Source organism: Pseudomonadota bacterium, assembly GCA_037200975.1.
Taxonomy (GTDB): domain Bacteria; phylum Pseudomonadota; class Gammaproteobacteria; order Steroidobacterales; family Steroidobacteraceae; genus CADEED01.
This window is the reverse complement of sequence record JBBCGI010000001.1, coordinates 745,391-973,657: the sequence shown is the minus strand read 5'-3', so window position 1 is coordinate 973,657 and position 228,267 is coordinate 745,391. Positions and strand designations below refer to the sequence as shown.

The 228,267-nt window shown below is 65.2% G+C and carries 212 protein-coding genes, 10 tRNA genes, 2 pseudogenes and 1 riboswitch (2 of these 225 only partly in view); of the genes and pseudogenes, 133 read left to right on the top strand and 91 right to left on the bottom strand.

Annotated features, from left to right (window positions below; translation table 11 throughout):
- The 3 genes in view from WDO72_04360 to WDO72_04350 are tightly spaced (at most 16 nt apart) and all read left to right on the top strand, a layout consistent with a single transcriptional unit that may run on beyond the window.
- Positions 1–260, top strand: partial view of an enoyl-CoA hydratase-related protein gene (locus WDO72_04360; protein ID MEJ0084886.1) — the 3' portion only. The gene continues 532 nt to the left of window position 1, outside the view; 260 of the gene's 792 nt are visible here — the last part of the coding sequence; its start codon lies off the left edge, out of view; its stop codon occupies positions 258–260.
- 8 nt (positions 261–268) lie between these two features.
- On the top strand, positions 269–2,287 hold the full coding sequence (locus WDO72_04355; GenBank protein ID MEJ0084885.1) for an acetyl/propionyl/methylcrotonyl-CoA carboxylase subunit alpha: 2,019 nt from the start codon (positions 269–271) through the stop codon (positions 2,285–2,287).
- Positions 2,288–2,303: 16 nt separating this feature from the next.
- Positions 2,304–3,215 (top strand): type II CAAX endopeptidase family protein, encoded by a 912-nt coding sequence (locus WDO72_04350; GenBank protein ID MEJ0084884.1) that lies wholly within the window; start codon positions 2,304–2,306, stop codon positions 3,213–3,215.
- 5 nt (positions 3,216–3,220) lie between these two features.
- Here WDO72_04350 and WDO72_04345 read toward each other — a convergent pair whose 3' ends face one another.
- The 8 genes from WDO72_04345 to WDO72_04310 form a co-directional block, all read right to left on the bottom strand.
- Positions 3,221–3,784 (bottom strand): nitroreductase, encoded by a 564-nt coding sequence (locus WDO72_04345; GenBank protein MEJ0084883.1) that lies wholly within the window; start codon positions 3,782–3,784, stop codon positions 3,221–3,223.
- 2 nt (positions 3,785–3,786) lie between these two features.
- On the bottom strand, positions 3,787–4,509 hold the full coding sequence (locus WDO72_04340; protein MEJ0084882.1) for a YebC/PmpR family DNA-binding transcriptional regulator: 723 nt from the start codon (positions 4,507–4,509) through the stop codon (positions 3,787–3,789).
- A gap of 142 nt (positions 4,510–4,651) precedes the next feature.
- Positions 4,652–5,569, bottom strand: a complete 918-nt coding sequence (locus WDO72_04335) for a peptidylprolyl isomerase (GenBank protein MEJ0084881.1) — start codon at positions 5,567–5,569, stop codon at positions 4,652–4,654.
- A 4-nt stretch (positions 5,570–5,573) separates the two neighbouring features.
- Positions 5,574–6,026, bottom strand: a complete 453-nt coding sequence (locus WDO72_04330) for a DUF2721 domain-containing protein (protein MEJ0084880.1) — start codon at positions 6,024–6,026, stop codon at positions 5,574–5,576.
- Positions 6,027–6,241: 215 nt separating this feature from the next.
- A complete protein-coding gene (locus WDO72_04325; protein ID MEJ0084879.1) occupies positions 6,242–6,541 on the bottom strand; it encodes a hypothetical protein in 300 nt (99 codons plus the stop codon).
- A gap of 214 nt (positions 6,542–6,755) precedes the next feature.
- On the bottom strand, positions 6,756–8,585 hold the full coding sequence (gene typA, locus WDO72_04320; protein MEJ0084878.1) for a translational GTPase TypA: 1,830 nt from the start codon (positions 8,583–8,585) through the stop codon (positions 6,756–6,758).
- A 216-nt stretch (positions 8,586–8,801) separates the two neighbouring features.
- The gene (locus tag WDO72_04315) at positions 8,802–9,143 is read right to left on the bottom strand and encodes a PilZ domain-containing protein (GenBank protein ID MEJ0084877.1); all 342 of its coding nucleotides are present in this window, start codon (positions 9,141–9,143) and stop codon (positions 8,802–8,804) included.
- A gap of 204 nt (positions 9,144–9,347) precedes the next feature.
- Positions 9,348–11,849 carry a TonB-dependent receptor gene (locus WDO72_04310; GenBank protein ID MEJ0084876.1) on the bottom strand — a complete coding sequence of 834 codons (2,502 nt, stop codon included), beginning with the start codon at positions 11,847–11,849 and terminating at the stop codon, positions 9,348–9,350.
- Positions 11,850–11,919: 70 nt separating this feature from the next.
- Here WDO72_04310 and WDO72_04305 point away from each other — a divergent pair, with 70 nt between their 5' ends.
- Complete coding sequence (locus WDO72_04305; protein MEJ0084875.1) at positions 11,920–12,936, top strand: beta-eliminating lyase-related protein; 1,017 nt, start codon at positions 11,920–11,922, stop codon at positions 12,934–12,936.
- 125 nt (positions 12,937–13,061) lie between these two features.
- On the opposite strand, the gene WDO72_04300 is transcribed toward WDO72_04305, so the two are convergent.
- Positions 13,062–13,403, bottom strand: a complete 342-nt coding sequence (locus tag WDO72_04300) for a DMT family protein (protein ID MEJ0084874.1) — start codon at positions 13,401–13,403, stop codon at positions 13,062–13,064.
- A 2-nt stretch (positions 13,404–13,405) separates the two neighbouring features.
- Complete coding sequence (locus WDO72_04295) at positions 13,406–14,101, bottom strand: DUF480 domain-containing protein (GenBank protein ID MEJ0084873.1); 696 nt, start codon at positions 14,099–14,101, stop codon at positions 13,406–13,408.
- A 19-nt stretch (positions 14,102–14,120) separates the two neighbouring features.
- Between WDO72_04295 and WDO72_04290 the strand changes: the two genes are divergently transcribed.
- Positions 14,121–15,029: a hypothetical protein gene (locus tag WDO72_04290; GenBank protein ID MEJ0084872.1), complete on the top strand. Its 909-nt coding sequence runs from the start codon at positions 14,121–14,123 to the stop codon at positions 15,027–15,029.
- 80 nt (positions 15,030–15,109) lie between these two features.
- Complete coding sequence (locus tag WDO72_04285; GenBank protein MEJ0084871.1) at positions 15,110–15,409, top strand: hypothetical protein; 300 nt, start codon at positions 15,110–15,112, stop codon at positions 15,407–15,409.
- Positions 15,410–15,474: 65 nt separating this feature from the next.
- Here WDO72_04285 and gabT read toward each other — a convergent pair whose 3' ends face one another.
- The gene (gabT, locus tag WDO72_04280) at positions 15,475–16,779 is read right to left on the bottom strand and encodes a 4-aminobutyrate--2-oxoglutarate transaminase (GenBank protein MEJ0084870.1); all 1,305 of its coding nucleotides are present in this window, start codon (positions 16,777–16,779) and stop codon (positions 15,475–15,477) included.
- A 202-nt stretch (positions 16,780–16,981) separates the two neighbouring features.
- Between gabT and WDO72_04275 the strand changes: the two genes are divergently transcribed.
- The 4 genes from WDO72_04275 to WDO72_04260 all read left to right on the top strand — a co-directional run bounded on the left by WDO72_04275 (position 16,982) and on the right by WDO72_04260 (position 20,356).
- On the top strand, positions 16,982–18,061 hold the full coding sequence (locus WDO72_04275) for an NAD(P)/FAD-dependent oxidoreductase (protein ID MEJ0084869.1): 1,080 nt from the start codon (positions 16,982–16,984) through the stop codon (positions 18,059–18,061).
- 21 nt (positions 18,062–18,082) lie between these two features.
- Positions 18,083–18,538, top strand: coding sequence for an azurin (azu, locus tag WDO72_04270; GenBank protein MEJ0084868.1), 456 nt, complete (start codon positions 18,083–18,085; stop codon positions 18,536–18,538).
- 10 nt (positions 18,539–18,548) lie between these two features.
- Positions 18,549–19,421, top strand: coding sequence for an acyl-CoA thioesterase II (tesB, locus tag WDO72_04265; GenBank protein ID MEJ0084867.1), 873 nt, complete (start codon positions 18,549–18,551; stop codon positions 19,419–19,421).
- Between the two features lie 89 nt (positions 19,422–19,510).
- Positions 19,511–20,356 (top strand): CpcT/CpeT family chromophore lyase, encoded by an 846-nt coding sequence (locus WDO72_04260; GenBank protein ID MEJ0084866.1) that lies wholly within the window; start codon positions 19,511–19,513, stop codon positions 20,354–20,356.
- Here the strand turns inward: WDO72_04260 and WDO72_04255 are convergent.
- The 11 genes from WDO72_04255 to WDO72_04205 form a co-directional block, all read right to left on the bottom strand.
- A complete protein-coding gene (locus WDO72_04255) occupies positions 20,353–20,841 on the bottom strand; it encodes a DUF4112 domain-containing protein (protein ID MEJ0084865.1) in 489 nt (162 codons plus the stop codon). The genes WDO72_04260 and WDO72_04255 overlap by 4 nt on opposite strands.
- Positions 20,842–20,845: 4 nt before the next feature.
- A complete protein-coding gene (locus WDO72_04250; protein ID MEJ0084864.1) occupies positions 20,846–21,778 on the bottom strand; it encodes an alpha/beta hydrolase in 933 nt (310 codons plus the stop codon).
- 10 nt (positions 21,779–21,788) lie between these two features.
- Positions 21,789–22,889, bottom strand: a complete 1,101-nt coding sequence (locus WDO72_04245; protein MEJ0084863.1) for an NAD(P)/FAD-dependent oxidoreductase — start codon at positions 22,887–22,889, stop codon at positions 21,789–21,791.
- 12 nt (positions 22,890–22,901) lie between these two features.
- Positions 22,902–24,335, bottom strand: a complete 1,434-nt coding sequence (locus WDO72_04240) for an FAD-binding oxidoreductase (protein ID MEJ0084862.1) — start codon at positions 24,333–24,335, stop codon at positions 22,902–22,904.
- A gap of 28 nt (positions 24,336–24,363) precedes the next feature.
- The gene (locus tag WDO72_04235; protein MEJ0084861.1) at positions 24,364–25,614 is read right to left on the bottom strand and encodes a cyclopropane-fatty-acyl-phospholipid synthase family protein; all 1,251 of its coding nucleotides are present in this window, start codon (positions 25,612–25,614) and stop codon (positions 24,364–24,366) included.
- A gap of 46 nt (positions 25,615–25,660) precedes the next feature.
- Positions 25,661–26,446 (bottom strand): DUF1365 domain-containing protein, encoded by a 786-nt coding sequence (locus WDO72_04230; protein ID MEJ0084860.1) that lies wholly within the window; start codon positions 26,444–26,446, stop codon positions 25,661–25,663.
- 3 nt (positions 26,447–26,449) lie between these two features.
- Positions 26,450–27,748 (bottom strand): FAD-dependent oxidoreductase, encoded by a 1,299-nt coding sequence (locus WDO72_04225; GenBank protein ID MEJ0084859.1) that lies wholly within the window; start codon positions 27,746–27,748, stop codon positions 26,450–26,452.
- Positions 27,749–27,841: 93 nt separating this feature from the next.
- Positions 27,842–28,822, bottom strand: coding sequence for an acyl-CoA desaturase (locus tag WDO72_04220; GenBank protein MEJ0084858.1), 981 nt, complete (start codon positions 28,820–28,822; stop codon positions 27,842–27,844).
- Between the two features lie 125 nt (positions 28,823–28,947).
- Positions 28,948–29,829: a protease HtpX gene (gene htpX / locus WDO72_04215; GenBank protein ID MEJ0084857.1), complete on the bottom strand. Its 882-nt coding sequence runs from the start codon at positions 29,827–29,829 to the stop codon at positions 28,948–28,950.
- Between the two features lie 84 nt (positions 29,830–29,913).
- Positions 29,914–30,399, bottom strand: a complete 486-nt coding sequence (gene mobB, locus WDO72_04210) for a molybdopterin-guanine dinucleotide biosynthesis protein B (GenBank protein ID MEJ0084856.1) — start codon at positions 30,397–30,399, stop codon at positions 29,914–29,916.
- Between the two features lie 18 nt (positions 30,400–30,417).
- Positions 30,418–30,744, bottom strand: coding sequence for a DUF6763 family protein (locus WDO72_04205; GenBank protein MEJ0084855.1), 327 nt, complete (start codon positions 30,742–30,744; stop codon positions 30,418–30,420).
- Between the two features lie 49 nt (positions 30,745–30,793).
- On the opposite strand from WDO72_04205, the gene proB reads away from it, so the two are divergent.
- A complete protein-coding gene (gene proB, locus WDO72_04200) occupies positions 30,794–31,972 on the top strand; it encodes a glutamate 5-kinase (GenBank protein ID MEJ0084854.1) in 1,179 nt (392 codons plus the stop codon).
- An 85-nt stretch (positions 31,973–32,057) separates the two neighbouring features.
- Positions 32,058–33,299, top strand: a complete 1,242-nt coding sequence (locus WDO72_04195; protein ID MEJ0084853.1) for a glutamate-5-semialdehyde dehydrogenase — start codon at positions 32,058–32,060, stop codon at positions 33,297–33,299.
- A gap of 51 nt (positions 33,300–33,350) precedes the next feature.
- Here WDO72_04195 and WDO72_04190 read toward each other — a convergent pair whose 3' ends face one another.
- The 12 genes and pseudogenes from WDO72_04190 to WDO72_04135 all read right to left on the bottom strand — a co-directional run bounded on the left by WDO72_04190 (position 33,351) and on the right by WDO72_04135 (position 43,960).
- Positions 33,351–34,259, bottom strand: coding sequence for a tetratricopeptide repeat protein (locus WDO72_04190; protein MEJ0084852.1), 909 nt, complete (start codon positions 34,257–34,259; stop codon positions 33,351–33,353).
- An 8-nt stretch (positions 34,260–34,267) separates the two neighbouring features.
- Positions 34,268–35,827: a ThiF family adenylyltransferase gene (locus WDO72_04185; GenBank protein MEJ0084851.1), complete on the bottom strand. Its 1,560-nt coding sequence runs from the start codon at positions 35,825–35,827 to the stop codon at positions 34,268–34,270.
- Positions 35,824–36,675 carry an NTP transferase domain-containing protein gene (locus WDO72_04180; GenBank protein ID MEJ0084850.1) on the bottom strand — a complete coding sequence of 284 codons (852 nt, stop codon included), beginning with the start codon at positions 36,673–36,675 and terminating at the stop codon, positions 35,824–35,826. The genes WDO72_04185 and WDO72_04180 overlap by 4 nt, the downstream gene beginning before the upstream one ends.
- Complete coding sequence (gene moaC, locus WDO72_04175) at positions 36,672–37,187, bottom strand: cyclic pyranopterin monophosphate synthase MoaC (GenBank protein ID MEJ0084849.1); 516 nt, start codon at positions 37,185–37,187, stop codon at positions 36,672–36,674. The genes WDO72_04180 and moaC overlap by 4 nt, the downstream gene beginning before the upstream one ends.
- Before the next feature lie 90 nt (positions 37,188–37,277).
- The gene (gene moaA / locus WDO72_04170) at positions 37,278–38,273 is read right to left on the bottom strand and encodes a GTP 3',8-cyclase MoaA (GenBank protein ID MEJ0084848.1); all 996 of its coding nucleotides are present in this window, start codon (positions 38,271–38,273) and stop codon (positions 37,278–37,280) included.
- A 64-nt stretch (positions 38,274–38,337) separates the two neighbouring features.
- The gene (locus WDO72_04165) at positions 38,338–39,534 is read right to left on the bottom strand and encodes a molybdopterin molybdotransferase MoeA (GenBank protein ID MEJ0084847.1); all 1,197 of its coding nucleotides are present in this window, start codon (positions 39,532–39,534) and stop codon (positions 38,338–38,340) included.
- A gap of 38 nt (positions 39,535–39,572) precedes the next feature.
- Positions 39,573–39,953: a hypothetical protein gene (locus tag WDO72_04160; GenBank protein MEJ0084846.1), complete on the bottom strand. Its 381-nt coding sequence runs from the start codon at positions 39,951–39,953 to the stop codon at positions 39,573–39,575.
- Between the two features lie 138 nt (positions 39,954–40,091).
- Complete coding sequence (gene lpxL / locus WDO72_04155; GenBank protein ID MEJ0084845.1) at positions 40,092–41,009, bottom strand: LpxL/LpxP family Kdo(2)-lipid IV(A) lauroyl/palmitoleoyl acyltransferase; 918 nt, start codon at positions 41,007–41,009, stop codon at positions 40,092–40,094.
- A gap of 25 nt (positions 41,010–41,034) precedes the next feature.
- Positions 41,035–42,042 (bottom strand): aldose epimerase family protein, encoded by a 1,008-nt coding sequence (locus WDO72_04150; protein ID MEJ0084844.1) that lies wholly within the window; start codon positions 42,040–42,042, stop codon positions 41,035–41,037.
- Positions 42,043–42,050: 8 nt separating this feature from the next.
- Positions 42,051–42,218 (bottom strand): annotated as a pseudogene (locus WDO72_04145) (sugar ABC transporter permease YjfF).
- A gap of 12 nt (positions 42,219–42,230) precedes the next feature.
- Positions 42,231–43,163, bottom strand: a complete 933-nt coding sequence (locus WDO72_04140) for an ABC transporter substrate-binding protein (GenBank protein ID MEJ0084843.1) — start codon at positions 43,161–43,163, stop codon at positions 42,231–42,233.
- An 8-nt stretch (positions 43,164–43,171) separates the two neighbouring features.
- Complete coding sequence (locus WDO72_04135; GenBank protein ID MEJ0084842.1) at positions 43,172–43,960, bottom strand: SDR family oxidoreductase; 789 nt, start codon at positions 43,958–43,960, stop codon at positions 43,172–43,174.
- Positions 43,961–44,062: 102 nt separating this feature from the next.
- Here WDO72_04135 and araD point away from each other — a divergent pair, with 102 nt between their 5' ends.
- The 6 genes from araD (at position 44,063) to WDO72_04105 (ending at position 51,519) form a co-directional block, all read left to right on the top strand.
- Positions 44,063–45,787 carry an L-arabinonate dehydratase gene (gene araD / locus WDO72_04130; protein ID MEJ0084841.1) on the top strand — a complete coding sequence of 575 codons (1,725 nt, stop codon included), beginning with the start codon at positions 44,063–44,065 and terminating at the stop codon, positions 45,785–45,787.
- Between the two features lie 282 nt (positions 45,788–46,069).
- Positions 46,070–46,303, top strand: coding sequence for a hypothetical protein (locus WDO72_04125; GenBank protein ID MEJ0084840.1), 234 nt, complete (start codon positions 46,070–46,072; stop codon positions 46,301–46,303).
- Positions 46,304–46,367: 64 nt separating this feature from the next.
- Positions 46,368–48,407, top strand: coding sequence for a TonB-dependent receptor (locus WDO72_04120; GenBank protein ID MEJ0084839.1), 2,040 nt, complete (start codon positions 46,368–46,370; stop codon positions 48,405–48,407).
- A gap of 62 nt (positions 48,408–48,469) precedes the next feature.
- Positions 48,470–49,828, top strand: coding sequence for a hypothetical protein (locus tag WDO72_04115; GenBank protein MEJ0084838.1), 1,359 nt, complete (start codon positions 48,470–48,472; stop codon positions 49,826–49,828).
- 9 nt (positions 49,829–49,837) lie between these two features.
- Complete coding sequence (locus WDO72_04110; protein ID MEJ0084837.1) at positions 49,838–50,743, top strand: zinc ABC transporter substrate-binding protein; 906 nt, start codon at positions 49,838–49,840, stop codon at positions 50,741–50,743.
- Positions 50,740–51,519, top strand: coding sequence for a metal ABC transporter permease (locus WDO72_04105; protein ID MEJ0084836.1), 780 nt, complete (start codon positions 50,740–50,742; stop codon positions 51,517–51,519). The genes WDO72_04110 and WDO72_04105 overlap by 4 nt, the downstream gene beginning before the upstream one ends.
- Before the next feature lie 30 nt (positions 51,520–51,549).
- Here WDO72_04105 and WDO72_04100 read toward each other — a convergent pair whose 3' ends face one another.
- Positions 51,550–52,296: a ribonuclease H family protein gene (locus WDO72_04100; GenBank protein ID MEJ0084835.1), complete on the bottom strand. Its 747-nt coding sequence runs from the start codon at positions 52,294–52,296 to the stop codon at positions 51,550–51,552.
- A 69-nt stretch (positions 52,297–52,365) separates the two neighbouring features.
- On the opposite strand from WDO72_04100, the gene WDO72_04095 reads away from it, so the two are divergent.
- The 4 genes from WDO72_04095 (at position 52,366) to WDO72_04080 (ending at position 55,787) form a co-directional block, all read left to right on the top strand.
- Positions 52,366–52,442, top strand: a tRNA-Arg gene (locus tag WDO72_04095).
- A 289-nt stretch (positions 52,443–52,731) separates the two neighbouring features.
- Complete coding sequence (locus WDO72_04090; protein ID MEJ0084834.1) at positions 52,732–53,775, top strand: HlyD family secretion protein; 1,044 nt, start codon at positions 52,732–52,734, stop codon at positions 53,773–53,775.
- 10 nt (positions 53,776–53,785) lie between these two features.
- On the top strand, positions 53,786–54,220 hold the full coding sequence (locus WDO72_04085; GenBank protein ID MEJ0084833.1) for a universal stress protein: 435 nt from the start codon (positions 53,786–53,788) through the stop codon (positions 54,218–54,220).
- Between the two features lie 10 nt (positions 54,221–54,230).
- Positions 54,231–55,787 (top strand): DHA2 family efflux MFS transporter permease subunit, encoded by a 1,557-nt coding sequence (locus tag WDO72_04080; protein MEJ0084832.1) that lies wholly within the window; start codon positions 54,231–54,233, stop codon positions 55,785–55,787.
- A 16-nt stretch (positions 55,788–55,803) separates the two neighbouring features.
- On the opposite strand, the gene WDO72_04075 is transcribed toward WDO72_04080, so the two are convergent.
- Positions 55,804–56,280 (bottom strand): Lrp/AsnC family transcriptional regulator, encoded by a 477-nt coding sequence (locus WDO72_04075; GenBank protein ID MEJ0084831.1) that lies wholly within the window; start codon positions 56,278–56,280, stop codon positions 55,804–55,806.
- Positions 56,281–56,394: 114 nt separating this feature from the next.
- Here WDO72_04075 and phhA point away from each other — a divergent pair, with 114 nt between their 5' ends.
- The 3 genes from phhA to WDO72_04060 are packed head-to-tail and all read left to right on the top strand — an operon-like array spanning position 56,395 to position 59,797.
- The gene (gene phhA, locus WDO72_04070; GenBank protein ID MEJ0084830.1) at positions 56,395–57,261 is read left to right on the top strand and encodes a phenylalanine 4-monooxygenase; all 867 of its coding nucleotides are present in this window, start codon (positions 56,395–56,397) and stop codon (positions 57,259–57,261) included.
- Positions 57,262–57,278: 17 nt separating this feature from the next.
- The gene (locus tag WDO72_04065) at positions 57,279–58,790 is read left to right on the top strand and encodes an ATP-binding cassette domain-containing protein (protein MEJ0084829.1); all 1,512 of its coding nucleotides are present in this window, start codon (positions 57,279–57,281) and stop codon (positions 58,788–58,790) included.
- Positions 58,787–59,797: a hypothetical protein gene (locus WDO72_04060; protein MEJ0084828.1), complete on the top strand. Its 1,011-nt coding sequence runs from the start codon at positions 58,787–58,789 to the stop codon at positions 59,795–59,797. The genes WDO72_04065 and WDO72_04060 overlap by 4 nt, the downstream gene beginning before the upstream one ends.
- Before the next feature lie 100 nt (positions 59,798–59,897).
- On the opposite strand, the gene WDO72_04055 is transcribed toward WDO72_04060, so the two are convergent.
- Positions 59,898–60,800: a PhzF family phenazine biosynthesis isomerase gene (locus WDO72_04055; GenBank protein ID MEJ0084827.1), complete on the bottom strand. Its 903-nt coding sequence runs from the start codon at positions 60,798–60,800 to the stop codon at positions 59,898–59,900.
- A 59-nt stretch (positions 60,801–60,859) separates the two neighbouring features.
- Positions 60,860–60,975: riboswitch (TPP riboswitch) on the top strand.
- Between WDO72_04055 and WDO72_04050 the strand changes: the two genes are divergently transcribed.
- The 6 genes from WDO72_04050 (at position 60,963) to WDO72_04025 (ending at position 65,577) form a co-directional block, all read left to right on the top strand.
- Positions 60,963–63,050, top strand: coding sequence for a TonB-dependent receptor (locus WDO72_04050; protein ID MEJ0084826.1), 2,088 nt, complete (start codon positions 60,963–60,965; stop codon positions 63,048–63,050). Its footprint overlaps the riboswitch before it by 13 nt.
- 10 nt (positions 63,051–63,060) lie before the next feature.
- Entirely contained in the window at positions 63,061–63,303 is a 243-nt protein-coding gene (locus tag WDO72_04045) for a YkoF family thiamine/hydroxymethylpyrimidine-binding protein (protein ID MEJ0084825.1), read from the top strand.
- A gap of 14 nt (positions 63,304–63,317) precedes the next feature.
- Positions 63,318–63,908, top strand: a complete 591-nt coding sequence (gene pnuC / locus WDO72_04040; GenBank protein MEJ0084824.1) for a nicotinamide riboside transporter PnuC — start codon at positions 63,318–63,320, stop codon at positions 63,906–63,908.
- Complete coding sequence (locus WDO72_04035) at positions 63,905–64,849, top strand: phosphotransferase (GenBank protein ID MEJ0084823.1); 945 nt, start codon at positions 63,905–63,907, stop codon at positions 64,847–64,849. Before pnuC ends, WDO72_04035 begins: the two co-directional genes overlap by 4 nt.
- Positions 64,827–65,141, top strand: a complete 315-nt coding sequence (locus WDO72_04030; protein MEJ0084822.1) for a 2Fe-2S iron-sulfur cluster-binding protein — start codon at positions 64,827–64,829, stop codon at positions 65,139–65,141. The genes WDO72_04035 and WDO72_04030 overlap by 23 nt, the downstream gene beginning before the upstream one ends.
- A 10-nt stretch (positions 65,142–65,151) precedes the next feature.
- Positions 65,152–65,577 (top strand): ribonuclease E inhibitor RraB, encoded by a 426-nt coding sequence (locus WDO72_04025; GenBank protein ID MEJ0084821.1) that lies wholly within the window; start codon positions 65,152–65,154, stop codon positions 65,575–65,577.
- A 70-nt stretch (positions 65,578–65,647) separates the two neighbouring features.
- Here the strand turns inward: WDO72_04025 and gpmA are convergent, their stop codons facing one another.
- The 4 genes from gpmA to WDO72_04005 all read right to left on the bottom strand — a co-directional run bounded on the left by gpmA (position 65,648) and on the right by WDO72_04005 (position 72,614).
- Positions 65,648–66,400, bottom strand: coding sequence for a 2,3-diphosphoglycerate-dependent phosphoglycerate mutase (gene gpmA, locus WDO72_04020; protein MEJ0084820.1), 753 nt, complete (start codon positions 66,398–66,400; stop codon positions 65,648–65,650).
- 41 nt (positions 66,401–66,441) lie between these two features.
- On the bottom strand, positions 66,442–67,236 hold the full coding sequence (locus tag WDO72_04015) for a glycosyltransferase (GenBank protein MEJ0084819.1): 795 nt from the start codon (positions 67,234–67,236) through the stop codon (positions 66,442–66,444).
- 10 nt (positions 67,237–67,246) lie between these two features.
- A complete protein-coding gene (locus WDO72_04010) occupies positions 67,247–72,079 on the bottom strand; it encodes an NAD-glutamate dehydrogenase (protein ID MEJ0084818.1) in 4,833 nt (1,610 codons plus the stop codon).
- A 70-nt stretch (positions 72,080–72,149) separates the two neighbouring features.
- On the bottom strand, positions 72,150–72,614 hold the full coding sequence (locus tag WDO72_04005) for a MarR family transcriptional regulator (GenBank protein ID MEJ0084817.1): 465 nt from the start codon (positions 72,612–72,614) through the stop codon (positions 72,150–72,152).
- A gap of 44 nt (positions 72,615–72,658) precedes the next feature.
- Between WDO72_04005 and hppD the strand changes: the two genes are divergently transcribed.
- The 5 genes from hppD to WDO72_03980 are packed head-to-tail and all read left to right on the top strand — an operon-like array spanning position 72,659 to position 76,353.
- Positions 72,659–73,732, top strand: coding sequence for a 4-hydroxyphenylpyruvate dioxygenase (gene hppD / locus WDO72_04000; GenBank protein ID MEJ0084816.1), 1,074 nt, complete (start codon positions 72,659–72,661; stop codon positions 73,730–73,732).
- Complete coding sequence (gene maiA, locus WDO72_03995; protein ID MEJ0084815.1) at positions 73,729–74,379, top strand: maleylacetoacetate isomerase; 651 nt, start codon at positions 73,729–73,731, stop codon at positions 74,377–74,379. The genes hppD and maiA overlap by 4 nt, the downstream gene beginning before the upstream one ends.
- Positions 74,369–75,082 (top strand): CoA transferase subunit A, encoded by a 714-nt coding sequence (locus WDO72_03990; protein ID MEJ0084814.1) that lies wholly within the window; start codon positions 74,369–74,371, stop codon positions 75,080–75,082. Before maiA ends, WDO72_03990 begins: the two co-directional genes overlap by 11 nt.
- The gene (locus WDO72_03985) at positions 75,082–75,717 is read left to right on the top strand and encodes a 3-oxoacid CoA-transferase subunit B (GenBank protein MEJ0084813.1); all 636 of its coding nucleotides are present in this window, start codon (positions 75,082–75,084) and stop codon (positions 75,715–75,717) included. The genes WDO72_03990 and WDO72_03985 overlap by 1 nt, the downstream gene beginning before the upstream one ends.
- Positions 75,718–75,726: 9 nt before the next feature.
- Positions 75,727–76,353 carry a hypothetical protein gene (locus WDO72_03980; protein ID MEJ0084812.1) on the top strand — a complete coding sequence of 209 codons (627 nt, stop codon included), beginning with the start codon at positions 75,727–75,729 and terminating at the stop codon, positions 76,351–76,353.
- 169 nt (positions 76,354–76,522) lie between these two features.
- On the opposite strand, the gene zapE is transcribed toward WDO72_03980, so the two are convergent.
- The 5 genes from zapE to WDO72_03955 form a co-directional block, all read right to left on the bottom strand.
- Entirely contained in the window at positions 76,523–77,626 is a 1,104-nt protein-coding gene (zapE, locus tag WDO72_03975) for a cell division protein ZapE (protein MEJ0084811.1), read from the bottom strand.
- Entirely contained in the window at positions 77,623–79,239 is a 1,617-nt protein-coding gene (locus WDO72_03970; GenBank protein ID MEJ0084810.1) for an electron transfer flavoprotein-ubiquinone oxidoreductase, read from the bottom strand. Before WDO72_03970 ends, zapE begins: the two co-directional genes overlap by 4 nt.
- On the bottom strand, positions 79,236–80,003 hold the full coding sequence (locus WDO72_03965; protein ID MEJ0084809.1) for an SDR family NAD(P)-dependent oxidoreductase: 768 nt from the start codon (positions 80,001–80,003) through the stop codon (positions 79,236–79,238). The genes WDO72_03970 and WDO72_03965 overlap by 4 nt, the downstream gene beginning before the upstream one ends.
- A gap of 71 nt (positions 80,004–80,074) precedes the next feature.
- Complete coding sequence (locus WDO72_03960) at positions 80,075–81,268, bottom strand: acetyl-CoA C-acyltransferase (protein MEJ0084808.1); 1,194 nt, start codon at positions 81,266–81,268, stop codon at positions 80,075–80,077.
- 12 nt (positions 81,269–81,280) lie between these two features.
- Positions 81,281–81,829: a TetR/AcrR family transcriptional regulator gene (locus WDO72_03955; GenBank protein MEJ0084807.1), complete on the bottom strand. Its 549-nt coding sequence runs from the start codon at positions 81,827–81,829 to the stop codon at positions 81,281–81,283.
- A 195-nt stretch (positions 81,830–82,024) separates the two neighbouring features.
- Between WDO72_03955 and WDO72_03950 the strand changes: the two genes are divergently transcribed.
- Entirely contained in the window at positions 82,025–85,450 is a 3,426-nt protein-coding gene (locus WDO72_03950) for a methylmalonyl-CoA mutase family protein (GenBank protein MEJ0084806.1), read from the top strand.
- Here the strand turns inward: WDO72_03950 and WDO72_03945 are convergent, their stop codons facing one another.
- Positions 85,451–86,245 (bottom strand): lysophospholipid acyltransferase family protein, encoded by a 795-nt coding sequence (locus tag WDO72_03945; protein ID MEJ0084805.1) that lies wholly within the window; start codon positions 86,243–86,245, stop codon positions 85,451–85,453.
- A gap of 160 nt (positions 86,246–86,405) precedes the next feature.
- Between WDO72_03945 and xerD the strand changes: the two genes are divergently transcribed.
- Both xerD and WDO72_03935 read left to right on the top strand, forming a co-directional pair.
- Positions 86,406–87,338: a site-specific tyrosine recombinase XerD gene (gene xerD / locus WDO72_03940; protein MEJ0084804.1), complete on the top strand. Its 933-nt coding sequence runs from the start codon at positions 86,406–86,408 to the stop codon at positions 87,336–87,338.
- 145 nt (positions 87,339–87,483) lie between these two features.
- A complete protein-coding gene (locus tag WDO72_03935) occupies positions 87,484–88,248 on the top strand; it encodes a DsbC family protein (protein MEJ0084803.1) in 765 nt (254 codons plus the stop codon).
- Positions 88,249–88,378: 130 nt separating this feature from the next.
- Here the strand turns inward: WDO72_03935 and fdxA are convergent, their stop codons facing one another.
- From fdxA to WDO72_03920, 3 genes are all read right to left on the bottom strand, one after another.
- Positions 88,379–88,702: a ferredoxin FdxA gene (gene fdxA / locus WDO72_03930; GenBank protein MEJ0084802.1), complete on the bottom strand. Its 324-nt coding sequence runs from the start codon at positions 88,700–88,702 to the stop codon at positions 88,379–88,381.
- 86 nt (positions 88,703–88,788) lie between these two features.
- On the bottom strand, positions 88,789–89,325 hold the full coding sequence (locus tag WDO72_03925; protein MEJ0084801.1) for an NUDIX hydrolase: 537 nt from the start codon (positions 89,323–89,325) through the stop codon (positions 88,789–88,791).
- An 8-nt stretch (positions 89,326–89,333) separates the two neighbouring features.
- Positions 89,334–89,421 (bottom strand) — tRNA-Leu (locus tag WDO72_03920).
- 92 nt (positions 89,422–89,513) lie between these two features.
- On the opposite strand from WDO72_03920, the gene WDO72_03915 reads away from it, so the two are divergent.
- From WDO72_03915 to WDO72_03870, 10 genes are all read left to right on the top strand, one after another.
- On the top strand, positions 89,514–90,110 hold the full coding sequence (locus tag WDO72_03915) for an RNA polymerase sigma factor (protein MEJ0084800.1): 597 nt from the start codon (positions 89,514–89,516) through the stop codon (positions 90,108–90,110).
- The gene (locus tag WDO72_03910) at positions 90,100–90,573 is read left to right on the top strand and encodes a hypothetical protein (protein MEJ0084799.1); all 474 of its coding nucleotides are present in this window, start codon (positions 90,100–90,102) and stop codon (positions 90,571–90,573) included. Before WDO72_03915 ends, WDO72_03910 begins: the two co-directional genes overlap by 11 nt.
- Before the next feature lie 17 nt (positions 90,574–90,590).
- Positions 90,591–91,628, top strand: a complete 1,038-nt coding sequence (locus WDO72_03905) for a PDZ domain-containing protein (protein ID MEJ0084798.1) — start codon at positions 90,591–90,593, stop codon at positions 91,626–91,628.
- A gap of 36 nt (positions 91,629–91,664) precedes the next feature.
- Positions 91,665–92,696: a tRNA preQ1(34) S-adenosylmethionine ribosyltransferase-isomerase QueA gene (gene queA / locus WDO72_03900; protein MEJ0084797.1), complete on the top strand. Its 1,032-nt coding sequence runs from the start codon at positions 91,665–91,667 to the stop codon at positions 92,694–92,696.
- 10 nt (positions 92,697–92,706) lie between these two features.
- On the top strand, positions 92,707–93,852 hold the full coding sequence (gene tgt / locus WDO72_03895; protein MEJ0084796.1) for a tRNA guanosine(34) transglycosylase Tgt: 1,146 nt from the start codon (positions 92,707–92,709) through the stop codon (positions 93,850–93,852).
- 76 nt (positions 93,853–93,928) lie between these two features.
- Positions 93,929–94,261 carry a preprotein translocase subunit YajC gene (gene yajC, locus WDO72_03890; GenBank protein ID MEJ0084795.1) on the top strand — a complete coding sequence of 111 codons (333 nt, stop codon included), beginning with the start codon at positions 93,929–93,931 and terminating at the stop codon, positions 94,259–94,261.
- 9 nt (positions 94,262–94,270) lie between these two features.
- Positions 94,271–96,139, top strand: a complete 1,869-nt coding sequence (gene secD, locus WDO72_03885; protein MEJ0084794.1) for a protein translocase subunit SecD — start codon at positions 94,271–94,273, stop codon at positions 96,137–96,139.
- Between the two features lie 11 nt (positions 96,140–96,150).
- A complete protein-coding gene (gene secF, locus WDO72_03880) occupies positions 96,151–97,083 on the top strand; it encodes a protein translocase subunit SecF (protein ID MEJ0084793.1) in 933 nt (310 codons plus the stop codon).
- Between the two features lie 25 nt (positions 97,084–97,108).
- The gene (locus WDO72_03875) at positions 97,109–97,861 is read left to right on the top strand and encodes a TerC family protein (protein ID MEJ0084792.1); all 753 of its coding nucleotides are present in this window, start codon (positions 97,109–97,111) and stop codon (positions 97,859–97,861) included.
- 76 nt (positions 97,862–97,937) lie between these two features.
- Complete coding sequence (locus WDO72_03870; protein MEJ0084791.1) at positions 97,938–99,755, top strand: amino acid permease; 1,818 nt, start codon at positions 97,938–97,940, stop codon at positions 99,753–99,755.
- Here the strand turns inward: WDO72_03870 and WDO72_03865 are convergent.
- Positions 99,752–100,552, bottom strand: a complete 801-nt coding sequence (locus WDO72_03865; protein ID MEJ0084790.1) for an inositol monophosphatase family protein — start codon at positions 100,550–100,552, stop codon at positions 99,752–99,754. The genes WDO72_03870 and WDO72_03865 overlap by 4 nt on opposite strands.
- A 41-nt stretch (positions 100,553–100,593) precedes the next feature.
- On the opposite strand from WDO72_03865, the gene WDO72_03860 reads away from it, so the two are divergent.
- From WDO72_03860 to der, 11 genes are all read left to right on the top strand, one after another.
- Positions 100,594–101,337, top strand: a complete 744-nt coding sequence (locus WDO72_03860) for an RNA methyltransferase (protein MEJ0084789.1) — start codon at positions 100,594–100,596, stop codon at positions 101,335–101,337.
- A complete protein-coding gene (locus tag WDO72_03855; protein MEJ0084788.1) occupies positions 101,334–102,938 on the top strand; it encodes an aminotransferase class V-fold PLP-dependent enzyme in 1,605 nt (534 codons plus the stop codon). The genes WDO72_03860 and WDO72_03855 overlap by 4 nt, the downstream gene beginning before the upstream one ends.
- A 24-nt stretch (positions 102,939–102,962) precedes the next feature.
- Entirely contained in the window at positions 102,963–103,286 is a 324-nt protein-coding gene (gene iscA, locus WDO72_03850; protein ID MEJ0084787.1) for an iron-sulfur cluster assembly protein IscA, read from the top strand.
- A 123-nt stretch (positions 103,287–103,409) separates the two neighbouring features.
- Positions 103,410–103,838 (top strand): nucleoside-diphosphate kinase, encoded by a 429-nt coding sequence (gene ndk / locus WDO72_03845; protein ID MEJ0084786.1) that lies wholly within the window; start codon positions 103,410–103,412, stop codon positions 103,836–103,838.
- 7 nt (positions 103,839–103,845) lie between these two features.
- Complete coding sequence (rlmN, locus tag WDO72_03840; protein MEJ0084785.1) at positions 103,846–104,961, top strand: 23S rRNA (adenine(2503)-C(2))-methyltransferase RlmN; 1,116 nt, start codon at positions 103,846–103,848, stop codon at positions 104,959–104,961.
- A complete protein-coding gene (gene pilW / locus WDO72_03835) occupies positions 104,958–105,719 on the top strand; it encodes a type IV pilus biogenesis/stability protein PilW (GenBank protein ID MEJ0084784.1) in 762 nt (253 codons plus the stop codon). Before rlmN ends, pilW begins: the two co-directional genes overlap by 4 nt.
- A gap of 7 nt (positions 105,720–105,726) precedes the next feature.
- Entirely contained in the window at positions 105,727–106,611 is an 885-nt protein-coding gene (locus WDO72_03830) for a RodZ domain-containing protein (GenBank protein ID MEJ0084783.1), read from the top strand.
- Between the two features lie 2 nt (positions 106,612–106,613).
- Entirely contained in the window at positions 106,614–107,897 is a 1,284-nt protein-coding gene (gene hisS, locus WDO72_03825; GenBank protein ID MEJ0084782.1) for a histidine--tRNA ligase, read from the top strand.
- Positions 107,894–108,547 (top strand): tetratricopeptide repeat protein, encoded by a 654-nt coding sequence (locus tag WDO72_03820; GenBank protein MEJ0084781.1) that lies wholly within the window; start codon positions 107,894–107,896, stop codon positions 108,545–108,547. Before hisS ends, WDO72_03820 begins: the two co-directional genes overlap by 4 nt.
- A gap of 17 nt (positions 108,548–108,564) precedes the next feature.
- Positions 108,565–109,827, top strand: a complete 1,263-nt coding sequence (bamB, locus tag WDO72_03815; protein ID MEJ0084780.1) for an outer membrane protein assembly factor BamB — start codon at positions 108,565–108,567, stop codon at positions 109,825–109,827.
- Between the two features lie 34 nt (positions 109,828–109,861).
- Positions 109,862–111,334 (top strand): ribosome biogenesis GTPase Der, encoded by a 1,473-nt coding sequence (gene der, locus WDO72_03810; protein MEJ0084779.1) that lies wholly within the window; start codon positions 109,862–109,864, stop codon positions 111,332–111,334.
- A 21-nt stretch (positions 111,335–111,355) separates the two neighbouring features.
- Here der and WDO72_03805 read toward each other — a convergent pair whose 3' ends face one another.
- Together WDO72_03805 and xseA are read right to left on the bottom strand one after the other, a co-directional pair.
- On the bottom strand, positions 111,356–112,228 hold the full coding sequence (locus WDO72_03805; protein MEJ0084778.1) for a peptidoglycan DD-metalloendopeptidase family protein: 873 nt from the start codon (positions 112,226–112,228) through the stop codon (positions 111,356–111,358).
- Complete coding sequence (xseA, locus tag WDO72_03800) at positions 112,221–113,618, bottom strand: exodeoxyribonuclease VII large subunit (GenBank protein MEJ0084777.1); 1,398 nt, start codon at positions 113,616–113,618, stop codon at positions 112,221–112,223. Before xseA ends, WDO72_03805 begins: the two co-directional genes overlap by 8 nt.
- Positions 113,619–113,735: 117 nt before the next feature.
- Here xseA and guaB point away from each other — a divergent pair, with 117 nt between their 5' ends.
- The 5 genes from guaB (at position 113,736) to WDO72_03775 (ending at position 119,391) form a co-directional block, all read left to right on the top strand.
- Positions 113,736–115,199 carry an IMP dehydrogenase gene (guaB, locus tag WDO72_03795; protein MEJ0084776.1) on the top strand — a complete coding sequence of 488 codons (1,464 nt, stop codon included), beginning with the start codon at positions 113,736–113,738 and terminating at the stop codon, positions 115,197–115,199.
- Positions 115,200–115,230: 31 nt separating this feature from the next.
- On the top strand, positions 115,231–116,823 hold the full coding sequence (guaA, locus tag WDO72_03790; GenBank protein MEJ0084775.1) for a glutamine-hydrolyzing GMP synthase: 1,593 nt from the start codon (positions 115,231–115,233) through the stop codon (positions 116,821–116,823).
- 13 nt (positions 116,824–116,836) lie between these two features.
- A complete protein-coding gene (locus tag WDO72_03785; GenBank protein MEJ0084774.1) occupies positions 116,837–118,288 on the top strand; it encodes a hypothetical protein in 1,452 nt (483 codons plus the stop codon).
- Positions 118,289–118,304: 16 nt separating this feature from the next.
- Positions 118,305–118,862, top strand: a complete 558-nt coding sequence (locus tag WDO72_03780) for a hypothetical protein (protein ID MEJ0084773.1) — start codon at positions 118,305–118,307, stop codon at positions 118,860–118,862.
- A 76-nt stretch (positions 118,863–118,938) separates the two neighbouring features.
- Positions 118,939–119,391, top strand: a complete 453-nt coding sequence (locus tag WDO72_03775; protein MEJ0084772.1) for a nuclear transport factor 2 family protein — start codon at positions 118,939–118,941, stop codon at positions 119,389–119,391.
- A 193-nt stretch (positions 119,392–119,584) separates the two neighbouring features.
- Here WDO72_03775 and WDO72_03770 read toward each other — a convergent pair whose 3' ends face one another.
- Positions 119,585–119,962, bottom strand: a complete 378-nt coding sequence (locus tag WDO72_03770; GenBank protein ID MEJ0084771.1) for a hypothetical protein — start codon at positions 119,960–119,962, stop codon at positions 119,585–119,587.
- A 139-nt stretch (positions 119,963–120,101) separates the two neighbouring features.
- Here WDO72_03770 and WDO72_03765 point away from each other — a divergent pair, with 139 nt between their 5' ends.
- Genes WDO72_03765 through WDO72_03755 form a run of 3 tightly spaced genes read left to right on the top strand, consistent with a single transcriptional unit; the run spans position 120,102 to position 122,720 of the window.
- Entirely contained in the window at positions 120,102–121,055 is a 954-nt protein-coding gene (locus tag WDO72_03765; protein MEJ0084770.1) for an ATP-binding cassette domain-containing protein, read from the top strand.
- Positions 121,052–121,840: an ABC transporter permease gene (locus tag WDO72_03760; protein MEJ0084769.1), complete on the top strand. Its 789-nt coding sequence runs from the start codon at positions 121,052–121,054 to the stop codon at positions 121,838–121,840. Before WDO72_03765 ends, WDO72_03760 begins: the two co-directional genes overlap by 4 nt.
- Before the next feature lie 19 nt (positions 121,841–121,859).
- Positions 121,860–122,720, top strand: coding sequence for a DMT family transporter (locus WDO72_03755; GenBank protein ID MEJ0084768.1), 861 nt, complete (start codon positions 121,860–121,862; stop codon positions 122,718–122,720).
- 22 nt (positions 122,721–122,742) lie between these two features.
- Here WDO72_03755 and WDO72_03750 read toward each other — a convergent pair whose 3' ends face one another.
- From WDO72_03750 to WDO72_03720, 7 genes are read right to left on the bottom strand one after another with little or no spacing between them, the layout of a single operon-like run.
- Positions 122,743–124,581 (bottom strand): response regulator, encoded by a 1,839-nt coding sequence (locus WDO72_03750; protein MEJ0084767.1) that lies wholly within the window; start codon positions 124,579–124,581, stop codon positions 122,743–122,745.
- Entirely contained in the window at positions 124,578–125,663 is a 1,086-nt protein-coding gene (cheB, locus tag WDO72_03745) for a chemotaxis-specific protein-glutamate methyltransferase CheB (protein MEJ0084766.1), read from the bottom strand. The genes WDO72_03750 and cheB overlap by 4 nt, the downstream gene beginning before the upstream one ends.
- On the bottom strand, positions 125,660–127,855 hold the full coding sequence (locus WDO72_03740) for a response regulator (GenBank protein MEJ0084765.1): 2,196 nt from the start codon (positions 127,853–127,855) through the stop codon (positions 125,660–125,662). Before WDO72_03740 ends, cheB begins: the two co-directional genes overlap by 4 nt.
- 2 nt (positions 127,856–127,857) lie before the next feature.
- Positions 127,858–129,588, bottom strand: a complete 1,731-nt coding sequence (locus WDO72_03735; GenBank protein MEJ0084764.1) for a CHASE3 domain-containing protein — start codon at positions 129,586–129,588, stop codon at positions 127,858–127,860.
- A 26-nt stretch (positions 129,589–129,614) separates the two neighbouring features.
- Entirely contained in the window at positions 129,615–130,145 is a 531-nt protein-coding gene (locus WDO72_03730) for a chemotaxis protein CheW (GenBank protein MEJ0084763.1), read from the bottom strand.
- A 10-nt stretch (positions 130,146–130,155) separates the two neighbouring features.
- The gene (locus WDO72_03725; protein MEJ0084762.1) at positions 130,156–131,661 is read right to left on the bottom strand and encodes a CheR family methyltransferase; all 1,506 of its coding nucleotides are present in this window, start codon (positions 131,659–131,661) and stop codon (positions 130,156–130,158) included.
- On the bottom strand, positions 131,651–132,148 hold the full coding sequence (locus WDO72_03720; GenBank protein MEJ0084761.1) for a chemotaxis protein CheW: 498 nt from the start codon (positions 132,146–132,148) through the stop codon (positions 131,651–131,653). Before WDO72_03720 ends, WDO72_03725 begins: the two co-directional genes overlap by 11 nt.
- Before the next feature lie 154 nt (positions 132,149–132,302).
- Here WDO72_03720 and tadA point away from each other — a divergent pair, with 154 nt between their 5' ends.
- The 3 genes from tadA (at position 132,303) to WDO72_03705 (ending at position 134,811) form a co-directional block, all read left to right on the top strand.
- Positions 132,303–132,761: a tRNA adenosine(34) deaminase TadA gene (tadA, locus tag WDO72_03715; GenBank protein ID MEJ0084760.1), complete on the top strand. Its 459-nt coding sequence runs from the start codon at positions 132,303–132,305 to the stop codon at positions 132,759–132,761.
- A 103-nt stretch (positions 132,762–132,864) separates the two neighbouring features.
- Complete coding sequence (locus WDO72_03710) at positions 132,865–133,437, top strand: YceI family protein (GenBank protein ID MEJ0084759.1); 573 nt, start codon at positions 132,865–132,867, stop codon at positions 133,435–133,437.
- Positions 133,438–133,458: 21 nt separating this feature from the next.
- Positions 133,459–134,811, top strand: a complete 1,353-nt coding sequence (locus tag WDO72_03705) for a DUF1080 domain-containing protein (GenBank protein MEJ0084758.1) — start codon at positions 133,459–133,461, stop codon at positions 134,809–134,811.
- A 49-nt stretch (positions 134,812–134,860) separates the two neighbouring features.
- Here WDO72_03705 and WDO72_03700 read toward each other — a convergent pair whose 3' ends face one another.
- Positions 134,861–135,577 (bottom strand): transglycosylase SLT domain-containing protein, encoded by a 717-nt coding sequence (locus WDO72_03700; GenBank protein MEJ0084757.1) that lies wholly within the window; start codon positions 135,575–135,577, stop codon positions 134,861–134,863.
- Positions 135,578–135,664: 87 nt separating this feature from the next.
- On the opposite strand from WDO72_03700, the gene WDO72_03695 reads away from it, so the two are divergent.
- Positions 135,665–135,757: transfer RNA gene (locus WDO72_03695), tRNA-Ser, on the top strand.
- A gap of 109 nt (positions 135,758–135,866) precedes the next feature.
- Here WDO72_03695 and WDO72_03690 read toward each other — a convergent pair.
- From WDO72_03690 to tagH, 3 genes are all read right to left on the bottom strand, one after another.
- Positions 135,867–137,072: a sigma-70 family RNA polymerase sigma factor gene (locus WDO72_03690; protein ID MEJ0084756.1), complete on the bottom strand. Its 1,206-nt coding sequence runs from the start codon at positions 137,070–137,072 to the stop codon at positions 135,867–135,869.
- Positions 137,069–137,422, bottom strand: a complete 354-nt coding sequence (locus WDO72_03685) for a YciI family protein (GenBank protein MEJ0084755.1) — start codon at positions 137,420–137,422, stop codon at positions 137,069–137,071. Before WDO72_03685 ends, WDO72_03690 begins: the two co-directional genes overlap by 4 nt.
- 102 nt (positions 137,423–137,524) lie before the next feature.
- A complete protein-coding gene (gene tagH / locus WDO72_03680) occupies positions 137,525–138,835 on the bottom strand; it encodes a type VI secretion system-associated FHA domain protein TagH (GenBank protein MEJ0084754.1) in 1,311 nt (436 codons plus the stop codon).
- 81 nt (positions 138,836–138,916) lie between these two features.
- Here tagH and WDO72_03675 point away from each other — a divergent pair, with 81 nt between their 5' ends.
- A complete protein-coding gene (locus WDO72_03675) occupies positions 138,917–139,261 on the top strand; it encodes a DUF1820 family protein (GenBank protein MEJ0084753.1) in 345 nt (114 codons plus the stop codon).
- Positions 139,262–139,306: 45 nt separating this feature from the next.
- A complete protein-coding gene (gene purL / locus WDO72_03670; protein MEJ0084752.1) occupies positions 139,307–143,191 on the top strand; it encodes a phosphoribosylformylglycinamidine synthase in 3,885 nt (1,294 codons plus the stop codon).
- A 24-nt stretch (positions 143,192–143,215) separates the two neighbouring features.
- On the opposite strand, the gene WDO72_03665 is transcribed toward purL, so the two are convergent.
- Both WDO72_03665 and ettA read right to left on the bottom strand, forming a co-directional pair.
- The gene (locus tag WDO72_03665; protein ID MEJ0084751.1) at positions 143,216–143,923 is read right to left on the bottom strand and encodes a hypothetical protein; all 708 of its coding nucleotides are present in this window, start codon (positions 143,921–143,923) and stop codon (positions 143,216–143,218) included.
- 8 nt (positions 143,924–143,931) lie between these two features.
- Positions 143,932–145,605, bottom strand: a complete 1,674-nt coding sequence (gene ettA, locus WDO72_03660) for an energy-dependent translational throttle protein EttA (protein ID MEJ0084750.1) — start codon at positions 145,603–145,605, stop codon at positions 143,932–143,934.
- 144 nt (positions 145,606–145,749) lie between these two features.
- Between ettA and WDO72_03655 the strand changes: the two genes are divergently transcribed.
- The 10 genes from WDO72_03655 (at position 145,750) to WDO72_03610 (ending at position 155,020) form a co-directional block, all read left to right on the top strand.
- Positions 145,750–146,673 carry an acetoin utilization protein AcuC gene (locus WDO72_03655; GenBank protein MEJ0084749.1) on the top strand — a complete coding sequence of 308 codons (924 nt, stop codon included), beginning with the start codon at positions 145,750–145,752 and terminating at the stop codon, positions 146,671–146,673.
- A 168-nt stretch (positions 146,674–146,841) separates the two neighbouring features.
- Positions 146,842–148,098 carry a serine hydroxymethyltransferase gene (glyA, locus tag WDO72_03650; protein MEJ0084748.1) on the top strand — a complete coding sequence of 419 codons (1,257 nt, stop codon included), beginning with the start codon at positions 146,842–146,844 and terminating at the stop codon, positions 148,096–148,098.
- Positions 148,099–148,130: 32 nt separating this feature from the next.
- Positions 148,131–148,667: a transcriptional regulator NrdR gene (nrdR, locus tag WDO72_03645; GenBank protein ID MEJ0084747.1), complete on the top strand. Its 537-nt coding sequence runs from the start codon at positions 148,131–148,133 to the stop codon at positions 148,665–148,667.
- Positions 148,660–149,781, top strand: coding sequence for a bifunctional diaminohydroxyphosphoribosylaminopyrimidine deaminase/5-amino-6-(5-phosphoribosylamino)uracil reductase RibD (ribD, locus tag WDO72_03640; GenBank protein ID MEJ0084746.1), 1,122 nt, complete (start codon positions 148,660–148,662; stop codon positions 149,779–149,781). Before nrdR ends, ribD begins: the two co-directional genes overlap by 8 nt.
- Before the next feature lie 15 nt (positions 149,782–149,796).
- Complete coding sequence (locus WDO72_03635) at positions 149,797–150,408, top strand: riboflavin synthase (GenBank protein MEJ0084745.1); 612 nt, start codon at positions 149,797–149,799, stop codon at positions 150,406–150,408.
- Entirely contained in the window at positions 150,405–151,514 is a 1,110-nt protein-coding gene (gene ribBA, locus WDO72_03630) for a bifunctional 3,4-dihydroxy-2-butanone-4-phosphate synthase/GTP cyclohydrolase II (GenBank protein ID MEJ0084744.1), read from the top strand. Before WDO72_03635 ends, ribBA begins: the two co-directional genes overlap by 4 nt.
- 31 nt (positions 151,515–151,545) lie before the next feature.
- Positions 151,546–152,103, top strand: coding sequence for a 6,7-dimethyl-8-ribityllumazine synthase (gene ribH / locus WDO72_03625; GenBank protein ID MEJ0084743.1), 558 nt, complete (start codon positions 151,546–151,548; stop codon positions 152,101–152,103).
- Complete coding sequence (gene nusB, locus WDO72_03620; protein MEJ0084742.1) at positions 152,103–152,546, top strand: transcription antitermination factor NusB; 444 nt, start codon at positions 152,103–152,105, stop codon at positions 152,544–152,546. Before ribH ends, nusB begins: the two co-directional genes overlap by 1 nt.
- Positions 152,547–152,568: 22 nt before the next feature.
- On the top strand, positions 152,569–153,540 hold the full coding sequence (gene thiL / locus WDO72_03615) for a thiamine-phosphate kinase (protein MEJ0084741.1): 972 nt from the start codon (positions 152,569–152,571) through the stop codon (positions 153,538–153,540).
- A gap of 151 nt (positions 153,541–153,691) precedes the next feature.
- Positions 153,692–155,020 (top strand): serine/threonine-protein kinase, encoded by a 1,329-nt coding sequence (locus tag WDO72_03610; GenBank protein MEJ0084740.1) that lies wholly within the window; start codon positions 153,692–153,694, stop codon positions 155,018–155,020.
- Positions 155,021–155,044: 24 nt separating this feature from the next.
- Here the strand turns inward: WDO72_03610 and modA are convergent, their stop codons facing one another.
- Positions 155,045–155,827, bottom strand: a complete 783-nt coding sequence (gene modA / locus WDO72_03605; protein ID MEJ0084739.1) for a molybdate ABC transporter substrate-binding protein — start codon at positions 155,825–155,827, stop codon at positions 155,045–155,047.
- Positions 155,828–155,975: 148 nt separating this feature from the next.
- Between modA and WDO72_03600 the strand changes: the two genes are divergently transcribed.
- Complete coding sequence (locus WDO72_03600; GenBank protein ID MEJ0084738.1) at positions 155,976–156,674, top strand: M24 family metallopeptidase; 699 nt, start codon at positions 155,976–155,978, stop codon at positions 156,672–156,674.
- On the opposite strand, the gene WDO72_03595 is transcribed toward WDO72_03600, so the two are convergent.
- The 7 genes from WDO72_03595 to WDO72_03565 all read right to left on the bottom strand — a co-directional run bounded on the left by WDO72_03595 (position 156,655) and on the right by WDO72_03565 (position 164,474).
- Complete coding sequence (locus WDO72_03595; protein MEJ0084737.1) at positions 156,655–158,094, bottom strand: aldehyde dehydrogenase family protein; 1,440 nt, start codon at positions 158,092–158,094, stop codon at positions 156,655–156,657. The two genes, WDO72_03600 and WDO72_03595, sit on opposite strands and share 20 nt — an antisense overlap.
- 153 nt (positions 158,095–158,247) lie before the next feature.
- Positions 158,248–159,471 (bottom strand): hypothetical protein, encoded by a 1,224-nt coding sequence (locus tag WDO72_03590; GenBank protein MEJ0084736.1) that lies wholly within the window; start codon positions 159,469–159,471, stop codon positions 158,248–158,250.
- Positions 159,459–160,124 carry a methylamine utilization protein gene (locus WDO72_03585; GenBank protein ID MEJ0084735.1) on the bottom strand — a complete coding sequence of 222 codons (666 nt, stop codon included), beginning with the start codon at positions 160,122–160,124 and terminating at the stop codon, positions 159,459–159,461. Before WDO72_03585 ends, WDO72_03590 begins: the two co-directional genes overlap by 13 nt.
- Positions 160,125–160,379: 255 nt before the next feature.
- The gene (folE2, locus tag WDO72_03580; protein ID MEJ0084734.1) at positions 160,380–161,207 is read right to left on the bottom strand and encodes a GTP cyclohydrolase FolE2; all 828 of its coding nucleotides are present in this window, start codon (positions 161,205–161,207) and stop codon (positions 160,380–160,382) included.
- A 127-nt stretch (positions 161,208–161,334) separates the two neighbouring features.
- Complete coding sequence (gene dxs, locus WDO72_03575) at positions 161,335–163,233, bottom strand: 1-deoxy-D-xylulose-5-phosphate synthase (protein MEJ0084733.1); 1,899 nt, start codon at positions 163,231–163,233, stop codon at positions 161,335–161,337.
- Positions 163,234–163,279: 46 nt separating this feature from the next.
- Positions 163,280–164,206: a farnesyl diphosphate synthase gene (locus tag WDO72_03570; GenBank protein ID MEJ0084732.1), complete on the bottom strand. Its 927-nt coding sequence runs from the start codon at positions 164,204–164,206 to the stop codon at positions 163,280–163,282.
- The gene (locus WDO72_03565) at positions 164,190–164,474 is read right to left on the bottom strand and encodes an exodeoxyribonuclease VII small subunit (GenBank protein ID MEJ0084731.1); all 285 of its coding nucleotides are present in this window, start codon (positions 164,472–164,474) and stop codon (positions 164,190–164,192) included. Before WDO72_03565 ends, WDO72_03570 begins: the two co-directional genes overlap by 17 nt.
- Positions 164,475–164,644: 170 nt before the next feature.
- On the opposite strand from WDO72_03565, the gene WDO72_03560 reads away from it, so the two are divergent.
- The 3 genes from WDO72_03560 to WDO72_03550 are packed head-to-tail and all read left to right on the top strand — an operon-like array spanning position 164,645 to position 167,029.
- A complete protein-coding gene (locus tag WDO72_03560) occupies positions 164,645–165,058 on the top strand; it encodes a rubrerythrin family protein (GenBank protein MEJ0084730.1) in 414 nt (137 codons plus the stop codon).
- A gap of 14 nt (positions 165,059–165,072) precedes the next feature.
- On the top strand, positions 165,073–166,437 hold the full coding sequence (locus WDO72_03555) for a heterodisulfide reductase-related iron-sulfur binding cluster (GenBank protein MEJ0084729.1): 1,365 nt from the start codon (positions 165,073–165,075) through the stop codon (positions 166,435–166,437).
- A gap of 7 nt (positions 166,438–166,444) precedes the next feature.
- Positions 166,445–167,029, top strand: a complete 585-nt coding sequence (locus WDO72_03550; GenBank protein ID MEJ0084728.1) for a DUF3501 family protein — start codon at positions 166,445–166,447, stop codon at positions 167,027–167,029.
- A 69-nt stretch (positions 167,030–167,098) separates the two neighbouring features.
- Here WDO72_03550 and WDO72_03545 read toward each other — a convergent pair whose 3' ends face one another.
- A complete protein-coding gene (locus WDO72_03545) occupies positions 167,099–167,521 on the bottom strand; it encodes a hypothetical protein (GenBank protein MEJ0084727.1) in 423 nt (140 codons plus the stop codon).
- Between the two features lie 64 nt (positions 167,522–167,585).
- On the opposite strand from WDO72_03545, the gene WDO72_03540 reads away from it, so the two are divergent.
- The 5 genes from WDO72_03540 to WDO72_03520 all read left to right on the top strand — a co-directional run bounded on the left by WDO72_03540 (position 167,586) and on the right by WDO72_03520 (position 173,954).
- Positions 167,586–168,269 (top strand): RNA polymerase sigma factor, encoded by a 684-nt coding sequence (locus WDO72_03540; protein ID MEJ0084726.1) that lies wholly within the window; start codon positions 167,586–167,588, stop codon positions 168,267–168,269.
- Positions 168,266–168,691 (top strand): hypothetical protein, encoded by a 426-nt coding sequence (locus WDO72_03535; GenBank protein MEJ0084725.1) that lies wholly within the window; start codon positions 168,266–168,268, stop codon positions 168,689–168,691. The genes WDO72_03540 and WDO72_03535 overlap by 4 nt, the downstream gene beginning before the upstream one ends.
- Positions 168,692–168,794: 103 nt before the next feature.
- Positions 168,795–170,687, top strand: a complete 1,893-nt coding sequence (gene parE, locus WDO72_03530; GenBank protein ID MEJ0084724.1) for a DNA topoisomerase IV subunit B — start codon at positions 168,795–168,797, stop codon at positions 170,685–170,687.
- Positions 170,688–170,712: 25 nt separating this feature from the next.
- Positions 170,713–172,950, top strand: coding sequence for a DNA topoisomerase IV subunit A (parC, locus tag WDO72_03525; protein MEJ0084723.1), 2,238 nt, complete (start codon positions 170,713–170,715; stop codon positions 172,948–172,950).
- Between the two features lie 35 nt (positions 172,951–172,985).
- The gene (locus tag WDO72_03520) at positions 172,986–173,954 is read left to right on the top strand and encodes a hypothetical protein (GenBank protein MEJ0084722.1); all 969 of its coding nucleotides are present in this window, start codon (positions 172,986–172,988) and stop codon (positions 173,952–173,954) included.
- Positions 173,955–174,010: 56 nt separating this feature from the next.
- On the opposite strand, the gene WDO72_03515 is transcribed toward WDO72_03520, so the two are convergent.
- Positions 174,011–174,625 carry a LysE family translocator gene (locus WDO72_03515; protein ID MEJ0084721.1) on the bottom strand — a complete coding sequence of 205 codons (615 nt, stop codon included), beginning with the start codon at positions 174,623–174,625 and terminating at the stop codon, positions 174,011–174,013.
- Positions 174,622–177,399 carry a TonB-dependent receptor gene (locus tag WDO72_03510; GenBank protein MEJ0084720.1) on the bottom strand — a complete coding sequence of 926 codons (2,778 nt, stop codon included), beginning with the start codon at positions 177,397–177,399 and terminating at the stop codon, positions 174,622–174,624. The genes WDO72_03515 and WDO72_03510 overlap by 4 nt, the downstream gene beginning before the upstream one ends.
- 114 nt (positions 177,400–177,513) lie before the next feature.
- On the opposite strand from WDO72_03510, the gene WDO72_03505 reads away from it, so the two are divergent.
- Complete coding sequence (locus WDO72_03505; protein ID MEJ0084719.1) at positions 177,514–179,487, top strand: isoaspartyl peptidase/L-asparaginase; 1,974 nt, start codon at positions 177,514–177,516, stop codon at positions 179,485–179,487.
- Here the strand turns inward: WDO72_03505 and WDO72_03500 are convergent.
- Positions 179,465–180,400, bottom strand: coding sequence for an alpha/beta hydrolase (locus WDO72_03500; protein ID MEJ0084718.1), 936 nt, complete (start codon positions 180,398–180,400; stop codon positions 179,465–179,467). The two genes, WDO72_03505 and WDO72_03500, sit on opposite strands and share 23 nt — an antisense overlap.
- On the bottom strand, positions 180,400–182,469 hold the full coding sequence (locus WDO72_03495) for an EAL domain-containing protein (GenBank protein ID MEJ0084717.1): 2,070 nt from the start codon (positions 182,467–182,469) through the stop codon (positions 180,400–180,402). Before WDO72_03495 ends, WDO72_03500 begins: the two co-directional genes overlap by 1 nt.
- A gap of 199 nt (positions 182,470–182,668) precedes the next feature.
- Between WDO72_03495 and efp the strand changes: the two genes are divergently transcribed.
- Positions 182,669–183,238 carry an elongation factor P gene (efp, locus tag WDO72_03490; GenBank protein MEJ0084716.1) on the top strand — a complete coding sequence of 190 codons (570 nt, stop codon included), beginning with the start codon at positions 182,669–182,671 and terminating at the stop codon, positions 183,236–183,238.
- 63 nt (positions 183,239–183,301) lie between these two features.
- Here the strand turns inward: efp and WDO72_03485 are convergent, their stop codons facing one another.
- From WDO72_03485 to WDO72_03470, 4 genes are read right to left on the bottom strand one after another with little or no spacing between them, the layout of a single operon-like run.
- Positions 183,302–183,790 carry a GAF domain-containing protein gene (locus WDO72_03485; protein MEJ0084715.1) on the bottom strand — a complete coding sequence of 163 codons (489 nt, stop codon included), beginning with the start codon at positions 183,788–183,790 and terminating at the stop codon, positions 183,302–183,304.
- Positions 183,790–184,761 carry an EF-P lysine aminoacylase EpmA gene (gene epmA / locus WDO72_03480; GenBank protein ID MEJ0084714.1) on the bottom strand — a complete coding sequence of 324 codons (972 nt, stop codon included), beginning with the start codon at positions 184,759–184,761 and terminating at the stop codon, positions 183,790–183,792. The genes WDO72_03485 and epmA overlap by 1 nt, the downstream gene beginning before the upstream one ends.
- Positions 184,754–185,653 carry an archaetidylserine decarboxylase gene (asd, locus tag WDO72_03475; protein ID MEJ0084713.1) on the bottom strand — a complete coding sequence of 300 codons (900 nt, stop codon included), beginning with the start codon at positions 185,651–185,653 and terminating at the stop codon, positions 184,754–184,756. The genes epmA and asd overlap by 8 nt, the downstream gene beginning before the upstream one ends.
- Position 185,654: 1 nt before the next feature.
- Positions 185,655–186,281, bottom strand: coding sequence for an SCO family protein (locus WDO72_03470; GenBank protein MEJ0084712.1), 627 nt, complete (start codon positions 186,279–186,281; stop codon positions 185,655–185,657).
- Between WDO72_03470 and prmB the strand changes: the two genes are divergently transcribed.
- The 13 genes from prmB to WDO72_03405 all read left to right on the top strand — a co-directional run bounded on the left by prmB (position 186,280) and on the right by WDO72_03405 (position 201,308).
- Positions 186,280–187,182 (top strand): 50S ribosomal protein L3 N(5)-glutamine methyltransferase, encoded by a 903-nt coding sequence (prmB, locus tag WDO72_03465; protein ID MEJ0084711.1) that lies wholly within the window; start codon positions 186,280–186,282, stop codon positions 187,180–187,182. The two genes, WDO72_03470 and prmB, sit on opposite strands and share 2 nt — an antisense overlap.
- Positions 187,172–188,278 (top strand): chorismate synthase, encoded by a 1,107-nt coding sequence (gene aroC / locus WDO72_03460; protein MEJ0084710.1) that lies wholly within the window; start codon positions 187,172–187,174, stop codon positions 188,276–188,278. The genes prmB and aroC overlap by 11 nt, the downstream gene beginning before the upstream one ends.
- Before the next feature lie 3 nt (positions 188,279–188,281).
- Complete coding sequence (locus tag WDO72_03455) at positions 188,282–189,316, top strand: aspartate-semialdehyde dehydrogenase (protein ID MEJ0084709.1); 1,035 nt, start codon at positions 188,282–188,284, stop codon at positions 189,314–189,316.
- 101 nt (positions 189,317–189,417) lie between these two features.
- The gene (locus WDO72_03450) at positions 189,418–192,285 is read left to right on the top strand and encodes a FimV/HubP family polar landmark protein (protein MEJ0084708.1); all 2,868 of its coding nucleotides are present in this window, start codon (positions 189,418–189,420) and stop codon (positions 192,283–192,285) included.
- 24 nt (positions 192,286–192,309) lie between these two features.
- Positions 192,310–193,125 carry a tRNA pseudouridine(38-40) synthase TruA gene (gene truA, locus WDO72_03445; protein ID MEJ0084707.1) on the top strand — a complete coding sequence of 272 codons (816 nt, stop codon included), beginning with the start codon at positions 192,310–192,312 and terminating at the stop codon, positions 193,123–193,125.
- Between the two features lie 21 nt (positions 193,126–193,146).
- Positions 193,147–194,046 carry an acetyl-CoA carboxylase, carboxyltransferase subunit beta gene (gene accD, locus WDO72_03440; GenBank protein MEJ0084706.1) on the top strand — a complete coding sequence of 300 codons (900 nt, stop codon included), beginning with the start codon at positions 193,147–193,149 and terminating at the stop codon, positions 194,044–194,046.
- Positions 194,047–194,050: 4 nt separating this feature from the next.
- Positions 194,051–195,316, top strand: a complete 1,266-nt coding sequence (gene folC, locus WDO72_03435) for a bifunctional tetrahydrofolate synthase/dihydrofolate synthase (protein ID MEJ0084705.1) — start codon at positions 194,051–194,053, stop codon at positions 195,314–195,316.
- Positions 195,317–195,324: 8 nt separating this feature from the next.
- Positions 195,325–196,026, top strand: a complete 702-nt coding sequence (locus WDO72_03430; GenBank protein MEJ0084704.1) for an SPOR domain-containing protein — start codon at positions 195,325–195,327, stop codon at positions 196,024–196,026.
- Between the two features lie 87 nt (positions 196,027–196,113).
- Positions 196,114–196,644 (top strand): CvpA family protein, encoded by a 531-nt coding sequence (locus WDO72_03425; GenBank protein ID MEJ0084703.1) that lies wholly within the window; start codon positions 196,114–196,116, stop codon positions 196,642–196,644.
- Between the two features lie 13 nt (positions 196,645–196,657).
- Positions 196,658–198,166 (top strand): amidophosphoribosyltransferase, encoded by a 1,509-nt coding sequence (purF, locus tag WDO72_03420; GenBank protein ID MEJ0084702.1) that lies wholly within the window; start codon positions 196,658–196,660, stop codon positions 198,164–198,166.
- A gap of 28 nt (positions 198,167–198,194) precedes the next feature.
- On the top strand, positions 198,195–199,376 hold the full coding sequence (locus tag WDO72_03415; protein ID MEJ0084701.1) for a DUF4147 domain-containing protein: 1,182 nt from the start codon (positions 198,195–198,197) through the stop codon (positions 199,374–199,376).
- Between the two features lie 8 nt (positions 199,377–199,384).
- Complete coding sequence (locus WDO72_03410) at positions 199,385–200,641, top strand: protein kinase (GenBank protein MEJ0084700.1); 1,257 nt, start codon at positions 199,385–199,387, stop codon at positions 200,639–200,641.
- 10 nt (positions 200,642–200,651) lie between these two features.
- Positions 200,652–201,308: a tRNA-(ms[2]io[6]A)-hydroxylase gene (locus tag WDO72_03405; protein MEJ0084699.1), complete on the top strand. Its 657-nt coding sequence runs from the start codon at positions 200,652–200,654 to the stop codon at positions 201,306–201,308.
- A gap of 18 nt (positions 201,309–201,326) precedes the next feature.
- Here WDO72_03405 and WDO72_03400 read toward each other — a convergent pair whose 3' ends face one another.
- Together WDO72_03400 and WDO72_03395 are read right to left on the bottom strand one after the other, a co-directional pair.
- Entirely contained in the window at positions 201,327–202,076 is a 750-nt protein-coding gene (locus tag WDO72_03400; protein MEJ0084698.1) for a UDP-2,3-diacylglucosamine diphosphatase, read from the bottom strand.
- Complete coding sequence (locus WDO72_03395; GenBank protein ID MEJ0084697.1) at positions 202,073–202,807, bottom strand: peptidylprolyl isomerase; 735 nt, start codon at positions 202,805–202,807, stop codon at positions 202,073–202,075. The genes WDO72_03400 and WDO72_03395 overlap by 4 nt, the downstream gene beginning before the upstream one ends.
- 66 nt (positions 202,808–202,873) lie before the next feature.
- Here WDO72_03395 and gltX point away from each other — a divergent pair.
- The 8 genes and pseudogenes from gltX to WDO72_03355 all read left to right on the top strand — a co-directional run bounded on the left by gltX (position 202,874) and on the right by WDO72_03355 (position 207,603).
- Positions 202,874–203,824: pseudogene (gene gltX / locus WDO72_03390) on the top strand (glutamate--tRNA ligase).
- A 121-nt stretch (positions 203,825–203,945) separates the two neighbouring features.
- Positions 203,946–204,269: a hypothetical protein gene (locus WDO72_03385; protein ID MEJ0084696.1), complete on the top strand. Its 324-nt coding sequence runs from the start codon at positions 203,946–203,948 to the stop codon at positions 204,267–204,269.
- Positions 204,266–205,657 carry a cysteine--tRNA ligase gene (gene cysS, locus WDO72_03380; protein ID MEJ0084695.1) on the top strand — a complete coding sequence of 464 codons (1,392 nt, stop codon included), beginning with the start codon at positions 204,266–204,268 and terminating at the stop codon, positions 205,655–205,657. Before WDO72_03385 ends, cysS begins: the two co-directional genes overlap by 4 nt.
- Positions 205,658–205,752: 95 nt before the next feature.
- Positions 205,753–205,829, top strand: a tRNA-Pro gene (locus WDO72_03375).
- A gap of 60 nt (positions 205,830–205,889) precedes the next feature.
- A tRNA-Arg gene (locus WDO72_03370) sits at positions 205,890–205,966 on the top strand.
- Positions 205,967–205,997: 31 nt separating this feature from the next.
- A tRNA-His gene (locus WDO72_03365) sits at positions 205,998–206,073 on the top strand.
- Between the two features lie 60 nt (positions 206,074–206,133).
- A tRNA-Lys gene (locus tag WDO72_03360) sits at positions 206,134–206,209 on the top strand.
- A gap of 29 nt (positions 206,210–206,238) precedes the next feature.
- Entirely contained in the window at positions 206,239–207,603 is a 1,365-nt protein-coding gene (locus WDO72_03355) for a methyltransferase domain-containing protein (GenBank protein MEJ0084694.1), read from the top strand.
- 31 nt (positions 207,604–207,634) lie between these two features.
- On the opposite strand, the gene WDO72_03350 is transcribed toward WDO72_03355, so the two are convergent.
- Together WDO72_03350 and WDO72_03345 are read right to left on the bottom strand one after the other, a co-directional pair.
- On the bottom strand, positions 207,635–207,829 hold the full coding sequence (locus WDO72_03350) for a Trm112 family protein (GenBank protein ID MEJ0084693.1): 195 nt from the start codon (positions 207,827–207,829) through the stop codon (positions 207,635–207,637).
- A gap of 26 nt (positions 207,830–207,855) precedes the next feature.
- Positions 207,856–208,227 carry a hypothetical protein gene (locus tag WDO72_03345; protein ID MEJ0084692.1) on the bottom strand — a complete coding sequence of 124 codons (372 nt, stop codon included), beginning with the start codon at positions 208,225–208,227 and terminating at the stop codon, positions 207,856–207,858.
- A gap of 140 nt (positions 208,228–208,367) precedes the next feature.
- Between WDO72_03345 and WDO72_03340 the strand changes: the two genes are divergently transcribed.
- The 9 genes from WDO72_03340 to WDO72_03300 all read left to right on the top strand — a co-directional run bounded on the left by WDO72_03340 (position 208,368) and on the right by WDO72_03300 (position 218,143).
- Positions 208,368–208,452, top strand: a tRNA-Leu gene (locus WDO72_03340).
- 37 nt (positions 208,453–208,489) lie between these two features.
- Entirely contained in the window at positions 208,490–209,794 is a 1,305-nt protein-coding gene (tig, locus tag WDO72_03335; GenBank protein ID MEJ0084691.1) for a trigger factor, read from the top strand.
- 32 nt (positions 209,795–209,826) lie between these two features.
- On the top strand, positions 209,827–210,453 hold the full coding sequence (clpP, locus tag WDO72_03330; GenBank protein MEJ0084690.1) for an ATP-dependent Clp endopeptidase proteolytic subunit ClpP: 627 nt from the start codon (positions 209,827–209,829) through the stop codon (positions 210,451–210,453).
- A 175-nt stretch (positions 210,454–210,628) separates the two neighbouring features.
- Positions 210,629–211,948 carry an ATP-dependent Clp protease ATP-binding subunit ClpX gene (gene clpX / locus WDO72_03325; GenBank protein MEJ0084689.1) on the top strand — a complete coding sequence of 440 codons (1,320 nt, stop codon included), beginning with the start codon at positions 210,629–210,631 and terminating at the stop codon, positions 211,946–211,948.
- Positions 211,949–212,117: 169 nt separating this feature from the next.
- Positions 212,118–214,595: an endopeptidase La gene (lon, locus tag WDO72_03320; protein ID MEJ0084688.1), complete on the top strand. Its 2,478-nt coding sequence runs from the start codon at positions 212,118–212,120 to the stop codon at positions 214,593–214,595.
- Positions 214,596–214,742: 147 nt separating this feature from the next.
- Positions 214,743–214,817, top strand: a tRNA-Val gene (locus tag WDO72_03315).
- Positions 214,818–214,823: 6 nt separating this feature from the next.
- Positions 214,824–214,900 (top strand) — tRNA-Asp (locus WDO72_03310).
- A gap of 30 nt (positions 214,901–214,930) precedes the next feature.
- Positions 214,931–216,832 carry a peptidyl-prolyl cis-trans isomerase gene (locus WDO72_03305; protein ID MEJ0084687.1) on the top strand — a complete coding sequence of 634 codons (1,902 nt, stop codon included), beginning with the start codon at positions 214,931–214,933 and terminating at the stop codon, positions 216,830–216,832.
- A gap of 6 nt (positions 216,833–216,838) precedes the next feature.
- Entirely contained in the window at positions 216,839–218,143 is a 1,305-nt protein-coding gene (locus WDO72_03300) for a dicarboxylate/amino acid:cation symporter (protein MEJ0084686.1), read from the top strand.
- Between the two features lie 575 nt (positions 218,144–218,718).
- Here WDO72_03300 and WDO72_03295 read toward each other — a convergent pair.
- Positions 218,719–219,516 carry an enoyl-ACP reductase gene (locus WDO72_03295; GenBank protein MEJ0084685.1) on the bottom strand — a complete coding sequence of 266 codons (798 nt, stop codon included), beginning with the start codon at positions 219,514–219,516 and terminating at the stop codon, positions 218,719–218,721.
- Between the two features lie 66 nt (positions 219,517–219,582).
- Positions 219,583–221,331: a LysM peptidoglycan-binding domain-containing protein gene (locus tag WDO72_03290; protein MEJ0084684.1), complete on the bottom strand. Its 1,749-nt coding sequence runs from the start codon at positions 221,329–221,331 to the stop codon at positions 219,583–219,585.
- Between the two features lie 191 nt (positions 221,332–221,522).
- Between WDO72_03290 and WDO72_03285 the strand changes: the two genes are divergently transcribed.
- The 8 genes from WDO72_03285 to WDO72_03250 all read left to right on the top strand — a co-directional run bounded on the left by WDO72_03285 (position 221,523) and on the right by WDO72_03250 (position 227,640).
- The gene (locus WDO72_03285; protein MEJ0084683.1) at positions 221,523–222,203 is read left to right on the top strand and encodes a methyltransferase domain-containing protein; all 681 of its coding nucleotides are present in this window, start codon (positions 221,523–221,525) and stop codon (positions 222,201–222,203) included.
- Positions 222,204–222,243: 40 nt separating this feature from the next.
- Complete coding sequence (dnaQ, locus tag WDO72_03280; GenBank protein MEJ0084682.1) at positions 222,244–222,975, top strand: DNA polymerase III subunit epsilon; 732 nt, start codon at positions 222,244–222,246, stop codon at positions 222,973–222,975.
- Entirely contained in the window at positions 222,972–224,015 is a 1,044-nt protein-coding gene (locus tag WDO72_03275) for an NAD-dependent epimerase (GenBank protein MEJ0084681.1), read from the top strand. Before dnaQ ends, WDO72_03275 begins: the two co-directional genes overlap by 4 nt.
- 69 nt (positions 224,016–224,084) lie before the next feature.
- Positions 224,085–225,242: an ATP-binding protein gene (locus WDO72_03270; protein MEJ0084680.1), complete on the top strand. Its 1,158-nt coding sequence runs from the start codon at positions 224,085–224,087 to the stop codon at positions 225,240–225,242.
- Positions 225,243–225,246: 4 nt separating this feature from the next.
- Positions 225,247–226,413 (top strand): DegT/DnrJ/EryC1/StrS family aminotransferase, encoded by a 1,167-nt coding sequence (locus tag WDO72_03265; protein ID MEJ0084679.1) that lies wholly within the window; start codon positions 225,247–225,249, stop codon positions 226,411–226,413.
- Positions 226,414–226,484: 71 nt separating this feature from the next.
- Complete coding sequence (locus WDO72_03260) at positions 226,485–226,850, top strand: AAA family ATPase (GenBank protein ID MEJ0084678.1); 366 nt, start codon at positions 226,485–226,487, stop codon at positions 226,848–226,850.
- Positions 226,759–227,247: a DUF4143 domain-containing protein gene (locus tag WDO72_03255; protein ID MEJ0084677.1), complete on the top strand. Its 489-nt coding sequence runs from the start codon at positions 226,759–226,761 to the stop codon at positions 227,245–227,247. Before WDO72_03260 ends, WDO72_03255 begins: the two co-directional genes overlap by 92 nt.
- Before the next feature lie 192 nt (positions 227,248–227,439).
- Positions 227,440–227,640: a type II toxin-antitoxin system VapB family antitoxin gene (locus tag WDO72_03250; GenBank protein MEJ0084676.1), complete on the top strand. Its 201-nt coding sequence runs from the start codon at positions 227,440–227,442 to the stop codon at positions 227,638–227,640.
- A gap of 398 nt (positions 227,641–228,038) precedes the next feature.
- Here WDO72_03250 and WDO72_03245 read toward each other — a convergent pair whose 3' ends face one another.
- Positions 228,039–228,267, bottom strand: the 3' portion of a protein-coding gene (locus tag WDO72_03245; GenBank protein ID MEJ0084675.1) for a DUF2191 domain-containing protein. It continues 17 nt past the right edge of the window; the window shows 229 of its 246 coding nt (coding positions 18–246); its start codon lies off the right edge, out of view; the stop codon is at positions 228,039–228,041.

Here is a 228,267-nt window from a genome sequence, read left to right as displayed (position 1 = left end):
GGCTCGTCCACGAGGTCACCGAACACGCGGCACTCGAGGCGCACGTCGAGCGGCAGGCGAACGCGCTGCTCTCGGCCAGTCCCGCCGCGCTGGCGGCGACGAAGCGGTTGTTAGCCGATGTCGTCGAGGCGCCACTGGACGACGTGCTGCTGGCGGCCACGGCCAAGTGCATTGCGGACGCGCGGGTATCGCCCGAGGGCCGGGAAGGCATCGCTGCGTTTCTCGAGAAACGTGCGCCCTCCTGGGTCCCCGCGAAGTAGCTCAACCGGTGTTTTCCAGGATCCTGATCGCGAATCGCGGCGAGATCGCCTGCCGCATTGCGCGTACCGCGCGCCGCCTCGGAGTTCGCACGGTCGCGATCTATTCCGACGCCGATGCCCATTCGGCGCACGTCGCGGCCTGCGACGAGGCCGTCCCCATCGGCGGCCCGCTGCCGCAGGACAGCTACCTGCGCGGCGAGGCGATCGTCGAGGCCGCGCGGCGCACCGGCGCCGAGGCTATCCACCCGGGGTACGGTTTCCTTTCGGAGAACGCAGAGTTCGCTGCCGCTTGCGCGCGCGCGGGTGTCGCATTCATCGGCCCCTCCGCACAGGCGATCGCCGCGATGGGCTCGAAATCCTCCGCGAAGTCGCTGATGGAAAAGGCAGGAGTGCCGCTCACGCCCGGGTACCACGGGGAGCGGCAGGAACCGGACTATCTGCAAGCGCAGGCCGAGCGCATCGGATTCCCGGTGCTCATCAAGGCCGTGGCGGGTGGCGGCGGGAAAGGCATGCGGCGCGTCGACGCGGCCGCGGACTTTTCCGCGGCGCTCGCCAGTTGCCGGCGCGAGGCGGCGGCCAGCTTCAAGGACGACCGCGTGCTGGTCGAGAAATACGTGGACCCCGCGCGCCACATCGAAGTGCAGGTGTTCGGCGACCGGCACGGCAACGCCGTCTATCTATTCGAGCGGGATTGCTCAGTGCAGCGCCGGCACCAGAAGGTAGTCGAAGAGGCGCCCGCGCCCGGCATGACGGCCGAACGACGACGCCGCATGGGCGAGGCGGCCGCCGCTGCGGCGCGCGCCGTCGACTATTCCGGAGCGGGCACCGTGGAGTTCATCGTCGCGCCCGATGGCGAGTTCTTTTTCATGGAGATGAACACGCGCCTGCAGGTGGAGCATCCCGTCACCGAGATGGTCACCGGCCTCGACCTGGTCGAGTGGCAGCTGCGCGTGGCTGCGGGCGAGCCGCTGCCGCTGAAACAGGCCGAGCTTTCGCTCACGGGTCACGCGATCGAGGCGCGTGTGTACGCCGAAGACCCCGGGCGCGAGTTTCTGCCGTCGATCGGTACATTGACGCACCTCGTGACGCCCGCGTCGTCCGCCGACGTCCGGATCGATACCGGTGTGCGCCAGGGCGATGAAATCACGCCTTACTACGACCCGATGATCGCCAAGCTCATCGTGCACGGCGCGACCCGCGCGGAAGCCATCGCGCGCATGCGCGCTGCGCTCGTGCAATACGAAGTCGTCGGCGTCGCGACGAATATCGAGTTCCTCGGACGACTCATGAGCGCGCCCTCGTTCTCGCAAGCCCGGCTCGACACGGCGCTGATCGAACGCGAGCGCGTACACCTGTTTCCGCCACCCGCGCCCGTGCCGCTGCTGGCGTGGAAGCTGGCCGTGCTGGCGTTCGTACTCGCGCAGCGCATCGCGCCCGATTCCTCGCCATGGAGCGATCAGCGCGGCTGGCGCCTCGCGGCGGCCGGAAGGCGGCGCTGGAAATTCCGCAGTGGCGACACGGCGATCGATTGCGGCCTGTCGTTCATGGATGAATCCATCGTGGTCGAGACCGGCAAGGACACCGCCGTGCTGTCCGGTACTCTCGATTCGGGCGCGCTGCATGCGAACGTGGACGGCCAGCAGATAGACACCCGGGTGCGAGTACTCGGCAACACCGTTCACCTGTTCCTGTCCGGCATTCACCACGTGTTCGGATGGCGCGATCCCTATCTACCGCCGGCGGAGGTGGCCGATCGTCACGGTGGCCTGACCGCGCCGATGCCGGGACGGGTGATCGCGATCCTCGTGCAGGAAGATGACCAGGTCGCTCGCGGAGCGCCCTTGATCGTCATGGAAGCCATGAAGATGGAACACACCGTGAAGGCGCCGGCGCCGGGCACGGTGATGCGCATTCTGTGCAAGGTCGGCGAGCAGGTGAAAGAGGGCGCCGAACTGCTGACTCTCGCGGATCCGCAAGCCCGCAGCGGCGGTGCGCCGGCTTCAGTCTCACAGGTCTCCGCGCATTAAGGTAGTTTGCTGCCGCATGACGTACTTGCGATCGACCGACCTGTTCGACCGCGGCCCCATCAAGGGCTGGCTGCCGTGGGGTGTACTGGCGCCGTTCCTGGGGCTGGCATTCGTCGTCGCCAGTCAGTTGGCGGGGATCCCGCTGATCGCACCGCTGGTCGCGCTCGATCCGCTCGGCAACCCGCTCGATGCGCTCGCTTTGTTCGCTTACACGCTGGTTCCGTTCGGACTGCTGGGGCTGGTCGTGCTCGCGTGGGTACGATTCGTCGAACGGCGTTCGTTCGCTTCGATCGGCCTGCGCGGCGATTCGAAGCCGAAGGTGTTCGCCTGGGGTCACGCCATTGGGATGCTCAGCATTCTCGGCATCGTTGCGTCGTTGTGGTTGGCAGACGGGCTGCATCGTACTGGCGAGCCGACCGCGTGGAGCTCCCACGCGTGGCTTGCCAGCATCGGTCTGCTGCTGATCGGCTTTGCCGTCCAGTCGAGCGTCGAAGAGCTGCTGTTTCGCGGCTGGCTGTTTTCGGTGCTGGCGAAGAAGTTCAGCGTGCTCGTCGGCGTCATCGTGAGCTCGCTGCTGTTCGCGTTGCTGCACTTCTCGCGCGGCGAACCGTGGCTGGTCAACGTCTGCGATCTTGCCTTCGGTGTGTTCGCCTGTGCCTGGGCGCTGCGTTATCGCAGCATCCTCGGTGTCATGGGCTGGCACGCCGGCTGGAACTGGCTGATGGCGGTGGGTTTCGGATTGCCGCTGACCGGCATCGACGTGGGCACGCCCGCGTTGTTAGTCGATCTGCAAGCGGCAGGCCCGGCATGGCTCACGGGCGGAGCGGAAGGGCCGGAGGGCAGCGTTGTCTGCCTGGCGTACTGCGTGCTGGCGACCGCGTGGCTGTTGCTCTGGCCGAAGCACAGCGAGCCTGCCAAAACTGATTGACGCGGTCAGCCCGGGAAATCGAGCATCGCGTCCTGAACGCTCGCGGGTTTGCCGGTGGCAAACGTCGCGCCCATGCCGCCACCCGTGTAGATGAAGCCGATCAGGTGATCGTCTGCCGCAAGACCCAACGCTCGCTTTACCTCGGTATCGTAGGCGGCTTCACCGGTCTTCCACGCGGCCGCATAGCCGAGCGTGTGCAACGCCAGCAGGATGTTCTGGGCCGCGGCACCTGCCGCGAGCAACTGCTCGATGGCTGGAACTTTCGTGCCGGGCACGATGCGGCACGCGACGATGATGATGAGCGGTGCGCGCATCGCCTTGTCGCGTTCGCGCTGCACATCGCCGGCGCTCAGACCAGGAATGCGCCGCGCGGCCGAGGCTGCCAGCAGTTCGCCGAACTTGCGGCGCTGATTCCCTTCCACCAGCATGAACCGCCACGGGCGCAGCCGGCCGTGATCCGGCGCGCGCACCGCCGCCTGCAGGACGGTGGCGAGATCGTCCTTGCTGGGTGCGGTTTCGCCATAGGTCTTGGCGGTGGCGCGGGTGTTGAGTGCCTTGAGTGCGTCCATTGTCAGACCAGCGAGTGATAGACGTTCTGCACGTCATCGTTCTGTTCGAGGCTGTCGATCAACTCGAGCACCTCGGTGGCCTGCGCCTCGGGTAGTTCGACCGGCGTCGTGCAGATGTATTCGTGCGCCGCCGAGATGGGCTGGATGCCGCGTTTCTCGAGCGCCTCCTGCATGCGGCCGAATTCGTTGAATTCGCAGCGCGCCACGATCTGCGGTTCGCCCTTCTCGCCGGTGCTGTCACCCATCTCGTCGAGGCCGTGATCGATCAGGTACAACTCCAGATCGTCGTGATCCATGCCTTCGGGCTTCAGTCGGAACACCCCCATCTTGCGGAACTGGAACGCGACGCTGCCGGTGCTGCCGAGATTGCCGCCACCCTTCGAGAAGATGGCGCGCACCTGGGCAACCGTGCGGGTGGGATTGTCGGTGGCGGCTTCGACGATGACGGCGACGCCGTGCGGCGCGTAACCCTCATAGATGATCTGTTCGTACGCGGTCGCGTCCTTGCCGGCGGCGCGTTTGATCGCGGCCTCGACCTTGTCCTTCGGCATGTTGAGGTTGCGGCTGTTCTGCACGGCGCGGCGCAATGCGGGATTGGAGTTGGGGTCGCTGCCGCCGGCCTTGACGGCCATGTTGATGTCTTTGGCGATGCGCGCGAATTGCTTGGCCATGCGGTCCCAGCGCGCGAACATCGTGTGCTTACGAACTTCGAATATGCGTCCCATAGGGCGCGGATTTTGGCAGCAACGTGGTAATTGGCAAGGCGTAAAAAGGGCGCAAGAACCCGGGCGCGGCCTCCAATAGGTGAATTCCTCGCGTAGAGCCAGGAGAAAGAGCCGGGGCGCGAGACAGCGCGGTTCGCGCTTGTTAGTGGGAAGAGGCGGGAGCGGGGACGTCGCGGGTCGGGATCGTGATGTTGCAGACGTCTATGTGATTGGCCGGGGTGAGAAACCACTCCTCGCGGCGATTGCGGCGGGACTCGACGAATCTGGACCACAGCGGGGTGTCGGTGCGCAGGACTTCGATCGCGGTGCGCTCGGCGGGCGGGAGATCGGCGGCGAGGCGGATCGATCTGATCGGGGTGCGTTGTTCGGATTTTTCGTAGAAGCCGAGTGCGCCGGTGCCGCGCGGCAGCGAGGAGAGGAGTTCCATTCCGCGCAGGATGCGGCCGACGGTGACGATGTTGCGATCGAGGTGACGGGGCGCCTGGCCGATCACCGTGTAGAGCTCGGAGCCGGCGCCGGTGTCGGGTGGGCTGTCGCGGCCCACGCCGACGATGCCGTAACAATGCGTGAGCCATGCCTGCCCCGGCGGCCTGGGGTCGATGCCGGTGGGGAAACCGTCGAGCCAGCCGGTTTCGGGTGCGTACCCGTCCGCATCCGGTAGTTTGACGAACGGCAGGCCGGCGCCCAGGGAGACTACGGACTCATCGGGCAGCTTTCGCTGCGCTGCTTCCGTCTTGCGCGTCTGATCCACGTCGCCCCATTGCACGACGTAGTTGTCCTGCACGCGCATCACCGGCAACCCGTCGAAGAATTTCTCGCCGACGAGTTGCTTGATGTTGGCGACGTGTTTGGGCGCGAAGCGCGGCGCGAGCTCGATGATCACGCGGCCGGTGGCGAGATCCATGTACAACGTGTTCGCCGGATCCGGCCGGCGCCAGTCGGATGCCGTGGCCGATTCGACGATCTGCGCGGTTGTCTGGGGCTTTCCCGAATCGGCCGCCGTCGCTGAGAACGCCAGCGTCCAGATGGCCAGAGCCGGCAGCACCATCGATCTGTTCACGAGTTCAGTACCTGTGATCGCCGATGCGCAGGGTGTTGGTCGCGATGCGCACCTCGATCAGGAACATGAGGAATGCGCTCGACAGGCAAACCATCGATGCAACGAACATGACGGCGATGACGCCGCCCACGGACATACGCGTGAATTCGCTGGCGAAGAGCAGCGTGACCACGAGGGTGGTGAGCAGGGCGGCAATGGTCGAAAGCGCGATCGCGATGTTCATGTAACGCGACCGGCGCCAGATCACACGCAGATCCTTGTCGATGCGCTTGAGTTTGACTTCGTCGGTGGCGCTCTCGCGTTGCTCCTCGAGCGTGCGCGCGCGGTCGACGATGCGCGCCAGACGCTGCGTGAGCATGCTCAGCGTGATGCCGACGCCGGAAATGAGGAACACCGGGCCCAGTGCGAGCTGGATCAGGTGCGCGACGTTTTCGGTTTGCAGGTCGACCCCGGTCATGGGGCGGCAGTCTGCCACAATTCGCCAAGGTCCGAGAACGTGCGGTGCCGCCTGAACTCGCCTGCCCGCGTCTGTCGGAGTCGATTACCTAACAAGAGATGGCTCGAGGTCCGTATCGACGTCACACACACACGCCGTACAGTTCGCGAAGCAGGGTGAAGTGAAGGTGGGCACGAAAACGTCATGGTCGACTACGGCATCAGCCGCCGATTCATTCAGCGCTTGTCGCGCGCGCGCCGGCCGCGGGTTTCGCGCCGCTCGCGGGCCGGCTTCTCGCCGCCCGAACCGACGCCCACATCGACGGCACGCCGACCGCCGTTGCCACGGCGGTCGTCGAAGTGGCGGAATTTACAGTTGCATTCCTCGGGATGTTCGCAGCCGGCGAGCGGCAGACGCGGAGCATCCTTCGACAGAAAACGCGTATTGCGGCACAGTGCCGCGGCCGCACAGCTGGAGGTCTGCAGTACGACGGTGACTGCATGCCATCGGGCGGGCGGCTTGCGCGGGGTTTCCACTACTCCAGACTACGCCGGTCGCGGGTGGCCTAATAACCAGCCTCCCGCGAACTGTGACTAACCACCTGCAAAAAGTTAAATCGGCCGCGTGGTAGCGAGGAATCCGTGGAGTACTTCACAGGCTGCGCCTAACTGGTGCAGACGGGAAGTTAGGGCGCGGCCGCCGGCTGCAGAAGATAGGGGCGCGACACGATGCGTGCCGCGCCCCGGGTAGTCAGGCCAGCAGCGCCTCGTCGACGCGCGAGGCGCGTTTGCGCTCGTGCTCCAGCAGCTTGCGCTTGCGGATGCGGATGTTCTTCGGGGTCACTTCGACCAGCTCGTCGTCGGCGATGAATTCCACGGCGTATTCGAGCGTGAGGTCGATCGGCGGTGTGAGGATCAGCGCGTCATCCTTGCCGGCGGCGCGGATGTTGGTGAGCTTCTTGGTCTTGATCGGGTTCACGACCAGATCGTTCTCGCGCGAGTGGATGCCGATGATCATGCCTTCGTACACCGCTTCGCCATGCGAGACGAACATGCGGCCGCGTTCCTGCAGCGAGAACAGCGAGTACGCCACGGCATTGCCGGGTTCGCTCGAGATCAGCACGCCGTTGTGGCGGTCCGGAATGTCGCCGGCCAGCGGCGCGAAGCCGTCGAAAATGTGGCTCTGCAGGCCGGTGCCGCGAGTGGCGTTCATGAACTCGCTCTGGAAGCCGATGAGCCCGCGCGCGGACACGCGGTACTCGATGCGCACGCGGCCGCGGCCGTCGTTCGACATGTCCTTGAGCTCGGCCTTGCGGCGGCCGAGGGCTTCCATCACGCCGCCCTGGTGGCCCTCGTCGATGTCGACGGTCAGCGCTTCGTAGGGTTCGTGCACGACGCCGTCGATGGTCTTGGTGAGCACGCGCGGCTTGCCGACGGCCAGCTCATACCCTTCGCGGCGCATGTTCTCGATCAGGATGGTCAGATGCAGCTCGCCGCGGCCGGAGACGCGGAACACGTCGGCATCGGCGGTTTCGTCGACGCGCAGCGCGACGTTGCTCTCCAGCTCGCGCATCAGGCGCTCGCGGATCTGGCGGCTGGTGACGAACTTGCCTTCCTTGCCGGCGAGCGGCGAGGTATTCACCTGGAAGCTCATGACGAGCGTGGGCTCGTCGACCGAGATCGGCGGCAGCGCGTCGTGATGCTCGGGGTCGCAGATCGTGTAGCCGATATGGACGTCTTCGATGCCGGTCACCGCGACGATGTCGCCGGCCACGGCTTCGGCGACCGATTCGCGCGCCAGGCCCTTGAACGTGAGCACCTGCTGGACCTTGGCCTCGCCCTTGTCCTCGTCGCCGTTGAGCAGCGCGATGGTCTGGCCGGCCTTGATCGTGCCGCGGCGGATGCGGCCGATGCCGATGCGTCCAACGTACGAGTTGTAGTCGAGCGTCGAGATCTGGAACTGCAGCGGGGCGTCCGGCTCGCTCTTGGGCGCCGGGACGTGATGCAGGATGGCTTCGTACATCGCGCGCATGTCGGGTTCGCGCTTGGTGTGGTCGGTGCTGGCCCAGCCTTCGAGCGCCGAGCAGTAGATGACCGGGAAATCGAGCTGGCGATCCGTGGCGCCAAGCTTGTCGAACAGCTCGAAGGTCTGGTCGACGACCCAGTCGGGGCGGGCGCCCGGACGGTCGATCTTGTTCACGACGACGATGGCATTGAGGCCGAGCGCCAGCGCCTTGCGCGTGACGAAACGCGTCTGCGGCATGGGGCCTTCGACCGCGTCCACGACCAGCAACACCGTGTCGACCATCGACAACACGCGTTCGACTTCGCCGCCGAAGTCGGCGTGCCCGGGCGTGTCGACGATGTTGATACGCGTGCCGCCGTATTCGATGGCGCAGTTTTTAGCCAGGATCGTGATGCCACGTTCCTTTTCGATGTCATTCGAGTCCATGACGCGCTCGGTGACTTTCTCGTGCGCGGCGAACGTGCCGGACTGGCGCAGCAGGCAGTCGACCAGCGTGGTCTTGCCATGGTCGACGTGCGCAATGATGGCGATGTTTCGAATGGGACGATTTGCCATAGGACTCAGGGGCTTACGCGGGAAGGGAGGGCGCAGGCCGGGATAAGGGGGCGCGCAGGGTACCAGAGTGGCGGTTAAACGCCAAAGACAGTGGTGCTGAAGCGGTGCCAGCAGTGGTGCCGGGGTGCAATTCTCGTAATTGAGCCTGCGTTTGCGCATGCGCCAACGGCGATGCAATTACGAGAATTGCACCCCGGCACCACTGCCGGCACCGCTTCAGGCGGGTTGGGGCTTCCAGTCGGGAAAGACCTTGGCGACGTGGCGCTGCTCGCGGATCACGTCGTAGCTGGTCGGGCCGCGCGACAGCTTGAGAATCACGCAATTGTCGTCGATTCGAAGGACCGTGCCGGTGACGGTGCAGCGCATGCCCGCCGTCAACACCAATGTGCCCTGCACGCGGGTATCGACCGCGAACGGACCGGTCGCCGATGACAGGCGCAGCCCGCACTCGGAGATTTCTTCCACGATGTAGTTAGCTCCCGCCACCGCCAGCTTCGCGCCGGAGGTGATCGGATACGGCAGCCGGAAGAATTCGCGGCGGCTGCTGAGCTTGGGCATGCGATACGTAGTGGCCACGACAAGACGATACGGGCAAACCCGGAGACTGCCAATCGGGGACTACCGCACCGAGTTCACGGTTTCGTCGTGCGCGGATTTCGACCGCACAGCGTTTGCCGCCACAGTGCCAAGTACTTCAAATAATGGCCGGTAAAATCGGGGCCACCCGTTCCGGGCGGCCCCTGTTTTACCGAATCGGCCGGCTTACCAGTTGTAGGTCATGCGGGCATAGACGAACCGGCCGTTGAAGCCGTACGGCGAATAGCGCGAATACGCCAGCGCGTTCGTGGCGTTGAGATTGGCCACACCACCCGGCGGGTTCGGCACCACGCGCGCGATCGGCAGGCGATCCGGGTACTGGTCGAACAGGTTGTCGGCGCCGAGCGCGAATGCCAGCTTGTCCTCCAGTAGTTTGGCGGTGAGCGCGAAATCCACCACCCAGTCGGGCTGGATGTGCAGATCGCGGATCGCCTCCTGGCCGTTGGCCACTTCCGGGGCGGTCGGTACGCCGGGTTCCGTGACGTTGCCGTAACGCGTGCCCTTGAGATTCACGCCGAAGTTCATGCCACCCAGCGGGATGCTCCAGTCAACGCCCAGGTTGATCTTGCTGTCAGGCGTTCCCTCTTCGAAGCTCAATGTGTTGATGCGCGCAAACAATACCGGCGGTGTGCAGGGCGCGGGCTGGCCGACGCAGATGTTGTCGATGACATTGGTGCTCGGCACTTTCTCGACCTCGGTGTCGTTCCAGTTGCCCGCCGCCACGAAATCGAACCTGCCGGCCTTTTCGCTACGCAGCACGTACCTTGCGACGAGGTCGATTCCCTCGGTCTTGGTCTCCACGCCATTGATGAAGAAGCGCGCGACGGTCGCGCCGAACGGTGAGATCAGCGCCGCCACCTGCGGTGTCTGCAGGTTTTCCGACAACACGATGCGATCGCGGATGTCGATGCGGTACGCGTCGATGGTCGCCTCGAAGCTGCCGAAGCGCAGCACCGTGCCCAGCGAGTAGTTGTTCGACTTCTCGGGATCGAGCGGCTTCGCACCGAGCGTGACGGCAACATCCGAGGTCGCCGGGAACGTGCCGACTTCGAACGGCAGGCCGCCGATGAAGTTGGTCGCGGTCGAGGTGAAGAACTCCTGTTGAAGTCCGGGCGCGCGGAAGCCGGTGGAAACCGCGCCGCGGATCGCGAATGCATCCGTGAAGTCGAAACGGCCGGCGAGTTTGCCGGTGACCGCCGAGCCGAAGTCCGAGTAGTGCTCGCCACGCACCGCGACACTGGCGAGGAATTTCTGCGTCAGCCGCGATTCGACATCGACATACGCGCTGTACGCGGTGCGGTGTTCGTCGAGCTCATTGCTCGGCTGGAAACCGGGAAAGCCCTGCGCACCCGCGGGTTGACCCGCGAGCGGTCCACGATCGTACGAAGCCGGTTCGCCCGCTTCGATGCCGTAGCCTTCACGGCGCGCTTCGATGCCGAGCGCCACGTTGACCGGCTCGGGCAGCGAGCCGACTTCGAAGCCACGCACGATGCCGGCATCGAAGGTGAACTGGTCGTAGTTCATCTCGCCCGCATCGAAGCTGGTTTGCGAGGCGGGGCCATACGACCGGTTGAGACTGTGCTCGACGCCGTACGTGACGGTGTTCGAGCCATACACCAGGCTCACATCCGCGTCCCAGCCGCCTAACTTGCCACGCACGCCCCAGCCGATCGCGACATCGTCGATGTCGGTGGTGATGAGCGGCAGGAAGCCGTCGGGATAGATTTCCGGCACGTTGCGCGCGTCGTTGAAGATGCGCGGGAACGCGGCGGAGTTCGCATCGCGATTCTGGTATCCGGCCCAGCCGTAGATAGTCCAGTCGTTTTCGAGCGGAATGCCCGCGTTGATATAACCGGTGATGTCGCGCACGTCGGCGTCGCCGTAGCGCGAAGTGACCGGCGAGCCCGGCACGCGATTGTCGAAATCGCCGCGGCTGGTCGGGTCGCGATCGCGATATTCGGCCGATAACGTGAGGAAGCCCTCACCACCGAGCGGCAGGCCGACCCAGCCCGATGCCGTGGTGGTGGCGCCGTCGTCTTCGTGACGCGAGCCGCGTTCGGTGTCGACGTTGGTGTCGTAGCGGCCATAGGTGAGCGAGGCGTTGCCGCCTTCGCGCGCTTCGCGCAGCCGCAGGTTGATCACGCCGGCGATGGCGTCCGAGCCGTATTGCGCGGAGGCACCATCGCGCAGCACTTCGACCGTTTCGATCGCGGCCAGCGGAATGGCGTTCAGATCGACGGCGGCCGAGCCGCGGCCGACCGAGCCGTTCACATTGACCAGCGCGGAGGCATGGCGCCGCTTGCTGTTCACCAGCACCAGCGTCTGGTCCGGTGAGAGACCGCGCAGCGTGGCGGGGCGGATGTGATCCGTGCCGTCGGTGATGGACGGGCGCGGGAAATCGAGCGAGGGCGCGGCGGTGGACAACGCCTCGGCGAGTTCGGTGGAGGCCGTGGACTGCAGCGCGCTGCTCGACAACACGTCGACCGGCGCCAGCGAATCGAGCCGCGTACGGCCCACGGCGCGTGTGCCGGTGACGACCACCTCGTCGATGTCTTCATCGGGAGTGGCCGCATCCTGGGCCATGGTGGGTGTGCTGGCGAGAACCCCGAGCGCGCTCGCGATGGCGAGCTGCAGCGGCGTCTTGCGAATCCATGAGTGATTGTTCATTGCGTTTCCTTCCTTAGAGAAAAATATTCAGCGTTAGAATCCATGCCCCTTGCCGGGAGGATACGCTACCGTGAGGTTCTTCAAATCCGACAACACCGCTGCGGTCAGCGAAGAGATCCTGCGCGCGATGAGTGTGGCAAACAGCGGCGCCGCGCTTGCCTACGGTGCGGATCGATGGTCGGAGGCGCTCGACCAGGTGTTCGGCGATTTCTTCGAAACGCGCGTGCGCGTGTTCGCGGTGTCTTCGGGGACCGCGGCGAACTCCCTGGCGTTGGCCACGCTCTGCCCGCCCTGGGGCACGGTGCTCACACACACCGAAGCGCACATCGAACGTGATGAATGCGGCGCGCCGGAATTCTTCACCGGCGGAGCCAAGCTGTCGCTGGTGGGTGGGGCGGGCGCGAAGATTTCGCCCGCGGATCTCGCCGTGCGGCTGGCGTGGTTCGAGCCGCACGTGCACGGCGTGCAGCCGCGCATGTTGTCGATCACCCAGGCAACCGAGCGCGGTGCCATCTACACGCCGGAGGAAATTCGCGCGCTTGCGGATCTCGCGCATGCGCGCGGCATGGCCGTGCACATGGACGGCGCGCGTTTCGCCAATGCGGTCGTGGCGCAGAAATGCTCCCCCGCCGAGCTCAGCTGGAAGGCAGGCGTCGACGTGCTGTCGTTTGGTGTCATCAAGAACGGCGGCATGAATGCCGAAGCCGTCGTGTTCTTCGATCCGACCCGCGTGGGCGACTTCGAGTTCCGCCGCAAACGCGCCGGGCAACTGGCCTGCAAGGGGCGATATGCGGCGGTGCAACTCACTACCTACCTCGAAAGCGGCATCTGGCGGCGCAATGCGGAGCGCGCGAATCGTCTCGCGGGGCGGATCGCCGCCGCCGCGCCGCAGCTGCTGAGCGTGCCGTTCGCCACGAACCAGGTTTTCATGCAGTTAGGCGACGAGCGCATCGCCGCGTTGTCGAAGGAATTCGGATTTTATCCGTGGGGGCCGGTGGGGTCGGGCGAGGCGCGGTTCGTGTGTTCGTGGGATACGCCCGAAGACGACGTGGACGCGCTGTGCGAAGCGCTGGAGCGGCTAAGTTAGGAGGAGTAGTGGCGGGAAGAGTGGTGCCGGGGTGCAATTCTCGTAATTGAGTGGCCGTTGGCACATGCGCAAACGGCCACTCAATTACGAGAATTGCACCCCGGCACCACTCTTCCCACCACTACTTAGCGGCGGAACATGAAGTAGGCGGCGCCCACGAGGCACAGGCCCGCCCACAGGAAGTCGAGCTTCAGCGGCTGCTTCATGTAGAAAAACGCGAACGGCACGAACACCGCGAGCGTGATCACTTCCTGCATCACCTTGAGCTGGCCCAGCGACAGCGCCGTGTAGCCGATGCGGTTCGCCGGCACTTGCACGAGGTATTCGAACAGCGCGATGCCCCAGCTCACCAGCGCGGCGATGATCCATGGCTTCGCCGCCATGTTCCTGAGATGGGCGTACCAGGCGAACGTCATGAAGACGTTCGAGACAACCAGCAGCCCCGCGCTTTGCGCCCAGGCGGGCAGGTTCACGCGCCGCGGTCCTGACTGACGTTGGCCTGCTTGAGCATTGTGAGTTCGGCGCGTAGTGAGGCCACTTCGGCCTCGAGAGAAGCCACGCGCGCGATGAGCTCGGTCTTGGTCGGGCCCTGCGGGGCGGACACCGCGGCGGGCGCGTCGGGATCGTCGCCGGTTGCAACCGTGACGGATTCGGGCAGCTCTTCGAACAACTGAGCCCAGCGCGAATCGCGCCTTCCGGGTTCGCGCGCGAGGCGCGTGACCAGCGCGCCGTCCGGGCGGGCGGCGAGCGTGGCGAGCGCTGTTTCGATGACGGCAGGATCCGGCAGCTCCGCCATGCGCGGTACGCGTGCGCGCAGTTCGCCCGGCGTCTGCGGCCCGCGCAGCAGCAGTTCGCAGATGATGGCCGTTTCCTGGGGCGTGAACTTGAGGCTGCCGAATTCCGTATTGCAGAAGATCTGCTGATATTTCGGCACGCGACTGCCAAACCCGGACTTCTCCACGACGAAGTGCCGACGGGACAATCCATCGACGACGAACTTGACGGTAGGTTCGTCCAGCTGGAGCAGGGGTTCCCGGTTGCTCTTCTGGTTGCACGCGTTGACGAGCGCGTTGAGCGACAGCGGGTACTGGTCGGGCGTGGTGATCTGTTTTTCGATCAGGCAGCCGATGATGCGCGCCTCGATAGCCGTCAGTCTGATGTTCATGTGCGAAGTATACTGGGCCGTGTCACGCCGACTGATCTTCCTGTGTGCCTTCGTGTTGCTCGCGGCGGCGTTGTTGTTCGTGCCGCTGCCGATTCCGCCGACCTATGTCGGCCGTACGCTCGAAAACGCCGGCCACACGCCGCTGTTCATGATCGCGACGTTTTTCGTCTTGTTCGTGTTGCGCCACGACCTGCGCATCGAGGGTGCGCGGCTGTACGGCCTGGCCGGCCTCATCGGGATCGGCGCCGGTCTTCTGAGCGAGATCATCCAGAAGCCGCTGCGTCGCGACGCCTCCTGGGAGGACGTCCTGGCGGACGCAGTCGGCGTGGCATGCGCGCTGGCGTTGTTCGCGTTGTTCGATCGGCGCGCCGCGATCGGCCGGGGGACGCGGGTGATGGCGGCGGTGATCGCGCTGGTCTGCATCTTCCTGTATCTGCAGCCGATAGTTAGCATGGCCCGCGCATACCTGCATCGTAACGGCCAATTCCCCGTGCTCGCCGATTTCACCTCGAGTAACGAGCGCTACTGGGTGGTCGGATATGGCGTCAATCGCGACCTCGTGCGCGGCGCGCTCGAGGTGGATTTCGATGCGGAGAATTTTCCCGGCGTGTCGTTGCACGAACCGGTGCCGGACTGGCGCGGGTTCAGCACGCTGGCGATCGACGTGGAAAACCCCGCGGCGATTCCGCTCGATCTCGGCGTACGGGTGCACGACCTGCGGCATGGCAAGACGTACTTCGACCGGTTCACCCGGAGCTTCGATTTGGGCGCCGGCGAGCGGCGCGTGCTCCGGATCCCGCTGGATGACATCCGCCGCGGACCTCGCGAGCGCCTCATGGATATGGGGCATATATCGGATATCACGCTGTTTCGCGGCGGCAGTACCGGGTCGCGGCGTCTGCGTATTTACACTGTGCGGCTCGAGTGACGCGTCACGTTGAACATAGCCTGCTGACAAGCGGCAACGAGGCTTTCCGGTTCGCGGTGCCGATGCCTATACTCACGCCCATGGAACCGATTGCCGACACCTTCGACGCCGCTTTTTCCAAGACCGTGGACCTCGCCAACAAGATGGCGGACAAGGACAAGGACGCGGACCTGTGGGACATCGCCGACGGCATGCTCGCCGGCGCCATTCAATACTGGTTGTATTCGCGTCAGCCCTGCGGCGATACGCGTTGCCAGGATTGCATGCCCATCAGCACCGCCGAAGGGCGCATGTCGGAATTGAAGCGCCTGATCGAGCAGCTCGCCTCCGAGAGCGAGTACTTCCACACCCCGACCGATTCGAACGCCGGCCGGGCGTAGATAGGGTGCCGGGTGGGGAAAGTGGGGAGAGCAGCTCTCCCCACTTTCCCCACCCGGCACCCTATCTACGCCACCGCCGTCGCGGCCGCTCCCTGCGTCGCTTCGGCCAGCGACTGCTCGAGCAACCCCAGGCCCTCCTCGAGCTGCGCTTCCGGAATCGTCAGCGGCGCGAGAATGCGGATCACGTTCGAATAGAGCCCGCACGAGAGCAGGATCAGCCCGCGCCGTCCGGCGGCCTGCACGACGGCCTTGGTCAGCTCCGCATCGGGCGCATCGGCCTTGCGGTTCTTGACCAGTTCGATCGCTACCATCATGCCGAGCGAGCGCACTTCGCCGATGCAGGTGAACTTGGCCTGCAGCTGCTTGAGCCGCGCCGTGAGTTTCGCGCCGACCTGCTCGGCACGCTCGTTGAGTTTTTCCTTCTCCAGCACCTCGAGCACCGCGAGCCCCGCGGCGCAGGCCAGCGGCGAGCCGGCGAAGGTGCCACCCAATCCGCCGACCACCGGCGCATCCATGATCTCGGCTTTGCCGATCACCGCCGACAACGGCACACCACCCGCGATGCTCTTGGCCACGGTCATGAGGTCCGGCTCGACGCCCGAATGTTCGATGGCGAAGGTCTTGCCGGTGCGCGCGAAGCCGGTCTGGATCTCGTCCGCGATCAGCAGGATGCCGTGTTTGTCGCACAACGCGCGCAGGGCGCGCAGGAACTCCGGCGGCGCGATGTAGAACCCGCCTTCACCCTGCACCGGCTCGATGATGATCGCCGCCACGCGCGCCGGATCCACATCCGCCTTGAATAGATTGTCCAACGCGGCCAGCGAGTCGTCGCTCGATACCCCGTGATAGGCCATCGGGAAGGGCACGCGAAAGACTTCCGGTAGCATCGGCCCGAAGCCCGCCTTGTACGGCTGCACCTTGCCGGTCAGCGCGATACACGCCAGCGTGCGGCCGTGAAAGCCGCCTGTGAACGCGATGATCGCGGAACGTTTCGTGGCATAACGCGCGATCTTGAGCGCGTTCTCGACGGCCTCCGCGCCGGTCGACAGGAAGATCGTCTTCTTCGGCGTCGGCCCCGGCGCGAGCTTGTTCAGAGCCTCGGCCAGCGCGATGTACGACTCATACGGCGTCACCTGGAAACAACCGTGCGTGATCTTCTCGAGCTGCGCGGCCATCGCCGCCTTCACGTGCGGATGCACGTGCCCCGTGTTCACCACCGCGATGCCGCTGGCGAAATCGACATAGCGGCGCCCCTCGACGTCCCACAGCTCGGCATTCAGCGCACGCTCGGCGTACACCGCCAGCGAATTGCCCACGCCACGCGGAATGGCCGCAATGCGTCGTTTATGAAGGTCGGCGTTCTTGCTCATGAGAACCTCGGACGTTGGCATCAAAAGTGAGGCCCGCAGTTTACGCTTAAGGTCTGCGTCCGCCGCATTACGGCTTGGGCTTGGGTCTCCACCCGCCCGTACTGCGCCGGCCCGCGCTGACCCCCTCGACCGACCCGGGAGGCCTCCCCCGGGCGCCGAACCGCCGCCGATGTAGGAGGGGTTCAGCTTCGCTGCGTTATGATTGCGCGCCCTCAGCGCCTGCAAGGATTCGAGTTTGTCCGAGATCTCTCCGAAGCCGCCCATCGTCACGGAAGTCGTGATCATTGGCGCCGGTCCCTGTGGGCTGTTCCAGGTGTTCGAGCTCGGGCTGCTGGGCATCACCTGTCATCTGGTCGACTCGCTCGGCGCACCCGGGGGCCAGTGCACCGAGCTCTACCCCGACAAGCCGATCTACGACATCCCGGCGCTACCCACCTGCGGCGCGCAGGAGCTGGTCGACCGGCTGCTGCAGCAGATCGCGCCGTTCAACGCGCCGCTGCACCTGGGCCAGGAAGTCGTTTCGCTCAAGAAGCGCGAGGACGGCCGGTTCGACGTGGAGACGATTCTCGGCACGCGCTTCGATGCGGGCGCGGTGGTCATCGCCGGCGGCGTGGGTTCGTTCCAGCCGCGGCGTATCGGCGTGCCGAACGCGGAACTGTTCGAGGGCAAAAGCATCCATTACCGCGTGCGCGACGCGGCGAGTTATCACGGCAAGAAACTGGCGATCTTCGGCGGCGGCGATTCGGCGCTGGACTGGGTGGTCGACTTCGCCGGCAAGGCCGCACAGGTCACGCACATCCATCGCCGCGCGGAGTTCCGCAGTGCGCCGGCGTCGGTCGCGAAGATGCGCATGCTGGTCGAAGCCGGCCAGGTGAGATACATCGAAGGACTTGCCGACAGTGTCATCGCCGCGGGCGACACGCTCACCGGCATCAACGTGAAAGGCAACGACGGCACGATGCACGCCGTCGATGCCGATCATGTGTTCGCGTTCTTCGGCCTGCATCCCAAGCTCGGGCCCATCGCCGAATGGGGGATGGAGCTCGAGAAGAAGGCGCTCAAGGTCGATACCGAAAAATTCCAGACCAGCGTTCCCGGCATCTTTGCCGTGGGCGACATCAATACCTACCCCGGCAAGAAGAAACTGATCCTGTCGGGCTTTCACGAGGCCGCGCTCGCCGCCTTCGCGATCCAGCATCACCTTTACCCCGCCAAGAAGCAGTTCCTGCAATACACCACCACCAGCCCGGTGATGCAGAAACGCCTCGGCGTTCCTCACTAGCTACTTCTCCAGGAGACACACATGAAAGTCCTTCGCTCACTCGCCATCGTCTCGCTGCTGGCCGTTTCGGGCGGCGCGTTCGGCGCCGACAAGGTCTGCAAGGTCGAGATCACGGGCACCGATTCCATGCAGTTCGACAAGAAGGAAATCGCGGTTGCCGCGGATTGCACCTCGGTCGAGCTCACGCTGAAACACTCCGGCAAGCTGCCGGCGCAGGCCATGGGCCACAACTGGGTGCTGTCCAAGACCGCCGACATGCAGGGTGTCGTGAACGACGGCCTGGGCGCGAGCTTCGCCGCGAACCACATCAAGCCGGGCGATGCGCGCGTGATCGCGCACACCAAGATCATCGGCGGTGGCCAGACCGATGTGGTGACGTTCCCGACCGCGGCGCTCAAGAAGGGCGAGGCGTACTCTTTCTTTTGCACCTTCCCCGGCCACTCGGCGCTCATGAAGGGCGCGTTCAAGTTCGGCTGAGCACGGCCGGATAGTGGACAGGCGCCTCGCCGACCTGCAGCAGCAATTCGAGCTCGAACGGCTCGAGGTCAACCTGTTCCGTGGCCAGAGCCGTGACACCGGCAGCCCGCAGGTGTTCGGCGGGCAGGTGCTCGGGCAGGCGCTGAAGGCGGCGAGTGCGACCATCGACGACTCGCGCAAGGTGCATTCGCTGCACGCGTATTTCCTGCGGCGCGGCGATTTCACCAAACCCATCGTCTACAGCGTGGATCGCAGCCGCGACGGCGGCAGTTTTTCCACGCGGCGCGTGCTCGCCATCCAGGACGGCGAGCAGATCTTCATCTGCTCGGCGTCGTTCCAGATCGAAGAGAAAGGCCTCGAGTACCAGGCGAGCGCGCCGCAGGTGCCGCCGCCCGAAGAGCTGCAGGCGCTCGCCAAACCGCCGCAGGCGGAGATCGACAAACTACCGGAGAAGCTGCGGCGCTGGCTCGCGATCGAACGGCCGTTCGAATTCCGGCCGGTGCAGACCTACAATCCGCTGCGCCCGGTGGCCTGCGAACCGGTGCGGCAGATCTGGATGCGCGCGGTGGACCAGCTGCCCGATGACGATGCTTTGCATCGCTGCCTGCTGGCGTACATGTCCGACTACTGGCTGCTCGACACGACCACGATGCCGCACGGCTCCTCGTTCCTGCGCGGCAACCTCATCATGGCCAGCATCGACCACGCCCTGTGGTTCCATCGCCCGGCGCGCGTCGACGACTGGCTGCTCTATTGCCTCGACAGCCCGAGCAGTTCCGGCGCGCGCGGCTTCGCCCGCGGCAGTCTCTATTCGCGTTCGGGCGTCCTCGTGGCGAGCACCGCGCAAGAGGGGCTCATACGGCTCGTGCAACCGCAGTCCTGATTTCATTCGCCGCGACCCTTGCGGGCGCGGCGGGCGCCGCGGCCGATGAACGCGATGCGCTGACCGAGCTCTGGACCGGCATGTACGACATGTCGGAGGAACTCATCATCGGGGCGGCACAGGATTCACCGCTCGCGCCTCTGACCGAACAAACGCGCGTGCAGATCGACGTGCGGCGCATCCAGCTTCCCTGGCTCGGTACCCACGTGTTGTACGTCGAGGAATTTCCGTACGACGAGCCCTTCGAGCTGCGCCGTCGCGTGTTGCTCTCCATCCAGCCGGATATCGCCGCCGACGGCACGCTGCATTTGCGCCAGTTCACGCGCAAGTCTGGTTCCGGGAATTCCGCGGCGCTCGGGCCGGACGACGTCGAATCGGTCGCAGGCTGCGATCTGTATCTGAAACGCGAGGGCGGGCAGTTTCGGGGCGGTACACGCGGCCGCGGCTGTCCGGGTTCCGCCGCCGCCGAGAAGCGCTGGCTCGACTATCGCGTCGTCATCGGCGATGGTCTGTTCTGGTATCGCAAGCGGCAGCTGGCGCTCGGCAACGACGAGCTGACCGAGGAAATCGCAGGCTTTCCGCACGTGGATCTGGAGGAGGCGCGCCTGTTTTCCTGCGCCATTTCCTGGGCCGCGCAAGATCATGCTGGCAAACGCAAGCCGATCGACACGGTGGAGTTGCACGATCGGGGCGGCCGCGCGCGTTTCCGCACGCCGGATGGCCGCGAACTGCAGCTCGAGCTGCATGGCCGGGACTGGCCGCTGTCGGAAGGGCGCGAATCGCTGGTGATGACGTTGACCGCCGCGCGCGGCGAGGGGGAAACCATCGCCTCGAGCTGGACTTCGCTCAACGCCGCGCGGGTCGGCATCGATATCGGCTGGCTGGCCATCGACTGCGCGCCGGTCGTGCCCGTGACCGGTGAGCAGGGTTCCTAGCTACCGAGCGTGAAGAGCCAGTGGAACAGGATGAACAGCATCCAGATTCCGAGGATGGTGAGCGTCGCGAACACCAGGATGATCGCGGCCGGAATCAGGATCAGCCCCCACTTGCTGCGTTTCGCGGTCCGGTGCGGAGTCTTCACCCAGCCTTCGAGCAGCGCCAGGTTGCGCGTCTGCGCCTTGAACACGAAATCGAAGATGTCGCCGACGAGCGGCACCGTGCCGACCAGGGCATCCAGCGCGATATTGCTGAGCATGTGCGCCTGAATCTCGGGCGGAGCGCGCAATCGCCGTGCCACGTGTAATGCATAGACCGCCACCAGCGCGCCGACGAGGTCGCCGAGGCCGGGCACGAGGCCGAACAGCGCGTCGAGACCGAAACGGAAACGTGTGCCGGGAATGCCGAACGCCTGATCGAACAACACCGTGAGCATGCGCAGACGTTCGAGGCCACGCCTGCCGTCTTCGCTCCGGGCGTCCATCTATCTAACTACCCGCGGGTTTGCCGAGCAGGGCCTCGACTTCCTTCTCGAGCGCCGGGTTGAAACGGGCCGGATCTTCCATCATGAGGAAATGCCCGTCCCCGGCGAGTATTACCTGCCGGAACTTCGGCAGCAGCTTGCGGATGCGCACTTCGTTCACCGGCTCGCCCAGGTCGGAGTTGATCGCGACGATGGGCACGGAGACGTCCTTGAGCGGCTCGGCGAAGTCGTATTCCAGGATCGCGCGCAGCGCGGGGATGCCGACCCGCGGCGGCGACAGCGACATGTCGTAGGCGATCTTCTGCTTGAGCTGCGGGTCGGCATTCGCAGCGAAGAAGTGCTCGCTGACGATCGAGCGCGTGTTGCCGATGAAGTCGGCCTCGAACGGCTTGATGATGGCGTCGACCTGCGCCCTGGTCGGCAGCGGCGCGCCGATCGACTTGAACGTATCGACGCCGATGATGCCGATGACCCGGCCCTTGAGCAGGCGCGCGGCTTCGATCGCGACATTGCCTCCCATGGAATGCCCGACCAGGATGAGCTGCTGGTTGGGCACGGCCGCCAGCGCCGTCGCCACGTCCTGGCCGAAGCGCGCCATCGTCCAGTCGCTGCGGTTGCCGTCGGTGCCGCCGTGGCCGGCGAGATCGACGGTGACCAGCGTGTACTTCTGCTTGAACAGCGGTACCTGTTCGCGCCAGTAGTTCGAATCGCAGGACCAGCCATGGATGAACACCAGCGCGGGTTCGCCCTTGCCGTACATGCGGTATTGCACGTGTACGCCGTCCGGCGCGATGGCGATACGCGGTGCGCCCTCGCTGGGTCCGGATTTGTCCTCCGCGGCAGGCGCGGCGGCGGGCGTTGGCGGTTGCTGCCTGCTGCAGGCAAACAGCGAAACGGCAGCCGAGACGGCGAAGAAGGCGAGCAGGATTTTGCGCATACGCGCGACTCTAGGCGAACGAGGCGACGTAGTCACCGATGGGCATCGAGGACGTGAATCCCGGGCTCTCGATGCCGAGCAGGTTCACGAGGCCCGGCAGGCCGTGGTCGGCCGTCGTCTCGATGCGGAAATCGGGTTGCGGTTCGCCGGGGCCATGCAGCTTGGGGCGAATGCCGGTGTAGTCGGGCACCAGCGCGCCGTCGGCGAGCCTGGGCCAGTAACGGCGGATCGCGTCGTAGAACACCGCGCCGCGCGCGACGTTCACGTGGTAGTCGATGTGATCTATCCACTCGACGTCCGGCCCGAAACGCACGCGTTTGCCGAGATCGAGCGTGGCGTGGATGCCGAGCCCCGCGGCCTGCGGCACGGGATAAATCAGGTGGTGGAACGGCGAGGTATGCGCAACGGTGAAATAGTTGCCGCGCGCGAGATGGAATTTCGGGATGCGATCGCGCGGGTAGCCGTCGATCTTCGCCAGCAACGCCACCGCGTCGAGCCCGGCGCTGTTCACGACAAAGCGCGCTTCGAGTTCGGTGGCGCTGTCTCCGCCGGTCTTCACGAGAAAACCCTGTGCCGTACGAGTGAGGCTCTCCACGCGGCAATTGGCGACCAGCGTTCCGCCGGCGTTCTCGAAATCGCCGTGCAGCGCGTGCATGTATTCGTGTTGATCGACGATGCCGCTGGTCGGGCACAACAGCGCGGCACTGCAGCGCACCTCGGGCTCGAGCTTCAGCGCCTCCGCCTGCGAGATCAGCCGCACTCCGTCGACGTCGTTGGCGTGCGCGCGTTCGAGCAGGTGCTGGAGAACTTTTTCTTCTTCGGCGCCATTCGCGACGATGAGCTTGCCGCAGTTGTTGTGCGCGACGCCGCGCGCGTCCAGGTACGGATACATGACGCGATTTCCCGCCACGCAGAACCGCGCCTTGAAACTGCCCGGTGCGTAGTAGAGGCCGGCGTGGATGACGCCGCTGTTGCGCGCCGAAGTAATCGTGCCCGGATGCGCTTCGGCTTCGAGCAGCAGCACCTCGCGCCCCTGCAATGCGAGCGCGCGCGCCACGGCGAGCCCCACGGCCCCCGCGCCAATGACCACACAATCTACCTGGTCAGCCATGCACGCAATGTATCAGAGGCCTTGCGGAGGCTTGAGGACCTTGCCCGGATTCATGATGCCGTTCGCATCGAGCGCCTTCTTGATGGCGCGCATGACGTCGAGCTCCACCGGATTGGCATAGCGCTCCAGCTCGAACACCTTCAGCTGTCCGATGCCGTGTTCCGCGGAAAAACTGCCGCCGAAGTCGCGCACCAGGTCGTGGATGGCGCGTTTCGCCTTTACTTCGACGGCCTGCAGCTGCGCCACGAGCGCGCCCGGCCGCTGATTGATGTTGAAGTGCAGGTTGCCGTCGCCGAGATGTCCGTAGGCGACGAGCACGCCCTGCGGAATATGCTGCTCGACCCACGCGCCGGCGGTAGCGATGAACCGCGGCACCTGCGAGACCGGCACGGAGATGTCGTGCTTGAGGCTGGCGCCATCCTTGCGCTGCGCTTCGGGAATGGATTCACGCAGGCGCCAGAAGGCTTCGCGGTCTCGCTGGTTGAGCGCCAGGGCGGCATCCAGCACCCAGCCGGATTCGTGCGCCTCGCCCAGCGCCTTTTCGAGCAGGGCTTCGAGCGGTTCGTTGGCGCGCGACGAGGACAGCTCGCACAACACGTACCAGGGCGAGGGCGCGGGGAGCGGATCGACGACGCCCGGGATGTGGCGCGCGGTCAACTCCACCGCGATCCGCGGGATGAGCTCGAAGGAACTCACGCAATCGCCGCTGGCGGCGCGCAACGCGCCTAACAGGGACACCGCCGCATCGGGGTCGCGCACGGCCGCGAACGCCGTGGCGAACGAGCGCAGCGCGGGATAGAGCTTGAGGCAGGCCGCCGTGATGATGCCGAGCGAACCTTCCGCGCCCAGGAACAGCGACTTCACGTCGTAGCCGGTGTTGTCCTTGCGCAGCCCGGTCAGTGTGTCCATGACACGGCCGTCGGCCAGCACGACTTCAAGGCCGAGCACGAGTTCGCGCGCCATGCCGTAGCGGATGACGTTGAGGCCGCCGGCGTTGGTGGAAAGATTGCCGCCCAGCATGCAGCTGCCCTCGCTGCCGAGCGACAGCGGCAGGTAACGGTCGGCTTCGGCCGCGGCAGCCTGCAGTTTCGCGAGGATGCAGCCCGCCTCGGCAATCATCGTGTAGTTAGTCGTGTCGAGCGCGCGTACCCGGTTGAGCCGCGCGAGCGACAGCAGCACCTGGCTGCTCGAGGCGTCCGGAGTCGCGCCGCCACAATATCCGGTGTTGCCGCCCTGCGGCACCACTCCGACCTTGTGCTCGTTGCACCAGGCGAGCACGCGCGCCACCGCGGCGGTATCGGCCGGTGCGATCACGGCCACCGCGTGGCCGCGGTACAACGCGCGATGATCGCGCAGCATCGGCGCAATGACCGCCGGGTCGGTCAGCAGGGCCGGCGGGTCGAGGAGCTCGGCCAGCTGACGCGGAATGGAGTGAAGATCGTTCACGCGCGCATGATAACGCGCGCGATGGGCCTCAGATCACCGAAGCCGTGAACGGCTTGCGACGGCAACCGGGCTTGGTCAACAACATCTGCACCGTGCCGAGCTGGCGTTCCATGAATCCTCCCTCGCAGTAGCAAAGGTAGTATTCCCACAGCCGCACGAAACTGTCGCTGTAGCCGAGCTCGCGCACCTTGCCGAGGTTGCGGAAGAACCGCTCGCGCCACAGGCGCAGCGTGCGGGCGTAGTGAGGCCCTATGTCTTCGAGGTGGAAGATCTTGAAGTCGGTGGCCCTGGCCAGCGACTTCGTCAGCGCCGCCACCGACGGGATGAAGCTGCCCGGAAAGACGTAGCGCTGGATGTAGTCGACCGACTTCAACGCCTGTTCGTAGAACTGGTCCTGGATCGTGATGGCCTGCAGCAGCATGGCCCCGTCGGGTTTCACCAGCCGCGCGCAGTGTTCGAAGTAGCCATCGAGGAAGCGTGCGCCCACCGCCTCGACCATTTCGATCGACACGAGCTTGTCATACTGGCCTTCGAGGTCGCGATAGTCCTGCAACAGCACCGTGATGCGGTCCGACAGGCCGAGCGAATGGACCTTCTGCACGGCGAAGTCGTATTGCGAGCGCGAGATCGTCGTGGTCGTCACGCGGCAGCCGTACCGCTCGACGGCGTGGATGGCGAAGCCGCCCCAGCCGGTGCCGATCTCGACGACATGGTCGGTGGCCTGGAGGTCGAGCTTGCGGCAGACCGCCTCGAATTTCGCCGTGGACGCGACGACCAGGGACGCATCCGGACGCGGGAAGATTCCGCACGAATACGCCATCGTCTCGTCGAGCATGAGTTTGTAGAGGTCGTTGCCCAGGTCGTAGTGCGCGGCGATGTTGCGCGCGCTGCCGTTCCGGCTGTTGCGATTTGCCCAGTGGAACAGCCGCAGCAGCGGACGGCTCGCGAACGCCCAGCGGGAATCCATGCGGTTCATCTGGTCGCGGTTGGCGACGAAGATGCGCACCAGATCGACCATTTCGTCGCAGCGCCACAGGCCGCGGATGTAAGCCTCGCCCGCACCCACGGTTCCCCCGAACGCGGCGTCGGCAAAGGTCTGCGGATGGGTGATGTGCAGCGTGCAGGCCGCGTCGAAGCCGGCGCGGCGTTTGCCGAACAGGTGCGCCGTGCCATCCGGCTCGATGACGCGCAGCTCGCCGTGTTCGAACGATGCGAGTTGTTTGAGCAGCAGTTTGCGGCCGAGCTGCGCCAGCAGCGAGGCGCGCACGGGCCGAGGCATTTCGAAACTGTCCAGCAGGAGAGGCGAGTCCGTGTTCATGGTGGAGTTAACCCGGCTGCGCCTTTCCCTGCGGAAGTGGGCGTTTGGAAGGATGCAAATGGAACGGTGTCCGCTTCCACAGCAGCTTGAGGGCCTGCCAATGAATGAGCGTCACTACCCGTACGGTGATGAACGGAAACTGGATGAGGGCGCGCGCCATCGCACCCGCGGTCATTTCCTGGCGGCGCAGGTTGAGCGTGGCATCGAACTGGGCCGCGCCGTCGCGCCAGTTCTTCATGTGGACGTGTAGACCGCTGCCGGGCACGCCGAAGGTCCACTCGTAGCGCATGTCCATGGGCAAGAACGGCGAGACGTGAAACTGCTTCCCGAAACTGAAGCGGAACGCGCGCCCACCCGCGCGCGCGGCACCGGCCACGGGCAACACGTAGGCATGGCGTTCTTTCCAAGGCGTGTTGGTGATCTCGGCGACGATGGTTTCCACGCGCGTGTCCGCTGCATCGAACAGGTAATAGAAACTCACCGGGTTGAAGTTGTGACCGAAGAAGCGCAGGTGAGTCAGCAGCCGGATCGGTCCGCGCGGCCTCGCGCCAGTGCGTTCGTGCACCAGGTCGCGCACGGCCGTGTCCAGCGGCACGTCGGCCGGCCCGAGAAAATCCGCGCGCCGGAACCACGCCAGCGCGGGCCGGCGCATCGACCAGAACCAGCGGCGCTCGAACAGCCGCGGCAGTTCTGCCAGGTCGATGTAACTCATGAACAAGGCGTAGCGGAAGGTATTGCGGGACGGACCGAAGCGGCGATGCTGGATCGAGCCCGTGTACAGCGCGCTGTGCATCGTTCAGACGGCCTTCAATAATTGGAGTGGGGCGGCGGAGTTGGCGTGGATCGCGCGCGCGAGGTCATCCAGCGCCCACTCCGCGCTTACCACGCCGTCTTCGTGAAAGCCGTGGCGCCAGTACGCCCCGCAGTAAAACGTACGGTTGATGCCGCTGATCTCGCCGCGCCGCCTCTGCGCCGCCACCCCGGCCGGTAGATAGACCGGATGATGGCAGGTGACGGTTGCGAGAATCTTCGCCGGGTCGATGTCGGCCTTGCGATTCAGCGTCACCAGGAATTTCACTGGCGCATCGAGCGACTGCAACACGTTCATGTCGTAGGTCAGGGCGACGCGGTCGCGCGCGCGATTGTCGCGCACGTCGAGCAGGTGGAAATTCCACGCGGCGCGCGCCAGCGGCGTGCGCGGCAGCAGGCTTTCGTCGGTATGCAGCACGGCTTCGTTTTCCTGATACGGGAATGCCGCGAGGATCGAGCGTTCCGCCGCGGAGGCGTCGTCGAGCAGCCGCAACGCCTGGTCGCTGTGACAGGCGATGAACACATGATCGAAGCGCTCCGGCCCGCCGGCCGTGGTGTTCAGCGTCACACCGGCGGCGTCGCGCCGTAGACGCGTGACCCGCGTATTGAGGCGGACACGTTGGCGGAAGGGCGCGGCGAGTTTCGTCATGTACTCGCGCGAGCCGCCCTTGATCGCCTGCCACACCGGGCGATCGTCGACGTTCAGGAATCCGTGCCGGTCGAAGAACTCGACGAAGAAACGCGCCGGAAACGACAACATCGCGCTTTCCGTTGCCGACCAGATCGACATGCCCATCGGCACGATGTAGTGCTCGCAAAACGCGCGCGAGTAGCGGTTGCGCGCCAGATACTCCCCGAGAGTGAGCGTGTCGTCCGTGCCTGCCAGCAATTCGCGGCTGGCGCGATTGAAACGCAGGATGTCCGCGATCATGCGCAGGAACCCGGGGGAGAACGCATTGCGACGCTGGGCGAAGAGGGAATTGATCGACCTCCCGTTGTATTCGAGCCCGGTGCGTTCGTCGCGCAGGCCGAAGCTCATGTTGGAGCTGCGGTACTCGACGCCGAGTTCGTTCAACAGCGCGATGAAACGCGGATACGTCCAGTCGTTGAAGACGATGAACCCGGTATCGACGGCGTAGCGCCGGCCCTGCCAGTCGATGTCGAGGGTGTGGGTGTGACCGCCGATATGCGAACCGGCCTCGAAGACCGTGACGTCATGGTCACGATGCAGTCGCGACGCGACGACCATGCCGGAGATGCCCGAACCGATGACGGCAATACGCATGTGGGACCGGAGGTTGCTGAACTCCTCCTGACATACGGGAGTTCTGCCGGTCTGGATGCACTCGTCGGCGGCCCGCGCGGCCGCCGCTGGCCGTTATTTCACCGGCGAAATGCGGCGCGGATGGTGATCGCGCACCGCGACCGGCACCGCTTTCAGATCCCAGATGATCCCGAGCCACGACATCGCCTTGAGCAGGTAGAACGTGATGTCGATTTCCCACCAGTAGAAGCCCTGGCGGGTGGCGCTCGGGTAATGATGGTGATTGTTGTGCCAGCCCTCGCCGAGCGTGAGCAGCGCGAGGAACCAGTTGTTGCGGCTCGAATCGCCGGTCTTGTAACGCTGCTTGCCGAACACATGCGACAGCGAATTGATGGTGTAGGTGCCGTGCGAGGTGAGCACCGTCGAGACGAAGAAGCCCCAGATCAGCATCTGCCAGCCGTTGGTGTGCAGGCCCGGCGCCCACTTCTCGAGTGCGACGCCGAGGAAGAACACCGCCACCGCCAACAGCACCGGCACGATGATGTCGAAGCGGTCGAGCCAGCGCAGCTCGGGAAAATTCATGAGGTCGCGTACGCGCTTGAGATCCGGCGCGAAGCCCTTCTTCGACAGGAACCAGCTCATGTGCGCGCGCACGAAGCCGTGCTGGATCGGCGAATGTGCATCTTCTTTCTTGTCGGAATACTGGTGGTGATCGCGGTGATGCGCCGCCCACCAGATCGGTCCGCGCTGCACGGCCGACGCGCCCAGCACGCCGAACAGGAACTGCGCCACGCGCGAAGTCTTGAAAGACTTGTGCGAGAAGTAGCGGTGATAGAAGCCGGTGATCGCGAACATGCGGATGAAATACAGCGCGAGGCACACGGCAATAGCGACGGGGCTGACGCCGACCACGAAGGCGAGGAGACACGCCGCGTGCATGAGGATGAACGGCAAGGTACGCACCCAGTCGATGCGGTCGGCGGCCGGGTGATCGGGGGCATCGAAGCTCGACGAGCGGCCCGTGTCGAACCAGTGCAGCACCGCGCGCCCGAGGCGGGCAAGCGGATTACCCATGCTGTGAGTTTCAGCGTTCATGCGTGTTGCGGATTCCTGGGAGCAATACGGCCCGTGCGTTTTAGCGGATGCGGGCCGTTATGGCAAAAGCGCCGGGTGGAATCTTGGCGGATTCCAGCCGGCGCATACCTTGAATTGCTTGGCAGTTAGCGGGCGTTATTCAGTGCCGCAATTCGCTCTTCGAGCGGCGGGTGGCTCATGAACAGCCGCTTCCAGCCCACCGTCGGGCCGCTGCGGATGCCGAAGGCCTGCATCTTCTCCGGCAGCGCCGTCGGAGCCTGGGTGGCCCGCTTGAGCGCCTCCAGGGCGCCGATCATGGAGTTCGTGCCCGCCAGGTGCGCGCCACCGGCGTCCGCGCGGAACTCACGCTTGCGCGAGAACCAGGCGACGATCATGCCGGCCAGGATGCCGAGCACCACCTGCGCGATGATCACCGTGAACATGTAACCGATCCCGGCGCCGCGCTCGTTCTTGAGGATGACGCGGTCGACCACGAACCCGATGACCCGCGCCAGGAAGAACACGAAGGTGTTCATGACGCCCTGGATCAGCGTCAGCGTCACCATGTCGCCATTGGCGACGTGGCTGATTTCATGGCCGAGCACCGCTTCGACTTCCGGGCGGCGCATGTTGTTGAGCAGGCCCGTGCTGACAGCGACCAGCGCATTGTTCTTGTTCGCGCCGGTGGCGAAAGCATTCGGATCCGGCGAATCGAAGATGCCGACCTCGGGCATGCCGATGCCGGCCGTCTGCGCCTGCGAACGCACCGTGTTCACCAGCCACTGTTCGGTTTCGTTGCGCGGCTGCGTGATGACTTTCACGCCCATCGCGGCCTTGGCCATCCACTTGGAGATCAGCAACGAGATGAACGCGCCGCCGAAGCCCAGCACGGCCGAGAACGCCAGCAATGCCTGCAGGTTCAGGCCTTCCTTCGTGAGGTATTGGTCGAAGCCGAACACCGATACCACGATGGACAGGACCACCATGATGGCGACGTTGGTGGCGATGAGCAGGATGATGCGTTTCATTTTCTGGGCAGGCTCCGGTGAGAGGTGCGGCAATTCTGGCGCCGCGCGTGGCGAATTCAATGGCGCAGCAATCAACTGGCAAAATCAGGTCTTTAGCACGAACTCCAGTATCGCCGGGATGTCGTCCAGCGGCAGCTTGATCCCGCCGTACCCGGCCAGCGGGACGCCGGGAGGCACGGCCACCGCCGCGATGCCCGGGTCGCGCAGCGCCAGCGGCTCTCCCGGGCCACGAAATACTTCGACCCGCTTGAGCCATTCGAGTTGCTTGAAGCCCTCGACCAGTACGACGTCGACCGGGCGCAGCTGGCCGAGCAGGATGGGAAGGCTGGCGGGTTCGGGCGAGGAGGCGATGCGCGCCCAGCCGGAGTCCGAGGCCACGATGACCTCGGCGGCACCGGCGCTGCGATGCCGGTGGCTATCTTTGCCGGGGGTGTCGAGTTCGATCTGGTGGTGATGCGTGTGTTTGACGGTCGACACGCTCAACCCGCGGCTCTTGAGCGCGGGAATCAGCTTTTCGATCAGCGTGGTCTTGCCGCTGCCCTGATGCCCAACGATGGCCACGACACGCATGCGGCTCCTGCTAACTAATCAATAGTCGCTGGCCTCTTCGTCCTCGTCGAGGTCATCGTCGTCGTCGTCATCATCGTCGTCTTCATCTTCATCTTCGTCGTCATCGAAGTCGTCGTCCTCTTCGTCGTCGTCTTCTTCCTGCGAATCCGCCCAGCCTTCCGGCTCCTCGGTCAGTTCGAGGTCGAGTTCGTGCCAGGTGTCGAGATCGAGTTCCTCGATCTCGCCGTCGACGTATTCGATCTCCACGAGCTCATCGTCTTCGTCCACGGACAAGACGCGGAAGGTTTCTTCTTCCTCTTTGTTCTCGTACCACTTGCCGGGGGTCGGTGCGTATTCTCTGCTCACAAGACGATGCCTCTTAATGGAGGGCGGAGAGTTTAGGGGCTGCTTGCGAATGCGGCAACGGTGCGTATTGCGTAAGATCGGGCGTCTCGTGAATGCATCGCCTCTAACTCGCGCACGCCGGATCGTGGTCAAGGTCGGTTCGGCGCTCCTGGTCGATCAGTCGAGCGGACAGGTCAACCGCCCCTGGCTCGAAACGCTGGTCGACGACCTGCTGCGCTTGCGCGCGCGCAAGCAGGAGGTGGTGCTCGTGTCCTCCGGCGCCATTGCACTTGGAAGACGCGAACTGAAACTTCCGGGCGGGCCGCTCAAGCTCGAGCAGAGCCAGGCTGCCGCGGCGGTGGGTCAGATTGCATTGGCACACATCTATAAGGAGCTGTTCGCCGCGGCGGGTGTCACGGTAGCCCAGGTTTTGTTGACGCTCGAAGACAGCGAGCGCCGGCGCCGCTATCTCAACGCGCGCGCCACGTTGTCCGAGCTGCTCGAACTGGGTGCATTGCCCGTCATCAACGAAAACGACACCGTGGCTACCACCGAGATCCGCTACGGCGACAACGATCGGCTCGCGGCGCGTGTCGCGCAGATGACGAGCGCGGACTGCCTGCTGCTGTTGTCGGACGTGTCCGGCCTGTACACCGCAGATCCGAATCTCGATCCGGCGGCCCGCCTCATCCCGGAGATTCGCGAGATCACACCGGAAATCGAGGCGATGGGCGGCGGGTCGGCGTCGGCCGTCGGATCCGGCGGCATGACTACGAAGATCGCCGCCGCCAGGATCGCTACCGCGGCCGGCTGCGCCATGGCGATCACCGCGGGAGCCCCGTTGCACCCGGTGGCGCGCCTCGAGGAGGGCGCCGACTGCAGCTGGTTCCTGCCGTCTTCGAATCCGGAGAATGCCCGCAAGCAGTGGATTGCGGGCGCGCTCAAGCCCCATGGCGCCATAACCATCGACGCTGGTGCAATGCAGGCGCTGCGTTCCGGCAAGAGCCTGCTGCCTGCCGGGGTGGTGGCGGTGAGCGGGCGTTTCGCGCGCGGCGATACCGTGAGCGTGCTCGACCGGGCCGGTGTGGAAATCGCGCGCGGTATGATCGCCTACAACGATCGCGATGCCGCGCGCATCATCGGCAAACGCAGCGCGGACATCGAAGCGCTGCTCGGGTTTCGCGGCCGCGACGAGATGATCCATCGTGACGATCTCGTGATCATGCGGGCTGAGCTCGCCGCCGTCTGAATGACAGATTGAGGACTATTCCGTGAACGCCGCCGTCGATCAGCCACTGCCAACCGCCCAGAATCCGGCCGACATCGCCGCCGTCATGAACCGGCTCGGGCGGGAGGCCGTCGCGGCTGCCGCGGTGTTGGCGCTGGCGAGTACGGCCACCAAGAATCTGGCGCTGGCGAAGATCGCCGCGGCGCTGCGCGCCAATCGGGTGGCGCTGCTGGCCGCGAATGCGCTCGACATGGACGCTGCACGCGCCAAGGGCCTGTCTGGGGCCATGCTCGATCGGCTGGCGCTCAACGAGAAAGGCGTGGAGGGCATGGCGCGCGGTGTGGAAGAGATCGCCGCGCTGGCCGATCCGGTGGGCGCGACCATCGCGCAATGGACGCGGCCCAACGGGCTCGACATCGCGCGCGTGCGCGTGCCGCTCGGCGTGATCGGCATCATCTACGAGAGCCGGCCCAACGTGACCTGCGATGCCGGCGCGTTGTGCCTGAAGTCTGGTAATGCGGCCATCCTGCGCGGTGGCTCCGAGAGCGTGTTTTCGAGCCGCGCGATTCATGCCTGCCTGGTGGAAGGACTGGAGGCGGCCGGAATGCCGGCGGCGAGCATCCAGCTCGTGCCGACGACTGATCGCGCCGCCGTCGGTTATCTGCTGTCTTCGATGACCGAATACATCGACGTGGTCGTGCCGCGCGGCGGCAAGAGCCTCGTGGCGCGCGTGCAGGAAGAGGCGCGGGTGCCGGTGATCGGGCATCTCGAAGGCGTATGCCACGTGTATGTCGATCGTGATGCGGATCTCGCGATGGCGCGGTCCATCGTCAAGAACGCCAAGCTGCGGCGCACCGGCGTCTGCGGTTCGGCCGAGACCTTGCTGGTCGACGCCGCCTGCGCCGCGACGCATCTCGCGCCGGTGGTGAAGGATCTGCTCGATGCCGGCTGCGAAGTGCGCGGCGATGCGGCCGTGCAGCAGGTGGACGCGCGCGTCAAGGCCGCCACCGAGCAGGATTGGTACACCGAGTATCTCGACGCGATCATCGCCGCGCGCGTGGTGGATGGCGTCGATGCCGCGATCGAACACATCGCCAAGTACGGTTCGGCGCACACAGACAGCATCGTGACCGCGAACGCGGCCACCGCGCAGCGTTTCCTCGATCGGGTAGATAGCGCCATCGTGCTGCACAACGCGTCGACGCAGTTCGCAGACGGGGGGGAATTCGGCATGGGCGCTGAGATCGGCATCTCCACCGACCGCTTTCATGCGCGCGGGCCGGTAGGCGTGGAGCAGCTCACGTCGTACAAATACGTCGTCCGCGGCAACGGGCAGCTCCGACCGTAAAAGGGGACATGCCTATTTTTCGGCACGGCCGAAAAATAGGCATGTCCCCTTTTACCGGGAGCGCAGCTTGGCGATCTCTGCGAGCGCGAGGCCGTGCTCCAGGAAATAGAGCACCTTGAGATTCACCAGCGCCGCGAAATAGTCGCGCGCTACCGTAGGTTCGCCGCGGGCCCAGTAAGCCTCGCCGACATAGAAAAGTGCCTCGCACAACCTTTCATCCGTGCTCGTATTGGGCTGTTCGTTTCCGGCGCGGTCGCCGTCTTCGATCGGTACGAGCAACTCCGCTTCGGTGAATTCACCGCTCATGTACAGCAGCAACGGCTGCGGCCACCCGGTTCCCGGCGTACGCGTCACGAATTGCGGCTTGGCCATGCCGGCGCGCGCCTGCGCCAGCCAGTACATGAGCTGGCCGTACCCCGCCATCGTGCGATCGATGTCGCCGCTCGCGACGTAATGAAAGCGACCGATGGCGTCGGCCCAGCGTTCCGCGACGAAATCGATGTTGCCGGCGATCCGGTTCGTGCTGATGACTCGCGCGTCGATCACGAGAGAGGCGTTGATCGCCTCGCGGGCACCCGCGTAGTCCCGCGCGTCGAACAACACACCGGCCAGCGCCGCGAGGATGTTGGCGTCGCGTGGGCGACAGGCGTGCGCGCTGCGATACGCGGCCGCGGCACCCGCGAAGTCGCCCTCACCACTGCGCGCCGCAGCGACTTCCCCGTGGAGATCCGCAAACGCCGTCGCGCCGAGACTGCCGGCGCATTGTTCGTCGGGAGGCGCTTTCGCCTGTGCAAGCTGATGCTCCGCCTCGCGCACCCCCGACACACCGGGAGCCCCGCGTTGCACGCCGCCCTTCAGCACGCGTTCGCGCGCCAACTGCAGCAGCGGATGCGCGGATTTATCGTCCTGCGCCCGCGCCACATGCGGCAGCAGCGCGAGAATCGCCAGGGTAAGGATCAACGCGCGCTTCAAACGGAAGCTTTCAGCGCCCTGAGGCCGCCGCGCAACGAACGGCATTCGCGAAAACCCTGCGAACGCAACAGGTCGGCGGCCGCCATGCTGCGTTTGCCGGTCGCGCATACCAGCAGATAACGCCCGTCGAGGTTCAGCGCGGCGGCGCCGGTCAGTAGTTTGGCGGTCGGCAGGTGCAGCGACGGCTGCGCGGGCAGCGGCTCGGCGTCGAGTTCGCGCGAATCGCGCACGTCGACGAGCTGGAAGCCCGCGGCCTGCGCTTGCGCCAACGACGCGAACTGCATTTCGAGATCGGCCGCGGGCGCCTCCACGGGCGCTTTCGCATCGCGGTGCGCGACACAATCCACCGCGCGCCGGGCGCGCAACCGCTGCGTGCTCAGCGTGACCAGATCGAATATCAGCATCTCGCCAGGCGTAAGCCCGGGCAGCCCCAGCAGAAATTTGAGCGCCTCGAGCGCCTGCAGACTGCCGAACACGCCGGGCACGGGTCCCAGCACTCCGGCCTCCGAACAATTGCCGACCAGGCCATCGCGCGTGGCTTCCGGCCACACGCAACGCAGGCAGGGCGAGGCGTCATCGCCGCGCACCATCTGCAGCTGGCCTTCGTATTGATAGACGCTGGCGAACAACACCGGCGTGCCGGTGCGCAGTGCCAGATCGTTGAGCAGGAACTTGGTGCTGAAATTGTCGCTGCAGTCGAGGATGAGATCGAAGCCGGCGCTCAACCGTCCGGCGTTGCCCGCATCGAGGCGCAACGCATGGGATTCGACTCGCACATCCGGATTGAGCGCGCGCACGCGCGCGGTAGCGAGCGTGGATTTTTCCTGCCCGCAATCGGCCAGTGCGTACCAGGTCTGGCGGTGCAGGTTCGAGGGCTCGAGACGATCGCCGTCGACGATGCCGAGCCGGCCGATTCCCGCGCCGGCGAGATATTGCAGCACCGGCACGCCCAGACCGCCCGCGCCAACGACCAGCACCGAGGCGGATCGCAGCCGCGCCTGTCCGGCCGGGCCCACCTCGCGCAGGGCGATCTGGCGCGAGTAGTCAGGCGCGGGCGTCACGGCGCCGTCGTGCCCGTGCAAATGCCGGTGCTCGTCCGGGTGTTCGTGATGCGGTTCATGCGCGCCGGGTGTCGCGCAACGCTCGCAATTCACCCAGCCGGAATCGCCGTTGACGTAGGTTTCCTTCTTCCAGATCGGCAGGCGGTGTTTGACTTCGTCGATGATGAATCGGCAGGCGCGAAACGCTTCGTCGCGGTGCGCGGCGCTCGCGCCCACCCACACGGCGACGTCGCCGATCGCCAGCGTACCCACGCGGTGCACACATGCCGCGCGCGTCACGCCAAACTTCTCGACGGCCGCCGCGACGATGCGCGCGCCTTCTTTCTCGGCCAGTTCGGCGAACGCCTCGTATTCGAGGCGTGTCACCGCGTGGCCTTCGTTGTGATTTCGTACCCAGCCCTCGAAGGACGCGAAGCCACCGCAGCTTTCGTCGCGTACTTCGCGTTGCAGCGCCGCGGTATCGAGCGCCACGGTGCTGAAGCGGAAGGCGCTCATCCGCCCGCCACCGGTGGAATGAACACGACCGCGTCACCGGAATTCAAGGCCTGCGACCAGTCGCCGAATTCCGCGTTGATCGCGACGCGCAGCATCTCGGCCGGCAACGTAAATGGATAACGCGTGCCGAGCTCCGCGTACAACTCGCGCGGCGTGCGCGAGCGCGTGGTCAGCGTCTCGTCGCTGCGGCCCGCCTGTTCGCGCAACAACGCGTAGTACTGCACGCGGATCTGACGCGCGGGCGCGCGGGCGTCATTCAGGTCGGTCATGGCGCGACCATACTCTTCCACGGTATTGACGTTGTCGAGCGCGCGCGCATCCGGTTGCTCGAGCAGTTCGACCGCGGGCGTGTTGATGAGGAATTTGCGCGGGCAGTTCTTGCCGGCGGCGATATGCGCCTCGAGCAGTGGGCGCGCCGCGGGTTCGTAGATGGTGCACAGCGGCTCGGGCAGGCCGTCGTGGCTCGACTTGTAGGCGATGGCGACCAGGCCGGCGCGGCGCGCGGCGACTAACTTGTCGAGCGTGCGCGCATCGAGATAGGGCAGGTCGCAGGCCAGCACCAGCCAGGCGGCGTCCGGGTATTCCGCCAGCGCAGCGCTGATGCCGGCGATGGGGCCTTCCACGCCGCCGCGATCCACGATCTGCGGATGGCGGGCGCGGGCGCCGTCCGCGCGTTGCTCGGTGCGCACGGAGACGAAGGCGCGCGCGACGCGTCCTTCCAGCAGCTGCATCGCGGCGTCGAGCTGCGTCTGACCGGGCCGGTATTCGAGCGCTGCCTTGTCGCGCTGCATGCGCGTGCTGCGGCCGCCCGCCAGTACCAGACCCTGCAGCGGCGCGAGCGGGCTCATGCGCGGGCTTTGCGGCTGGCGCGCTTGCGGGGCGCCGGCGCGCGCGCGAAGTCGCGCTTGCCGCCGGTCTTGCGCAGCAGCCGCACCGGGCCGATCTCGATGTCGTGCGACAGCGCCTTGCACATGTCGTAGATCGTGAGCGCGGCGGCGGTGGCGCCCATGAGCGCTTCCATCTCGACGCCGGTCTTGTGATTCACGGCGACGTTGCAGACGATGCGGATGGTGCCGCGCGGCCCGTCCGCGATGTCGATCGAGCAGCGCTCGAGCGCGAGCGGATGGCAGAACGGGATGATCTCGTGCGTGCGTTTGGCGGCCATGACGCCGGCGACGATGGCCGTGTCGAACACTGGACCCTTCTTCGTGCGATGCCCGGTCTTCGCGAGCTCACGCGCGACCGCCTGCGGTAGTTTGACTACCGCCTCGGCGCTGGCTTCGCGGTGCGTGGCGGCCTTGGCTCCGACATCGACCATCGTGGGCCGGTTCTTTGCGTCGAGATGCGTAAGTTTGGACATGGGGGATTAAAAGGGGACATGCCTATTTATCGAATGGTACCTGCCTGCCTGCGGTGCGCGCGGTCAATAAATAGGCATGTCCCCTTTTACTCAGCCGCCGATGTAGTTCATTTCTATCTTGTGCAGGGCCGCGGCGTCGCGCATCGAGGCGCGCAGCTCGCTGTACCGGTCGCGGCGGCCGGTCCACACGCCGCGGATCAGTTCGTGTATTTCGTCATCCGTCGCGCCCGCGCGCAGCGGGCCGCGCAGATCCACGCCCTGGGTGGCGAACAGGCACGTATAGAACGACCCGTCGGACGAGATGCGCGCGCGCGAGCAGTCGCCGCAGAACGGCTGGGACACCGAGGAGATGAAGCCGATTTCGCCCGCGCCGTCCTCGAATACGTGCCGCTCGGCGACTTCGCCGCGGTAGTTGCGATCGCGCGGCGCGATCGGCCAGCGCGCGTGGATACGCGCCGCCAGTTCGCGCGACGGCACCACCAGCGCCGGGTTCCAGTGATTACGCGTGCCGACGTCCATGTATTCGATGAAGCGCACGATGACCCCCGTGCCGCGAAAGTGTTCGACGAGATCGAGCAGCGTGTGATCGTTCACGCCCCGTTGCACGACGGTGTTCACCTTGATCGGCCCGAGCCCTGCGCGGCGCGCGTGTTCGATGCCTTCGAGCACTTCGGCGACGCCACCGAACCCGCCGCTCATGCGCGCGAACACCTCCGGGTCGAGCGTGTCGAGACTCACGGTAATCCGGTTGAGCCCGGCAGCCTTCAGCTCGGTGGCGTACTTCGGCAGCAAGACACCATTGGTCGTGAGCGCGATGTCCTCGATGCCGGCGAGCGAGGTCAGGTCGCCGATCAGATCGGGAAGATTCGGCCGCAGCAGCGGTTCACCGCCCGTGATCCGCAGTTTCTTCACGCCCGCGCGCGCGAACACGCGCGCGAGCCTGAGGATTTCCGCAAAGTCGAGCCGTTCGGTGGATTTGAGGAAACGGTACGACTCGTGAAACGTCTCGCGCGGCATGCAATACGGGCAGCGGAAATTGCAACGGTCCATCACCGAGATACGCAGATCGTGGATCGGGCGGCGCATAGTGTCGACCGGCGGTCGTGCGCCGTTCACCAGGGGAATCACGTTCTCGCGCGCGTCCACGCAGCTACCAACGGTAAAAACGCGCCACGAATCCCTTCGGATAGGTGTTCGGTCCGGGCGGTAGTTCGACGAAGCCATCGGTGCCGGCGAGCGCGGTGAAATCGCCCGAGCCGTTCGTCGGCGCCGGTTCCGCCGAAGTACGCCCCCAGTCGTCGCTGCGCAGCTTGACCGGTAGATAGAACGCCAGCGGCGCCTTGACGTCCACCGGCGCGGTCAGCGCGATGCGTGCCGGATCGGCCGGCGCCTGGCCCATCGCGGTGCGCAACGCCGGCAGCACGTAGCGCGCGAGGCACACCAGCGTGGAGACCGGATTGCCGGGCAACGCGAACACCGCCGGCCCCGCTTGCGAGACGCCGAACCACATCGGTTTGCCCGGCCGCTGCGCCACGTGGTGAAACACCAGCGACACGCCCAGTTTCTCCAGCACCTTCGGCACCAGGTCGAGCCTGCCCATCGACACGCCGCCCGAGAGGATCAACACGTCGTGGGTGCGCAGATGAAACGTCAGGCGCTGTTCGAGCTCGCCTTCGTCGTCGCGGACGTGATCGTCGGAGACGCGCGTGAAGCCGTGCTGCCGCAATGACGCGGTGATGCCATACGCGTTCGAGCGGCGCACCTGGTGCGGCTGGATCAACTCGCCCGGTTCGATGAGTTCGTTGCCGGTGGAAATGACCACGATCATCGGCTGCGCGCTCACGCGCACGCGCGCCATGCCGGCGCCGGCCGCGATGGCGACTTCGGGCGCCGACAGCCGGGTTCCGGCCGCCAGCAACAGCGCGCCTTGCCGGCAGTCCGAACCGCGGCGGTGCACGTTCTGCCAGGACGAGAGCGGCTTGCGGCCGATCTCCGCGAACGCGCCGTTACGTTGCACCTGTTCGACCGGCACGACGGCATCGCAACCGGCGGGCAACATCGCGCCGGTCATGATCTCGATGCAGGAATCCGGATCGGCCAGCGACTGCGGCGGATCGCCGGCGTTCTGCGTGCCCGCGACGCGTAGCCGCCCGCCGTTGCCGGTGATGGAAGACGCGTTCAATGCGATGCCATCCATGGCCACGCGATCGAACGGCGGCTGGTCGCGCTCCGCGTAGATGTTCTCGCGGAGCACGGCGCCAGCGGCCTGGGTCAACGGCAAGGACTCGATCGGCAGGCACGCGAGGTGCTGCTCGATGAGAGTCTCGGCCTGGGCAGGCGTCAACATGAGACTGGCTCCTTGTTACGCCATGCGCACAGCCGGCGTCAGGAAGCCTTCTTCTCCGCCTGGTTCTTCGCCTTCCAGGCGCGCAGCTGTTCATTGAAGCGCGCCGCCACGGCCGTCACTTCTTCGACGGCGGCGTTGTGCTTCTGACTCTGCACGCGCTCCATCTCGGCCTTCTGATCCGCCGTCGCATCCGTCTGCGAGGCGACCTTTGCGTCGAACTCCGACTTGATGCAGGTGAGATAGGTCTCGATGTCCGCGTTGTACTTCTCGACCGCATGTTTGGCGGTCAGCATCTCTTCCTTGGTCGCCTGCGTGCCGTCCGGAAACTTGCCGGGAGCGATCGGATAGTCACAGGCGGCAAAGGCTTGTGTGCCGGCGAGAGCTCCCACCAGGAGGAGGGCATTGAACACGTGCTTCATGAATCGAATCCCCGGGTAATGAATTTGCGAGAGGCGCTATCTTAGAGGCGCTCCAAGCTGACTGTCTCGCCTTTCAGTTTCGAAAATGCGCGCCGAATCGCAGGACTCGCGGGCGTAGGACTTAATGAGGCTTCGGCTTCAGCTGCGGTTCAGCTTGGCCGAGTAGTAGTCCGGGTAGTCCGGCGTCAAACCCTTGAATCGCCGGTGAATCCACAGGTATTGATCGGGCACGCGCCGCACTTCCGCCTCGACGATGCGATTGAAGCGCTCTGTGTCGGCCACCGGGTCGTCGGTGGGGAAGTTGTCGAGCGGCGGGTGGATCGTGCCGCGATAACCCCCGCCCGGCAGCCGCTCGAAGAAATACGGCAGCACCAGCGCTTGGGTCATTCCGGCGATGCGGGAAGTCGCGGTGTTGGTGGCGGCGGGGATGCCGAACAGCTTCACCATCTCGGCGCCCTTCTTGCGAAAGCTCTGGTCGGGCGCGTACCAGACCACGTCGCCGTCCTTGAGCGCCTTGATGAGCGTACGCACGTCATCGCGCGGAATGGCGCGCCGGGTCTGCACGGCACGGCGCGAGTGGACGAACTCGCCGATCAGTTCGTTCTTGGTCGGGCGGTACATCACGTTGAGCGGCATACGCGCCGCCAGGGCGCGGCAGCCGATCTCGATGGAATTGAAATGGGCGGAGAGCAGCAACACGCCGCGGCCGGTGGCCTGGGCGGCCTTGAGGTGCTCGAGGCCGGTCATCAGCGTGATGTGGCGGATGCGTTCGTTCGACGACCACCAGCTGATCGCGGTTTCGAACAACGCGTTTCCCAGGCCTGCGAAGTGTTCGCGCAGGATTTTCCGTTTCGTCGCGGCGTCGAGCTCGGGCAGGCACAACTCGATGTTGCGCCGGGCGATGCGTTTGAACGAGGTGGGGAACAGATAGAAGAACCGCCCAACACCGCGGCCGAGTAGATAGAGCAGGCCGTGCGGCAACGGCTCGAACACGCGCAGGATGCCGAGGCCGAGCCAGGTCGGCCAGTACCTGGGATGCAGGAAGGCGGCTTTCACGGACGCGGCCGTCTGCTCGCGCCGCTCACGCCTTGAACGTGAAGCTCATGAACGAGCGGTGCGTCTCGCCGGGCCGCAGGATGCTGTTCGGGAAGTTCGCGTGATTCGGCGCGTCCGGGAAATTCTCGGGCTCGATGCAGATCGCGTGTAACCCCGGATAGGCGGTGGTGAGGTGGTAGGCGCCATACACCTGCACGCCGGGCAGGTTGGTGCGCACCATCATGCGTACGCCGCTGGCGGGTGAATACAGATCGGCGGCCACGCGCGCATCCTTGTCGAGCACCCAGCAATGGTCGAAGCCGCCGGTCAGCGCGATCTGCGGATGCGCGGCGGGCGGCGGGACGCGCACGGTCTTCGCGCGCCGGAAGTCGAACGGGGTGCCCGCCACCGGCGCGATTTCGCCGGTCGGGACGCGCGCCTCGTTGATGGGTAGATAGTGGCTGGCGGTCAGCATGAGGCGCTGCTCGTCGATCGGACGCTGCGGGTCGCCCGAGATGTTGAAGTAGGGATGCCAGGTGAAGTTGATCGGCGTCGGCGCGTCGGCGGTCGCTTCGTAGGCCAGCGTCAGTGTGTTGTCGTAGATGCTGATGAGCGCGGTGACGTCGAGATTGCCGGGGAAACCGTTGCTGCCGGCCGGCGAGTGATGTCCGAGCTTGACGTAGCTGTTGCGGCCGCCGCCACTGCCGAGCACTTTCCACAGGTACTTGCCGAAACCGACATCGCCGCCGTGCAGTGTGTTGGGACCGTTGTTGGCGGTCAGTTTGTATTTTTCTCCGTCCAGCTCGAACGCGGCGCCGGCGATGCGATTGCCGTAGCGGCCGACCAGCTGGCCCAGATAAGAAGTGTCCTTGAGGTAGGCCGGCAGGTCGGGCAGCGACAACACCAGCGGAATACGTTTGCCTTTCACGGGCAACGACAGGCCGCGCAGCGTGCCACCCAAGGTGAGGATTTCGGCCTGCAGACCCTGTTCCGAGCCCAGGCTATAGACATCGACTTCATTGCCGTCGGGCAGCCGGCCGAAATTGCGGACCATGCCGCCCTTCATGCCTTCCTGCGCGTACGCCCCGCGAAAAGCCGCTGCGACTGGCAGCAGGGCAAGAGCAAAGCTCCGACGACGTTCCTGGTCCACCATGAGCTCTGACTCCCGACAAACGCGATGAGGGTCTGGATGATGCCGAGAATCAGCACGCCGAACAACGTTCCCGCCACGTTGCGCACGCTTCAATACTTGCGCGACGGAAGGGCCTGCCTCGCCGTTTCCATGGTGAAAACCTGGTCGTCGAGGACGCTCCTCTTGGGGATCGCCCGCCCGGCGACTACTTCGGTGACCGAAGTCATCAGCTGCGGCCCCAGCAATGGGTTGCACTCGATCGTCGCGTTCAGCTTGCCGGCGATCATCGCCTCGAATGCGCCTTTCACCGCATCGATCGACACGATCACGATCTCGCTACCCGGGTGTTTGCCGGCCGCTTCGAGTGCCTGGATCGCGCCGAGGGCCATGTCGTCGTTGTGCGCGAACAGCAAGTGGATAGGCTTCTGTTCCGCCTCGAGGAAGGCGGCCATCACTTCCTTGCCCCCGTCCCGCGTGAAGTCCCCGCGCAGCGAACGGATGATCTTCAGCTGCGGGTTCGCGGCGATGATTTCCTCGAAACCCTTCTGGCGATCGTTCGCCGGCGCGGATCCGGCCGTGCCCTGCAGCTCGACGATGTTCACGTCGCCTCTGGCGTCCTTGAATTTTTCGACGACCCAGCGCCCGGCCTTGCGGCCTTGCTCGACGAAGTCCGAGCCGATGAATCCGACATAGAGAGAGGAGTCGGAGGCTACTGCGCGATCGGTGACGATCACCGGAATGTTCGCGGCCTTCGCTTCCCGCAACACGGTGTCCCAGCCGGTTTCGACCACCGGCGAGAACGCGATCACGTCCACCTTCTCGGCGATGAAGGTTCGCAATGCCGCGAGCTGGTTTTCCTGCTGCTGCCGCGCGTCGGAAAAATGCAGGTCGATGTTGCTGGTGGCGGCCGCGGATCTGATCGACTCCGTGTTCACCCTGCGCCATTCGCTTTCGGCGCCGATCTGGCTGAAGCCGAGGACGATGCGTTCGTCTTGCTTCTCGCGTGCGCAGGCCGTGAGCAACACGCCAGCCAGGAAGAGCAGGGCCGGTCTCACAACCAGCCCGCGTCGACGATGTACTCCTGCGCCGAACACGCGCGCGCATCGTCGGAGGCGAGGAACAGCGCCATCGCCGTGACATCCTCCGGTAGCACCTTGTCGGGCAGCACCTGGTTGCGTTTGATCTCGAGCTCGCCCTCGGGGTTCAGCCATTTTTCGATCTGCCGCTCGGTCATGATCCAGCCCGGCGTGATCACATTGACGCGTATGCGGTGTTCGCCGAGCTCCGCGGCGAGGCCGCGCGTGAGCCCGATCACCGACGATTTCGCCGTCGTGTACACCGGCATGTTGCGGCCCTTCGCGCCGTAGGAGTTGGAGCCGAAGTTGATGATCGAGCCGCCGCCCAGTTTCTTCATGCCGGGCACGACGGCCTGGATGGCGAAGAACGCGGGACGCTGATTCACGGCTATGCGTGCGTCGTAATAAGCGGGAGTGACGTCCATGAGCGAATGACGGTCGTCGTTCGCCACGTTGTTGATGAGAACGTGGAAGTCGCCCACGGCTTGGGCCGCTTCACGGATCGCGTTTTGCAACGAACCGATATCGGTGACGTCCACCTTGCGATACCACGGGCGGGGCAGGCCCGCGGTTTCGATCTTTTGTACCAGGGCTTGTGAGGGCGCTTCGGCGTAATCGACGAAGGCAACCCGCGCTCCCTGTCGCGCAAACGATTCGGTCAGACAGCCGCCGATACCCGAGCCGCCTCCGGTGATGAAAACGCTGCGGCCGCGAAGGCTGGGATAGCTGGCAGCAGTGGAAGAGTCGCGTCGATCGGCGGGCATGCGAAGCCTCGTGAAGGTAGCAGGACCAGATAAGGCGCTGGAGTATAGATATTCCGGTGTAGCTTGTGCGAAGGTGCGGAGCGGCAGAAAAAAGGCGGGGCGATGGATTCGAAAGTGAAACGTCGGCTGCGCAGCCAGGACTGGTTCGGCAAGCAGGACAAGGACGGTTTCATTCACCGCAGCTGGCTCAAGAACCAGGGCTATCCGGACGATCTGTTCGATGGCCGGCCGGTGATCGGCATCTGCAATACCTGGAGCGAGCTCAATCCCTGCAACGGACATTTTCGCGAGCTCGCGGAGTTCGTGAAGCGCGGCGTCTATGAAGCCGGCGGATTCCCGCTCGAATTTCCCGTGATGTCGCTGGGCGAGACGCAGTTGAAGCCCACCGCGATGTTGTTCCGCAATCTCGCCAGCATGGACGTCGAAGAATCCATTCGCGGCAATCCGCTGGATGGCGTCGTGTTGCTGATGGGCTGCGACAAGACCACTCCTTCTCTATTGATGGGCGCGGCGAGCTGCGACCTTCCCACCATCGGGGTTTCCGGCGGGCCGATGTTGTCAGGCCGGTTCCGCGGCAAGCAGATCGGTTCCGGCACGGGCGTGTGGCAGATGTCGGAAGACATGCGCGGCGGAAAGATGTCGCAGGAGGAATTCACCGCCGCCGAATCCTGCATGAACCGTTCGAAAGGTCACTGCATGACGATGGGCACGGCGTCGACGATGGCCAGCATGGTCGAGGCGCTCGGCGTCTCACTACCCGGCAATGCCGCGATTCCGGCGGTCGATTCGCGGCGTTACCGGCTCGCGCAATTGAGCGGCCGCCGCATCGTGGAGATGGTGCGCGAAGAGCTGGTGCTGTCGAAAATCCTGACGCGCAAGGCTTTCGAGAACGCGATCAAGGCAACCGCCGCGATCGGCGGCTCGACCAATTCGGTGGTGCACCTGCTGGCGATCGCCGGCCGGCTCGGTGTGAAACTCGAGCTCGAGGACTGGGACAGGCTTGGTTCGCAGCTGCCGTGCCTGGTGAATCTGCAACCGTCGGGCGAGTTCCTGATGGAGGACTTCTATTACGCGGGCGGATTGCCGGCGGTAATGAAGGAGCTCGAGGGCGTGCTCAACCAGGACGCCATGACCGCGAACGGCAAGACGATGGGCGAGAACATCGCGGGCGCGCCGTGCTGGAACCGCGAGGTGATCAAGCCGTATGGCGATCCGTTCAAGCCGAACGCGGGCATCGCGATCCTGCGCGGCAATCTCGCGCCAGACGGCGCGGTGATAAAACCTTCCGCCGCCACGCCCAAACTACTAAAGCATCGCGGACCCGCAGTGGTGTTCGAGACGATCGAGGATTTCAGAACCAGGATCGACGACGAAAGTCTCGACATCGACGAGAACTCGATCATGGTGCTCAAGGGTTGCGGGCCGAAGGGTTACCCCGGCATGGCAGAGGTCGGCAACATGGCGTTGCCGCCCAAGGTGCTGCGCAAGGGCATCACCGACATGGTGCGCATTTCCGACGCGCGCATGAGCGGCACGGCGTATGGCACGGTGGTGTTGCACGTCGCGCCCGAAGCCGCGGCCGGCGGGCCGCTGGCACTAGTTAGGACCGGCGACATCATCGAGCTCGACGTGGCGGCTCGCCGGCTGCATCTGGACGTGGATGACGCGGAGCTGGCGAAGCGGCGCGCCGCGTGGGTCGCGCCCGAGCCGCCGAAGCGCGGTTACTACAAGTTGTATGTCGAACACGTGCAGCAGGCCGACAAGGGCGCAGATCTCGACTTCCTGGTCGGCGGCAGCGGCACCACGGTCACGCGCGATTCGCACTAGCAGTGGGTGCCGGGCAGATGGCGCGACGCGGGACTCATGGGAACTCGCACAACCCAAACATAACGCTGCACGCAAACCGGGCGGGTTGATTCCCACGAGCCTCGCCCCGCACCAACATGAAACCATTCAATTAAGTCGCTGCAACTTTCGACCGGTCGCGCTTGTCGATTTGAGAACCTGCGGAGATACTCGCCCGCGGAGGCATTTCTGACTCGACGCAATCGCCGCTGGTTCACCCATTTCCTGTCGCTGGCGTTCCTGTTCGCCCAGCTCGGGATGGTGGTGCACGCCAGTACGCACCTGCGCATCGATCCGCACGCGCCACCGACCGCGAGCCAGCTGTGCGGCGAATGTCTTTCCTTCGCTCCCCTGCAAAGCATGGTGGGTGGTGGCTCCACTGCCATCATCTTCGTTGCCGATACTCCCGACCGCGCCGTCGAATCGGCCGTACCCGCCTTCGCTCCGCGCCGCGCCTTTGCGGCCTATCGCTCGCGCGCACCACCCCGCTTCCTCTGAAAAACAAGTGATTCCGCGCCGGCGCTTCGCGCCCGCGTGTTTGTTGTTTCCAGAGGAGTAGACCATGAAGATTTCAGGCCCCGCGCGGCCATCCCCGCGATTCAGACTTCCTTTGCCCGTGAAGAAGGCATCCACCGGCATCACGTCCGCGTGGCTGCTGTCGACGGCTTTTTCCGGCGTCGTGTTTGCCGACGAACGCAATTCGCCCATCGAAACCATCGTCGTGAGCGCGTCCCCGATCACGCCGGAGGACAAGCTCGCCACGATCGTCGACAGTGTAGATAGAGAGGAAATCCTGAAGTCCGGCGGCGCCAATATCGCCGACGCACTGGCGAATATACCGGGCGTAACCGGCAGCAGTTTCGCGGCGGGTGCCAGCCGGCCGGTCATTCGCGGCTTCGATGCCAACCGCGTGCGCACGCTCGAGGATGGCATCGGCAGTTTCGACGTCTCCGACGTCGGCCCGGACCACGGCGTGCCGATCGATCCTTTGTCGGCGCAACGGATCGAGGTGGTGCGCGGCGCGGCCACGCTGCGATACGGCAGCCAGGCGATCGGCGGTGTCATCAATGCGATCAACAACCGCGTCCCCACGCGGCTGCCCGACGACGCGTTCAACGCGGAGTTCACCGGCATGTACGGTACCAACGCGGATACGCGCCAGGGATCGGCACTCGTCGACGCCCGCCTCGGGCAATTCGCGATTCATGCGGATGGCTTCAAGCGCGACATGGGCGACTACGACATCCCCGGCGGCACGATGTCCAATTCGTACTTCCGCGGCGATGGTTATTCACTCGGCGGCTCCTACCTGTTCGACCAGAACCGGATCGGTGCGGCGGTGATCCACTACGACTCGAAGTACGGGATACCCGGCGAAGACACGTTCATCGACATGCAGCAGACGAAGGAACTGCTGCGTTCGTCATTTGCGACGCAGATCGGCGCCTGGCAGACGCTGACGGTGGAGGGCGGTCACGCCGACTACGAGCACAGCGAACGCGACCCGGCGACCGGCGAGGCGCTGGCGACGTTCAAGGACGATGAATACGACGGGCGGGCCGAAGCCCTGTTCGGCGCCGTCGGGCCGTTTTCCGCCGCGGCGATCGGTGCGCAGGTCCAGAGCCGCGATTTCTCGGCGCTGGGCGAGGGCGCCAACTATCTACTGCCGACCACCACGAAAACGGTGGCGGCCTTCGTGTTCACGGACGCGCCGCTGTCGCCGCGCCTGCATTTACACAGCGGCGCACGCGTGGAGTCCGTGAAGATCGAAGGTACGCCGGTGACGGACGTTGGCACGGCGCGCGAATTCACGCCGCTCAGCGCATCGGCGGGCCTGCTGTTCAATGCGACCGATGCGCTGCGCCTCGGGCTCACGCTGTCGAGCGCGGCGCGGGCGCCGGCACAGACCGAGCTGTTCGCGCGCGGTCCGCATGACGGCCCTGCGACCTTCGAAACCGGCAACGCAATGCTCGACATCGAACGCGCCAATGCGATCGAGGGCACGCTGCGGTACGACTCGGACAAGACGCGCTTCGAGGGTGCGTTGTGGGGCACGAAGTTCGACAACTACATCATCGGCAGTCTCACCGGACGTACCTGCGACGAAGACGGCAATTGCGAATTCGGCGACGACGAGGAGCTCAAGGAGCTCAACTACGAACAGGCCGGCGCAAAGTTCTGGGGGGCCGAGGCCAAGGTCACCTTCGACTTGCTGGAGAACGCGGGCGGCACGTTGAACGCCATCACGCTCGCGGACTACGTGCGCGCGCGGCTGGATGACGGTGGCAATGTGCCGCGCATCTCGCCGTACCACGTCGGCGCCGGGTTGAGCTGGGATGGCCGCGCGGTCGACGGCGGATTCCTGCTCAAGTACACCGGCCGTCAGGACGACGTGGCATTTGCCGAGACACCGACGGCGGGTTTCGTTTCGCTCGATGCGCAGGCGTCGTGGCGGCCCATGGCCAACAACCCGGAGTTCGAAATCGCATTGGTCGGCCGCAACCTCACCGACCGGACGCAGCGCAATGCAGTCGCGCTCAACAAAGATGACGTGATTTTGCCGGGCCGCGAGGTTCGTCTGCTGGTGCGGGCGAGTCTGTAGCGACCCGGCGGGAAATGCCGGCGGCGGCGCGCTGGCATTTTCTTCCACCCAAGGAGAAAATGATGATGAATTTGAAGTATGCCTTTGTGGTGCTCGCCGCGGCACTGCCTCTGTACGCAATGGCCGCGCCGCCGGCCGACGAGGTGACGGCGCTGCGCGCGGAACTGCAGGCACTGAAAAACGACTACCACGCACGCGTCGACGCACTCGAAGCTCGCATCGTGCAGTTGGAAGTGGCTCCGCCCGCAGCAAAGGTTGCCGATGCGATGCCGCCCGCGCCGGAAGCCGTGCCGGCCGCGGCGCCCGGAGGCGGGGCATCCGCTTTCAACCCGGCGATCTCGCTGATTCTCGGCGGCAGTTACACGAATACGTCGCGCGATCCTGGCGACTGGAACATCGCCGGCTTTCCGCCGAACGGAGGTGAAGTCGGTCCGGGCGAGCGCAGTTTCAATCTCGGCGAATCCGAGCTGACGTTCAGCGCCAGCATCGACCCGTATTTCTCCGGCGTATTGACCGCGGCAATAACCGGGGAGGATGAGATCGAAGTCGAAGAAGCGTTCGTGCGCACGACGGCGCTGCCCGATGGTTTCACCGCGAAGCTGGGGCGCTTTTTCTCGGGCTTCGGTTATCTCAACGAAGTGCACGCGCACGCGTGGGATTTCGTCGACCAGCCGCTCGTCTATCAAGCCTTGTTTGGCGGGCAGTTCCAGCAGAACGGCGTGCAGGTGAAATGGCTCGCGCCGACCGACCTGTTCCTCGAATTCGGTGCCGAGACCGGCAACGGCGACGGTTACCCCGCGACGCGCCGCGCGCGCAACGGCGTGAACGGCGCGACGTTGTTTGCCCATCTCGGCGGCGATGTCGGCGACTACACGAGCTGGCGCCTCGGTGGTTCTTATCTGACGCAGAAGGCCGAGGATCGCGAAGGCGGCATCCTCGATGCCGCGGGTGAGCCCTTGTTCGATCTGTTCACGGGCGACGCGCGCACCTGGGTTGTCGATGGCGTTCTCAAGTGGGCGCCGTCGCCGCGGCGCCAGCTCAAGGTGCAGGGCGAATACATGCGCCGGCGCGAGAGTGGCGCCATCGCCGATGTCGAGGGAATCGTGCTCGCCGACGATTTCCGCAACAGCGAATCGGGCTGGTACCTGCAGAGCGTCTATCAATTCGCGCCGCGCTGGAGAGTGGGTGCGCGTTACGACTCGCTCGATGCGGGAACGCCGCGTTACACGTTGTCGCCGGATGGCCTGCTGTCGGCCGAGCCGGACCGGCTGTCCGTGATGCTCGACTGGAACCCGAGCGAGTTCTCGCGCCTGCGCGCCCAGTACGACTGGGACAACGCACGCGACGACGGCGAGCGGGATCGCATCCTGCGCCTGCAATACATCTACGGCATCGGCGCGCACGGCGCGCACAAGTACTAGGAAGCTGCCATGAAAAATTTCATCCGGATCGTTTCGATGTTGTTGATGGCCGGTGCGGTGTTGCCGGCCCAGGCGGCGCTCAAGGTTCTGGCGACGACGCCCGACTGGGGTGCGCTCGCGACCGAGCTCGGCGGCGAACGCGTCAATGTGTACGTCGCCACCACCGCGATGCAGGACGTGCATCGCGTGGAAGCGAAACCCAGCCTGGTCGCGCACGCACGCACGGCCGATCTCGTGGTCGCCACCGGGGCGGAGCTCGAGGTGGGCTGGCTGCCGGTGCTGATCCAGGAGTCGGGTAATTCGAAGATCCAGCCGGGCGCGGCCGGATCGTTCGAAGCCGCGTCGTTCGTGCAGAAGCTGGAAGTGCCCGCGAAGCTGGACCGCTCGATGGGAGACATCCATCCGCAGGGCAATCCGCACGTGCAGCTCGATCCGCACAACATCGCCGCCATCGCGCATGGACTCACGGCGAAACTCTCTGCGCTCGAGCCCGAGCAGGCGGCGTTCTACGCGGCGCGTGGCAAAGATTTCGACGCGCGCTGGAGCGAGGCGATCAAACGCTGGGAAGCAGAGGCCGCGCCGCTCAAGGGCGCGCAGGTGGTGATCATGCATCGCGACCAGGCGTACCTGTGTCACTGGTTAGGCCTGACCGAGGTGGCGTCGATCGAGCCCAAGCCCGGCGTGCCGCCGACCGCGGCGTATCTGGGGCAGCTGGTCGGCAAGCTCACGAGCGCGCCGCCGAAGATGATCCTGCTCAATGCATACAACGATCCGAAGGCGGCGGGCTGGTTGTCGGAGCGTGTGCATGCTCCCGCGGTCGTGCTGCCGTTTTCGGTGGGCGGATCCGCCGGAGCCAAGGACTTGTTTGGTCTCTTCGACGACACGCTGAACAAATTGCTGGCGGCCAACAAATGAACGACCTGCTCACCGATCTCAGCATCCTCCTGCCGGCGTTGATCGCCGGCTGTCTCGTTGCGGTTTCGCATGTACCGTTGGGCCAGCAGGTGTTGTCGCGCGGCATCGTGTTCATCGACCTGGCCATCGCACAGGTCGCGGGGCTCGGCGTGATCGCCGCCAACAGCTTCGAGCTGCCCATCGAGGGGTGGGGCGCGCAGCTGGCCGCCGTCGCCGCCGCACTGGCCGGGGCGTTGCTGCTGACCTGGACCGAACGCAAGCGGCCGGAGGTGCAGGAAGCGCTGATCGGCATCCTGTTCGTGCTCGCGTCGACCGCGCAGATACTGTTGTTAGCCAACGATCCGCACGGCGGCGAAAACCTCAAGGACCTGCTGGCCGGGCAGATCCTGTGGGTGTCCAACTCCCAGCTGATCCGCACGGCCGTGCTGACCGCCATCTTCGCGCTGGTGTGGTTCAAGTGGCGCGACCAGATCGGCCGCGTTGGTTTCTACGTGTTGTTCGCCCTGGTTGTCACCGCGTCGGTGCAGCTGGTCGGCGTCTACCTGGTCTTCACCAGTCTGATCGTGCCGGCAGTGGCGACCTACCGGCACTCGCCGAAGCACCAGTTGCTCATCGGTTATGGACTGGCTGTGGGCAGTTACGTGGTCGGGCTGGGCGTGTCGCTCGTGACGGATCTGCCGTCGAGCCCGGTGATCGTGTGGGTGATGGGAATCCTGGGGTTGTTGGTTCACCTGACCGGACGCAACACGGCGGCGGCATCACGCGCGTTGCACTAGGCGCGCCGGAATGAGGAGGGCGCGCCGGCTTCAGCCGGCGCGCATCTTCAGTAGTTTGTCGATGTCGAGCGGTGCGTCGTACTGGCGCCAGGCGAGTTCCCGCTGCTCGACCGCGAACATCGCCATGCGATCGGCGAGCTCGTTGCCTTCTATGCCGACGTGTGCGCTCACGTGCTGAAGCTTCACGGTGTTCTCGATCTCCTGATAGAGCGCAAACAGCTGCTGGATGAGCTCGAGGTTCTTGATCTCGCCTTCGGCCTTGCGCCAGCCGCGCTTCTTCCAGCCCGCGGCCCATTTGGTCACGGCGTTGAGACCATAGGACGAATCGCTGCGTACCTGCACGGTCCGGCCCGCGTCGATTTCATCACTGGCGAACGTCAACGCGTGCAGCAGGGCGTGGAGCTCCGCGGTGTTGTTAGTTCCGGCGGGGTTGTAAGAGCCATACCAGAGGCTCGCCAAGGCGCCGTCGCGGTAGACCGCCATGCCGGATCCGGCCTTGCCCGGATTCGGTTCGCAGGCGCCGTCGCAGAAGATGACCGTGTCGAATGCCGCGACGGCATCCGCATGATCGGTTCGCACGATACGCGGTTTGCCAGCGCCGGCCGAGGTGATACGCGCCGGGGCGCCGCCGCGAAATGCGTTTTCGGCTTCCGGGCGTGTGGGAAATGATTTGTACTGCGCGCCGGGAAAACCGTCGACCAACGCGAGCGTGGTCGGCCAGTCTTCGAAAATTCCGGTCTTCACACCGCGCCATACGACATAGAACTTCTTCGCCATCGGCGCGCATCCTGCCGATAAAAACCCTCCGCGCCAAGGAGAACCGGTGCGGCTACAATGCCAGCCCACGCGCCCGTAGCTCAGCTGGATAGAGCACCTGGCTTCGAACCAGGTGGTCGGCGGTTCGAATCCGTCCGGGCGCGCCACTCCTCCACGGTCTATTCCGATTACATGGGTAACGGATTATTCCGGAGACATGGGTGACACTTTAGCGACGAAGGGATTTTCGGCGCTCTCGATGCGGCATGTCTCATGGTCGAAGAATCCTAAATCGTAGGTCATGAAGCTGACCAGCCAGATTTTGTCGTCAAGTGCGTCGACCTGAGCGCAAGGTGGGCTGCGTGCCGCCGGTCTGGGCAAAATTCCGCGTTCCTCCGATTGCGTCAGCGCACAGAACCCGCAGAATCGGGCTACCCATTTTCAAGGGCGATATTCATGAGTGATCAAACAACTCCCGTCGCGGCCACAGCCGTGGTTCCGGATCGCGCCTCGCCGGCCAAACTCATCAAATGGTCCATCGCGGCCGTGGTGGTTCTTGCCATCATCGCCGCGGCCATCTACTTCTGGCACCAGTCGCAGCTCTACGTGAGCACCGACAACTCCTACGTGAACGCCAACCGCATCGAGATGGCGGCGCAGGTGTCGGGACCGGTCACGGCGATCCACGTGCAGGATCAGCAGGCGGTCCAGCAAGGTGAGGTGTTGTTCGAGATCGATCCGCAGACCTATCAACTCGCGGTGGATGCCGCCGAGGCGCAGCTTGATCTGGCCTACCAGGCTTCCTCGCAGGACAAGGCCGCCGTGGCCGCGGCGCGCGCGCTGGTGACGCAGCGTACCGCGGAGCTGACCAACGCACAGTCGAACGAAAGGCGCAGCAAGGAGCTGACCGAACAAAAGCTCATTTCAAAGCAATCCGCCGAGACGGTCGAAACCGAAGCGCGCACGGCCGCCGCCGCGGTCAGCGCGGCGCAGGCGAATCTGGAGCAGGCGCTGAGCGGCCTCGGCAAGGCGGGCGCCAACAACGCGACCGTACGTTCCGCCGCCGCGAAACTCGCGCAGGCCAAGCTCGATCTGTCGCACACCAAGGTGCTCGCGCCGGCCAGCGGGTTGATCGCGAACTTCGAGCTGCGCCCCGGCAGCATGGTGCAGAGCGGCGTGCCGATCTTCACCGTCATCGGCGATTCGGAATACTGGGTGGATGCGAACTTCAAGGAGACCGAACTCAATCGCGTGAAGCCCGGCCAGAAGGCGACGATCATCGTCGACATGTACCGCGACCATGAATTCAAGGGCGAGGTACAGAGTCTTTCGGGTGGCAGCGGCCAGGCATTTTCACTGTTGCCCGCGCAGAACGCGACCGGCAACTGGGTAAAGGTCACGCAGCGCGTGCCGGTGCGCGTGCGCGTGCTCAATCCGGATGCGGAACATCCACTACGCATCGGCACCACGGCGACGGTGCGCGTGGCGGCGCCGGAATAGGGGAGGCCGCATGTACCAGAACATCCTGCTCTGTTACGACGGCACGGCGGAAGGTCGCCGCGCGCTGCGCCAGGGCGCGGAAGTGGCCGTGGCCATGAAGTCCCGTGCCTATCTACTGGCGATCTGCCGCAATCTGTTGTCGACGGCGGTGCCGGAAGGCGTGACACCCGAGCTCGTCCACTGCGAGCAGGACACCGCCAACGCCTTGCTGACCGAAGGCGTGCAGTGGTTGAAGGACCACGGCGTCCCGGCCGATGGGCAACTCGTCTACGGCAACCCGATGGTGCATATCCCCGAGGTGGCGAAGCGTATTGGCGCGGACCTCATTGTCGTCGGCCACCGGTACCGCAACCGCCTGGCGCGCTGGTGGAGCGAAGAAGAGGAAAACACGCTGCTGCAGAAAGTCTCGTGCAGCATCCTGGTCGCGATGGATCAGCCTTCTTGAGCGTTGTCCCGTGAGTGCCGGCGTCGCCTTCGGCGAATCCGCGGTGCAGCCCGCCGGGAACCGCCTGATGATCACCTTCGCGGTGATGTCCGCGACGCTGATCCAGGTGCTCGACACCACCATCGTCAACGTCGCGCTGCCGCACATGCAGGGCGAGCTCGGCGCGACGTCCGATCAGATCAGCTGGGTGCTGACGAGTTATCTCGTGTCGTCCGCGATCTTCATGCCGCTGACCGGTTATTTCACCGACGTCTGGGGCCGCAAACGTTTCCTGCTGGTCTGCATAGCCGGTTTCGTCGCCGCTTCCGCGTTGTGTGGCATTTCGCAGAGCCTCGCGCAGATCGTGTTCTTCCGGCTCTTGCAGGGCGTGTTCGGCGCGGCGCTGGTGCCGCTGTCGCAGGCCATCATGGCCGACGCCTATCCACCGCACGAACGCGGCAAGGCGATGGCGATCTGGGGACTGGGAGTCATGGTGGGTCCCGTCGCTGGCCCGACGCTCGGTGGCTGGCTCACCGACATCGGCAGCTGGCGCTGGACGTTTTACATCAATCTACCCGTCGGGCTGCTGTCGCTGTTCCTGGCTTCGCAGTTCGTGCCGGACTCCGTGAAGCGGCCGCGGCGCATGGACTGGTACGGATTCGGTTTCATGGCGCTCGGCATCGCCGGCCTGCAGTACGTATTCGACCGCGGCAATCAACGCGACTGGTTTCAATCGGCAGATATCCGCTTTGCCGCTGCGCTGGCATTGATCGGCCTCGTCGTATTCATCGCGCACAGTCTGCGCCGGCCCACCGAGGCCATCTTCGACATCCGGATATTCAAGGACCGTAACTTCGGCATGTCCTCGCTGGTGATCGCCTGCATGGGTCTCGGCATGTTCGGCGGACTGGTGCTGCAGCCGATCCTGCTGGAAGGCCTGCTCGGTTATCCCATCGTCACGACCGGCATCCTGATGGCGCCGCGCGGTATCGCGACGGCGATCACCATGGTCGTGGTCGGCCGGCTCGTGTCCCGCGTCGATGCGCGCTGGCTGGTGCTCACGGGGCTCGCCTTCGGCGCCTTCGGCTCGTACGGCATGACTTACTACTCGCTCGACGTCACGCAGATGAACATCATCTGGCCGGCGTTCCTGCAGGGCATCGGTCTCGGCCTGGTGTTCGTGCCGATCTCCACCGTCGCTTATGCGACGCTCGACCGGAGCCGCATGGCCGAGGCGGCGGGCTTGTTCAGCCTGGTGCGCACCGTGGGAGCCGCGATCGGCATCTCGGTCGTCACCACCTTGCTCGCCCACCAGTCGCAGATCATCTGGAACGAGCTCGGCGGGCACGTCTCGCAGTATCAGCAGGCGCTGCTGGAATACATGCGGCGCCTGCACATGTCGGCCACGGATCCGCGCGGGTTGGCGGTGGTCGCGCTCGAGCTTGGGCGGCAGGCCCAGATGGGCGCGATGCTCGACGTGTTCAAGCTCATCACCTGGAGCTATCTATTGATGGTGCCGCTGGTGTTCCTGCTGAAGAAGAGCACCCCGCAGCGCGCGGGGCCCGCGCCGGTGCCTGCGGATCATTGAAGCCTGCCGAAACCGTTCAGTCGGGCGCGAGCTCTTCGAGCGGAATCACCGGCGAACGTTTCACCGTTTCGAGCACGATCGACGAGGTGACGTCGCGCACGCCACTCACGCGCAGCAGCCGCCGCATGGTGAAGTCGGAAAGCGCTTCGATGTCGCGCACGATCACGTGCAGCAGGAAATCCATCTCGCCCGTCATCGTGTAGCAGGCCAGTACTTCGGGCCGGTCGATCAGCGTGCGGCGGAAACGCTCGACGATCTCGTCCGAGTGCTGCTCCAGTTTGATCTGCACGATGGCCTGGATCGTCTGTCCCGCGCGCTTCGGGTCGACGATGGCGGCGTAACCCTGGATGAGTCCGGACGACTCAAGTTGCCGCACGCGCCGCGCGCAGGGAGTCGGCGAGAGCCCGACGCGCTCGGCGAGATCCGTCACGCTGATGCGGCCATCGCGCTGCAGGACGTCGAGGATTCGCCGATCGGTCTTGTCCAGCTTCATTGGTGGCGGATTTAACCACGAATATGAGATAAATTAGTGGAAGACGCCACATTTTCAGGCTTGCGCCGACGTAAAAAGCCATTTTTCTGCAATAAGCGCGGAGGAAGATGCCGCATGGCTCGATTACCCGTTGCCCCCGCCCAGACCGCCGTGCAGCTGCGCGGCGACTACGCCCACGCCGCCGCGGATTTCCGTCTGGCACAGAACTACGACGGTTATACCGCCGACGAACACGCCATCTGGCGCACGTTGTTCGAGCGCCAGTCGGGCCTCATGGGCGAACACGCGGCGCCCGAATTCATGGCGGGCCTGCGATTGTTAGGCGTCGATGCGCACCGCATTCCGGTGCTCGAGGAAGCCAGTGAGCGGCTGCAGCGTCTGACCGGTTTCGAGGTGATCGGTGTGCCGGGCCTGATCCCGGAAGCCGATTTCTTCGCGCACCTGGCCGAACGCCGTTTCCCGGTCACCGTCTGGATGCGCCGCCGCGATGAGCTGGATTACCTCGTCGAACCCGATCTGTTCCACGATTTCTTCGGACACCTGCCGATGCTGGCGCACACGGTGTTCGCGAACTTCATCCAGGCGTACGGCGCCATCGGTGCCCATGCGCAGTCGCCCGCCGCGTTGAAGATGCTCGCGCGGCTCTATTGGTACACGGTCGAGTTCGGCCTCGTCGCGACGTCTCGCGGCTTGCGTGCCTACGGCGCGGGCGTGTTGTCTTCGAGCGGGGAGACGGTGTATGCCACGAAGGCAACCGGACCTGCGCGCATCGGTTTCGATCTGCAACGCGTGCTGCGCACGAATTACCAGATCGATGCCTATCAGAAGACCTACTTCGTGCTCGACGACATCGAACAATTGTTCGACAGCGTCCTCGCGGCCGATTTCGAAATGTTGTTCGCGCAGGCGGATCTTCCGGCGTACGCGCCCGACGCGCGGCTGCCCACCGATCAACCGGTCGCCTCGACGGCCGCCTCGTGAGGTAAGCTTCCGCGCCGATGCCGACCCGCGCGCGAGCTGCACAATCCCCACTGTCCGTCACGTTGCGCCGCATCGATCTCGATCGCGGTGAACGCCCGGTGCTGCGCAATGTTTCGTGGAGCATCCGCCCCGGACAAAGATGGTTGCTGATCGGCGGCAACGGCGCGGGCAAAACGCAATTGCTCAAGCTCGTCGCGGGCGCCGTGTGGCCAAAACCCACGGGGCGGCAGCTGCGGCGCTACCATTTTCGCGGCGAAACATTCGACGCGCCCGCGGGTGTCGGCGAGGAAATCGCTTACGTCGGCGCCGAACGCCAGGATCGCTACGAACACTACGAATGGAATTTCCGCGCACGTGAGGTCGTAGCGACGGGCGTGCAGCGCACCGACATCCCCATGCGCGCGCTGACGCCAGCGGAGGAGCGCCGTGTCAGCGCGCTGTTCCGGCAGCTCGATATTGCCGCGCTCGCGGAGCGGCGTTTTCTCACGCTCTCCTATGGGGAGCGGCGCCTGGTGCTGATCGCGCGCGCGCTCGCGAGCCGCCCGCGGCTGCTGCTGCTCGACGAGGTCGCCAACGGACTCGATGCGCGCAATCACGCGCGCTTCCTCAAATGGTTGTCAGGTACTTCGCGCTCGTCGATGCCGTGGGTGTTCGCCACGCATCGCCGGCCCGATGTGCCCGACAACATGACGCACCTGCTGGAGCTCGAGCAGGGCGAAGTCCGCCGCAGCGGGGCGATGCGCCCCGCGCGTGCCCGGGAGCTGCTGCAGCAGGACAGCGGTGCATTTCACGAGGTGGGACGTGTCGCCCGCAGTTCGAAACGTCGCAGCCGGCGGGTGCTGGTCGCGATGCACAACGCCAGCGTGCACGTGGACGAGGCACACATTCTTACCGGCATCGATCTCACGGTCGCGAAGGGCGATTGCTGGGTGGTGCACGGCGCCAACGGCTCGGGAAAATCCACGCTGCTGCGCACCTTGTATGGCGATCACGCGGTGGCGGTCGGTGGCAGCATCGAGCGCGACGGGATCATCCCCGGCGTGCCGCTCGAGAAATTCAAGCTGCGCACGGCCTATGTCGCGCCGCATCTGCAGACCTGGCACCAGCCGAAGATGCCGGTCCTGGAAGTCGTCGCGTCGGGGCGGTACGCGAGTATTGGCTTGAACGAAAAACTTACCGCCAGCGATCGCAAACATGCGGAGCGGGCGTTGCGGCGTTTCGGCATCTACGGGCTGCGGCATCGGACGCTCGCGGAGATGTCGTACGGGCAGGCGCGCCGCGTGTTGTTCGCGCGTGCCTGGGCGCGTGAGCCCGCGCTCGCGCTGCTCGACGAACCCTTCGCCGGCCTCGACCGCGCCACGCGCGCGGACCTCGCGCGCCGCCTGAACCGGTGGTTAGCCGACGGCGGCAGCTGTGTCATCGCGACGCATCATCGCGAAGAATGGCCGGCGCATACTACGCACGTGCTGGAGCTTGCCGGTGGACGTCCGGTGACGAGCTTCGCGTTGCAGGAGGAGTGGCAGACATGAAGACTTTTGCGGTTGGGTTCGTGATCGTGGCGCTGGCCATCGCCGCAGCGCTGTGGATGCCGCGTCGTGCCGCGCGGATCGAGCCCATCGTCGTCGCGATCGCGCCCGGCCCGGCGCAACCCAGGGTGTCGCCGGCGGAGGCGGGCATCGATCCGCTGGCGATCGAAGAGGCCGTGCAATACGCCGGGCCACGCAATACGCGTGCGCTGATCATCGGCCAGGGCGGGCACATCGTGTTCGAGAAATACTGGGACGGGACTACGTTCGAAACGCCGGTGGACTTGCCGGAGTTCGCGCCCGTGCTCGCGGCCCTCGTCACGGGCACCATGATGAGCGACCGGCTCATCGCGAGTCTGGATGCACCATCATCTAACTACATCCCCGAAGACGCGAACACGCCGCTGGGCGCGACGACATTGCGCGAACTGCTGGCGCAGGACAACACGTCCCTGGACGCCGCTGCGTCGGCGAACCGGCTGGCGCTGGTGCTGGAACGGGTCGGCAACCAGCCTTACCAGACGCTGGTCGCGGATCGCCTGTGGAAGCCGATGGAGGCGGGCGAGCTGGTGTTCGCGGGCGGTGGTGGTGCGCTGCGGCCGAAGGCGGCCGGGGCGGGCTGCTGTATCCGCGCAAGGCTCGGTGACTGGATGCGCGTGGGCGAACTGCTGGCCAACGACGGCGTGTTCGAAGGAAATCAGTTCACGCCGCCGCGTTTCGTGCACCAGATGCTCCAGCCTGCGCACCAGGATTCCGCGCGCGGCTACTTCACGCGTGTGGATGGCACATTCGATACGCAGGATGTGGCGCGGCTCGAATCGGCCGGCAAGCAGAGGTTGTGGATAGTGCCCTCGCTACGGCTGACGATTTTGCGCGTGGGCGGCGAGCCGCCCGCGGATCTCGGCTGGGACGAGGCGACGATTCCCGACAGTATCATCCGAGGCAGCGCGGGTTGGCAGCCGCGCTCCGCGAGCGAGGGCGTGGACCCGAACAAGTTCGCGCCGCATTGAGCGGTGCCGGGAAGGGAGTTCCGGGGTTCGCGACGAACAGCATCTTGAAGTGGGAAGTCCGCGCCGCGAACCCCGGAACCCCCTTCCCGGCACCGCTCTCCTACAACGTCAGCGACGTCTCGAAGATCTCCACGGCCTGGCCGACGATCCACACGCCATCGAGCTTGCCGTCGTGGAACTCGAGCTCGACGTCCACGCGGCCGGCGCGATGCACGTGATGCCCCTGGGCCCCGGTGAACTGCGCGGTGGCACCGCTGTGTTGCAGCAGACCCTGCTCCGCGAGATACGCACCTAACAACCCGTGCGCGTTGCCGCTGACCGGGTCTTCGGGAATGCCGAGCGCCGGGCAGAACATGCGCGATTCGGTCAGGCAACCGGGCAGGCCGTGCGCCAGCGTGAACACGAAGAACCCCGCGGCACCGAGCTGCGCCGACAACGTGGTCAGGCGCGAATAGTCCGGCTTGAGCTGCTTCAGCTGCTCGGTGCTGCGCACGCCGATGAGCAGGCGTGTCCCCGCGCCGCCGACGATGCGCAACGGGCAACGCGTGTCGATGTCGCCGGTAGATAGGGCGAGGGCGTCGAGCACCGCCAGTCTTTCGCGATCGTTGAGCTCGCGGCCGAGCGGCGGTGCCGGCTGGCGCACCGCGATACGCCGCGTGGCGCCTTCACCGCGCACTTCGACATCGACCAGCCCGGACTTCTGGCGCTGCCGAACCCGGCCCGGCGTCACCGTGTCGCGCGACAGGACGAAGTGCGTGGCAACGGTGGCATGGCCGACGAAACTCGCCTCGGTGCGCGGCGTGAAGAAACGCACGCGCAAATCATGATCCGCGGCTTCAGGCTTCAACACGAACGCGGTGTCGGCGTTGTTGAGCTCGCGCGCGATCGCGAGCATCTCGGCGTCGTTGAGCGCATCGGCATCGAGCACGACACCGGCGGGATTGCCCGTGAAGCGATCCGTGGTGAATGCGTCGACCTGGAAAATTCGGATGCGGCGGGTCATGAGGGGCGCGAATTTTACCCGCAAACCCACTTCACTCAAGCTGAATTTCCGCTAGTATCCGACCTGCCTTGGGGTGGCCACTGCATTACGCACCGGCCTGAGATGCGGATCGTCCGCGAACCCGTAGAACCTGATCCGGTTAATACCGGCGGAGGGATAGGAATGCACATCTCGTTGCGCGCTGCGTGCGCCGTTTCCATTACATTTGTCACAATCGCGTCGAACGCGGCGGAAGACACCGCGCTCGACGAAGTCGTCGTCACGGCCGAATTGCGCGACCGTGCGTTGCGCGATCTGCCGGCCAGTGCCACGGTGCTCGACGCGCACACGCTCGAAGTCGCGGGCGTGCAGCACTTCCAGGATGTGCTCGGTCTCGTACCCAACCTCAACTGGTCCGCGGGTACTTCGCGGCCGCGTTATTTCCAGCTGCGCGGCATCGGTGAGCTCGAGCAGTGGCAGGGCGCGCCCAATCCCTCGGTGGGTTTTCTCATCGACGGCATCGATTTCTCCGGTGTCGGCATGCCGGCCACTCTCTCCGATGTCGAACGCATCGAAGTGCTGCGCGGCCCGCAGGGCACCGCGTATGGCGCCAACGCGCTGGCCGGCCTCATCGCGGTCAACACGCGCGCGCCCGTGCGCACGCCCGAGATCGACGCGAATCTCACGCTCGGCGACTACGGCACGCGCGGCGCCAACGGCGTGTTAGGGGGCCCGATCGGCGACGGCGAGACCGCGTGGCGCCTGGTGGCCGGCAACTATCGCAGCGACGGCTTCCGGCGCGACACGTTTCTGCATCGCGACGACGTCAACGGGTACAACGAGAGCAACGCGCGCTTCAAGCTGCACGCGCAACCCACCGAAACGCTGCGCGCGGATGTCACCGCGATGTGGGCCGATCTCGACAACGGCTATGACGCATTCTCGGTCGACAACTCGCGCGTGTCTCAGGCGGACAAACCGGGACAGGACACCCAACTCGCGCGCGCACTCGCGGTGCGCCTCGACTACACCGGAGCACAAAGTTTCGACGTGGTGAGCCGCAGCTCCGCGGGTGTGTCGCGCAGCGTGTATTCCTTCGACGGAGACTGGGGCAACGATGCCAGCTGGGGCGACTACACGCCCTACGATTATTTCCAGCGTTTCGACCGCAAGCGCAGCACGCTGAGCCAGGATCTGCGTCTCGTGTCCCGCGCGGCGGTGGACAAAGGCGCGTCCTGGTCCTGGCTCGCGGGCGCCTATCTTCTGCGCACCGACGAAGACGTCCGGCAACACGACATCTATCGCGACCTCGACCTCGCCGGCGACACGGTGATGACGAGCGACTATCACGCGACCAATCTCGCCGGCTATGGCGAAGTGGAATTCCGCATGGGAGCCGCGACCGTGTTGTCGGTAGGCGCGCGCGGCGAGCGCCGCAGCGCCGACTATCACGATTCCGATGGCGCGGCCTTCTCGCCCGATGAAACCATGTTCGGCGGCTCCGTGAGCCTGCGCCATGCGTTCGGCGAACGGCGCAGCGTCTACGCGACGTTGGCTCGCGGCTACAAGGCGGGCGGATTCAACATCGGCACCTATGTGCCGGCGGACCGGCGCACCTTCGAGTCCGAATTCCTGCACAGCCTCGAGCTCGGTATGCGCGCCGCGAACGCCGACCAATCCCTGTCGGGCGACGTCGCACTCTTCTATATGCGCCGTCAGAACCAGCAGGTGCCGACCGGCGAGCAACTCGATCCAAGGGATCCCCTGAGTTTTGTGCTGTACATCGACAACGCGGCACGCGGCGAGAACTACGGCGTCGAGGGAACGCTGCGCTGGCAGCTGGCGCCCGCACTCTTGCTAGACCTGCGCGGCGCGGTGCTCGAAACCCGCTACCTGGGATACAGATTTGGTGAGCGCAATCTCGATGGACGCGAGCAGGCGCACGCGCCGCAGTACCAGTTCGATCTCGGCGTGGAGTATCGAGGTGCTACCGGGTTCTTCGCGCGCGTCGATTTCGCCGGACTCGACGACTTCTACTTCGATGCTTCGCACGATGAGCGTGCGCCGTCGCGAGTGCTGACGCATTTGAAGGCGGGTTTCTCAGGGAATCACTGGCGCGCGGAAGTTTGGGTGCGAAACGTATTCGACAGGTACTATTCGCAGCGTGGCTTCCGCTTCGGTCTCGAGCCGCCGGATTTCATGGCGGCTCGTTACGTGCAGGCGGGAGATCCGCGGCACGCGGGATTGACGGTCGCGTATACATTTCGATGACGGAGAAATAATGAACATCGGGGTCGAGATCAGCCTGTATCCCTTGCGTAGTGACTTCATTCCGCCAATCCAGGGATTCATCGACCGCCTCAATGCCGATGGCCGCTTCAAGGTCCTGACCAACGACATGAGCACCCAGGTCTTTGGTCGCTACGAAGAAGTCATGGACGCGCTCACTCGCGAGCTGCGCCCCACTTTCGAGCGCGACGGCAAGTCCATTTTCGTCATGAAGGTTCTCGGGCCACTCGGCTAACACGTCCTGCAATCGTGACTCTGCCCGCCGGATTGCTCAAATCCTTCGAGATCCTCGCCATGCTCACCGGGGCTGGCTACGCGATTCTCGCTGCGCGCCGCAATCGCCTGTGCTGGATTGCGGGCGCCGTGAGCTCGGCCTGCGCGGCCTTGTTGGCGGGGCTGCGGGCACTGCCGATGCAGTCGGCGCTGCAGGTGTTCTTCGTCGGGATGTCGGTGTACGGCTGGGTGAGCTGGACACGCAGTTCGACGACGGGTGACTTGCCCGTCGGCCTGTGGCCGTATTCCTGGCACATCGGCGCGGCGCTGGTGCTGCTGGTCTTGTCGTTCGGCAGCGCGCGCCTGCTCGCCGCCGAAACCCACGCGGCCTGGCCGCTGCTGGATTCGCTGACCACCTGGTTCAGCCTGCTCGCCACCTGGCTCGCCGCGCGCGCCAAACTCGAGAACTGGCTCTACTGGATCGTGATCGATGGCGCTCTGGTGTACCTCTTCTATGTGCAGGGGCTGCCGTTTCTTGCGTTGCTGAACGTGTTGTTCATCGCGATCGCGGCCGCCGGCTTCGTCGCCTGGCGCCGGCGCCTGCGGTCGCAGGCGGTGCCCGCATGATCAGCGGCATGCTGCAATACGTGCCCGGTTGCGAAGACGGCGAAGCGCCGTATTCCCAGGAGCTCATCGGCGGTGGCAAGGTCAATCGCAGCTTCCTGGTGCGCACGCGCCGCGGCCGCTTCGTCGTCCGGCTCAATGAAAACGTCGCCAACGACCCCGGCCTCGATCGCGAACGCGAGCTCACGCTGCACACCGCGGCGGCGGGCGCGGGGCTCGCTCCGCACATCATCTATGCGAGTCCCGACCGGTCGTGCCTGATCACGGATTTCGTCGACGGCCGGTTGTGGACGCCTCACTACTTCTCGCGCATGCGCGACCTGCGCTCGCTGGGCTTGCGGCTGCGCGTGCTGCACGCCGTGCCGCCGCCGCCGCTGCCGCGTTTCGATCCGCTGGCGGTCGCGCGGCGTTACGCCGACATCGTGTTGCGCAGCGAGCCGCAGGAAGGCGTGCGCATCCAGTCTTTGTTAGACCGCGGCGCCGCGGCGCTGGCGCGTTCGGGTTCGCAGCAACGCGCGGCCACGATCGTCCACAGCGACCTGCATCACGGCAACGTGCTCACGGCGGATCGCGTGTACTTCATCGATTGGGAATACGCGCAAGTCGGCGATCCGCTGCTCGATCTCGCCTGCGTCATGGCGTATTACCCGCGCGCGGTTCCGCACAGCCAGTTGCTGCTGAATGCCTCGGGCCAGGAGGAGCGCGGCGTGACCATCGACATGCTGGCCGACCTCACCAGCGTTTTCACCTTGCTGACGTATCTCTGGTATCGCGCCCGGCGCGTGGCCCGGACCGTACCGGCCACCGACCTTTCGCTCGAATCCGTCGCGTTGCGGCGCCTGCTTGCGCTGGCGCCCGACGGCCAACCTCGGCACACTAGCCCGGCGAATTTGCGCGAATCTCAAGGTGCGGTTAAGAGGAATGGCGACACTGCAGGTGATTGATCGGGATGGTGTTTCCCACGATGTGGAGTGCAAGCCCGGGTTGAAAGTGATGGAAGTGCTGCGCGAGCTGGATTACGGCGTCGCGGCCATCTGCGGGGGCATGTGTTCCTGCGCCACCTGCCACATCTATGTGGACCCGGCCTGGGTCGACAAACTGCCGCCGCCGATGTCCGACGAACGGGAGCTGCTGACGGAGCTGTCGCATTACCGGGAAAATTCCCGGCTTTCCTGCCAGGTTGAAATCACTGCGGCGCTTTCGGGTCTGAAAGTCACCATCGCGGAAGACGAATAGGAGCAGGCGGATGGCTTCGACCGCGTGGATGTATCTGTTCGCCATCCTGGGTGGTGCGCTGGCCGCGTGGCGCATCTGGCAGAACCTCAACAAGCTGCGCCAGCGCCAGAACGATTCGTGGGACGCGCGACTGATCGACCAGCTGCGCAAGCGCGGGTCGGATCCGTTCAAACCGCACGACGTGGATTTCTTCCTCGCGTTCCCGAGCACCGAAGCGGCCGAGCAGCTTGCCGTGCAGCTGCGCGGCGAGGGCTTTGATGCCGATATCGTCGATGAGCCGAAGAACGGCGATCTGCGTTACAGCCTGCATGCGCACAAGTCGATGCAGCTGACCGTGCCCGGTATGCAGGACCTCAGCCGCCGCCTCACCGACGCGGCGAAGGAGAAGGGCGGCCGCTACGACGGCTGGTCGGCGAAGCAGGTGCCGCGGGAGTAAGTCGGTGCCGGGTCGGACTTAGCAAAATGAGCCGACCGGCTCATTTTGCTAAGTCCGACCCGGCACCGACTTACTTCTTCTTCTCCGTCTGCTTCTTCACCGCCTCAGCGGCGGCCTTGATCGCTTCCGGATCGCCGAGATAGCCGCTCTTCACCGGCTTCAGGTTGTCATCCAGCTCGTACACCAGCGGCACGCCGGTCGGTATGTTGAGCTCGGTGATGTCCGCCTCGCTCACGTTGTCGAGCATCTTCACCATGGCGCGCAACGAATTCCCGTGCGCCGCCACCAGCACATTCTTGCCGGCCTTGAGCTCGGCGACGATGCGGTCGTTCCAGAACGGCAACACTCGCGCGAGCGTGTCCTTGAGCGATTCGGACGCGGGCAACACACGCGGATCGATGTTCGCGTAGCGCCGGTCATTGAGCGGATGACGCGGGTCGTCGCTCGCGAGCGGCGGCGGCGGAATGTCGTAGCTGCGGCGCCAGATCTTCACCTGCGCCTCGCCGTGTTTCTCGACGGTCTGAGCCTTGTCGAGCCCCTGCAGCGCGCCGTAGTGGCGTTCGTTCAGCCGCCAGCTGCGCTCGACCGGAATCCACATCAGATCCATTTCGTCGAGCACGCTCCACAACGTGCGGATCGCGCGCTTGAGCACCGAAGTGAAAGCGATGTCGGGCTTGAGCCCCGCCTTCTTGATCTCGACGCCCGCCGAACGCGCCTCGATACGGCCCTGGTCCGAAAGATCGACGTCATGCCAGCCGGTGAAAAGATTCTCCACGTTCCAGACGCTCTGGCCATGTCGAACCAGGATTAACTTGCCGGGCATGCGGGTACCTCTCGATGGGGCGCCAATCTTAGCGGAAATGTTCAGCGGAAATGTGCGTCGAGGCCGCGCGTGCAGCGCACCCGGCGCCGCGCCACGGTGTCTTCGAGCACCGCGATATTGGCCGGCAGCGCCGCGCGGGACGCTGCGGGATGGTGCAGGTGGCAGGCGATGCCGCCGAACAGCAGCGTCTGCCGACGCACGCCCGCAAAACGCAGGCGCGCGGCGAGTTCCTTGTCCTCGGGCCCCCAGCCTTCGATGGCTTCGTTGAAGCCGTTCACGCGCGCCAGGTCGTCGCGCCAGAAAGCCTGGTTGCAGCCCTTGATCGCGATGACGCCGTTGGCCAGGCCGCGTACCGCGGTGCTGAGCGCGGGAGAACGCAGTAGATAGGCGCGGCGCAGGCCGCCCAGGCCTCGCGACCACCACCGGGCAGGCCGGGTGGGGTCGGCGATCAGCGCGGATGTCAGCGCCGCGTCGGCATGCACGCGCACGCCCTGCGTGAAAAACCCGCGCCGCGCGAGCCGCGCATGGTCGGCGATGAACTCGGTGTGCAGCAGCATGTCGCCATCGACGAACACCAGATAGTCGAGCGAGGTGGCGGCGATCGCGAGATTTCGCAGCCGTGTCAGGCGGAATCCGCAATGCGGTTGCGAGACGAAGCGGGTGGGCAGGGCAGATAACGCACCGAAAGCCTGCACCAGCTCGCGTGTCGCCGGCCCCGACCCGTCGTCGGCGACGATGATCTCGTCAGGCGCGACGCGCTGGCGCCCGGCACTCTGCAGGACGGCAGCGAGTGCATCGGGGCGCTCGTAGGTCGTGATGACCAGCGCCACTCGCATATGCGGACGGCTAGCCGCCGGAAAGATTGCGCACCGCGTCCACACCCACGGTGAGCGTGGCGAAGTCGGCGGTGCCGACCGCGCGCATTTCCGTGAGCGTGCGCTTCCAGCCCGCAAGCAGTTCGCCGCGTTGTTCGCTCCACCGCGCGAGTCGCTCGCCGGCGCGTTTCGCGCCGCGTGTGCGCAGCACCTGTTGGGTGAGCTCACGGTGCGCGCGCATCGCGGCGTCGCGCAGACCGGTGCGCGCGGTGGCCTGCCAGGAGCCGTCGACCGGCAGCCGGTCGATCTCGCGATGCAGCCAGTCTAGGCCGAGTGCCAGGCCGACCTCGAAATACGCGCGCGCGACCTCCGCCACCGGTGCCTGCTCGCCGCGCGCCAACGCGACGATATCGAGCGCGGAATCAAGCAGCGACAGGCGTGCGACGCGGCGCGCCAGTTTCTCCGGTACGCCGCCGTTGACGAACTCCAGCAGCGATGCATCGTGCTGTTCGCGCGCGTCACCCAGCATCGCGGTGTCGATGCTGTCGACCAGCGACTCGATGGCCGGCCGCAGCTCGCGCACGGAGTTGTCGATGTGCAGATCCTTGCCGCGTTCGCGCAGCAGCCAGTAACTCGTGTGGCGCAGCAGCCGGGCTGCGCGATAGAACATGGCGTACTGCACGCTTGCCGGCACCGCGTTGTCGAGCGATTCGATCTGCGCCCACAGCTCGCGCATCGAAAATATTTCGCGCGCGATCGTGTAAGCCCGCGAGATCGAAGCGGGATTCGCCGCCGTCTCTTCCTGTGCGCGCGTCACGAACACCGGACCCATGCGGTTGACGAGACTGTTGGTCGTCGCCGTCGCCACGATTTCGCGGCGCAGGCGATGTTTCGGAATCTGGCGCGCATAGCGGCGGCGCATCGGCGCCGGGAAGTACCGCTGCACCTCGCTCGCGAAGTACGGATCGTCGGGCAGATCAGAGTCGATCAGATGATTGCTGAGCCAGATCTTGCTGTATGCCAGCACCACCGCCAGCTCCGGACGCGTGAGGCCCAGGCGCTGCTTGCGTCGCTCGAGGAATTCATCGTCGGCCGGCAGGAATTCGATGGCGCGGTTCAGGTGCCCGCCGCGTTCGAGCGTACGCACCAGGCTCTGGTATTCCGTCAAGCGTTCGGGGGCCCGTTGCTCGAGCACCGACAATGCCTGGCTCTGCAGGTAGTTGTTGCGCAGGACCAGCGCGGCCACCTCGTCCGTCATGCTGGCGAGTAGTTTGTCGCGCGCGGGGCGCGTGAGTTTGCCCTTGCGGGCCACGTCCGCCAGCAGGATCTTGATGTTCACCTCGACATCGGAGGTGTTCACGCCAGCGGAGTTGTCGATGAAGTCGGTATTGATGCGGCCGCCGGCCGCCGTGGGTCCGCCGGACTGCGCATATTCAACACGCCCGCGCTGCGTGGCGCCGAGGTTGCCGCCTTCACCGACCACCCGGGCGCGGATCTCGCGGCCATCGGCGCGGATCGCGTCGTTGGCGCGGTCGCGCACCTCGGCGTGCGATTCGTCGCTGGACTTGATGTATGTGCCGATGCCGCCGTTCCACAGCAGGTCCACCGGCAGCCGGAGGATGGCGCGCATGACTTCGACCGGGGTCGCGGCCGCGGCGTCGATGCCTAACAACGCGCGCGCCTCGCCCGAAAGCGGAATCGATTTCGCCGTGCGCGGCCAGACGCCGCCGCCGCGCGAAATGGCCTTGCGAGAGTAGTCGTCCCAGCTCGAACGCGGCAGTTTGAACAGCCGCTCGCGCTCGCGGAAACTCGCCGCGAGCTGCGGATTCGGATCGATGAAGATGTGGCGATGATCGAAAGCGGCCACCAGCTTCGTGTACTTCGACAGCAACATGCCGTTGCCGAACACATCGCCCGACATGTCGCCGACACCGGCGCAGGAGAATTCCTGGGCCTGGATGTCCAGGCCGAGTTCACGGAAGTGGCGCTTGACGCATTCCCACGCGCCGCGAGCCGTGATCCCCATGCGCTTGTGGTCGTAACCGGCGGAGCCACCGGACGCGAACGCGTCGCCCAGCCAGTGGCCATACTCGATGGAGATGGCATTGGCGATGTCCGAGAACGTGGCGGTGCCTTTGTCCGCGGCGACGACCAGATAGGCGTCGTCGCCGTCGCGACGCACGAGTCCGGGCCGGACGACCGTCTTGCCGTTGACGATGTTGTCGGTGAGATCCAGCAGGCCGCGGATGAAGGTCTGGTAGCTCGCGACGACTTCCTTCTGCACCTCTTCGCGCGAACCGCCGGCCGGCAGACGCTTCGGGTAGAAGCCGCCCTTCGCACCCACCGGCACGATCAGCGTGTTCTTGACGTTCTGCGCCTTCATGAGCCCCAGCACTTCGGTGCGGAAATCCTCGCGGCGATCCGACCAGCGCAGGCCACCGCGCGCGACGTACCCCATGCGCAGGTGCACACCCTCGACGCGCGGGCTGTAGACGAAGATCTCGAATTTCGGGCGCGGCAGCGGCAGATCCGGTATCGCGTGTGGATCGAGCTTGAAGGACACCCAGGGCTTCACGCTGCCATCGGCCGCCAGCTGGTAGTAGTTGGTGCGCAGCGTGGCACGGATGACCGCTAGGTAGGCGCGCAGGATGCGGTCTTCGTCCAGGCTCGCGACCTTGTCGAACGCGCCAAGAATGTTCTTGCGAATGCGCTCCGCCGCGCTCTCGCGCTGCCGGCCTTGAAGCGCGAATTGCGTCTCGAACAATCGCACCAGCGAACGCGTGATCGGCGCCTGCGCGACCAGCACACGTTCCATATACGCCTGGCTGAACGGAATGCCGGTCTGCAGCAGGTAGCGGCAGTAGGCGCGCAGCACCACGATTTCGCGCGCGCTCAAGCCGGCGCACAGCAGCAGGCGATTGAAGCCGTCGTTTTCGATATCGCCGCGCCAGGCGGCGAGCAATGCTTCGCGGAACAGCGGCTCGATGGCGGCGGCATCCACGCGTTTGAGGTCGCGCGCCTCGAGCTCGAAATCCTGGATCCACGCACCGCGTTCATTCGAGACGAGTTGATAGGGATGTTCGGCGAGCACGCGCAGGCCGAAGTTTTCCAGCATCGGCAGGATGTCGGAGATCGAAATGGGTTCGCCGGCGAGCAGGATCCGCAGATGCAGGCGATTGGGCGGGCCACCCGGATGCGAACGCAGATTGAGCTGCGGCACCGCGGGATCGGCCGCCAGTGCTTCGAGATCGGCGATGTCCGCCAACGCCTGCGCGGGCTCGACATCGGCCCGGTAGGCCGGCGGGAACGATTTCGCGTAGCGGCTGGCCAGCTCGACCGCGGGTTGTTCGACGCCGCGCGAGATCAGCGCCTGCTGCAGCCGGTCTTCCCAGGTCGAGGCCGCCGCGGCGATTTCGGCTTCGATGGCGACGATGTCGTCGACGGGGCGGCCACCCTGCGGCGTGCGCACCAGCAGGTGCAGCCGCGCCAGCGCCGAGTCGGAGATCTGCACCTGCGTCTCGACGTGCGTGCCGCCGAAGCGCTGGCGCACGATGCGTTCGATGCGCTCGCGCACCTCGGTGTTATAGCGATCGCGCGGCACGTACACGAGGCAGGACCAGAAACGTTCGTAGCTGTCGCGGCGCGCGAACAGGCGCACGCGCCGGCGCTCGTAGAGATTGACGATGCCGCGCACGATCGGAATGAGCTCCGCCGCGGAGGTCTGGAACAGTTCATCGCGCGGAAAAGTCTCGATGACGTTGACCACGGATTTCGCGTCGTGGCTCTGCGGCGGCAGGCCAAAGTGTTCGATGACCGCATCGACCTTGCGGCGCAGCAGCGGAATCTCGGTCGGCGCCATGTGGTACGCGCTCGAAGTCCACAGTCCCAGGAAGCGGTGTTCGCCCGTGACGTTGCCGCGTGCGTCGAAAGTCTTGACGCCGATGTAGTCGAGATAACTGCTCCGATGCACGGTCGACGGGGTGTTCGCCTTCGTCAGCACGAGCAGATCCGGCTCGCGCGCCTGTTTGCGCAGGTGACCGGTGAGCACGATGGGCGCGGGCCGCTGGCGCGAACCGCCCGAGCGCAGGATGCCGAGCCCGCTGTCAGTGTCGCGCACCAGCGCGTCGCGCGCGCGGCCGCGCCTGAGTTGATAGTGGCGGTAGCCGAGGAACACGAAGTGCCCGTCGAGCATCCAGGTCAGCAGCGCGCGTGCTTCGGCGGCGTGCGACTGCGGCACCGGTAGTTTGGCGCGACCGAGCTCGTTGGCCACGGCGCGCACCCGTTCGAGCATGCGCGGAAAATCCTGGACCGCCTTGCGGACGTCTTCGAGCGCGGTATGCAGCCGCTGCAGCAGTTCGCGCGCCTGGGCTGCGTCGCGCGGCCGGTCGATCTCGATCATCTGCCAGGATTCGCGCCGGGAATCGCCTGCGTCGGCAGAAACCGAGCGCAGGTTGCCGCTCGCATCGCGCCGGACGGCCAGCATCGGGTGCACGATGAGATGAACTCCGATGTTCATCTGACTGAACACGAGGCTGATCGAGTCGACCAGGAACGGCATGTCGGGCGCGACCACACGCGCCAGCGCGCGATGCGATGCGACGGCGGCCGCGTCGTTCAGGGCCGGCGCGAGGTCCACGAGGACCTGGCTGCTCTTGCGGCGCGCGCCGAATTCCAGATGCGCCAGCGCAGCAGCGGCGAGATCGTGAGGTTCGTGCGCACGCAGGTCCTCTTCGGCGACGCCGCGGAAATAGGCGCGGACGAAATCGCCCGCAAGGGCGCGTTTCGATGAGGGGAGTTTTCTGGCGGCGGACGCGACTATCTTCTCGATGAGCGCGAGACGGGCGGCGGGGATCTTGCCGAGCATTGCAGACTCTCTGTGGGAAGGTAGCGGCGTCAGCGCGACGGCGCGCGATTATACATGCGCTTGCAGGGCCTCACTCCGGCTGCGCGGGGCCGAGCTCGACGGCGCGGCCTAGCAGAACTCGCAGAATCCGGTCGAGGATCGCGCGATCGCGGCTGGACAACGGCGCCACCAGGCGCCGCTCGTATTCCAGCGCCATGGGCACGACCTGCGCATAGACCCGCTCGCCGGCGGTCGTGAGTTCGAGGTGCGTGCGGCGGCGATCGGCGGGAACCGTGGTGCGGCGCAGCCGGCCGGCGGCCAGCAGGGTGGCGACTGCGCGGCTCACGGCAACCTTGTCCATGGCGGTTCGCGCGGTCACTTCCGCCGCGGACAGGCCGGGATTCGCCGCCAGGATGGCCATGACCCGCCATTCGGGGATCGACAGGCCGAAGTGCAGGAAATAACTCGCCGCGATCGCGCCGCTCACGGTGTTGGACAACACCGACAGCCGGTAGGGAAGAAATTTCTCGAGATGGAGTTTCGTAGGGCGGGTCATTGGTTACAATTGAAACTAAATCAATTTCACGCCGGAGGCCAGAGATGGCTGCCACGATTCCACCTTCCTTGGCGGGCCCACTGGCCAATCCCATGGGCACCGACGGTTTCGAGTTCGTCGAATACGCAGCTCCTGACCCGAAGCTGCTGCGCAATCTTTTCGAGCAGCTGGGTTTCCCGGTCGTTGCCCGCCATCGCAGCAAGAACGTGACGCTGCATTCGCAGGGCGGTATCAATTTCGTCATCAATGCCGAGCCGTCGTCGTTCGCGCAGCGTTTTGCGCAGGCGCATGGTCCTTCGGTGTGTGCGATGGCGTTCCGCGTCGCCGACGCGGCCGCGGCGTTCGAGCGCGCCGTGTCGCTGGGCGCGGAGCCGCATCGCAGCAGCGTCGGGCCGATGGAGCTCAACATCCCGGCAATCGTCGGCATCGGTGGCTCGCTCATTTACTTCGTCGATCGATACGGCGACCAGACGATCTACGACGTCGATTTCCGCAGTGTGACACCGCAGTCGATGCAGCAGGCCGGGCTCATCGAGATCGACCATCTCACGCACAACGTCCACCGCGGCCACATGGACAAGTGGACCGGTTTCTACGAGACGTTGTTCAACTTCCGCGAGATCCGCTACTTCGACATCGAAGGGAAGAAGACCGGGTTGTTCTCGCGCGCGCTGACCAGCCCCTGCGGCAAGATCCGCATACCGATCAACGAATCGCAGGACGACAAGTCCCAGATCGAGGAATACCTGCGCGAATACAAGGGCGAGGGCATCCAGCACATCGCGCTGTCAACCGCTGACATCTACCACACCGTGGACGTGCTGCGCGGCCGCGGTGTCGCGTTCCAGGACACGCCCGAGACCTATTACGAAGGCGCCAACGCGCGCGTCGCCGGCCACCAGGAAGACATCGAGGAGCTGCGCAAGCGCCGCATCCTCATCGATGGCAATGCCACGAATCATGAAGGAGTGTTGTTGCAGATTTTCACGGCCAACGTGATCGGGCCCATCTTCTTCGAGATCATCCAGCGCAAGGGCAACCAGGGTTTCGGCGAAGGCAATTTCAAGGCATTGTTCGAGTCGATCGAACTCGATCAGATCCGCCGGGGTGTGGTTTGACTCTCGAGCTATACAGCTTCTGGCGCAGTTCCGCGTCGTATCGCGTACGCATCGCGCTCAATCTCAAGGCGCTGCCCTACGAACTGCATGCGGTGAACCTGGTGCGCGACGGCGGCGAGCAGTTTTCCGCCGCGTTTCGCGAGGTGAATCCGCAGAGCCGTGTGCCCACGCTGGTACACAACGGGCAACGGTTTTCGCAGTCGCTCGCCATCATCGAATACCTCGACGAGACGTTTCCCGATCACCGGCTCATTCCGCGCGATCCGGTGGATCGCGCGCGCGTACGCATGTTGTCGCAGATCATCGCCTGCGACATTCAGCCGCTGCAGAACACCAGCACCACGCGGTATCTCAAGGAGCAGATGCAACAGGACGATGCCGCCGTCGCCGCGTGGCTGCGGGAGTGGATCAAGCGCGGGCTCGACGCATATGACGCACACCTCGAGCGCGACCGGCTGTCGGGCAAGTTCTCGCACGGCGACACGCCGACCATGGCGGATTGCTGCCTCATTCCGCAGCTGTACGCGGCGCAGCGCTTCGGTGTCGAGCCGGCGCACTATCCACGGCTGGCCTTGATCGCGGAAAACTGCGCGGCGATCTCCGCGTTCATTCATGCCCATCCTTCGAAGCAGCCCGATGCCCACTAGCAAGGTTTACGAGAACGCGGTCGCCGCGCTGGCGGGCCTCACGCGTGACAACATGACCGTCATGTCCGGCGGCTTCGGCCTGTGCGGACTGCCGGAGAATCTCATCGTCGCGCTGCGCGATTCGGGCGCGAAGGGCCTCACCGTCATTTCCAACAACGCCGGTGTCGACGGCTTCGGGCTGGGTCTGCTGCTCGAGACGCGGCAGATCCGGAAAATGGTGTCGTCGTACGTCGGCGAGAACAAGGAATTCGAACGGCAATACCTCGCGAAGGAGCTCGAGCTCGAATTCAATCCGCAGGGCACGCTGGCGGAACGCATTCGCGCCGGTGGCGCGGGCATCTACGGCTTCTACACCCGCACCGGCGCTGGTACGGTGGTGGCGGACGGCAAGGAACAACGCGACGTGAACGGCGAGATTTTCATTCTCGAGACCGGCCTGACCGCGGATCTATCCATCGTGAAAGCCTGGAAAGGCGACACCGAGGGCAATCTCGTTTATCGCAAGACCGCGCGTAACTTCAATCCGATGATGGCGACGGCGGGACGCGTCACCGTCGCGGAAGTCGAGGAGCTGGTCGAGCCGGGCTCGCTCGATCCAGACCAGATTCACACGCCCGGCATCTTCGTGCAGCGGATCATCAAGGGATCGAACTACCAGAAACGAATCGAGCAGCGCACCGTGCGGAAAAAGGGAGGGGTCTGATGCCCTGGACGCGTGACGATCTCGCCAGACGCGCCGCCAAGGAACTGCGCGACGGGTACTACGTGAACCTCGGCATCGGCATTCCGACGCTGGTGGCCAACTACATTCCGGCTGGAGTCGACGTGGTCTTGCAGTCGGAGAACGGCATGCTGGGCATGGGGCCGTTCCCGTACGAAGGCGAGGAAGATCCGGATCTCATCAACGCCGGCAAACAGACGATCACCCAGCTGGCGACCTCGTCGTATTTCTCGTCGGCCGACAGCTTCGGCATGATTCGCGGCGGGCACATCCACCTCTCAGTGCTCGGCGCACTCGAAGTCGCCGAAAACGGCGATCTCGCCAACTGGATGGTGCCCGGCAAGATGGTCAAGGGCATGGGTGGTGCGATGGATCTCGTGGCCGGCGTGCGCCGCGTAGTCGTGGTCATGGAGCACAACTCGAAGGATGGAGCGCCGAAGTTCAAGCCGCGCTGCGAATTGCCCCTGACCGGTGCGAACTGCGTCGACATGTTGATCACCGATCTTGCGGTTTTCGAGCGCCCGGATCGCAAATCGACGTTCAAACTACTCGAGCTCGCGCCCGGAGTCACTGCCGATGAAGTACGCAAGAAGACCGGCGCGAACTTCGTCGGCTGAGAACGGCTCGTGAAGCGCCGGCAAGTGGGGTTCTTGCAGGCGCTCGCGCTGCTGGTTGTCTCCTTGGCCGCAGGCCCGGCCGCGTATGCGCAGATGGCGACCGCCCGCCTCGACGAGTTGCTTACCAATCTCGTCTCGATGGCCGAGCAGAAATGCGCCGCCAACAAGAACAATCCGCTGGTGAAGGACCTCAAGGCGCAGGGCAAGGCCGCGGAAGCATTCCAGGCGGAAGTCTCGATTCACACGCTGTGTGTCTGCATGCCGTCGCGCGCGAGGGCGTTGCTCAAGAGGCTCCCGGCGAGCGAACGTGAAACGCGTGTGTCGCAGGATGAATTCACGCGAAAGTTTCTGCCGCGCGTCGTGAATGTCTGCGCCGGTGAGGCGATGAAGGCGGCATATGCCGAGGGCTGCGCGGAACGTATGGCGCCGTATCGGCCGAACACCGCAAAGTACTGTTCGTGTATGGCGGGCCGGTTCGACGAATTGTCCGAGGCCGAGCTCAGCCAGATGGCGAAGGAGAACGCGCAGTACATGCCGGCAGCGGCGGCCGCAAAGCAGAAGGGCTTGCCGCTGCCGAAACGTACTCCGGCGCTCGATCAGATGAAGGCCTTCGATGAGGCCTGCGCGGCACCGTAGGCGCGTACATATCAAGGCAGAGGCGAAAGCCTGGGCTCACGCGGATGTGGAAGAACAATGACGTCAGCCGGCGCGTGGCCGATACACCACGGATCCTCGCTTAGAGCGTTTAAAGGGGACATGCCTATTTTTCGGCCGCCGAAAAATAGGCATGTCCCCTTTAAACGCTCTAAGCGGCGCGGTGCGCGCGCGCCAGGTATTCCTTGCTCTGCATTTCCATGAGCCGGCTCGTGGTGCGCTGGAATTCGAACTTGAGCTTCTCGCCTTTGTAGAGATCCGCCGGCGCGGCGGCGGCAGACAGGATCACGTTGACGCCGCGATCGTAGAACTCGTCGATCACGGAGATGAAACGCCGCGCGGCGTTGTCCGCGCTGTCGTCGAACACGGGCACGTTGGCGATCATCACCGACTGGTATTCGCTCGCGATGGCGACATAGTCCGAGGGGCTGCGCGGGCCCTCGCACAACGCCGCGAACTCGAACCAGATGACGTTTTCGCTCTCGCGCACGACCTTGATCTTGCGGTTGTTTACGGTAATCGTGCCGCCGGACTCCACATCGTCATCGGATAGATCATCGAACAGCTCTTCGAGCTTCTTCAATGTGTCCGTGCCGCCCGCCGGCAGGTAGATGGGCGCGGCGGTCAGCTGGCGCAGCCGGTAGTCCACTCCGCCGTCCACGGCGACGACCTCGCAGTTCTTCTCGAGCAACGCGATGGTCGGCAGGAAACGGTCGCGTTGCAGGCCGTTTTTGTACAAGTCTTTCGGCTTCACGTTCGACGTGAAGACCAGCGCGACGCCGCGCTTGAGCAAGGCGTCGAACAGTCCGGCGAGGATCATCGCATCCGCTATGTCGGAGACGAACAACTCGTCGAAGCAGATGACGCGCGCCTTCTTCGCGATCTTGTCGGCGACGCCTTCGAGCGGCGACTGCATGCCTTTCAACCGCTTCAAGTCGCCGTGCACTTCCTGCATGAAGCGATAGAAATGCGTGCGCCGCTTCGCGGGCTGCGTGAGGCTGGCGTAGAAAAGGTCCATGAGCCAGGTCTTGCCGCGGCCGACACCGCCCCAGAGATAGACGCCCTTCGGCGCGCCCGAATGCGTGAGCCCGCGCAGCAGTCGTTTGCCCAGCGGCGCCGCGGCGGCCTCGGCCAGCTCGGCGCGCAGGCGTTCGAGTCTGGCGACCGCCGCAAGTTGCGCGGCGTCGGCGGTGAAAGCGCGTTTGGCGATTTCCTGGGCGTAGAGTTTGCCGAGGACGTCGGGCGGTGAACTCACAACAGCTGGTAGTTAGGACCGGAGCCGCCCTCGGGCGTCACCCAGTCGATGATCTGGTACGGGTCCTTGATGTCGCAGGCCTTGCAATGGACGCAGTTGGCCGCGTTGATCTGCAGGCGTTTGCCGCCGGCCTCGTCATCCACCATCTCGTACACGCCGGCGGGGCAGAACCGTGTGCACGGATTGCCGTATTCCGTGGCGCAGGTGGTCGCGCAGATGTTCTTGTCGCGCACTTTCAGGTGCGCGGGCTGCACTTCGTCGTGTGCGGTCACGGCGAAGAACACCGAGCTCAGCCGATCCCGCGGCGGCAGATCGCGGTTGACCCAGTGCCGGTTCGGCGACTCGTAGTCGGCCAGCTTCTCGAGCGGCCAGGTTGCCTGGTTGCGCAAGGTCCACGGCGTCTTGCCGGCCAGCACACTTTCGATGCCCGCGTTGAGCATGCCCAGCTTCAAACCCCGCTTGAACCCGGGCTTGATGTTGCGCACTTCATGTAGTTCGGCGACCGCTTCGGTCTTGCGCCAGATGGAATCGAACCCGATGCTGGTGTCGTTCTCGGCGAAATAATCCGCGGCCGCCATGCCGCAGCGGATGGCTTGGTGGATTCCCTTGATCTTCGGCACGTTCAACGTGCCAGCGGAGTCGCCCACGAGCACGGCGCCCGGCATCTCGAGCTTGGGCATCGACTGGATGCCGCCCGCGGAAATGGCGCGCGCGCCGGCCGACAGGATCTCGCCGCCCTTGAGGAAATCGTGCATCGACGGGTGATGCTTGAACTGCTGGAACGCTTCGAACGGGAAGAAACGCGGATCGCGATAGTCGAGCCCGCTGACGAAACCGACGTACACGCGGTTGTCGGTCAGGTGATAGACGAAGCTGCCGCCGTAGGTCTTGGCGTCGAGCGGCCATCCGACACTGTGCTGCACCAGCCCCGGCCGTACGCGCCCGGGCGGAAGCTGCCACAGCTCCTTCATGCCGAGCGCATAAACCTGGGGATCGCAGCCGGCATCCAGCTTGTAGCGATTGATCAGCACCTTGGCGAGGCTGCCGCGGCAACCTTCGGCGATGACCGTGAGCCGCGCGCGCACTTCGGGACCCGGCGTGTAGTTAGGACCGCGGGAGCCGTCGTGTTGCACGCCCATGTCGCCTATCTGCACGCCGGCCACCGAGCCGTCGTCGTCGAACAGCGGCAGCGCGGCGGCGAAGCCCGCGAAGACGTCGATCCCGAGGTTCTCGGCCTGCGTCCCCAGCCATCCGACCAATCCGCCGAGCGAGACGATGAAGTTGCCCTCGTTGCGCAGGTATTGCGGAATCCACGGCACTTTGTGCGCGCGTTTGCGCCCGAGCCAGCGGAATTCATCGTGCGTGACCGGTACTTTGATGGGCAGCGGGGCGGTGCGCCATTCGGGCAGCAGCGCGTCCAGCGGGCCGGGTTCCAGCACCGCGCCCGAGAGCGTATGCGCGCCGATGGTCGAGCCCTTTTCGAGCACGCAGACGGTGAGTTCGGGCTTGCGTTGCTTGAGGCGAATGGCGGTAGCTAGCCCGGCGGGGCCGCCGCCGATGACGGCGACGTCGTACTCCATCACATCGCGTTGCGCGGGCCCGGGGCTGTTCATTTCGGCTGCATGCGAATGGCGCCATCGAGCCGGATCGTTTCGCCGTTGAGATAGGTGACTTCGAAGATGGTCTGCACCAGTGCCGCGAATTCTTCCGGGCGGCCGAGGCGCTGCGGGAACGGCACCTGTTTGCCGAGCGAATCCTGCACGTCCTGCGGCATGCCGGCGAGCATCGGCGTGCCGAAGATACCGGGGGCCAGCGACATCACCCGGATACCGAACTGCGCGAGCTCGCGCGCGATCGGCAGCGTCATGCCGGCGACCGCTGCCTTGGTGGCGGAGTAGGCCGCTTGGCCTATCTGGCCTTCGAAGGCCGCGACCGAAGAGGTGTGGACGATGACGCCGCGTTCGCCATCGGGCGAGGGCGCGTTGTGCTGCATGATCGCGGCCGCGGCCTTGTCGCAAAGGAACGTGCCAATCAGATTGATGTGCACGACCTTGGCGAAGAAATCGCCGGCCATCGGGCCGTTCTTGCCGAGCACGCGGCCGGCGCCGATGACGCCGGCGCAGTTGACCAGCAGGTTGATGCCGCCCATGCCGGCGCGCGCAGATTCCATCGCGGCATTCACTTCGGCTTCGGATGTGACGTCGCACTTGGCGAAGCCCGTTCCGCCGCCGAGGGTCGTAGCCGCCGCAAGCCCCGGGCCTTCCTGCACATCTAACAACGTGACGCGGCCGCCGGCCGCCACGATGTGGCGCGCCACGGCATGACCGAGTCCTGAAGCGCCGCCGGTAACCACGGCGCGCGCATCCGCGATTTTCATGGAGCGAATCCTCTCATCCGGTTCGGAAGCGCCGACAGCATATCGAACCGGCGCGCCCTGCGGCACTTCCCTTACTGCACTTCGATGGCGATCGCCGTGGCTTCGCCGCCGCCGATACATAACGACGCGATGCCGCGCCCGCCGCCGCGTGCGCGCAGGGCATGCGCGAGCGTCGCAACGAGCCGCGCGCCGGTGGCGCCGATCGGATGCCCGAGTGCGCAGGCCCCGCCATTGACATTCGTGCGCGCGTGATCGAATCCCACGTCGCGCATGGCCGCCATGGTGACGGCCGCAAACGCTTCGTTCACTTCGTACAACGCGACGTCGCCGGCCTTCCAGCCGAGCCGCGCGAGCAGCTTGCTGATCGCGCCGGCCGGGGCGGTCGTGAACCACTCGGGTTCCTGCGCAAAACTCGTGTATCCCAGGATTCGCGCGAGCGGTTCGATGCCGCGGCGCCCGGCTTCGGCGGCGCTCATCAGCACCACGGCGGCGGCGCCATCCGAGATCGACGACGAGGAGGCGGCGGTCACCGTGCCGTCCTTGCGGAACGCCGGCTTGAGCGTCGCGATCTTCGCGAGGTCGACGGTGAACGGAGTTTCATCGCGCGCAACTATGGTCTCGCCCTTGCGGCCCTTGACCGTCACCGGGACGACTTCCGCGTCGAACGCGCCGCCGTTGACCGCTTTGAGCGCGCGCTGCGTGGATTCGGTGGCGAATGCATCCTGGTCGGCGCGCGAGAACGAATACTTCTGCGCGGTGGCTTCCGCGAACACACCCATGAGCTGCCCGTCGAACGGGCTCTGCAGTCCGTCGTAGAACATGTGATCGAGCACTTCGCCGTGTCCCATGCGTAATCCAGCGCGCACCTTGGGGAGTAGATAGGGAGCGTTGCTCATCGACTCGAGCCCGCCGGCGACGGCGATCGAGATGTCCCCGGCGCGCAGCTGGTCTGCGGCCATCATCAGGGCCTTCATGCCGGAGCCGCACATCTTGTTGATGGTGGTGGTCGGCACACCTTTGGGAATGCCGGCGCCGAGCGAGGCCTGCCGCGCGGGAGCCTGCCCCAGGCCCGCCGACAGCACGCAGCCCATGAGCACCTCCTGCACCTCGGTGGCCGCGATCTTCGCGGCGGCGAGTGCGCCCGAAATCGCGGCGCTCCCCAGCTGTGGCGCGGTCGCACCCGCGAGCGCGCCCTGGAAGGCGCCGATGGGGGTGCGCACGGCGGCGGCGATGACAACCTGGGAATCGGAATCAGGGGAAGCCATGAGAGTTCTCCATCAATCGCGGCCGCGCAGGCCTCTGTTGAAAACGTCTATGAAGCGATCGGCAATTTCTTCGGGCCCGAGCGTCGCGTCTTCGCGATACCAGTGACCCATCCAGTTGAGCGCGCCGGCCAGCGCGAACGCGGTCATGCGCGTGTCGCAGGCGCGGATCGAACCGTCCGCCACGCCGGCCTCGATCAGCGCGCGCATGCGCCGGTCGATGCCGGCCTTGAGTAGTTTGATGCGGCGGCTCATCGAGGCGCCCAGGTGCTGGTCCTCGGCGCGCAGCATGCACCAGCCGAAGTCCCCGACGATCGCGGCCGCATAACCGCGGATGAATGCGAACAGCCGCTCGCGCGCCGGGCCGCGGGCCGCTTCGCATTGCTCGAGTGTCTGCTGGATTTGCGCCAGCCCCGCCTTGAAACACTCGAACAACATGGCCTCCTTGTTGGGGACATATATATAGAGCGTCGGCTTGGTGACCTTGAGGCTGGCGGCCAGATCGTCGAGCGAGGTCTTGTGATAACCGCGTTGCCGGAAGGCGCGGGCCGCGGCCAGGATCACCGCCTCGCGCTTGAGCGCGTTCTGCAGGCGCGGCCGGCGCCGACCCTCCCAAGGCGAGGGCGCCCGTAACTTCTTGCGGGCCCGAGTTTTTGGCTCGTATTTTGGGGCGGCTTCGGACACGGCTCGGGGGCTCTCACGTGATTCGAGGTGCGGCTTCATGTTACTGTGCGGTAACCGAACTTACCAGCCAGTAACATGAAGCCACCAGAGCCGGGCAGGCCGTTGCGTTTCGTCTCCGCCGCGTCGCTGTTCGACGGCCACGATGCCGCCATCAACATGATCCGACGGCTGCTGCAATCCGGTGGCGCCGAGGTCGTGCATCTCGGCCACAACCGCAGCGTGGCGGACATCGTGCGCGCAGCCATCGCCGAGGACGCCGATGCCATCGCGGTGAGCAGCTACCAGGGCGGCCACAACGAATACTTCCGCTACATGATCGACATGCTGCGCGAGCATTGCGCCGGGCACATCCGCGTGGTGGTCGGTGGCGGCGGCACGATTTCCGCCGATGAAATTGCCGCGCTCGAGAAGTACGGCGTCACGAAGATCTATACGCCCGAGCATGGGCGCCATCTCGGCCTCGTGGGAATGATCGACGACGTGTTCGCGCGCGTCGGCCGGCGCGATCACCCGGGAACGGGTGAGATCGTGCCCGGCGTCGAGGATCACGGGGCGATCGCGCGCGCCATCACCTTGCTCGAGGGCGGCGGCAGCATCGACGGCGGTGACGCCGACGACCTGCGCCGCAAGTTGTCGACGCGGGTGGTCGGTCCGCGGCCCGCTCCCGTGGTCGGCCTGACCGGCACCGGCGGCGCGGGCAAGAGCTCGTTGACCGACGAACTGCTGCAGCGATTCCTGCGCGTGTTTCCGCGGGCGAATATCGCGGTGGTCGCGATCGACCCGACGCGCCGCCGCTCCGGCGGAGCCTTGTTGGGCGATCGAATCCGCATGAACTCGCTGAGCGCGCCGAATGTCTTCATGCGTTCGCTCGCGACGCGCCGCCAGCACCTGGCCACCAGCGCCGTGTTGTCCGATGTGCTCGCGTTGTACCGCGCCGCCGGCTTCGATCTCATCGTCGTCGAAACGGCGGGAATCGGACAAAGCGACACGGAGATCGTCGATCTCGCCGATCTTTCGCTGTACGTGATGACCGCCGAATACGGCGCGGCCAGCCAGCTCGAGAAGATCGACATGCTCGATTTCGCCGACATGATCGTGCTCAACAAGTTCGAGAAACGCGGCGCGGAAGACGCGCTGCGCGACGTGCGCAAACAGTGGCGTCGCAATCATCCGGAGCGCATGCAGATCGACGATGCGGAGGTGCCGGTGTTCCCGACCATCGCGAGCCGCTTCAATGATCCCGGCGTGAACAAACTGTTCGTCGCGTTGTGCGCGGCGCTGGAGAAAGAGGGCGGCGAACAGGGAACGTGGCGCGTCGATGCCGCGAAGGCCGGCCTGCCCACGGAATTCCGCTCGCGCGATCCGCTGATCCCGTCCGCGCGTGTGCGTTACCTGGCCGAGATCGCGGCGCAGGGTCGTCAGGCGCGCCAGGCCGCCGAACAGCGTGCCTCGGCCGCGCAACGCGCGCAGGGGCTGTTCATCACGCTCGAGACGGTGGGCGACCCATCGATCCCGGCGCCGCTCGCACGGGCCCAGTTGAATGGTGCGAGCGATGGATTGAACGACGTGCGCGAGGCGTACAACCGGGCGCTCGACGACATGGGGCCGGAGGCCATCGCGCTGCTGGAGTCGTGGCCGGCGCGCCGCGCGGGTGTCGTCGCCGACGAATATTCCTACACGGTGCGCGGCAAGGAAGTACGCGGCGCCAACTACAGCGAATCGCTGGGCCACAACCCGATTCCCAAACTCGTGCCGCCTGCGCCGGCCGGCTGGGGCGAGACGCTGCGATTCCTGCAGAACGAGAACCTGCCGGGCGCATTCCCCTACGCGGGCGGCGTTTATCCGTATCGTCGCGAGGAAGAAGATCCCACGCGCATGTTCGCCGGCGAGGGAGCGCCGGAGCGCACCAACCGCCGCTTCCATTACCTGGCGGCCGGCCACGACGCCACGCGCCTATCTACCGCGTTCGACTCGACCACGCTGTACGGCGAGGACCCGGACCTGCGGCCCGACATCTTCGGCCGCACGGGCAATTCGGGCGTGTCGATCGCCACGCTCGACGACATGAAGAAGCTGTATTCCGGCTTCGATCTTTGCAAGCCATCGACCTCGGTCTCGATGACGATCAACGGGCCGGCGCCGATGATCCTCGCCATGTACATGAACACCGCGATCGACCAGCACGTCGAGCGTTTCCTGCGCGCGAACGGACGATGGGATGACGCGCAAGCCGCGCTCGCCAACATTACGGACCGGCCGAAGTACCACGGTGAGCTGCCGCCGACACACGGCGGCGATGGTCTGGGTTTGCTGGGCGTGAGCGGCCGCAAACTCGTATCGCTCGGCCTGCTCGATTCCGCGGATTACGAACGCCTGCGTGCGGAGGCGTTGTCCCGCGTGCGCGGCACCGTGCAGGCCGACATCCTCAAGGAGGACCAGGCGCAGAACACCTGCATCTTCTCGACGGAATTCGCGCTGCGCATGATGGGCGACGTGCAGGAATTCTTCAGCGCCAACAACGTGAAGAATTTCTACTCCGTCTCGATCAGCGGTTACCACATCGCCGAAGCGGGCGCGAACCCGGTGACGCAGCTGGCATTTACGCTGGCGAACGGTTTCACCATCGTCGAGTACTACCTGGCGCGCGGCATGAAGATCGATGACTTCGCGCCGAACCTCTCGTTCTTTTTCTCGAACGGCATGGACGCCGAGTACGCCGTGATCGGCCGCGTGGCGCGGCGCATCTGGGCGCGCGCGATGAAGGACGTCTACCAGGCCGGGCCGCGCAGCCAAATGTTGAAGTACCACATCCAGACGTCCGGCCGGTCGCTGCACGCGCGTGAAATCCAGTTCAACGACATCCGCACCACGCTACAGGCGATGTACGCGCTGTTCGACAACTGCAATTCGCTGCACACCAACGCCTACGATGAAGCGCTGACGACGCCCACGGAAGAGAGCGTGCGCCGCGCAGTGGCGATCCAGCTCATCATCAATCGCGAGCTGGGCCTCAACAAGATCCAGAACCCGTGGCAGGGCTCATACGCCATCGAGGCGCTGACCGATCTGGTCGAGGAGGCCGTGTACAAGGAATTCGAATCGATCGCGGAGCGCGGCGGCGTGCTCGGTGCGATGGAGACCATGTACCAGCGCGGCAAGATCCAGGAAGAGAGCATGCACTACGAGATGCGCAAACATGACGGCTCGCTGCCGATCGTGGGTGTGAACACCTTCCTGGCCGAAAACGGCGCGAGTGATTCGACCGCGGCGCCGCTGTTCCGCGCATCCGATGAGGAACAACGTTCGCAGGTGGATGCGGTGCACGCTTTCCAGGCACGCCACGCGGCGGAGGCGGGGGCGGCGTTGCAGAAGCTGCAACAGGTTGCGGCCGCGGGCGGTAACGTGTTCGCGGAACTGCTGGAGACGGTGCAGGTCTGTTCGCTCGGGCAGATAACCCGCGCGTTGTACGAAGTCGGCGGTCAGTACCGCCGGCACATGTAGCTAGCCGTCCGTGCCGGTGCCCTTTCCGTCCAGATCCGGCTCGCCTAACTGCTCGAGGATCGCCGCGCGCGACCGATCGCGCAGCGCAAGTGCCGGATCCTCATCGGGTGCCGGCGCGGGCGCCGGCACGATCGCGGCGCCGTAGCGCACTTCGAGCGCGCCCGGCCGCGGAAACACCCGCGTCGCCGGCATGTTGCGCCGCGTGCCGAGAATCACCGCGGGGACTACCGGGCAGCCGGCGCGCGCCGCGATGGCGAACGCCCCGGTGTGGAATTTTCCGAGGCCGACTTCGCTCGTGAAGGTGCCTTCCGGAAAGAACACCAGCGAGTGTCCGCTCGCCGCGGTCCGCAATACGCGCCGCGCATCGGTGCCGCCCTTGTGGCGGTTGAACCGGTCCACGAATTCCGACCCGATGCGGCGCAGCAGCACGCCCGCGACCGGAACGTCGTTCATCTCGCGCTTGATCACGAAGCCGAAGCGGGGCGGCAGCGCCGCGGCCATGACGACGCCGTCGAGGTAACTCGCGTGATTGGCCACCACGACACACTGACCCTTTGGAAGATTTTCAATTCCGCGCAGACGCAGCGGCATGCCGGCCAGCAAGAAGAATGTCCGGGCCGCGATGCGGGCCGCGCCGCGGCGGGCGGTGAGCGTCGGCAGCAGCAGGACCAGCACCAGCGCCGTCAATGCAACCGCCAGGAACAGCAGCGCGGCATACAGACCGTAGACCAGCCGCAGCGGTACGGAGATCACCGGGGTCCAGGGAGCGCGTGCTGGGGGCGGACTCGACGTCATGCGGCAGTTGTGGCCCGCGCAGGGGTGCGTTTCATGTGAACCAGTTCTCTTTATGTTAATGGTTTCGCCGAGCTGTGAAGGTCATCACGCCGGGGCAACACCCCCCGTCCCCATACTGCCGTGAAGCGTTAATCCGCAAACGTATTAAGGCAATCACGTCTTGGTCAATCAAGCTAAAGCGTCCAACGAGTCGCCTGCCGCAGAAACTGCCGATTCAACCGTGTCGAAATTTCTCGATGCGGTCTGGATGGAACGCGGTCTGTCGGCCAACACGCTCGCCGCTTATCGCGCCGACCTGACCGCGCTCGCGCGCTGGCTGGCCGAGCGCGGGACGCCGATCATCAAGACCACTCGCGCGGACCTGCTGGGCTTCATCGCCTGGCGTGTCGAAGCGGGTGCCCGCCCGCGCTCCACCGCGCGCCAGCTGTCTTCGTTCCGTCGATTCTTCCGCTACTTCGTCCGCGAAGGAGTGATCAAGGATGATCCGACTGCTCAGATTGCGATGCCGAAGATCGGCCGTTCGCTGCCGAAGTCGCTCACCGAAGAAGAAGTCGAGTCGCTGTTAGGCGCCCCGGCCATCGCCGATCCGCTGGGTCACCGCGACCGCACGATGCTCGAAGTGCTGTACGCCACGGGCCTGCGCGTCTCGGAACTGGTGAACCTCAAGTACAACCAGATCAACACCAACCAGGGTGTCATCCGGATCATGGGCAAGGGCAACCGCGAGCGGCTGATTCCGCTGGGCGAGGAAGCCGTGCGCTGGCTGACGGACTTCGTGCGCGCGCCGCGCAGCGAGATCCTGCTCGACCGCACCACCGATTACCTGTTCCCGACGCGCCGCGGCGATCGCATGACGCGCCAGGCCTTCTGGCACATCATCAAGCGCTACGCGCGCAAAGCGGTCATCGACAAGGAGTTGTCGCCGCACACGTTGCGTCACGCGTTCGCGACGCACCTGCTCAACCATGGCGCCGATCTGCGCGTGGTGCAGATGCTGCTGGGTCATTCCGATCTTTCGACCACGCAGATCTATACGCACGTCGCCCGCGAGCGCATGAAAGAGATGCACGGTACCCATCACCCGCGCGGTTGATGGTTTCCCAGCGGCCCAGCGCCGCTATCCGGACGTGATTTGCTAAGATTCTCCGCCGCTGGGCTGGCGAGAACTTCGCCGGCCGGATGCGGTCGAATTGCTGTCCCTCACGCCCGAGTCGCGCATGACACCCAATGTTTTTCGGATGAGCGCCATCGCCCTTGTCGGCTCGTTGCTGGGCGGCGTCGCGCTCAGCCAGGCCGGTGTCGCTGCGAACCCGGTTGTGGCAGCGCCTGCACCCGCCAAGGCTGATGCGGCCAAGCCGGATCCGCGTGCCGCCATCGTCAACAAGATCGACGGCCTCAAGCTCGAAGACGTGCGTATGTCGCCGGTCAACGGCATCTACGAGATCACGCGCGGGTCGGAAGTCAGCTACACGTCGGCCGACGGCCGCTACGTCATCCTCGGCGACATGTACGACATCGACGATGACAACAACATTTCCGAGAATCGCCGCCGCGGAATCCGCGCGCGCCTGATCGAGAGCGTTCCGGAATCCGAGATGCTGGTGTTCTCGCCGAAGGATCCGAAATACACGATCACGGTATTCACCGACATCGATTGCGGCTACTGCCGCCGCCTGCATTCGCAGATCGCCGAATACAACCGGCTCGGCATCCGCGTGCGCTACCTGTTCTATCCGCGCTCCGGGCCGGATACCGAGTCGTGGCACAAGGCCGAGGCAGTCTGGTGCGCGCCCAATCGCGCCGATGCGCTCACGCGGGCCAAGAACGGCGAGGACATCAAATCACCCAAGTGCCCCGCCGACATCGTCGCGCGCGACTACGAGCTCGGGCACAAGCTGGCGGTCGAAGGCACCCCCGCTATCTTCCTGGCGTCGGGCGAGATGCTGCCGGGCTACGCTCCGCCGAGCCAGCTCGCGAAGTATCTGAAGACGGGGAAGATGTAGGTTGGTGTCAGGTGGGACTTGTTAAGTCGGTGCCGGGTGAGACTTAGCGGGGTTGGGCGTTCAGTCTGCGGACGCTGTGCTAGCTAAGTCTCACCCGGCACCGACTTAACAAGTCCCACCTGACACCCACTCAGGTCTCCAGCAACTTCTTCTTGTCCGCGACGCCTTCGAATTGCTTGGCGTCGGGCGGGGCGGGTTTCTTCTCGGTGATCACTGGCCACTTCTTCGCCAGGTCCGCGTTCAGCTTCTTGAACTCTTCCTGACCTGCCGGCACTTCGTCTTCGGAAAAGATCGCCTCGACCGGGCACTCCGGCTCGCACAACGTGCAGTCGATGCATTCCTCCGGATCGATCACCAGGAAGTTAGGCCCTTCGTGGAAACAATCGACCGGACACACCTCCACGCAGTCGGTGTATTTGCACTTGATGCACGCTTCCGTGACCACGAACGCCATCGATCGATTCCTCGGGATTTGCCGGCGCGGGCCGGATTTTGCGGGCCGCTATTCTGCCCGAACCTGGGAAACCTGGCAGCGGTTCCCTAAAACCTGCGCGGCATCGCGCCGATGTGGTGTTTCTCGACGCCGGCACGCCGGTCGGCCAGGTAGTTGCGCAGGGCAAACTCGGTGCTCGGGAATGCAACGTCGTCCCAGGGAATCTCATCCTCGGTCACGAGCTTCACTTCCAGGCTTTCGTGCGTCACGCCGAAATGCGCGGTCCGCATGCGCGCGCGAAAGAACACGTGCACCTGCTCGGCATGCGGCACGTTCGCGAGCGCGAGCAGGCTGCCGATCTCGACGTCGATGAGCGCCTCTTCGCGCGCCTCGCGCGCCGCGCCTTGCTCGAGCGTCTCGCCGTTTTCCATAAACCCGGCGGGAATCGTCCAGAACCCGTGGCGCGGTTCGATGCCGCGCTTGCAGATCAGGATGCGGTCCTCGTAGATCGGCACGCAGCCGACGACGACCTTCGGGTTCTGGTAGTGGATGGTCCCGCAGTTCTCGCAAACGAAGCGCGGCAGGAAGTCGTCCTGCGGAACTTTGAGGACGACGCGGGAGCCACAGTTGCTGCAGAAATTCATCGATAAAGTGGTGCCGGGAGAGGGAATCGAACCCACACGCCTTATAAGGGCAACGGATTTTGAGTCCGCCGCGTCTACCAGTTCCGCCATCCCGGCGCGGGGCGGGGAGTATAGCGATCAGGTTCCGGGCTTGCGACCTTTCGACGGCAGCGGGCATCTAGGCCCGTAGACCGGATGTAAGAGTTCAAATGCAAAGACTCGCGGAAATCGACTTTTCGGCTGACGAACTGGCCGCCGCGCGGGCTGGCGATGCCGCGGCGCGCCGCGTGCTGTTCGAACGGCTGGCGGGGCCGACGCTCGCGATCATCCGGCGCCTGGTGCGGCACAAGGCCATGTCTGAGGACCTCCTGCAGGACAGCCTCATCGCCATGTACGAGCACCTGGCCGACTTTCGCGGCGAGGCGCCATTCGGCATCTGGGTGCGCAAGATCGCGGTGAGCCGCTGCCTGATGGCGTTCCGTTCGCCCTGGCATCGCGCCCGCGTCGCGCTCGAATCCTGGACCGACGACACCTGGGCGGGCCCGGCCGACGGCGAGGCACGTACCTCCGATCTCATCGATCTCGACCGCGCGCTCGCCCGGCTCTCGCCGCTGACGCGCACGGTGGTGTGGCTGTTCGACGTCGAAGGCTGGTCCCACGAGGAGATCGCCACATCCTTCGGACGCACGGTGAGTTTTTCCAAATCGCAGCTGGCGCGCGGCCACGCGCGGCTGCGCAACGATCTGATCGCGCCGGCCCAGTCGGGTCTGCGCGCGGCACTTGGGAGTGAGCTCGATGGACACTGAACTCAATGATGCCGACCTGATCTCGCGCCTCAAGCGGCTCGAGATGGGCGCGCCGGCCGCAACCCCCGCGTTCGATTACGACGCGCTGCTCGCGCGGCACGACGCGAAGCAGGCGCGGGTTCGCCGCCGGCATGCCCTCGCGCGCGGCACGGCCAGCGTGCTGGTGGTGGCGCTGGTCGCGGCGAGTGTGTGGCGGCTCGAACAACGCGTGCCCGTCGAGCCCGCGGCCGATGCGGCCGCCACGGTTGCGACGGCACGCCCGCAGACGCGCATCGTGCGCGCCGACACCTATCTAGGCGTGGCGGCGCTCGAGGATCACATCGCGAGCTTCGACGACGCGCTGACCGACGCGCGCCTGCGTGGCCGCACCGCCGAGGTGGCGCGGCTCGAACGCACCCGCGACGAACTGCTCGATTCCTATGCCCAGGTGCGCTACGCCGAGCTGGTCAGCGCCAATTTCTGAATTTTTCCGGAGACGACATGAAACAGTTGCTGCTGGTTTGTTTGTTAGGCTTGAGCTCGGTCGGCGTCGCGCAGACGGTGACCACCGAGAACGGCGCCAAAGCCGCGGACGCGCGGCGCTCCGCCGACGACGCCAAACGCGAGGCCGATGAGGCGAAGAAACGCGCCGAGCTCGATGCCGCGCGGGTGCGGCTCGACAAGGCCACGCGCGAGGTCATGGAGCTGTCGCGGCAGCTGTCGGAAAACTCGCGCGGCGACATGATGTTCTTCAGCACCGACCGGCGCGCGATGCTGGGCGTGCAGATCGATCCGGACAGCGGCCGGGAAGGGGCGCGCGTGCGCTCGGTGAGCCCCGGCGGCCCGGCAGCCGAGGCCGGTCTGCAAGGTGGCGACGTGATCGTCTCGCTCGACGGCAAGACCGTTGCCGGCGGCGAAAACGCGGGCCGCGCGTTGATCGACCAGATGCGCACGGTGAAGCCGGACCAGAAGGTGAAGGTGCGCGTGATCCGTTCCGGCAAGAACAAGGACGTGATCGTGATCGCGCGTCCGTTCGCGCGCGGGTTCGGCGGCGACGAACGCATGTTCGGTATGCAACAGATGCCGGAGATGGTCGGTCCCATGACAGGTGTGGCGGGCGGGCCGATTGTCCGCCAGTTGCGCTTCAACTTTCCGGATGAGTTCGGCGGCATGGAACTCGCCAGCATCACGCCGAAGCTCGGCGCGTACTTCGGCGCGACCGAAGGCGTGCTGGTGGTGCAGGCGCCCGAGAACGACGCGTTGAAGCTCGAAGACGGCGACGTGATCCAGACCATCGACGGCCGCAAACCCGACGACGGTGCGCACGCGCTGCGTATCCTGCGTTCGTATTCGACCGGCGAGAAACTGAATCTCACCGTGCTGCGGCAGCGCAAGCCCGTCACGCTGGCCGTCACGATGCCGGATCGTCCCGAGATGCGCGAATTCTTCGACGCCATGCCGCCGCCGCCGGCACCACCTGCACCGCCCGCGCCTCCCATCGGCCCGATGGGTCCGATCGGCCCCGGTACCGCCGAATGAACTGACGAACCCGGCCACGGCGGTAAACTCGCCGCCGTGCGCCGCGCCGACTTTCACTACGACCTGCCCGAAGAACTGATCGCCCAGCAACCGCTCGCCGAACGGTCGGCGAGCCGGTTGCTGCATCTCGACGGCGCCACCGGCGCCGTTGCCGACCGGCACTTCCGCGAACTGCCGCAGTTCATTTCACCCGGCGATCTGCTGGTGTTCAACGACACGCGCGTGATTCCCGCGCGCCTGTTCGCGCTCAAGGATTCCGGCGGCAAGGTCGAGCTGCTGCTCGAGCGGCCGCAGGACGCCAACTACGCGCTGGTGCATGCGCGTGCCAGCAAACCGCTGCGCCCCGGTATGGCGCTACAGGGCCGCGGCGGCGCGATCCGTATCGTCGAGAAACGCGGCGACCTCTGGGTGGTCGAACTACCCGAGCCAGCGCTGGCGTTCTTCGAGCGTCACGGCCAGATGCCGCTGCCGCCGTACATACGCCGCGCACCCGACGAATCCGACAGCACGCGTTATCAGAGTCTGTTCGCGCGCCGGCGCGGCGCGGTCGCGGCGCCCACCGCCAGCCTGCATTTCGACGAGTCGCTGATCGCCGCGCTCGAAACGCGCGGCGTCGAGCGTACCTTCGTCACGTTGCACGTCGGCGCGGGCACGTTCCAGCCGGTGCGCACGGATGCCGTGGGTGCGCACGTCATGCATGCGGAGTTCGTGGAGGTGAGCGCGGCGGCCTGTGAGACCATCGCGGCCGCGAAGGCGCGCGGCGCCCGCATCATTGCCGTCGGCACGACGGTGGTGCGCGCGCTCGAGAGCGCCGCCGGGGGCGGCAAGCTCGCGCCTTACGTCGGCGATTCGTCGCTGTTCATCGTGCCCGGTTTCCGCTTCAAGGTCGTCGATGCCATGGTCACCAATTTTCATCTGCCGGAATCCACGCTGCTGATGCTGGTCAGCGCGTTCGCGGGGCGCGAGGCGGTGCTCGCCGCGTACGCGCATGCGGTCGCGCAGCGTTACCGGTTCTTCAGTTACGGCGACGCGATGTTCGTGACTCCCGCCCCGGGCGCGCACACATGACGGCCCGCCCATGACCGCAAGATTCACCTTGTCAGGCACCGCGGGCGCCGCGCGCCGCGGCCAGCTCGAACTCGCGCACGGGACCATCCAGACGCCGGCCTTCATGCCGGTCGGCACCTACGGCACCGTAAAGGCGATGACACCCGAGGAGCTCGAAGGGCTCGGCGCCGAGATCGTGTTAGGCAACACGTTTCACCTGATGCTGCGGCCGGGCAACGAGATCATGCGGGCCCACGGCGGCCTGCACGGTTTCATGCACTGGAACAAACCCATCCTCACGGATTCGGGCGGTTTCCAGGTCTTCAGTCTCGAGAGCCTGCGAAAGATCACGGAGGAGGGCGTGCAATTCCGTTCGCCCATCGACGGCGCAGCGGTGCGGCTCACGCCGGAAGATTCGATGGACGTGCAGCTCGCGCTCGCGTCCGACATCGCGATGGCGCTCGACGACTGCACGCCGTATCCGGCCACCGAACAACAGGCCCGCGATTCGATGGAGCGCTCGATGCGTTGGGCGGTGCGCAGCCACGCGCACTATTATTCTTCGCAGCAAGACGGTTCGCCGCCGCCCGGCGAGTTGTTTGGCATCGTCCAGGGCGGCATGCACCTGAACCTGCGGCTCGCCTCGCTCGAGGCCCTGCAAAAGCTCGAATGGAAAGGTTTCGCGGTTGGCGGCCTCGCGGTCGGCGAGCCCGAAGAAGACCGGCTGCGCGTGCTCGAAGGGTTGCTGCCGCACATGCCGGCCGACAAACCGCGTTACCTGATGGGAGTCGGACGCCCGCAGGACATCATCGCTGCCGTGCTGCGCGGCATTGACATGTTCGATTGCGTGATGCCGACGCGGCACGCACGCAACGGGCACCTGTTCACTTCACAAGGCGTGGTGAACATCCGCAACGCCGCGCACCAGGCGGACACCGGCCCGCTCGATCCCGCCTGCGCCTGCTACACCTGCCGCAATTATTCGCGTGCCTATCTGCGCCACCTCGACCGGTGCGGCGAAATCCTCGGCAGCCGCCTGAACACCATGCACAACCTGCACTACTACCTGCAGCTCATGCGTGACCTGCGCGCCGGCATCGAAGCCGGATCGCTGGACGGGGTGATCCGCCGCTACGTGCGGGAACCGCTCGAGTCCACGCAAGTCTCTGTGGCATAAATTTTTTTTTCGGCCAAAATACGCGCCCGCGCCGCCATGTGGCGCCGGTTCTTTCTGCAACTCGTGAGCTAACACCATGAATTCATTGATCCCCGACGCGATGGCCCAGGCCGCAGGCGGCGCCGCGCCGCAGAGCGGTCTGCCCATGTTCGTGATGATGGGCCTGTTCGTCGTCATCTTTTATTTCCTGCTGATCCGCCCCCAGCAGAAGAAGCAGAAAGAACACCAGGCAATGCTGAGCAAGATCGCCGCGGGCGATGAGATCGTCACGGCCGGCGGCATCCTCGGCCGCGTCGTCGAAGTGGGCGACAACTTCATCACGCTCGAGATCGCCGACAACGTGCGCGTCAAGGTGCAGCGCTTCCAGGTCACCTCGCTGGTTCCGAAGGGCACGCTCAAGGGAGCCTGAGGACAACCCATGCTCGAGTACGCGCGTTGGAAGTATTGGCTCGTCGCGGCGGTGTTGGCCGTCGCGTTCCTGTTCGCCCTGCCGAACGTCTTCGGCGACGACTACGCGCTGCAGCTCGCGCGCAAGGATCGCACGGCGATGGACGCCACGCAGATGGCTAAAGTCGAGCAGGTGCTCAAGGACCACGGCGTCGCGTACAAACGCATCTATCTCGACAAGGGAAACACGATGGTGCGTTTCGCCGACAACGAAACGCAGTTGCAGGCGCGCGCCGTCGTCAAGGACGACAAGAACGGGCTGACGCGCGACTACGTGAACGCGATGTCGTATGCCTCGCGCGCGCCGTCGTGGCTGCAGACGCTGGGCCTGCGCGCGATGCCGCTCGGCCTCGATCTGCGCGGTGGCCTCTATCTTCTGTACCAGGTGGACGTGAACGGCGCGGTCGCCAAGCTGCTGAACACTTACGAGCAGGATTTCCGCCGCGCATTGAACGCCGATGATATTCCGTTCAACGATATCGGCACGCTGACCGTCGATTCGGAAATCCCGAACGGCCTGCGTGTATTGCTGCCGCGCGGCGCGGATCTCTCGAAGGTGCGCGACACGATCAAGAAATCGCATCCGGACCTGGGTTGCCGCGACGCGGCCGTGGCCGAGGGCGCGGCCGTCGATTGCGTGCTCACGCCCGTGCAGGTGCGCGAGCGCCGCGATTTTGGCATCTCGCAGAACATCACCACGCTGCGCAACCGCGTCAACGAGCTCGGCGTCTCCGAGCCGGTGGTGCAGCGCCAGGGTCTCGATCGCATCGTCGTCGAACTACCCGGCGTGCAGAACTCGGCGGAAGTGAAGGACGTGCTCGGCAAGGTGGCCACGCTCGAGTATCGGCTGGTCGATCCGCGCCCGGCGCCGACCAAGGGCCCCGCGCCGCTCGGCACGAAGGTCTACGACCGCAAGGAAGGCGGCAAGATCCTGCTCAAGCGCGACATCATCGTCACGGGTGATCAGCTCATCAATGCGGTGGCGTCCACGGGCCAGAATGGTCCGGAAATCCAGATCACGCTGGACAGCGCCGGCGGTGACGAGATGCTGCGCACGACGCGCGCCAATCTCGGTAAACCCATGGGCGTCGTGTTCATCGAGCAGCGTCGCGAAACCGTCGAGGTCAATGGCCAGCCGGTGGTGCGCGACATCAAGGAAGAGCGCGTCATCAATGTCGCGACCATCCAGGGCATCTTCGGCAATCGTTTCCAGACCACCGGCCTCACGATGAACGAGGCGAAAGAGACGGCGCTGCTGCTGCGCGGCGGCGCGCTCGCCACGTCCATCTCGATCGCCGACGAACGCACCATCGGTCCCAAGCTCGGCCAGGAAAACATCAAGAAGGGCGTGACCGCGCTCGTGGTCGGCATGGCCGCGCTGTTCATCTTCATGATCATCTACTACCAGCTGTTCGGCGTGGTCGCGGACCTCGTGCTGCTGGCGAACGTGGTGTTGCTGAGCGCGCTGCTCTCCATGCTCGGCACCGCGCTGTCGCTGCCCGGCATCGCCGGCATCATCCTCACCGTCGGCATGGCGGTCGACGCGAACGTGCTGATCTACGAACGTATCCGCGAAGAACTGCGCAATGGAGTGTCTCCACAGACCGCGATCCGCGCCGGCTTCGAAAAGGCGTTCTCGGCGATCTTCGACTCCAACATCACGACGCTGATCGCCGGCCTCGTGTTGTGGATCTTCGGCACCGGTGCCATCCGCGGGTTCGCCGTGGTGCTGACGCTCGGCATCGGCACGTCGATGTTCACGGCGCTCATGGGCTCGCGCGCGCTGCTCACCCTGATGTTCGGCGGCAAACGCAAGGTCGCCAGACTGGCGATCGGCTGAGGTAACGTACCGTGGAATTCTTTCACAAGAAGACTAACTTCCCGTTCATGGCCACCCGCAAGGTGTGGTACACGCTGTCGGCCGTGCTGATGGTCGTGAGCTTCGGTTCGTTCATCATGCGCGGTCTGAATTTCGGCATCGAATTCACCGGCGGCATCAGCATCGAAGCCAACTTCCCGACCAACGCGAAGATCAACGCCATCCACGACGCGGTGGTCGCGGCCGGTTATCACGATCCGACCGTTTCGACTTTCGGCTCCACGCAGGACATCACCATCCGCTTGCAGTCGACCGGCGAGAGCGCCGAAGTGCTGCGGCCGAAGTTCCTCGGCATCCTGACCTCGGTCGACCCGAAGGCGCAGATGTCGAAGCTCGAGGTCGTGGGTCCGCAGGTCGGCGAGGAATTGCGCGATGCGGCCATCAAGTCGCTGTTGATCACGCTGGTGCTGATCGCGGGCTACATCATCGTGCGGTTCCATACCTGGCGGTTGTCGCTCGGCGCCATCCTGGCCGTGCTGCACGATCCCATCCTGGTGCTGGGCGTGTTCTCGATCACGCAGACGCCGTTCGACCTGCCGGTGGTCGCGGCCATTCTCGCCGTCATCGGCTACTCGCTCAACGACACCGTGATCGTGTTTGACCGCATCCGCGAGACCTTCGAGAAGAACCGCCGCCTGCCGTCGGACCAGGTGCTCGACCAGGCCATCAACCAGACGCTGTCACGCACCATCATGACCAAAGTGGTCACGTCCATCGTCGTCGTGGCGTTGCTGTTGCTCGGCGGCTCGGCGCTGCGTGGCTTCTCCGAAGCGCTGCTGATCGGCATCATCGCCGGCACGTATTCATCGATCTACATTTCCAGTTCGATCGCGCTGTCGTTCGGCCTCAAGGCCGAACACGTCTTCCCGCCGGTGCGGAAGGGCGAGCTGGACGAGATGCCTTAAGTCTCGAGAATAGGGTCTTCGCTGGATGATCGAGCTCCTCAGCGATCCTCATGCGTGGATAGCGTTCATCACGTTATCCGCGCTCGAGATCGTGCTCGGCATCGACAACATCATCTTCATCTCGATTCTGGTCAGCCGGCTGCCGCCGGAGCGGCGCGAATCGGCGCGGATCGTCGGTCTCGCGCTCGCGATGATCACGCGTATCGCGCTGCTGTTCTCCATCGTGTGGTTGACGCGCCTGACCAAGCCCTGGTTCAGCATCCTCACGCAGGAGTTCTCCGGGCGCGACATCATCCTGTTGTTAGGTGGCCTGTTCCTGCTGGCCAAGAGCGTCACCGAGATCCATGGCACGCTCGAGGGCGCCGAAGGTGAACGCCACACCAAGGTATTCGCCAATTTCTTCGCGATCGTCGTGCAGATCGCCATCATCGACATCGTGTTCTCGCTCGATTCGGTGTTCACGGCAGTCGGGCTGGCAAAACCCGAGCAGCTGCCGATCATGGTCGCGGCCATAGTCCTCGCCATTGGCGTGATGATGTGGGTGTCGGGCTCGATCGGCGCCTTCATCGACCGGCATCCGACCATCAAGATCCTGGCGCTGGCATTCCTTATTCTGGTCGGCGTCGTGCTGGTGGCGGATTCCTTCCACTTCGACGTGCCAAAGGGTTACCTGTACTTCGCGATGGCGTTCTCCGTGGGCGTCGAAATGGTGAATATCCGCCTGCGAAAGCTGATGGATGCGCGCCGGAACAAGCGTGACGAGAGTGAAGGCGGTTGACGTCGACGCAATCGCGCTCGCTTAACGCCAGCGGCCTCCCTACAATCCTGACAATTACAAGAATGCGGGGTCCCCGATGAGATGGCGTACCAAGTCCATTGATCAGGTCCAATCCGAGTTCGACCGCGGTGAGCTCAAACGCTCGCTCGGTGCGATCCACCTGGTGTTGTTTGGCATCGGCTGCATCATCGGCGCCGGTATCTTCGTCCGCACGGGCACTGCCGCCGCGCTGTATGCCGGCCCCGCGGTCATGTTGTCCTTCGTCATCGCCGGCGTCGTCTGCGCCTTCGCGGGCCTGTGTTACGCCGAGCTCGCCTCGATGCTGCCGGTCTCCGGCTCCGCATATACCTACGCCTACACCACGGTCGGTGAATTCGGTGCGTGGATCATGGGCGCGTTGCTGCTGCTCGAATACGCGCTGGCCGCCTCGGTGGTCGCGGTGGGCTGGTCCGGCTACGCGGTCAGTCTGCTGCACGACATCGGCCTCGACATCCCCGCGCAGTTCACGCAGGCCGTCGGCCAGCTGGTCGTCTCGCATGCGTCGAGCTTCAGCATGACCGATCCGCTGGTCAGCCTGAACGGCGTGACCGCGCATCTCACCGATGGCTCGGTGGTGCAGTTCCTCTCGCAGGGCAAGGCCACGATCTCGGGCGCTTTCACCACGGCGCTGGCGCAGAACGACGTGATCGCCCAGGCACAGTCGGGCGGCTACGCGCTCGTCAATTCGCTCGACATCGCCGTGAAGACCGACAGCACGGCGCTGCTCTCGGAGGCCACCAAGGTCATGGACCCGGCGACCACGCATCTGCGCGACCTCGCGGCGGGCACGCAGCTGATGGTGCCCACGGGCTCCGTCGTGCAGCTGCCGCTGGCCACCGTCGTCCCGGTGGATCCGGCCTCGATCGTGAAGTCGCTGTTCAACCTGCCGGCCGTGTTCATCACGCTGTCGGTGACCATGCTGCTGATCCTCGGCGTGTCCGAGTCGGCCACCGTCAACAACATCATCGTGGCCATCAAGGTCACGGTCATCATCGCGTTCATCGCGGTCGGTGCGTTCTTCGTCAACACCGACAACTGGCATCCGTTCATTCCGGAGCCGACCGGCGTCGAGAACCAGTTCGGCATCGACGGCGTGATCCGCGCCGCGACTATTGTTTTCTTTGCCTACATCGGCTTCGAGGCGGTCTCGACCGCGGGCCAGGAAGCGAAGAATCCGCGCAAGGACATGCCCATCGGCATCCTGGGCTCGCTGGTCATTTGCACGGTCCTGTACATGGCCACCGCCGCGGTGCTCACCGGCGTCGTGTCGTTCACGAAGCTCAACGTCGCGGCGCCCGTCGCGACCGCGGTCGATACTTTCGGCCCGCAGTGGGGCTGGCTCGCCAAGTGCATCAAGATCGGCGCGATCGCGGGATTATCGTCCGTGGTGCTGGTGCTGATGTTCGGCCAGACGCGCGTGTTTTATTCCATGTCGCGCGACGGCCTCATGCCGAAGGTGCTCGCCAAGGTGCATCCGAAGTTCAAGACGCCGTGGATCAACACGTTGATCGTGGGCGTCGTCGTTTCGGTGGCGGCAGCGGTCTTCGACATCAACTACCTCGGCGATCTCACCTCGGTCGGAACGCTGGTGGCCTTCGGCCTGGTGTGTTTCTCGGTGATCTGGCTGCGACACAAGCGGCCCGATCTGCCGCGTCACTTCAAGGTCTGGGGATATCCCGTCATTCCGGGCATCGGCGTCGTGTTGTGCTTCGTGCTCGCCTGGATCGGCGTCGAACACTCGGTGCGCGTGTGGTTCGGCTGGTTCCTGCTCGGAACGGTGGCGCTGTATTTCTGCTATCCGTACTGGGTCAGCCCGCTGCGCGACAAAGCGTCCGCAACGAAACCAGCTAGTTAGGCGCCGCGCAACGCGCTGGGGGCGTGGAGCGACACCGCCGCCACCAGCTCGGCGTAGACCTTGGGCGTGCCGGCGATGATGTGGCCGCCCTGTTCGTACTTCTCGCCGAAGATGGTGCCGACACGGCCGCCCGCTTCGGTGATGAGCAACGTGCCGGCCGCCGTGTCCCAGGGTTTGAGGCCGATCTCCCAGAATCCGTCGACGCGGCCCGCGGCCACGTACGCCAGATCGAGCGCCGCGGCGCCCGGGCGGCGTATGCCCGATGCCCGCAGCATCACGGCCTTGAGCATCGCGAGATATTCGTCGATGTAGGGCGAGTCGGTGCGGAATGGAAAACCGGTCGCGATCAGCGAACCTTCGAGCGTGATCTGCTTGCTGACGCGCATCTTGCGGCCTTCGACCTGCGCGCCATCGCCGCGCGAGGCGGTGAAGAGTTCCTGGCGCATCGGATCGAACACCACCGCGTGTTCGAGGCGGCCGCGGATCTGGCAGGCGATCGACACCGCGAACACCGGGTTGCCGTGCATGAAGTTGGTCGTGCCATCGAGCGGATCGATGATCCACACCACCTCGTTGTTGCCGCTGGCGCCGCTTTCCTCGGCGAGGAAGGCGTGATCGGGATGCAGCCGGCGGATCGTCTGGATGATGTCGGCTTCGGCGGCCTTGTCGACCTCGGTCACAAAATCGTTGCGGCCCTTGCTTTCGACCTGCACGGCTTCGAGGCGCGGGATGGCGCGGACGATGATGTCGCCGGCGCGGCGCGCGGCTTTGACCGCGATATTGAGTAGTGGCTGCATCGGGCGGGGAGGGGTCAAAAAGGGTCGCTATGATACAGGCCGTGCCCCTTTCCGCCATTCGCATCGTGCTGGTCGAGCCCTCACACCCCGGAAACATCGGGGCGGTGGCGCGCGCCATGAAGAACATGGCGCTCGTGGATCTCGTGCTGGTGCGTCCGAAGGCCTATCCGCACCCGGAAGCGACTGCGCGCGCGTCGGGCGCGGCCGATCTGCTGGAGCGCGCGCGCGTGGTCGACACCGTGGCCGACGCGGTCGCCGACTGCGGTTTCGTCGCGGCGACGACGTCGCGGTCGCGCGATCACAATTTCCGCGCGCTCGATCTGCACGAGGCGGCGCAGAACATATTCGGCAAGAGCGAGATCGCTCCTGCCGCGGTGTTGTTTGGCGCCGAGCGCACCGGGCTCACCAACGAGGAGCTGGCGCTCGCGCACCTGCTGATCCGCATCCCGGCCAATCCCGAGTACCCCTCGCTCAATCTCGCGATGGCGGTGCAGCTCTTGACCTACGAATTGTTCCGCGCCGCGGGCAGTCCGGCCAGTTCCCGGCCGCTGTCGGAACCCACGGTGCCGCCCGCCTCGGGCGAGGACATGGAGCGTTTCTACGCGCACCTCGCGCAGGTCATGGAAGAGATCGATTTCCGCGACCGCACGCAGGGTGGCACGCAGCTGGGCACGCGCATCCGGCGCCTGTTCCAGCGCAGCGAGATGGACCAGAACGAGGTCAACATCCTGCGCGGCATCCTCACGGCCGTGCAGAACAAGCGGCGGCCGGCCGGTCCACGATGACTATCTACCTGGACTACGCGGCGACCACGCCGGTCGATCCGCGCGTCGCGGCGGTGATGGCGCAATGCCTGGCCGATCCTGCCGCACAGGCGAATGCGGCCTCGGCCACGCATGGCGCCGGCCTCGCCGTCCACGACCTCATCGAAGCGGCACGCGCCGAAGTCGCGGCGCTGATCGGCGCCACGGCACGCGAGATCGTCTTCACGTCGGGCGCCACCGAGGCAAACAACCTGGCGCTGCTCGGCGTTGCGCGCGCGGCGCGGCGCGCCGCCGGACACGGCCACATCGTCAGCAGCCGGACCGAGCACAAATCGGTGCTCGACACCTGCGCGCAGCTGGCGCGCGACGGTTTCCCGGTGACCTTGCTCGAGCCCGACGCCGGCGGCCGCGTGTCGCCCGAGGCCGTGCGCGCCGCGCTGCGCGCCGACACGCTGCTAGTCTCGCTGATGCTCGCGAACAACGAGATCGGTGTCACCAACGACGTCGCGCAGATCGCCGCCGTGTGCGCCGCGCGTGGAGTGCTGGTGCACACGGACGCCTCGCAGGCCGCGGGCAAACTACCCGTCGACGTGGGGCGGCTCGGCGTCGATTTTCTCGCGCTGACCGCGCACAAGTTCTACGGCCCCAAGGGCGTCGGCGCGTTGTACGTACGCGAGGCGGCGCGGCCGCGCATCGCGCCCGTGCAGTTCGGCGGCGGCCACGAGCGGGGTTTGCGCCCGGGCACGCTGGCCACGCACCAGATCGCAGGTCTCGGCGCGGCGGCGGCTCTGGCGCGCGCGCAAGGCGAGCGCGACGCGGCGCATGCGCGCGACCTCACCGGCCGGCTGCGGCGGGAGCTCGAGTCGCTGCCCGGCGTCATCTTCAACGGCGATGCCGTGCATCGAGTTCCCGGCCTCATCAACCTGTCATTCGAGGGCATCGAGGGAGAAAGCCTGGTGACTGGCCTGCCCGAGATCGCTGTGTCGACCGGTTCGGCCTGCAGTTCCGCCACCCGCGAGCCGAGCTACGTGCTGCGCGCGCTGGGCCGGGATGCCGAACTCGCGCAGAGCTCGCTGCGAGTTTCCCTCGGGCGTTTCACGACGGCGGCCGACGTGGATGAGGCCGCGGGGGCCATCCGGCGCGAACTCGCGAGGTTGCGCCGGCTGGCGGGTGATGACGGCGCGGAGTCTTCCGATTCCGATGACGTGGGGCGGGGCGCTCCAACCCTGGCCGGCCCGCCAGGTTCTTTGCTGGCGCGCTCCCTGAGTCCGTTGGCCCAGAGGTACTTTCTGGCGCCAGCACGCGTTCCGCGCTTCGCGCGCGCGAGCCCGCCCGCCGGCGTGCGCCAGGGCCAGGCCGGCCGGCGCGCCGACGGAACCTGGGTACTGTTCGAGCTCGAGATTGCCGGTGAATCCGTGAAAAGTGCCCGTTCCAGCGCCTACGGATGCCCCCATACTCTGGCGGTCGTCGCCTGGTTATGTGAGGTTCTCGAAGGCCGCAGGCTCGCTGCCGGCGTGCCGGAAGCCCCTGCCGACTGGGCCCGCAAGTTCGAAGTCCCGGCCGAGAAACTTGGCCGGCTGTTGATCGTCGAAGATGCATTGCGCGCAGCGCTGAACCGCTGACACGCGCCAGGAAAGAGACCGCCCATGGCCATTCAACTCACACCGGCTGCCGCCGACCGCGTCAAAACCTTCCTTGCCTCGCGCGGCAAGGGTCTGGGCCTGCGGCTCGGGGTGCGCAAGACCGGCTGCTCGGGCTTCGCCTACGTGGTCAATTACGCCGACGACAGTGCCGCCTCGGACCTCGTTTTCGAGGACCAGGGCGTCAAGGTGTTCGTGGACCCGGACAGCCTGCCGCTCATCAACGGCACCACGGTCGACTTCGTCAAACAGGGTCTCAACGAGGCGTTCCGTTTCCATAACCCCAACATCAAGGGCGAATGTGGATGTGGGGAATCTTTCAACGTCTAGGCGTCTAACAGACGTGAGCCGCAGGGCGGCTTTTCGGCGTTAAATTTCAGCGGCTTACTCGCGGGGAGCACGTCCTCCCGGTACAATCGCGCGCCTTTACGACCCCCACAAGGAATCATTCGCATGGCGCTCGAGCGCACCTTTTCCATCGTCAAGCCCGACGGCGTTGCCCGTAACCTCATCGGCGAGGTCCTCAGCCGCTTCGAAAAAGCGGGCCTCAAGGTCATCGCCGCGCGCATGGTCCACCTGTCGCAGCGCGACGCCGAAGGTTTCTACGCCGTGCATTCGGCGCGCCCGTTTTTCAAAGACCTCGTGAAGTACATGACCTCGGGTCCGGTGCTCGTGCAGGTGCTCGAAGGTGAAAACGCCATCGCGAAGAATCGCGAGATCATGGGCGCCACCGATCCGAAGAAGGCCGCGCCGGGCACGATCCGCGCCGACCTCGCCGAGAGCATAGAGGCGAACACGGTCCACGGCTCGGACGCTCCGGAAACGGCCGCGGTCGAGATCGCGTACTTCTTCCGCACGACGGAGCTCTGCCCGCGCGGGTGAAGTCCGAATGTCCGACGCTCCCGCATCACCATTGACGAACTTGTTAGGTCTGCCCAAGGCGGACCTCGAGGCGTTCGTGGCGTCGATGGGCAGCAAACCCTTCCGCGCGCGGCAGCTGATGAACTGGCTGTACAAACGCGGCGAGGGCGACATCGCGGCGATGACGGATCTCGCCAAGGATTTCCGTGCCGAACTACTGACGCGGGCCGAAGTTCGCGTGCCCGAGATCGTGAAGACGCAGATTGCTTCCGACGGCACGCGCAAGTGGCTGCTGGCGGGCGGTGGCGGCCAGGCCTATGAAACGGTGTTCATCCCGGAGGAAGACCGCGGCACGTTGTGCATCTCCTCGCAGGTCGGCTGTGTGCTCGACTGCTCGTTCTGCTCGACCGCGCAGCAGGGTTTCAACCGCAACCTGACTACCGCGGAGATCGTCGGCCAGGTGTGGCTCGCGAACAAGGAGCTTGGGTGGAAGGTGGGCGACGATCGCGTCATCACCAACATCGTGCTCATGGGCATGGGCGAGCCGCTGGCCAATTTCCGCAACGTGATCCCGGCGATCCGCATCTTCCTCGACGATCTCGGCTTCGACATCTCGCGCCGCCGCGTCACGCTGTCGACTTCGGGGCTCGTGCCGCAGATCTACAAGCTGGCTGAAGAAGTGAATTGCGCGCTCGCGGTTTCGCTGCACGCGCCGAACGACGAACTGCGCAGCCAGCTGGTGCCGATCAACCGCAAGCACAACATCGCCGAGTTGCTGGACGCCTGCTGGCACTACCTCGACGAACAGAACGGCCGCAGCGTCACGTTCGAATACGTGATGCTCGACGGCGTCAACGACCGGCGCGAACACGCCATCGAGCTCGCGCGCCTGCTGAAAGACAAGCCGGCGAAGGTCAATCTCATTCCTTTCAACCCGTTTCCGGGCACGCAATATCGCCGCTCGCCGAACGACGTGATCCGGCAATTCGGCGACGAGCTGATCCGGCGCGGCGTCATCGCCACCATCCGCAAGACGCGCGGCGAGGACATCGATGCGGCCTGCGGGCAGCTCGCGGGTCAGGTCACCGACCGCACCATCGTGCGGCTGGGCTCGAAAACTTTCGGCTTGCAGGTGCGCGCATGAAGTACTCGTATTCGATCGTGGTCCTCGCGGCCGCGTTGCTGATCGGCTGCGTCACCAGCAACAGCGAAGGCGGCAAGCCGCTCAAGCAGGACGATCCGAAAGAGGCCGCCGCCAAGTACAACATCCAGCTCGGCACCGCCTATCTGCAGCAGGGCAACTATCCGCTGGCGCGCGAAAAGCTCGAACGCTCGCTCAAGCAGAACCCGAAGGATGCCGACGTCCACACCAGCCTCGGGCTGCTGTACGACCGCACCGGCGATCCGAAACTCGCCGACAAACATTTCCGCGAAGCGCTGCGGCTGGCGCCGACCAATCCGGACATCTCCAACAACTACGCCATCTACCTGTGCAAGAACGGCCGCACCGAAGAGGGCGTGGAACGTTTCATGGCGGTGGCCGCCAGCAAGTATTACCGCACTCCCGAAGTCGCGCTCACCAATGCCGGGGTCTGCCTGCGGGCCGCCAAGCGGCTCGACGAGGCGCAGGAGAAATTCAACGGCGCGATCAAGGCGCGTCCTAACTACGGCGAAGCGACCGTGCAGCTCGCGAGCCTGTACCTCGAGCGCGAACGGATCGCGGAGGCACGCAAGGTCATCGACACGTATGTCGGCGCCTTCAAACCCGATCCGGACGTGTTGCTGACCGGCGTGACCGTGGCGCGCGCCGCCAAGGACCGCATGAGCGAAGAGAAGTACGCGCGTACGCTACGCTTGGAATTCCCCGACTCCGCGCAGGCCCGCGCGCTCAAGCGCCCCTGACTCGCCGATGGACGAGACGGACGCACCCGCCCCCACCGCTGCTCCCGCTCCCGCAGCGCCGCGTTCCATCGGCGAACGCCTGCGTGCCGGGCGTGACCGCGCCGGGTTGTCGGTGGCCGCGGCGGCGGAAAAGCTGCACCTCGACCCCAAGGTGATCGAAGCGCTCGAAGCCGAGCGTTTCGCCGAGCTCGGCGCCTCGGTGTACGTACGCGGCCATCTGCGCCGTTACGCGGATTTCGTCGGCGAGCCTGGTGCGCAGATGGTCGAGACCTATCTGTCGTCGCGCGAAGCGCGGCCGCCGCCGCCCGATCTCACGCAGATCCCGCATGCCGAACACCGCGCCGATCCGCGCCGCCTGGTGAACCCGCTGATCGGGTTGTCGTGCGCGGCGGTCTTGCTGCTGGCGATCTGGTGGGTGCTCGCCGGCTCGAAGTCCGGCGCAGCCAGGACGGCCGGGAATTCCGGCGCCGTGCCCGTGGCATTACCGAGCGTCACGTTGCCGGCCACGCCCGCCGTCACCGAGCCGGTCGCCGGTACACCTGACAACAGCACGTCGGGCGCCGCGCCGGGCACATCCACCGCCACTGCGCCGCCGCCGAAGCGCGAAGAGACCACGCCGGCCCGCGAAACCCGCCTCAAGCTCGAGCTCACCAACGACAGCTGGGTCGAGATCTACGACTCGCGCGGTGAGCGGCTGTTCTACGACGTCGCGAGTGCCGGCAGTGTGCAGAGTGTTTCGGGCCGCGGCCCGCTGCGCGTCGTGCTCGGCAATGCCGCCGGCGTCACGGTCGAAGTCGATGGCGAGTCGCGCAGCATTCCGGCCAACGCGGCCGATGGCGAAGGCGCGCGTTTCGTCGTGAATCGATCCGGCTCGCTGTCGCGCGGCCGTTGAGCATGAGCCGCAATATCCAGCCGGTCACCGGCATGAAAGACGTACTCGGCGCGGACATCGACGTCTGGCAACACGTCGAACGCACCTTCGCCGCATTGCTGGCCTCGTACGGTTACGGCGAGATCCGCGTGCCGGTGGTCGAACACACCGAGCTGTTCAAACGCGCGATCGGCGAATACACCGACGTGGTCGAGAAGGAGATGTACACCTTCACCGACCTGGGAGGCGATAGTTTGACGCTGCGGCCGGAGGCGACGGCCGGCATCGTGCGCGCCGCGATCTCCAACGGGCTGCTGCGCGGCGCGCGGCTGAAACTCTGGTGCCAGGGACCGATGTTCCGCCACGAGAAGCCGCAGAAGGGGCGTTACCGCCAGTTCACGCAGATCGACGTCGAGGCGATCGGTTTCAACGGCCCGGACGTCGACATCGAGCTGATCGCGCTCACCGCGCGGCTCTGGAAGTTGTTAGGCCTGACGCGCGTGAAGCTGCAGGTCAATTCTCTCGGCACCTCCGAATCGCGCAAGGCGTATCGCGAGCTGCTGCAGGATTATTTCCGCGCCAACCTCGGCGCGCTGGATGCCGATGGCCTGCGCCGCCTCGAGGGCAATCCGCTGCGCATCCTCGACAGCAAACATCCGCCGACCCAGGCGATCGTCGCGAATGCACCGGTGCTCACCGATCACCTCGACGACGAGTCGAAGGCGCACTTCGTGGAATTCCGCGCCGGGCTCGATGCGCTCGGCATCCCGTACACCGTGAATCCGCGGCTGGTGCGCGGCCTCGATTACTACTCGCGCACCGTGTTCGAGTGGACCACCGACGCGCTCGGTTCCCAGGATGCGGTCTGCTCGGGCGGACGTTATGACGGGCTGATCGCGCAGATGGGCGGCGAGCCGACGTCCGCCATCGGCTTCGCCATGGGTGTCGAGCGCGTCACCGAACTGGTGCGCCTGGCCGGCACGGACCCCAAACCCCAGTCCCCGGATGTGTTCGTGATGGCGCAGGGCGTGGCGGGGCAGCGGGCTGCGCTCGCGATGGCCGAACAGCTGCGCGACGCCTTTCCGGGGCGCGGTATCGTCGTCCATTGCGGTTCGGCCAAGTTCAAGACACAGTTCCGCCGCGCCGACGAGTCCGGCGCCCGGCTGGCGCTGATCGTGGGCGAGGACGAACTCGCCCGCGGAGTGATCGCGTTGAAACCTTTACGCGGCGCCGAGACAACACAGACAGAACATCCCGTCGCCGAACTCGGCGCGCGGGTCGACGAGTTTTTCAGGAGATCGACGTGAGCGAATACAGCGAAGCCGAACAATGGGAACGGGCCAAAGAGTGGCTCAAGGCAAATGGCCTGTGGATCATCGCGGGCATCGCGATCGGTGCGGGCGGGCTCGGCGGGTATCGCTGGTACCAGGAGCGCAAGGTGACCCAGGCCGAGACGGCCTCGGCGCGCTACGAGGAACTGCTCGACGCCTTTACGCGCAACGATCGCACGCGCGGCGAGACGCTGGCGGCGGAGCTCACCCGGGAATACGGCTGGACCCCCTATGCGGCCCTCGGAAATCTGGTCGCGGCGCGCATTCAGGTCGATGCGAATGAACTCGACAAGGCCGCGGCGACTCTCAAGACCGTGATGGACACGGCTTCCGAACCGGAAATCAAATTGATCGCGCGTATGCGCCTGGCGCGCGTGCAGTCCGCGCAGGGCAAATACGACGACGCGCTGGCGACGCTCAAGATCGACGAGACGGGCGAATTCGCGCCGCGCTTCGCCGACGCACGTGGTGACGTCCTGCTCGCCAAGGGCGATCGCAGCGGCGCGTTGCGCGAATATCTCGCCGCGCGCAGCGGCGAGAACAAGGGCCGCGTCGACACCGAACTACTCGATCTGAAGATCCGCGACCTGGGCGGCACACCGCCGGCCAGCGCGGAAGAAAGCTGAATTACCCGAGAACCCTGATGAAAAAAACCACCCTGTTGGCTCTGGCGGCGCTGCTGGCGCTGGCGGCCTGCGATTCGAAAGAGAAGAAGGTCGAAAAACCGGCCGAACTCACCGACATCGACAATCCGACCGTGCACGTGCAGCGGTTGTGGAGCGCAAGCGTGGGCGGCGGCGGCAAGAAGCTGCGCCTGGGTCTGGGTCTCGCCAGCTCCGACAGTCGTCTGTTCGCGGCGGGCCGCGACGGCGACGTGGCCGCATTCGACCTCAAGTCCGGCAAGCAGCTGTGGCGCGTCGAAACGAAGCTCGACCTGGCGGGTGGCACCGGCGTGGGCGGCGACACCGTGGCGGTCGGCTCGGCCGACGGGCAGGTGGTCGCATTGTCGGCTGCCAATGGCGCCGAACGCTGGCGCGCCGATGTGAAGGGCGAGGTTCTTTCTTCGCCCGCCGTATCCGCGACCGAGGTCGTGGTGCGCACCGTCGATGGCAAGCTGCGCGCGCTGGCGCTGGCCGACGGCAAGGAAGTCTGGTCGACCGAACAACAGATCCCGCGCCTCACGCTGCGTGGCGTCGCCGCGCCGGTGGTGGTGCGCGACATCGCGATTTCGGGCTTCGACAATGGCCGCGTGCTCGCGGTGAGTCTCACCGACGGCGCAACCGTGTGGGATTCGCCCGTGTCGCCGTCGCATGGCCGCACCGAGCTCGAGCGCCTCAATGACATCGACGCGGCCGTCAAGGTCGAAGGCGATGACGTGTTCGTCGCCGGGTTCCAGGGCCGCGCCGCGATGCTGGCGCTCGATTCGGGCCAGATCTGGTGGACGCGCGATTTGTCGAGTTATCGCGGCGTCGACGTCGACGACGACCAGATGTACCTGTCGACCTCCGGCGGCGAAGTGGTGGCGCTCAAGCGCCGCACGGGCGTCGAGGTGTGGCGCAACGACCTGCTCAAGCGCCGCTCATTGTCCGCGCCGGCCGTGGCCGGGGATTTCGTGGCGGTGGCCGATCTCGAGGGTTACGTGCACTGGTTCGACCGCACCACGGGCACGCTGGCCGGACGCATCAAGACCGGCGGCGATCGCGTGACCAACGCGCCGCTGTCGGTCAACGGCATCGTCTACGTGATCAGCGACAAGGGCGACCTGGTCGCGCTGCACGGCACGCCCGTAACCGCGCGGGCCGCGAAGGCGGAAAAAGTTTCGAAGCAGAAGACCGCCCCCGAAGCCGAGGCACCGGCGGCGCCTGGCGCCGAGTCGCAGGGCCCGACGCGTTCGCCCGGCGGCTGACGCCGCCGCGATCATCAGCTAACAAAGTCTCCCAATGCTTCCGGTCATCGCGATCGTCGGACGGCCGAACGTCGGCAAGTCCACGCTGTTCAACACGCTCACGCAGACGCGTGACGCCATCGTGGCCGACGTGCCCGGCGTCACGCGCGACCGGCAATACGGCTATGGGAAGTTGGGCCCGGTGCAGTACGTCTGCGTCGACACCGGCGGACTGGTCGAAAACCCGATCGGCATGGACGCGCTGATGCGTATCCAGACCGAACACGCCATCAAGGAAGCCGACCGGCTCATCTTCGTCGCGGATGCGCGTGCCGGGCTCACGCCGCAGGATCAATTCTTCGCCAACGAGTTGCGCCGTTCCGGCAAGCCTGTGTTCCTGGCCGTCAACAAGGCAGAAGGGCTCGAGTCGGGCCTGGCCGGCGCGGACTTCCACAGCATCGGTCTGGGCGAGCCGTATGCCATCGCCGCTACGCATGGGTTCGGCTGCGAAGAGCTCATGGACGTCGTGCTGGCGGGTTTTCCGAACGTGCCGCCCGGCGAGCAGAACGAAGACGGCCGCATCCGCATCGCGGTGATCGGCCGCCCGAACGTCGGCAAGTCGACGCTCATCAACCGCCTGATCGGCGACGAGCGGCTCATCACCAGCGAAGTGGCGGGTACCACGCGCGACAGCATTCTCGTGCCGTTCGAACGCGACGGCCGCGAGTTCATGCTCATCGATACCGCGGGCGTCAGGCGCCGCGCGAAGATCGACGACGAGGTCGAGATCCTGTCCGTGTCGAAGACCTTGCAGGCCATCGCCGAGGCGCACGTGGTCACGATGGTGGTCGATGCGCAGGATTCCATCGGCGAGCAGGATGCGAGCGTGCTGGGGCTGGCGTTGTCGCGCGGCCGCGCGCTGATCCTCACCATCAACAAGTGGGACAACATCCCGGTCGAGAAACGCGACGACATCCGCCGGCTGCTGTCGCTCAAGCTCGACTTCGTACCGTGGGCGCCCATCCATTTCATCAGCGCGCGGCATGGCACCGGCGTCGGCGACCTCGTCGCCTCGATGATCCGCGCCTACGAAGCCGCGATGCGCCAGATGAAGACGCCGCAGCTGACCAAGGCGATGGAGCGCGCGATGACGCAGCACCAGCCGCCGATCGTGCGCGGCCGGCGCATCCGGCTGCGGTACGCGCACCAGGGCGGAAAAAATCCGCCGCGTATCATCGTGCACGGCAGCCAGGCGGCGCACGTGCCCGAATCCTACAAACGTTACCTCGCGAACATGTTCCGCGATGAGTTCGACCTGTTTGCGACGCCGGTGATGGTGGATTTCCGCAGCGACGTCAATCCGTTCCTGAAGGACAAGCCCAAGGAAAAACGCGGCTTGAAGACCTCGCAGAAGGAACGGCGCGAGCGGCGCATCACCAAGGATCGCGCCAAGCGCCCGCCGAAGAAGAAAGGCGGCGGGACGAAACAGGTCGGCGCGCCTCGCGGACGGGCGAAGAAGCGCCGGTAGATAGCGCGTGCGCCCACGGCGTCAGCCGGCGGGCGCGACGGTCTTTCTTTTCGGCGGCGGCGGCAGAAACAACGCGGGGTCCACCGAGACTCCGTTCAGGATGACGCCCCAATGCAGGTGTGGTCCCGTCACGCGGCCGGTGGCGCCGACCAGTCCGAGCACGTCGCCGCGCTTCAACACCTGCCCGATTTCGACGTCTGTCTTCGACAGGTGGCAGTACATCGTCATGAATCCATGTCCGTGGTCGACGATGACATTGTTGCCATTGAAGAAATAGCTGCCGACGTCGACGACGCGGCCTGCGAGCGGCGCCTTGATGGGCGTCCCGGTCGGCGCGGCGATATCCATGCCGCTGTGCGGCTTGCGCGCCTCGCCGTTGAACACGCGCCGCAGGCCGTAGGAACTGGAGCGACGTCCCGGCACCGGCTGCAGCAGCCGGAATGTCGCGGGCTGGACGCTGGAGTGGATAGACAGCGCCGCGCGCACCTTTTCGGTTTCGCGCGCGACACGCGCCTCGTCTTCGGGCGAGAGATTCACCTGCCCGGGCGCCACCTCGAGCTGCTGTGTGCGGTACTGCTTGTCCTTCACGTCGATGATCACGGGTTTACCGGGATCCGCGGCATTCTCGATTGTCCAGGGCCCCGGGGGGCGGTCGAGCGGAATGCCGACGACCACGAGCGCGTTCTTCTGCCAGGGCAGCCACAGAACCCGACGGCCCTCCACCTCGAACTTCGGCGGCAGGGAATCGGTCGTGAAGATCGCGACGCCGCCGGGCACGCGTTCTTCGCGCGGCAGGTGGAATCCCGGTTCGGCGTCCTGTGCGAGCGTGCCGCGCGCGGCGAAAGGAACGGCCGCGAGCATGAGCGCGAACCGGCGCCGCGCCAGATCAGTCATTGCCATCCTCAAGGGATTTTTCGACACGGGCACGCACGCGCCCGCGCGCGAGCCGCGCTTCGATCTCGGTGCCCACCGGCGCCTGCGCGGCATCGCGCAGCAACGTACCGTCCCGCACGCGGCTAACTACAGAAAACCCGCGACCGAGCGTCGCGAGCGGGCTCACGGCATCCAGCGTGCGCGAGGCGAGCGCGAGCCGCAGCTCCAGGGCGCCAACCTTCGCCTGCATAGCGCCGGCCAGGCGCGTGCGCAGCGTCGCCGCATGCGCGCACAACGCTTCGAGCCGGTGACGCGGATTCTCGCGCCACAAACGAGTGCTGAGGTTCTCCAGCCGCTGCTGCCGCCCGAGCACGCCCGCGCGCAGCGCGAGGCGCAGCCGCTGCTCGAGGTCGTCGAGCCGCTGCGCGTGCTGCATGAGCTGCGCGCCGGGATGCGAGATCTGCAGCCGCTGCGCGAAGGTCTCGAGTGCCAGACCGAGCGTGCGCAGGTAGCGGCGCATCGCGCCGCCGAGGCGCGTTTCGAACAGCGACAACGATTCGAGCCACGCAGCCTTGTCGGGAACGGCGGCGAGCGCGGCCGCGGAGGGCGTCGGCGCGCGCAGGTCGGCGACGAAATCGGCGATCGTCACGTCGACTTCGTGGCCCACGCCCGAGATGGTCGGGATACGGCACGCGGCGATGGCGCGCGCCACGCGTTCGTCGTTGAAGCACCACAAGTCCTCGAGCGAGCCGCCGCCGCGCGCGACGATCAGCACGTCCACTTCCGCGCGCCGCGAGGCGGTTTCGATTGCGCGCACGATTTCCGGTACCGCCGCCGCGCCCTGCACGGCCGTGGGATACACCAGAACCGACGCCGCGGCGAAGCGCGCGCGCAGCACGCGCAAGATGTCGTGCACCGCAGCTCCGGTGGGCGAGGTGACGATGCCGATGCGGCGCGGAACCGCCGGCAATGGCCGCTTGCGTTCGAGGGCAAACAACCCTTCCGCGGCGAGCTTGGCCTTGAGTTTCTCGAACTCGCGCCTGAGCGCGCCTTCGCCGGCTTCCTCGATGTGCTCGATGAGCAACTGGTATTCGCCGCGCGGCTCGTACAGGCCGACACGCGCCCGGACCAGTACGGCCATGCCGTCCTTGGGGCGAAACTTCACCAACTGATTTTTCTGCCGCCACATGGCGCAGCGCACCTGCGCATTGGCGTCCTTGAGCGAGAAATACCAATGGCCGGAGGCAGGTGCGGCGAAGTTGGAAAGTTCCCCTTCGAGCCACAACAGCGGCAAACCCGATTCCAGCAGCAGCCGCACTTCTTTATTGAGACGGGAAACGCTGTAGACGTCGCGTTCGGCGCGCGGGGGCGGCGCGCGTGGCGGGTCGGGTGGGAACAACGTGAAATTCACGGTCGCGAGTGTATTCCATTGAATGGGTTACCAACCCGGCGGGCAAAGTCCCCCGTTTACCGACCGCATCGACCTGCGTACAATCCCGCATCGTTCGCTACCCCCCGAACAAACCCCATGCGAATTCTTGAAGAAGCGTTGACCTTCGACGACGTTCTTTTAGTCCCGGCTTACTCGGAAATCCTGCCGCGCGAAGTCGACCTAGGAACGCGCCTCACCCGCGAAATCCGTCTCAATCTCCCGCTCGTGTCCGCTGCCATGGACACCGTCACCGAAGCGCGCCTCGCCATCACCATGGCCCAGGAAGGCGGCATCGGCATCGTCCACAAGAGCATGACCATCGAGGGTCAGGCCGCCGAAGTGGCGCGGGTGAAGAAGTTCGAGAGCGGCGTGATCCGCGACCCGATCACGGTCCCGCCCGATATGACGATCCGCCAGGTCATCGAACTAACCAGATCGAAGGGCATCTCCGGCGTGCCGGTGGTGCAGGGCGCCAAGGTCGTCGGCATCGTCACGCACCGCGACCTGCGTTTCGAAGTGAAGCTCGACGCGCCGGTGTCGTCCGTCATGACGCCGAAAGAGCGGCTGGTCACCGTGCGCGAAAACGCGCCGAAGGACGAGGTGCTGCTGCTGCTGCACAAACACCGCATCGAGAAGGTGCTGGTGGTCAACGGCAACGAAGAACTGCGCGGCATGATCACCGTGAAGGATTTCCAGAAAGCCACCGAGTTTCCGCGCGCCTGCAAGGATTCCTCCGGCCGCCTGCGCGTCGGCGCGGCCGTCGGCACGGCGTTCGACACCCTCGATCGGGTGGCCGCGCTGCGTGATGCCGGCGTCGACGTGGTCGTCGTCGATACCGCGCACGGCCATTCGAAAGGCGTGCTGGACATGATCAAACGCATCAAGGCGAAGTGGGGCGACCTGCAGATCATCGGCGGCAACGTCGCGACCAGCGATGCCGCGAAGGACCTCGTGAAGGCCGGCGTCGACGGCATCAAGGTCGGCATCGGCCCGGGCTCGATCTGCACCACGCGTATCGTCGCTGGCGTCGGAGTGCCGCAGATCTCGGCGGTATCGAACGTGTCGGCCGCGGTCGAAAACAAGGTGCCGGTCATCGCGGACGGCGGCATCCGTTTCTCGGGCGACATCGCCAAGGCCATTGTCGCCGGCGCGGATTGCGTGATGATCGGCGGGCTGTTCGCCGGCACCGAAGAATCCCCTGGCGAGGTCGAGCTCTACCAGGGCGCGTCGTACAAGGCGTATCGCGGCATGGGTAGTTTGGGTGCCATGAGCGAGCGCCACGGCTCGGCCGATCGCTATTTCCAGGACACCGCGGCGGAGCTGGAGAAGCTCGTGCCCGAAGGCGTCGAAGGCCGCGTCCCCTACAAGGGCAGCCTCGTGTCTATCATCCATCAGCTGGCGGGCGGATTGCGCGCGGCCATGGGTTACACCGGCAGCACCAGCATCGAAGCCATGCGCAAGAATCCGAAATTCGTGCGGGTCACCGGCGCCGGCATGCGCGAGAGCCACGTGCACGACGTGCAGATCACCAAGGAAGCACCTAACTATCGTGTTTCCTAGTCGCGAGAGGTAAACCATGACGAGTGCGGCGATGAGTTCAACGAGTCAGCAGACCGACATCCACTCCGCGCGCGTCCTGATCCTCGACTTCGGCGCCCAGTACACCCAGCTCATCGCGCGCCGCGTGCGCGAGCTCGGCGTGTACTGCGAGATCCTGCCCTGGGACGTAAGCAACGACGACGTCCGCAAGTGGAGACCCAAGGGCATCATCCTGTCCGGCGGCCCTGAATCCGTCACCGACCAGGAACCACCACGTTCACCGCAGGTGGTGTTCGAGCTCGGCGTGCCCGTGCTCGGCATCTGTTACGGCATGCAGACCATGGCGCAGCAGCTCGGCGGCAAGGTGCTGCCCAGCAATCACCGTGAGTTCGGCTACGCCGAGGTCACGGCCACCGCGCCCAACAAGTTGTTCGATGGGCTGTTCGATCGCCGGGATGCCGCGGGCAAAGCGGTGCTCGACGTGTGGATGAGCCATGGCGATCGCGTCGAAGTTTTGCCGCCGGGTTTCACCGCCGTGGCGCAGAGCGCGAACGCGCCGCTTGCGGCAATGGTCGACGAATCCCGCCGGTTCTACGCCGTGCAGTTCCATCCCGAGGTCACGCACACTCTTCAGGGCGCTGCGCTGCTAGAACGTTTCGTGCGCGAGATCTGCGGCTGCGAGCCACTGTGGAGCGTCGGCAACATCATCGAAGACGCCATCACGCGCGTACGCGCGCAGGTGGGCAAGGGCAAGGTGCTGCTGGGCCTTTCCGGTGGCGTGGATTCTTCGGTGGTCGCTGCACTGCTGCACAAGGCGATCGGCGAGCAGCTCACCTGTGTGTTCGTCGATCACGGCCTGATGCGCCTCAACGAAGGCGACCAGGTCATGAAAATCTTCGCCGACAACCTCGGCGTGAAAGTGATCCGCGTCGATGCCGAGGCACGTTTCCTCGACGCCCTGCGCGGCGAGAACGACCCCGAGAAGAAGCGCAAGATCATCGGCGGCCTGTTCGTGAAGGTGTTCGACGAAGAGGCCAACAAACTTACCGGCGTCGACTGGCTGGCCCAGGGCACTATCTACCCGGACGTCATCGAATCTGCGGGCAGCAAGACCGGCAAGGCGCACGTCATCAAATCGCACCACAACGTCGGCGGCCTGCCGGCGAACATGCGCATGAAGCTGGTCGAGCCGCTGCGCGAGCTGTTCAAGGACGAGGTGCGCAAGATGGGCGTTGAGCTCGGATTGCCGCGCGAGATGGTGTACCGCCATCCGTTCCCGGGACCGGGTCTCGGCGTGCGTATCCTCGGCGAAGTGCGCAAGGACTACGCCGACCTGCTGCGCCAGGCGGACGCGATCTTCATCGAAGAGCTGCGCCGCCACGACCTGTACGACAAGACCTCGCAGGCGTTCGCCGTGTTCCTGCCGGTGCGTTCAGTGGGTGTGATGGGCGACGGGCGCCGTTACGACTATGTCGTGAGTCTGCGCGCCGTCGAGACGGTGGATTTCATGACTGCGCACTGGGCGCGCCTGCCGTACGATTTCCTCGACATCTGCTCGCGCCGCATCGTGAACGAGGTGAAAGGCATCTCGCGCGTGGTGTATGACATCTCGGGCAAGCCGCCCGCCACCATCGAGTGGGAGTGATGGACAGGAGTTCGTGATTCGCATCCTTCTCGTACTGCTGCTTGTCGCGCTGATCCCGGCGGGTTGCGCGACTTCACGCGGCGTTGACGAGGAAGCCGAGCCGACTTTGATCGTTACCGAACCGGACGCCGCTGCCGCGGCGGTAGCCTCGATCGCGGCCGAAGATCCGAAACAGCAGGAAGATTCCAAGCAGCTGGAAGGCGAGGTGCCGCTTCCCGTCGCCGAGTCCGAGCAACCCGAAGACGGCGTGGCCGAGGTCGTCGTTCAAGGCCGCATCCGCAATCGCCACGAGGCGATCCACGACCTCGTCACCGAGGCGCAGGTGCTGCTGCGGGACGTCGAGCTCCGCTATGTCCTGACCGGAAAAGGCAAACGCCAGACGCTGCGTGGGCGGCCCGTCGCTTTTGCGCTATGGAGCGAGGCGAAAGAGCAGTGGACCGTCGCCCAACTCGAGCTGCCGCGCCCGCCCATCCGGTGGAAACCCGGCCGGAAGCCGCTGGCGTTCCGCATCCTCACGCCGGGCGTCGAGGCGCGGCACGTGAAAGGCACCGGCGCCGAGCGGCTGATGTTCTCTTTCTCCGCGGACGGCGAGCCCTTGAAGGTCTACGGGCGCAAGTTCCCGGTGTTCGACAACAACTTCGTCAAGCGCCGGCAGTGGAGTGCGGTCGTCCAGACCGCGAAGCCGATCGTCTATCTACCCTTCACCGAAGACACCTTCGATCCGGGTTTCGTCAGCGGCGGGAAGGAGTTCCTGGTCGCGACCGCCGCCAGGGCGATCGAGGAGCTGCGCCTCGCGAAGGTGCCAAGCGCCGCCTTTCCCGGAGAGCTGCTCGCCGATGTCATTCCTCCGGAGGTCGTCACGACACTTGCCGTCATCGAGCAGACCGACGACCGGGACTACGTGCAGAAGCAGGAACTCGCCTTTGAGGAAGTCTTGAGCCAGTACGGCCTCAAGGAGGAGGAGGCGTATCGGTACAGCGTCTCGAGCGCCAAGGCGCTGGGGCCGATGCAATTCACCAATCGCAGGGGGAATGGAACCTACTCGCTGGTAGTCAGGCGTTGCCCCGGCGCGAGACTCGATCCGTTGTTCGAGCGCGGCGCCACCAATCTGCTGAATGCCATGAAAGCGGCGGTTTGCCTGCTCGACCTGGAGCTCTCGCAGATGCGCGTGGACATTCGCGAGGCTTATCGGAAGAACCCGGTCGTGCTGGGAATCTTTCCGGTCGCCGCTTACAACGGCGGACCGCGCAACGTCGCCAAGCTGTACCGCGTGTTGACCAGGATGGACGTGCAGCTCGATGAGCTGAGCCGCCCACAGGCACAAACCATCGACTCTGCGGTGAAATGTCCCTGCATCTGGAAGGCAGAAGGTGCTGCGGTACGCGCGGTGGCGATCCCGAGATACAACAACGAGAACCGCTGGTACATCGAGAAGTACCAGAGCATCGTGAGCCTGTTCGAGTGACTCAGCCGATCCGGCAATGATCCCGCCGAGCCAGCGACCGCTCCGTACACAGTCGGACCGCGACCTCGCGGCAGCGTTCGAACTGGCGCTGGCCGTAGCAGATGGCGTCGCCGGCGCGCACTGCATCCACGAGCGCTGGATGCGCGGCCAGTTTCCCGCGCACATCGAGACTTCGCTCGAGCAGCTGTGGAAGCGCGCGGGCGCATCGATCCCGGACTGGCTGCCGATGCGTTACATCAGCTGGCTGCCGACCGCCTACGAAGTGGCCGCGCGCTTCACCGCGAGCGGCAGCGGCCGCTCGAACCTCTATCTAATACTGCTGGACTACACCGACCGGCGCGGCGACGACCACGGCGTCTATGTCGGGATGAGCCGCTATTCGCCCGCGCAACGCTTCGATCAGCACAAGAGCGGCATTCGCGCCGCCGGCAGCGTACTCAAGCGCGGCCTCGAAGTGCTGACGGGGCCGACGCTGCATCTGCAACACGTGAGACGCAGCGAAGCGGCGCGCATCGAGGCGGCGCTGGCCGAAGCGCTCGCGGATGCAGGTATCCACGTCGAGGGAGGCCACTGACGTGTGGCAACTGCCTGGCCCGACATTCCGCTACAGTATTCCGGCAACGTCCGCAACGATCGATGGGAGTGACCGCATGTTCGACCGATTCGCGATCTCAGCACTTCTGGCATTCGTGTGTCTCGGTGCCGCACTGCCGGCGCAGGCCAAGCCGCTCAACTCCGCGGCGCTGAACGTCTGGCTTTCGGCCTACGGTGCGGCGTGGCAAACGCGCGATGCCGCCGCCGCCGGCAAGTTGTTCACCGCGGAGGCTACCTACCACGAGATGCCGTTCGACGCGCCGAAAGCCGGGCGTGCCGCCATCGAAGAATACTGGCGCGGCGTCACGGCGGATCAGCGCGACGTGGTGTTCAAATCCGAAGTCATTTCGGTCAATGGAAAAACCGGCGTCGCGCACTGGTCGGCGAAATTCAAGGTGGCATCGACCGGCGCAACGATCGAGCTCGATGGCGTGTTCGTGCTGGAGTTCGACGCGTCGGGTGCCTGTTCGTCATTGCGCGAATGGTGGCACGTGCGCGCCGGCGGCTGACCTGCGGCGCTAACTAGTCGTTTCCCTCGCGCCGCGTGTGGGCGCGGCTTTTCGGTACGGTGTGCGCCTCGGAATTCGCTGCGGCTCCTGCTGTGCGGGATTGATCGCGCTCCTGTTCGCACTCGTCGGTTGAAGGTCGAACGGGGGACGATTGGCCGCAGCACTGCGCGGTGGCGCCAAGCGCCCGTTCGCGTCAACGGATGTCGAACGCCGGCAACTCGACGATTTCACCGGCGCGCAGGGGCGCGGCAAGGCGATACATCGCGCTCACGGCTTCGTCAGTTCCGCGCCGGCCGTCGCGGTTCTCGTCCGCGAACGCATAGAACTTGTAGCTGCCGGGAACGAGCGGCATCTGGAATACATGCTTCGATTCGAGGAAAACGCGGTGCGCCACATTCCCGCGGCTGTCCACGGCCAGCACGACGATGGGCGCGGTCCGGTCGGTGCCGTTGCTCACGCTGCCGAGCAGCAGCGCATACATGGGAGATGGCCACGCGGCAGCGGCGGCAAGCGTGAGGATCATGCAGGCAGCAGCGGTCCGCGCCGCCCGGGCGAATTTCGAATTCGACATCTGGTTCTCCGTTGAACGCGGCGAATGCACGTTCCTGGTCTTTTGACGAATGAGCGCGTCAGGAGGTTGCAGGAGTCCGCCAAGAAATTGGTAGAGTCCCGGAACTCAGGTTTTGCCCCGTACCTCCCAACGCCTCCGCATGTCAGCCAACGCACCTCACAACCTCGCCATCCACGCCCGTGGCCTCGTCAAGAAGTTTGGCGACCTGCATGCCGTCGACGGCATCGACCTCGACGTGCCGCGCGGCATGATCTTCGCGATCCTCGGTCCCAACGGCGCGGGGAAGACCACGCTCATGCGCATGCTCGCCACGTTGCTCACGCCCGATGCCGGCGCGGCGAGCGTGATGGGGCACGACCTCGCCGCGGCGCCGCAGGACGTGCGCGGCGCGATCGCGATGACCGGCCAGTTCGCCTCGCTCGATGAAGATCTCACCGGCCGCGAAAACCTCGTGCTGCTGGCCCGGTTGTGGGGCTTTCGCGGCAAGGCGCGCGAACGCGCCGACGACTTGTTAGCCACCTTCGACCTGGCCGAAGCGGCCGTCAAACAGGTCAAGGATTACTCCGGCGGCATGCGGCGCAGGCTCGACATCGCCGCCTCGCTGATCGTGACGCCCGGCGTGTTGTTCCTCGACGAACCCACGACCGGGCTCGATCCCGTCGCGCGCAAGAGCGTGTGGGGAATGATCCGCCGGCTGGCCGGGTCGGGTGTGACGATTCTGCTGACGACCCAGTATCTCGACGAAGCCGACCAGCTCGCCGCGCGCATCGCAGTCATCGACCACGGCAAGAAGATCGCCGAGGGGACCAGCCGCGAGCTGAAGGCCGCGACGGGCTCGGGGTTCCTGCATGTCGCGATTGGCGATCCAGCCCGCCTCGATGAAGCCGCGCGTCTGCTGGAAACCCATCTCGGCGTCACTGTTCAGCGCAGTGTCGAAGGCGCCACGCTGTCGGTCGCCGCGAAGACGCCGAAAGACGCGAACGCCGCGTTGGGAGCCCTGATCGATGCGGGCATCGAGCTCGAGGATTTTTCCATGGGAAGCCCGAGCCTGGACGAAGTGTTTTTCTCCCTGACCGGGAAGAAACAGCCATGAGCGAATTGAAACTCGTCGCGCGCCCACCGGCGCCTTCGGCGCTGTCCAACGCGCTGGTGTTCGGCTGGCGTGCGGTGCTCAAATTCAAACACGTGCCCGAACAGCTGTTCGACCTCGTCATGACGCCTATCATGTTCACGCTGCTGTTCACGTTCGTGTTCGGCGGCGCGCTGGCCGGGTCCCCCGGTGCCTATCTACAGGTGTTCCTGCCGGGCATCCTGGTGCAGACGGTGGTGTTCAATGCGGTGTATTCGGGCATGGGTCTGTCGACCGATCTGGGCAAGGGTCTGTTCGACCGCTTTCGTTCGCTGCCGATCTGGCCGCTGGCGCCGTTCGCGGGACTCATGGCCGGCGACATCCTGCGGCACCTGATCGCAGGCGCGATCATCCTTTCGATCGGGCTGATCCTCGGCTATCGCCCCGAGGCCGGCGTCGCAGGTGTCCTCGGCGCGTTCGCGATGCTCATCACCATCGGCTTCGGCATGGGCTGGGTGTTCATCGTGTTGGGCCTGCTGATCCGCACGCCGATGACGGTGATGACCATCGGCTTCACCGTGTTGTTCCCGCTGGTATTCGCGTCCAACATCATGGTCGCGCCCGAAACCATGCCGGGCTGGCTGCGTGCCTTCGTCGAGGTGAACCCGGTCACGCTCATGACCACCGCGATGCGCGGCCTGATGTCGGGCACCGCCACGTTCGAGCAGATCGCGCTCGCGCTGATCGCCCCGGTTGCGCTGACGTTGCTGCTCGCTCCCGTGACGCTCTGGTTGTATCGCAGGCCCTGATGCCGCCCGTGCCCGCCCGATGACCGCGCTTGCATTGAGTTTCGTGTTGCTCGCGGCGGTCACGCACGCGAGCTGGAACATCTCGGCAAAGTTCGCCGCGGATTCGCGGCACTTCGTCTGGCTGTTTTCCGCCGGTTCGGTGCTGGTGTACGGTCCGATCGTGGCGGCGGTGATCTTCGTCGAGCGGCCGGTGTTCGAGATGCGTCACTGGCTGGCGTTGGCCGCGACCTCGGTGCTGCATCTGCTGTATTCCATTTCGCTGCAGACCGGCTACCGCCATTCCGACCTTTCGGTGGTGTATCCGATCGCGCGCGGCACCGGGCCGTTGCTGTCGTTCATCGGCGCGGCGATGTTGTTGGGCGAGGTGCCGACCGCCCAGTCGATCGCAGGGCTGTTGCTCATCGTCGCCGGCATCCTGCTGGTCGCGGGCCTCGTGGGGCACCACGAACGCGCTCCGGCGGTGGGTGTGTTCTACGGGCTCACCACCGGCGCGCTCATCGCGGCGTACACGCTCAATGATGGCTGGGCGGTGAAAGTGCTGCTGATCTCGCCGTTCGTCATCGACTTCACCGGCAACCTGTTTCGCATGCTGGTACTGGCGCCACGCGCCTGGCGCGACCGGGCCGCCGTGGCGCGCGAGGCCCGCGAGTATCGCAAGCCGGTGATCGTGGTGAGCGTGCTCGGTCCGCTCGGCTACATCCTGGTGTTGTTCGCGATGCGCCTGGCGCCGATCAGTCACGTGGCGCCGGCGCGTGAACTATCTACCCTGGTGGGCGCGTGGTTCGGTTCGCGGCTGTTGCGCGAATCGTCCGGCCCGTGGCGCATCGTCGGCGCGGTGCTGATCGTCGCCGGCGTGATCAGCCTGGCGTTGCCGGCCTGACGTCCCGGCGCGCGGGCAGGAGTCAGCCCGGCCGATCCGTGGCGCGGCGGCCGGTCAGTTCCGCCAGGGCGGCGCGCAATTCGCGGATGCGCGGCGGCTTGCCTAACAACCGGTCGACCTGGGGCGGCTTTTCCGTCTCGCTGGCGACGTGTTGCCCCCAGCCGGTCAGCAGAATGATGGGGGTGCCCGGCGACATGGAACGGACGCTGGCCACCACCTGCCTGCCATCGACGTAAGGCATGCCGAGGTCGGTTATGACGACGTCGAACAGTTTTCCTACCTTCTGCGCTTCGCGGAATGAATCGATGCCCGCCTGTCCGCCGCCCGCCGTGGCGACCTTGTGGCCTTCATCCTGCAGCGCGCTGCGCAGCGATTCGATCAATGCCGGGTCGTCGTCGATCAGCAGCACGCGCAGGCTGCGCGTGGTGAACATCGGCTGGGCATTGCGGCCGGTGGCGGCGGCCTGCGTGGTGCCGGGGCGGAAGCTCAGGCGAATCGTGGTTCCCTTGCCCAGCGCACTGTCGATGTCGAGTCCGGCGCTGTGGCGTTTGGCCATTCCGTAAACCATCGCCAGCCCCAGGCCCGTGCCGCGATCGCCCTTGGTGGTGAAGAAGGGTTCGAGGCAGCGACGGCGGGTCTCCTCGTCCATGCCGACGCCGGAATCGACCACTTCGAGATGCACGAATTGTTCGTCGCCGTGCGGGCCGGCAACATTTTCGGTGCGTGTCCGGATCTCGATGAGGCCACCTTGCGGCAGCGCATCCACCGCGTTGAAGATGAGATTGGTGAGCGCGTCGCGGATTTCGTTTTCCGCGCCACGGATGGTCAGCAGATTCGCCGCCAGCGTGCTCTTCAATTCGATCATCACGCCGCGTTGCTGCGCCAGATCGTTCCAGCGCGCGCGCGTGAGATCGACCACCTGCTGGATGAGCGGGTTGAGCTCGACGTCGGCAAGCTGCAGCTCCTGCTCGCGCGGCCGGTAGAATTCGCGCATGCGTCCGACCGTCTGCGCCACGTCGTCGATGGCGCGCTGGATGGTGGTCAGATAGCCGCGCGCCCGTTCGCTCAGGGTTTCGCGTTCGAGCAGCGCCTCGGTGTACAGCGCAATCGGCGAGATGGCGTTGTTGATGTCGTGGGCGATGCCGCTGGCCATCTGCCCGAGCGCGCGCAGGCGTTCCTGCTGGATGAGCGCCTGCTGCGCCTGGCGCAGGGCCTCGTTGCTTTGTTCGAGCTCGTGCGTGCGGGCCTTCACCCGGTCCTCGAGTTCCTGCGTGAGCGCTTGTAGCTCCTGGTTGGTCGTGTGGAGCGTATCGCGCGTGGTGCTCAATTCCTTGTTGCGCTGGATCGCCGCCTCGTACGTGGACAACAGCAGGTTGAGGATCTGCAGCCGGTCGGCGGTGATGAAATGCTTCTGGCCGCTGAAAACGATCTCCAGCCCCATGCCGGGTTGTTCGTTCTGGCGCATGTGGCTGTTGACCAGCACGAACTGCACGCGCCGCAGCAGGTGATCGGAATCGTAGGGCTTGAGCACGAAATTGTCGGCGCGGCACGCGAGCCCGCGGATGACGTCCTCCGGATCGGACAACGTGGTGACCAGGATCACGGGCACGTCGGCGAGTTTCGGATCGGCCTTGATGTGCGAGCACAATTCGTAGCCATTCATCTCGGGCATGACCACGTCGCTGATCACGAGGCTCGGGGTGTGGCGTCTGGCCATCTCCAGCGCCAGTGCGCCGTTCGCCGCGCTGGTGACACGGTAGCCCTGCGCTTCGAGGATGTGCGTGAGGCGTTGTGCCTGCGTGGCGCTGTCTTCCGCGATCAGAATGCGTGCCCCGGTGTCCGGAGCATCCTTGATGATCATGCTTCGATGCCTCCCGCCTGTTGCGCCTTGCGCGCAAGCTCGGCGATCAATGCTCCCGCGATGCGGTCAGCGGACAGAATCTGCACGGCGGCGCCGAGCGCTATCGCTTCGCCCGGCATGCCATGAACAACCGAGCTTTCGCGGTCCTGGGCGATGGTCATCGAGCCGCGGTCACGCATCTGCTTGAGTTCGGCGGCGCCGTCCTTGCCCATGCCAGTCAACAACACGCCGACGGCAGTGCCGCCGAGATGCTCCGCCATGGAACGAAACAGCCACGAAACCGACGGACGCAGCCCGTTTTCCGGTTCGTCGCGCGCCAGCGTCAGGCGTCCGCCGGTGCTGACGGCGAGATGGAAATCGTCGGGCGCGATGTAGACGTGGCCCGGCAGCGGCACGGCGCCGTGCGCGGCGATGTGGACGTGCTGGCCGGTAGTTTGATTGAGCCACTCCACCATGCCCGGCAGGAAGCCGCGCGCGATGTGCTGGACGATCAGTATCGGCGCGGGAAAATCGCGCGGCAGCGTCGAAAGAATATTCTGCAGCACCGGCGGACCGCCGGTCGAAGCACCGATCCCGACCATGCGTGGCACCAGGTACCGGGCACCAGGCGTGGGCACGGCGGCAGGCGCGCTCATGCCCGCGGGCCGCGGCCGGTTCCAGCGCCGCACCACCTTGATCTCGGACATCAGTCGAACCGTCTGCTGCAGGTTCTCGACGCAGGAGGCGAACTGCGGGTGGTCGAAGCCGAGCGGCTTCTCGACACAGGCGACCGCTCCGGCCTCCATCGTGCGGAAGGCCACCGCCATCTCCTTGGGATCCGCGGTGGCCGTGCAGATGACGATGGGCAGCGGATCGGTCTCCATGATGCGCCGCGTGGCTTCGAAACCGTCGAGCCGCGGCATGTGGATGTCCATCAGCACCACGTCGGGACGCACGCCGCCGCTCTGTAGATAGTCGATGGCCGCCTGTCCGTCGTTCACGGTGCCGATCACGATGATGCGCGGGTCGCGCGCCAGCACGTGGGTCAGCAACATACGCATGCTCGGCGAATCGTCCGCGACCAGCACGGCGATGGGTTTCATGCCAGGCGCCGCAGGGCTTCGAGCAGATTGCTCTGATCGAGATTGCTCTTGACCAGGTAGGCGTTCGCGCCGACTTCGATGCCGCGTTCGCGATCCTCGCGCGAGGCCAGCGCCGTCACGAGCATGATCGGCAGTTCGGCGAGCTGGGCGTCGGCGCGCACGCGTGCCGTCAGGTCGAAACCGTTGAGCCGCGGCATTTCCACGTCGGAGACCAGTGCGTCGAAACGCTCCGAGCGCAGCAGCGTGAATGCCTCGAGGCCGTCGACCGCGGTTTTCACTTCGTAGCCAGCGGATTCGAGGATGCCCTTGAGCAACATGCGCGAGGTGATCGAATCCTCGGCGACCAGGATGCGTTTGGCCGCCGCCGCCGCCGCCGCGGGTGCGGCAACGTTGGCGGGCACTATCCGCAAAGTGGGCCCGGCGTTGCGCGCGGATTTCAGCAGATCGGTCACGTTGAGGATCGGGGCGACTTCACCGCTGCCGAGCACGGTCGCGCCGGCGATATTGCGCACGCGCGCCAGGGGTTTGGCGAGGCGCTTCACCAGCACCTCGCGTTCGTCGATCACCGCGTCCACCGCGAACGCGATGCGGTCGTTGCCGGCGCCGAGTATCAGCGCGGCCGTTGCCGGGGCGCCCTTCATCTGCGCCGCGGGCGGCAACTGCAGCACCTGCGCGAGCCGGGTCAGCGCCAGCGCGCGGCCGTTGACCGACAACGTGTCGCGGCCTTCGACCGTCTGGATATCTTCGGGTTTGAAGCTCGTGACGCGTTCCACCTGCGCCGTCGGCACGACGAAGGTGCGTCGCCCGGCTTCCACCAGCACGCCGCGGAATGTCGCCAACGTCAGCGGCAGCGTCATGCGAATCGTCGTGCCCACACGCGGCTGGCTTTCGATCGCGACCCGGCCGCCTAACTTCTCGGCCTTCTCCCGGACGATGGCCAGCCCCAGGCCGCGGCCGGAGAGCTGCGTGATGATGGGGCTGGTGGACAGGTCGGTTTCGAACACCAGCAGCAGCGCTCCCGCGTCGTCGAGTTTGTCCGCGGCATCGCTGCCGATGAGCCCGCGCTTCACGGCCTGTGCCTTGACCTGGTTCACGTCGATTCCGGCGCCATCGTCGCTGACCGCAATTTCGACCTGGTTGCCGTTCACCTGCGAGACCGAGAGCGAGATCTTCGCCCGTGTGGGCTTGTGGCTCGCGCGCCGTGTTTTGGGCGTTTCGATGCCGTGATCGACGCAGTTGCGCAGCAGATGCACCAGCGGGGCCTTGATCTCTTCGAGGATCCGCTTGTCCATGAGCACGTCGTCGCCGCGGATGACGAGCTCCGCGTCCTTGCCGAGTTCTCGCGTGGTGTCCCGCACCAGTTTCGGGAACAGAGTGCCGAACGTCGCCAGCGGCAACATGAGCAGTTTCTTCGAATTGTCGAGCAGGTCGTCGACCAGCTTGTCGACCGTCAGGCGATCCTGTTCGGCGTTGCGGCGCAGGTTGGCGAGGCGGCTTTCGAGCGCGCGCAGCCAGTCGTGGTTCCATTCGAGGAATTCGGCGACTGCGCTGCCTTCGGCAGAACGCAATGCGCGCGCCTGCGGTTGCACGCGCGACCATTCCTTGCGCCATGATTCGAAGACATCCGCGAATCCGCCGAGATCGGCAGCGCGCTGACTCGCGGCGAGTTTGGCGGCCAACAACTCTTCGGACTCGAGCAGCCGCTCGTCGAGGGTCTTTACCGAGACGCGCACCGTTTCATCGGCGTTGTAGGTATGGGTGGCGGCCGGCGTCGGCGGCGCCGCGGCAACTTCGGTCTCGGCCGGGCGCCTGGCCGCGGGAGCAATCCCGGGAGACGTCGTCGTCGCCGGCGCCGAATCGCCGGAGATCGCCTTCGTCATGCGATCGAGCGCCAGGTGGGCGGCGTCGAGGGAAGAGGGTGTGGGCGTGCTCTCCTGGCGTTTCCATGTGGCGAAGAGGTTCTCGAGCGTCTCGCAGACCGATTCGATGTCGTCGAAGTCGACCGCGCGCGCCGCGCCCTTGAGGCTGTGCGCGGCGCGGAATACGGTTTCGATCAGCGGTTTCTGCGCCGCCGGCCCAGTCGCCTTTTCGAGATGCATCAATCCCGCGGCGATGGCCTGCAAATGCTCGGCGGCCTCGATCGCGAAGGTCGCGCGCAGCTGCTTGAGGAATTCTTCGTCCGCCGGGCTCATGTTCAACTCACCGTGTAGTTTTCGACCAGGGCCTTCAATCGCTGGCCCAGGTCGCTCAGGTTTCGCGCCGCGGTTTCGAGCTGGCGCGCGCTGGCGACGTTCTGCGTGCTCGCCTGCTTGATGTTCTCCATCGCGCCTGCGACCTGGTCCATGCCCACGAGCTGCTGCTGGCTCGAGGCGGCAATCTGGGTCGCGGCTTGCGCGGCTTCCGACACCGTTCCCGTCAACGCCTGGATCGATTCACCGGCGAGCTCGGTCTGACGGCTGCCGGCTTCGACGGCTTTGTTGCCCTGTTCGGTTGCCATGACAGCGGCCGTGGTCGCCTTCTGGATATCGCTGAGGATCGCGCGCACGCGATCGGTGGCCACGCGCGACTGTTCGGCCAGGCTCTTGACCTCCTGCGCCACGACGCCGAAACCCTTGCCGTGCTCGCCGGCCTTGGCCGCTTCGATCGCCGCGTTCACGGCCAGCAGGTTCGACTGCGCGGCGAGGTCTTCGACGCTTGCGATGATCTGCCCGATCGCCTGGGTCTGTTCGGAGAGGCGCATCATGCTTGCGCCGATGGCTTCCATCTGCGTGCGGATGCGGCCCATGCCGGCGACCGCATCGTCGGTGGATTTGCGGCCGCTCTGCGAAATCTGCACGGCCTTCTGCGCGGCATCCGACACGGAGCGCGCCTTCTGGCTGGCCATCTGCGAGGTCTGGCGGATTTCTTCGACGGTGGACGTTGTTTCGCTGACAGCTGCGGCGGATTCACTCGCGCCCGAGGCGAGCTGCGCCGTGGAGGCGACGATCTCGCTGGCCGCCGACCCCAGCACCGCGGCACCCTCCACCATGCCGCCGATCTGCCGGCGCAGGTTGGTGATCATCTTGACCAGCGCGTGACCCAGCACGTCCGCCGCGGACTGCGGTTGCAGGGTGGCGCGCAGATCGCCAGCCGCGATCTGGTCGGCCACGGTCGCCATGCCGCGTAACGAGGTGGTCATGCGGCCGAATGCGCGGCCGAGCGCGCCCACTTCGTCGCTGCGTTCACCCATGTCGACCACCGCGCCGAGATCTCCCACCGTGATGCGCTCCGCGGCGTCGGTCAAGCCGCGCAGCGGGCCGGCGACATTACGCGTGATCAGGAAACCCACCAGTCCCGCCAGCACGATGGCGAGCGAGGTGCCGAGCACGATGGTGAGGGCCGCGGCCTTCGTCGCGGCCTCGGAGGTCTCCGCGCGCTGGTTGAGCAGCGCCTGTTCGGCCTCTTCCATCGTCCCCACGAGCGTGCGGACGTCGTCCATGGCCTGTTTGCCCGTGCCCGCCAGGACGATCGCCTGCGCGGCGGTGAAATCCTGCGCACGCCGCACGGCGATGGGTTTGGCCATTTCCGAGATTTTCACCGCGACCAGCTGCGCCAGTGTGTCGGCGCGCGTCGCCTGGCGCGCATTGTCGCTGACGAGTTCGGCCAGGTGCTTCAGATGTGTGTCGATCGCCGCGAGCGCGGCGGTATACGGCGCGAGGTAACTTTCGTCGGCCGTTATGATGAACCCGCGCTGGCCGGTTTCGGCATCCTGCATCGTGGACAACACGCGGGTCAGCGTCGCGATCACCTCGTGCGTGTGCGCGACCCAGGTCGCGTCCTCGGTCTGTTTTTCGACATTGCCGTAAGAAACGACCCCCACGATGACGAAGATGGCGAGCGCGATTCCGAATCCGGCGCCCAGCTTGGTTCCCACATTCCACTTCATGAACAGACTCCGGTAACAGTATTCATTCAACTATCGGCTTCGTCGTGCACGATTATTTTCGGATCGGCGAAGATGCGTTCGAGGTCGAGCACGACGAGACGTTCTTCGCTGACCCCTTTCAGGTATTCGGCGCCAATCTCGGACAACGTCGGCAACGCGGGCGCCAGCGAGTTGCCGGCGACGGTGTGCACACTGACGACCACATCCGCCAGCAGGCCGAACTCTAAGTCTTCGCCGCGCACCACGATGATCCGGTGCAGGTCGGTCACGCCCTGTTCGGGCAGGTCGAAGAATTTCTTGAGATCGAGGACCGGCAGGATGCGGCCGCGCAGGTTGACGATGCCGCGAATGAACGGCGGCGTGCCAGGCAACGGCGTCAGGTCGCGCAGCGGATGCACCTCGACGACGTGGCGCGTTTCGACCGCGTAACGCTCGTTCGCAAGCTTGAACTCGAGCAGTTCGAGCAGCGCGTCCGGCGCCGAATCGGCCCGCGGCGCGCGCGCCAGTGCGACGGCGCGCTCGTGCAGGACGCGGGCGGCGCTGGCCAGTTCTTTCATGAAATCTCCTTCACGAATCCGCTCCGGCCGAGAGCGAAGTGATGATCTCGCGCAGCCGTCCGGCCGTCAGGCCTTCGGATTCCGGCAGCACTTCGTCCGCCGCATGGCCGCGCAACAGGCGCTCCGCGTTGGCGAAGTGGCGATGCGCCTCGGCGTGGCGCGCTTCGGCGCGCGCGCAATTGCCCAGGGCGAAATGCGCCAGCGTGAATTCTGGTTGTAGATAGACGGCGCGTTGCAGGGCGGCGCGCGCACGGCTGCGTTCACCGAGCTCCTGCAGCACCATCGCGTTCAGATAGTGGGCCGCGGGCTCGAGCTTCTCGACCGCGATCCAGCGTTCGCTGGCGGCCAGCGCCGCCGGCAAGTCGCCCTGGTTGGCCAGCGCGTGCGACAGCAGCCCGAGCAGCCGCGGATCTTGCGAAGAACCTCTGGCGCCGGCGAGTGAGTCGCGCAGCACCGTGACGGCGTCGCCGTAACGGCCCTGTTCATACAGCTGTTGCGCGGCGTCTCGCGCAACGGTAACGGGATCGGGCGTTTCCGCCGCGGCCACTGGGGCAACCGGGGGTTCGGGTTGCGGAACATGAGCCTTGGCGGGCAATGGCAACGGCGCGACCGCGGGCCCGCTCCACGCGTACGATGGCGCGAGATCGGTCGCCACCGGCTCCCGCTTCGCGCCCTTGCGATAGAGAATGCTGCCGGGAAAGTTCACCGGCGTGAAACCCGAGAACAATGCCTGCGAACATTCGCTCGGACTCACGATGAGCCATCCGTCGTCGACCAGGGAATCACGCAACCCCGCGACCAGCTTGCGCGCGTGCGTGGGTGTGAAATAGATGAGCAGGTTGCGGCACAGGATCAGGTCGATCGCGTTCGTGTCGTTGGTCAGCGAGGGATACGGGTCGTGCGCGAGATTGAGTTCCGCGAATTTCACGAGCTCGCGCACCTCTGGCCGCACGCGATACTGCCGGTCGCCGGCCGGCGTGAAGTAACGTTCGCGAAAATCCGGCTGCGACTCGCGGAACGACCAGTCGCCGTACACGGCTTGTTCGGCCTTGCGCAGGAAACGCGCGTTGATGTCGGTGGCGAGGATGCTGAGATTCCAGTCGCGCCAGTCGGGCAGCAGCTGCTGCATGAGGATCGCCAGCGAATACGCCTCTTCACCCGTGCTGCAGGCGGCGCTCCACAGCCGCAAACGGCGGCCGCTCTCGCGTTTGCGCTGGATGAGCGCGGGCATGACCTGCGTTGCCAGTGCATTGAAGCTCGGGCGTTCGCGAAAGAAGTAGGTCTCGCCAATCGTCAGGTGGATTGCGAGCGTGCGCAGTTGCGCGGCGGACGGTGGTGCTGTCAGCAAACCTTGCGCGCAGGCCGCACCATCCTCGAAGCCGAGCTCCGCCGCCGCTTCGTTCAGGGCGCGGCGCAGGTCGGGGCGGCGCTCGGGTGGAAAGTGCAGGCCCATGCGGTTCGCAATCAGGGCGCTCAATTGATCGAGTTGTGGCGCAGGCAGAGCTTCAGCGCGCACGGCGTTTTTCCTCGTCGCTGATCGCGGTGTCGAGCGCCGTCGTTTCGTCGGGGTTCAGGAACCGCTCCAGGTCCTGGATCAGCACCAAGCCGTCCGGCAAGGACAACACCCCGCGAAGATGGGGCATTCCGGGCGCCAGCCGCGCGCTGTCGATGCCCCCAAGCGCAGGTTCGTCGAGCACGCCCAGCGCCGCGTCGATCGCCAGCACCACGCGGCGACGGGCGGTGCGCGCGATGATGAACTGATCGGTGAGCGCCAGCGGCCGCTCGGGCAATTGGAAGCGGTTGCGCAAGTTGAATACCGGCAGGATATTGCCGGCCACGTCGATGGCGCCGAGGACCGCGGCCGGGGCGAGTGGCAGCGGGGTATATTCCGCCGCGCGCACGATGCGCTCGATCGAGGGAAGGGGCAGGGCGTAGCGGCCGGAGTCGAGCGCGAACAGCACCCACTGGGTGCCCGGCTCGAACCCGTGGGCCACGGCGTTCATGCGTGCGCGTCCGGGCGCGGCTTGTTAGCCACTTTTGAGGCGCGCAAATCGGATTGCAGGCATACCGCGAACATCGCACCTCTCCTGGTTACAAGCATGACAAACAGTAGTAGTTTGATGGGGTTAAAGCACTAGGGACTTCCCCCAAACGATCATGCCGTTACGCTCCGACATCGATTTCATGCGTCTCGCGCTCGAGGCTGCGCGCGGCGCCCAGGCCGCGGGCGAAGTGCCGGTGGGTGCCGCACTCGTTCGGGGCGATGCAGTGGTAGCGGTGGCCGCCAACCGGCCGATCGCGGGCCACGACCCAACCGCGCACGCCGAGATTGAAGCGCTGCGCGCGGCAGGACAAACCCTGGGTTCTTATCGGCTCAACGGCACCACTCTTTACGTGACACTGGAGCCCTGTGTCATGTGCGCCTCGGCGATCGTCCACGCGCGCGTCGCGAGGCTGGTTTTTGGCGCCTGGGACCCGAAGGCCGGGGCCGCCGGCAGCATCACGAACGTATTCGCCATGCCGTCGATGAATCACCGCGTGGACGTCTTCGGCGGGGTCCTGATGGAGGAGAGCGCGCGCCTGCTCGAAGAGTTTTTCGCCCTGCGGCGGCGTTGATCCCACTGACATTGTCCGCGGTTCCTACTCCTTAAGGTCGATGCGGGGCGGCAGGATGGCGAGTTAACGTTGCGGTCCGTTTTCCACACCAGAGGATCGACTCATGCGCCCATTCATCGGATTGCTGCTCACGGCGTTGGCCACGACCGCGGTTGCGGCGCCCGTCACCTACCAGGTGGATCCCGAACATACGTTCCCGAGCTTCGAAGCGGATCATTTTGGCGGCATGTCCGTATGGCGCGGCAAGTTCAATTCGACCAGCGGGACGATCGTCGTGGACAAGGAAGCAAAGACCGGCACGGTCGATATCAGCATCGACGCCGCCTCCATCGATGCCGGCGTCGACAAGCTCAACACCCATCTCAAGAGCCCGGATTTCTTCGACGTCGCGCAGTTCCCCACGGCAACCTACAAAGGAAAGCTCGCCAAGTTCAAGAACGGCGCGCCCACCGAAGTGCAGGGCGAGCTGACGATGCATGGCGTCACGAAGCCGGTCACGCTGACCATCCGCACCTTCAAGTGCATGACGCATCCGATGAAGAAGAAAGAGTTTTGCGGCGCCGACGTTACGGCTACCATCGACCGCGAACAATTCGGCATGGCGTTCGGCAAGCAATTCGGCTTCAAGATGGATGTGAAGCTTGCGATCCAGGTCGAGGCCTACGCCGCCGGCTAACGATCATTCGAGGGGGTTCCGATGCGGATTCTGATGTGCGGGCTCGCATTGCTCGCTGCGGGAATGGTTTCGGCTGCCGGCAAGCCCGCGGGTACCCCCCTTTTCGACGGCAAGACGCTCAAGGGCTGGAAGGTCCTCGGTGGCGGCGCGGACTACCAGGTGGTCGACGGCGCCATCGTCGGGTCGTCGCGGCCGGGGGTGCCTAACAGCTTTCTGGTCACCGACAAGGACTACACCGATTTCATCCTCGAGTTCGACGTGCGCCAGGACGTGGGCCCGACGAATTCGGGCGTGCAGTTCCGCTCCCTGAGCACGCCGGATTTCGAGAACGGCCGCGTGCATGGGTATCAGACCGACATCGACCCGTCCGACCGCGCCTGGAGCGGCGGCATCTACGAGGAAGCGCAGCGCGGCTGGTTCTACACCGGCGAGATGAATCCGCCGTCGAAGCTGCTGTACAAATTCGGCGAGTGGAATCACTACCGCGTCGAAGCCCTCGGACCGCGCCTGCGGGTGTGGATCAACGGCGCACCGGCCGCCGACGTGATCGACGACGTGAAGCCCAAGGGGTTCTTCGGCTTGCAGGTGCATTCGATCGACAAGGTCGAAGACGCCGGCCGCACCACCAGCTGGAAGAACCTGCGCGTGCAGACACGCAACCTGAAGGCGCTGCCGCCGATGGGCATCCTCATCCGCAACAACCTGCCCAATAACCTCGATGCCGATGAAAAGGCGCAGGGCTGGAAGCTGCTGTGGGACGGCAAGACCGGCGCGGGCTGGCGCAGCGCCGACGCCGCGGGTTTCCCGGCCAAGGGCTGGTCGATGGAGAATGGTGAGCTCTCCGTAATCCCGAAGGGCGGTGGCGGCGACATCGTGACCGAAGCGGAATACGGCGCGTTCGAATTGCAGCTGGATTTCAAGGTATCCGCCGGCGCCAACAGCGGCATCATCTATCTACTGACCGCCGCACACGATCCGAATGCCAGCGGCGCCCCGCTCGGCCTGGAGTTCCAGCTGCTCGACGACGAGCGCCATCCGGACGCCAAGCTCGGCATCGACGGCAATCGCACGCTCGCCTCGCTGTACGACATCTATCCGCGCGCCAAGCTCATGACCAATGTCGGTATCGCGCCCAAGGTGGATGTGTGGCAACACGCACGCATCGTGTCGCGCGCCGATGGCAGCGTCGAACACTGGCTGAACGGCATCAAGGTGCTCGAGTTCAAGCGCGGCTCGGAAGATTTCCGTGCGCACGTGGCCACCAGCAAGTTCAAGCGCACGCCCGGGTTCGGCGAGGCGTCCGAAGGACGCATCCTGTTGCAGGATCACGGCGATGCGGTGAGTTTCCGCAGCATCAAGATCCGGCCTCTTTAGCGGGTATCTCGTCTTTCCATTCGGCGCGGTCCATGCGCGACGCGTCTAACTAATCTCGCCGCACCACGAGTTCCGGAACGGACTCGAGAATGGCGGCGAACTGTGACACCCGTTCGACGAACTGCGCCGTTTCCGCGCCGTTGGCGTAGCCGTGTTTTACGCGGCTATGCCAGTGCGGATCGGACAGCCGCGGCAGGTTGGCGCGTACGTCGGCCCAGCGATCCGGATTCTTCTTGCGCATCTGGGTGACGACACGGGCGTCTTCCAGATGGCCGATGCCGATGTTGTAGGCCGCCATGGCGAGCCAGGTGCGGTCGGGGTCGCGGATACGTTTCGGAACCCGCTCCTTCATATAAAGCAGGTACCGGGCGCCAGCCATGATGTTCTCGTCTGGCGAGAACACGTTGCTCACGCCCATCTTTTTCGCGGTGATCGGCATGAGCATCATCACACCCTGTGCCCCGCGCGGAGAAACCGCGGCCGGCCGCCAACGCGACTCCTGATAGCCGAGTGCGGCCAGCAGGCGCCAGCTGAAGCCCGTGTCCCTGGCTGCCTCTTCGAACGGGACTCGCAGGTGCGGCAGACGGGTTTCGATGTGGCCGCGGAAATCGCCGGCGAGGCGGCGCGGCAAGCGTGCCCGCTGGGCGGGAGGTCTTGCGGCCGCGGGTTTGGCAGGTTCGGGCTTGGCCGGATCGGCCGCCGACGCGGGCAGGGCGGCGCCGAGCGCGGCCAGCCCCAGGCCCATGAACGAGCGCCGATTCGTCAAGTTTTTCCGGCCCTTGGCTCTTGGCATCGTTCGGCTAGAATACGCGCCCCCAAAGGGGCGGCCCTAATCAAAAACAGGTTCCCGCGCGGAGAGGTACCGAAGTGGTCATAACGGCGCCGACTCGAAATCGGATGGTCGGGTAATTCCGGCACGTGAGTTCGAATCTCACCCTCTCCGCCACTTCCTGTATCAAACCGTCATCGCGAGTGAATTTCGAATTCGCGTTCAGGGGACGAAGCACTCCCGCCCTCTCATCCGCCAAGCGGCCGCTGATTTTGCCGGCCCATGTCTAGTTGCGCGCGATCGCGCGATATTGCACCTTCAGGAATTCCCGCTCGCGCAGGTTTTCGCAGCGGCCGATCGCGTCCTGATAGGCCGCGGCCGCATCGGCATCGCGCCCGACCCGGTGCAACAGGTCCGCGCGCACCGAGTGGAAGTGATGGTAGTTAGTCAGTTCCAGCGCGTCGACCAGGCGCAGCGCCGGCTCCGCCCCGTCGAGTTCGGCGACCGCCACTGCGCGGTTGAGCGCCACGACCGGGCTCGGGGCGATGGCCATCAACTGATCGTAGAGCGCGAGGATCTGCGCCCAATCCGTATCGCCGGCCGCGCGCGCATCGCTGTGCACGGCGTTGATCGCGGCCTGCAGCTGGTAGGGGCCCGGCCGATCGCGCGCGAGGCACTCGCGCAGTATCGATTGGCCTTCCTCGATTCGCGCCCGATTCCACGCGCCCCGATCCTGCAGCGCGAGCTTGACGAAGGCGCCGCCCGCATCCACACGCGCCATGCGCCTCGAGTCCACCAGCAGCATCAGCGACAGCAGGCCCAGGGCCTCGGATTCTTGCGGCATCAGCTCGACCAGCAGCCTGCCGAGACCGATGGCCTCGTCGCACAGATCGGCGCGCAGCAGTTGGTCCCCCGCGGTCGCGCTGTAGCCCTCATTGAAAATGAGATAGACGACGCCGAGCACCGCGCGCAGCCGCGGCGCCAGCTCCCCGGCGTCCGGCACCCGGTAGGGAATGCCGGCCGCACGGATCTTCGCCTTCGCGCGGCTCAGGCGTTGCGCCATGGTGGGCTCGGGCACGAGAAACGCGCGCGCGATTTCGGCCGTCGTCAGCCCGCCTAACAACCGCAGCGTGAGCGCGAGTTGCGCCTCCGGCGCGATCGCCGGGTGGCAACAGGTGAATATCAACCGCAGCTGATCGTCGTGCACATCGTGCTCCACGGTGTCCGCCTCCATGAGCTGCAGGGCGGCGGCGTGGCGCTCATCACGCGACGCCTCCCGCCGCAGCCGGTCGATGGCGCGGTTGCGCGCGGTGGTGATGATCCAGCCGGCCGGAGCGGGTGGCACACCGCTGCCGGGCCAGCGCTGCAAGGCGATCAGAAAAGCGTCTTGCACCGCTTCCTCGGCGAGGCCGATGTCACCCAGCGACCGCGCGAGCACGGCCACCGCGCGGCCGTACTCGCGGCGGAAAACGGCTTCGATTTCGCGGCTCAGCCGTGCCCCTCCATGAAGGGGCGCACTTCGATCGGCACGCCGATCGCGCGCGCGAGCTTGCGGCCCCAGGCGAGCGCCGCATCGAGGTCGTCCGCCTTCAGAACGGTGATGCCGCCGATCTGCTCCTTGCTCTCGATGAAAGGGCCATCGGTGGTGACGATCTCGCCGCCTTGCTGGCGCAGGACCGTGGCCGTATCCGCGGAGTGCAGTCCGCCGCTGAAGATCCAGGCGCCCGCGGCCTGCATTTCCTTTTGAACGGCGACCACGTCGCGCATGATTTTCTGCAGGGCATCCGGCGGCGGCTGGGCGCCACCGGCGGGATAACAGACGCTGAGTAGATATTGCTTCACGGCGGGTTCCTTCGACTGGGCCGGCGCTGTGCCGGGTTCATCCCCTAAACGAATGGCCGCGGTCAGTTTCGACAGGCGATCGAATGAAAACAAGCCGCGACGCTAGGCGGCGTCGATGCTGTTGCGGGTCGAGTCGTCCTCGCCTTCGCGCGCGGCCGTTTCGTAGTTCTGCGCGAAGGTCTCGACGAAGATGTGCGGCAGGGTGCCCGGCTGCATCTCGCACAGGCTGCGATAGAAGTCGCCGTACAGTTCCCAGTTGCCCATCGTCTTGCGGCGCGCGCTGCGCTCGAAACGCGTCGCCAGGTCGAGCGGATCGAGCCGGCCCAGAAAATCGATGAAGGCCGCGTACATGGCCCGCACCATCGCATCGTCGTGGCGGCGCGCGTTGCCGAACGATTCGCGCAGCCAGGCGACCGCATCGAAGCGCCGGCTGTCGTGCGCCTTGAGCAGTTCCTGGATGAGCTCATCGACACTGTGCCTGTCGAGTGAGGGTTTCAGATCGTCCGGCTCTTTCTGGTACGTCACGCGCAGCTGGCTGCGCTGATCCTGCTGCGTGCGATTGCTCTCCTTGAGACCCAGCAGCGATTCGCGCAGCAACTGGCCGGCGAGATGGAGCATGCGCGCGTACGCGTCGACCGGAAGCGTCTCCACGCCAATGCCCGCGCCGCGGCAGAACGCCTGCAAACCGGCCGTGTTGTCCTGCGTTGGCGAGGAAGACGCCGGCGCAAACGGAACGGTCGGCGGCGATGATTGATTCATCGCCTTCTCTTTCTGTTGTTTGGTCGCGGCCTTGGCGAGCCGCGAAATGCGGCGCGCCACCGCCTCGGAATCGACGTCGAGTTCCGGTGAGCTCGAAGGTTCGCGGTGCAGATCCTGCGTCTGATGCAAGGCGCGCGTACGCGTCGACACGGCCTGTCCGAACGCGTTGACCGGCTTGAGTTCATCGCTCGAGGTGTCGTTGCTGGCCTCGAGCAGATTCTCGAGGCGCAGCGAAGCGCCGAGGTCGCCCGACGGGACGCGACGGCGGCTGCTGGTCGAACCGGTCGATTGGGTGGCGTACAGCGCACTGTCGTCGAGCGAGAAATCGGTGGCCGAATCGATCTGCACCTGCACGTGGTATTCGCCGATGCGGATGATGTCGCCGGACTTCAGCTCGTGCGGGTTCTGGCTGCCGAGCGGTTTTTCGATGTCATTGACGTAGGTGCCATTGCTGCTCATGTCCTGCAGCAGGAAGCGGCCCTTGTGGAAAACGATGCGCGCATGCCGGCCCGACACGTAACGCATGTCGTCAGGCAACACCCAGTCGTTCTCGGCGGAGCGTCCTATGCTTCCACCCGAGACTCCAAAGACAAACGTGCTCTTGTCGCCCAGTCGATGGCGATGATCGCTGATGACGCGCAGCCGGAGCGCCATGTAACGGTACCCTCTGGGCTCTAGCTTCCCGCAGCCCATGCGTGTATGAAGGCGAAGGTTAACGCCCCCTTAAGTCGGTCGATGGCATCCAGTCACATTTTCAAGATTATGTTCGTGAACCAAGGCAAGGTTTACGAGGTGTATGCCCGCAAAGTGGGCCAGGGTCGCTTGTTCGGCTTCATCGAAGTCGAAGAGCTGGTGTTCGGCGAACGCTCCAGTGTGGTCCTGGATCCGGGCGAGGAACGCATCAAGTCCGAGTTCACCGGCGTGAAAACCACCATGCTGCCCATGCATTCGATCCTGCGGATCGATGAAGTGAAGAAGCAGGGGACGGCCAAGATCAGCACGTTCGAAGGGTCGAATGTCTCGGCCTTTCCGATGTCCATGTACACACCCGCCGGCGGCGATCCGGGCGCCAAAAAGTAACTTCTCGCAGCGCGGCATCCGCATTCTGTAGAATGCGCCGCCTCCATGATCGAGCTTGCCGGCGCCCTCGCAGTTTCCGATTTCCGCATCGCCAAGCTGCGCCCCGCGCTCGAAGCCATCCATCCCGGCATCGGTGCCGTGAGCGCGCGCTTCATCCACTTCGTCGACCTCGAGCGCGATTTCGACGGACGCGAACGCGTATTGCTCGAGCGCCTGCTGACGTACGGGCCGCGCGAGGACGGGGCCGTGACCGCGGCCGGCAGCGAGATCGTCGTCGTGCCGCGCTTCGGCACCATCTCGCCCTGGTCGAGCAAGGCCACCGACATCGCCAAGGTGTGCGGCCTCGACGCCGTCCGCCGGATCGAACGCGGGATCGTCTGGACCATTGCGGGTCAGTTGTCGCGCGAGCAGTTGCAGAAGATTGTGCCGCCGCTGTTCGATCGCATGACCGAGACCGCGTTGTTCGCGCGCGCCGACGCGGCGCAATTGTTCGTGAAGGAGACGACGCGGCCGCTGCGCACCGTCTCGCTCGCCACGGGCCGCGGCGCGCTGGTGAAGGCGAACTCCGAGCTCGGTCTCGCGCTCTCGGACGACGAGATCGACTATCTGGTCAGGAATTTTGCCGCGCTGAAGCGCGATCCCACCGATGTCGAATTGATGATGTTCGCGCAGGCGAATTCCGAGCATTGCCGCCACAAGATCTTCAACGCGGACTGGATCATCGATGGCGAGCGTCAGCCAAAATCGCTGTTCGCGATGATCCGCAACACGCATGCGAGGAATCCGCGGGGCGTGCTCTCCGCGTATCGCGACAACGCCTCCGTCATCGAAGGTCCGCTCGGCAAACGCTATTTCCCGAATCCCGAGAACGACATCTACGGCGCGGTCGACGAGCCCATCGACATCCTGATGAAGGTCGAAACTCACAACCATCCGACCGCGATCTCGCCGTTTCCGGGCGCGGCGACCGGATCGGGTGGCGAGATTCGCGATGAAGGTGCAACCGGCCGCGGCGCCAAGCCCAAGGCCGGGCTCACGGGCTTTTCCGTTTCGCATCTGCGCATCCCGGGGTTCGAGCAACCGTGGGAGAAGACGCTCGGCAAGCCAGACCGCATCGTGTCGGCGCTGGAAATCATGAGCGACGGCCCGATCGGCGGCGCCGCGTTCAACAACGAATTCGGCCGGCCGAACATCTGCGGCTATTTCCGTACCTTCGAGCAGGCGGCGCACGGCGATCCTGCGCAGCGCATGCGCGGCTACCACAAGCCGATCATGATCGCGGGCGGCCTCGGCAACGTGCGGCGTAAACACGTCGAGAAGTGCGAGATCCCGGTCGGCGCGAAAATCGTGGTGCTCGGCGGGCCCGCGATGTTGATCGGTCTTGGCGGCGGCGCGGCCTCGTCGGTGAACAGTGGGGCTTCGAGCGCCGATCTGGACTTCGCCTCTGTGCAGCGTGGTAATCCTGAGATCCAGCGCCGCGCGCAGGAAGTCATCGACCGGTGCAGCGCGCGCTGGACGTTGAATCCCATTCTGCTGATCCACGACGTGGGCGCAGGTGGATTGTCGAACGCGGTGCCCGAGGCGGTCGCGCACACGCCCGGCCGCGGCGCGGTGATCGACCTCGCGGCGATTCCGAACGACGAACCTGGCATGTCGCCCATGGAACTGTGGTGCAACGAATCGCAGGAGCGTTACGTCGTCATCGTCGATGCCGGCAAACTCGACGAGTTCGGCGCGATCGCGCGGCGCGAACGTTGCCCGTTCGCCGTGCTTGGCGAAATCGACGGCACGGGTGTCCTGGTCCTCGAAGACAGGAAACACGGCAACAGACCCGTCGACCTGCCGCTCGAAGTGTTGTTAGGCAAGGCGCCCAAGATGCTGCGCGACGTGCGCCGCGTGCGTCCGCCCGAGCTGCCGTTGAAGCCCGCGGATTTCGATCTGCGCGAGGCGGCTTATCGGCTGCTGCGTTTCCCGGCCGTCGCCGACAAGACCTTTCTCATCTCGATCGGCGACCGCACCGTCGGCGGCATGATCAGCCGCGATCAGATGGTCGGACCCTGGCAGGTGCCGGTGGCCGATGTCGCCGTCACTCTCTCGGATTACTTTGGGCATACCGGCGAAGCGATGGCCATGGGCGAGCGCGCGCCGGTCGCTGTGCTCGACGCGCCCGCATCCGGCCGGCTCGCGGTGGGCGAGGCGCTGACCAATATTCTCGCCGCGGATATCGGCTCCCTGTCCGACGTGAAACTCTCGGCCAACTGGATGGCGGCCTGCGGTGAGCCGGGTGAGGACGCGGCGTTGTACGCCACCGTGCATGCCATCGGCGAGGAGCTGTGCCCGGCGCTGGGGATCGCAATCCCCGTGGGCAAGGACTCGCTGTCGATGAAGACGGTGTGGGGCGACGGCGCGGCGCGCAAGTCCGTCGTCGCGCCGGTGTCGCTCATCATCACCGCGTTCGCGCCGGTCGCCGATGCGCGCAAGACCTGGACGCCGCAACTGCGCACGGATGTGGGCGCCACGGTGTTGTTGCTGGTAGATCTCGGCGGGGGCGCCAATCGCCTCGGCGCTTCGTCGCTGGCGCAGGTGTTCGGCGAGCTCGGCGCAATTCCGCCGGACCTGGCCGAGCCGGCGTTGCTCACGAAGCTCACGGCCGCGCTGGCAGAGCTGCGCGCGCAGAACATGGTTCTGGCTTATCACGACCGCTCGGATGGCGGCGTCTTCGCCACGCTCGTCGAGATGGCGTTCGCCGGCCACTGCGGTCTCGACGTCAAACTACCCGCCGGCGCGAACGGCGCGGTGGGCGCGTTGTTCAGCGAAGAGCTCGGCGTGGTGCTGCAGGTCAAGGTGGAACATGCCGCCGCGGTGCAATCGGTATTCGTGCGGCACGGGCTCGGCGACCTCACCCACGCCTTGGGCGCGCCCACTCGCGAGATGCGCGTGCGCATCGAAGCCGCCACCGGCCGCGTCGATGAATCCTGGGAGGATCTGCGCCGCGCCTGGTCCGAAACCTCGTATCGCATGCGCGAGATTCGCGACGAGCCCGGTTGCGCACGCGAGGAATTCGAAGCCGCCTGCGATACGGGCAGCGGTGGGTTGAATGTCGCGCTGACTTTCAACCCGGACGAAGACGTCTCCGCGTCGTACGTACACAAGGCGCGGCCGAAAGTCGCGGTGTTGCGCGAGCAGGGCGTCAACAGCCAGGTCGAGATGGCCGCCGTGTTCGAGCGTGCCGGTTTCGAGGCGCACGACGTGCACATGAGCGACGTGCTCGCGGGTCGGGTGACACTCGGCGATTTCAAGGGCCTGGTCGCCTGCGGCGGATTTTCCTACGGCGATGTGCTCGGCGCGGGTGAGGGCTGGGCCAAGTCCATCCTGTATCACGCGCGCGCGCGCGACGAATTCCAGCGGTTCTTCGAGCGGCTCGATTCGTTTTCTCTTGGTGTCTGCAACGGCTGCCAGATGTTCGCCGCGCTCAAGGAGATCGTGCCGGGAGCCGCGAGCTGGCCGCGCTTCGTGCGCAATCGCGGTGAACAGTTCGAAGGGCGATTCTCGCTGGTCGAGCTCACGCCCTCGCCATCGGTTTTTTTCGCCGGCATGGACGGATCGATGTTGCCGATCGCGGTGGCGCACGGGGAAGGCCGGGCGGAATTCGCGAGCGACGGCGCCGCGCAGGCGTTTGCGGGCGGTGGGCTCGTCGCCGCACGCTACATCGAAGGCGATCGCAAGGTTGCCACGCGCTATCCCGCGAACCCCAACGGATCGCCGTTCGGTATCGCGGCGATCAGCAATGACGATGGCCGTGTGACGTTGACGATGCCGCACCCGGAACGCGTGTTCCGCTACGCGCAGAATTCCTGGCGGCCCGACGGGGCGGGCGAATATTCCGGCTGGTTCCGCATGTTCGGCAACGCGCGGAGATGGGTGGGCTAGCTACCCGGCCGCTGCCGGGCCGGGTCAATCGTCGCGGCCGGCGCGCCGCGCCGCGTGCTCCTGCACGAAGAACCGCCGCACCTTCATCGCGTGCTGCAGGCGTCCCTTGCGCACGTACGCCTGGTACAGAAAATCCTTCATCACTTCCAGCAACACTGCCGCCTGGTAGGTGTTGATGAAGGGCAGGTCGACCACCGGATCGGCGCTGCCGGCGAAGATGACGCGCATGACCACCGCGAAAGTTTCCTCTTCGATGTCCGCCATCTCGCGCACGTCGGAGAGCGAATCGAACAGCCGCAGCTTGGTGGAGTTGCCGAGGTCCGCGAAGCTCACGGCCGCGGCGCGCCGGCACATGGAGGCGAACGCCTGGATCTGATTGTGCGAGTAGCAGATCAGCGCCTCGCGGAAGAACGTCTCGACATCCTCGGGCACGTAGTTGAAGGCGAACTTCTCGACCGGCCGCTCGACATCGAAGGCCTGCGGCGACAGCTCGACGCGATTGCTGGCGAACGCGCGCGTGGCGTAACGCAGGAATACCGGCGCGTTGCAGGCGTGGCAGCGCAGCACGAGGCCGATGGCGCGCGGCTTCTGCAGCAACAGTTCGTCGAAGGTGGGCAGCGCCGTCGGGCTCATCCGCGAGAACGCATGGCAGTGCGGGCAATTGCGCGCGGTTTCGCGCTCGTCGCCGAAGTACATGATTCCCGTCGAGTCGATGAACACCTGCACGGCCATCGCGGTCCCTATCTAGTGAGCGGCTTGTACTTGATCCTGTGAGGTTGAGTGGCTTCTTCGCCCTTGCGCCGCTTGAGATCTTCCATGTAGTCCTGGAAGTTGCCCTCGAACCATACCACCTCGGAGTTGCCTTCGAACGCCAGGATGTGGGTGGCGATGCGATCCAGGAACCAGCGATCGTGCGATATGACAACTGCGCAGCCTGGATAGGCCAGCAGGGCTTCTTCCAGCGCGCGCAACGTCTCGACGTCGAGGTCGTTGGTGGGTTCGTCGAGCATCAGCACGTTGCCGCCGGATTTCAGCACCTTGGCGAGGTGGACACGGTTGCGTTCACCGCCCGACAGTTCGCCGATGACCTGCTGCTGGCCCGTGCCCTTGAAGTTGAATCGTCCGACATAACCTCGCGAGGGCGTTTCGTAATTGCCGACCTTGATCAGGTCGAGGCCGCCGGAGATTTCCTGCCAGACGGTGTTCTTGTCGTTGAGTGTCTGGCGGCTCTGGTCGACGTAGGCCAGCTTCACCGTCGGACCGATGCGCAATTCGCCGGAGTCGGGTTTTTCCAGCCCCGACATCATGCGGAACAATGTGGTCTTGCCGGCGCCGTTCGGCCCGATGATGCCGACGATGCCGCCGGCGGGCAGGTTGAAGTTGAGATTGTCGATGAGCAGCCGATCGCCGTACGACTTGCGCAGGTTTTTCGCCTCGATGACGACATCGCCCAGGCGTTCGCCCGGCGGAATGTAGATCTCGTTGGTCTCGTTGCGTTCCTGGAATTCGCGCGAGGCGAGTTCCTCGTAGCGCGCGACGCGCGCCTTGTTTTTGGCACGGCGGCCTTTGGGGCTGGTGCGCACCCATTCGAGTTCCGTCGCCAGCTGTTTGCGCAGGCCTTCGTTGGTCCGCTCTTCCGCGGCGAGTCGCGCGCCTTTCTGCTCGAGCCAGGTCGAGTAGTTGCCCTGGTACGGAATGCCGTGGCCTCTATCCAGTTCGAGGATCCACTCGGCGACGTTGTCGAGGAAGTAACGATCGTGCGTGACCGCGATGACGGTGGATGGATAGGCCTCGAGATATTTTTCGAGCCAGGCGATCGATTCCGCGTCGAGATGGTTGGTCGGCTCGTCGAGCAGCAGCATGTCCGGCGCTGACAGCAGCAGGCGGCACAGCGCTACGCGGCGTTTCTCGCCGCCCGAGAGCTTGTTGATGATGGCGTCCCAGGGCGGCAGGCGCAGCGCGTCGGCGGCGATCTCGAGCTTGCGCTCGAGTTCCCAGCCGCCGGCCGCGTCGATGGCGTCCTGCAGCTTGGCCTGCTCTTCGAGGAGCTTGTTCATCTCCTCGTCTTCCATGGGTTCGGCGAACTTGTCGCTGATCTCGTTGAAACGCGCGACCTGCGCGAACGCGCCGCCCAGGCCTTCCATCACGACGCTGCGCACGTCCTTGTTAGGGTCGAGCTCGGGCTCCTGCGGCAGGTAGCCGACCTTGATGCCGGATTGCGCGCGGGCCTCGCCTTCGAAATTGGTGTCGATGCCGCCCATGATCTTGAGCAGCGTGGATTTGCCCGAGCCGTTGAGACCGAGCACGCCGATCTTGGCACCGGGGAAAAACGACAGACTGATGTCGCGCAAGATGACGCGCTTGGGTGGCACAACCTTGCCAACCCGGTTCATCGTGTAGATGTATTGGGCCATGTATCTCAGTGGTTTTGGGGACGGGAACGGGCGCGAATTCTACCTCCGGCGGCATGGCGCTGTGCTAGGTTTGCTGCGCCTCGAGCGGTCAGGTTTCGTGGGGGAGAGGAACCTCTGTCTACAGCAGCGTCATCCGTTCTCGTGGTGGCTGGCGAGCGCCTGGCTCGTTACGGCTTCCCCGAGGGCCACCCCTTCGGTACCGACCGGCACGCGGCGTTCTACGCGGAATTTTCCGCGCGCGGTCTCGATAAACGCGTGCGCCTGCTGGAAACGCGTGCCGCCACGCGCGCCGAGTTGCAATCTTTCCACACGCCCGAGTACCTCGATCTCGTGGCGGAACGTTCGCGCACCGGCGAGGGTTTTCTCGATGCTGGCGACACGCCCGCATTTCGAGGCATCTACGAAGCGGCCGCCGACGTAGTCGGTGCGACCCTGCTTGCCGCCGGTGAAATCATGGCCGGCAAGACGCGGCGCGCCTTCATTCCCATCGCCGGCTTGCATCACGCCACGCGCGCGGGCGCGGCCGGCTTCTGCGTCTTCAACGACTGCGGCGTCGCCGTCGAAATGCTGCGGCGGAATCACGGCTTGAAACGGATTGCTTACGTGGATATCGATGCGCATCACGGCGACGGCGTGTACTACGGCTTCGACGACGATCCCGACCTGATCTTCGCGGACATCCATGAAGACGGGCAGTACTTGTATCCGGGCACGGGTCGCGAGGACGAGATCGGGCGCGGCGCGGCGGCCGGCGCCAAGCTCAACATCCCGGTCCCACCGGGCGCGGACGACGCGGTGTTCGACGCCGAGTGGCCGCGCGTACTGGCGCATCTGCGCAAATATCAGCCCGAGTTCATCATCCTCCAGGCGGGCGCGGACAGCGTCGGGGGCGACCCGATAACCCACCTGCGCTTCACCGCCGAATCCCATCAGCGCGCAGCGCGCGACCTGTCGATTCTGGCCGATGAGCTGGGCCACGGCCGCGTGCTCGGCACCGGCGGCGGCGGCTATAACCGGATCAACCTCGCGAAGGCGTGGTCGGGAGTGGTGGAGGGGTTGTTGGGGTAGGAATATAGTGCCGGGTGAGGAAAGTGAGGAAAAGGAACCGGCCAACCAGGAGACGCTGCCCGGACCGCAAATCCCGGCTCCTTTTCCCCACTTTCCTCACCCGGCACCATCTCATCCCTTCCAGTACAATTCGCGGCCCCCGGATGCCCGACCCGCGAGACCCAAGCAATGTTTCGTACTGCGATGACCATCGGCGGCTTTGACCCCGAGCTCGAGAGCGCCCTCAACAACGAACGGCAGCGCCAGGAAGATCACATCGAGCTGATCGCCTCGGAAAACTACGTCAGCCCGCGGGTGCTCGAAGCTCAGGGTTCGGTGCTGACGAACAAGTACGCCGAAGGTTATCCGGGCAAGCGTTATTACGGCGGTTGCGAATTCGTCGACATCGCGGAAACGCTTGCCATCGAGCGGGCGAAGAAACTCTTCGGTGCCGACTACGCGAACGTCCAGCCGCACTCCGGCAGCCAGGCAAATGCCGCCGCTTATCTCGCGCTGATCCAGCCGGGCGACACCATTCTCGGCATGAGCCTCGACCACGGCGGCCATCTCACACACGGCGCCAAGGTGAATTTCTCCGGCAAGCTGTTCCGCGCAGTGCAGTACGGCATCCGCCCCGACAACGGCGAGATCGACTACGACGCGCTCGCGGCGCAGGCGCTGGCGGAAAAGCCCAAAATGATCGTCGCGGGTTTCTCCGCCTACTCGCGTTACCTCGACTTCAAGAAATTCCGCGAGATCGCCGATTCGGTCGGCGCCTATCTGTTCGTCGACATGGCGCACGTCGCGGGCCTGGTGGCCGCGGGCCTGTATCCGGATCCGATCCCGTACGCCGACGTGGTCACGACGACCACGCACAAGACGCTGCGTGGACCGCGCGGTGGCCTGATCCTGGCGCGCGCCAATGACGCGATCACCAAGAAACTGAACTCGCTGGTGTTCCCCGGCACCCAGGGCGGCCCGCTGATGCACGTGATCGCTGCGAAGGCCGTGGCGTTCCTCGAGGCCCTGCAGCCCGAGTTCAAGGAATACCAGAAACAAGTGGTGGCGAATGCGCGCGCGACCGCCGCGCGCCTGCAGCAGCGCAATTTCAAGATCGTCTCCGGCGGCACCGACAATCACCTGTTCCTGCTGGATCTTTCCGACAAGCAGATCAACGGCAAGGAAGCGGACGCCGCGCTCGGCAAGGCGCACATCACGGTCAACAAGAACGCGGTGCCCAACGATCCGCGCCCGCCCATGGTCACCAGCGGCATCCGCATCGGCTCACCCGCGGGCACGACGCGCGGTTTCAAGGAGCGCGAGTTCGAGCAGATCGCCGACCTGGTCGCCGACGTGCTCGACGCCAACGGCAGCGATGCCGCCATCGAAAAGGCGCGCGTAACGGCTGCGGAGCTGTGCCGGCGTTACCCGGTTTACGGCCCCTGAGCGGGGCCGTTGCGTAGCAATAGAGGCAGGCCATGCACTGTCCCTTCTGCGCGCACGACGACACCAAGGTCAACGATTCGCGGCTGGCGGCGGAAGGCTCGCAGATCCGGCGGCGCCGCGAGTGCCTGGCCTGCGGCGAGCGCTTCACCACCTTCGAAACCGCAGAACTCGTGATGCCGCTGGTCGTCAAGAACGACCAGAGCCGCGTGCCCTTCGATGAGAACAAACTGCGCAATGGCCTGCACAAGGCCTTGGAGAAACGCCCCGTATCGCGCGAATCGGTGGAAGAAGCCGTCGGTCACGTCACGCGCAAGCTGCGCGGCCTCGGCGAACGCGAGGTCACCTCGCGCCAGATCGGCGAGATCGTGATGGAAGAACTGCACAAGCTCGACGAGGTCGCATACGTGCGTTATGCCTCGGTGTACCGGCACTTCCAGGATGTCGAGGCGTTCCGCGATGAAGTAGATAGATTGCGCCATCGGCGCGGCAAGGTGCCGAGCGAGGGCCAGCTGTCGTTGTTGCCCGGCGAAACCGCGTCGAAGCAGAAGAAGGGAAAAGGGCATGAGTAAGTTCAGCGCGTTCGACGATGCCGCCATGCGCCGCGCCCTCGAGCTGGCCGCGCGCGGCCTGTACACCACGCAGCCGAATCCGCGCGTCGGCGCGGTGCTGGCGCGCGATGAGGAAATCGTCGGTGAAGGCTGGCATGAGCGCGCGGGTGAAGCGCACGCCGAGCCGATCGCGATTCGCGCCGCGGGCGACCGCGCGCGCGGCGCGACCGCCTACGTGACACTCGAGCCCTGCAGCCATCACGGCCGCACGCCGCCCTGCGTGGATGTGTTGCTGGCGGCCGGCGTACGCCGCGTCGTCTACGCCATCGGCGATCCGAACCCACGCGTGAATGGCGGCGGCGCGAAGCGGTTGAAGGAAGCCGGCATCATCGTGCAATCCGGCCTGCTGGCCGCCGAAGCCGAAGAGCTCAATGCCGGGTTCCTCATGCGTATGCGTCACGGGCGGCCGTTCGTGCGCCTGAAATCCGCCGCCAGCCTCGATGGCCGCACCGCGCTCGCCAACGGCGCCAGCAAGTGGATCACGGGCCAGGCAGCGCGGCAGGACGTGCAGCACTGGCGTGCCTTGTCCGGCGCCACCTTGACCAGCGCGTCGACCGTGCTGGCCGACGATCCGCGTCTCGACGTGCGGCTCGATACGGTGGAGCGCCAGCCGTTGCGCGTGGTGCTCGATCGCCGCCGCCGCGTGCGTCCCAACGCGAAGATCCTGGCGCTGCCCGGCGAGGCGCTGGTGTTCGCGGCGGCCACCAAGACGCGGCGCGCGGCGGTGGAGGGCGAGAAGTTAGGCAATGCCCGGGTCGAACGGCTGCGTGCCACGCGTAACCAGCTCGATCTCGCCAGGGTGTTCGCGCGGCTGGCGGAGCTCGAGATCAACGAAGTCCTGGTCGAGGCCGGCCCGCGCCTGTCGGGCGCGCTGTTGTCGGCGGGCCTGGTCGACGAGTGGCTGGTGTATCTCGCGCCCAAGCTGCTGGGGCGCGATGCGCGGCCGCTGGCCACGCTGGCGCGGCTCACGAAACTCGACGCCGCGCCGCAGTTCGATCTGTTCGAGACACAGACCGTCGGCACGGACCTGCGGCTGCGTTTGCGGCCGCTCGAGCAGGCCGACGGTAAGAAGTAAGGAATCAGCGTCCAGATGTTCACAGGTATCGTGCAGGAGATCGGCGAGGTCCGGCGCAGCACTCCCCGCGAGGGCGCGGCCGGAGTAACCGACCGGCGCATGGAGATTTCCTTCGGCCGGATCGCGCGCGATCGCCTGGAGCTGGGCGCCAGCATATCCGTGGACGGCGTCTGTCTCACCGTGGCCGAACTCGGCAGCGACGTGTTCTTCGCCGACGTGTCGGGGGAAACGCTGCGCGTGACCACGCTCGGCGCCAAGACCGCCGGCGCCCGCGTCAACCTCGAGCCCAGCCTGCGGGCCGGCGACAGTCTCGGCGGCCACTGGGTTTCGGGGCATGTCGATGGCCTGGCGGAGGTGCTAACTACCGCCGCGGATGCCCGGTCGCTGCGGGTCGAGCTGTCGGCGCCGCGGCCACTGGCGCGGTACATCGCGCGCAAGGGCTCGGTGACGCTCGACGGCGTGAGCCTCACCGTGAACGAAGTGCAGGGGACCGGTTTTTCGATCAACCTGATTCCGCATACACTCGCGGCGACCACGCTCGGGGCCTTGGCGCCCGGCGCACGTCTCAACCTCGAAATCGATCTGCTGGCGCGCTACGTAGAGCGTCTGAATACGGAGCCCGCGTGAAACCCCTGAACAGCATCGAAGAAATCCTCGCCGACCTCGCGGCGGGACGCATGGTCGTCATCATGGATGACGAAGACCGCGAAAACGAAGGCGACCTCATCATGGCCGCCGAAAAAGTGCGGCCCGAGGACATCAATTTCATGGCGCGCTTCGGGCGCGGCCTCATCTGCCTCACGTTGACCGCCGAGCGTTGCCGCCAGCTGCGCCTGCCGCTCATGGTGAGCGAGACGCATCGCGAACACCGCACCAACTTCACGTTGTCGATCGAGGCGGCGGAGGGCATCACCACGGGCATTTCCGCGCACGACCGGGCGCAGACCGTGCTTGCTGCTGTGAATCCGAATGCGCGTCCCGAAGATCTGCGTCAGCCGGGCCACATCTTTCCCGTGATGGCGCAGCCGGGTGGGGTGCTCACACGCGCGGGACATACCGAGGCGGGCTGCGACCTGGCACGCCTCGCCGGCCTCGACGCTTCATCCGTCATCGTCGAAATCATGAACGACGACGGCACGATGGCGCGCCGCCCAGATCTCGAATCCTTCGCCGCCCGGCACGGCCTCAAGATCGGCACGATCGCCGACCTCATCCGGCATCGGCTGCGCCAGGAACGCTCCGTCGAGCGCATCGCCGAGCAGCAGGTGGAAACCGAGTTCGGCCAGTTCAAGTTGTTAGCCTACGAAGACCACGTGCATCGCGAGGTGCACCTGGCGCTGGTGCGCGGTTCGATCGAGACCACGCACTCGCCGCTGGTGCGCGTGCATCCCATCGATACCTTGTCGGACCTGGTGGGCGTGCGCGGCGTGGGCCGCACCTGGACGCTGCGCGAGGCGATGCAACGCATTGCGGAGGTGGGCACGGGCATCGTCATCGTGCTGCGCGATCACACCACACCGCGCGAACTGGCGGATGCGGTGGCGGCGCTCGGCGCGCGCACGGAGCATTCCGCCAGTGCCCAGGTGGCGCCGCAGGTGCTGCGTACCTACGGTATCGGCGCGCAGATCCTCAAGGACCTGGGCGTGACGCGTATGCAGGTGTTGTCGACGCCCAAGCAGTTGCAGGGCCTCGCGGCTTTCGGCCTCGAGATCACCGGCTACGTGGCCGAATGATCCGCAGCCTACCGCGTATACTCCCGCGCCCATGACCGGATCGCAGGCAACCCCGCAGAGTTTCGACGCCAGCCCGTGGCGCGTCGCCATCGTGGCCGCGCGTTTCAACGCCGCGCTCGTCGACCAGCTCATCGATGGCGCGACCGGCGCGTGGCGCAAACACGGCGGCGACAGCTCGAATCTCATCGTGCAGCGCGTCCCCGGCGCGTTCGAGCTGCCGCTGGCGGCGCTCAAATTCGCAGCCTGCGGCGAGTACCAGGCGGTGATCGCGCTCGGCACCGTGATCCGCGGCGACACACCGCATTTCGAATACGTCGCCGGCGAATGCGCGCGCGGCCTTATGGACGCGGGGCTTGCCACCGGCGTACCGGTCATCTTCGGCGTACTGACGACCGAGACCCAGGCGCAGGCCGAGGAGCGCGCCTCGGTCGACCGCATGAACAAGGGCGGCGAGTCGCTCGAAGCGGCGCTCGAGATGATCGAACTACTCGCGCAGTTCGCGCCGTGGCGTTCGCGCGCCGCGCCCGCGCGTGCCGCGAAAAAGAAGCCGGCGAAAAAACGGGCGAAATCCGCAAAGGGGCGTCGCTGATGGCGCGCGGCAGCGGCATCAGTCCGGCATCGATTCGCCGCGCGGTGGCCCGCAAACTCGCGATGCAGGCGCTGTACCGCTGGCAGCTCAACAACACGCCCTGGCAGGACGTGGTGAACGAGTTCGCCGTCGACGAAGACATGCACAAGGCCGATCGTGGCTACTTCAACCAGCTGGTCACCGAGATCTGCGGCGGCAGCGAAGTGCTCGACACGGCGCTGTCGGCCTGGATGGATCGCAAACCCGCCGAGCTCGATCCGGTGGAGCGCGCGGTGTTATGGGTCGGTGCGCATGAATTGAAATCGGCGCCCGATGTGCCGTACCGGGTGGTGATCAACGAGGCGGTCGGGTTGGCGAAGCGTTTCGGCGCGACCGACAGCCACAAGTTCGTCAACGCGGTGCTGGACGCGGCCGCGAAAGAGCTGCGCCCACACGAGCACTAGCCAGTAGTTTCCCGGGGCACCCATGGCCCAGTCTGAGTTCGAACTCATCGGTAAATACTTCGCGCGGCTGGGAGCCGAGCGCGCCGACGTGCGCATCGGCGTGGGCGATGACGGCGCGGTGCTGTTGCCACCTGCATCGCGCGAGCTGGTGGCGGTCACGGACACCCTCGTCGAAGGCGTGCACTTTCCGCCGGGGTCGCCGGCGATTTCCATCGGCCACCGGGCGTTCGCGGTCAATCTCTCCGACATCGCGGCCATGGGCGCCGAGCCCGCCTGGGCATTGCTGGCGTTGAGCCTGCCGCGGCCGGATGAAGCGTGGCTGTCGCAATTCGCGCGCGCCGCGGGCGACCTGTGCCGGCGCCACGGCGTGGCGCTGGTCGGCGGCGACACGACGCGCGGGCCTCTAACTATTACGGTGACGGTCATCGGCATCGTGCCGATCGGCGTGGCTCTCGAACGCAAGGGCGGACAACCCGGCGATGCCGTATTCGTTACCGGTTCGCCAGGAGATGCCGCCGCCGGGCTGGCGCTCGAACAGGGCCGCCTGCACGTCGCCGACCCGATGTCGGCCCAGATCCTGCGCGACCGCTTCCTGTTTCCGACACCGCGCTGCGAAGTGGGTGTGGCCCTGCGGGGTCTCGCCAGCGCCTGTATCGACGTGTCGGACGGCCTCGGCGGCGATCTCGAGAAGCTCTGCGCCGCAAGCGGTTGCGGCGCGGAAGTCGATGCGGCGGCGCTGCCCGTATCCGAATCGTTGCTAGGCGCGGTGGGGCGCGAATCGGCGCGCGAATATGCGCTCACCGGTGGCGACGACTACGAATTGCTGTTCTGCGTTCCGCTCGCGCGCCTGGGTGCCATGACGACGGCGATAGCGCAAGGATTAGGGCCGGTGACGAGAATCGGCAGCCTCGTGTCCGGAAACGGCGTCAGGGTTTTCAGGCGCGGCGCTGTGACCCAGTTCTCGGGCGCCGGTTTCGATCATTTCGCGAAGTAGGACTTCGCCGAGTCGTTGAAATGCCACCGGTGATCCGCGATACGGGTCACAGCCCCTGCCGCGATGCGGCCGTATTCTGCCTTCACCTGAATTACTGGGAAGGCGGCGGTACGAGGACACTCGTGCCGGCGCATTGCTTACGCCGTCAAAGATGTCGCTGCAAGCCACCAAGACCGGACCCGACGCGCAGGCTGCCAAGATCCTGGAAAACCGCGTTCCGGATCGCATCGGTAAATATGTAATCATCAACGAGGTCGGCCGGGGCTCCACCGGTACCGTCTACCTCTCGCACGATTCGTATTACGGACGGGACGTCGCGATCAAGGTCTACAACATGGACCAGGATCCGACCGACGAGCGGGCGAAGATCGCCCGCAAGATGTTCCTGTCGGAAGCGCACATGGTCGGCATGTTGCAGCACCCGCACATCATGCCGATCTACGACGCGGGCGAAGAAAACGGCCGCTGCTACATCGTCACCGAACACGTGCACGGCGCGCGCACTCTCTCGGCGTACTGCCGGCCTGACAACCTGCTGCGCGTCGACGACGTCGTCGAGATCATGTTCAAGTGCGCCAAGGCGCTGCACTACGCGCATACGCGCGGCGTGATCCATCGCGACATCAAGCCGTCGAACATCATGCTCACGCAGGATTCCGACGTGCGCATCATCGACTTCGGCATCGCGCTGGTGGCGGACTCCGAGATCTCGCGCATCGAAGGTATCGCGGGCTCGCCCTCGTACATGTCGCCCGAACAGGTGCAGAGCCTCGAGCTCACCCACCATTCGGACCTCTATTCACTCGGCGCCGTGATGTATGAACTGCTGACCGGCATCCGCCCGTTCCGCGCCGGCAACCTGGTCAAACTTCTGCATCAGATCGTCTATGCCACGCCGCCGCCGATCCATACGCAGCGCAAGGACATTCCCGAGGAGCTCGAAGCTATCGTTGCGCAGGCGATGCTCAAGAGCCCCGACAAGCGCCAGAAGTCGGGCTCCGATTTCGCCGCCGAGCTCACGCGCGTGCACCAGCGCCTGCGCGAACAGAACGCCCGCATCGACCAGCAGGAACAGTTCGACGTGTTGCGTCGCCTGCGTTTCTTCCATGACTTTTCACACGCCGAAATCTGGGAAGTGCTGCGCGCCAGCGCCATTCAGGATTACCCGGCGGGCGAAGAGATCGTCAAGGAAGGCGAGATGGACGACCGCTTCTACATTCTCGTCAACGGCCGCTGCCTGGTGGAACGGCACGGCCGGACGCTGGGCGCCATCGAGAGCGGCGACTGTTTCGGCGAAACGAGCTACGTGCGCGGCGCGCGCCGCACCGCGACCATCAAGGCAGAGACCACCGTGTCCGTATTACGCGTGAGCTCGACTCTGCTCGAGCAGGTGTCGGCCGCCTGCCAGCTGCGGTTCAACCGCGTGTTCCTGCGCGCGTTGATCGCGCGCCTCCAGGGCACGGAACAACCCCCCCAGTAGCGCGGCGCGCACTCGCGCCGCCGATCATTTGTTGATCTCCAGAAAGCCGAACTTCTGCCAGGTCGCGCGTGCGTCCGGACCGCCAAGGAACTTCAGGTAATCGGCGGCCTGCGGGCTCGCGCCCTTCGTCACGGTGCCGGGGTAGGTGATGGCGGCGTGGCTGGTTTCGGGGAAGGTGTCGACGACGCGAACCTTCGAATCGACCAGCGCGTCCGTCGTGTAGACGATCCCGAGTGGCACCTCGCCGCGCGCGACGAACATCATGGCGCTGCGCACATTGTCGGCGCGCACCAGTTTGTCCTGGACCTCGTCCCAGACGCCGAGAGCGGTGAGCGCGGAGCGGGCATAGCGGCCCACCGGTACGGTATCGGGATCGCCCGTGGCGAGGCGGCCCTCGCCGAGCGCCGCCGCCAGCTTGAAGCCCGGCGCGATCTTGAGCTCGATCTTGCTGTCGGCCGGTGCGATCAGGACGAGACGGTTGCCCACCAGATTGCGGCGCGAGGCTTTGTCGAGCAGGTCGCGCGACTGTAGATAGTCCATCCATTCCTGGTCGGCGGAGACGAACACATCGGCCTTGCCACCGGCCTCGATCTGCCGCGCGAGCACGGAGCTCGCCGCGAACGACAGTTTTACCGTGACGCCCGAGCTCTTTTCCCAGGCCGGCGACAGCTCGCCGAGCACATTGGTGAGGGACGCAGCCGCGAATACCAGTAGTTCAGGCTTCTTGTCCTCGGCGTGCGCGAGGCTTGCGAATGCGATCAGGGCTGCCGCGAACAAGTTGCGCCAGCGATGCGTCGGGAAATTCATGTGAGCCTGCTCCGTAAGGTCGTGGAAGTGGGCGTGCGCTGGCGCTGCGGCCATGGCACTGCACGCTGTATACCCGTGAACACTGCGAGTGTCGATTGATGTCGCGCTCGTTATATCCTTGCCGGCACGACGAACGGCAGGAAACGTCATGGTATCGAACGAACAGGCAGGCGCGGAGCGAGTCGGGCTCGCATACGACCGCGAGCAGATGTACGTCGCGCGCCGGCTGACGTTCGACGCGATCGACGAGATCGCGCGCCAGATCCGGCCCGGCATGAGAGAGGAGGAAGGCGTGGCAGCGGCGAAAGCCACGCTCAAGCAGCGCGGGCTGCTGCGCGGCTGGCACGCGGTCCATGTGCGCTTCGGCCGCAATACGCTGCTCGATTACTACGACGCGTCCGAGCCGGGAGTGGTGCTCGCGCAGAACGACATCTTCTACCTCGACATCGGCCCGGTGTGGGAGAAATGGGAAGGCGACGGCGGCGACACCTTCGTCGTCGGCAACGATGCGGAGATGCATCGCGCCAGGCGGGACGTCCATTTGCTGTTCGACCGCGTTCAGGCCCAGTGGCGCACGGAGTCATCGAGCGGAGCGGCACTCTACGAATTCGCGGCAGCGCAGGCGCGCGAGCTCGGCTGGCTGCTCAATCTCAAAGTCGCCGGGCATCGCATCGGCGACTTCCCGCACAAGGCGCACCACTCGGGCAGTCTCGCCGCCACCGGATTCACGCCGACGTCGGACCTGTGGGTGCTCGAGATGCAGATACGGCATCCCGAGCGCCCGTTCGGCGCGTTCTACGAAGACCTGTTGCTCGAGACGGTGCCGCTCACACCTTCGACAGGTTGATCACCTTCGGCTGGGTGAATTCTTCCAGGCCCTCGAGGCCCATCTCCGCGCCCATACCGGATTGTTTGGCGCCGACGAACGGCACGTCCGGCGGCAGGTCGAGATGTTTGTTGACCCACACCGTGCCCGAATCCATCTTCGAAGCCACGTCATAGGCGCGTGCGAGATCGGCGCCCCAGACCGTGCCGCCCAAGCCATATTCCGTGCCGTTGGCGCGCGCGATGGCGTCATCCACATCGGAATATTTCATGACCGGGGTTATGGGTCCGAATTGTTCCTCGCGCACCAGGCGCGCGTCGTCGGGGATGTCGCGCACGATGGTCGGCGCGATGAAGTAGCCGTCGCCCTCGAGCGCCTTGCCGCCGGCGATGACCTTGCCGCGCGCATGGGCGTCGGCGATGAACTCCTTCACCTTCTCGTACTGCATCTTGTTCTGGATCGGGCCGATCTGTGTCTGCGGATTCATGCCGTCGCCCACCGTCGCGTCCTGCGCGAGCTTCGCCAATTCGCTGCACAGCTCGTCGTACTGCGATTCGTGCGCATACACGCGCTTGATCGCGAGGCACACCTGGCCCGCGTTGATCATCGCGCCCATGAAGATCTTCGGCGCGACATCCTTGATGTTCGTGCCGGGCAGGACGATGGCTGCATCGTTGCCGCCGAGTTCGAGCGTGATGCGTTTCAGCGTGCTGGCGACGCTGGCCATCACCTTGCGGCCGGTGGCTGTCGAGCCGGTGAACGCGACCTTGGCAACATCCGGATGCTGGGTGAGGAGGCCGCCCAGGTCGTTCTGATCGGCGATGACATTGAGCACACCGGGCGGCAGGATCGATGCCGCGAGCTCGCCGAACTTGAGGGTAGTCAGCGGCGTGGTGGGCGCGGGCTTGGCGACCACGGTGTTGCCGGCCAGCAAGGCGGGCGCCACCTTGATCATCAGCAGGATCATCGGGAAATTCCACGGCGTGATCGCGGCGACGACGCCGAGCGGCGCGCGGTTCAACACGATCTTCTGCGTCGCGTCTTCCTTCAATACCTTCGGCACGATCTGCATTTCCGCGAAGGCGTGGATCATCGCGATCGCGCCGCCCATCTCGAACTGCGCCTGCATGAACGGCTTGCCCTGTTCCTGCGTCAGCAGCGCGGCGAATTCATCCGACCGTTTGGTCAACGCGTCGGCCAGCGCCAGCAGCAGGCGGCGGCGTTCTTCCCAGGATTTGCGCGACCAGGCCGGGAACGCGCCCTTCGCAGCGGCGACCGCTTCGTTCAGCTGCGCGACGTCAGCGCGCGGACAGGACACGAACGATTTCCCGGTTGCCGGATTGATGACGCCGGTCGAGGTCGCACCCGGAACTAGTTTGCCATTGATGAGCAGTTTGAAAGGGACCAGTTCGATTTCAACCGACTTGGGGTTCGCGCTCATGGAAGTTTCTCCGTTCGCCAGGAATGGGGTTGGCGGGAAGGGTGGGGCTGCGGGCGGCGTCCAATATACGACCGTGAATCCCGCCAACTCGACTGTCAGCGAAAGAAAGGGCGAATGAAAACACGGCGGGGCGACCGCCGAAGAGGCTCCGGCCTAGAAGCGGCCGCCGAGCGAGTATCGCGCCGACAATTCGAGCTTCGATTCGGTAGCGAGGGCGGGCTCACCCAGTGCGGCCTCGCGAGCCGGCACATCGCTGCGCACGCGCAGCCATTCGAGCGCGAAGCGCCAGCGATCGCCATGTTCGTATGAATATGCCAACGCCCACGCATGGCCAGCGTCGCTTGCGGCCTTGTCCGGGCCGTCTTCGAAATTCACCGCAAAGCGATCGTAGCGCGCGGTGATCATGTGGGCGCCGAACCGGCGCGCGATCAAAGCCGACTGCGAATCGAAATCCCAGGTGAGCCAGGTGTACGGCACGATGACCGTGCGTCCGTCGAGGGCCTGCAGCAGCACGGTCCAGTCGCTGGATGTCTCGATGCGCAACGCGGCGGCATCGAATTGCGTGTCCCAGGCGAAGTCGCGGATGGCGGGCGCGGCGACCCGCGGGTCCGCGCGGTTGTCGTAGTGCAGAACTTCGAGGATCGCGCGATCGCGGTAGCGCGCCTGCGCGCCCACGTAGTAACCGGGACGGTGGTCGATTTCGTGAAACAGCTCTTTCTTGGCGAGCTCGGGGTCGTCCTGCGGCGCGCCGACGCGGCCGAACAATGTGGTCTGACGGTCGTGAAACGTGAAGCCGTGGGCGCTCAGCATCGTGCCGGCCGGATCGTTCCAGCCGAACACGGCGGCGGTCAGCTGCAGGTCGAAATCGTGCCCCGTGCGCGTGCCTAACCACTCGAGCTGGCCTTCGATGCCGACGGTACGGATCTCCTCGCCGATCCAGCTGCTGATCGCCGACGGTGTGATCGTGTAGGGCGTTTCCCAACCACGCGCGCGATTCTCGAGCGACAGCGGTGGATAGAATGCGCCGAGGCGCACGCGGGTCCGGATGCCGGCGCGTGGATAGGGCCGGTATTCGAGGAAAATTTCGGTGAGGTCGACGGGATTCTTGTCGTCGAGATCCCACATCGAGGCCTCGACGTGCGCCGAGAACACCTCGCCGAGCGGCTGATCGAGCGCGGCGCGCAGCCTGCCCAGCTGGATACCCTCATGATCGGCGTCGTAGCGCAGCTTGCCCTGGCCATTGTCGAGGAACGAGTCGCGTCCGTCCGAACTCACCGCGCGCAAGTCGAGCGACAGCTCCCACTGCGCCGCGTGTGCGCTACAGCCCAGGGCGAGCGCGCCCGCCACCAGCAGCGCCTTGTTGCTCAGTAGTCCCATGAGTGCGGCCGGCCGTTGAGCGGCGCGGGCTTGAGGGCCTTCGCGAGCCGGAACTGAATGGGCGTGCGGTCGGCCCCGGTCTCGATGACGCGTTCCACGTCGCGCGGTTCGTTGAGCAACGGGTGCCAGATGCGCAACCGGTAGCGGCCCTGCGGCACATCGGCCGCCGTCCATTCGCCTTGTCGGTCGGTACGGCCGAAGAACGGCGCGGCCGTCACGATGATGTACGACAACATGTTGTCGTGGATATTGCAGCCCAGCGTCACGACGCCGGGCTGATCGAACGAAACGGGTGGATAGGGCTTGCCGCGGTACAACGGCAGCTGGAACGACCGCGCGTTCGAGAACGAATAGACCTGGTGGCTGATGGCGTCGCTATTTGGAAATTGCACGGTGGAGTGCACGGGAATCACCAGCACGTCCGGCACGAAGGTCAGGTCGACCTGGTCCATGATCCCCTTGACCGGCGCCGCCGGCGGCAGCAGCGGCGACTCCGCTTCCGCGCTCACCACCGCACCGGGAAGCGGCGTGCCATCGCGTTTGAGAACGGTGACGGTCAGCGGCGCGCCGAATACGGGCGCGCACAAAACGAGCGCGGTCCATACGACCGCGGACAGCCCGCAACCTCCCGGCGATTTATTCCTGCGCGACATTTCGTTCCCTGACCCGCCTCGCGCACACACCGCGCGAGTTGCGGCATTGCACCTTATGTCACCCGCGGAATCCGGAACCCACGTCTCGCACCGTCAGGCGGCACGACTGTCCCACAGCGATTTGTGACGCCGTTCGCACTTCGTGGCGCGTTGGAGCCGGTTCTGAAATTGACGCGGGAGGAGAAGCGAGCCGTGACTCCGGACCCTCGCCGGGAGGCGCGGGTGTGCCAGGGCGCGTGCCGCGGACGAGCCTAACTACGCGTCCTGGCCGTCCGCGTCCTTGTTGCGCTGGATCTGCGCATAGGCGGAGTGATTGTGGATCGACTCGAAGTTCTCAGACTCCACCACGTACGCCGCGATGCGCGGCTCGTCGTTGAGCCGCACCGCCACGTCGCGCACCATGTCTTCGACGAACTTGGGGTTGTCGTAGGCGCGTTCGGTCACGTATTTCTCATCGGGGCGCTTGAGGATGCCGTACAACTCGCACGAAGCCTCGCTCTCCGCGATCTCGATCAGCTCCTCGATCCACATGTGTTCGCGCAGCCGGGCGTTGATCGTGATGTGCGAACGCTGATTGTGGGCGCCGCGTTCGGAAATCTTCTTCGAGCACGGGCACAGGCTCGTCACCGGAACGACCACCTTCACCCACATTTCCGTCGTGCCCTTGACGCGCCGGCCCACGAGGCTGGCGCGGTAGTCCATGTAGCTTTCCACGCCCGACACCGGCGCCTTCTTCATGACGAAGTAGGGGAACGTCATTTCGATGTGGCCGGAATCCGCTTCGAGGCGGTCGGTCATCTCCGCCAGCAGGCTGCCGAAGGATTCCACCGAGATCTCGCGTTCGCGATGCAGGATCTCGACGAACCGCGACATGTGTGTGCCCTTGAAGTTGTGCGGCAGGTTCACGTACATGTTGAAGTTCGCCACCGTGTGCTGCTCGCCGGCGGAACGGTCTTTCACCTTGACCGGATGATTGATGTCCTTGATGCCGACCTGGTTGATCGGAATCTGGCGTGTGTCGGCGCGGCTCTGCACGTCTTCGACGGTCAGAACGCGGGGCTGGGGAGCGACGGCGGGTTTCATTTGAAATGCCTGAGTGGATAAAGCCCGCACAGTTTGCGGGCTTTCGTGGATCGTTCAACCCCTCAAATGGGAGAAGGGAGGGGTTGTTCCGGCTCGCGGCCCCGATTTTTTGAACTTCGGGGCTGCTTTATGTCCCCGACCGCGCTCTTCCCTCGCTCTGCGGGGTCCACCAGCGTTCGATGGCGGCATTGAGGCTCGCCTGATCGAGCTCCGCCTCGACGAGGCAGTCCTCGCGCGAGCCGTGCTCGACGAAGCGGTCGGGGATGCCGAGCGTGAGCGTGGGCAAACTGTTCGAGCAATTCGCCAGCAGTTCGAGCACCGCCGAACCGGCACCGCCTGCGATGGCGTTTTCTTCGATCGTGATCAAGGCGCGATGCCGGGCCGCGAGGCGCAACACGAGTTCTTCGTCCAGCGGTTTCACGAATCGCATGTTCACGACGGTGGCGTCGAGCCGCTCGCCGATGATTTGCGCGGATTTCACCAATGCGCCAAACGCGAGGATCAGCAGACCGCTGTGGCCTTCGTGGCGGATCTCGGCCTTGCCGATCGGGAGCGCGGCCATCTCCGCGACGAGCGGTACCCCCGGCCCCAGGCCGCGCGGATAACGCACGGCGGCGGGGCCGGCGAGCGTGGTCGCGGTGTACAACATCTGCCGGCACTCGTTCTCGTCGGCGGGCGCCATGACGGTGAGATTCGGAATGCAACGCAGGAACGAATGGTCGTAACTGCCCTGGTGTGTGGCGCCGTCGCCGCCGACCAGGCCGGCGCGATCGAGCGCGAACACCACCGGCAGGTTTTGCAGCGCCACGTCGTGGATCAGCTGGTCATAAGCCCGCTGCAGGAACGTGGAGTAGATAGCCACCACGGGCTTGAAGCCTTCGCAGGCGAGGCCGGCCGCAAAGGTGACCGCGTGTTGCTCGGCAATCGCCACGTCGAAATAACGCTGCGGAAATTTCTTCGAGTACTCGACCATTCCGGAGCCTTCGCGCATGGCCGGAGTGATGCCGACGATGCGCGGATCGAGCGCGGCCATTTCGCACAGCCACTGGCCGAAGATCTGCGAGTAGGTGGGGCCGGCCGCCTTTTCCTTGAAGATGGTGCCGGTCGCCGGGTCGAACGGACCCGGGCCATGCCACTTGATCGGGTCCTTTTCGGCCGGGTCGTAACCCTTGCCCTTGCGCGTGACCACGTGCAGCAGCTGCGGGCCCTTGAGCGCGCGCGTATTGCGCAGTGTGGTAATCAGCTCCTTGATGTCGTGACCGTCCATCGGGCCGAGGTAATTGAATCCGAGTTCTTCGAAGATGGTGCCGGGCAATACCATGCCCTTCATCATTTCCTCGGAGCGGCGCGCGAGTTCCCACATCGTCGGCATGGGTTTCAGCAACTTCTTGCCGCCGGCACGCAGCGTCGAATACATGCGGCCGGACAGGATCTTGGTGAAGTAGTTGGACAGCGCGCCGACGTTTTCCGAGATCGACATGTCGTTGTCGTTGAGGATCACGAGCAGGTTGGTCTTGCGGGCGCCGGCATTGAGCAGCGCCTCCCAGGCCATGCCCGCGGTGATGGCGCCGTCGCCGATGATCGCGACCACCTTGCGGTCGTCTTCGTTGAGCTCGGCCGCGACCGCCATGCCGAGCGCCGCGCTGATCGAGGTGCTCGAATGACCGACGCCGAACGTGTCGTACTCGCTCTCCGCGCGCGAGGGGAACGGCGCGAGCCCGCCGCTTTGTTTGATGGTGTCGAGCTGGTCGCGGCGCCCGGTCAATACCTTGTGAGGATAGGCCTGGTGGCCCACGTCCCAGACGAGGCGATCCCGCGGAGTATCGAAAACGTAGTGCAGCGCGACGGTGAGCTCGACCGTTCCGAGCCCCGCGGCGAAATGTCCGCCGCGCGTCGCGACGCTGCGGATCAGGTATTCGCGCAGCTCCTTGCACACTTCGCCGAGCTGGTTTTCCGCGAGCGAACGCAGATCGGCGGGCAGATTCACCGTATTCAGGAGGGGGAATGTCTCTGAGACATTGGTCATCGCGGCGCAAGTTTACACGCGGTGCGTGTCGAGAGACCCAAATCGTTCAGCTGACGCGCGCCACGAGAAAATGCGCAAACTCGCGCAACGGCGCGAAGCGTTCGCCCAGCGGTTCGAGCGCCGCAACGGCGCGATCGCGGCGCGATTGCGCGCGCGCGCGCGCGGTCTCGAGACCGAGCACGGACGGATAGGTCGGTTTGATGAGGTCCGCATCCGCACCGGCGCGTTTGCCGAGCGTCGCGGTCGTGCCTTCGACGTCGAGGATGTCATCCTGGATCTGGAACGCGAGGCCGATCTCCGCGCCGAATTCCGCCAGCGCAGTGCGTTGCGGTACGTCCTGGCATCCGGCGGAAATGGCGCCGAGCAATACGCTCGCCTGGATGAGGGCGCCGGTCTTTTGCCGATGCATGCGTTCGAGTGCGGTTTCGTCCATCGGCTGTTTGACGGCTTCCAGGTCGATCGCCTGGCCGCCGGCCATGCCGCGGGTGCCGATCGCGTCGGCCAACACGCGCAGCATTTCCAGGCGTGCTGCGGCGGCAATCTGCGCCGGAGCCTGCGTCAGGACTTCGAAGGCGCGCGCCTGCAGCGCGTCGCCGGTGAGGATGGCCGTGGCTTCGTCGAACGCGCGATGGCAGGTCGGGCGTCCGCGGCGCAGATCGTCGTCGTCCATCGCCGGCAGATCGTCGTGCACCAGGCTGTAGACGTGGATCAATTCGACCGCCGCGGCGGCGCTGTCGAGCAATTCCAGCGAGGCGCCGAGCGCTTCACCGGTGGCGTACACCAGCACCGGGCGAACCCGTTTGCCGCCGGCCAGCGTGCTGTAACGCATCGCTTCGAGCAGCCGCGGCGTCGCCCCGCCATCGATGTCGAGCGCGCGCGCTAGAACGCCTTCGATGCGTTGTTGGTAGACAGGGACCCGCGCGGCGAGAAAGTTTTGCGGCGCGGGCGGCTTCGCCTCAGCGCCCGTCTTCATCTTCGTCGTCCGGATCGGCAAACGGCTCGAGCGTTTCCTCACCGTTGCGCGCCAGCAGCACTTCGACTTTTTGCTGGGCGGTGCGCAGCGCGGTCTGACATTGACGCGTCAGCGCGACGCCACGTTCGAAAGTCTTGAGTGCGTCTTCAAGCGGGACGTCGCCCTGCTCGAGTTTCGTCACGAGCGCTTCGAGTTCGGTCAGCGACTGTTCGAAATCCGGCGACGAAGCCGGCTTCTGGGAGTCTTTCTTCTGCGGGTTTGGTTTCACGCGCGCGACGTTAAACGTCGGACGGCGGTTGGGCAACGGCAGATGCCGCCGCGCGCCGAGTCGTTGCTTCCCGATTGACGCGTGCTCACGAGGGGTCGTAGAGTTCGCGCCACTCTTAGAACAAGTCTAAATGAGAGCCATTCCCATTGGTCATAGGTAAGGAGAGAGCCGTGAACCTGAAAGGCAGCAAGACGGAAAAGAATCTGAAGGACGCATTCGCCGGCGAGTCGCAGGCGAATCGCCGTTACCTGTATTTCGCAGCCAAGGCGGACGTCGAAGGTTACAACGACGTTTCCACCGTGTTCCGATCGACCGCGGAAGGTGAGACCGGCCACGCGCATGGTCACCTCGAATATCTGGAGTCGGTGGGGGATCCGGCCACGGGTCTGCCGATCGGCGAAACCAAGATGAATCTCAAGGCGGCGATCGCCGGCGAGACGCACGAGTACAGCGACATGTACCCCGGCATGGCGAAAGCCGCGCGCGAAGAAGGTTTCTCCGAAATCGCCGACTGGTTCGAAACGCTGGCGAAGGCCGAGCGTTCTCATGCCAATCGTTTCCAGAAGGCGCTCGACTCCATCTAACTAGCGCGCGTCCCATGAGCGCCACTGAAACCGGCATACGCGAGGGGAGCCTGCAGGCTCCCTCGCGTCATCCGCTCGACTGGCGGAGTGCCGAGTTCAACGACCCGGCCGCGCTCGAAAAAGAGCTCGAGCGGGTTTTCGACATCTGCCATGGCTGTCGCCGCTGCTTCAGCCTGTGCAATTCATTCCCGACCTTGTTCGACGCGATCGATGCGTCGCCGACGCTCGAGCTCGACGGCGTGGACAAGAAGGTCTACTGGGACGTGGTCGATCACTGTTACCTGTGTGACATGTGTTTCATGACCAAGTGTCCGTACGTTCCGCCGCATCCGTGGAACGTCGACTTCCCGCACCTGATGTTGCGCGCCAAGCATCATCAGCATCGCAACGGCGAACACAGCGTGCGCGACAAACTACTGTCGAACACGCGCGGACTCGGCAGCATCGCCGGCATTCCGGTGGTGGCCGAGATCGTGAACGCGGTCAACGGCACGAAGGCCGGGCGCAAACTGCTCGAGGCCACGCTGGGTGTGGCCGCGACTGCGCCGATTCCGAAATTCCATTCGAACACCGGCAGCAAACGCGCGCGCAGACTCGCGGGCAAGGTCACCGAGGTGAAGGCGACGGAAACCACGCGCGGCAAGGTCGCGCTGTTCGTCACTTGTTATGGCGACCGCAACGAACCGCATCTTCCGGAAGACCTGACTGCCGTGTTCGAGCACAACGGCATCGCGGTGAAGGTCGTCGGCAAGGAAAAATGCTGCGGCATGCCCAAGCTCGAGCTGGGCGATCTCGAGACGGTCGAAAAGTACAAGAATTTCAACATTCCGCAGCTGAAGGCGTTGATCGACGACGGGTACGACATCGTCGCGCCGATTCCGTCCTGCGTGCTCATGTTCAAGCAGGAGCTGCCGCTGATGTTCCCCGCTGACGTCGACGTGCAGGCCGTCAAGGCGCGCATCTTCGATCCTTTCGAATACCTCATGCTGCGGCACAAGGCCGGCCTGCTGCGTACCGATTTCACGACCAAGCTGGGCAAGGTCAGCTACCACGTCCCGTGTCACCTGCGCGTGCAGAACATCGGCCTGAAGACGCGCGACGTGCTCAAGCTCGTGCCGGATACCACGGTGGATATCATCGAGCGTTGTTCCGGGCACAACGGCACCTATGCCGTGAAGAAGGAATATCGCGCCGCGTCGGTCAAGATCGGCAAACCCGTGGTGTCCCGGGTGCAGGCGGCGCAGGCCGATCACTACTCCAGCGACTGCCCGATGGCGGGCCACCAGATCGAAAGCGGCCTCACGCCGCCGGAATCCGGCGAGGCACAGCGCCAGCCTGAACACCCGATGACGCTGGTGCGCAAGGCCTACGGTCTCTAGCTACCCGATGAAGAAACTCGCTCCCGCCGATTTGTGGTCGCTCGAACGGTACTCGCGCGATCGTGCCGACTTCCGCGTGCGCGTGATGGCGCACAAGAAGCACCGGCAGGTGAGCGTCGGCCCGAACACCATGTGGCTGTTCGAGGACCGCCTCACGGTGCAATACCAGGTGCAGGAGATGTTGCGCACCGAACGCATCTTCGAGGTGGAAGGAATCGCCGATGAACTGGCCGCCTACAACCCGCTGATTCCCGACGGCAGCAACTGGAAAGCCACGTTCCTCATCGAATACACCGATCCGGAAATCCGTCGCGTTCAGCTCGAGAAGTTGAAGGGAGTCGAGGATCGCTGCTGGGTGCAGGTCGCGGGCTGCGAGAAGCTGTTCGCGATCGCCGACGAGGACCTCGAACGCGAGAACGAGGTGAAGACCTCGGCGGTGCACTTCCTGCGCTTCGAGCTCACCGCGACGATGGTCGCCGGACTCAAGGGCGGCGCCGCATTGTCCATCGGCATCGACCACCCTAACTATCAGCACCGCCTCGATCCGGCCAGCGACCACGTGCGTTCCGCACTGCTCGCCGACCTCGATTAGGGTGCCGGGTGGGGAAAGTGGGGAAAGCCGCTTTCCCCACTTTCCCCACCCGGCACCCTGATCCCATCGTCAGATCTTCGGCTGCGCCTGGTGCTGATTCCACAGCACCGCGGCATACACGAGGTTCGCTATGCCGATGGCGGCCGGAATCAGCGCAAATGGGGCGCCGGGTTCGCCGCCGGCATGGTCGATGGCGTAGTACAGAACGATGCCGCCGAACAACAACACGAGTCCGTTGCGCATGGCTTTCGGCCACATGGCGCTCGGCGGCAAAGCCGGCCGGGACACCTTGTCGTTCAGAAAGCCCACCAATCCCGGGGCGATTGCGGGGGGTTCCACACCCTTGTCGAGCGCCATCATCCGTTCCCGGTGAAGCTGTTCGAGAAGCTGCGCTTTGCGTTTGTGTTCCGACCAGATCGACAACATGCCGATGCCGATTCCGCTGACGATGGCGACGATGGGGATCGAAACGGCAATAAGTGCGGGATCCATGATCAGTTTCCTTCAATGTGCGTTGTGAACGCCCTTGATACCCGGCAGCCCGGATTCCGGTTGCATGGCGGCACTGCAACCCGCTATACGCCTGCGCAGTATCAAGCAGGTGCAGGCAGCCATAAACATGAAGCCGGGTGGGGCCACGCCGCAACCGCCGCCCCCGACGGCGGCGATGGAGCGCGACGCGGATCTGCTCGCGGCTTTGCGCCGTGGCGACAAACGCGCCGTGCTGGAAGGGCTCATGGACCGCTACCGGCAGAAGATCATGTATCTGGCGGTGTCGATCGTGCGCGATCCGGCCCTGGCCGAAGATCTCGCGCAGACCACCTTCGTCAAGGTGTGGCAGGCGCTTCCCAAATTCGACGGCCGCGCCGCCCTGTCCACCTGGCTGTACACGATTGCACGCAACACCTGCCTGACCGCGGTCGGGCGCGAGCGTCGCATGGTCCCGCTGGAGGATTTCACGGAATTCTCCGATGACGACAGCGATCCAACGGTGTTCGGACGCGGCGCCGGGAGCGTGGAGTCCTCCGGACAGGCGGCAGCCGAATACGACGTCGCCAAGCTTCTCGAACAGCTGCCGGAACCGTATCGCCGGGTCGTGGTCCTCTTCTACCTGGAAGATCGAAGTTGTGAGGAAGTCGGCGAGCTTCTGTCGATACCCACGGGTACAGTCAAAGCATTGCTTCATCGCGGTCGCAAGAAACTCGCGGCACTGGCCGGCGAGGTGGAGTTGGACTCATGAATCGCAAACTGGAAATCGAAGCGCGGCTCGACCGCGCACTTGCCACTCAAATCGCAGCGCCAAAAATCGACGGCCGGTTCGACGCGGCCGTGTGGTCGCGCATCGAAGCAGAGGAAGCCGCGGCCACCAATCCCGCCGGCGCAAGTGTCGAACCTGGGCGCGCGCGCATCGCGAACCTGTCGCGCTGGATGTTCGTCAGCAATGCCGTCGGAACCACGGTCGCACTGATCCTCGCGATCTACTTCGGATTACGCGCGTTCGGCGGCGTCAATCCCGGGCTGAAATTCGAGATGCCCGCGCTCTCGCAAGAATTCCTGATGCAGGCAATGACCGGCGTTGGATACGTCCTGACGTTCGTCGTGCTGACCTTTGCCGTCGCGCTCACCTCGTTTGGCCGCAGACTGCGCGCTCAGTTTTCCTGAAAATCGGCCCAATGCCCGCCTCTCCGGAGCGGGCATTCGCTGGTAGACTGCGCGCCGCGCGGCTCTGACAGGCTGTGCGCCACCCTCGCAGCAGCGGCAGAGAATGTCCTACACCGCATCCGACATCGAAGTCTTATCCGGTCTCGAACCCGTGCGCCGCCGCCCGGGCATGTACACCGACACCTCGCGTCCCAACCACCTCGCGCACGAGGTCGTCGACAACTCGGTCGACGAAGCGCTGGGCGGCCATGCCAAAGAGATCAACGTCATCCTGCACAAGGACAATTCCTTGTCGGTGGCGGACGATGGCCGCGGCATGCCGGTGGACATCCACCCCAAGGAGAAGGTGAGCGGCGTCGAGCTGATCCTCACGCGCCTGCACGCCGGCGGCAAATTCAACGACAAGAGCTACGAAGTGTCCGGTGGACTCCACGGAGTCGGCGTCTCCGTCGTCAATGCGTTGTCCAAGCAGCTCGAGTGCTGGATCAAGCGCAATGGCAAGGAATACAACATCGGCTTCAAGGACGGGAAGATCTCCTCGAAGCTCGAGGTGGTCGGTTCCGTCGGGCAGCGTAATACCGGCACCACCGTACGTTTCTGGCCCGATCCCAAATTTTTCGATTCCGACAAGTTCTCCGTGCCGCAGCTGCGGCACGTGCTCAAGGCCAAAGCGGTCCTGTGCCCCGGGCTCAAGATCACGTTCGAGAACGAGGCCACCAAAGAGAAAGACGAGTGGTACTTCACCGGCGATCTCGCCGCCTATCTAAAGGAAGAGATCGGCAAGGAAGATGCGCTGCCGGCCGAGCCGATCTTCGCCAAGAACGATCAGCCCAAGATCAACGTCGTCGAATACGCCATCGTCTGGACGCCGAATGCCGAACGCGCGATGGGCGAGAGCTACGTCAACCTGATCCCCACCGCCGAAGGCGGCACACACGTGAACGGACTGCGTGCCGGTATCGCCGGCGCGGTGCGCGAGTTCTGCGAATTCCGCAATCTCGTGCCGCGTGGCATCAAGCTCACGCCCGAAGACATCTTCGACAAGTGCTGCTTCGTGTTGTCGATCAAGATCCAGGAGCCGCAGTTCGCCGGCCAGATGAAGGAGCGCCTCGCGACGCGCGATGCGGCATCACTGGTCGAAAGCTTCGTGCACGATTCGCTGTCGCTGTGGCTCAACCAGCATCCGGATGCCGGCGAGCGCATCGCGCAGTTCGCCATCGAGAACGCGCAGGAGCGCACCAAGGCCGCGCAGCAGGTCAAGCGTAAACGCGTCACGGCCGGTCCCGCGTTGCCCGGCAAGCTGGCCGATTGCACCAACCAGGATCCGAAACATTCGGAGCTGTTCCTGGTGGAAGGCGACTCCGCCGGCGGCTCCGCCAAGCAGGCGCGTGACCGCGAGACGCAGGCCATCATGCCGTTGCGCGGCAAGATCCTGAATACCTGGGAAGTGTCGGTCGGCGAGATCAACGGCTCTCAGGAAGTACACGACATCTCGGTGGCGATGGGCATCGATCCGGGCGTGAGCGATCTGGCCAATCTGCGCTATCACAAGATCTGCATCCTCGCCGACGCGGACTCCGACGGTCTGCACATCGCGACGCTGCTCTGCGCGCTGTTCCTGCGGCATTTCCGTCCGCTCGTGGCCAACGGCCACGTGTTCGTCGCGATGCCGCCGCTGTACCGCATCGACGCGGGCAAGAACATCTACTACGCGCTCGACGACGCCGAACGCGACTCGCTGCTCAAGAAGATCGAGAGCGACAGCAAGATCAAGTCGAAGCCGCACGTGCAACGCTTCAAGGGTCTCGGCGAGATGAATCCCTCGCAGCTGCGCGAGACCACCATGGATCCGCGCACGCGCCGTCTCGTGCAGCTCACCATCGAAGCCAAGGACGACAGCGACCAGCTCATGGACATGCTGCTCGCAAAGAAACGCGCCTCCGACCGCCGCGACTGGCTGGAACAGAAGGGCAACCTGGCCGAAGTCATTCCTTGAGAGCCATTCCCTGAAATCCAAAGACATGCAAGACGAACTGAATTTCGAAGGCGTGGAAAAGCAGCCGCTGCGCGTCTTCACGGAGAAGGCGTACCTCGATTATTCGATGTACGTGATCCTCGATCGCGCGCTGCCGTCGTTGTCGGATGGGCTCAAGCCCGTGCAGCGCCGCATCATCTACGCGATGAGCGAGCTCGGGCTCTCGGCCGGGCAGAAACACAAGAAATCCGCGCGCACCGTCGGCGACGTGATCGGCAAATTCCATCCGCACGGCGATTCGGCCTGTTACGAGGCCATGGTGCTCATGGCGCAGGATTTCTCGTACCGCTATCCCATCGTCGACGGGCAGGGAAATTGGGGTTCGCCCGACGACCCGAAGTCCTTCGCGGCCATGCGTTACACGGAGTCGAAGCTCACGCGGTACGCCGAAGTGCTGCTGGCCGAGCTGTCGGACGGCACGGTCGACTGGCAGCCGAACTTCGACGGCACGCTCGAAGAACCCGCGTTCCTGCCGGCGCGCCTGCCGAACGTGCTGCTGAATGGCACGCAGGGCATTGCGGTGGGCATGTCCACCGACATCCCGCCGCACAACCTGCGCGAGATCGCCCAGGCGTGCATTCACCTGCTCGACGAGCCGGAAGCGCAGACGCGTTCGCTCATGAAGTACGTGCGCGGCCCGGATCTGCCGACCGGCGGCGAAATCGTCTCACCCAAGGCGGACCTGCTCGAGATCTACAACACCGGCAACGGCAGCTACAAGGCGCGCGCGGTGTATTCGGAGCAGGACGACACCATCGTCATCAGCCAGCTGCCGTACCAGGTGTCGGGCAACAAGATCATCGAGCAGATCGCCGCGCAGATGCGCGAGAAAAAGCTGCCGATGGTCGAGGATATCCGCGACGAATCGGATCACGAAGAACGTATCCGTATCGTGATCGAGCCGAAGAAGCGCACGGATGTCGCGCAGTTGATGGCGCACCTGTTCGCGACCACCGATCTCGAGCGCAACTATCGCGTGAACATCAACGTGATCACGCTCGAGGGCAAGCCGAAAGTCATGGGCTTGCGCGATCTGCTCAACGAGTGGCTGGTTTTCCGGACCACCACCGTCACGCGCAGATTGCAGTACCGGCTCGACAAGGTCGCCGCGCGGCTGCACATCCTCGACGGCTTGCTCGCCGCGTACCTGAATCTCGACGAAGTGATCCGCATCATCCGCCGCGAGGACGAGCCCAAGCCCGTGCTCATGAAGCGGTTCAAGCTCACGGAAATCCAGGCCGAAGCGATCCTCGAAACCAAGCTGCGCCACCTCGCGAAGCTCGAAGAGATGAAGATCCGCGACGAGCAGAAAAAGCTCGCCGAGGAGCGCGAGGAGCTCGAAGGCATCTTGAAGTCGAAGGCCAAGCTCAAGAAGCTCATCTCCTCCGAGATCGAAGCCGATGCCGAGAAGTACGGCGACGACCGGCGCACCAAGATCGTCGAGCGCGAAGCCGCGCAGGCCATCGACGAATCGGAGCTCATCGCGAACGAGCCCGCGACCATTGTCCTGTCGAAGGGCGGCTTCGTGCGTTCGGCCAAGGGCCACGAGATCGATGCGCGCTCGCTCACCTACAAGGCCGGCGACGAATACCAGCATGCGGCGAAGGGTCGCAGCGTGCAGCAGGCGGTGTTCCTCGATTCGACCGGCCGCGCGTACAGCCTCGTCGCGCACTCGCTGCCGTCGGCGCGCGGACTGGGCGAACCGCTGTCATCGAGAGTGGACCCGCCGGACGGCGCGAAGTGGCGCGGCGTCATGATCGGCGAGCCGGAAGATCTGTGGCTGGTCGCGAGCGATGCAGGTTACGGGTTCACCGTGCGGCTCAAGGAAGCGTATGCCAGCAAGAAAGCCGGCAAGACGCTGCTGAACATTTCCGATGGCGCGCTCGTGCTGCCGCCGTCACCCGTGCCGGGCGATGACGCTCTGGTCGCGGTGACTTCGGAAGGCGGCAAACTGCTCGTCTTCCCGGTCAAGGACGTGCCCGAGCTGGCGCGCGGCAAGGGCAACAAGCTGTTCGACATCCCCGCCAAGAAATTCGCGACGCGCGAGGACTTCATCACCGGCATTGCGGTGGTGCCCAAGGACAAGTCACTCGTGGTCAGATCCGGCGAACGCAAGATGACGATCGAGTGGAAGGACCTCAAGGACTATCGCGGGCAACGCGCGCAGCGCGGCTCGGTGTTGCCGCGCGGCTGGCGCAGCGTCGACACGCTCGAAACCGAATGATCGGAGCGCCCGGCGAGGCGCAGGGGAGATACAACATGAAGTCGAATATCAGCCGCCGGATCGCGGCCGTTGCGGCGTGCGCCGCATTCCTGCCGACGGTGGCGAACGCGGCGCCGAAGCGCGTGCGACTGACGGTGGATGTGCAGGTCGAAGGAACGGAAGGCGTCGTCGGGACGGGCACCGACCGGACGACGGCCAGGTTCCGCGAAGGCTACTCGCTCGTCACCTATCTACAGTCGGACGGCGAGCTCGCGCAGTTCAATTCCAAGGACCCCGAATACGCGCAGAAGATGATGGGTCTCGCGCAGAACGTGCATGCGAAGGTCAACCAGGCGCAGGGCAAGGCGCCGGTGAGGAAGCTGACCCAGCAGCAGATCCAGGACTACGTGAAGACGAAGCAGGCCGCCTGCGGTACGGATCGCGGCTGTCTCATGAAACTCGCGCAGGAAGCGCAGGAGCTCATGAGCAACATGGACACCGGCGGCGCCACGGCCGCGGGAAACGCCGGCGCCTATACCGGCGACGAACCGCCGCGTTTTCTCAACTACTTCGGTTTCGAAAAATGCGGTGCGACGTCGCACGTGTACGTCGACCGCACCACGCAGGGAACGCTCGCCGACACCTCGGGTGCGGTGCCGTACACCGTGGTCGACACCGCCGACTATCGCGGCAACCCGGTCGAGCTCGGCCTCATCTGCGTCTCGCACAACCTGGTCGTCGACTCGCAGGACGGTTCGTTCTACAGCGACGGCGCGGTGCTGCCGATCGGCAAGGGCACCTCCGTGATCACGATGCGCGGCAGAACCGACAAGTCGAGCGGCGAGGCCGCCACACACGGCGAGCCCTACACCTGGGTGAGCGAACAACTGCGCCACGCGCCTCGCGCCGGCACCCGGTCCACGACGATGAAACTCACGCAGGGCCGCGGGGCCGCGATTCACTCCGGCAAGTATTCCGGCGAAGCGCGCATCCAGATCACCTGGAAGCTGGAAGACGTGAAGTGAGAAGCCTGACCGGCGGATACGCCACGCGTGTCTGATGCACGCGCTGCAGCCAACCTCTACCTGGTCGCGACTACCACCGCGGCGCCCGCCATGGCCACACCGGAGCTGCGGTTGAGCCGGCGCACGGCCTTCGGCGTCGTGAACAACTCGCGCGCCCTGGTCGCGAGCAACACATAGGTGCCGAGCACCACTGGCAAGACGATCGCCATCGCGGCGGATATCTCCACGAACCGCAGCGCATCCAACGAGGCGAGATCGATGACGGTCGGCAGCAGCGCGAGAAAGAACAGGATCGCCTTGGGATTCGCCAGCGTGAGCATCAGGCTGGCGACGAACGCGCGCCAGCCATGCTGGCTGCCATCCTGTTCGCCCATCGCGACGCGTTCGGCCGGCGCCGTCCACAGTTTCCAGGCCAGGTACAGTAGATAGGCTACGCCCGCCCACTTGATGGCCACGAACAGCGCTACCGCGGTTTTCGCCAGCGCCGCAAGGCCGGTCGCGGCAATCGCGAACCAGACCAGATCCCCCACGACGAATCCGGCGATGAACGCCGGGGCGCCTCTCGAGCCATGCGCCAGCGAGCGCGCGACGATCGCCGCGACGCCGGGTCCCGGCGTCGCGACGGCCAGCGCGTAGACCGCGCAGAAAGTGGCGAGGCCGTAAAGGCTCACTGCCCGCCGAGCTGGTAATTCACCGTGAAGAACACCGTGCGGCCGACCGTGTCGAACCACGAATTGTCGTAGTACGGGTACGAGGCGTACGTCGGATCCCTCACCGGCCCCTTGTCGGTCAGGTTGTCGATGGTGAGACGCGCGCTGAGCGCGTCTGAGATCTTGTAGTCGGCCGACGCGTTCAGCCAGACGCTCGCGGAGATGAAGCCGTCTTCATCCCAGTTCGGCAGCTTGTCGATGCGCAACGCGTGCAGTGTCGCGCTCCACTTGCCCGTGTCGAAAGTGACGCTGGCGTTCGCCTTGCTGCGCGGGATGTCGAAACCGGAATCCGGCAGGAATTGATCGATGATCGGATCGCCGGCGTACTGCTGCGACTCGTGGTTGAACACCTTCGTGTAACTCGCGTCGAAGGTCAGCGACGACTCGCCGATCGGCCACTTGTAGCGGATGCCGAAATCGACGCCGTCGGTGCTCTCGTTCGCAATGTTGATCGGGTTGACGCGCACCGTATTCACTTCGCCGGGTGATATCGGGCCATCGTCCGGATACCGCACGATGCGATCAATGGCGTCCTGGCAGGTGGGCGAGTCGATATCGACGGGTGTGCCGTTCCTGGTCTCGCCGAGCCGGCAGTCGGCTTCGGTCTCAAGCACGTTGTCGACACGCAGGTTGACGACCTGTTCCGACAGTTTGACGTCGAAGTAGTCGAGCGAGACCAGGAAGTTGTCGTTGGGCGACCAGACCAGACCCGCGCCCCAGGATTTGCTGGTCTCGGGCTTCAGGTCGCGATTGCCGTTGCGGATCGCGATGACGCCGATATCGGCCAGCGAGCAATCGCCGATGTCCTCGTCGGGCTCCTCGGTGCGGCAGTAGTAGTAGTCGTTGCCGCCGGATTCCACCTGGCCGGAGCCGGCGAACACGTAGTGCAGGTCGGGCGCACGGAAGCCGGTGCCGTAGTAGCCGCGCACCAGCAACGTGTCGAGCGGGCGGAATTCGACGCCGAAGTTGTAGGTGAACTTGCCGACGTCATTGCCGCCGAAATGGTAGCTGTCGTAGCGCCCGGCGGTGCTCAGTTCGAGCATGCTGGCGACCGGCACACGGAACTCATAGCTGCCGCTCCAGTGATTACGCGAGCCCTTGCCGGTCTGGTCCTGCCAGCTGAAGTAGTAATAGCCGAGCGCCAGCGGATCGGGGTTGAGGGCGTAAGCCTGGTTGCCGGCTTCGATGTTCGCGGCGAAACCGACCGGGCCCGCCGGCAGATGGAACAACTCGCCGTTCGTCAGCGTGAACGATCCGTAATCGTTGCGCGCCTCTGGCTTGTAGATGGAGCGCGCGAAAATGGAGTCGTACTCCGCGCGGGTCAGCGCCGTGTACAGGCGCGCCGGATCCGCGTCGAATCTTGCGAGGCCCGAATCCTCGTCGACGCCGGTCTGCGGCCCCAGGAACAGTTCGTTCGCGGCGGAGGCGACGATCAGCGGAAAGCTCGCCGTGAGTTTGTATTCGCTGTGGTTTAGATAGGCCTCGTACTTCCACGCATCGCCGATGGATCCCTTGATGCCGGGCGTGATCGTGATGGTCTTCTGGTCGGTGTTGACCGTGCCGCGCTCGAGCCCGCCCATTTCCTCGGGCGTGAAAATCCGGTACCAGTTGTCGAGATCCTCGATCCGGTCGTTGAAGAAGGTGCCGTCTTCATTGCCGACGGCATCCATGTAGTTCCATTCCTGCACGTCCTTGAACAGCTTCACCTTGCTCACGCCGACGAGGATGTCGGCGAACAGCGTGGTGGTGTCGCTCAGCTCGAAGTTGAGCGACGCGAAGCCGGTGGCGCCACGGCGCTCGTTGAGGATGGTGCCGTAGCCGGTCGACTCCAGGCTGCCGCAGTAATGGCCATCGCCGTAGTCCTCGAGTTCGTCGTCGTATGGACCCCAGCCCGGGCGTGAGCCCCAGATCGTGGAGCCCTTGTTGGTGCTGGACAGCGAATCGCAGGTCGCCTGGCCCGGATCGATGTACACCTCTTCATTGGGCTCGATGCGCAGGAAATTACGGCGCGGGATCGGGCTGTCGGTGGTGGGGTTGTCCGCCGCGGAATCCTGGACGCTGCGGTCCATCATCCACAGCGGGCGCTGATCGAGCAGGTCGAGTCCGAACACCGCGTGGAAGCGGTCGCGCGAGAAGCCGGCGGACATGGAGAGATGATGCGAATCGCCGCCGCCATCGGCGGTCGGTGAGCCATACCGGTAGCTGAAATTGACGCCCTCGACATCTTTCTTCAGCACGAAGTTCAGCACGCCGGCGATGGCGTCCGAGCCGTAGATAGCCGAGGCGCTGCCCGACAGCAACTCGACGCGGTCGAGCATGCCTATCGGGATGTTGGAGACGTCGGTGAAGTTGCTGAGGCCATCGAGCGGCAGCGGGAAGTCGGCGATGCGCCGGCCGTTGACCAGCACCAGCGAGTGATTCGGCCCGAGGCCGCGCAGATCGACCTGGTCGGAGCCGGGCGTGAAATCGGCGGCGCCGTAGGCCTGCTGACTCTGTGTCGCGCCGCTGTTCTGCGTCAGCACCTTGAGCACATCGGGCACGCTGGTGAGGCCCGCGTTTTCGATCTGCCGGGAGTCGATCACCGTGATGGGCGCCGGTCCTTCCTGCTTGAGCCGCGGAATGCGCGAACCGATGACAGTAATTTCGGTGAGCTCTTCGCCTTCCTGCGCGAGAGCCGCCGCTGACGTCAAGAATGCGAAACCAGCCGCGGTCGCAGCCAGGACTTTGTTCTTCATCTTCTTCTCCCCGATTGATCTGTCCGCGGGCCGATTCTAGATGCGTGTCGTGGCCAGCGTCGACTGTTAAAGTCACGCGCGGGCGCATCGGGTGGCGGTTAGGTGAGGGGAAAAATGATCAGGCACAGCTGGTTTCTTTGTCTCGTAGCGTTCATCGGCGGTGCCCACGCCGCGGCCAAGCCGCCGGCTGCGTACGACTACTATTCAGCCGGCCAGCTGGAAGCGCCGCGTCCCGGCCCTACCGAGGGCGCTTTGATGCTGCTGGGCGGGGGGGATTGGCCGGTGCCGGCGTTCCGCTGGTTCGTCGAACGCATGGGCCACGGGCACCTGGTGATCCTGAAGGCTTCCTACGGTGACGAGGCCCAGCAGGAATTCCTCAAGGAAGTCGGCGGCGCCGTCTCGGTCGAATCGCTGGTGTTCCATTCGCGCGCGGCATCCAGCGATCCGCGCGTGCTCGACATCATCCGCCGCGCCGACGGCATCTTCATCGCCGGCGGCGACCAGTCTAACTACGTGCGCTTTTTCAAGGGCACGCCGCTGAACGAGTTGCTGGATGCCCACCTGCGCGCGGGCAAGCCGATCGGCGGCACGAGCGCGGGCCTCGCGATCCTCGGCGCCTACAGCTACGGCGCGATGGATGGCGGCAGCCTGGAGCCCGCGGTGGCGATGCGTAATCCGCTCGGCGGCGGCGTCACGCTGGTGCGCGATTTCCTGCACATGCCGTATCTGTCGAAGGTGATCACCGACTCCCATTTCGCCAAGCGTGAACGTTGGGGGCGGCTGCTGGTGTTCGTCGGACGTCTCGCCAGCGAACAGCGGGACAGTGGCATCACCGGCATCGGCGTCGACGAACAGGGCGCGTTGTGCATCGAAGCCAACGGGATGGGCCGCGTGTACTCGAATGGCCGCGGCTTTGCCTGGCTGGTGCGCCCGATGCGCGCGCCGGACGTCTTGAGCAAGGGACGCTTCAATTTTCGCGGCGTCCCGATCGTGGGCATCGGTGCGGAGAGTGCGATCGACTTGAACACCTTCGAGGTCACGCGTCCGTCGTTCCAGTTGCAGGTCAGCATCGTCAACGGGGAATTCGACGCTGCCTCGCTGGCCGCGCTCCGGGCGGCAGCCGCGACGCCGGCGCCGGACGCGGTGGCGGAAACTGCGAAGAAATGGACTCTCGTGGTCCATGGCGGCGCTGGAGTCATCGAACGCGGCGACCTCACGCCGCCGAAGGAAGCCGCTTATCGTGCCGCGCTCAGTGCAGCGCTCGAGGCCGGCCGCAAGGTGCTGGCGGGTGGTGGCGCCAGTCTCGACGCGGTCGAGGCAGCGATCCGCGTGCTCGAAGACGACCCGCTGTTCAATGCCGGGCGGGGCGCGGTGTTCACCGCGGATGGCCGCAACGAGCTGGACGCTTCGATCATGAGTGGCGCCACGCGCATGGCCGGCGCAGTGGCGGGCGTGACGCGCACGCGTAATCCGATCAGCCTGGCACGCGCGGTCATGGAGAAATCACCGCACGTGATGCTGGCGCGCGAGGGCGCGGATCAGTTCTCGGTCGAGCAGGGTCTGCCGCAGGTCGCACCGGAATATTTCCGCACCGAGGAGCGCTGGCAGCAATTGCTCGAATGGCGCCGTGACAACGCCAAGGTGCTCGACCCGACGCACCTGCGTGGCACGGTGGGCGCCGTGGCCATCGACGTGAGCGGGCACGTGGCCGCGGGCACGTCCACCGGCGGCATGACGGGCAAACGCTGGGGCCGGATCGGCGATTCGCCGGTCATCGGCGCCGGCACCTACGCCGCGGATGGCAACTGCGCGGTGTCGGCGACCGGCTCGGGCGAATACTTCATTCGTGCGAGTGCCGCGCGCCAGCTCTGCGACCGCATCGCCTGGCACGGCGAAAGCGTGCAGTCCGCGGCAGCGGCGACCATCACGAATATCGGTGACATCGGCGGTGACGGTGGCGTGATCGCGATCGACGGCGCCGGGCGCATCGCGTTCGCGATGAATTCGAGCGGCATGTACCGCGGCTGGGTGACGAGCGACGCCGCGGCGGCGACGGCTATCTACTCTAACGAGCCGGGTCCGCAGTGACGCGGCCGCGCAGGTACTGGTCGAGCCAGCGCACGGTCTCGGCGTAGTAGTCGGGCCAGTCCGCGCGCCGCTGGGCTGCGCCGAAATCCGCGCCGTGCACGCCGCCCGGTATACGCACCAGCCGCACGGGTACGTTGGCCGTTTTCAGTGCCTGCTCCATTGCTTCGGACTGCGCGATGGGTACCAGCACGTCGGCATCGCCGTGCAACAGCAGCACCGGCGGTGACGCGCCGCCGACATGCGTGATCGGTGAAGCCGCCGCATACGCCGCCGCGGCGGAGGTATTCGACGGCGGCGCTTCCATGAACGACGAGATGAGGGCGTTGCCTTCGATCGTACCCATGGTGCGCAGATCGAGCAGCGGCGCGCGCAGCACGACGGCCTGCAATGCCGCGGATTCCCGTTCGACCGGATCGGCCGCTGCCGCGTCGCCGGAGGACGCCAGCATCGCCGCCAGACCTAACAAATGCCCGCCGCTCGAGCCGCCGACGCCGCCCAGATGCGCGGGGTCGACGCCATAGGCCGCCGAGTTATGGCGCACGAAGCGGATCGCGCGCTGCACGTCTTCGATGGCCGCCGGGTAGTGGAACCGCGGCGCCGCGCGATGGTTGATCGCGAACACCGTGTAACCCGCGGCCAGCAGTGGCGGTCCCCACAACGGAATCTGCTGCGACTTCAGTGGCGCGGCGCCATAGGCCTGGTCCGCCTGCCAGCCGCTGCCGGAGATGAACACGACGCCAAAGCCGTTCGGTTTCACCGGGTGATACACGTCGAGCAGCAGGGCCAGCCCTGAATACATGCCGTAGACGACGTTGGTGTCGACGCGGGGTACGGGCGGTTTTGCGGGCGCCGCCGCGCAGGCACCGGACGCCAGCGTGGCGCAGGCGATGAGCGCCGCGAGCCGCTTCATCATCAGCGTCGGCCGGCCTGAAGTTCGGCCATGACCACTTCTTCGGGTGCGTTGACGAAGTAGCCCTGGATGAACTGCACGCCGAGCTGCCACAACACGGCCATGGTGTTGGCGTCTTCGACGCGCTCGGCGATGGTCTCGATCTTGAGCTTGATGGCCTGTTCGACCAGCTTCTTGACCTTGGCCTGGGTTTCGAAATTGCCCGCCAGATCCTGCACCAGCGCGCCGTCGATCTTGATGAAGTCGAGCGGCACGGCGGACAGTAGTTTGGCGGGATCGCGGCCGGAGCCGAAACGCTCGAGCGCGATGCGGAATCCCATCTTCTTGAGCTCGCCGAGCTGTTTCACCGAGGCTGTCATGTATTGCTCGGCGATGGTCTCGGTTATCTGGAAACAGATACGCGCCGGGACATGTGCGCCCGTGGCGACCTGCGTCTTGAGCCATTCGGCAAAGCCCGTATCGAGCACGCTGTCCTTCGACAGGCGCACGAACAGCGCGCCGGGCTTGCGTTGCGCGGCGAACGACAGCGACGCGCCGACCACCCAGCGATCGATGTTCTTGAGCAGATCGTTGCGTTCGGCGGCGGCCATGAACTCGGCCGGCAGGACTTCCTTGCCCTGGTGGTCGAGCATGCGCACCAGCACGTCGAACATGTTCGGGTCCTCGCCCTGAAGGCTCGCCACCGGCTGTTGCACCAGCCGGAAGCGATTTTCCATGAGCGCGGACTTGATGTGTTTGACCCAGATCTTGTCGTAGGCCTGCACACGCGTGTCGGTGTCGGCCTTGTCCAGGTGATAGATCTGGTTGCCGCCCTGGCTGCGGCCGCGGCGCACCGCTTCGATCACGTCGGCAACGATGGCGTCGATGCCCGAGCCCGCGGGAGGCACGGCCGTCAAGCCGATCGTGCAGCTCGAGTGGACCGTCTTCTGCCCGACGGTGGACGGCGTTTCGCTGAACCGCGCCAGCACCGCCTCGGCCCAGGCTTCGACGTCGTGCGGATTGCCGCGTTCGAGCAACGCAAGGAACGCGACGCCTGCAAGGCGGCCGGCGATGTCATTCGGGCCGAGATACGACTTGAGCGTGACTGCGTATTCGCCCACCAGCTGCTCGCTCATGCGCACACCGATGTCTTTTTCGAGCTCCGCGAACTTGTCGGGGCGCACCAGCGCCATGAAACGCACGCCGCCGGCGGGCGGGGCCGCGATGCGCGTACCGATCGCGTCGAGCAGCGGCCGGCGCAGCAGCAGGCCGGTGGTGGCGTCGCGCTTGACGGCGTCGGACAGGTCGGTAGTTAGCTGACGTTCGTCGCGCTTGCGCGCCGGCACCATGATGCGGACGCAGGGTTCGTTGTCGAACTCGCCGGGGGTGAGCACCAGGTCGAGCTGCAGCTGGGTGCCGTCGCCCAACAAGGCGGTCACCTTCAGAGGGTGATCGCTCCACTTGCCCTGGCCGCAGGCGACCAGCGCGCCCTTCAGGGCGGCGTGCGAACGATCGTCGAACAGGTCCATCAGCGGCTGGCCGACGACGGCGCCGGAATCGCCGTAACCGAACAGATCGAGCCAGGTCTGGTTGGCGTCGACCACGATGCCTTCCTGCACCTGCAGGATGGCGTCGTTGGAACGTTGCAGCACCGACTGCAGCTGGCGGCGATAGTCGCTGGCCGACTGCAGCGTGGAATTGAGGGCGCGTTCGAGGCGGAACGAACGCAGCTCGCGCAACACCACCGCCTGCACGCGATCGGTGGAAGACAGCGATACCACATCGCGCGCGCCGAGCTTCATGCCGAGGGCGATGTCGGTTTCGGAGATCTGCGGACGCACCAGCAGCATGGGGACCTGGGGAGCCAGCTGGTTGCGCACCGTCGCCGCCTGCTGCGCATCACTTTCCGACACGTAGGCGCAGATGAGCAGTTCGGGATTGAGTTGTTCGAGCGCCTCGCCGAGGTCGCGGACCGCGGGGATCCAGGTGCAGTGCACAGGTTCGCCCGCCTTGCGCATCAGGCTGTTGATGAACTCCGATGGCTCTCGTTGCGGCGAAAAAACGATGAGCGGAACGGCAGAATTGTCCGTCAAGTCGACTCCCCGGGAGGCAGCGCAAGCGAACGCTGCGTTCAAACAGGCGCGGCGAGTTTAGCACCTGACCCCCGGGGGCCCGACTGAGAGACGGCTCACAGACAGACGAAGGGGTGTTTCGTATGGCAGGGGTACCCCGGGGTGGGTATCATGCGCGGTCTTTTTTGCAGGCCCAGCGACGGGCGATCACGGGAAACCCATGTCCAATTACACGACCAACGAAATTCGCGGCGGAATGAAACTACTGATCGACGGTGACCCGTACTCCGTGATCGACAACGAATACGTGAAGCCCGGCAAGGGCCAGGCATTCAACCGCATCCGCGTGCGCAACCTGCGCACTGGCCGCACCGTGGAGAAGAGCTACCGGTCGGGTGAATCCATCGAGGCCGCCGACGTCATGGACGTCGAGATGCAGTACCTCTACAAGGACGGCGACTTCTGGACCTTCATGAATCCGGAAAACTACGAGCAGCTGCAGGCGGGTGAAGCCGCCGTCGGTGAAGGCGCGAAGTGGATGAAGGACGGCGTCGTCTGCATCATTACGCTGTGGAACGGTGTGCCGCTGGTCGTGACGCCGCCGCCGCACATCGATCTCAAGGTCATCGAGACCGATCCGGGCCTCAAGGGTGATACCGCGACGGGCGGCCAGAAAGTCGCCAAGCTCGAAACCGGCGCCGCGGTTCGCGTGCCGCTCTTCATCAACGAAGGCGAGATCCTGCGCATCGACACGCGCACCGGCGAATACGTCTCGCGCTCGAAAGCCTAGTAGCTAGGTAAAAGGGGACATGCCTATTTTTCGCTTCGAAAAATAGGCATGTCCCCTTTTCGTTCACCCCAGCGATTCCAGGAAGATCCGGGCTAACTTCTCGAGTCCACGCGCATCGGCCGCGGTGAAACGCGCCGGCTGCGGGCTGTCGAGGTCGAACACGCCGAGCAATTCGGTGCCATTCACGAGCGGGATTACGAGCTCCGAGTTCGAGGCCGAGTCGCAGGCGATGTGGCCGGGAAAGGCATGCACATCTTCCACCAGCACCGTCTCGCGGCGCGCTGCGGCGGTGCCGCATACTCCTTTGCCCATGGCGATGCGCACGCAGGCCGGTTTGCCCTGGAAGGGCCCCAGGACCAGCTCGCCACTCTTATATAAATAGAATCCCGCCCAGTTGAGCCCGGGCAGCGCGTCGTAAATGAGCGCGGCGGTATTGGCGGCGTTGGCGATCAGATCGCGCTCGCCGCTGAGCAGCGCGGCGAGATCGCGCGCGAGCTCGGCGTAGGCCGCTTCGGGCTTGCTGAAGTCGTAGTTTTGCGAGGTGTGACTCATCAGGCGCGCTCCACGGGGAATGCCAGTACCTCGTCGATACTGGTGGCGCCAAGCGCCAGCATCAACACGCGATCGAAGCCGAGCGCGACGCCGGCGCAGTCGGGCAGGCCTGACTCGAGCGCCGCCAGCAGGTTCGCGTCGAGATCGAAAGTCGGCAGGCCGCGCGCGACGCGACTTTGCTGATCCGCGCCGAAACGCTGCCTTTGTTCAATGCTGTCGACGAGCTCGTGATAACCGTTCGCCAGTTCCACGCCGCGATGATAAAGCTCGAAGCGCAGCGCGAGCCGCGCATCGTCTGGATCGAGGCGTGCGAGCGCGGCCTGCGTCGCGGGATATCGATGCATGAACGTGAGGCTGCGCGCGCCGAGCGCCGGCCCCACCCGTATGCCGACGATGAAATCGAGCAGTTCGTCGCGGCTCGCCTGGTTGGCGTGCGCGACGTCGAGCCCGAGCGCCTGCGCCGCGCGCCGCAACTCGGCGTCCGCTGCATCGAGCGGGTCCAGCCCGGCGTGCCGCTGCACCGCCTCGCGATAACTCACGAATTCCAGCGGCACGTCTCCACCCAACAACTGGTGCACGAGATCGCCGGTCTCGCGCATCAGATCTTCGAGCGTGAATCCGAGCCGGTACCACTCGATCATCGTGAATTCCGGATTGTGCTGCCGGCCGCGCTCGTTGCCGCGGAACACTCGGCATATCTGGTAGCTGTCGCCGATACCGGCGGCCAGCAGGCGTTTCATCGCGTATTCGGGCGAGGTGTGCAGGAACAGCGGCGCCTCGCGGCCGGGAACCAGGGCCTGCACGCTGCCGAGATTCACGTCGGACACCGGTGCGTTGACCATCGCCGGGGTTTCGACTTCGAGCACATTGCGAACGCGAAAGAACTCGCGCGCCGCCGCCAGCGCCGCCGCGCGCCGGCGTAACGCGGCCAACGTGGCGCTCGGGCGCCACGGCGCGGCGCGCTCACTCACCCGTGGGCGTCCACGACTGCAGCGTGCCGATGCGTTCGCCCATGCGCAGCGTGCGGCCGGCGGTCAGCGTGGCGGACCATTGCGCGGCGCCGGGCGGCAGCAGCAGGATGACGGTCGAACCCATGTTGAAGCGCGCCATTTCGTCGCCCTTCGCGAGCTCGACGGGCGCCAGCTGATCCGTCACCGGCAGCGTGGTGACTTCACGATGTTTTCGCGGCGTGACGTCGCCGTGCCACACCGTCGCCATGCTGCCGACGTTGAGCGCGCCCACGAGGATGATGGCCCAGGGCACGCCGCCGGCATCGAATCCGCAAAACACGCGCTCGTTGCGCGAGAACAGCCCCGGCACGAGCTGCGCGGTGGTGAGATTGACGCTGAACAGCCGGCCCGGCACGTAGAAACTTTCGCGCAGCGCGCCGGGCAGCGCCATGTGGATGCGGTGATAGTTGTAAGGCGCCAGGTAGATAGTCGCGAAGCTGCCGCCCGCGAAGGTGCGTTCCCAGGCGGCGTTGCCGGCCAGCAGCGCGCGCAGCGTGTATTCATGGCCCTTGGCCTGCAGCAGCCGGTCCGCCGACAGCGGGCCCGCCTCGCTGACGGTGCCGTCGACCGGCGAGACGATCGCGCGCGGATCCGCATCGAACGGACGCGTGCCGGCACGCAGCGCGCGCGTGAAGAATTCGTTGAAGCTCGCGTAGGCGGTGGGCTCGGTTTCCACCGCGTCGCTCATGTCCGGCTTGAAGCCGCGCACGAACAGCTTGATCAGCGCGTTCTTGAAGGCCGGGCTGGTCGAGCGGGTCGCGGCGAGCACCAGCCGTGAAATGCCATGTTGCGGCAGCAGATGCTGAAGGGCGACGAACGCCCGTCCGCCGGCACCGGGAACGGTTTCGTTCACTTCATGAACCCTGGCCCGCGCCGAGCACGGGCGCGAGCCGTGCCACGTCGCGGGTCAGCGCCGCGGCCGAAAGCGGCGGCGTGAACACCGCGACGATGCGCGCGCCGGAATCGAGCACAAACACGGTCGCGGAGTGATCCATCGTGTAGTCGCCGCCGGGCAGGTCGACGCGGCTGGCGGCGACGCCGAAGCTCTTCGTGGCGTTCACAATTTCGGACGCACTGCCGGTCAGGCCGATAAGATCGCCGCCGAATGAAGAAATGTACTGGCCGAGCTGCTGCGGCGTGTCGCGTTCGGGATCCACGCTGATGAGCGCGATCTTGAGATTCGGAATCGCCGCCTGTTTCTGCACGCTGGTCAGCAGGGCGAGCGTCGTCGGGCAGACATCGGGGCAGTGCGTGAAGCCGAAGAACACCAGCGTCGGGTGTCCGCGCAGTGTGTCGGTGGTGGCGGGAGCTCCGTGCGTATCGAGCAGGTTGAAAGGCGCGAGCACGCGGGGCGCTGGCAGGGACGTGCCGGCCTCGAGCGAGGGCACGGCCGGCTGGTTCAGCATGCGCGCGACGTACACACCGGCGAGAGCGGCGGCCACGGCGATGGCGCCGACCGAAATCCAGTAACGATTCGACATGGCGCGATTATTCCATACCAGGACCGTAGGCGAGTTGATCGCGAACGCGCAGCGGCGCCTGAGTCGCGCCAAGGTGTTCTTCGGGCATGGCACGGACAACGCGCGCGATGAGGCCGCGGCGCTGGTCTACCACGTGATGAACCTTTCACACGATTCACCGCCGCGGGTGCTGGCGCGGCGCGCGACCGCCGCGCAACAGACGCGCTTCGAAGCACTGCTCGGCCGGCGCATCGCCGAGCGCGTACCGCTCGCCTACCTCACCCACGAGGCCTGGTTCGCCGGAATTCCTTTCTATGTGGACGAACGCGTGCTCATCCCGCGCTCGCCCTTCGCGGAATTGATCGAGAAACGCTTCGCACCGTGGATAGACGCGCGGCAGGTACGGCGCGTGCTCGATCTCGGCACCGGTTCCGGTTGTATCGCGCTGGCCTGCGCCAAGGCGTTTCCGCGGGCGCGCGTCGACGCCGTCGACATCGATGCGGGCGCGCTCGAAGTCGCGCAGATCAACCGGCGACGCCTGCGCCTAACACGGCGTGTGCGGCTGATCCGTTCCGACCATTTCGCGGCGCTTTCGGGCGAGTCGTACGATATCATCGCGAGCAATCCGCCCTACGTGGGGAGGCGCGAAATGCGCGGTCTGCCGCGCGAGTACGCGCACGAACCGAAGCTCGCACTCGAGTCCGGACTCCACGGTCTCGATTCCGTGGAGATCATCCTGCGCCGCGCCGCGCGACACCTGAAGCCGCGCGGCCTGCTCGTGGTCGAAGTGGGTAACACGGAGCGGGCGCTTGCGAAACGATTTCCCCGCGTGCCGTTCATCTGGCTCGACTTCGAACGTGGCGGTGGTGGTGTATTCGCGCTGACGCGCGAGCAGTTAGAGAAGGTCCAGCATGTCCGGTAATTCCATAGGCCGATTGTTCTCCGTGACCACCTTTGGCGAAAGTCATGGTCCGGCACTCGGCTGCATCGTGGACGGTTGCCCGCCGGGGATGCCATTGGGCGAAGAAGACATCCAGCCCGAAGTCGATCGCCGCCGCACCGGCACCTCGCAGTTCGTTAGCCAGCGGCGCGAAGGTGACGTGGTGAAAATCCTTTCGGGCGTGTTCGAAGGCCGAACCACCGGCACTCCGATCGGCATCCTCATCGAGAACACCGACGCACGCTCGCGCGACTACGAGAAGATCAAGGACCGCTTCCGTCCCGGTCATGCCGACTACACCTATCAGCAGAAATACGGCTTCCGCGATTATCGCGGCGGTGGTCGCTCCTCGGCGCGCGAGACCGTCATGCGCGTCGCGGCCGGGGCCATCGCGCGCAAATACCTGCGCGTGCGCTTTGGCGTCGAGATCAGCGGTTATCTGAGCCAGATCGGCGACCGCGTCATCGATGCGGTGAAACCCGAGAGCGCCTACGACAATCCATTTTTCTGCCCGGACCCCGCGCGGGTGCAAGAGCTGGAAGACCTGATGTGGAAGATTCGCGGCGAGGGCGATTCGCTCGGCGCCAAGGTCACCACGATAGCGCGTGGCGTGCCGCCGGGCTGGGGCGAGCCGGTGTTCGACCGTCTCGATGCCGATGTCGCGCACGCCATGATGAGCATCAACGCGGTGAAGGCCGTCGAGATCGGCGCCGGGGTTCGCGCCGCCGCGCAGCGCGGCAGCGAACATCGCGACGAATTGTCGCCGACGGGTTTCAAGACCAACAACGCCGGCGGCATCCTCGGCGGCATCTCTTCGGGTCAGGACCTGCTGGTGCACGTCACGTTCAAACCGACTTCCAGCATCCAGGTGCCGGGTGAAACCATCGATGTCGCGGGCAAACCCGTCGAAGTGGTGACCACCGGCCGCCATGATCCCTGCGTCGGTTTGCGCGCCACGCCCATCTGCGAGGCGATGCTCGCCATCGTCCTGATGGACCACGCGCTGCGGCATCGCGGCCAGAACGCCGACGTCGTCGCCTCGACACCCAACATCACCGCGCCGCGCGAAGGTAGTTAGATAGTGAGCGAAGAAAAGAAGGGCTACCGCGTGGCGGTGCTGGGCGCCACCGGCCTGGTCGGCGAGACCATGATCAAGGTGCTCGAGGAACGCGAGTTTCCGGTGGCCGAACTACTGCCGCTCGCGAGCAATCGCTCGCTTGGCAAGCGGGTACAGTTCCGCGGCAAACACATTCCGGTCATCGACGTCGCCACCTTCGATTTCGCGCGTGCGCAGATCGGCTTGTTCTCGGCGGGCGGCGAGGTGTCGCGCGAATACGCGCCGAAGGCCGCGGCCGCGGGTTGCGTCGTCATCGACAACACCTCGGAGTTTCGTTACGACGACGATATTCCGCTGGTGGTGCCCGAGGTCAACCCCGAGGCCATCGCGCAGTACAAGACACGCGGCATCATCGCGAACCCGAACTGCTCGACCATCCAGATGCTCGTCGCGCTCAAGCCCATCTACGACGCGGTGGGCATCACGCGCATCAATGTGTCCACCTATCAATCCGTGTCGGGCGCCGGCAAGGAAGCGGTCGACGAGCTGGCCGCCCAGAGCACGGCGCTCATGAGTGGCAACGAGCCGCCGAAGGCGCGAATCATCCCCAAACGCATCGCCTTCAACGTCGTGCCGCAGATCGACAAGTTCCAGGACAATGGCTACACGAAAGAAGAGATGAAGATGTTCTGGGAGACCCAGAAAATCCTCGGCGACAAGACCATCCTGGTGAACGCCACCGCGGTTCGGGTGCCGGTTTTCTTCGGACATTCCGAGGCCGTGAGCATCGAAACCCGGCAAAAGATCACCGCCGAGGCCGCGCGGGCATTGCTCAGGCGCGCCCCGGGAATAGAGGTGTTAGACGAGCGGAAACCCGGTGGTTACCCCACGGCAGCCATTGAAGCCGCGAACCGGGACACGGTTTATGTCGGACGCATTAGGGAAGATATAAGTCACGAACGCGGACTTAACTTATGGATCGTCTCAGACAACATCCGGAAGGGAGCTGCTACGAACAGCGTCCAGATTGCCGAGATTTTGGTGCGCGAGCATATTTAAGTTATATTGCGGGCGGTTTCAGCTTTGAGTCGGAAGTTTCGGCTCTAAGCTTCTGTTTCAATAAAGAAATCTCATAGCCGACGGTGGATGTGGAGACGCGAATGAAGCGTATGGGTCTCGCCCGGGGATTGCTGGCGTTTTTGCTGTTGCCCGGAATCTCCCTTGCACTGGGCTTGGGTGACGTTCATCTGAACTCACCTCTGAATGCGCCGCTCGACGCCGAGATCGAACTGGTCAACGCCACGCCCGAGGATCTGGCGACCCTCGACGCGAAACTCGCGTCCAAGGAAACCTTCGCGCGCTACGGCCTCGACTGGCCGTCGTTCATGGCCGGCGTCACCGTTACGCGCGATCGTGCCGCGAATGGCGCGCAGGTCCTGCGCATCAAGTCGACCGAGACCGTCACCGAGCCTTTCCTCACGCTGTTGATCGAAGCGTCATGGGCACGCGGCCGGTTGGTGCGCGAATACACGGTTTTGCTCGATCCGCCGGTGTTTGCTCCCAACAGCGTGGCGGCTGCCCCAGTGGCCGCGCCATCCGCCGCTCCTGCACAGAGCAGCGGCCAGATTTCGCGGCCCGCGCCGCAGGAAGCGCCGAGCGCCGCGCCCGTGCAGGCCGGTGGTGGAGACAGTTACGAAGTGCAACGCGGCGACAGCCTGTCGGCGATCGCACGGCGGCTCTCGGCGAGCACCGGTGCCAGCACCGCACAGCTCATGGTGTCTATCTACCGCGGCAACAGCGGCGCATTCGAAGGCGACATGAATCGCCTGCGCGCCGGATCCGTGCTGCGAATTCCTGGCAGCGACGAGATCGCCGCCGTATCACCAGCCGAAGCGAGCGGCGAAGTGCGCCGCAATGTCGGCTCGTACGCCGGCGCGGGTGCTGCTGCCAGCAGCGGACGTCTGCGCCTGGTCCCGCCGAGCGAAGGCGCGAGCGCAGGTTCTGGCGCCGACAATTCCGCCGCAGTGTCCGAGCTGCAGGGGCGAGTTCGCGACCTCGAAGGCCAACTCACCGAATCCAAGCGCATGCTCGAGCTGCGCAACACCGAACTTGCCGATCTGCAGGCGAAGCTGGCTGCCTCGCAGGCGCCTTCCTCCACACCGGCTCCGGCCCAAACACCGGTCGAAGCGCCGGCCGCGCAGCCCGAAGCCGCTACGCCGGCTCCCCTCGAAGCGGCGACGCCTGAAGCCGCTGCGCCCGCGGAACAGCCGGCCGCGACGCAGGAACCGGCCGCACAGACGCCCGCCGAAGCGACTCCCGACGAGACCGCCGACGAAGGCGATGGCGAATCGATCGTCGATAAGTTGATGAATTACTGGTGGGTGCTGGCCGCCATCGTGGCGCTGGTCATCGGCCTCGTGGTGGTCCGGTCGCGCGGCAATCGCAAGACCGCCGAATTCGATGACAGCCTCGGCCGCCTGGCCGATGTGGGCGAAGATCGCCTGGCCCAGCCGCCAGGCTCGGTTTCCGACACGGGTCGCATGCGCGCGCCGGGCGCGTCGTCGATTCCCGAGGACATCCTGGTCGAGGAATCGGGCTCGCATCGCGCGTTGCAGGAAACCCAGGACATCCCGCTCACGCCGACGGTTCGCACCGACGAAACCATCAGCAGCGACACGGCGGTCAACCTCGATCAGGGCGACCCGCTGGCCGAAGCCGATTTCCACATGGCCTATGGCCTGTACGACCAGGCAGCCGATCTCGTACGCATCGCGATCCAGCGCGAGCCCGATCGCCGCGACCTCAAGCTCAAATTGCTCGAAGTTTTCTTCGTCTGGGGCAACAAGGAACAATTCCTCACGATGGCGCGCGAGCTGGCGGAAACGCGCGGCGAGTCGGCACCGGGCGAGTGGGAAAAGATCGTGATCATGGGCAAGCAGATTGCGCCCGAGGATCCGATGTTCGGCGATGGCAGCGGTGATGGTGGCGCCGTGGGCGTCGACCTCAACCTCGATGCCGGCGGCGGTGGCCGCGTGGATTTCGATCCGTTCGACATCAGCCAGCGGATGGACGTGACCGGCGGCGGCAATCCCGACGCGGTGGACCTCGATCTCGGCAGCGCGCTGCGCGATCCCGATGCGACGGGCGAGGGCTTGCAGTTACCGAACGATCCCGCGAGCGGTCAGACGACGCGCGAGATGACGATGAAGATGACCCCGGCGGGCTCCGAAGCACCGACGGTGGAGCAGCCTTCGTTGCGTCCGCTCGATGAGCCGACGATTCGCGAGAAGGTCGAAGGCGCAATGCGCCGCAAGCTGAGTTCCGATCAGACCGCCGAACTCGCACTCGACGATCTGGGTCTCGAGCTCGGCTCGCTCGAACAGACTGATTCTTCGCTGGGCCTCAAGCCCATCGGCGGCGCGCCGCGCGGCCCCGATGCCAATGCCCCGACGATGGTCGCCGGCCTCGACGAGAATTCACAGCGCCTGCTGGCGGCCGCGGCGGCCCGTCACGGCGGCAGCCTGGCCAACGGTGACGATACGCAGCTCACCGAACATGGTGCCAGCGGCACGTGGTTCCTGACCGAGCGCGAGCTCGGCGGCGACGTGGACCTGAGCAAGGGCCGCTCGATCGATCCGAACGCCACGGCGTCGATGTCCAAGTTCGAGATGCCGGAGGAAGGGTTCGACATTTCGTCGACCTCGCGCCTCGCGGGCATCGATCGCGACAATCTCGATTTCCCGGTCGAACCCACGCAGCAGCAGCCGCAGATGGGCCGCAAGGTCGACCTCGATCTCGGCGGCGGCAATCTGGACGACCTGCCGGGCAGCCCGACCGAAGAGCTCGCGGTTCCGGATCTCGAACCGGTGACGCTGTCGGAAGTCGGCACCAAGCTCGACCTGGCTCGCGCCTACGTCGACATGGGCGATCCGGACGGCGCACGCAACATCCTCAACGAAGTGCTGTCCGAAGGGTCCGCCTCGCAGAAGCAGGAAGCACAGCGCTTGTTAGAGTCGTTGCCCGGCTAGCCCCGCGCGGGCTTCAGACTCCAAATGCCTCGATTCGCGGCCGGCATCGAGTACGACGGCCGCGCGTACTCGGGCTGGCAGTTCCAGACTGGCCTTCATACCGTTCAGGACACCGTCCAGCGCGCATTGTCGCGCGTGGCGGATTCGCCGGTGGATTGCATCTGCGCCGGGCGCACCGACGCCGGTGTTCACGCGCTCGCGCAGGTCGTCCATTTCGACAGCGCGGCGGCGCGCACCGAACGAGCCTGGCGGCTCGGCGCCAATACCTATCTACCGAACGATGTGAGCGTGGCCTGGGTGCGCGAGGTCGCGCCGCATTTCCACGCGCGCTTCAGCGCTACGGCGCGCAGCTACCGCTACGTCATCCTCAATCGCGACTCGCGTTCGGCGTTGGCCACCGGTCGCGCGACCTGGGAGCGCCGCCCGCTCGATGCGCCGCGAATGCACGCCGCAGCGCAGGTATTGCTCGGTGAACACGATTTCAGCGCCTTCCGCGCCATCGAATGCCAGTCGAAATCGCCGCTGCGGAAGGTCGAGCTTCTCGATGTCCGGCGCCAGGCGGAATTCGTGACCCTCGAGATCACCGCGAATGCCTTCCTCCATCACATGGTGCGCAACGTGGCGGGCTTGCTGATGTCCATCGGCCACGGCGAGTCGCCGCCCGAGCGCGTGGTATCAGTGCTCGCCGGCCGCGACCGCAAGGCCAACGCCGCGACCGCATCGCCGGACGGGCTCTATCTCGCCGCGGTCCGATACCCGGGCGAGTTCGGACTGCCGGTTGTCCCGGAACTCGCCTCTACGGGGGGTCTTGCGCAATCCGTTATCATCGGCCGCTCTTGAAGTTTGGGGGTCGACCCGAGAATGTCCTGGTTTGAAAAAATCATGCCCTCGCGGATCAAGACCGAGCGCCGCACGCGTTCGGTTCCGGAGGGTTTGTGGATCAAGTGTTCGGCCTGCGACGCGGTGCTGTACCGCGCCGAGCTCGAGCGCAATCTCAATGTCTGCCCGAAATGCAGCCATCACATGCGCATCGGCGGCCGCGAGCGGCTGGCGCGTTTTCTCGACGAGGGTGAGCAAGCCGAAATCGGCGCCGAGGTGTCGCCCGAGGATCCGCTCAAGTTCCGCGACAGCAAGCGTTATCGCGATCGCCTGGCGGCCGCGCAGAAAGCCACTGGCGAACGCGACGCGATGATCGTGCTCGCGGGCACGCTCGAAGCCCTGCCCATCGTCGCCTGCGCGTTCGAGTTCAAGTTTCTCGGCGGGTCGATGGGTTCGGTGGTGGGCGAACGCTTCAAGCGCGGCGTCGACCATTGCATCAAGCACCGCGCGCCGCTGGTGTGTTTCTCCTCGAGCGGCGGCGCGCGCATGCAGGAGGCCTTGTTCTCGCTGCTGCAGATGGCCAAAACGAGCGCGGCGCTGGCGCGGCTCGCCCAGGCGCGGCTGCCGTTTATCTCTGTCATGACCGATCCGACTACCGGCGGTGTGTCGGCGAGTCTCGCCATGCTCGGCGATCTGAACGTCGCCGAACCGCGCGCGCTGATCGGGTTCGCGGGCCCGCGCGTCATCCAGCAGACCGTGCGCGAAACGCTGCCCGAAGGTTTTCAGCGCAGTGAATTCCTGCTCGATCACGGCGCGCTCGATCTCATCATCGATCGCCGCGACATGCGCGAGAAGCTCGGCGCGTTGCTGCGCCTGCTGATGCGCCAGGCGCCGGCGACGCCGGCCGAAGCTGCGACCACCGCCACCGCGCCGGCCGACTGATCCCATGCGCTCGCTCGCCGACTGGCTCGAGCAGCAACAGAAGTCACATCCCAGCGCCATCGATCTGACGCTCGCGCGCGTGCGCGAGGTTGCGCAGCGCATGGAGCTGCTCTCGCCGGCGTTCAAGGTGATCACCGTCGCGGGCACCAATGGGAAGGGATCGACGGTCGCGTTCGTCGATGCGTTGCTCAGGGCTGCCGGGCGCAAGACAGGCCGGTTCACCTCGCCGCATCTCACGCGTTACAACGAACGCATCTGCATCGACGGCATCGAAGCCCACGATGCGGAATTGATCGGCAGCTTCACGCGCATCGATGCCGCGCGCGGCGACATCACGCTGACCTTCTTCGAGTACAACACCCTGGCCGCGCTCGATCTGTTCACTCGCGCGAAGGTCGAATTCGCCGTGCTCGAAGTAGGGCTCGGCGGACGGCTCGATGCGACCAACATCCTCGACGCGGACGTCGGCATCGTCTGCTCGATCGGTCTCGATCATGCCGACTGGCTCGGTACGTCGATCGACGGAATCGGCCGCGAGAAGGCCGGCATCTTCCGCCGCGGTCGGCCCGCGATTCTCGGCAGCACGGAGTTGCCAGGCTCGGTGGCGGCGTATGCCGATGAAATCGACGCGATTCCCTTGCTCACGCGGCAGGACTTTTCATTCCAGGTCTTTGGCGAGACCTGGGATTTCCGCAGCGAAGCACTGACCCTGCGCGGCCTGCCGATGCCCGCGTTGCGCGGCGAACACCAGGTTGGCAACGCCGCGAATGCCATCGCCGCCCTGGTGCTCGGCAATGTCGGCGTCGAGCTCACGCACGCAGCCGCGTCGGCGGCGCTGCGCGCGGCGCGCGTCGACGGCCGCTTTCAGATCGTGCCGGGCGACATCGAATGGATTTTCGACGTCGCGCACAACGTGCCGGCCGCACAGAGCTTGAGCGCCAATCTCAGGTCATTGCCGAAACGCCGCACGCTGGCGGTGTGCGGCATTCTGGGCGACAAGGACATACGCGGCATCACCGCCGCGCTCGGCGCGGATATCGATGCGTGGTTTCTCGCCGCGCTTGCGGGCCCGCGCGCGGTCAGCACCGCAGAACTCGCAGCGTTGTTGCCGCAAGGCGCGATGGTGGTGGAGCAGGCCCCGGATGTGGCCGCTGCCTGCCGCGCCGCGCGTGCCGGCGCAAAATCGCAAGAGCGCATCGTCGTGTTCGGCTCGTTCCTGACCGTCGGGCCCGCGCTCGAATACCTTGGCCCAGAATTCGTTCGGCTATAGTTCGCGCCATGGATTCCCGAGCCAAGCAACGACTGACCGGTGCCGTCATCCTGGTTGCCGTTTTCGTGCTGTTCGTGCCCGAACTACTCACCGGTCCGGGCAAGAATGTTCCGGCCGACACGCCGGCGGAAGAGGGCTTGCGTCGTTACACCATCGACCTCGATGCGCAATCCACCCCGGCGCAGGCGCAGACTGGAGCCGCGGAGCCGGCGGTCGTTTTGCCGCCCGTCGAAAAGCCGATGCAGGTCGCGCCCGCGCTGGCAACGCCCGGAGAATCCGCGGCGCCAGAACAGGACAGTGCGGCACCGGGTCGATCTGTCGCGGTGCCGACGAGCGCAGACAATGCGGTCGCTGCAACAGCGCCACCCACGCGGTCCCCGGCGCCCACTCCAACGACCACGCAAGCAGCCACGCCCGCGCCAGCACCACGCGTCGAACCCGCGCGTCCCGCAGCGGCACCGGCGTCGCCGCCGGAGAAGGGCAGCTTCGCGGTACAACTCGGCAGCTTCGGCAGTCGCGACAATGCCGATCGGCTGGTGCGCGACATGACCGCCAAGGGTTTCGCTGCCTTCGTGGCCCCGATCACCAGCAACGGCCGCGAGCTCTACCGGGTGCGCGTCGGCCCCACCCGCGATCGTCCGCAAGCCGAGGCGCTGGCCACACAGCTGCGGCGCATTGGCCAGACCGGCAGCATCGTGCCGATTTCGTGACGGCCGGCCGGTCGAAGGCTGCTCAGGCCCTGAGCCGTCGGCTACAATGCCGCGCCTCGTCTGAGGCGTCGCGGCAACCCTAAGCACATGATTGCAGTCGACTACATCATCCTCGCCATCCTCATCATCTCGGCCATCATGGGCCTCGTGCGCGGACTGTTGCGCGAAGCCGTCGCGGTCATCACCTGGTTCCTGGCGATCGTCCTGGCCTGGTATCTGGGCGGCTCCCTGGAGCCCCACCTGGGCGGCGTCCTGGTCGGTTCGCCGCTGCGCATCTGGGCGGCCCGCACGATCATTTTTGTCGGCATCCTTTTATTGGGCGGTGCGGTGGGCGTGGTCCTTGGACATTACGTTCGCGTCTCCATGTTCGCCGGCATGGATAAATTCCTGGGGTTCGTGTTCGGCATCATCCGGGGTGTCGTCATCGTGGGTGCCTTCACGATCGCCATCCAGGCTCTGAGCATGGACCAGGACCCCAAGTGGAAGAATTCCCGCCTGATGCCGTATGCGATCGGCGTGGCCGACGCGCTGCGCGGCATCGTCGGCGACAAGCTCGAGCGGCTGCAATTGCCCCAGAAATTGACACAGAAATCGTCACAACACGCTGCTTCCACCTGAGGAATTCATACGAATGTGCGGCATAGCCGGGATCGTCGGAACCAGCGGAGTCAATCAACGGATCTATGACGCCCTCACGGTGCTCCAGCATCGCGGGCAGGACGCGGCGGGTATCGCCACGGTGAGCGAAGGCGAGTTGTTCGTACGCAAGGGCCAGGGACTGGTGCGCGACGTCTTCGAACAGCACCACATGCAGGAACTCAAGGGCAACATGGGCATGGGCCATGTTCGTTATCCGACCGCCGGTTGCGACAACGCCTCCGAAGCCCAGCCCTTCTACGTCAATGCGCCGTACGGCATCTGCCTCGCGCACAACGGCAATCTCACCAACGCGCGCGAGCTCGGCGAAGTGCTCGAGCGCGAAGACCGCCGCCACCTCAACACCAGCTCCGATTCCGAAGTGCTGCTCAACGTGCTGGCCTCCGAGTTGCAACGCGTCGGCACGCCGCGCGTCACGCCGGCCGACATCTTCGCGGCCGTCAGCGCCGTGTACCGCCGATGCCGCGGTGGTTATGCCGTGGTCGCCATGGTCATCGGCCACGGGTTGTTAGGCCTGCGCGATCCGAACGGCATCCGCCCGCTGGTGCTGGGCCAGCGCGAGACGCCGAAAGGCGCCGAGTGGATGCTGGCTTCCGAAAGCGTCGCGCTCGACATGCTCGGTTTCAAACTGGTGCGCGACGTGGCGCCGGGTGAAGTCGTGTACATCGACACGCACGGACGCCTGCATTCCCAGGTCTGCTCGGCGACCACGCGCCATGCGCCGTGCATTTTCGAGTACGTGTATTTCGCGCGACCGGATTCGCTCATCGACAACATCTCGGTGCACCGGGCGCGTATGCGCATGGGCGACCGGCTCGCGGAGAAGATCCTGCGCGAGCGCCCCGATCACGGCATCGACGTGGTCATCCCGATTCCCGATACCAGCCGCACCAGCGCCATGCAGGTTGCGCAGCACCTGCAGGTCAAATACCGCGAGGGCTTCGTCAAGAATCGCTACGTGGGCCGCACGTTCATCATGCCGGGGCAGGAGCAGCGCGCGAAGTCCGTGCGCAGCAAGCTCAACGCCATCGATCTCGAATTCCGGAACAAGAACGTATTGCTGGTGGACGATTCCATCGTGCGCGGCACGACCTCCGCGCAGATCATCGATCTCGCGCGTGAAGCCGGCGCCAAGCGTGTGTACTTCGCCTCCGCCGCGCCGCCGGTGAAGTTCCCGAACGTGTACGGCATCGACATGCCGGCCAAGAGCGAGCTGGTCGCGAGCAGCCGCACCGATGCGGAAGTCGCCAAGCTCATCGGCGCCGACTGGCTGATCTACCAGGATCTCGAAGATCTGATCCAGGCCTGCGTGCACGATCATTCCAGCATCAAGGAATTCGATACCTCGTGTTTCTCGGGCAATTACGTGACCGGCGACGTCACTCCCGAGTATCTGGCGCGCCTGGAATCCGAGCGTTCGGATTCGGCCAAGGCGTCGCGGCGCGAGGACGATCGCGTGGGTCTCAAGGTCGTCAAGATCTGATCTCGCGTTTGCGCGTGTTCGCACGTCCGTGAACACGCGCCGCGTCCTGCTCGAGCTGTTCGACGCCGCGCTGCGCGCCGTCGATGGGCGCAAAGCCGTCGAAAACGCGTTGCGCACTTTCCCTCCCGGTCCCGTGGCGGTGTTTGCGATCGGGAAAGCCGCCAGCGCAATGGCCCGCGGCGCTCATGCGGCGCTCGGCGAACGCATCGAACAGATGCTGGTGATCACCAAGGACGGTCACCTCGATCCCGACTTCGCGCGCCTGCGGTTTGCCACTCTTCTCGAAAGTGCGCATCCCGTACCGGACGAACGCAGTCTCGCGGCCGGCGCCGAGCTCGAACGGCGTATCGCAGGTCTCGGCGCCGGTGTTGTGCCGTTGTTCCTGATTTCCGGCGGCAGTTCGAGCCTGGCGGAGCGGCTGGTCGACGGCGCTTCGCTCGATCAGTTGCGCGCGTCGACTGCGCGCGGGCTCGGCGCGGGTTGGGATATCGCCACCTTGAATGCCGAACGCGTGAAACTCTCGCGGTTGAAGGGCGGCGGAGTCGCGCGGTGGCTTGCCGGCCGGGCGGCGACCGCGCTGTTCATCTCGGACGTGCCCGGCGACGATCCGGATGTGATCGGTTCGGGGTTGTTAGGCCGCGACGCGGGCCGGCGCGATTCGATCGAGCGCCAGGTCGTGGCCAATGTCGAGCGCTGCGTGGACGCAACCCTGGCCGCGGGTGCTGCGCTCGGTCTGCGCCTGGAACGCGGCGCGAGTCGCTTCGATGGCGACGCGGCACAGGTCGCGCAGCACTTCGTGAATGCGCTGCGCGGCACGGATGCCGATGGCATCGTCTGGGGCGGCGAGTCCACGGTGACCCTGCCCGCGCGGCACGGACGCGGCGGCCGCAATACGCATCTCGCGTTGGCCGCGGCGCGGTTGCTGCGTGCGGGCGAGCCGCTGCACATACTCGCGGCTGGCACTGATGGCACGGACGGCGCAAGCAGCGATGCCGGCGCGATCGTCGATGCGGACTCCGTGACACGCGCGGAATTCGGCGGCTGCGATGCCGAACGCGCCTTTCGGGATTTCGATTCCGGTGTCGCGCTCGAAGCCGCCGGCGATCTTGTGTTTACCGGGCCGACCGGAACGAACGTCGGGGATATCCTGATCGGTTTGAAACGATCTGCGAAGCCGGTGCGTGGCGATACGGCAGCACGCATGATCTAATCCGCGCGATGCGCCTGATGTTGATCGACGATGATCCGCGTTACCGGACCCTGCTGCGACACCACATCTCCTGCGACTGGCCGGACGTGGATGTCGTCAGCTACAACCCGCGGGTTCGCGGCCCGCTGACTCCCGGGTTCCTGGCGCAGGGTTATAGCGTCGTATTGCTCGATCACGAGTGGCGCGGTGGTTCGGGGCTCGACTGGCTCAAGGACTTCTCCGCGCGCGACGGGTTTGCGCCGGTCATCTTCCTGTCTGCCGCGGACGAATCCGCCGACGCCGTCGAGGCACGCGCCACGGGTGCATTCGAGGTGGTTGGCAAGGCCAAGATCAAGCACACCAAGCTGAACGATGCGATCCGCCGCGCCGCCGACGAACAGGCCAAGGCGCAGAGCCGCTGGCGCATGTCCGCGGGCGCAAAGATGAGCCAGGATTTCGCCGGCGCGCGTCTCAAGGAATATCGGCGCATCGATTTGATCGCGAAAGGTTCCGTGTCGGACCTGTTCCTGGCCGAGAGCGCGACCAACGGGGACGTAGTCGTGCTCAAGGTGACCCCTGCGATCCGCAAGGAGACCGGCGTCGATCAGTCCATGGAGCGTTTCCTGCAGGAATTCGAAATCCTGCGCGAGGTGCGGCACCCGAACATCGTGCGCATCTTCGATCTCGGTGTCACCGACGATCATCTGTATCTCGCGATGGAGCACTTTGCGCGCGGCGATTTGCGCAAACGCATGTACGAGGGGCTTACCGCCCGGCAGTCGCTCACATACGCGCGCGACATGGCGTATGCGCTGCAGGCGATCCACGAGGTCGGGATTTTTCATCGCGACCTGAAGCCCGGCAACGTGATGCTGCGCGACGACGGCAGTATTGCGCTCATCGATTTCGGCCTCGCCAAACACGTGGCGCTCAAGATGGAAGTCACCGACAAGGGGCTCATTTTCGGCACGCCGCATTACATGAGCCCGGAGCAGGGGCACGGCAAGGAAATCGACGCGCGCAGCGACATCTACAGTCTCGGCGTGATGTTGTTCGAAATGCTCACGGGCAAGAAGCCGTTCGATGCCGAGAATCACATGGCGATCCTGGTGCATCACGCGAAGGCGCCGATCCCGAAATTGCCCGATCGCATTTCGTCGTTGCAGCCGCTGATCGACAGCATGATGGCCAAGGACGTCGCCGACCGTCCGGCGGATGCCAATGAAGCCGCGCGGCGCATCGATGCGCTGTTGATCGCAATGCCGGCGCCCGAGCCGGCCTTGTGAGAGCTGCCCGATGAGTACGCGGCGCGAGGCCGCCGTAGCCGCGCGATTCGAGCGCGCCACGGGTAGTTCGATCCTGCTGGCCGTGACGCCGCGTGCCTGGGTCGATGCCGCGCTCGCCGATTTGCCGACGCTGCTCGTCGACCATGCCAATTGCGAGAAGAAGGCTGCGTCCACCGCGATGGCCTTGATCTTCGCCTATCCGGAAGACCGGCAGCTGAGCGTGGCGTTGTCGCGCCTGGCGCGCGAGGAGCTCAAGCATTTCGAGCAGGTGGAACGGCTGATGCGTAAACGCTCGGTGGCGTTCGTGCGCATGAAGCCCGGGCGCTACGCGGGCGAACTGCGCAAGCTGGTGCGCACCCACGAGCCCAAACGCAAACTCGACCTGATGATCGTGCATGCGCTGATCGAGGCGCGCTCCTGCGAGCGGTTCCGGCTGCTGTCGCAGCGATTGCCAGAAGAAGTGCGCGATCTGTATGCGCAGCTCGAACGTTCGGAAGCGCGGCACTTCGAGATCTATCTGGAATTCGCGCAGCGCGAATTCCCGGCCGCGGAAATCGCGGAAAGACTGGCGTTGATCGCCGCGCGCGAGGCGGAACTGGCGACCGCGCCGGACACCGAACTGCGCTTTCACTCCGGCCCGCTGCAAAAAGGGGACAGATCTATTTGAAAAAGAGGCAGATCTATTTCAAATAGATCTGTCCCCTTTTTGCAGCGCGATCTCGCGGACGCCGGCGGCGCTCACTCCCACGCAGCTTGCGGCTTCGTACCACGGCGCGAGCACCACGCGTTCGGCGCTGACTCCATCGACGACGGTGGGATGAATCGCGGGACGATGGGTGTGTCCGTGGATCAACCGTCGCGCGCCGGTGGCGCGAAAGGCGCGCAGCACCGCTCCGGAATCCACATCCATGATCGTTGGAATCGTGCGCTGCGTATGCGCCTTGCTGCCGGCGCGTGCGGCGCTCGCCAAAGCGCGACGCGAATCGAGCGGCAGCGACAGGAAGCGCCGCTGCCAGCCCGGCTGGCGCACGATGCTGCGCAGTTCCTGGTAGGAGAAATCTTCGCTGCAGAAGACATCGCCATGACTGAGCAGTGTCGGCACACCGTACAAGTCGAGCGAGACCGGATCCGGCAGTAGTTGGACTCCGGTGGTGCGGCTGAACCTTTCACCCAGCAGGAAATCGCGGTTGCCGTGCAACGCATACACCGGCACGCCGCTCGCGGTCAGCGCCGCGAGGCCCGCGCAGGCGCGAACGTTGTCGGGGTTGTCGTCGTCGTCGCCCACCCAGACTTCGAACAGGTCGCCGAGCAGGTACAACGCTTCGCAAGCGCGCGCCGGCCCGGCGAGAAAGGCGAGAAAGGCATCGATCGCCCATGGCGCTTCGCTGTCGAGATGCAGATCCGACGCGAACAGGGTGTGGTCGCCGCGGCTCACTTCGGCGGCGTGTCATCCGCGGCCGGTTCCGCCGGCGGCGGCGCGCTGGCGGGAGATTCGCCGCCCGGAGCCTGGCCCGCTGGCGGCGTGGCCGGCGGCGCATCGGTGGGCGTCGGCACCGGCGGTTCGGCCGCTGGCGGTACGACGGTGGTCGTATCCGCAAGCAGCTCTATCTTCTGGATGATGACCGCCTTCACCGGTGCATCGGCTTTGAACGGACCCTGCGCCGTCGTCGGCGAAACGCTGATGCGATCGACAACTTCCATGCCTTCGACCACGCGGCCGAACACCGCGTAACCCCAGCGCGTCGGCAGTGGATCGAGATCCGCGTTGTCCGCGATGTTCACGTAGAACTGTGCGTCGCCCGAATGGGGGCCCGCAGCGCGCGCCAGGCCGACCGTGCCGCGAAGATTCTTCAGGCCATTGCCCGCTTCATTCGGAATGGGTTTCAGCGCGGGTTTGGCCTTGTAGTCGGGTCCGACACCGCCGCCCTGGATCACGAAATTCGAGATCACGCGATGGAACAACGTGTTGGTGTAGTAGCCGGATCTCACGTAGCCCACGAAATTTTCCACCGTCAGCGGCGCCCGGTCGCGCTGCAGCTCCACCACGAATGCGCCCAGGCTGGTGGTGACGCGGACGCGTTCGGGACCCGCCGCTTGGGCTGCGAGCGACAGCAGTACACCGAAAACGCCGAGCAGCAGACCGTTCGACAAACGTTTGTTTTTCATGGTTCGCGATTCTACCGAAGCTGCGACGCGTACAGCGCTTTCCCGTAAAATCCCGCGGTGTCTCCAATGATCACCACGCGATTCGCTCCCAGCCCCACCGGCGAGCTCCACCTCGGCAATGCGCGCACCGCGTTGTTCAGCTGGTTGTTCGCTAGACATCACGGCGGGCGGTTCGTTCTGCGTATCGAGGATACGGATACCGAACGCAGTAAAGATGCCTTCACGGTCGCGCTCATGGAAGACCTGCGTTGGCTGGGGCTCGAATGGAATGCCGGGCCGGACAAGGCTGCGCCGGGCGAGGAATACCGCCAGTCGCGCCGCGGCTCGATCTACGCGCGGCATTCCGCCACGCTCGACGCCGCGGGTCTCACCTATCCCTGTTACTGCACGCCGCTCGAACTGGATCTGTCGCGCAAGGCGCAGCTCGCCGCGGGCCGTCCACCGCGTTATGCCGGTACCTGCCGCGAACTCTCCGCCGAAGCGCGCGTGCGCAAAAGCGCGCAGGGCATCTCGCCAACCACGCGTTTTCGCGTGCCGACCGGCAAACGCGTGGAATTCGACGACATGGTCCACGGCGCGCAGAGTTTCGCCACCGACGACATCGGCGATTTCATCCTGCGCCGGGCCGACGGCAGCGCGGCATTCTTCTTCAGCAATGCCATCGACGATGCCGAGATGGGCATCACGCACGTGTTGCGCGGCGAAGACCACCTGACCAATACCCCGCGACAGCTGCTGGTGCTCGAGGCGCTCGCGTTGCGCGTGCCCACCTATGGACATCTGTCGTTGCTGGTAGGCGCCGACGGTTCACCGCTCTCCAAACGTCACGGTGCCACCAGCGTGCGTGAGTTCCGTGAACGCGGCTATCTACCCGGCGCGTTGCTCAACCACCTGTTCAGGCTCGGCCACTCGAGCGGCGAAAACGGCGTGCTGACGCACGACGGGATGGCGCGCGCATTCACCGTCAAACATCTGGGCCGCGCGCCGGCCCGCTTCGAAGAATCCCAGCTCAACGTCTGGCAGCGCGAAGTGGCGCACCATCTGCCGCTCGACGAAAGCGAACGCTGGCTGGCCGCCGAGACTCCGGGTGATATCGACGACGAGCGCCGGCGCGCATTCATCGCCGCGATCCGGCCCAATGTCCTGCTGCCGTCGGACGTCGCGCGTTGGCGCGAAGTCGTGTTCGGCGCCGCGCCCGCGCTCGATGAAATTTCTCTCGCGCGCGTCAAAGAAGCCGGTGCGCCGTTTTTTCCGCGCGGCGGCGGAGGCCGCGGCGACGGATCCATCGCTCGATGCCATCGTCAACGCCGTCAAGGCCGCCACCGGTGCGAAGGGCCAGGCGCTCTGGAAGCCGTTGCGCCTCGCACTGACTGGTTCTCCCGAGGGCCCGGAGCTCGCGCCACTGCTGCGCGCGATGCTGGCCAGCGCTGTTCACGATCGGCTGGTCCGCTTCGCCGCATGATCCGCATCCACAATTCACTCACGGGCGAAAAGCAGGAACTCGAGCCCATCGAACCCGGCCACGTGCGCATGTACAGCTGCGGAGTGACGGTCTACGACTTCTTCCACGTGGGCAACGCGCGCATGCTCGTGGTGTTCGACATGGTGAGCCGTTACCTGCGGCATCGCGGTTTGCGTGTGACCTACGTGCGCAACATCACCGACGTCGACGACAAGATCATCAATCGTGCCAGGGAAGCCGGCGTGGACTGGCGCGCACACGCCGCGAAGTTCGCGGCGGCCATGCATGAGGACCTGGATGCGCTCGGCTGCCTGCGCCCCGAGAAGGAGCCTAAAGCCTCCGAATACATCGGCGAGATGCTGGAGATGATCGATCAGCTCATTGCCAATGGTTATGCCTACCAGGCGAGCGATGGCGATGTGATGTACGACGTCCACAAGTTCGCGTCGTACGGCAAGCTTTCCGGCAAGAAGCTCGAGGACCTGCGCGCCGGCTCGCGCGTGGAAGTAGATAGTGCCAAACGCGATCCGCTCGATTTCGTGTTGTGGAAATCCGCGAAGCCCGGAGAACCGGCGTGGCCTTCGCCGTGGGGCGAGGGGCGGCCGGGCTGGCACATCGAATGCTCCGCGATGAGCACAAAGGAGCTCGGCGAACACTTCGACATCCATGGTGGCGGGCTCGATCTCAAGTTCCCGCACCATGAAAATGAAATCGCGCAGACCTGCGGCGCGACGCACGGGCGATTCGCCGAGATCTGGATGCACAACGGCTTCCTCAACATCGACAACGAGAAGATGTCGAAGTCGCTGGGGAATTTCTTCACGGCGCGCGAAGTGCTGGCGAAGATCAAACACCCGGAAGTGCTGCGGTTCTTCCTGTTGTCGAGCCAGTACCGCGGGCCGATGAATTATTCGCCCGATCAGCTCGACCAATCCGAGGCGGCGCTCACGCGCATGTACACCGCGCTGCGCGGCGTCGCGAACGCGGGCGAACCGTACGAGCCATCCGAGGCGACGGCGAAGTTTCACGCGGCGATGGACGACGACTTCAATACGCCGGAGGCCATCGCGGTCCTGCAGGGCCTGGCGCGCGAGCTCAACAGCGCGCGCGCAGCCGGGTCGGATTCGGCGGCACTGCAACGCCTGGCAGCGGAGCTGCGGACGCTGGGCGGGGTGCTGGGCGTCCTCAAGGTCGCGCCCGAGCAGTGGTTCCGTGCCGGGGCCGCGGGCTCCATGAACGATGCCGATATAGAAGTAAACATTCAGGCGCGCCTGGCGGCCCGCAAGGCGAAAAACTGGGCCGAGTCCGACCGGATTCGCGACGAACTGGCCCGCCGCGGCGTGGTGCTCGAAGACAAGCCCGGTGGCACGACCTGGCGGCGCGCATAGTTCCATTGACCGCGGGATGGGGCGCTCGGGTATGATTCGCGCCCCCGCTGGCCGGGGTTCGGCCGGCCGGGAACGCGGTACGGGTCGATCGGGCACGGGGTATGGCGCAGTCTGGTAGCGCATCTGCTTTGGGAGCAGAGGGTCGCAGGTTCGAATCCTGCTGCCCCGACCAACCGATGAGGACCAGCGTTGGGTGCCAGGGTAGGTACGATATGGCTTCCGTTCCGGCTGCGCGCCCGTAGCTCAGTTGGATAGAGCACCGGCCTTCTAAGCCGGTGGTCGCAGGTTCGACTCCTGCCGGGCGCGCCAACTTTTTGATGGTGCAGTGTTTGTGTCGATGGTGGGCGTAGCTCAGCTGGTAGAGCCCCGGGTTGTGATCTCGGCTGTCGTGGGTTCGAGTCCCATCGTCCACCCCATTTTTCTTCGCGGTACGTAGGTTTCCGCATTTCGCTCTGGTAGAGTGCCGCCCCCGCGACGGGCCGTTAGCTCAGTTGGTAGAGCAGCTGACTCTTAATCAGTAGGTCGTAGGTTCAACCCCTACACGGCCCACCACTTCCCGGGGCGTCAGGTACATTCCGCGGATGGCAAAGCAACCCTCCCGCGATGACCCGTCGAAGCCGAAGGCGCACGGTTACGCCTACAAGAAGCAGTTCTATCAAAGCGCGGACGTCGCGGCCGACTACGACGAACACCGCTTCCGCACACCGAAGCGCCAGCGCCGCAACGCCCGCAAGTGGAACGCGATCCAGAAAGCGCTCGCGCTGACCACCGGGGTCACGTCCATCGTCGATCTGCCCTGCGGGACCGGGCGTTTCACGGGCAATCTCGCGCGCTCCGGGTACGAAGTGGTCGGCAGCGACATTTCGCTCGAGATGATGCAGCAGGCGGCCAAACTACCGTCGGTGCAGCACGAGAACATCAAAGGTTACGTGCGCGCCGATGCCGAGGCGCTGCCGTTCGGTGCGAAGTCAGTCGACTGCGTCATGAGCATCCGCTTCCTGTTCCACGTCGACGCCGAGACGCGGCGCCGCATGTTGCGCGAGTTCGGGCGCGTCTCGCGGCGCTGGATCATTGCCGATTACCGCCACAAATATTCTTTCCGCTACGGCGTGTGGAAAATCTCGCGCGCGCTCGGCCTCACGAAGCGGCCGTTCGAGCGAGTGTCCGTCAAGAGCATGAAGTCCGAGTTCGAAGACGCGGGATTGCGCGTCGCGAAGATCATCCCGGTCCGCCGCGGTCTGTCCGACAAGTGGGTGGTGCTGGCCGAATCGGGTCACGTCGATCCGGCCAGCCTCAAGATCCGGCTCAAGGACACGCAGTACTCCGACCTCGAAGTGACCGACAAACTCGGCGAAGGCAAACGCTCGGTGGTTTATCGCGCCCGGTGGCGCGGCCGCGAGGTGGGCCTGAAGGTCTACAAACCCGCCGCCATGGCCAATCACGCGCGCAAGCACAAACTGCCGCTCGCAGAGTTCGAACACCGCCGCAACCAGGCGTTCTTCGAGGCGCGAGGGTTGTCGAAATACATCGCCGAGCCGCTCGGTTTCGTGGTCGAACCGGGCTTCCAGATGTCGCTGCAGGAATGCCTCGACGGCGAGGTGTACTACTTCGCGCAGCGGGATCACGCGGATTTCATCTCGCCGCGCTTCATGCAGGATCTGGCGGAGCTCGTGAACCTGAGCCATGAGGCCAAGCTCTACGACATCGACCTGCACGCCATGAACGTCATGGTCGACCGCAAGGCCGGCACGCCGAAGCTGTTCGACTTCAACCAGATCCCGTTCACCGAGCGGCCGCAGAATCCGTTCATCGGCTTCGCTCTCAAGACGGGGCTGTTAGGGCGTGGATCGCGCGATATCCGCAAGCTCGCGCATTTCGAGAATTTCGACCGCGTCGAGCGCAAGCTGCTCAAGTTTTACGCGAAGACGCACACTTCGGAGGCTTGAGCCGCGGGCGGCGCGGGGCTGCCCGCCTTCTTCAGCCGGCGCGATTCAGCAGCGGATCGCCGTCTTCGAGCTTGATCGCGTCCTCGGGCAGCATCGCGGGGATGCCATCCTTGATGGGGTAGGCGAGTTTGCTGGTCGGGCAGACGATGAGCTGCCGCGCCTCGGAGAAAAACACCGGTGCCTTCGAGACCGGGCAGGCGAGCATGTCGATGAGTCTGGAATCCATGTTTGTCCGTGATCTTTTGTCCGAAATCAGCCTGCCGCAGCGCGGGTTGTCGTAATGAGCCAGCACAGCGCCACCGCCACTCCGATCCCCACCACCTGCTGGGTCCGCGACCAGGTCAGCAGCGAGCCGTCCATCGCGGCGATACCGATCGCCGTCACCACGAACCAGATGCCGCTTTGCAGCGCCACGCCCTGGATGCCGGCATTCTGCATGAACTTGATCGCCACGATGTATGCGGAGACGCCCCCCGCAAAGGACACCAGGGACAGCAGGCCCATCTTGAGGTCGAGCTGCCCCTCGGGCCAGGCGCGCGTCGCATAGACGAACCCGCGCGCGTCCAGCACCCCCGAGGCGATGGTGATCAATCCGACGATGAGAAGATTGGCGACCTGACCCATCTTATGTCCCTCTCCTGCAAGCGGCCGGAAGCATAGCCAAATCCCGGATTGCCCGCCCGCACCGGCGAGCGCGTCCGACGATGGATGTTTCGCTATAATCCGCGCCCCTCGCGCATGGCCAGCCTGAGCATGGGGCCAAAGCGAAAGTGGCGGAACTGGTAGACGCGCTGGATTTAGGTTCCAGTGGGGTAACCCGTGAGAGTTCGAGTCTCTCCTTTCGCACCATTCGCTGGCGCGCGAACAACGATTTGAGGAATTGAGTATGCAGGTTCAATTGACCGCCACCGGCGGATTGGAACGCCGCCTTGAAGTGGCGATCCCCGCGGCGCAAGTCGACGGCGAAGTGGCACAGCGTCTGAACAAGATCTCGCGTACCGCGCGGCTCAAGGGCTTCCGCCCGGGCAAGGCGCCGCTCGCGGTGATTCGCCAGCAGTATGGCGACCAGGTGCATGGCGAGGTCATCAACGACCTCATGCGTTCCTCGTTCTCCGAAGCAGTCGCGCGCGAGAAACTGAACCCGGCGGGAGGTCCGCGTATCGAGCCCATCGCCATGGGTCCGGGCGTCGATCTCAAGTACGCCGCCGTGTTCGAAGTGCTGCCCGAAGTGAAATTGCGGCCGCTCTCCGATCTGACGATCGAGAAGCCCATCGCCAGCGTGAGCGACAGCGATCTCGACGCGATGATCGACACACTGCGCAAGCAGCGTCCGACGTTCAGCGAAGTGACGCGCGCGGCCGCGGCGAATGATCGCGTCACGGTCGACTTCACCGGCAAGATCGATGGTGAAGAGTTCGAAGGCGGTTCGGGGCAGGAAGTGCCCATCGTCATCGGCGCTGGCCGCGTCATGCAGGAATTCGAAGACGCGCTGCTCGGCGCGAGCGCGGGCGACACGCGCAATTTCACGGCGTCATTCGCCGCCGATCACAGCAACAAGAAGCTGGCCGGCAAACAGGCGAGTTTTGAAGTGAAGGTCGGCAAGATCGAAGAACAATTGCCGGCGCCGCTCGATGAATCGTTTGCCAAGGGCTTCGGCATCCCCGACGGCAACGTGGAAACGCTGCGCGGCGAAGTACGCGCCAACATGGAACGCGAGCTGGCGGAGGCTATTCGCCAGAAGCTGCGCACCCAGGTGCTCGAAGCCCTGTACACGCGCAATCCCCTTGAACTGCCGCGCCAGCTGGTGGATGAGCAGATCCAGGAACTGCAGGCCGAGATGTTGCGCCGTGCCGGCGTTCGCGACGCCAAACAACTGCCGCCGCGCGAGCCGTTCGAAGAACCGGCCCGCCGTCGAGTGGCTTTGAGCCTGCTCATGAGCGAGCTGGTGCGCAACGCGAACCTCAGGGTGAGCCGCGAATCCGTGTCGGAAAAGTTGAACGAACTCTCGGCCTCGTATTCAAACCCCGAGGAAGTGCGACGCAACTACTTGCAAAACCCCGAGGCGATGCGACAAATAGAGGCCCAGGTGCTCGAGGGCCAGGCCATGGATTGGGTGGTCGGCCAGGCGAAGGTCACCGAGAAACCCGCGACGTTCGGCGAGCTCACGCAGTTCGGCCAGAACGCGAATTGAAGCCGCGGACGATTGCATAGAGGAGTGTTTCGATGAACGAGCGCGCATTGAACCTGGTACCGATTGTCGTGGAGCAAACCGCCCGCGGCGAACGGTCGTACGATATTTACTCGCGCCTGCTCAAGGAACGCGTCGTGTTCGCCGTGGGGCCGGTCGAGGACTACATGGCCAACGTCATCGTGGCGCAGCTGCTGTTCCTCGAGTCCGAGAATCCCGACAAGGACATCGCCCTGTACATCAATTCGCCCGGCGGGTCGGTGAGCGCGGGGCTCGCGATCTACGACACGATGCAATTCATCAAGCCGGACGTGAGCACCATCTGCATCGGAATGGCCGCCTCCATGGGCGCCGTGTTGCTGGCCGGCGGGGCCAAGGGCAAGCGCTTCATGCTGCCGAACTCCCGCGGCATGATTCATCAGCCGTCGGGCGGCTATCAGGGCCAGGCCAGCGACATTCACATCCAGGCGCAGGAAATCCTCAAGATCCGCGTGCGATTGAACGAAATCCTTGCCAAACACACTGGCCAGACGGTCGAAAAGATCGCGCTGGATTCGGAACGAGACAATTTCATGAGCCCGACCGAGGCCATCGCCTACGGGCTCATCGATAAGCTGCTGGACAAGCGAATTGCGCCTCCGACTGCGGTAACTCCGGCTTAGTTCAATACCCGCCGGCGCCAAACGGCCGGCACTGCGAAGCCACTCGCAGTTCTCGACAAATCCCGTATAAACAACGGCTTCCGCTTGCATGCCCCTTGGGTTATGCGCGGACGCCGTGATATATAGATTCCCAAAGCAGGTGGGCACGCGCCCATCCGCGCCACACGGAGCGACGATGACCGAGGACACTCGCGGACGGCATGACGACGGCAAGTTGTTGTACTGCTCCTTCTGCGGCAAGAGTCAGCACGAAGTTCGTAAGCTGATCGCCGGTCCGTCGGTATTTGTTTGCGACGAATGCGTCGAGCTCTGCAACGACATCATTCGTGAAGAGCTGGAAGACCGCGCCGAGCGCGCCCGCGACAAACTACCGAAGCCGTCCGAGATCAAGAAAGTTCTCGACGAATACGTCATCGGGCAGGAGCGCGCGAAGAAGACCCTGTCAGTCGCCGTCTACAACCACTACAAGCGTCTGCAGACGCGCGGCGGTACCGCCGGACGTGGCAAGGACGACGTCGAGATTTCCAAGAGCAACATCCTGCTGATCGGCCCCACAGGCTGCGGCAAGACGTTGCTCGCCGAGACATTGGCGCGGCTGCTCAACGTGCCGTTCACGATCGCCGACGCCACGACGCTGACCGAAGCCGGTTACGTCGGCGAGGACGTCGAGAACATCATCCAGAAGCTGCTGCAGAAGTGCGACTACGACGTCGAGAAGGCGCAGACCGGCATCGTCTACATCGACGAAATCGACAAGATCTCGCGCAAGTCGGACAACCCGTCGATCACGCGTGACGTGTCCGGCGAAGGCGTGCAGCAGGCACTGCTCAAGCTTATCGAAGGCACGATCGCCTCGGTGCCGCCGCAGGGCGGGCGCAAACATCCGCAGCAGGAATTCCTCCAGGTCGATACTTCGAACATCCTCTTCATCTGCGGTGGCGCATTCGCCGGCCTCGAGAAGATCGTGCTGAACCGCACGCAGAAGGGTGGCATCGGCTTCACTTCCGAGGTGCGCGACGTCAGCACGCGTCCGCATGGCACAGACATCTTTAAAGAAGTCGAGCCGGAAGATCTCATCAAGTACGGCCTCATCCCGGAGTTCGTGGGCCGACTGCCGGTGGTGGCGACGCTCGAAGAGCTGGATGAGCGCGCGTTGATCTCGATCCTGACCGAGCCCAAGAACGCACTGACCAAGCAGTACCGCCGCCTGTTCGACATGGAAGGCGCGGAACTCGAATTCCGCGATGAGGCGCTGAGCGCCGTCGCGAAGAAGGCGATGCAGCGCAAGACCGGTGCGCGCGGTCTGCGGACGATTCTCGAGAACGTGTTGCTCGAGACGATGTACGAGCTGCCGGGGTTGAAGAACGTCTCGAAGGTCGTGGTCGACGACTCCGTCATCGAAGGGCACCAGCAGCCCTACGTGGTGTACAAGTCCGACACGGCCCCGAGCGAAGACAATGCGCCACGGCGTGTCTCGGGGTCGGGCCTCAGTTGAGCCCGCTTCGCCGCGTTTGTTTGCGGCGAGTGCTGACCCGTCTGACAGAGAACTGTGACGCGTGCGTTGAATCGCTGCATTGCAGCCCCATTTCCCGCGCTACACTTTGACTAAATCCAGCGTCGGCGCTGCATTTCGCGGCATGCCGGTCTGGTGAGGGCCCGCCCGCGTGACCGAATCATCCTCCGCTACCAAGTCCGTCGCCATCCAGGGCCTGCCGGTATTACCGCTGCGCGATGTGGTGGTGTACCCGCACATGGTCATCCCGCTGTTCGTCGGCCGCGAAAAATCCATTCACGCGCTCGACATCGCGATGAAGGCCGACAAGCGCATCATGCTGATCGCGCAGAAGCAGCCCGACGTCGACGATCCGAAGGGCGATGACCTGTACCGCATCGGTACCGTCGCCTCGATCCTGCAGCTGCTCAAACTACCCGACGGCACCGTCAAGGTGCTGGTCGAGGGCGTCGATCGCGCGCGTATCGAAGCCATGCACACCGGCGAGCACTACACCGCCGACGTGACCACCGAACCCGACGCCGACACCTACGACGAGAAAGAGCTCGACGTGCTGGCCCGTTCGGTGATCTCGCAGTTCGAGCAGTACGTGAAGCTCAACAAGAAAGTGCCGCCCGAAGTGCTGACCGCGCTCGCCGGCATCGAGCAGCCCGGCCGCCTCGCGGATACGGTGGCCGCGCACATGGCGCTCAAACTACCCGAGAAGCAGAAGGTTCTCGAGATCCTCGACGTGCGCAAGCGCCTCGAGCACGTGCTGGTCGCCATCGAAGGCGAGATGGACGTGTTGCAGATCGAGAAGCGCATCCGCGGCCGCGTCAAGGCGCAGATGGAGAAGAGCCAGCGCGAGTACTACCTGAATGAGCAGATGAAGGCCATCCAGAAGGAACTCGGCGAGATGGAAGAGGGCGGCAACGAACTGTCCGACCTCGAGAACCGCATCAAGAAGGCGGGCATGCCGAAAGAGGCGCTCGACAAGGCCAATGCGGAGCTCAACAAACTCAAGATGATGTCGCCGATGTCGGCCGAAGCCACCGTCGTGCGCAACTACATCGACTGGCTGGTGAAGGTGCCGTGGAAGAAACGCACCAAGATCCTCAAGGACATTGCGAAGGCCGAGAAGGTGCTGGATGAAGACCACTTTGGCCTCGACAAGGTCAAGGAACGCATCGTCGAATACCTGGCCGTGCAGCAGCGCGTCGACAAGATCAAAGGCCCGATCCTCTGCCTCGTCGGCCCTCCCGGCGTGGGCAAAACCTCATTAGGTCAGAGCATCGCGCGCGCGACGAATCGCAAGTTCGTGCGCATGTCGCTCGGCGGCGTGCGGGATGAAGCCGAGATCCGCGGTCATCGCCGCACGTACATCGGCTCCATGCCCGGCAAGATCGTGCAGAACATGGCGAAGACCGCCGTGCACAATCCGCTGTTCCTGCTCGACGAGATCGACAAGATGTCGATGGACTTCCGCGGCGATCCGTCCTCGGCGCTGCTGGAAGTGCTCGATCCCGAGCAGAACTCCACGTTTGCCGACCATTACCTCGAGGTCGATCTCGACCTGTCGCAGGTGATGTTCGTCTGCACGGCCAACAGCCTGAACATTCCGGCGCCGCTGCTCGATCGCATGGAAGTCATCCGTCTGCCGGGTTACACCGAAGACGAGAAGCTCAACATCGCGAAGAAATACCTGCTGCCGAAGCAGGTGAAGCAGAACGGGTTGAAGCCGGAGGAGCTCAAGGTGAGCGAGGACTCCATCCTCGACATCATTCGCTACTACACGCGCGAAGCGGGCGTGCGCAATCTCGAACGCGAGCTCGCGCGCATCTGCCGCAAGGCCGTCAAACAGCTGTTGATGGCCGCGAAGAAAGCCGAGAAAGCGGACAAGAAGTCGGAGAAGGCGGAAAAGGCCTCCGACAAGCAGGTGTCGGTCTCGGCGAAGAATCTCGACAAGTTCCTGGGCGTGCGCCGCTTCCGCTACGGCAAGGCCGAAGAGGAAAACCGCATCGGACAGGTCACGGGATTGGCGTGGACCGAAGTCGGCGGCGAGCTGCTGACGATCGAAGCGGCGGTGGTGCCCGGCAAGGGCAAGCTGCAGCACACCGGTCAGCTCGGCGAAGTCATGCAGGAATCCATCCAGGCTGCGATGACGGTGGTGCGCAGCCGCGCCAACGTGCTCGGCATCGACCCGGATTTCTACCAGAAACACGACGTCCATCTGCACATGCCCGAAGGCGCGACGCCCAAGGACGGTCCGTCCGCCGGTATCGGAATGTGCACGGCGCTGGTTTCGGCGCTGACCAAGATTCCGGTGCGCTCGGATGTCGCCATGACCGGCGAGATCACGCTGCGCGGAGAAGTGCTGCCCATCGGTGGACTCAAGGAGAAGCTGCTCGCGGCACATCGCGGCGGCATCACCACCGTGATGATTCCGGTCGACAACGAGAAAGATCTCGCCGAGATCCCGGACAACATCAAGGGCAAGCTCGACATCCGTCCTGTGAAATGGATCGACGAAGTGTTCGAAGTCGCATTGGCAAGCCGGCCCACGCCGCGTCTGCCGACGCCGGCGCCCGTGGATGAAAAGCGCCCGCGGCGTGCCGGACGACGTTCGACCAAGACGGTCCAGGCTCATTGAGCAGCGGATTTAACTGAAAAGCAGGCATGCAGGCCCCCGGTGCGATCCACCGGGGGCTTTTTTTATGCCGGTGAAGAAGTCGTCGCGGTATCTTCCGTACCCACAGGTGATCCGATAGACTGCGCGGCCTTTCGCGGGCGGCCTGATGGGTGCTTAGCTCAGCGGTAGAGCATCGCCCTTACAAGGCGAGGGTCGGGGGTTCGAAACCCTCAGCACCCACCAAAAATTGGAGCGGTAGTTCAGTTGGTTAGAATACCGGCCTGTCACGCCGGGGGTCGCGGGTTCGAGTCCCGTCCGCTCCGCCAATCTTTGTAGGCCGATATCTAGGACGAGGAATGCTGCAGCGTATCCGTGATGGCCTCCATGGCCGCAAGTGGCTGGCGTGGTTCGCGCTGGCTCCGATTGCACTGATCTTCACGTTCTGGGGCGGGTCCAACTCGCTCGATTTCAACGGCACTGGCGCAAGAGATGCGGCAACCGTCGATGGCGAAGCCATTTCCGTCCAGGACGCCACCAAGGCGTGGCAGGAAACCGAGGCGCGCTGGTCGCAGCAGCTCGGTACCGATATCCCGGCCGACCAGAAGGCGAAAATGCAGGAAAGCATTCTCGACAATCTGGTGCTCAAGAAGATCGTCGAAAACCGGCTGAAAGACGGCCACTACGCGGTCAACCAGTCGAAGGTGCTCGCGGAGTTCCAGAACATCCCGTCGTTCAAGGGTCCGGACGGCAAGTACGACCCGATGCAGGCGCGCATCGCCCTGCAGCAGAACGGCATCACCGAACGCGAAGTATTCGACCAGACGCGTTCGCAGCTGCTGATCAATCAATTGCAGCAGGGTCTCGGCGCTTCCTATTTCCTGACCAGGGCCGAGCAGCAGCGCCTGTACAACCTCGAGAACGAAGAGCGCGAAGTGCAGTTCGCTTTGTTGCCAGCCGACCAGTTCGCCGGCAACGGGCCGATCGACGATGCCGCGATCCAGGCGTACTACGACAAGAACGGCGATCGTTTCATGACCGCCGAGTCGGTGGCGCTCGAATACGCCGAGCTGCGTCTCGAACAGGTCGCCGCGCTGGTGACGCCCACCGAGGCCGACCTGCAGCTCATGTACGACGAGAACAAGACTAACTACGTGCTCGACGAACGTCGCCGCACGCGGCACATCCTCATCCCGGTGAACGGCGACGACGACGCGGGCGCGCTCAAGAAAGCCGAATCGGTCCTGGCCGAGGCGCGCGCCGGCAAGGATTTCGCGGAACTGGCGAAGCAATATTCCACCGACATCACCGCCAAAGACGGCGGCGAGCTCGGCTTCGTCGAGCAGAAGCAGTTTCCCGGCCCGTTCGGCGATACTTTGTTCTCGATGAAGGTCGGCGAAATCGCGGGCCCGGTGAAATCGCAGTTCGGGTACCACCTGATCAAGCTCGAGGAAATCGAAGCCGGTCAGCAGAAGCCGTTCGCCGACGTGCGCGCCGAGCTCGATTCGCAGTATCGCCAGCAACACGCGGCGGAACTGTTCGGCGAGCGCCAGGAGCAGATGAATTCCGCGATCGAGAAGGGTGAGAAGGATCTCGACAGACTCGCGAAGGATCTCGGCCTGACGCGCGGCACGATTCCCGAATTCCTGCGCGGCGGCGGCGCGGAGCCACTCGGTTCGGGCATGGAGCTGCAGCAGCTCGTATTCAGCGATGCGACGCTCAACCAGGGCAAGATCGGCGGGCCGCTCGCGATCGGCGAGGACCGGCTGGTGCTCGTGAAGGTCACTGCGCATCACAAGGCCGAAGTGAAACCGCTCGCGGTGGTGCGTAATGACATCGTTGCGCTGCTCAAGCAGGAACGCGGGGCAGCGGCGGCGAAGGCGGCCGCCGAAGCGGCCATCCCGAAACTCGAAGGTGGCGACAAGCTCGATGCACTGGCCAAAGGCTGGGGTGTCACCGCCGAGCCCGCGCGTTTCGTGAGCCGCGGCGATCCATCGATCCCCGCTGCGCTGCGCACGGCGATCTTCGAGGCGCCGCGTCCGGACGCAAAGGCGGTCGTGAAATCCGCTTCGATCGAGAATGGTTCGGCCGTGTTCATCGTGACGCGTTCGCGCGTCGCCGACACGAGCGCGAATCCGCAGCTGGTGCAGCAGCAGAACGCAGCGCTGGTCGAGCGCTCGGCGCAGGGCGATGTGGCCGCGTACATCAACGAGGCCAAGCGCAAAGCCAAGATCGTCAAAAACCCCGGCGTGTTCGAGTAGGCATTCATGGGAGCGGCGGGAACGGATTCGAAGTCAGCCCCCATCGTCCCCATCCTGATCGCCATGGTCGCCGGCGGGTTTGCCGGCTGGCTGCTCGGCGCCGACGGCGCCATCGGTTCGATCAAACTACTGCCGGCGCTCGATCTGGTCGGCACGTTGTTCCTCAACCTGCTCAAGATGCTGATCGTGCCGCTCATCCTCGCGTCGGTGATCACCGGCGTCGCGGGTCTCGGCAGCGGCCCGGACCTCGGCAGGCTCGGCGGCAAGACGCTCGGTTTCTACGTCATCACGACGCTGCTCGCGGTGCTCATCGCGCTGCTGCTGGTGAACCTCGTCGAGCCGGGCGTCAAGGACGGACAACCGGCGCGCCACCTGCTGGCGCTGACCGCCGACGCCGCGGAGGTCACCGAGGGCGTCAAACACCGCGCCGAAACCAGCATCCTCGACACGATCAAGGGCGTCGTGCCGCCGAACATCGTCGAGGCCGCGGCCAATACCAAACTACTCGCGCTGGTGTTCTTCGGAGTGTTGTTCGGCTTTTTCCTGGCGCGTATCGAGCAGCCGCACCGCGGGACGGTGCTCGGATTCTGGCAGGGCATTTTTCAGATCATGATGCGCATGACCGGATGGGTCATGACGCTCGCGCCCATCGGTGTATTCGCGCTGATCGCGAAGGTGGTCGCCATATCGGGCTTCGAGGGTGCCGGGCCGCTCTTGTTGTTCGCCGGCTGCGTCGTTGCGGGACTCGCGCTGTACGGTTTCGTCGCTCTGCCGATCCTGATGGCCGTCGTCGCGCGAGTGAATCCGTGGCGCCTCTATCCGGCGATGGCGCCGGCGCTGTTGACTGCGTTTTCGACCGCCTCGTCGTCCGCGACGCTGCCCCTGTCGCTGCAATGCCTCGAACGCAACGCGAAGGTCTCCGAGCGCATCGCCGGATTCGTGATGCCGCTCGGCGCCTCCGTGAATCACGCCGGCAGCGCATTGTACGAATGCGCCGCCGCGATGTTCATCGCGCAGGCCTACGGGCTGCATCTTTCCTTCACGACGCAGTTCACCGTCGTGGTGCTCGCGCTGATCACCTCCATGGGAATCGCGGGCATTCCGGCCGCGTCACTGGTCGGCATTGCCATCATCCTTGCCGCGGTGGGATTGCCAGCCGAAGCGATCGGCGTACTGCTGGTGTTCGATCGCATCCTCGACATGTGCCGCACGGCCATCAACGTGCTGGCGGACGCGTGTTGCGCCGTAATCGTGGCGCGCCTCGAAGGCGAGACGGCTGTGTTGGCTGATCCGGTAAAGGTCGCGGGATAGAAAGAAGAGGTTGGAGAGCGGATAAGAGGCGCGCATCCCGCAGCCTCGTCAGCGCTCAAGGGAGCGCGCCCTTCGGGTTCCCGAAATCAGGGCTACGAAAAGCTACATTTTCAGAATTGGTTGCGCGGATGTGCACTAGGGGCTTTTCGCTTAACGCCCCGATTTCGGCGCGCTCCATTCGCGCTGACGAGGCTGCGGGATGCGCGCCTAAGAACCGCCCTGCAACCGCTTCTTGTAACGCCGCCGTTCGCCTTCGCTCTGCTGTTGGCCCCCGGAGCCATTGATCGTGCGTATTCGCCAAGCCGATGTGATCCTGTCCGAATAGCACAACGGTGGGTGGAGGGCGGTGGGGTACTGCGACGTGCGAGCGGGTGGCGAGGTGGAATGCTTCGCTGGCGCGAATGGAGCACGCCGAAACCCGGGCGTGAAGCGAAAAGCCCCTAGTGCCCCTCAGCGCAACCAATTCAGAAAATGTAGCTTTTCGTAGCCCGGGTTTCGGGAACCCGAAGGGCGTGCTCCCTTGAGCGCCAGCGAAGCATTCCACCTCGCCACCCGCTCGCGGGTAACTGAAGACCTCAGCCCTCAGCCTCCACGGGAAAACTCATTCCGACCGTGGAGAACCCACCATCGACATAGAGAATCTCCCCGGTGATTCCGTTGGCCAGATCGGAGCACAGGAACGCCGCAGCGTTGCCCACGTCTTCGAGCGTGACGTTGCGCCGCAGTGGCGCGACATCGGCCACGCGGCCCAGCATCTTGCGGAATCCGGCGATACCCGCAGCCGCGAGCGTCTTGATGGGGCCGGCGGAGATGCCGTTGACGCGGATGTTGTGCGCACCCAGGTCCGCGGCGAGAAACCGCACGTTGGCCTCGAGGCTGGCTTTGGCGAGGCCCATGACGTTGTAGCTCGGGATCGATTTCACGGCGCCGAGGTACGACAGCGTCACGATGGCGCCAGCGCGGCCTGCCATGAGCGGCTTGGCGGCGCGTGCGAGAGCGGTGAGGCTGTAGCTCGAGACATCGTGCGCGACCCGGAAGGCCTCGCGCGAGGTGCTTTCGACGAAGCCGCCGGCCAGCGCCTCCCGCGGGGCGTAGGCGACCGCATGCACGACGATGTCGAGCGAACCCCAGGCTTGTTTGATGGCGGCGAAGGTGGATTCGATCTCGGCGTCGTTGGTGACGTCGAGCGGCAGCACGAGTTTCGAGCCCAGCGACTCGGCGAGGGGCGCGACGCGCTCCTTGAACTTCTCGTTGACATAGGTGAACGCGAGTTCCGCGCCCTGCGCGTGCATCGCCTGCGCGATACCCCAGGCGATGGAACGATCGGACGCTACGCCTACGATCAGCGCGCGTTTTCCGTTCATGAACCCCATGTGTTTCCCCTGTTGCCAACGATTGAGAGGCCGGCATTCTGCCAGCTTCAACCGCGCAGAGGAAAATCAGCGGCGGCGGACGTTGATCGTGAGCTTCTGGCCGGGACGCAGCGTCGCCTGTTTGCTGATGCCGTTCCAGTTGACCAGTTCGGACACCGTGACGCCAAACACCTGTGCAATGCGCGACAACGTGTCGCCGCTGCGCACCTTGTAGCTGACTTCACGCGAGGTGCCCGAGGACACCGAACGACTGCCAGTCGTCTTGGGCGGCGCGCTGCGGTTGAGAACCAGTTTCTGTCCGGCCCGCAGCGTGTCGCCCGTGCCCATGCCATTCATGCGGGCGAGCGTCGCGACGTTCATGCGATGGCGCTTGGCGATACGCCACAGCGAATCGCCACTGCGCACCACGTGCACGGCAGGGCGGCCGGAGCGGCCGCCAGAGCCATCGACGCGAGCGGCGGCCAGCATGACCTTGGGCGGCAGATTGACCACGGCGGTCGGCACGCGCAGCTCGGTGCCGACCACGAGTGGCTCGGTGCCGAGGTTGTTCATGTCGCGCACGACAATGGTCTGCGTCTTGTACTTCTTCGCGATCGTGGCAACCGACTCGCCCTTCTTGACGGTGTGCAGCGAGACGCGCACGCGTTCGTCGGGGCTCAGTAGTTCGAGGTTGCGGCGGAACGCGTCGGCGGTGTCGCGCGGCAGCAGCAGGAAGTGCGGGCCGGCCGGATCGGTGGCCCAGCGATGGAAGCCGGGGTTCAGTTCGTACACTTCGTCGAGCGTGATGCCCGCGAGCTCGGCGGCGAGCGTGAGATCGAGCTGCCCGCCCGTGTCCACTTTCACGAAGTACGGCTCGTTCGGAATCGGGCTGAACGCGATGCCGTAATCCTCCGGGTTCGCGACCAGGCGGCGCATCGCGAGCAGCTTGGGCACATAGGCGCGCGTTTCGGCGGGCAGATGCAGGCTGAAGAAATCGACCGGCTTGCCGGCAGCGCGGTTCGCGTTCACCTCGCGCTGCACGCGGAATTCGCCGCAGTTGTACGCGGCGATGGCCAGCAGCCAGTCGTCGAAGAATTCATCGTGCATGTACTGCAGGTAATCGAGCGCGGCGCGCGTGGAAGCCACGACGTCGCGGCGGCCGTCGTACCACCAGTCCTGCTTGAGACCGAACCGTTCGCCGGTGCCGGGCATGAACTGCCACAGGCCGTTGGCGCGCACCCACGACTGGGCATAGGGCTCGAAGGCGCTTTCCACGACCGGCAGCAACGCGAGCTCGAGCGGCATGCCGCGCGACTCGATTTCCTTGACGATGTGGTGCATGTACGGCACGGCACGGCCGAACACCCGTTCGAGGTAATCCGGGTTGTTGGCGTAGAACGCCAGCTGCTGGTCAATGCGCGGCGACTCGACGTCGTCGATCTTGAAGCCCGCGCGGATGCGGTCGAATACGTCGGGATATTGTTCGGGCGTGAGGCCAGCGAGGGTATGAGTGCCATCGGCTGCGCCGCCTTCTACTGCCAGAGCTTCCTCGGCTTCGATCGCGGCGTCATTCGTCTCGATCGGCGCCGTGGCAGCGGTCAGGTCGACGAGGGCAGGGGCCGCAGTGCTGGCCGCCTTGGCAGGCGTGCGCCTGGCGGAGGCAGGCAGGCTGGGGCCGGAGACCGTCGGCTGACTGGCAGACTCAGGTGCGGCTACGACGACCGGCGGCAGACTGCCAGTCGAGCTGTCGATAGGCGGCGTGGCGCAGCCCGAGAGGGCCGCGGCAATAAGAAACAGTGACGCCCATGTGCGCCGGTCCGTTAATCCGACAGTCAATTCGCACCCCCGGGGGCGGTAGTTGCAGGTACCGTTTTCGCAACGTGACGGTACTTCGTCAGTGGCGGGTATTTAAGCCGTAAGTTCACAGGATTGCTACCTTTTTTGTGATGTAATTCACGCCGTTTGTGACGCACACCACCACCTCCGCTGCGGTCGACAATTGGCTACGGTCCGCCCTAGGGCAATCCGTGTTACAGGCCGAATCCGAACTCATGGTCGAGGCGTTGGACGATGTTTTCGGCTGGGAGTTGCTGCAGCTTGGAACCTGGGGCACTCGCGAAGGATTGTTGACCGGTTGTCGTACCCGGCGACACGCCGTTATCGCGCACGATCGCACGGGTTGCGCCGATGCCGACATCGCGGCGCGGCTCTCACAATTGCCGATCGCCAACGGCGCGGTCGACGCGGTCATCCTGCCGCACACGCTCGAATTCGAAACCGATCCCTATGCGGTGGTGCGCGAAGCGGATCGCGTGCTCGCCGGCGAAGGTCAATTGATCGCGCTCGGATTTCGTCCGTGGAGCCTGTGGGGATTCCGCAGCCGCGCAATCAGCCGCGGTTATCCGCCCGGGCTCAAGCGAATGCTCGGCGCGGGTCGGCTGGCCGACTGGCTCGAGCTGCTCGGCTACGACGTGACCCTGACGCGCAACTATCTATTCACGCCGCCGTGGGGCAGTACCGCGCCGCGCTCCGGAGTGCCGTCGGCACTGCTGCGGCGGGGCTGGATCAAACCCTGGCCCGCGGGCGCGTACCTCATCAAGGCGCGCAAGCGCATTTACACGCTCACGCCGATCCGGCCGAAGATGCGGGAGCGGACGCAGGGCATCGGCGGCCTGGTCAAACCCACCACGCCGCGCGAGAGCTCCTGAGCAGCGCAGCCGTGCCCGATCCCCGCTAGACTCGCGCTCCATGCGCCAAATCGTTCTCGACGTTGAAACCACGGGCCTCGATGCCAGCGCCGGTCATCGCATCATCGAAATCGGCTGCATCGAAATCTTCAACCGCCGTCCGTCGGGACAGAAGTTTCATCGTTACCTGAATCCGGAACGCGACATCGATGCCGGCGCGCTTGCCGTGCACGGCATCGAGCTCGCGCGTCTGCAGCAGGCGCCGAAGTTCGCCGAGGTGGCGGCGGATTTGCTGACGTTTATTTCGGGCGCGGAACTGATCATTCACAACGCGCCGTTCGACGTCGGGTTTCTCGATGCGGAGTTCGCGCGGTTGCCGGGCGAGGCAAGAAAGATCGCGGCGCTGTGCAAGGTGCTCGATACGCTGGCGCTGGCGCGCAGCCTGCATCCGGGGCAGCGCAACGGGCTAGATGCGTTGTGCAAACGATATAGCGTCGACAACTCCAAGCGCGAGTTGCACGGGGCGTTGCTCGACGCGGGCATTCTTGTTGACGTGTATCTGGCGATGACCGGCGGGCAGAGTGCGTTGGCGCTTGCGCCAGCAGCGCAGCGCAGCGCGTCGGCTGCGGTTGCGACGGCGGGGGTTGTGAAGGTCGCCACGGGAATCGCGCTGGCCGCGCCCGCTGCGAGCACGGAAGAAATGGAACGCCACGAGGCCATGCTCGACCTGATTCACAAGGCGAGCGGTGGCAAGGCGGTGTGGCGTGCGCCCGATACCGAGACGCGTCAGTGAAAATCCTGCTGACCGGCGCCGCCGGATTCATCGGCTTCCACACGGCCCGCAAGTTGCTGGCGCGTGGCGATGAGGTGCTCGGACTCGACAACCTCAACGATTACTACGATCCCACGCTCAAGCGTGCGCGTCTGGCAATACTCGAACGCGAGCCCAAATTCCGCTTCGTGAAGATGGACCTCGCCGATCGCGGCGGCATGAAGTCGCTGTTCGCGAAGGAAAAATTCCCGCGGGTCATTCATCTGGCGGCACAGGCTGGCGTGCGTTATTCGCTCGAGAATCCGCACGCCTACATCGACAGCAACGTCACCGGCACGTTGAACGTGCTCGAGGGCTGCCGGTACAACGGCGCCGAACACCTGGTGTTCGCGTCGACGAGCTCGGTGTATGGCCTCAACTCGCACATGCCGTTTTCGGTGCATCGCGGCGTGGATCATCCGCTCTCGCTGTACGCGTCGACCAAACGGGCCAATGAGCTCATGGCGCACAACTATGCCGCGCTGTTCAAACTACCTGTCACCGGATTGAGATTCTTCACGGTCTACGGTCCGTGGGGCCGGCCCGACATGGCGCTGTTCCTGTTCACCCGGAACATTCTCGAAGGCAAACCCATCGACGTGTTCAACAACGGTCACCACAAACGCGACTTCACTTTCGTCGACGATATCGCCGAGGGCGTGGTGCGCGCCTGCGACCGCATCGCCGCGCCTAACAAGGAGTGGAACAGCGACAGCCCGGATCCGGCCACCAGTAGCGCACCGTTCCGTATCTACAACATCGGCAACAACGCGCCGGTGGATCTGTCCCGCTACATCGAAGTGCTCGAAGACTGCCTCGGCAAGAAGGCCATCAAGAACATGCTGCCGCTGCAGCCGGGCGACGTCGCGGATACGTTCGCCGACGTCGAAGACCTGGTGCGCGATGTGGGTTACAAGCCGGCGACGCCGGTCGAAGTCGGCATCCGCAGGTTCGTCGACTGGTACCTCGAGTACTACAAGACGCAGGCGCCGCAGCCTGCACGGGTGACGAATCTGGGCTAGACGCCCGTTTTTCCTACCATGCATATTCGGTGGCAGACACCGAATATGCATGGTACGGTCGCAGCCAGGATGCTGGCTCGCCCCCTCCATTTGCAGGCATTACGCAGGTTGCTGCGCCAATACCCGGTGGTGGGCCTGGTCGGCCCACGTCAGATCGGCAAGAGCACGCTGGCGCGCGTGCTGGCCGGACCACGAGCAGCGGCGCGCTACTTCGATCTCGAAGACCCGGACGATTCGAGTCGTCTGGCGGATACCATGCTGGTGTTGCGGCGGCTCAAGGGGCTTGTTGTCGTCGACGAAGTTCAGCGCCAGCCAGCCTTATTCGAGAGCCTGAGAGTACTTGCTGATAGACGGCCGTTGCCGGCGCGATTCCTGGTGCTGGGCAGTGCTGCGCCCGCGTTGTTGCGGCAGAGCTCCGAAAGTCTCGCTGGCCGCATCGCGTACTATGAGCTGGCAGGTCTTTCCATCCATGAGATCGGAGCGGCAAACCTCGATCGCCTGTGGTTACGCGGCGGATTCCCGGTGTCTTTTCTCGCATCATCGGACAAGGTCAGCTTCGACTGGCGAAAGGACCTTGTGCGCACGTATCTGGAGCGCGACCTGCCAGCGCTGGGACTGCGGTTCTCTGCTGTCACGATGGAGCGGTTCTGGAGCATGATTGCGCATTTCCACGGCCAGATTTGGAATGCCTCGGAATTCGGCCGATCGCTCGGGGTCGCCGATACAACAATCCGTGGATATCTGGACACCCTCGCTGGCGCTTTCGTCGTCACGATTCTCCGCCCCTGGCATGAAAACCTCGGCAAGCGACAGGTCAAGTCGCCGCGCATCTACATTTCCGATTCCGGCCTGCTGCACACGCTTCTAGATATCCGCGATGGCATCGGTCTCGAGCGTCATCCCAAGTCCGGGGCATCCTGGGAGGGATTTATCCTTCATCAGGTGGTTACACACCTTCGCGCCGATCGGCGCGAATGCTACTTCTGGCGTACTACGAACGGCGCTGAACTCGACCTGTTGATCGTTCGCGGTCAAAGACGCGTCGGCTTCGAAATCAAGCGTACAACAGCGCCCTTGTTTACTTCATCCATGCGATCTGCACTTGCGGATCTGAAGCTCGACCGGCTTTTTATTATTCACGCCGGGGAGCATGCGTTCGACGTCGCTCCAGGCGTCCGTGCCGTGCCGGCGTCGCAGTTGCAGTCCATCAAAGCAACAGGATTCTGAAGCCGTGAAAGTCCCCCTTCTCGATCTCAAACCTCAGTACCGCGCGCTCAAACCCGAGCTCGACGCGGCGTTGCTGCGCGTCGCTGAATCGCAGTACTTCATTCTCGGCCCCGAGGTGAAGGCGCTCGAAGCCGCGACCGCGGCGTACTCCGGTTGCAAATACGGCGTCGGTATCTCTTCCGGTACCGACGCATTGCTGATCGCGCTCATGGCGCTCGGCATCGGCGCGGGTGACGAGGTCATTACCAGCCCATACACGTTTTTCGCCACCGCTGGCACCATCGCCCGCGCCGGCGCGCGCCCGGTGTTCGTCGACATCGATCCCGACACCTTCAACATCTCGCCCGATGCGATCGAGGAATTCCTCGCGGGCTGCGAAGCGCGCGAGGGCGCGCTGATCAATCGCGCTACCGGCGGTCGTGTGCGTTCCGTCATGCCAGTGCACCTGTACGGGCAGATGGCCGACATGAAGCGTGTGCAGGCGATCGCCCGCAAGCATGGGCTCTCGATCATCGAGGACGCCGCGCAGGCCATCGGTTCCGCGGACGAAGCTGGGCGCCGCGCGTGCTCGATTGGCGATATCGGTTGCCTGTCGTTCTTTCCCACCAAGAATCTCGGCGCGTTCGGCGATGCCGGCATGTGCGTCACCAATGACGAGCAACTCGCCGCCAAGCTCATGAAGCTGCGCGTGCACGGCATGGAGCCGAAGTACTACCACGAGCTCATCGGCGGCAACTTCCGGCTCGACGAGATCCAGGCCGCCGTGCTCAACGTGAAGCTGCCGCATCTGGATAGCTGGAGCGCTGCGCGCCAGCGCAATGCCGCTTACTACGACGCCGCCTTCAAGCGCGCCAATCTCGCTGGCAAAGTCGTCACGCCGCCGCCGGCGCCGGCCGGTTCGCGACACATTTACAACCAGTACTGCATCCGCACGGAGCGCCGCGATGAACTGCGCGGCTGGCTCGGTAAAGAGGGTGTGGGCTGCGAGATCTACTATCCATTGCCGCTGCACATGCAGCAGTGTTTCGCCTACCTCGGGCACAAACCCGAGGACTTTCCGGAGTCGTTGCGAGCATCTCGGGAGACGCTGGCGTTGCCCATCTATCCGGAACTCGAAGAGGTCCAGCTTCAGTACGTGATCGACCGCATCGAGAGTTTTTTCGGTGCTTAGACCCCGTGCCTCTGCAATTCGATCCCCGTAAATGTAACGTCTGACGTTAGATTTACGGGGTTCCGAAAACCATGCTTTCCCGCCGCCTCCAGCCCATCATCGAAGCCACCCTGGAGCGCCTGCCCGGCTTGGTACTGCTCGGCCCACGCCAGGTAGGCAAGACCACGCTCGCGCACAAAATCGCCGCGCGCCGGGGCAAAGCAGGGGCCATCTATCTCGATCTCGAGCGACCGCTCGACATGCGCCGCCTGCACGACGCCGATGCATTCCTGCGCGCCCAGGCCGGCAAGCTCGTGGTGATCGATGAAATCACCACCGGCCGTGACCCGGTACATCGATCTGCTGGTGGACCTGCTGCTCGTGCGCCGCCTGCGGCCCTGGAGTGGCAATGTTGGCAAGCGCCTGGTGCGCGCTCCGAAGCTCTACATCCGCGATAGCGGACTCGCGCACGCACTGCTCGACATCGAAACGCAGGAAGATTTGCTGGGCCATCCGATCGCTGGTCCCAGCTGGGAAGGATTCGCTATCGAAAATCTCATCGCGGCCGCCGGTGACCGACGCACGCCTTATTTCTATCGCACCGCAGACGGCGCGGAGATCGATTTGCTGTTCGAGCGCGGCGGAAAGGTCGAGATCGCAATCGAGATCAAGCGCTCGACGGCGCCAACCCTGGCGAAAGGTTTTCATTCCGCCTGTGCCGCTCTGCGGCCAAAGGAAGCGTTTCTCGTCCATGGCGGTAGCGAGTCGTGGGAGGAGTCGGAAGGCGTTACGGCGATCGGGCTCAGCGCGTTACTGCGGCGATTCGCAAAGGCGAATAACGGCAACGGCAAGTAGTCTCGCACCGCCCATCAGCCGCGTGCCTATGGCATATCATGCCAGCATGCCTACTCAATCGACATCTCGAGGCCCTGCGCGACGAAGCAGTCTCTCGGAAGCGGCGTAGTCGTCGCCGCAAGTGAGCGCTGGTTGCATGCAATAAGGCGCTCGGCATTTTGTGTGTAAACCGATGTGTGGAGACCTGCACAAATGGCGACGAACCTGTCGATTGACGCCAAGCTCATCGAAAAAGCGTTTGCGGTGAGTGGGGAGCGCACCAAGAAGGCCGCAGTGACCCGAGCGCTGGAAGAATTCATCGCGCGTTGCCAGCAGAAGAGCATTCGGGAATTGTTCGGCAAACTCGAATGGGATTCTTCGTACGACTACAAGCGTGGGCGCAACCGCCCTTGAGCCTGCGTCGCTCGCCTCACCGACGACTTTCCCGGGTTTCTGCGCGCCTCGCGGGATTTGCACATGTGGCAGTTGCCGACGAGGGCGTATATTTCGCGCATGAGCGAGTCTGCTGACGAATTGCTGAAAAGGGCGCTTCAGCTCAGTGAGCAAGACCGCGCGTCGATCGCAGGTGCCTTGATCGAAAGTCTGCATGGTTACGCGAAGCTGGCACGGAGGATGCCTGGGATGCGGAGATCCAGCGTCGCGTGCGCGAGATCGAAACGAGGGCCGTCGAGACGGTAGCTTGGTCAAAGGTGAGGGAACGCCTTTTCCGTGGCTTTGAGCTGCCATCGAGATCGTTGCGGTAGCTCATCACTGCCGACGCCCAGGCTACTGGTCCGACAGACCGGACAGCGTCAGCGAGGCGTGAATCCGTAGCAACGCGCGAGCAGTTCACGCCACGAGCGGCCTGCGGCATCCGGGTGCATGCCATTTCCACCGACCGATGCATCGCGGAGTTTGAATTTGCGGCGCGCACGATTTTCATCCAGCGCGAGGCGCAGGCCGCGTTCGACGAGCGCGCGAACGTTGGTGCCCTCAATGCGAGCACGTGCTTTCGCTTGTCGAAGCAGATCGGCTGCTAAA

What these genes read in the sequence shown, in the direction of transcription:
- rlmN (MEJ0084785.1), top strand. Translation starts at nt 103,846, where the DNA reads ATGTCCGACGCTCCCGCATCACCATTGACGAACTTGTTAGGTCTGCCC.
- WDO72_04105 (MEJ0084836.1), top strand. Translation starts at nt 50,740, where the DNA reads ATGAACGACCTGCTCACCGATCTCAGCATCCTCCTGCCGGCGTTGATC.
- WDO72_03260 (MEJ0084678.1), top strand. Translation starts at nt 226,485, where the DNA reads ATGCTTTCCCGCCGCCTCCAGCCCATCATCGAAGCCACCCTGGAGCGC.
- ribD (MEJ0084746.1), top strand. Translation starts at nt 148,660, where the DNA reads ATGAGTAAGTTCAGCGCGTTCGACGATGCCGCCATGCGCCGCGCCCTC.
- WDO72_03830 (MEJ0084783.1), top strand. Translation starts at nt 105,727, where the DNA reads ATGGACGAGACGGACGCACCCGCCCCCACCGCTGCTCCCGCTCCCGCA.
- WDO72_04350 (MEJ0084884.1), top strand. Translation starts at nt 2,304, where the DNA reads ATGACGTACTTGCGATCGACCGACCTGTTCGACCGCGGCCCCATCAAG.
- WDO72_03485 (MEJ0084715.1), bottom strand. Translation starts at nt 183,790, where the DNA reads ATGAGTCACACCTCGCAAAACTACGACTTCAGCAAGCCCGAAGCGGCC.
- typA (MEJ0084878.1), bottom strand. Translation starts at nt 8,585, where the DNA reads ATGGCAAATCGTCCCATTCGAAACATCGCCATCATTGCGCACGTCGAC.
- folE2 (MEJ0084734.1), bottom strand. Translation starts at nt 161,207, where the DNA reads ATGAAACCCGCCGTCGCTCCCCAGCCCCGCGTTCTGACCGTCGAAGAC.
- WDO72_04005 (MEJ0084817.1), bottom strand. Translation starts at nt 72,614, where the DNA reads ATGACCCGCCCTACGAAACTCCATCTCGAGAAATTTCTTCCCTACCGG.
- WDO72_03585 (MEJ0084735.1), bottom strand. Translation starts at nt 160,124, where the DNA reads ATGTCGCGCAGGAATAAATCGCCGGGAGGTTGCGGGCTGTCCGCGGTC.
- WDO72_03990 (MEJ0084814.1), top strand. Translation starts at nt 74,369, where the DNA reads ATGCCCACTAGCAAGGTTTACGAGAACGCGGTCGCCGCGCTGGCGGGC.
- WDO72_03305 (MEJ0084687.1), top strand. Translation starts at nt 214,931, where the DNA reads ATGCTGCAGCGTATCCGTGATGGCCTCCATGGCCGCAAGTGGCTGGCG.
- WDO72_03910 (MEJ0084799.1), top strand. Translation starts at nt 90,100, where the DNA reads ATGGACACTGAACTCAATGATGCCGACCTGATCTCGCGCCTCAAGCGG.
- secD (MEJ0084794.1), top strand. Translation starts at nt 94,271, where the DNA reads ATGCTCGAGTACGCGCGTTGGAAGTATTGGCTCGTCGCGGCGGTGTTG.
- parC (MEJ0084723.1), top strand. Translation starts at nt 170,713, where the DNA reads ATGCAAGACGAACTGAATTTCGAAGGCGTGGAAAAGCAGCCGCTGCGC.
- WDO72_04230 (MEJ0084860.1), bottom strand. Translation starts at nt 26,446, where the DNA reads ATGCACAGCGCGCTGTACACGGGCTCGATCCAGCATCGCCGCTTCGGT.
- WDO72_03865 (MEJ0084790.1), bottom strand. Translation starts at nt 100,552, where the DNA reads ATGCAGCCACTACTCAATATCGCGGTCAAAGCCGCGCGCCGCGCCGGC.
- nrdR (MEJ0084747.1), top strand. Translation starts at nt 148,131, where the DNA reads ATGCACTGTCCCTTCTGCGCGCACGACGACACCAAGGTCAACGATTCG.
- WDO72_04160 (MEJ0084846.1), bottom strand. Translation starts at nt 39,953, where the DNA reads ATGAAGCACGTGTTCAATGCCCTCCTCCTGGTGGGAGCTCTCGCCGGC.
- moaC (MEJ0084849.1), bottom strand. Translation starts at nt 37,187, where the DNA reads ATGTCCAAACTTACGCATCTCGACGCAAAGAACCGGCCCACGATGGTC.
- WDO72_03505 (MEJ0084719.1), top strand. Translation starts at nt 177,514, where the DNA reads ATGATCAGGCACAGCTGGTTTCTTTGTCTCGTAGCGTTCATCGGCGGT.
- guaA (MEJ0084775.1), top strand. Translation starts at nt 115,231, where the DNA reads ATGAGTTCAACGAGTCAGCAGACCGACATCCACTCCGCGCGCGTCCTG.
- proB (MEJ0084854.1), top strand. Translation starts at nt 30,794, where the DNA reads ATGCGGCAACGGTGCGTATTGCGTAAGATCGGGCGTCTCGTGAATGCA.
- WDO72_03965 (MEJ0084809.1), bottom strand. Translation starts at nt 80,003, where the DNA reads ATGAAAATCGCGGATGCGCGCGCCGTGGTTACCGGCGGCGCTTCAGGA.
- WDO72_03555 (MEJ0084729.1), top strand. Translation starts at nt 165,073, where the DNA reads ATGAGCGCCACTGAAACCGGCATACGCGAGGGGAGCCTGCAGGCTCCC.
- prmB (MEJ0084711.1), top strand. Translation starts at nt 186,280, where the DNA reads ATGGCGCGATTATTCCATACCAGGACCGTAGGCGAGTTGATCGCGAAC.
- tig (MEJ0084691.1), top strand. Translation starts at nt 208,490, where the DNA reads ATGCAGGTTCAATTGACCGCCACCGGCGGATTGGAACGCCGCCTTGAA.
- WDO72_03355 (MEJ0084694.1), top strand. Translation starts at nt 206,239, where the DNA reads ATGGCAAAGCAACCCTCCCGCGATGACCCGTCGAAGCCGAAGGCGCAC.
- yajC (MEJ0084795.1), top strand. Translation starts at nt 93,929, where the DNA reads ATGAATTCATTGATCCCCGACGCGATGGCCCAGGCCGCAGGCGGCGCC.
- azu (MEJ0084868.1), top strand. Translation starts at nt 18,083, where the DNA reads ATGAAAGTCCTTCGCTCACTCGCCATCGTCTCGCTGCTGGCCGTTTCG.
- WDO72_03730 (MEJ0084763.1), bottom strand. Translation starts at nt 130,145, where the DNA reads ATGAAAGAACTGGCCAGCGCCGCCCGCGTCCTGCACGAGCGCGCCGTC.
- WDO72_04010 (MEJ0084818.1), bottom strand. Translation starts at nt 72,079, where the DNA reads ATGCTCGGCAAGATCCCCGCCGCCCGTCTCGCGCTCATCGAGAAGATA.
- WDO72_04050 (MEJ0084826.1), top strand. Translation starts at nt 60,963, where the DNA reads ATGCACATCTCGTTGCGCGCTGCGTGCGCCGTTTCCATTACATTTGTC.
- bamB (MEJ0084780.1), top strand. Translation starts at nt 108,565, where the DNA reads ATGAAAAAAACCACCCTGTTGGCTCTGGCGGCGCTGCTGGCGCTGGCG.
- WDO72_04100 (MEJ0084835.1), bottom strand. Translation starts at nt 52,296, where the DNA reads ATGGCGAAGAAGTTCTATGTCGTATGGCGCGGTGTGAAGACCGGAATT.
- htpX (MEJ0084857.1), bottom strand. Translation starts at nt 29,829, where the DNA reads ATGAAACGCATCATCCTGCTCATCGCCACCAACGTCGCCATCATGGTG.
- WDO72_03635 (MEJ0084745.1), top strand. Translation starts at nt 149,797, where the DNA reads ATGTTCACAGGTATCGTGCAGGAGATCGGCGAGGTCCGGCGCAGCACT.
- WDO72_04165 (MEJ0084847.1), bottom strand. Translation starts at nt 39,534, where the DNA reads ATGTTGACGCCTGCCCAGGCCGAGACTCTCATCGAGCAGCACCTCGCG.
- WDO72_04110 (MEJ0084837.1), top strand. Translation starts at nt 49,838, where the DNA reads ATGAAAAATTTCATCCGGATCGTTTCGATGTTGTTGATGGCCGGTGCG.
- clpX (MEJ0084689.1), top strand. Translation starts at nt 210,629, where the DNA reads ATGACCGAGGACACTCGCGGACGGCATGACGACGGCAAGTTGTTGTAC.
- accD (MEJ0084706.1), top strand. Translation starts at nt 193,147, where the DNA reads ATGTCCTGGTTTGAAAAAATCATGCCCTCGCGGATCAAGACCGAGCGC.
- ettA (MEJ0084750.1), bottom strand. Translation starts at nt 145,605, where the DNA reads ATGGCCCAATACATCTACACGATGAACCGGGTTGGCAAGGTTGTGCCA.
- WDO72_03705 (MEJ0084758.1), top strand. Translation starts at nt 133,459, where the DNA reads ATGCGGATTCTGATGTGCGGGCTCGCATTGCTCGCTGCGGGAATGGTT.
- WDO72_03780 (MEJ0084773.1), top strand. Translation starts at nt 118,305, where the DNA reads ATGATCCCGCCGAGCCAGCGACCGCTCCGTACACAGTCGGACCGCGAC.
- WDO72_03935 (MEJ0084803.1), top strand. Translation starts at nt 87,484, where the DNA reads ATGAGCGCCATCGCCCTTGTCGGCTCGTTGCTGGGCGGCGTCGCGCTC.
- WDO72_03970 (MEJ0084810.1), bottom strand. Translation starts at nt 79,239, where the DNA reads ATGAACAGCCCCGGGCCCGCGCAACGCGATGTGATGGAGTACGACGTC.
- der (MEJ0084779.1), top strand. Translation starts at nt 109,862, where the DNA reads ATGCTTCCGGTCATCGCGATCGTCGGACGGCCGAACGTCGGCAAGTCC.
- WDO72_03540 (MEJ0084726.1), top strand. Translation starts at nt 167,586, where the DNA reads ATGGCGGCACTGCAACCCGCTATACGCCTGCGCAGTATCAAGCAGGTG.
- WDO72_04180 (MEJ0084850.1), bottom strand. Translation starts at nt 36,675, where the DNA reads ATGAGCCCGCTCGCGCCGCTGCAGGGTCTGGTACTGGCGGGCGGCCGC.
- WDO72_04315 (MEJ0084877.1), bottom strand. Translation starts at nt 9,143, where the DNA reads ATGCCCAAGCTCAGCAGCCGCCGCGAATTCTTCCGGCTGCCGTATCCG.
- WDO72_03425 (MEJ0084703.1), top strand. Translation starts at nt 196,114, where the DNA reads ATGATTGCAGTCGACTACATCATCCTCGCCATCCTCATCATCTCGGCC.
- WDO72_04220 (MEJ0084858.1), bottom strand. Translation starts at nt 28,822, where the DNA reads ATGAACGCTGAAACTCACAGCATGGGTAATCCGCTTGCCCGCCTCGGG.
- WDO72_04235 (MEJ0084861.1), bottom strand. Translation starts at nt 25,614, where the DNA reads ATGCCTCGGCCCGTGCGCGCCTCGCTGCTGGCGCAGCTCGGCCGCAAA.
- WDO72_03545 (MEJ0084727.1), bottom strand. Translation starts at nt 167,521, where the DNA reads ATGGATCCCGCACTTATTGCCGTTTCGATCCCCATCGTCGCCATCGTC.
- WDO72_03760 (MEJ0084769.1), top strand. Translation starts at nt 121,052, where the DNA reads ATGAGCGAATTGAAACTCGTCGCGCGCCCACCGGCGCCTTCGGCGCTG.
- WDO72_03950 (MEJ0084806.1), top strand. Translation starts at nt 82,025, where the DNA reads ATGAAGCCACCAGAGCCGGGCAGGCCGTTGCGTTTCGTCTCCGCCGCG.
- WDO72_03295 (MEJ0084685.1), bottom strand. Translation starts at nt 219,516, where the DNA reads ATGGGGTTCATGAACGGAAAACGCGCGCTGATCGTAGGCGTAGCGTCC.
- nusB (MEJ0084742.1), top strand. Translation starts at nt 152,103, where the DNA reads ATGGCGCGCGGCAGCGGCATCAGTCCGGCATCGATTCGCCGCGCGGTG.
- ribH (MEJ0084743.1), top strand. Translation starts at nt 151,546, where the DNA reads ATGACCGGATCGCAGGCAACCCCGCAGAGTTTCGACGCCAGCCCGTGG.
- WDO72_03770 (MEJ0084771.1), bottom strand. Translation starts at nt 119,962, where the DNA reads ATGTCGAATTCGAAATTCGCCCGGGCGGCGCGGACCGCTGCTGCCTGC.
- WDO72_03740 (MEJ0084765.1), bottom strand. Translation starts at nt 127,855, where the DNA reads ATGAGCCCGGCGGACGAAGAATTCCTCAAGCAGCTGCGCGCGACCTTC.
- WDO72_04135 (MEJ0084842.1), bottom strand. Translation starts at nt 43,960, where the DNA reads ATGCCCGCCGATCGACGCGACTCTTCCACTGCTGCCAGCTATCCCAGC.
- WDO72_03765 (MEJ0084770.1), top strand. Translation starts at nt 120,102, where the DNA reads ATGTCAGCCAACGCACCTCACAACCTCGCCATCCACGCCCGTGGCCTC.
- WDO72_04015 (MEJ0084819.1), bottom strand. Translation starts at nt 67,236, where the DNA reads ATGCGAGTGGCGCTGGTCATCACGACCTACGAGCGCCCCGATGCACTC.
- mobB (MEJ0084856.1), bottom strand. Translation starts at nt 30,399, where the DNA reads ATGCGTGTCGTGGCCATCGTTGGGCATCAGGGCAGCGGCAAGACCACG.
- aroC (MEJ0084710.1), top strand. Translation starts at nt 187,172, where the DNA reads ATGTCCGGTAATTCCATAGGCCGATTGTTCTCCGTGACCACCTTTGGC.
- gabT (MEJ0084870.1), bottom strand. Translation starts at nt 16,779, where the DNA reads ATGAGCAAGAACGCCGACCTTCATAAACGACGCATTGCGGCCATTCCG.
- WDO72_03905 (MEJ0084798.1), top strand. Translation starts at nt 90,591, where the DNA reads ATGAAACAGTTGCTGCTGGTTTGTTTGTTAGGCTTGAGCTCGGTCGGC.
- WDO72_04085 (MEJ0084833.1), top strand. Translation starts at nt 53,786, where the DNA reads ATGTACCAGAACATCCTGCTCTGTTACGACGGCACGGCGGAAGGTCGC.
- WDO72_04285 (MEJ0084871.1), top strand. Translation starts at nt 15,110, where the DNA reads ATGGAACCGATTGCCGACACCTTCGACGCCGCTTTTTCCAAGACCGTG.
- WDO72_03570 (MEJ0084732.1), bottom strand. Translation starts at nt 164,206, where the DNA reads ATGAAGACGGGCGCTGAGGCGAAGCCGCCCGCGCCGCAAAACTTTCTC.
- tagH (MEJ0084754.1), bottom strand. Translation starts at nt 138,835, where the DNA reads ATGGCGCTCCGGCTGCGCGTCATCAGCGATCATCGCCATCGACTGGGC.
- WDO72_03500 (MEJ0084718.1), bottom strand. Translation starts at nt 180,400, where the DNA reads ATGATGAAGCGGCTCGCGGCGCTCATCGCCTGCGCCACGCTGGCGTCC.
- WDO72_03735 (MEJ0084764.1), bottom strand. Translation starts at nt 129,588, where the DNA reads ATGAAGTGGAATGTGGGAACCAAGCTGGGCGCCGGATTCGGAATCGCG.
- moaA (MEJ0084848.1), bottom strand. Translation starts at nt 38,273, where the DNA reads ATGCGCCGCCCGATCCACGATCTGCGTATCTCGGTGATGGACCGTTGC.
- WDO72_03385 (MEJ0084696.1), top strand. Translation starts at nt 203,946, where the DNA reads ATGTCCTGCTGCCGTCGGACGTCGCGCGTTGGCGCGAAGTCGTGTTCG.
- fdxA (MEJ0084802.1), bottom strand. Translation starts at nt 88,702, where the DNA reads ATGGCGTTCGTGGTCACGGAAGCGTGCATCAAGTGCAAATACACCGAC.
- cheB (MEJ0084766.1), bottom strand. Translation starts at nt 125,663, where the DNA reads ATGAAACCCATCGCCGTGCTGGTCGCGGACGATTCGCCGAGCATGCGT.
- WDO72_03250 (MEJ0084676.1), top strand. Translation starts at nt 227,440, where the DNA reads ATGGCGACGAACCTGTCGATTGACGCCAAGCTCATCGAAAAAGCGTTT.
- WDO72_03665 (MEJ0084751.1), bottom strand. Translation starts at nt 143,923, where the DNA reads ATGGCCGTGCAGGTGTTCATCGACTCGACGGGAATCATGTACTTCGGC.
- dnaQ (MEJ0084682.1), top strand. Translation starts at nt 222,244, where the DNA reads ATGCGCCAAATCGTTCTCGACGTTGAAACCACGGGCCTCGATGCCAGC.
- WDO72_04065 (MEJ0084829.1), top strand. Translation starts at nt 57,279, where the DNA reads ATGCCGACCCGCGCGCGAGCTGCACAATCCCCACTGTCCGTCACGTTG.
- WDO72_03960 (MEJ0084808.1), bottom strand. Translation starts at nt 81,268, where the DNA reads ATGGCTTCCCCTGATTCCGATTCCCAGGTTGTCATCGCCGCCGCCGTG.
- WDO72_03535 (MEJ0084725.1), top strand. Translation starts at nt 168,266, where the DNA reads ATGAATCGCAAACTGGAAATCGAAGCGCGGCTCGACCGCGCACTTGCC.
- WDO72_03450 (MEJ0084708.1), top strand. Translation starts at nt 189,418, where the DNA reads ATGAAGCGTATGGGTCTCGCCCGGGGATTGCTGGCGTTTTTGCTGTTG.
- WDO72_04060 (MEJ0084828.1), top strand. Translation starts at nt 58,787, where the DNA reads ATGAAGACTTTTGCGGTTGGGTTCGTGATCGTGGCGCTGGCCATCGCC.
- WDO72_03395 (MEJ0084697.1), bottom strand. Translation starts at nt 202,807, where the DNA reads ATGAAAAACAAACGTTTGTCGAACGGTCTGCTGCTCGGCGTTTTCGGT.
- WDO72_03410 (MEJ0084700.1), top strand. Translation starts at nt 199,385, where the DNA reads ATGCGCCTGATGTTGATCGACGATGATCCGCGTTACCGGACCCTGCTG.
- iscA (MEJ0084787.1), top strand. Translation starts at nt 102,963, where the DNA reads ATGGCCATTCAACTCACACCGGCTGCCGCCGACCGCGTCAAAACCTTC.
- WDO72_03915 (MEJ0084800.1), top strand. Translation starts at nt 89,514, where the DNA reads ATGCAAAGACTCGCGGAAATCGACTTTTCGGCTGACGAACTGGCCGCC.
- WDO72_03755 (MEJ0084768.1), top strand. Translation starts at nt 121,860, where the DNA reads ATGACCGCGCTTGCATTGAGTTTCGTGTTGCTCGCGGCGGTCACGCAC.
- WDO72_03775 (MEJ0084772.1), top strand. Translation starts at nt 118,939, where the DNA reads ATGTTCGACCGATTCGCGATCTCAGCACTTCTGGCATTCGTGTGTCTC.
- WDO72_04225 (MEJ0084859.1), bottom strand. Translation starts at nt 27,748, where the DNA reads ATGCGTATTGCCGTCATCGGTTCGGGCATCTCCGGCATGGTCGTCGCG.
- dxs (MEJ0084733.1), bottom strand. Translation starts at nt 163,233, where the DNA reads ATGACCAATGTCTCAGAGACATTCCCCCTCCTGAATACGGTGAATCTG.
- WDO72_04295 (MEJ0084873.1), bottom strand. Translation starts at nt 14,101, where the DNA reads ATGAACATCAGACTGACGGCTATCGAGGCGCGCATCATCGGCTGCCTG.
- WDO72_03750 (MEJ0084767.1), bottom strand. Translation starts at nt 124,581, where the DNA reads ATGATCATCAAGGATGCTCCGGACACCGGGGCACGCATTCTGATCGCG.
- gpmA (MEJ0084820.1), bottom strand. Translation starts at nt 66,400, where the DNA reads ATGCCCGGCAAGTTAATCCTGGTTCGACATGGCCAGAGCGTCTGGAAC.
- WDO72_04030 (MEJ0084822.1), top strand. Translation starts at nt 64,827, where the DNA reads ATGGCGACACTGCAGGTGATTGATCGGGATGGTGTTTCCCACGATGTG.
- WDO72_04195 (MEJ0084853.1), top strand. Translation starts at nt 32,058, where the DNA reads ATGAACCGGCTCGGGCGGGAGGCCGTCGCGGCTGCCGCGGTGTTGGCG.
- WDO72_03870 (MEJ0084791.1), top strand. Translation starts at nt 97,938, where the DNA reads ATGAGATGGCGTACCAAGTCCATTGATCAGGTCCAATCCGAGTTCGAC.
- WDO72_03470 (MEJ0084712.1), bottom strand. Translation starts at nt 186,281, where the DNA reads ATGTCGAATCGTTACTGGATTTCGGTCGGCGCCATCGCCGTGGCCGCC.
- WDO72_04035 (MEJ0084823.1), top strand. Translation starts at nt 63,905, where the DNA reads ATGATCAGCGGCATGCTGCAATACGTGCCCGGTTGCGAAGACGGCGAA.
- purF (MEJ0084702.1), top strand. Translation starts at nt 196,658, where the DNA reads ATGTGCGGCATAGCCGGGATCGTCGGAACCAGCGGAGTCAATCAACGG.
- purL (MEJ0084752.1), top strand. Translation starts at nt 139,307, where the DNA reads ATGATCGAGCTTGCCGGCGCCCTCGCAGTTTCCGATTTCCGCATCGCC.
- WDO72_03595 (MEJ0084737.1), bottom strand. Translation starts at nt 158,094, where the DNA reads ATGAGCGCGAACCCCAAGTCGGTTGAAATCGAACTGGTCCCTTTCAAA.
- WDO72_03345 (MEJ0084692.1), bottom strand. Translation starts at nt 208,227, where the DNA reads ATGGGTCAGGTCGCCAATCTTCTCATCGTCGGATTGATCACCATCGCC.
- WDO72_04255 (MEJ0084865.1), bottom strand. Translation starts at nt 20,841, where the DNA reads ATGGACGCCCGGAGCGAAGACGGCAGGCGTGGCCTCGAACGTCTGCGC.
- WDO72_03405 (MEJ0084699.1), top strand. Translation starts at nt 200,652, where the DNA reads ATGAGTACGCGGCGCGAGGCCGCCGTAGCCGCGCGATTCGAGCGCGCC.
- WDO72_04330 (MEJ0084880.1), bottom strand. Translation starts at nt 6,026, where the DNA reads ATGACCGGGGTCGACCTGCAAACCGAAAACGTCGCGCACCTGATCCAG.
- WDO72_03675 (MEJ0084753.1), top strand. Translation starts at nt 138,917, where the DNA reads ATGGCATCCAGTCACATTTTCAAGATTATGTTCGTGAACCAAGGCAAG.
- WDO72_04115 (MEJ0084838.1), top strand. Translation starts at nt 48,470, where the DNA reads ATGATGAATTTGAAGTATGCCTTTGTGGTGCTCGCCGCGGCACTGCCT.
- WDO72_04345 (MEJ0084883.1), bottom strand. Translation starts at nt 3,784, where the DNA reads ATGGACGCACTCAAGGCACTCAACACCCGCGCCACCGCCAAGACCTAT.
- WDO72_03985 (MEJ0084813.1), top strand. Translation starts at nt 75,082, where the DNA reads ATGCCCTGGACGCGTGACGATCTCGCCAGACGCGCCGCCAAGGAACTG.
- tadA (MEJ0084760.1), top strand. Translation starts at nt 132,303, where the DNA reads ATGCCGTTACGCTCCGACATCGATTTCATGCGTCTCGCGCTCGAGGCT.
- WDO72_03710 (MEJ0084759.1), top strand. Translation starts at nt 132,865, where the DNA reads ATGCGCCCATTCATCGGATTGCTGCTCACGGCGTTGGCCACGACCGCG.
- WDO72_04090 (MEJ0084834.1), top strand. Translation starts at nt 52,732, where the DNA reads ATGAGTGATCAAACAACTCCCGTCGCGGCCACAGCCGTGGTTCCGGAT.
- WDO72_03875 (MEJ0084792.1), top strand. Translation starts at nt 97,109, where the DNA reads ATGATCGAGCTCCTCAGCGATCCTCATGCGTGGATAGCGTTCATCACG.
- WDO72_04045 (MEJ0084825.1), top strand. Translation starts at nt 63,061, where the DNA reads ATGAACATCGGGGTCGAGATCAGCCTGTATCCCTTGCGTAGTGACTTC.
- guaB (MEJ0084776.1), top strand. Translation starts at nt 113,736, where the DNA reads ATGCGAATTCTTGAAGAAGCGTTGACCTTCGACGACGTTCTTTTAGTC.
- truA (MEJ0084707.1), top strand. Translation starts at nt 192,310, where the DNA reads ATGCCTCGATTCGCGGCCGGCATCGAGTACGACGGCCGCGCGTACTCG.
- WDO72_03510 (MEJ0084720.1), bottom strand. Translation starts at nt 177,399, where the DNA reads ATGAAGAACAAAGTCCTGGCTGCGACCGCGGCTGGTTTCGCATTCTTG.
- WDO72_04025 (MEJ0084821.1), top strand. Translation starts at nt 65,152, where the DNA reads ATGGCTTCGACCGCGTGGATGTATCTGTTCGCCATCCTGGGTGGTGCG.
- WDO72_03350 (MEJ0084693.1), bottom strand. Translation starts at nt 207,829, where the DNA reads ATGGATTCCAGACTCATCGACATGCTCGCCTGCCCGGTCTCGAAGGCA.
- WDO72_04150 (MEJ0084844.1), bottom strand. Translation starts at nt 42,042, where the DNA reads ATGGTCCGCAATTTCGGCCGGCTGCCCGACGGCAATGAAGTCGATGTC.
- hisS (MEJ0084782.1), top strand. Translation starts at nt 106,614, where the DNA reads ATGAGCCGCAATATCCAGCCGGTCACCGGCATGAAAGACGTACTCGGC.
- WDO72_03805 (MEJ0084778.1), bottom strand. Translation starts at nt 112,228, where the DNA reads ATGACTGATCTGGCGCGGCGCCGGTTCGCGCTCATGCTCGCGGCCGTT.
- WDO72_04340 (MEJ0084882.1), bottom strand. Translation starts at nt 4,509, where the DNA reads ATGGGACGCATATTCGAAGTTCGTAAGCACACGATGTTCGCGCGCTGG.
- araD (MEJ0084841.1), top strand. Translation starts at nt 44,063, where the DNA reads ATGGATTCGAAAGTGAAACGTCGGCTGCGCAGCCAGGACTGGTTCGGC.
- WDO72_03610 (MEJ0084740.1), top strand. Translation starts at nt 153,692, where the DNA reads ATGTCGCTGCAAGCCACCAAGACCGGACCCGACGCGCAGGCTGCCAAG.
- WDO72_04310 (MEJ0084876.1), bottom strand. Translation starts at nt 11,849, where the DNA reads ATGAACAATCACTCATGGATTCGCAAGACGCCGCTGCAGCTCGCCATC.
- WDO72_03430 (MEJ0084704.1), top strand. Translation starts at nt 195,325, where the DNA reads ATGGATTCCCGAGCCAAGCAACGACTGACCGGTGCCGTCATCCTGGTT.
- WDO72_04185 (MEJ0084851.1), bottom strand. Translation starts at nt 35,827, where the DNA reads ATGAGCGCCTTCCGCTTCAGCACCGTGGCGCTCGATACCGCGGCGCTG.
- cysS (MEJ0084695.1), top strand. Translation starts at nt 204,266, where the DNA reads ATGATCCGCATCCACAATTCACTCACGGGCGAAAAGCAGGAACTCGAG.
- folC (MEJ0084705.1), top strand. Translation starts at nt 194,051, where the DNA reads ATGCGCTCGCTCGCCGACTGGCTCGAGCAGCAACAGAAGTCACATCCC.
- clpP (MEJ0084690.1), top strand. Translation starts at nt 209,827, where the DNA reads ATGAACGAGCGCGCATTGAACCTGGTACCGATTGTCGTGGAGCAAACC.
- phhA (MEJ0084830.1), top strand. Translation starts at nt 56,395, where the DNA reads ATGGCTCGATTACCCGTTGCCCCCGCCCAGACCGCCGTGCAGCTGCGC.
- WDO72_03945 (MEJ0084805.1), bottom strand. Translation starts at nt 86,245, where the DNA reads ATGACGTCGAGTCCGCCCCCAGCACGCGCTCCCTGGACCCCGGTGATC.
- WDO72_04055 (MEJ0084827.1), bottom strand. Translation starts at nt 60,800, where the DNA reads ATGACCCGCCGCATCCGAATTTTCCAGGTCGACGCATTCACCACGGAT.
- thiL (MEJ0084741.1), top strand. Translation starts at nt 152,569, where the DNA reads ATGGCCCAGTCTGAGTTCGAACTCATCGGTAAATACTTCGCGCGGCTG.
- WDO72_03550 (MEJ0084728.1), top strand. Translation starts at nt 166,445, where the DNA reads ATGAAGAAACTCGCTCCCGCCGATTTGTGGTCGCTCGAACGGTACTCG.
- efp (MEJ0084716.1), top strand. Translation starts at nt 182,669, where the DNA reads ATGTCCAATTACACGACCAACGAAATTCGCGGCGGAATGAAACTACTG.
- WDO72_03925 (MEJ0084801.1), bottom strand. Translation starts at nt 89,325, where the DNA reads ATGAATTTCTGCAGCAACTGTGGCTCCCGCGTCGTCCTCAAAGTTCCG.
- pilW (MEJ0084784.1), top strand. Translation starts at nt 104,958, where the DNA reads ATGAAGTACTCGTATTCGATCGTGGTCCTCGCGGCCGCGTTGCTGATC.
- WDO72_04075 (MEJ0084831.1), bottom strand. Translation starts at nt 56,280, where the DNA reads ATGAAGCTGGACAAGACCGATCGGCGAATCCTCGACGTCCTGCAGCGC.
- WDO72_03520 (MEJ0084722.1), top strand. Translation starts at nt 172,986, where the DNA reads ATGAAGTCGAATATCAGCCGCCGGATCGCGGCCGTTGCGGCGTGCGCC.
- tgt (MEJ0084796.1), top strand. Translation starts at nt 92,707, where the DNA reads ATGACCGCAAGATTCACCTTGTCAGGCACCGCGGGCGCCGCGCGCCGC.
- WDO72_03300 (MEJ0084686.1), top strand. Translation starts at nt 216,839, where the DNA reads ATGGGAGCGGCGGGAACGGATTCGAAGTCAGCCCCCATCGTCCCCATC.
- WDO72_04245 (MEJ0084863.1), bottom strand. Translation starts at nt 22,889, where the DNA reads ATGGCTGACCAGGTAGATTGTGTGGTCATTGGCGCGGGGGCCGTGGGG.
- WDO72_03270 (MEJ0084680.1), top strand. Translation starts at nt 224,085, where the DNA reads ATGCTGGCTCGCCCCCTCCATTTGCAGGCATTACGCAGGTTGCTGCGC.
- WDO72_03590 (MEJ0084736.1), bottom strand. Translation starts at nt 159,471, where the DNA reads ATGGGACTACTGAGCAACAAGGCGCTGCTGGTGGCGGGCGCGCTCGCC.
- glyA (MEJ0084748.1), top strand. Translation starts at nt 146,842, where the DNA reads ATGTTTCGTACTGCGATGACCATCGGCGGCTTTGACCCCGAGCTCGAG.
- parE (MEJ0084724.1), top strand. Translation starts at nt 168,795, where the DNA reads ATGTCCTACACCGCATCCGACATCGAAGTCTTATCCGGTCTCGAACCC.
- WDO72_04250 (MEJ0084864.1), bottom strand. Translation starts at nt 21,778, where the DNA reads ATGCGCAAAATCCTGCTCGCCTTCTTCGCCGTCTCGGCTGCCGTTTCG.
- WDO72_03855 (MEJ0084788.1), top strand. Translation starts at nt 101,334, where the DNA reads ATGACTATCTACCTGGACTACGCGGCGACCACGCCGGTCGATCCGCGC.
- WDO72_04120 (MEJ0084839.1), top strand. Translation starts at nt 46,368, where the DNA reads ATGAAGATTTCAGGCCCCGCGCGGCCATCCCCGCGATTCAGACTTCCT.
- WDO72_04260 (MEJ0084866.1), top strand. Translation starts at nt 19,511, where the DNA reads ATGTCGGAGGAACTCATCATCGGGGCGGCACAGGATTCACCGCTCGCG.
- hppD (MEJ0084816.1), top strand. Translation starts at nt 72,659, where the DNA reads ATGGCTGCCACGATTCCACCTTCCTTGGCGGGCCCACTGGCCAATCCC.
- WDO72_03720 (MEJ0084761.1), bottom strand. Translation starts at nt 132,148, where the DNA reads ATGAACGCCGTGGCCCACGGGTTCGAGCCGGGCACCCAGTGGGTGCTG.
- ndk (MEJ0084786.1), top strand. Translation starts at nt 103,410, where the DNA reads ATGGCGCTCGAGCGCACCTTTTCCATCGTCAAGCCCGACGGCGTTGCC.
- WDO72_03600 (MEJ0084738.1), top strand. Translation starts at nt 155,976, where the DNA reads ATGGTATCGAACGAACAGGCAGGCGCGGAGCGAGTCGGGCTCGCATAC.
- modA (MEJ0084739.1), bottom strand. Translation starts at nt 155,827, where the DNA reads ATGAATTTCCCGACGCATCGCTGGCGCAACTTGTTCGCGGCAGCCCTG.